The 230,686-nt window shown below is 36.2% G+C and carries 193 protein-coding genes, 9 tRNA genes, 2 rRNA genes, 1 other RNA gene and 6 pseudogenes (2 of these 211 cut by a window edge); 113 read left to right on the forward strand and 98 right to left on the reverse strand.

Going from position 1 to position 230,686, the window contains the following annotated elements:
- Positions 1-197: ribosomal RNA gene (locus tag KBP46_RS17075) — 23S ribosomal RNA — on the forward strand (it extends 2,558 nt beyond the left edge of the window).
- Between the two features lie 160 nt (positions 198-357).
- A 5S ribosomal RNA gene (rrf, locus tag KBP46_RS17080) occupies positions 358-465 on the forward strand.
- A 729-nt stretch (positions 466-1,194) separates the two neighbouring features.
- Here the strand turns inward: rrf and KBP46_RS17085 are convergent.
- The 11 genes and pseudogenes from KBP46_RS17085 to KBP46_RS17130 all read right to left on the reverse strand — a co-directional run bounded on the left by KBP46_RS17085 (position 1,195) and on the right by KBP46_RS17130 (position 16,628).
- On the reverse strand, positions 1,195-1,758 hold the full coding sequence (locus KBP46_RS17085) for a hypothetical protein (protein ID WP_131797545.1): 564 nt from the start codon (positions 1,756-1,758) through the stop codon (positions 1,195-1,197).
- Positions 1,759-1,765: 7 nt separating this feature from the next.
- The gene (locus KBP46_RS17090) at positions 1,766-2,299 is read right to left on the reverse strand and encodes a hypothetical protein (RefSeq protein ID WP_216443770.1); all 534 of its coding nucleotides are present in this window, start codon (positions 2,297-2,299) and stop codon (positions 1,766-1,768) included.
- Positions 2,296-5,049: a hypothetical protein gene (locus tag KBP46_RS17095; RefSeq protein WP_216443771.1), complete on the reverse strand. Its 2,754-nt coding sequence runs from the start codon at positions 5,047-5,049 to the stop codon at positions 2,296-2,298. Before KBP46_RS17095 ends, KBP46_RS17090 begins: the two co-directional genes overlap by 4 nt.
- A complete protein-coding gene (locus KBP46_RS17100) occupies positions 5,042-5,842 on the reverse strand; it encodes a DUF3324 domain-containing protein (RefSeq protein ID WP_062675678.1) in 801 nt (266 codons plus the stop codon). Before KBP46_RS17100 ends, KBP46_RS17095 begins: the two co-directional genes overlap by 8 nt.
- A 104-nt stretch (positions 5,843-5,946) precedes the next feature.
- A complete protein-coding gene (locus tag KBP46_RS17105) occupies positions 5,947-6,525 on the reverse strand; it encodes a hypothetical protein (RefSeq protein ID WP_062675679.1) in 579 nt (192 codons plus the stop codon).
- A gap of 252 nt (positions 6,526-6,777) precedes the next feature.
- Positions 6,778-8,127 carry an alkaline phosphatase family protein gene (locus tag KBP46_RS17110; RefSeq protein WP_367397900.1) on the reverse strand — a complete coding sequence of 450 codons (1,350 nt, stop codon included), beginning with the start codon at positions 8,125-8,127 and terminating at the stop codon, positions 6,778-6,780.
- A 105-nt stretch (positions 8,128-8,232) separates the two neighbouring features.
- Positions 8,233-9,041 (reverse strand): annotated as a pseudogene (locus KBP46_RS24145) (alkaline phosphatase family protein); the annotation flags it as partial.
- An 82-nt stretch (positions 9,042-9,123) separates the two neighbouring features.
- Positions 9,124-10,644, reverse strand: coding sequence for a SusD/RagB family nutrient-binding outer membrane lipoprotein (locus KBP46_RS17115; protein WP_253297069.1), 1,521 nt, complete (start codon positions 10,642-10,644; stop codon positions 9,124-9,126).
- Between the two features lie 20 nt (positions 10,645-10,664).
- Positions 10,665-13,805 carry a SusC/RagA family TonB-linked outer membrane protein gene (locus KBP46_RS17120; RefSeq protein WP_216443772.1) on the reverse strand — a complete coding sequence of 1,047 codons (3,141 nt, stop codon included), beginning with the start codon at positions 13,803-13,805 and terminating at the stop codon, positions 10,665-10,667.
- A gap of 301 nt (positions 13,806-14,106) precedes the next feature.
- Entirely contained in the window at positions 14,107-15,711 is a 1,605-nt protein-coding gene (locus KBP46_RS17125) for an autotransporter assembly complex family protein (protein ID WP_216443773.1), read from the reverse strand.
- 122 nt (positions 15,712-15,833) lie between these two features.
- Positions 15,834-16,628, reverse strand: a complete 795-nt coding sequence (locus KBP46_RS17130) for an SDR family oxidoreductase (RefSeq protein WP_216443774.1) — start codon at positions 16,626-16,628, stop codon at positions 15,834-15,836.
- A gap of 395 nt (positions 16,629-17,023) precedes the next feature.
- Between KBP46_RS17130 and KBP46_RS17135 the strand changes: the two genes are divergently transcribed.
- The 3 genes from KBP46_RS17135 (at position 17,024) to KBP46_RS17145 (ending at position 23,396) form a co-directional block, all read left to right on the forward strand.
- On the forward strand, positions 17,024-19,912 hold the full coding sequence (locus tag KBP46_RS17135) for a TonB-dependent receptor (protein ID WP_216443775.1): 2,889 nt from the start codon (positions 17,024-17,026) through the stop codon (positions 19,910-19,912).
- A 25-nt stretch (positions 19,913-19,937) separates the two neighbouring features.
- Positions 19,938-21,446: a RagB/SusD family nutrient uptake outer membrane protein gene (locus KBP46_RS17140; protein ID WP_062675684.1), complete on the forward strand. Its 1,509-nt coding sequence runs from the start codon at positions 19,938-19,940 to the stop codon at positions 21,444-21,446.
- A 123-nt stretch (positions 21,447-21,569) separates the two neighbouring features.
- A complete protein-coding gene (locus tag KBP46_RS17145) occupies positions 21,570-23,396 on the forward strand; it encodes an alkaline phosphatase (protein WP_216443776.1) in 1,827 nt (608 codons plus the stop codon).
- Between the two features lie 212 nt (positions 23,397-23,608).
- Here the strand turns inward: KBP46_RS17145 and KBP46_RS17150 are convergent, their stop codons facing one another.
- From KBP46_RS17150 to KBP46_RS17170, 5 genes are all read right to left on the reverse strand, one after another.
- A complete protein-coding gene (locus KBP46_RS17150; RefSeq protein WP_117753118.1) occupies positions 23,609-24,607 on the reverse strand; it encodes a phosphatidylinositol-specific phospholipase C in 999 nt (332 codons plus the stop codon).
- Positions 24,608-24,938: 331 nt separating this feature from the next.
- A complete protein-coding gene (locus KBP46_RS17155) occupies positions 24,939-25,619 on the reverse strand; it encodes a hypothetical protein (protein WP_253297070.1) in 681 nt (226 codons plus the stop codon).
- Positions 25,620-25,697: 78 nt separating this feature from the next.
- On the reverse strand, positions 25,698-26,918 hold the full coding sequence (locus tag KBP46_RS17160) for a 3-phosphoshikimate 1-carboxyvinyltransferase (RefSeq protein WP_216443777.1): 1,221 nt from the start codon (positions 26,916-26,918) through the stop codon (positions 25,698-25,700).
- A gap of 69 nt (positions 26,919-26,987) precedes the next feature.
- Positions 26,988-27,314, reverse strand: coding sequence for a nucleotide pyrophosphohydrolase (locus tag KBP46_RS17165; protein WP_047385875.1), 327 nt, complete (start codon positions 27,312-27,314; stop codon positions 26,988-26,990).
- Positions 27,314-28,723: a hypothetical protein gene (locus tag KBP46_RS17170; protein ID WP_062675688.1), complete on the reverse strand. Its 1,410-nt coding sequence runs from the start codon at positions 28,721-28,723 to the stop codon at positions 27,314-27,316. The genes KBP46_RS17165 and KBP46_RS17170 overlap by 1 nt, the downstream gene beginning before the upstream one ends.
- A 184-nt stretch (positions 28,724-28,907) precedes the next feature.
- Between KBP46_RS17170 and KBP46_RS17175 the strand changes: the two genes are divergently transcribed.
- Positions 28,908-29,159, forward strand: a complete 252-nt coding sequence (locus KBP46_RS17175) for a type B 50S ribosomal protein L31 (protein WP_002976190.1) — start codon at positions 28,908-28,910, stop codon at positions 29,157-29,159.
- 103 nt (positions 29,160-29,262) lie between these two features.
- Entirely contained in the window at positions 29,263-30,423 is a 1,161-nt protein-coding gene (locus tag KBP46_RS17180; protein ID WP_216445497.1) for a putative sugar nucleotidyl transferase, read from the forward strand.
- 49 nt (positions 30,424-30,472) lie between these two features.
- Here KBP46_RS17180 and KBP46_RS17185 read toward each other — a convergent pair whose 3' ends face one another.
- The 4 genes from KBP46_RS17185 to KBP46_RS17200 are packed head-to-tail and all read right to left on the reverse strand — an operon-like array spanning position 30,473 to position 34,159.
- Entirely contained in the window at positions 30,473-31,300 is an 828-nt protein-coding gene (locus KBP46_RS17185) for a carboxypeptidase-like regulatory domain-containing protein (RefSeq protein ID WP_216443778.1), read from the reverse strand.
- Between the two features lie 6 nt (positions 31,301-31,306).
- Positions 31,307-32,464, reverse strand: coding sequence for a hypothetical protein (locus tag KBP46_RS17190; RefSeq protein ID WP_216443779.1), 1,158 nt, complete (start codon positions 32,462-32,464; stop codon positions 31,307-31,309).
- Between the two features lie 27 nt (positions 32,465-32,491).
- On the reverse strand, positions 32,492-33,058 hold the full coding sequence (locus KBP46_RS17195) for a DUF6705 family protein (protein ID WP_216443780.1): 567 nt from the start codon (positions 33,056-33,058) through the stop codon (positions 32,492-32,494).
- A gap of 12 nt (positions 33,059-33,070) precedes the next feature.
- Complete coding sequence (locus tag KBP46_RS17200) at positions 33,071-34,159, reverse strand: hypothetical protein (RefSeq protein ID WP_216443781.1); 1,089 nt, start codon at positions 34,157-34,159, stop codon at positions 33,071-33,073.
- 460 nt (positions 34,160-34,619) lie between these two features.
- Here KBP46_RS17200 and KBP46_RS17205 point away from each other — a divergent pair, with 460 nt between their 5' ends.
- The 6 genes from KBP46_RS17205 (at position 34,620) to KBP46_RS17230 (ending at position 41,532) form a co-directional block, all read left to right on the forward strand.
- A complete protein-coding gene (locus KBP46_RS17205; protein ID WP_216443782.1) occupies positions 34,620-35,129 on the forward strand; it encodes an RNA polymerase sigma factor in 510 nt (169 codons plus the stop codon).
- Positions 35,104-35,793, forward strand: a complete 690-nt coding sequence (locus tag KBP46_RS17210; RefSeq protein ID WP_216443783.1) for a hypothetical protein — start codon at positions 35,104-35,106, stop codon at positions 35,791-35,793. Before KBP46_RS17205 ends, KBP46_RS17210 begins: the two co-directional genes overlap by 26 nt.
- A 16-nt stretch (positions 35,794-35,809) precedes the next feature.
- Positions 35,810-37,096: a DUF4252 domain-containing protein gene (locus tag KBP46_RS17215; RefSeq protein WP_228432409.1), complete on the forward strand. Its 1,287-nt coding sequence runs from the start codon at positions 35,810-35,812 to the stop codon at positions 37,094-37,096.
- A gap of 13 nt (positions 37,097-37,109) precedes the next feature.
- Positions 37,110-37,613 (forward strand): DUF4252 domain-containing protein, encoded by a 504-nt coding sequence (locus KBP46_RS17220; RefSeq protein WP_216443784.1) that lies wholly within the window; start codon positions 37,110-37,112, stop codon positions 37,611-37,613.
- Positions 37,614-37,854: 241 nt separating this feature from the next.
- On the forward strand, positions 37,855-39,315 hold the full coding sequence (gene guaB, locus KBP46_RS17225) for an IMP dehydrogenase (protein ID WP_120232676.1): 1,461 nt from the start codon (positions 37,855-37,857) through the stop codon (positions 39,313-39,315).
- Between the two features lie 348 nt (positions 39,316-39,663).
- Entirely contained in the window at positions 39,664-41,532 is a 1,869-nt protein-coding gene (locus KBP46_RS17230) for a GEVED domain-containing protein (protein ID WP_216443785.1), read from the forward strand.
- A 54-nt stretch (positions 41,533-41,586) separates the two neighbouring features.
- On the opposite strand, the gene KBP46_RS17235 is transcribed toward KBP46_RS17230, so the two are convergent.
- The 5 genes from KBP46_RS17235 to ruvC form a co-directional block, all read right to left on the reverse strand.
- A complete protein-coding gene (locus tag KBP46_RS17235) occupies positions 41,587-41,784 on the reverse strand; it encodes a KTSC domain-containing protein (RefSeq protein ID WP_123279023.1) in 198 nt (65 codons plus the stop codon).
- A gap of 96 nt (positions 41,785-41,880) precedes the next feature.
- Complete coding sequence (locus tag KBP46_RS17240) at positions 41,881-42,564, reverse strand: T9SS type A sorting domain-containing protein (RefSeq protein ID WP_123279024.1); 684 nt, start codon at positions 42,562-42,564, stop codon at positions 41,881-41,883.
- 5 nt (positions 42,565-42,569) lie between these two features.
- Positions 42,570-43,163: a phage tail protein gene (locus tag KBP46_RS17245; protein WP_062675696.1), complete on the reverse strand. Its 594-nt coding sequence runs from the start codon at positions 43,161-43,163 to the stop codon at positions 42,570-42,572.
- Positions 43,164-43,337: 174 nt separating this feature from the next.
- Positions 43,338-44,408 carry a DUF4407 domain-containing protein gene (locus KBP46_RS17250; RefSeq protein WP_062675697.1) on the reverse strand — a complete coding sequence of 357 codons (1,071 nt, stop codon included), beginning with the start codon at positions 44,406-44,408 and terminating at the stop codon, positions 43,338-43,340.
- Positions 44,409-44,563: 155 nt separating this feature from the next.
- Complete coding sequence (gene ruvC / locus KBP46_RS17255) at positions 44,564-45,118, reverse strand: crossover junction endodeoxyribonuclease RuvC (RefSeq protein WP_034692903.1); 555 nt, start codon at positions 45,116-45,118, stop codon at positions 44,564-44,566.
- Between the two features lie 100 nt (positions 45,119-45,218).
- Here ruvC and KBP46_RS17260 point away from each other — a divergent pair, with 100 nt between their 5' ends.
- Positions 45,219-45,704 carry a hypothetical protein gene (locus tag KBP46_RS17260; RefSeq protein ID WP_147367601.1) on the forward strand — a complete coding sequence of 162 codons (486 nt, stop codon included), beginning with the start codon at positions 45,219-45,221 and terminating at the stop codon, positions 45,702-45,704.
- 2 nt (positions 45,705-45,706) lie between these two features.
- Positions 45,707-47,065, forward strand: a complete 1,359-nt coding sequence (locus KBP46_RS17265; RefSeq protein ID WP_216443786.1) for a M64 family metallopeptidase — start codon at positions 45,707-45,709, stop codon at positions 47,063-47,065.
- A gap of 30 nt (positions 47,066-47,095) precedes the next feature.
- On the opposite strand, the gene KBP46_RS17270 is transcribed toward KBP46_RS17265, so the two are convergent.
- On the reverse strand, positions 47,096-47,620 hold the full coding sequence (locus KBP46_RS17270; protein WP_216443787.1) for a 2'-5' RNA ligase family protein: 525 nt from the start codon (positions 47,618-47,620) through the stop codon (positions 47,096-47,098).
- Positions 47,621-47,701: 81 nt separating this feature from the next.
- Here KBP46_RS17270 and KBP46_RS17275 point away from each other — a divergent pair, with 81 nt between their 5' ends.
- Both KBP46_RS17275 and KBP46_RS17280 read left to right on the forward strand, forming a co-directional pair.
- Positions 47,702-48,025: a PadR family transcriptional regulator gene (locus tag KBP46_RS17275; RefSeq protein ID WP_123279028.1), complete on the forward strand. Its 324-nt coding sequence runs from the start codon at positions 47,702-47,704 to the stop codon at positions 48,023-48,025.
- Positions 48,022-48,741, forward strand: a complete 720-nt coding sequence (locus KBP46_RS17280) for a hypothetical protein (RefSeq protein WP_216443788.1) — start codon at positions 48,022-48,024, stop codon at positions 48,739-48,741. Before KBP46_RS17275 ends, KBP46_RS17280 begins: the two co-directional genes overlap by 4 nt.
- Before the next feature lie 17 nt (positions 48,742-48,758).
- On the opposite strand, the gene KBP46_RS17285 is transcribed toward KBP46_RS17280, so the two are convergent.
- The 3 genes from KBP46_RS17285 to KBP46_RS17295 all read right to left on the reverse strand — a co-directional run bounded on the left by KBP46_RS17285 (position 48,759) and on the right by KBP46_RS17295 (position 54,211).
- Positions 48,759-49,871, reverse strand: coding sequence for a serine hydrolase (locus KBP46_RS17285; protein ID WP_253297071.1), 1,113 nt, complete (start codon positions 49,869-49,871; stop codon positions 48,759-48,761).
- Positions 49,872-50,082: 211 nt separating this feature from the next.
- Positions 50,083-50,793, reverse strand: a complete 711-nt coding sequence (locus KBP46_RS17290; RefSeq protein ID WP_216443789.1) for a diphthine--ammonia ligase — start codon at positions 50,791-50,793, stop codon at positions 50,083-50,085.
- Positions 50,794-50,863: 70 nt separating this feature from the next.
- Entirely contained in the window at positions 50,864-54,211 is a 3,348-nt protein-coding gene (locus tag KBP46_RS17295) for a methylmalonyl-CoA mutase family protein (RefSeq protein ID WP_123279031.1), read from the reverse strand.
- A gap of 254 nt (positions 54,212-54,465) precedes the next feature.
- Here KBP46_RS17295 and KBP46_RS17300 point away from each other — a divergent pair, with 254 nt between their 5' ends.
- Positions 54,466-54,798, forward strand: coding sequence for a hypothetical protein (locus tag KBP46_RS17300; protein WP_062675912.1), 333 nt, complete (start codon positions 54,466-54,468; stop codon positions 54,796-54,798).
- Between the two features lie 38 nt (positions 54,799-54,836).
- Here KBP46_RS17300 and KBP46_RS17305 read toward each other — a convergent pair whose 3' ends face one another.
- On the reverse strand, positions 54,837-55,934 hold the full coding sequence (locus KBP46_RS17305; protein ID WP_184935601.1) for a DUF3667 domain-containing protein: 1,098 nt from the start codon (positions 55,932-55,934) through the stop codon (positions 54,837-54,839).
- Positions 55,935-56,283: 349 nt separating this feature from the next.
- Between KBP46_RS17305 and rplM the strand changes: the two genes are divergently transcribed.
- The 3 genes from rplM (at position 56,284) to rpsB (ending at position 58,101) form a co-directional block, all read left to right on the forward strand.
- Positions 56,284-56,739 (forward strand): 50S ribosomal protein L13, encoded by a 456-nt coding sequence (rplM, locus tag KBP46_RS17310; protein WP_002976217.1) that lies wholly within the window; start codon positions 56,284-56,286, stop codon positions 56,737-56,739.
- 6 nt (positions 56,740-56,745) lie between these two features.
- Positions 56,746-57,132 carry a 30S ribosomal protein S9 gene (rpsI, locus tag KBP46_RS17315; RefSeq protein ID WP_002976218.1) on the forward strand — a complete coding sequence of 129 codons (387 nt, stop codon included), beginning with the start codon at positions 56,746-56,748 and terminating at the stop codon, positions 57,130-57,132.
- Positions 57,133-57,339: 207 nt separating this feature from the next.
- Entirely contained in the window at positions 57,340-58,101 is a 762-nt protein-coding gene (gene rpsB / locus KBP46_RS17320; protein WP_062675707.1) for a 30S ribosomal protein S2, read from the forward strand.
- Positions 58,102-58,746: 645 nt separating this feature from the next.
- Here the strand turns inward: rpsB and KBP46_RS17325 are convergent.
- From KBP46_RS17325 to tsf, 9 genes and pseudogenes are all read right to left on the reverse strand, one after another.
- A complete protein-coding gene (locus KBP46_RS17325) occupies positions 58,747-59,187 on the reverse strand; it encodes a DUF6759 domain-containing protein (protein ID WP_123279032.1) in 441 nt (146 codons plus the stop codon).
- A gap of 6 nt (positions 59,188-59,193) precedes the next feature.
- The gene (locus tag KBP46_RS24150; RefSeq protein ID WP_367397882.1) at positions 59,194-59,445 is read right to left on the reverse strand and encodes a DUF6759 domain-containing protein; all 252 of its coding nucleotides are present in this window, start codon (positions 59,443-59,445) and stop codon (positions 59,194-59,196) included.
- Positions 59,436-59,657: a hypothetical protein gene (locus tag KBP46_RS23855; RefSeq protein ID WP_253297072.1), complete on the reverse strand. Its 222-nt coding sequence runs from the start codon at positions 59,655-59,657 to the stop codon at positions 59,436-59,438. Before KBP46_RS23855 ends, KBP46_RS24150 begins: the two co-directional genes overlap by 10 nt.
- Positions 59,658-59,897: 240 nt before the next feature.
- Positions 59,898-60,575, reverse strand: coding sequence for a tRNA (guanosine(46)-N7)-methyltransferase TrmB (gene trmB, locus KBP46_RS17335; RefSeq protein ID WP_034692928.1), 678 nt, complete (start codon positions 60,573-60,575; stop codon positions 59,898-59,900).
- 96 nt (positions 60,576-60,671) lie between these two features.
- Complete coding sequence (locus tag KBP46_RS17340) at positions 60,672-61,436, reverse strand: DUF6759 domain-containing protein (protein WP_062675709.1); 765 nt, start codon at positions 61,434-61,436, stop codon at positions 60,672-60,674.
- A gap of 293 nt (positions 61,437-61,729) precedes the next feature.
- A pseudogene (locus KBP46_RS17345) lies at positions 61,730-62,523 on the reverse strand (hypothetical protein).
- A gap of 203 nt (positions 62,524-62,726) precedes the next feature.
- Complete coding sequence (locus tag KBP46_RS17350) at positions 62,727-66,125, reverse strand: T9SS type B sorting domain-containing protein (RefSeq protein WP_216443790.1); 3,399 nt, start codon at positions 66,123-66,125, stop codon at positions 62,727-62,729.
- Between the two features lie 220 nt (positions 66,126-66,345).
- Positions 66,346-69,177: a gliding motility-associated C-terminal domain-containing protein gene (locus KBP46_RS17355; RefSeq protein WP_123279034.1), complete on the reverse strand. Its 2,832-nt coding sequence runs from the start codon at positions 69,175-69,177 to the stop codon at positions 66,346-66,348.
- A gap of 300 nt (positions 69,178-69,477) precedes the next feature.
- The gene (tsf, locus tag KBP46_RS17360) at positions 69,478-70,302 is read right to left on the reverse strand and encodes a translation elongation factor Ts (protein ID WP_034692936.1); all 825 of its coding nucleotides are present in this window, start codon (positions 70,300-70,302) and stop codon (positions 69,478-69,480) included.
- Between the two features lie 143 nt (positions 70,303-70,445).
- On the opposite strand from tsf, the gene KBP46_RS17365 reads away from it, so the two are divergent.
- Positions 70,446-71,216 (forward strand): DUF6759 domain-containing protein, encoded by a 771-nt coding sequence (locus KBP46_RS17365; protein WP_062675713.1) that lies wholly within the window; start codon positions 70,446-70,448, stop codon positions 71,214-71,216.
- 62 nt (positions 71,217-71,278) lie between these two features.
- Here KBP46_RS17365 and KBP46_RS17370 read toward each other — a convergent pair whose 3' ends face one another.
- Positions 71,279-72,235: an acetyl-CoA carboxylase carboxyltransferase subunit alpha gene (locus KBP46_RS17370; protein ID WP_062675714.1), complete on the reverse strand. Its 957-nt coding sequence runs from the start codon at positions 72,233-72,235 to the stop codon at positions 71,279-71,281.
- Between the two features lie 49 nt (positions 72,236-72,284).
- On the reverse strand, positions 72,285-73,793 hold the full coding sequence (gene gltX, locus KBP46_RS17375; RefSeq protein WP_062675914.1) for a glutamate--tRNA ligase: 1,509 nt from the start codon (positions 73,791-73,793) through the stop codon (positions 72,285-72,287).
- Between the two features lie 438 nt (positions 73,794-74,231).
- Between gltX and KBP46_RS17380 the strand changes: the two genes are divergently transcribed.
- The 3 genes from KBP46_RS17380 to KBP46_RS17390 all read left to right on the forward strand — a co-directional run bounded on the left by KBP46_RS17380 (position 74,232) and on the right by KBP46_RS17390 (position 78,609).
- Positions 74,232-75,662, forward strand: coding sequence for an MAC/perforin domain-containing protein (locus tag KBP46_RS17380; protein WP_216443791.1), 1,431 nt, complete (start codon positions 74,232-74,234; stop codon positions 75,660-75,662).
- A 279-nt stretch (positions 75,663-75,941) separates the two neighbouring features.
- On the forward strand, positions 75,942-77,342 hold the full coding sequence (locus KBP46_RS17385) for an MAC/perforin domain-containing protein (RefSeq protein ID WP_062675716.1): 1,401 nt from the start codon (positions 75,942-75,944) through the stop codon (positions 77,340-77,342).
- A gap of 301 nt (positions 77,343-77,643) precedes the next feature.
- Positions 77,644-78,609, forward strand: a complete 966-nt coding sequence (locus tag KBP46_RS17390) for a hypothetical protein (protein WP_120232695.1) — start codon at positions 77,644-77,646, stop codon at positions 78,607-78,609.
- A 52-nt stretch (positions 78,610-78,661) separates the two neighbouring features.
- Here the strand turns inward: KBP46_RS17390 and KBP46_RS17395 are convergent, their stop codons facing one another.
- From KBP46_RS17395 to pdxA, 18 genes are all read right to left on the reverse strand, one after another.
- Positions 78,662-79,543, reverse strand: coding sequence for a hypothetical protein (locus KBP46_RS17395; protein WP_216443792.1), 882 nt, complete (start codon positions 79,541-79,543; stop codon positions 78,662-78,664).
- Positions 79,536-80,438, reverse strand: coding sequence for a glycosyltransferase family 2 protein (locus KBP46_RS17400; RefSeq protein ID WP_253297073.1), 903 nt, complete (start codon positions 80,436-80,438; stop codon positions 79,536-79,538). The genes KBP46_RS17395 and KBP46_RS17400 overlap by 8 nt, the downstream gene beginning before the upstream one ends.
- Entirely contained in the window at positions 80,417-81,457 is a 1,041-nt protein-coding gene (locus KBP46_RS17405; RefSeq protein WP_216443793.1) for a glycosyltransferase, read from the reverse strand. The genes KBP46_RS17400 and KBP46_RS17405 overlap by 22 nt, the downstream gene beginning before the upstream one ends.
- 98 nt (positions 81,458-81,555) lie before the next feature.
- Positions 81,556-82,803, reverse strand: coding sequence for a glycosyltransferase family 4 protein (locus KBP46_RS17410; RefSeq protein WP_216443794.1), 1,248 nt, complete (start codon positions 82,801-82,803; stop codon positions 81,556-81,558).
- A gap of 76 nt (positions 82,804-82,879) precedes the next feature.
- Positions 82,880-84,115, reverse strand: a complete 1,236-nt coding sequence (locus KBP46_RS17415) for a glycosyltransferase (protein ID WP_216443795.1) — start codon at positions 84,113-84,115, stop codon at positions 82,880-82,882.
- Positions 84,116-84,118: 3 nt separating this feature from the next.
- Positions 84,119-85,306 carry a glycosyltransferase family 4 protein gene (locus KBP46_RS17420; RefSeq protein ID WP_216443796.1) on the reverse strand — a complete coding sequence of 396 codons (1,188 nt, stop codon included), beginning with the start codon at positions 85,304-85,306 and terminating at the stop codon, positions 84,119-84,121.
- A gap of 3 nt (positions 85,307-85,309) precedes the next feature.
- Positions 85,310-86,296: a hypothetical protein gene (locus tag KBP46_RS17425; RefSeq protein WP_062675723.1), complete on the reverse strand. Its 987-nt coding sequence runs from the start codon at positions 86,294-86,296 to the stop codon at positions 85,310-85,312.
- Positions 86,297-86,300: 4 nt separating this feature from the next.
- A complete protein-coding gene (locus tag KBP46_RS17430; protein ID WP_062675724.1) occupies positions 86,301-87,047 on the reverse strand; it encodes a glycosyltransferase family 2 protein in 747 nt (248 codons plus the stop codon).
- 53 nt (positions 87,048-87,100) lie between these two features.
- Entirely contained in the window at positions 87,101-87,865 is a 765-nt protein-coding gene (locus KBP46_RS17435) for a polysaccharide deacetylase family protein (RefSeq protein WP_062675725.1), read from the reverse strand.
- 1 nt (position 87,866) lies between these two features.
- Positions 87,867-88,667, reverse strand: a complete 801-nt coding sequence (locus tag KBP46_RS17440; protein ID WP_062675726.1) for a glycosyltransferase family 2 protein — start codon at positions 88,665-88,667, stop codon at positions 87,867-87,869.
- On the reverse strand, positions 88,668-89,915 hold the full coding sequence (gene rocD / locus KBP46_RS17445) for an ornithine--oxo-acid transaminase (protein ID WP_062675727.1): 1,248 nt from the start codon (positions 89,913-89,915) through the stop codon (positions 88,668-88,670). It lies immediately after the preceding gene.
- 285 nt (positions 89,916-90,200) lie between these two features.
- Positions 90,201-91,334, reverse strand: coding sequence for an FAD-dependent oxidoreductase (locus KBP46_RS17450; protein WP_216443797.1), 1,134 nt, complete (start codon positions 91,332-91,334; stop codon positions 90,201-90,203).
- Positions 91,335-91,412: 78 nt separating this feature from the next.
- Positions 91,413-91,985, reverse strand: coding sequence for a Crp/Fnr family transcriptional regulator (locus KBP46_RS17455; RefSeq protein WP_228432415.1), 573 nt, complete (start codon positions 91,983-91,985; stop codon positions 91,413-91,415).
- Between the two features lie 128 nt (positions 91,986-92,113).
- Positions 92,114-93,469 (reverse strand): acetyl-CoA carboxylase biotin carboxylase subunit, encoded by a 1,356-nt coding sequence (accC, locus tag KBP46_RS17460; protein ID WP_062675730.1) that lies wholly within the window; start codon positions 93,467-93,469, stop codon positions 92,114-92,116.
- Between the two features lie 98 nt (positions 93,470-93,567).
- Positions 93,568-94,050 (reverse strand): acetyl-CoA carboxylase biotin carboxyl carrier protein, encoded by a 483-nt coding sequence (accB, locus tag KBP46_RS17465; protein WP_216443798.1) that lies wholly within the window; start codon positions 94,048-94,050, stop codon positions 93,568-93,570.
- Positions 94,051-94,178: 128 nt separating this feature from the next.
- Positions 94,179-94,382 carry a 50S ribosomal protein L32 gene (gene rpmF / locus KBP46_RS17470; protein ID WP_002976251.1) on the reverse strand — a complete coding sequence of 68 codons (204 nt, stop codon included), beginning with the start codon at positions 94,380-94,382 and terminating at the stop codon, positions 94,179-94,181.
- A 67-nt stretch (positions 94,383-94,449) separates the two neighbouring features.
- Positions 94,450-94,980: a DUF177 domain-containing protein gene (locus KBP46_RS17475; protein WP_062675731.1), complete on the reverse strand. Its 531-nt coding sequence runs from the start codon at positions 94,978-94,980 to the stop codon at positions 94,450-94,452.
- Positions 94,981-95,064: 84 nt separating this feature from the next.
- Positions 95,065-96,156 (reverse strand): 4-hydroxythreonine-4-phosphate dehydrogenase PdxA, encoded by a 1,092-nt coding sequence (gene pdxA / locus KBP46_RS17480; protein ID WP_062675732.1) that lies wholly within the window; start codon positions 96,154-96,156, stop codon positions 95,065-95,067.
- Positions 96,157-96,204: 48 nt separating this feature from the next.
- Here pdxA and KBP46_RS17485 point away from each other — a divergent pair, with 48 nt between their 5' ends.
- Genes KBP46_RS17485 through KBP46_RS17495 form a run of 3 tightly spaced genes read left to right on the forward strand, consistent with a single transcriptional unit; the run spans position 96,205 to position 98,937 of the window.
- The gene (locus KBP46_RS17485; RefSeq protein ID WP_062675733.1) at positions 96,205-96,789 is read left to right on the forward strand and encodes a riboflavin synthase; all 585 of its coding nucleotides are present in this window, start codon (positions 96,205-96,207) and stop codon (positions 96,787-96,789) included.
- Position 96,790: 1 nt separating this feature from the next.
- Positions 96,791-98,245 (forward strand): HAMP domain-containing sensor histidine kinase, encoded by a 1,455-nt coding sequence (locus tag KBP46_RS17490; RefSeq protein WP_062675734.1) that lies wholly within the window; start codon positions 96,791-96,793, stop codon positions 98,243-98,245.
- Positions 98,245-98,937 (forward strand): tRNA1(Val) (adenine(37)-N6)-methyltransferase, encoded by a 693-nt coding sequence (locus KBP46_RS17495; RefSeq protein WP_216443799.1) that lies wholly within the window; start codon positions 98,245-98,247, stop codon positions 98,935-98,937. The genes KBP46_RS17490 and KBP46_RS17495 overlap by 1 nt, the downstream gene beginning before the upstream one ends.
- 39 nt (positions 98,938-98,976) lie before the next feature.
- On the opposite strand, the gene KBP46_RS17500 is transcribed toward KBP46_RS17495, so the two are convergent.
- Positions 98,977-99,687, reverse strand: coding sequence for a cell division ATP-binding protein FtsE (locus KBP46_RS17500; RefSeq protein ID WP_062675736.1), 711 nt, complete (start codon positions 99,685-99,687; stop codon positions 98,977-98,979).
- 154 nt (positions 99,688-99,841) lie between these two features.
- On the reverse strand, positions 99,842-100,000 hold the full coding sequence (gene rpmH, locus KBP46_RS17505; protein WP_002976260.1) for a 50S ribosomal protein L34: 159 nt from the start codon (positions 99,998-100,000) through the stop codon (positions 99,842-99,844).
- 236 nt (positions 100,001-100,236) lie between these two features.
- On the opposite strand from rpmH, the gene KBP46_RS17510 reads away from it, so the two are divergent.
- Positions 100,237-101,241 carry a bifunctional oligoribonuclease/PAP phosphatase NrnA gene (locus tag KBP46_RS17510; RefSeq protein ID WP_062675916.1) on the forward strand — a complete coding sequence of 335 codons (1,005 nt, stop codon included), beginning with the start codon at positions 100,237-100,239 and terminating at the stop codon, positions 101,239-101,241.
- 33 nt (positions 101,242-101,274) lie between these two features.
- Here KBP46_RS17510 and KBP46_RS17515 read toward each other — a convergent pair whose 3' ends face one another.
- The 8 genes from KBP46_RS17515 to tilS all read right to left on the reverse strand — a co-directional run bounded on the left by KBP46_RS17515 (position 101,275) and on the right by tilS (position 110,751).
- Positions 101,275-102,081 carry a patatin-like phospholipase family protein gene (locus KBP46_RS17515; protein WP_216443800.1) on the reverse strand — a complete coding sequence of 269 codons (807 nt, stop codon included), beginning with the start codon at positions 102,079-102,081 and terminating at the stop codon, positions 101,275-101,277.
- A gap of 70 nt (positions 102,082-102,151) precedes the next feature.
- Complete coding sequence (locus KBP46_RS17520) at positions 102,152-102,934, reverse strand: alpha/beta fold hydrolase (protein WP_062675917.1); 783 nt, start codon at positions 102,932-102,934, stop codon at positions 102,152-102,154.
- Between the two features lie 110 nt (positions 102,935-103,044).
- The gene (locus KBP46_RS17525) at positions 103,045-103,569 is read right to left on the reverse strand and encodes a biopolymer transporter ExbD (RefSeq protein WP_216443801.1); all 525 of its coding nucleotides are present in this window, start codon (positions 103,567-103,569) and stop codon (positions 103,045-103,047) included.
- Positions 103,570-103,751: 182 nt separating this feature from the next.
- Positions 103,752-105,287 (reverse strand): T9SS type A sorting domain-containing protein, encoded by a 1,536-nt coding sequence (locus KBP46_RS17530; protein ID WP_216443802.1) that lies wholly within the window; start codon positions 105,285-105,287, stop codon positions 103,752-103,754.
- 135 nt (positions 105,288-105,422) lie between these two features.
- Positions 105,423-107,492, reverse strand: coding sequence for a thioredoxin family protein (locus KBP46_RS17535; protein WP_123279050.1), 2,070 nt, complete (start codon positions 107,490-107,492; stop codon positions 105,423-105,425).
- A gap of 335 nt (positions 107,493-107,827) precedes the next feature.
- Positions 107,828-108,787 (reverse strand): redoxin domain-containing protein, encoded by a 960-nt coding sequence (locus tag KBP46_RS17540; protein ID WP_216443803.1) that lies wholly within the window; start codon positions 108,785-108,787, stop codon positions 107,828-107,830.
- 60 nt (positions 108,788-108,847) lie between these two features.
- The gene (locus KBP46_RS17545) at positions 108,848-109,426 is read right to left on the reverse strand and encodes an RNA polymerase sigma factor (protein WP_062675741.1); all 579 of its coding nucleotides are present in this window, start codon (positions 109,424-109,426) and stop codon (positions 108,848-108,850) included.
- A complete protein-coding gene (gene tilS, locus KBP46_RS17550) occupies positions 109,399-110,751 on the reverse strand; it encodes a tRNA lysidine(34) synthetase TilS (protein WP_062675742.1) in 1,353 nt (450 codons plus the stop codon). Before tilS ends, KBP46_RS17545 begins: the two co-directional genes overlap by 28 nt.
- Before the next feature lie 87 nt (positions 110,752-110,838).
- Here tilS and KBP46_RS17555 point away from each other — a divergent pair, with 87 nt between their 5' ends.
- Positions 110,839-111,672 carry an OmpA family protein gene (locus KBP46_RS17555; RefSeq protein WP_047435593.1) on the forward strand — a complete coding sequence of 278 codons (834 nt, stop codon included), beginning with the start codon at positions 110,839-110,841 and terminating at the stop codon, positions 111,670-111,672.
- 52 nt (positions 111,673-111,724) lie between these two features.
- Here the strand turns inward: KBP46_RS17555 and KBP46_RS17560 are convergent, their stop codons facing one another.
- Genes KBP46_RS17560 through KBP46_RS17570 form a run of 3 tightly spaced genes read right to left on the reverse strand, consistent with a single transcriptional unit; the run spans position 111,725 to position 113,910 of the window.
- Positions 111,725-112,687, reverse strand: coding sequence for an HTTM domain-containing protein (locus KBP46_RS17560; RefSeq protein ID WP_120232925.1), 963 nt, complete (start codon positions 112,685-112,687; stop codon positions 111,725-111,727).
- A 4-nt stretch (positions 112,688-112,691) separates the two neighbouring features.
- The gene (locus tag KBP46_RS17565; protein WP_120232711.1) at positions 112,692-113,264 is read right to left on the reverse strand and encodes a hypothetical protein; all 573 of its coding nucleotides are present in this window, start codon (positions 113,262-113,264) and stop codon (positions 112,692-112,694) included.
- 52 nt (positions 113,265-113,316) lie between these two features.
- Positions 113,317-113,910, reverse strand: a complete 594-nt coding sequence (locus KBP46_RS17570; RefSeq protein WP_062675744.1) for a hypothetical protein — start codon at positions 113,908-113,910, stop codon at positions 113,317-113,319.
- Between the two features lie 1,114 nt (positions 113,911-115,024).
- Between KBP46_RS17570 and KBP46_RS17575 the strand changes: the two genes are divergently transcribed.
- The 5 genes from KBP46_RS17575 (at position 115,025) to KBP46_RS17595 (ending at position 118,549) form a co-directional block, all read left to right on the forward strand.
- Entirely contained in the window at positions 115,025-115,672 is a 648-nt protein-coding gene (locus KBP46_RS17575; RefSeq protein WP_114819500.1) for an O-methyltransferase, read from the forward strand.
- Between the two features lie 85 nt (positions 115,673-115,757).
- Complete coding sequence (locus KBP46_RS17580; protein ID WP_062675746.1) at positions 115,758-116,474, forward strand: C40 family peptidase; 717 nt, start codon at positions 115,758-115,760, stop codon at positions 116,472-116,474.
- Between the two features lie 22 nt (positions 116,475-116,496).
- On the forward strand, positions 116,497-116,964 hold the full coding sequence (locus tag KBP46_RS17585; RefSeq protein WP_123279052.1) for a DUF1648 domain-containing protein: 468 nt from the start codon (positions 116,497-116,499) through the stop codon (positions 116,962-116,964).
- Positions 116,961-117,305 carry a cupin domain-containing protein gene (locus KBP46_RS17590; RefSeq protein ID WP_062675748.1) on the forward strand — a complete coding sequence of 115 codons (345 nt, stop codon included), beginning with the start codon at positions 116,961-116,963 and terminating at the stop codon, positions 117,303-117,305. Before KBP46_RS17585 ends, KBP46_RS17590 begins: the two co-directional genes overlap by 4 nt.
- A gap of 5 nt (positions 117,306-117,310) precedes the next feature.
- Positions 117,311-118,549 carry a 3-deoxy-D-manno-octulosonic acid transferase gene (locus KBP46_RS17595; protein WP_216443804.1) on the forward strand — a complete coding sequence of 413 codons (1,239 nt, stop codon included), beginning with the start codon at positions 117,311-117,313 and terminating at the stop codon, positions 118,547-118,549.
- Here the strand turns inward: KBP46_RS17595 and KBP46_RS17600 are convergent.
- From KBP46_RS17600 to KBP46_RS17610, 3 genes are read right to left on the reverse strand one after another with little or no spacing between them, the layout of a single operon-like run.
- On the reverse strand, positions 118,541-119,167 hold the full coding sequence (locus tag KBP46_RS17600) for a hypothetical protein (protein ID WP_062675750.1): 627 nt from the start codon (positions 119,165-119,167) through the stop codon (positions 118,541-118,543). The genes KBP46_RS17595 and KBP46_RS17600 overlap by 9 nt on opposite strands.
- Positions 119,167-119,922: a glycosyltransferase family 2 protein gene (locus tag KBP46_RS17605; protein ID WP_062675751.1), complete on the reverse strand. Its 756-nt coding sequence runs from the start codon at positions 119,920-119,922 to the stop codon at positions 119,167-119,169. The genes KBP46_RS17600 and KBP46_RS17605 overlap by 1 nt, the downstream gene beginning before the upstream one ends.
- A 22-nt stretch (positions 119,923-119,944) precedes the next feature.
- Positions 119,945-120,976: an acyltransferase gene (locus KBP46_RS17610; RefSeq protein ID WP_120232717.1), complete on the reverse strand. Its 1,032-nt coding sequence runs from the start codon at positions 120,974-120,976 to the stop codon at positions 119,945-119,947.
- 144 nt (positions 120,977-121,120) lie between these two features.
- On the opposite strand from KBP46_RS17610, the gene KBP46_RS17615 reads away from it, so the two are divergent.
- From KBP46_RS17615 to KBP46_RS17665, 11 genes and pseudogenes are all read left to right on the forward strand, one after another.
- Positions 121,121-121,597, forward strand: a complete 477-nt coding sequence (locus KBP46_RS17615; RefSeq protein WP_120232718.1) for a lipocalin family protein — start codon at positions 121,121-121,123, stop codon at positions 121,595-121,597.
- Between the two features lie 172 nt (positions 121,598-121,769).
- Positions 121,770-124,582: pseudogene (gene leuS, locus KBP46_RS17620) on the forward strand (leucine--tRNA ligase).
- Between the two features lie 240 nt (positions 124,583-124,822).
- Positions 124,823-125,686, forward strand: a complete 864-nt coding sequence (locus KBP46_RS17625; RefSeq protein ID WP_034693032.1) for a MotA/TolQ/ExbB proton channel family protein — start codon at positions 124,823-124,825, stop codon at positions 125,684-125,686.
- Positions 125,687-125,747: 61 nt separating this feature from the next.
- Positions 125,748-126,356 carry a biopolymer transporter ExbD gene (locus tag KBP46_RS17630; protein ID WP_062675755.1) on the forward strand — a complete coding sequence of 203 codons (609 nt, stop codon included), beginning with the start codon at positions 125,748-125,750 and terminating at the stop codon, positions 126,354-126,356.
- A gap of 11 nt (positions 126,357-126,367) precedes the next feature.
- Positions 126,368-126,937 carry a biopolymer transporter ExbD gene (locus KBP46_RS17635; RefSeq protein ID WP_062675756.1) on the forward strand — a complete coding sequence of 190 codons (570 nt, stop codon included), beginning with the start codon at positions 126,368-126,370 and terminating at the stop codon, positions 126,935-126,937.
- A 29-nt stretch (positions 126,938-126,966) separates the two neighbouring features.
- The gene (locus tag KBP46_RS17640; RefSeq protein ID WP_062675757.1) at positions 126,967-127,809 is read left to right on the forward strand and encodes an energy transducer TonB; all 843 of its coding nucleotides are present in this window, start codon (positions 126,967-126,969) and stop codon (positions 127,807-127,809) included.
- Between the two features lie 74 nt (positions 127,810-127,883).
- Positions 127,884-128,081, forward strand: coding sequence for a DUF308 domain-containing protein (locus tag KBP46_RS17645; RefSeq protein WP_171006307.1), 198 nt, complete (start codon positions 127,884-127,886; stop codon positions 128,079-128,081).
- Complete coding sequence (locus tag KBP46_RS17650) at positions 128,071-128,943, forward strand: PstS family phosphate ABC transporter substrate-binding protein (RefSeq protein WP_062675758.1); 873 nt, start codon at positions 128,071-128,073, stop codon at positions 128,941-128,943. The genes KBP46_RS17645 and KBP46_RS17650 overlap by 11 nt, the downstream gene beginning before the upstream one ends.
- Positions 128,944-129,034: 91 nt before the next feature.
- The gene (locus tag KBP46_RS17655) at positions 129,035-130,687 is read left to right on the forward strand and encodes a hypothetical protein (RefSeq protein WP_216443805.1); all 1,653 of its coding nucleotides are present in this window, start codon (positions 129,035-129,037) and stop codon (positions 130,685-130,687) included.
- 82 nt (positions 130,688-130,769) lie between these two features.
- Complete coding sequence (bshB1, locus tag KBP46_RS17660; RefSeq protein ID WP_216443806.1) at positions 130,770-131,489, forward strand: bacillithiol biosynthesis deacetylase BshB1; 720 nt, start codon at positions 130,770-130,772, stop codon at positions 131,487-131,489.
- A 35-nt stretch (positions 131,490-131,524) separates the two neighbouring features.
- Positions 131,525-131,600, forward strand: a tRNA-His gene (locus KBP46_RS17665).
- Positions 131,601-132,299: 699 nt separating this feature from the next.
- On the opposite strand, the gene KBP46_RS17670 is transcribed toward KBP46_RS17665, so the two are convergent.
- Positions 132,300-132,635 (reverse strand): DUF3276 family protein, encoded by a 336-nt coding sequence (locus KBP46_RS17670; RefSeq protein WP_002976288.1) that lies wholly within the window; start codon positions 132,633-132,635, stop codon positions 132,300-132,302.
- A 65-nt stretch (positions 132,636-132,700) separates the two neighbouring features.
- Positions 132,701-134,394 (reverse strand): annotated as a pseudogene (locus tag KBP46_RS17675) (ABC transporter ATP-binding protein).
- 91 nt (positions 134,395-134,485) lie between these two features.
- Here KBP46_RS17675 and KBP46_RS17680 point away from each other — a divergent pair.
- The 5 genes from KBP46_RS17680 (at position 134,486) to KBP46_RS17700 (ending at position 138,270) form a co-directional block, all read left to right on the forward strand.
- A complete protein-coding gene (locus KBP46_RS17680; RefSeq protein ID WP_062675764.1) occupies positions 134,486-135,391 on the forward strand; it encodes a transcription antitermination protein NusB in 906 nt (301 codons plus the stop codon).
- A 1-nt stretch (position 135,392) separates the two neighbouring features.
- A complete protein-coding gene (locus tag KBP46_RS17685; RefSeq protein ID WP_079243321.1) occupies positions 135,393-135,899 on the forward strand; it encodes a DUF1573 domain-containing protein in 507 nt (168 codons plus the stop codon).
- A gap of 10 nt (positions 135,900-135,909) precedes the next feature.
- The gene (yajC, locus tag KBP46_RS17690; RefSeq protein WP_062675766.1) at positions 135,910-136,272 is read left to right on the forward strand and encodes a preprotein translocase subunit YajC; all 363 of its coding nucleotides are present in this window, start codon (positions 135,910-135,912) and stop codon (positions 136,270-136,272) included.
- Positions 136,273-136,414: 142 nt separating this feature from the next.
- Positions 136,415-137,149: an SDR family NAD(P)-dependent oxidoreductase gene (locus KBP46_RS17695; RefSeq protein ID WP_216443807.1), complete on the forward strand. Its 735-nt coding sequence runs from the start codon at positions 136,415-136,417 to the stop codon at positions 137,147-137,149.
- Between the two features lie 275 nt (positions 137,150-137,424).
- Positions 137,425-138,270 (forward strand): mechanosensitive ion channel family protein, encoded by an 846-nt coding sequence (locus KBP46_RS17700; RefSeq protein WP_062675768.1) that lies wholly within the window; start codon positions 137,425-137,427, stop codon positions 138,268-138,270.
- Between the two features lie 54 nt (positions 138,271-138,324).
- Here KBP46_RS17700 and ligD read toward each other — a convergent pair whose 3' ends face one another.
- The 3 genes from ligD to KBP46_RS17715 all read right to left on the reverse strand — a co-directional run bounded on the left by ligD (position 138,325) and on the right by KBP46_RS17715 (position 141,658).
- Positions 138,325-140,196, reverse strand: a complete 1,872-nt coding sequence (ligD, locus tag KBP46_RS17705) for a DNA ligase D (protein ID WP_216443808.1) — start codon at positions 140,194-140,196, stop codon at positions 138,325-138,327.
- 71 nt (positions 140,197-140,267) lie between these two features.
- A complete protein-coding gene (locus tag KBP46_RS17710) occupies positions 140,268-140,873 on the reverse strand; it encodes a DNA polymerase ligase N-terminal domain-containing protein (RefSeq protein ID WP_062675770.1) in 606 nt (201 codons plus the stop codon).
- Positions 140,873-141,658, reverse strand: coding sequence for a Ku protein (locus KBP46_RS17715; protein WP_120232730.1), 786 nt, complete (start codon positions 141,656-141,658; stop codon positions 140,873-140,875). Before KBP46_RS17715 ends, KBP46_RS17710 begins: the two co-directional genes overlap by 1 nt.
- A gap of 146 nt (positions 141,659-141,804) precedes the next feature.
- Between KBP46_RS17715 and KBP46_RS17720 the strand changes: the two genes are divergently transcribed.
- Complete coding sequence (locus KBP46_RS17720; protein ID WP_062675772.1) at positions 141,805-142,374, forward strand: Crp/Fnr family transcriptional regulator; 570 nt, start codon at positions 141,805-141,807, stop codon at positions 142,372-142,374.
- A gap of 172 nt (positions 142,375-142,546) precedes the next feature.
- Positions 142,547-143,818: an adenylosuccinate synthase gene (locus KBP46_RS17725; RefSeq protein WP_216443809.1), complete on the forward strand. Its 1,272-nt coding sequence runs from the start codon at positions 142,547-142,549 to the stop codon at positions 143,816-143,818.
- Between the two features lie 66 nt (positions 143,819-143,884).
- Here the strand turns inward: KBP46_RS17725 and KBP46_RS17730 are convergent, their stop codons facing one another.
- The 3 genes from KBP46_RS17730 to KBP46_RS17740 all read right to left on the reverse strand — a co-directional run bounded on the left by KBP46_RS17730 (position 143,885) and on the right by KBP46_RS17740 (position 147,987).
- A complete protein-coding gene (locus KBP46_RS17730) occupies positions 143,885-145,216 on the reverse strand; it encodes a M12 family metallopeptidase (protein WP_062675774.1) in 1,332 nt (443 codons plus the stop codon).
- A gap of 515 nt (positions 145,217-145,731) precedes the next feature.
- Complete coding sequence (gene aspS / locus KBP46_RS17735; RefSeq protein WP_062675775.1) at positions 145,732-147,486, reverse strand: aspartate--tRNA ligase; 1,755 nt, start codon at positions 147,484-147,486, stop codon at positions 145,732-145,734.
- Between the two features lie 138 nt (positions 147,487-147,624).
- Positions 147,625-147,987: an ankyrin repeat domain-containing protein gene (locus KBP46_RS17740; RefSeq protein WP_120232733.1), complete on the reverse strand. Its 363-nt coding sequence runs from the start codon at positions 147,985-147,987 to the stop codon at positions 147,625-147,627.
- Between the two features lie 112 nt (positions 147,988-148,099).
- Between KBP46_RS17740 and KBP46_RS17745 the strand changes: the two genes are divergently transcribed.
- On the forward strand, positions 148,100-149,494 hold the full coding sequence (locus tag KBP46_RS17745) for an MATE family efflux transporter (RefSeq protein ID WP_216443810.1): 1,395 nt from the start codon (positions 148,100-148,102) through the stop codon (positions 149,492-149,494).
- A gap of 120 nt (positions 149,495-149,614) precedes the next feature.
- Entirely contained in the window at positions 149,615-149,734 is a 120-nt protein-coding gene (locus tag KBP46_RS17750) for a 30S ribosomal protein THX (protein WP_065119703.1), read from the forward strand.
- Positions 149,735-149,792: 58 nt separating this feature from the next.
- Here KBP46_RS17750 and KBP46_RS17755 read toward each other — a convergent pair whose 3' ends face one another.
- Positions 149,793-150,452, reverse strand: a complete 660-nt coding sequence (locus KBP46_RS17755; protein WP_034693065.1) for a DUF937 domain-containing protein — start codon at positions 150,450-150,452, stop codon at positions 149,793-149,795.
- A gap of 111 nt (positions 150,453-150,563) precedes the next feature.
- Positions 150,564-151,073: a DUF2480 family protein gene (locus tag KBP46_RS17760; RefSeq protein WP_120232735.1), complete on the reverse strand. Its 510-nt coding sequence runs from the start codon at positions 151,071-151,073 to the stop codon at positions 150,564-150,566.
- A gap of 78 nt (positions 151,074-151,151) precedes the next feature.
- Here KBP46_RS17760 and lpxB point away from each other — a divergent pair, with 78 nt between their 5' ends.
- The 12 genes from lpxB to KBP46_RS17820 all read left to right on the forward strand — a co-directional run bounded on the left by lpxB (position 151,152) and on the right by KBP46_RS17820 (position 171,343).
- On the forward strand, positions 151,152-152,255 hold the full coding sequence (gene lpxB / locus KBP46_RS17765; RefSeq protein WP_216443811.1) for a lipid-A-disaccharide synthase: 1,104 nt from the start codon (positions 151,152-151,154) through the stop codon (positions 152,253-152,255).
- Positions 152,256-152,294: 39 nt separating this feature from the next.
- Complete coding sequence (locus KBP46_RS17770) at positions 152,295-153,386, forward strand: glycoside hydrolase family 99 protein (RefSeq protein WP_216443812.1); 1,092 nt, start codon at positions 152,295-152,297, stop codon at positions 153,384-153,386.
- A 141-nt stretch (positions 153,387-153,527) separates the two neighbouring features.
- On the forward strand, positions 153,528-155,300 hold the full coding sequence (locus KBP46_RS17775; protein ID WP_253297074.1) for a ComEC/Rec2 family competence protein: 1,773 nt from the start codon (positions 153,528-153,530) through the stop codon (positions 155,298-155,300).
- 145 nt (positions 155,301-155,445) lie between these two features.
- Positions 155,446-156,108 (forward strand): succinate dehydrogenase cytochrome b subunit, encoded by a 663-nt coding sequence (locus KBP46_RS17780; protein ID WP_062675783.1) that lies wholly within the window; start codon positions 155,446-155,448, stop codon positions 156,106-156,108.
- 15 nt (positions 156,109-156,123) lie between these two features.
- Complete coding sequence (locus KBP46_RS17785; protein WP_120232739.1) at positions 156,124-158,136, forward strand: fumarate reductase/succinate dehydrogenase flavoprotein subunit; 2,013 nt, start codon at positions 156,124-156,126, stop codon at positions 158,134-158,136.
- A gap of 24 nt (positions 158,137-158,160) precedes the next feature.
- The gene (locus KBP46_RS17790; protein WP_062675785.1) at positions 158,161-158,928 is read left to right on the forward strand and encodes a succinate dehydrogenase/fumarate reductase iron-sulfur subunit; all 768 of its coding nucleotides are present in this window, start codon (positions 158,161-158,163) and stop codon (positions 158,926-158,928) included.
- Between the two features lie 308 nt (positions 158,929-159,236).
- Positions 159,237-160,778, forward strand: coding sequence for a TlpA disulfide reductase family protein (locus KBP46_RS17795; protein WP_062675786.1), 1,542 nt, complete (start codon positions 159,237-159,239; stop codon positions 160,776-160,778).
- A gap of 108 nt (positions 160,779-160,886) precedes the next feature.
- Positions 160,887-162,299 carry a 23S rRNA (uracil(1939)-C(5))-methyltransferase RlmD gene (gene rlmD / locus KBP46_RS17800; RefSeq protein WP_216443813.1) on the forward strand — a complete coding sequence of 471 codons (1,413 nt, stop codon included), beginning with the start codon at positions 160,887-160,889 and terminating at the stop codon, positions 162,297-162,299.
- 31 nt (positions 162,300-162,330) lie between these two features.
- A complete protein-coding gene (locus KBP46_RS17805) occupies positions 162,331-162,807 on the forward strand; it encodes a DUF6452 family protein (protein WP_216443814.1) in 477 nt (158 codons plus the stop codon).
- A gap of 18 nt (positions 162,808-162,825) precedes the next feature.
- Positions 162,826-163,437 carry a DUF6048 family protein gene (locus KBP46_RS17810; protein ID WP_253297075.1) on the forward strand — a complete coding sequence of 204 codons (612 nt, stop codon included), beginning with the start codon at positions 162,826-162,828 and terminating at the stop codon, positions 163,435-163,437.
- Between the two features lie 275 nt (positions 163,438-163,712).
- The gene (locus tag KBP46_RS17815; RefSeq protein WP_062675790.1) at positions 163,713-166,745 is read left to right on the forward strand and encodes a reprolysin-like metallopeptidase; all 3,033 of its coding nucleotides are present in this window, start codon (positions 163,713-163,715) and stop codon (positions 166,743-166,745) included.
- Positions 166,746-166,912: 167 nt separating this feature from the next.
- Positions 166,913-171,343 carry a GEVED domain-containing protein gene (locus tag KBP46_RS17820; RefSeq protein ID WP_216443815.1) on the forward strand — a complete coding sequence of 1,477 codons (4,431 nt, stop codon included), beginning with the start codon at positions 166,913-166,915 and terminating at the stop codon, positions 171,341-171,343.
- A 137-nt stretch (positions 171,344-171,480) separates the two neighbouring features.
- Here the strand turns inward: KBP46_RS17820 and coaE are convergent, their stop codons facing one another.
- Genes coaE through ruvB form a run of 4 tightly spaced genes read right to left on the reverse strand, consistent with a single transcriptional unit; the run spans position 171,481 to position 174,676 of the window.
- A complete protein-coding gene (coaE, locus tag KBP46_RS17825; protein ID WP_216443816.1) occupies positions 171,481-172,110 on the reverse strand; it encodes a dephospho-CoA kinase in 630 nt (209 codons plus the stop codon).
- A 9-nt stretch (positions 172,111-172,119) separates the two neighbouring features.
- Positions 172,120-172,986, reverse strand: a complete 867-nt coding sequence (locus KBP46_RS17830) for an MBL fold metallo-hydrolase (protein WP_062675793.1) — start codon at positions 172,984-172,986, stop codon at positions 172,120-172,122.
- A gap of 13 nt (positions 172,987-172,999) precedes the next feature.
- Positions 173,000-173,611, reverse strand: a complete 612-nt coding sequence (locus tag KBP46_RS17835) for an FMN-binding negative transcriptional regulator (RefSeq protein ID WP_062675794.1) — start codon at positions 173,609-173,611, stop codon at positions 173,000-173,002.
- A gap of 42 nt (positions 173,612-173,653) precedes the next feature.
- Complete coding sequence (gene ruvB / locus KBP46_RS17840) at positions 173,654-174,676, reverse strand: Holliday junction branch migration DNA helicase RuvB (RefSeq protein WP_062675795.1); 1,023 nt, start codon at positions 174,674-174,676, stop codon at positions 173,654-173,656.
- Between the two features lie 259 nt (positions 174,677-174,935).
- Between ruvB and hutI the strand changes: the two genes are divergently transcribed.
- The 3 genes from hutI to KBP46_RS17855 all read left to right on the forward strand — a co-directional run bounded on the left by hutI (position 174,936) and on the right by KBP46_RS17855 (position 178,584).
- Positions 174,936-176,159: an imidazolonepropionase gene (gene hutI / locus KBP46_RS17845; RefSeq protein ID WP_062675918.1), complete on the forward strand. Its 1,224-nt coding sequence runs from the start codon at positions 174,936-174,938 to the stop codon at positions 176,157-176,159.
- Positions 176,160-176,232: 73 nt separating this feature from the next.
- Complete coding sequence (gene hutG / locus KBP46_RS17850; RefSeq protein ID WP_123279070.1) at positions 176,233-177,153, forward strand: formimidoylglutamase; 921 nt, start codon at positions 176,233-176,235, stop codon at positions 177,151-177,153.
- Positions 177,154-177,291: 138 nt separating this feature from the next.
- Positions 177,292-178,584, forward strand: coding sequence for an aldehyde dehydrogenase family protein (locus tag KBP46_RS17855; protein WP_216443817.1), 1,293 nt, complete (start codon positions 177,292-177,294; stop codon positions 178,582-178,584).
- Between the two features lie 191 nt (positions 178,585-178,775).
- Here KBP46_RS17855 and pyk read toward each other — a convergent pair.
- The 8 genes and pseudogenes from pyk to ssrA form a co-directional block, all read right to left on the reverse strand.
- Positions 178,776-180,220, reverse strand: a pseudogene (gene pyk, locus KBP46_RS17860) (pyruvate kinase).
- Entirely contained in the window at positions 180,213-180,686 is a 474-nt protein-coding gene (locus KBP46_RS17865) for an IPExxxVDY family protein (RefSeq protein ID WP_034693113.1), read from the reverse strand. The pseudogene pyk and the gene KBP46_RS17865 overlap by 8 nt, the downstream one beginning before the upstream one ends.
- Complete coding sequence (gene rnc, locus KBP46_RS17870) at positions 180,664-181,428, reverse strand: ribonuclease III (protein ID WP_062675799.1); 765 nt, start codon at positions 181,426-181,428, stop codon at positions 180,664-180,666. The genes KBP46_RS17865 and rnc overlap by 23 nt, the downstream gene beginning before the upstream one ends.
- 9 nt (positions 181,429-181,437) lie before the next feature.
- Complete coding sequence (gene fabF, locus KBP46_RS17875; protein ID WP_062675800.1) at positions 181,438-182,682, reverse strand: beta-ketoacyl-ACP synthase II; 1,245 nt, start codon at positions 182,680-182,682, stop codon at positions 181,438-181,440.
- Positions 182,683-182,717: 35 nt separating this feature from the next.
- Positions 182,718-182,957 (reverse strand): acyl carrier protein, encoded by a 240-nt coding sequence (locus KBP46_RS17880; protein WP_002976354.1) that lies wholly within the window; start codon positions 182,955-182,957, stop codon positions 182,718-182,720.
- A 498-nt stretch (positions 182,958-183,455) separates the two neighbouring features.
- The gene (locus tag KBP46_RS17885; RefSeq protein ID WP_216443818.1) at positions 183,456-183,902 is read right to left on the reverse strand and encodes a hypothetical protein; all 447 of its coding nucleotides are present in this window, start codon (positions 183,900-183,902) and stop codon (positions 183,456-183,458) included.
- Between the two features lie 22 nt (positions 183,903-183,924).
- Positions 183,925-185,601: a T6SS effector amidase Tae4 family protein gene (locus KBP46_RS17890; protein ID WP_216443819.1), complete on the reverse strand. Its 1,677-nt coding sequence runs from the start codon at positions 185,599-185,601 to the stop codon at positions 183,925-183,927.
- A gap of 397 nt (positions 185,602-185,998) precedes the next feature.
- Positions 185,999-186,400, reverse strand: a transfer-messenger RNA (tmRNA) gene (gene ssrA, locus KBP46_RS17895).
- A 270-nt stretch (positions 186,401-186,670) separates the two neighbouring features.
- Between ssrA and rpsU the strand changes: the two genes are divergently transcribed.
- The 15 genes and pseudogenes from rpsU (at position 186,671) to KBP46_RS17970 (ending at position 197,093) form a co-directional block, all read left to right on the forward strand.
- Positions 186,671-186,868 carry a 30S ribosomal protein S21 gene (gene rpsU / locus KBP46_RS17900; protein ID WP_034693154.1) on the forward strand — a complete coding sequence of 66 codons (198 nt, stop codon included), beginning with the start codon at positions 186,671-186,673 and terminating at the stop codon, positions 186,866-186,868.
- Between the two features lie 78 nt (positions 186,869-186,946).
- Positions 186,947-187,833: pseudogene (locus KBP46_RS17905) on the forward strand (tyrosine-type recombinase/integrase).
- Positions 187,830-188,120 carry an HPF/RaiA family ribosome-associated protein gene (locus KBP46_RS17910; RefSeq protein WP_047435429.1) on the forward strand — a complete coding sequence of 97 codons (291 nt, stop codon included), beginning with the start codon at positions 187,830-187,832 and terminating at the stop codon, positions 188,118-188,120. Before KBP46_RS17905 ends, KBP46_RS17910 begins: the two are co-directional and overlap by 4 nt.
- 109 nt (positions 188,121-188,229) lie before the next feature.
- Positions 188,230-188,303, forward strand: a tRNA-Thr gene (locus KBP46_RS17915).
- A gap of 18 nt (positions 188,304-188,321) precedes the next feature.
- A tRNA-Tyr gene (locus KBP46_RS17920) sits at positions 188,322-188,402 on the forward strand.
- 89 nt (positions 188,403-188,491) lie between these two features.
- Positions 188,492-188,564, forward strand: a tRNA-Gly gene (locus tag KBP46_RS17925).
- Positions 188,565-188,651: 87 nt separating this feature from the next.
- Positions 188,652-188,728 (forward strand) — tRNA-Thr (locus tag KBP46_RS17930).
- An 18-nt stretch (positions 188,729-188,746) separates the two neighbouring features.
- Positions 188,747-188,827 (forward strand) — tRNA-Tyr (locus KBP46_RS17935).
- A gap of 85 nt (positions 188,828-188,912) precedes the next feature.
- Positions 188,913-188,985: transfer RNA gene (locus KBP46_RS17940), tRNA-Gly, on the forward strand.
- A gap of 42 nt (positions 188,986-189,027) precedes the next feature.
- Positions 189,028-189,099: transfer RNA gene (locus KBP46_RS17945), tRNA-Thr, on the forward strand.
- Between the two features lie 229 nt (positions 189,100-189,328).
- The gene (locus KBP46_RS17950; RefSeq protein WP_047435426.1) at positions 189,329-190,009 is read left to right on the forward strand and encodes a response regulator transcription factor; all 681 of its coding nucleotides are present in this window, start codon (positions 189,329-189,331) and stop codon (positions 190,007-190,009) included.
- Entirely contained in the window at positions 190,010-191,374 is a 1,365-nt protein-coding gene (locus KBP46_RS17955) for an ATP-binding protein (protein ID WP_120232782.1), read from the forward strand. It abuts the gene before it with no gap.
- Between the two features lie 219 nt (positions 191,375-191,593).
- Positions 191,594-192,835, forward strand: coding sequence for a TolC family protein (locus KBP46_RS17960; RefSeq protein WP_082798839.1), 1,242 nt, complete (start codon positions 191,594-191,596; stop codon positions 192,833-192,835).
- 4 nt (positions 192,836-192,839) lie between these two features.
- Positions 192,840-193,925 (forward strand): efflux RND transporter periplasmic adaptor subunit, encoded by a 1,086-nt coding sequence (locus KBP46_RS17965; RefSeq protein ID WP_062675920.1) that lies wholly within the window; start codon positions 192,840-192,842, stop codon positions 193,923-193,925.
- A 69-nt stretch (positions 193,926-193,994) separates the two neighbouring features.
- The gene (locus KBP46_RS17970; protein ID WP_216443820.1) at positions 193,995-197,093 is read left to right on the forward strand and encodes an efflux RND transporter permease subunit; all 3,099 of its coding nucleotides are present in this window, start codon (positions 193,995-193,997) and stop codon (positions 197,091-197,093) included.
- 80 nt (positions 197,094-197,173) lie between these two features.
- Here KBP46_RS17970 and KBP46_RS17975 read toward each other — a convergent pair whose 3' ends face one another.
- Positions 197,174-198,673 (reverse strand): DUF4394 domain-containing protein, encoded by a 1,500-nt coding sequence (locus KBP46_RS17975; protein WP_216443821.1) that lies wholly within the window; start codon positions 198,671-198,673, stop codon positions 197,174-197,176.
- Positions 198,674-198,999: 326 nt separating this feature from the next.
- Between KBP46_RS17975 and tuf the strand changes: the two genes are divergently transcribed.
- The 28 genes from tuf to KBP46_RS18115 all read left to right on the forward strand — a co-directional run.
- Complete coding sequence (gene tuf, locus KBP46_RS17980; RefSeq protein ID WP_062675815.1) at positions 199,000-200,187, forward strand: elongation factor Tu; 1,188 nt, start codon at positions 199,000-199,002, stop codon at positions 200,185-200,187.
- 63 nt (positions 200,188-200,250) lie between these two features.
- A tRNA-Trp gene (locus tag KBP46_RS17985) sits at positions 200,251-200,321 on the forward strand.
- A gap of 12 nt (positions 200,322-200,333) precedes the next feature.
- Positions 200,334-200,540, forward strand: coding sequence for a preprotein translocase subunit SecE (secE, locus tag KBP46_RS17990; RefSeq protein ID WP_002976410.1), 207 nt, complete (start codon positions 200,334-200,336; stop codon positions 200,538-200,540).
- A 19-nt stretch (positions 200,541-200,559) separates the two neighbouring features.
- The gene (nusG, locus tag KBP46_RS17995) at positions 200,560-201,102 is read left to right on the forward strand and encodes a transcription termination/antitermination protein NusG (protein WP_002976412.1); all 543 of its coding nucleotides are present in this window, start codon (positions 200,560-200,562) and stop codon (positions 201,100-201,102) included.
- 494 nt (positions 201,103-201,596) lie between these two features.
- The gene (locus tag KBP46_RS18000; protein ID WP_062675816.1) at positions 201,597-202,217 is read left to right on the forward strand and encodes a hypothetical protein; all 621 of its coding nucleotides are present in this window, start codon (positions 201,597-201,599) and stop codon (positions 202,215-202,217) included.
- 105 nt (positions 202,218-202,322) lie between these two features.
- Complete coding sequence (locus KBP46_RS18005; protein ID WP_253297076.1) at positions 202,323-202,877, forward strand: hypothetical protein; 555 nt, start codon at positions 202,323-202,325, stop codon at positions 202,875-202,877.
- Positions 202,878-202,884: 7 nt separating this feature from the next.
- Positions 202,885-203,553 (forward strand): hypothetical protein, encoded by a 669-nt coding sequence (locus KBP46_RS18010; protein WP_123279079.1) that lies wholly within the window; start codon positions 202,885-202,887, stop codon positions 203,551-203,553.
- A 263-nt stretch (positions 203,554-203,816) separates the two neighbouring features.
- The gene (gene rplK, locus KBP46_RS18015) at positions 203,817-204,260 is read left to right on the forward strand and encodes a 50S ribosomal protein L11 (protein WP_047435399.1); all 444 of its coding nucleotides are present in this window, start codon (positions 203,817-203,819) and stop codon (positions 204,258-204,260) included.
- Between the two features lie 11 nt (positions 204,261-204,271).
- On the forward strand, positions 204,272-204,964 hold the full coding sequence (gene rplA / locus KBP46_RS18020) for a 50S ribosomal protein L1 (protein WP_002976422.1): 693 nt from the start codon (positions 204,272-204,274) through the stop codon (positions 204,962-204,964).
- A 17-nt stretch (positions 204,965-204,981) separates the two neighbouring features.
- The gene (rplJ, locus tag KBP46_RS18025; protein WP_216443822.1) at positions 204,982-205,569 is read left to right on the forward strand and encodes a 50S ribosomal protein L10; all 588 of its coding nucleotides are present in this window, start codon (positions 204,982-204,984) and stop codon (positions 205,567-205,569) included.
- A 46-nt stretch (positions 205,570-205,615) separates the two neighbouring features.
- Positions 205,616-205,984, forward strand: coding sequence for a 50S ribosomal protein L7/L12 (gene rplL / locus KBP46_RS18030; RefSeq protein ID WP_062675820.1), 369 nt, complete (start codon positions 205,616-205,618; stop codon positions 205,982-205,984).
- Between the two features lie 272 nt (positions 205,985-206,256).
- Entirely contained in the window at positions 206,257-206,727 is a 471-nt protein-coding gene (locus KBP46_RS18035) for a hypothetical protein (RefSeq protein WP_062675821.1), read from the forward strand.
- A 130-nt stretch (positions 206,728-206,857) separates the two neighbouring features.
- The gene (locus KBP46_RS18040; RefSeq protein ID WP_216443823.1) at positions 206,858-207,991 is read left to right on the forward strand and encodes a hypothetical protein; all 1,134 of its coding nucleotides are present in this window, start codon (positions 206,858-206,860) and stop codon (positions 207,989-207,991) included.
- 34 nt (positions 207,992-208,025) lie between these two features.
- Complete coding sequence (locus tag KBP46_RS18045) at positions 208,026-210,620, forward strand: T9SS type A sorting domain-containing protein (RefSeq protein ID WP_062675823.1); 2,595 nt, start codon at positions 208,026-208,028, stop codon at positions 210,618-210,620.
- A 440-nt stretch (positions 210,621-211,060) separates the two neighbouring features.
- Positions 211,061-214,882 (forward strand): DNA-directed RNA polymerase subunit beta, encoded by a 3,822-nt coding sequence (rpoB, locus tag KBP46_RS18050; RefSeq protein WP_062675824.1) that lies wholly within the window; start codon positions 211,061-211,063, stop codon positions 214,880-214,882.
- 122 nt (positions 214,883-215,004) lie between these two features.
- Positions 215,005-219,270 carry a DNA-directed RNA polymerase subunit beta' gene (rpoC, locus tag KBP46_RS18055; RefSeq protein WP_120232790.1) on the forward strand — a complete coding sequence of 1,422 codons (4,266 nt, stop codon included), beginning with the start codon at positions 215,005-215,007 and terminating at the stop codon, positions 219,268-219,270.
- Between the two features lie 87 nt (positions 219,271-219,357).
- A complete protein-coding gene (locus KBP46_RS18060) occupies positions 219,358-219,663 on the forward strand; it encodes a DUF3467 domain-containing protein (protein WP_027375539.1) in 306 nt (101 codons plus the stop codon).
- Positions 219,664-219,924: 261 nt separating this feature from the next.
- Positions 219,925-222,762, forward strand: a complete 2,838-nt coding sequence (locus KBP46_RS18065) for a T9SS type A sorting domain-containing protein (RefSeq protein ID WP_216443824.1) — start codon at positions 219,925-219,927, stop codon at positions 222,760-222,762.
- A gap of 36 nt (positions 222,763-222,798) precedes the next feature.
- Entirely contained in the window at positions 222,799-223,236 is a 438-nt protein-coding gene (locus tag KBP46_RS18070) for a hypothetical protein (protein ID WP_216443825.1), read from the forward strand.
- Between the two features lie 13 nt (positions 223,237-223,249).
- The gene (locus tag KBP46_RS18075) at positions 223,250-223,606 is read left to right on the forward strand and encodes a hypothetical protein (protein ID WP_216443826.1); all 357 of its coding nucleotides are present in this window, start codon (positions 223,250-223,252) and stop codon (positions 223,604-223,606) included.
- Positions 223,607-223,835: 229 nt separating this feature from the next.
- A complete protein-coding gene (locus KBP46_RS18080; protein ID WP_216443827.1) occupies positions 223,836-226,022 on the forward strand; it encodes a TonB-dependent receptor in 2,187 nt (728 codons plus the stop codon).
- Between the two features lie 193 nt (positions 226,023-226,215).
- Positions 226,216-226,866 (forward strand): Crp/Fnr family transcriptional regulator, encoded by a 651-nt coding sequence (locus tag KBP46_RS18085; protein ID WP_062675830.1) that lies wholly within the window; start codon positions 226,216-226,218, stop codon positions 226,864-226,866.
- Positions 226,867-226,991: 125 nt separating this feature from the next.
- Positions 226,992-227,834: a DUF5777 family beta-barrel protein gene (locus tag KBP46_RS18090; RefSeq protein ID WP_120232794.1), complete on the forward strand. Its 843-nt coding sequence runs from the start codon at positions 226,992-226,994 to the stop codon at positions 227,832-227,834.
- Between the two features lies 1 nt (position 227,835).
- On the forward strand, positions 227,836-228,183 hold the full coding sequence (locus tag KBP46_RS18095) for a hypothetical protein (protein WP_065119704.1): 348 nt from the start codon (positions 227,836-227,838) through the stop codon (positions 228,181-228,183).
- Between the two features lie 10 nt (positions 228,184-228,193).
- Positions 228,194-228,739 (forward strand): YceI family protein, encoded by a 546-nt coding sequence (locus KBP46_RS18100; RefSeq protein ID WP_216443828.1) that lies wholly within the window; start codon positions 228,194-228,196, stop codon positions 228,737-228,739.
- On the forward strand, positions 228,736-229,260 hold the full coding sequence (locus tag KBP46_RS18105; RefSeq protein ID WP_216443829.1) for an ankyrin repeat domain-containing protein: 525 nt from the start codon (positions 228,736-228,738) through the stop codon (positions 229,258-229,260). Before KBP46_RS18100 ends, KBP46_RS18105 begins: the two co-directional genes overlap by 4 nt.
- A 1-nt stretch (position 229,261) precedes the next feature.
- Positions 229,262-230,011 carry a DOMON domain-containing protein gene (locus KBP46_RS18110; protein WP_120232797.1) on the forward strand — a complete coding sequence of 250 codons (750 nt, stop codon included), beginning with the start codon at positions 229,262-229,264 and terminating at the stop codon, positions 230,009-230,011.
- Between the two features lie 175 nt (positions 230,012-230,186).
- Positions 230,187-230,686 carry the 5' portion of a GNAT family N-acetyltransferase gene (locus KBP46_RS18115; RefSeq protein ID WP_216443830.1) on the forward strand. 346 nt of this gene lie beyond the right edge of the window, so the window shows 500 of its 846 coding nt (coding positions 1-500); its start codon is at positions 230,187-230,189; its stop codon lies beyond the right edge, outside the window.

Raw genomic sequence — 230,686 nt, forward strand, 5'->3', positions numbered from 1 at the left:
TATCAGTTGTACCGCCAGGTGCACCGCTGAGTAGCTACGTTTGGAAGAGATAAGCACTGAAAGCATATAAGTGCGAAACTCGCCTCAAGATGAGACATCTTTTAAGGGTCGTTGTAGATGACGACGTTGATAGGCTATAGGTGTAAAGACAGTAATGTCATAGCCAAGTAGTACTAATTACCCGTAGATTTATAGTCTATGGTTACTAATATAAACCAAGTGCTTTATGCGCAGTGAAGGTTTTGTCTTTGTGAAAGTTTTTATCGCTTAAAACAGATGTCAGATATAAGACATCAGATACCAGACCTTGAAGTCTGAAATCTGAAATCTATCCTCTGATATCTTATATACCTTCTTTAGGGTGGTTTTAGCGGTGGGGCTCACCTGTTCCCATTCCGAACACAGAAGTTAAGCCCACCAGCGCCGATGGTACTGCTAACGCGGGAGAGTAGGCCGCCGCCAGTTTTTATTTTATTTTTAAAAAACCTTTATCTTTACGATAAAGGTTTTTTTGTTATATACCAACACCAACACTAAACCCACTCAACATACTCACTAAACTAACTAACACAAAATCCAAACAGAAACAGAAGTAATGAGTAATAGGTAATGAGCAGTGGATATAGATAATAGATGTTCGTAGTAAGTAGCCCATCTCATCTATCTGCTATTCTTCTTCCTCCAGCTTTAGGCATCCTGCTTCCAGCCCTCTGTTTTTATTCTTTATCCAACGATGGTTCTTTACCTTCAATACTATTTATTCTTCCCAGGCTGTTACTACCAAGGAGTCTAAATAAGGTTTTCTTTATTAAAATGCTTCGACTCCGCTCAGCATGACAATGCTAATACTAACTGCTAAAGAATCGTGGACATTATCCTGCCATCTTGTATCCTTTAAACTCTAATAAATAAGTCTGGATTCCTGAGGAATGAAATAATTGGAATAAACGTGCATCCTTACACTTGCAGTTTTGAGATCTAATCGCTGTACCTCGTAACCCGAAAATTAGGATCTCTATCTTTTAAGGCCGTAAATCGCTTATTGTGGTTGAAAGCTGATTCACGTATATAAACGAGATTTAATCCCTCAGAATTTACCTTATTTTAAGCCAAAAGAAATAAAAAAACCGCTTCTCTAAAGAAACGGTTCTTATGGGTTACATTTTGATTGTAATCTAGCTTACCAATGATGACTTAGTTTGCTGCGATCGTAAAGACGATTTGTGTGCTATAAGATGCTGCAGGAATTGTCACAGAAACACCTCCTATTTGGAGTTGAACACTAATGGCTGAGTAATCTACACTATTATTGACACCCAATAATCCACTAAAGGTTATTGTTGATAATGTGACGGCGCCAGCCTGTGGAATTTCTATAAAATTTGCACTACCTCCATTGATAGAAGCGGTACAAAGGACACAAAGACCATTGATTATTGCTGTTCCTCCACTTCTTTTTGCGGACAGTTTCAGGGAACTGTTCCAGGAAGTCGGGTTAAGTTGCATGGTTATTTTGGCTCCGGAGGCTGAAAGAAGATTAAGAAAAGATCCTGGTAAATGACCAGATATTGTTAATTGTGCAGGGTTCTCATAAGTTCCGATATAATTACTTCCTGCCTCAGTAATGGTAGGTACACTCACAGTCCAGTTAGTTCCGGCAATACTTATGGTTTGCCCTTCAAGATAGCTTCCCATTATTAAAGCAATAATGTAAAGAGATCTTTTTAAGAACTGTTCTTTGAGAAAGAGACTTTTCATTTTCATTTTATTCTGTGATGGTATAAGTGATGACGATTGCTGTATTGGCCTGAGCCTGTAAATTGGCATAAGTATTAGTAGCAAGTGAAATGGTAAGAGCATGGCCGTTATTCGCTCCGTTTCCTGTATATGCTCCGCCAATACCACTAATGATGGTAGTAGGAGTTGTGTTGAGAATTATTTGCCCTGAAGATGTTCCCAATGTTCCGCCGCCAGCTCCTGAAGCCGCCGCCGCCTGAATTCTTATATTGACACCTGCGATAACTTTATTTACTGAGGCCGTAATCCTTCTGGTAAGACCTCCGGAAGCAATAGCTGAAGTATAGTTGATCCATTTGGATGTATTGGGAGTAGGTGCTCCAAGAGCATTTCCAGCTTCTGTAGGAGCTGTAAAATTTAACACAATACTGCCTGTAGGCTCAATGTCCATTAAAGTTACTACAGGCAATGTAAGACTAACAGTAGTATTTGCGGTCTGGGAATAGATTGGCCCGGATACAACACAAAATGCAATTAATAATAGGGTACGGATCAGAATCATCTCTTCTTTTTTATTTCATTATATCCTACTTTCAAGGATTCCTTTTGATATTTGATCTCTATTTGTTGCTTAACAACATTGATGCTTATTTTTTTTGTTTCCGAAGGCTTTAAAGTAAACAGAAACTTGTCTGATGAAATTTTATATCGTTTATCAAGCCCGTTACGATAGACCTTAATAGTCCAGTCTCCAGGCCTAAGATAAGTAAAGTCGAAGTTTTCTCCAATGAGACAGATCTTACGGTAAGTCTGATCATTATTGGTAGCTTCCACAATAATACTTTCTTTTTTCTTTTTTCCTTTTTCAGATTGTATCTGGTCAAAATCAGGTTGATCTTTTTCTCCTGTTTCTAAGAATTTAACGTGGCCCTGAACATTTGCAGCTGTGGTTAATCCAAAGTTAAAAGTGTTTTCCTTATTGATCAATGAAAGAGCAGCAGGAAACGTTTGAGTCGGAATATCATTGATTTCCGTAGTGGAACGGTCAATTTCAAGAAAATAATTCCCTGGGATAACGTTTTTAAATATATAATTTCCTTCCTTATCCGTAATGGATAGATAACTTCCAAGCATTAATCTTATGCCTTCAGTCTTTTTTATACCCAGGTTACCAACATTTCCAGACAATGAAATATATTCGGCAGTTTTCTGTACAGGAATATTGGGACGCCATGTATAACGCATGGAGAATATAAAATCTTTATCTCCGATTTCTCCTCTTTGCAATGAATATCTTCCGGAAAGATCAAGTTCATTTCCGGGAAATAACTGCTGGTGAAATAGAAGTTCAAACAGATTTCTGTCTTTAAAATACTCCTCAGGCATATAATTATTCTGATAAAATATACTTAAGCTTGTCTTATCAGAAAACCGACTGAAGATTCTGGCTCCATAATAGATATTTCTCTGATTTTTAAGCTGATATCTTGAGCTGATGGCATAACTTCCGAAGATGTTAAAAGATGTTCTGAACTTTTGAAATGACAGATTTGCGGAATAAAAGCTTGAATTGCCACTGAATCCCGTCAGATAATTATCTGTTTTTCCAAATTGTCCATCCACATTTACCTGAAATACCCCAATCTGCTGATTAATACTTACTTTAAAGTAACGTTCATAATAATCAAACTGTTTAGGTTCTAAACGGTCTTTATAGGTTTGATATCCATTATTAAGGATAATGAAACCACTCGGTATATATTTGTACTGTATACCATATTGAAAATACTTTCTATAGGGTGCTGCCAGGAGCAGTGTATCTCTTTGGAAATTTTTGGCATCCTGCATATAATTGGTAAAGAAACTTATTTTCTTTGTGAGATTGTAGGAAATATTACCATTAAAAGTATTTGTATTGGTAAAATATCCTCCGAAATCAGGACTTGCTTTCATGTACATTAAATTTCCATTCAACTTTTTAAAAACGGCCTCAGCCTGTAGTAAATAAGCTGTTCCATCTGTTTTTTGTGCAGTACTGTATGCCAATTCTCCAGAAAAAGTTATATTGTTTGAAACCTTAAATTTTCCTTTGGCGTAAGGTAAATGAGCATTAGAATCAAGTCTTACTTCACTATATCTGATTTCTTCTTTTCTTGGAGTTTTGTAAAGGTATCCTACAGAAATTTCGGACTCTTTTCGGATTTTAAAGGCTGAATAGAAATTGAATTCATCTTTAATATCTCTGAAAAATCTCGGATGGTTATAGAACCCACCGAAGCTCACTTTATCAAAGTTATACCGGATTTCTGCCCCGCGGCCATATCTTGCAAATTCTGTAAGATAGGATGAAGAGTAGGTTTTATCACCTAAATGAATAGAAAGATTGTTTCGTTTATAATTCACAAAATATTCTTCATATTGAGTAAATGTATTGAGTTCTACAGGATTGTGAGTAACCGCCCTAAACTCAATCTGATTCTTATTGTCTTTGTCAAGTGCTCCTTTACCATAGATTTCTCCCTGAAAACCATCATTATACATTCCCATATTCTGCATGCCAATAAAAGATAATGAGAAAGCAACAGGAAGCCTGTGATAAATATCTTTCTCAGAAGGTTTTGCTGATATCACCTGAGTACTCACATAGACATCCTGATTTTCTTTGGGATTACCCTTTGAGTGCACCGAAAGGTTTAGGTTTTGAAATTCATTTTGAGCGAGTTCAGGATTTGTTACTTTATGAATAGTAATTGTTTTAGACTCATTAGGCTCCAGTACCAGTGATGTTTCATTATCGACAATAGCATTTTTACTTTCGAGAACAATACTTTCTGTTACATTACCATTATTTTTTAAAAGAAAAGAGGCACGGATTGTTTCTCCTGCTCTTACAAATTCAGGTGTATTTAAAGCGGTAACTAAAAGATTCCTGTGTCCGGAAACAATGATTTTTGAATTTTTTGTAAAAGATATTCCGTTATGGCGATCAGTTACATTCATTATCACGGAATAAATACCCTGTCCTGTTTCTGTTCCCACCCGTAAAGGAACAAGATATACAGAGGTTTCATGAGGAAGAATCTGAAATTCTCCTTTTGCTAAAATAGGATTAATAGAGGAACTTGATGTGGTAATTGAAATATCATAGGTCTTGGCTTCATCCGAATTGTTTTCTAAAGTGAAGGGAATAGAAGTAGACATTCCCGGCATTAAACTATCTTTTTTACTGATCAATCTATTGGATTGCTCTTGAGAAAAAATAAATACCGGGAATAATGATATGATAATAAATAAAGTCCAAGTTCTACTCATTTTTTACTTCTAATTCCACATTGAGTGCAAAAGCATTCTCTTCTTCATCGGCAGCTATGATAGCAGCTTTATATTTGTCTGGTGGTACTTTACTAATGTCAATGTAAAATGTTTTGGAGGTGTTGGGTAACAGCCCCATCGTTAAACTTGAATAAGTTCCCACCTTCTCACCCGTTTTTCGGTTATAGATTTCTATGGAAGCAGTCGGTTTACAGTAAAGATTACCATTATTGGCTATTGCTATCTTTGCCGTTTGTTTTCCTTCCTGTTTTTCCACCTTGATACTTTCAAACTTAAGATCCGGTTTTGCTTTTTCTGTTTCAAAATCTGTAATGACCTGAATGGCATATCGTATAATAGAAGTGATGCTGACTCCTGGTTTACTGTCACTGGGTTTTATATCTTCTACCGGTTCTACAATGATCACACTCCAATAGCTTCCCGGATCCATTGCCTGATTGGGAATGGTTATTTCATAGAAGATCTCAGTCTTTTCTTTACCTTTAAGGGTAACAAGATTAGTGTTGAGTTTCAGCCACTCTCCGTTACTTCGTTTATTGGTACGTAATGCTGTATAATTGATCGTTCCGTCCGCATGGTAGGTATAATCCTGTAAAAATATTTTTACGCTTTGAGGATTGCTGCCCGTGTTTTCAATGGCAACTTTTCCCTTATAAACCTTTCCGTTTTCTATTTTGTAAGAATGCGTAAGTCCGTTGAGAATCACAATACCGGCATGTAAAAAGCTGAACTGCAAAATCAGGGTGATCAAAAGAAGGATACGCTTTATCATTGTGTAAAGTTTGAAGTTAAATCATGAATAATACAAAGCCAGGAAGAAACTGGATACTAATTTCTTCTTGTTTTTGAAACGTAAAATAGAATTTTAATTAAATTCTAATTGTCTGATATTGTATAAGTAACGGTAGCGGCAACAGTAGCTGTAGCCTGTAAATCTGCATACGCGGCTACCCCTCCAGGACCACTTCCTGCAGCGAGTGCATAGGTAAGATTATGACCGTTATTAGCTCCATTTCCTGTATAAGCACTTCCAATACCAGAAATAATTGTCTGGTCAGTACCAGTTAATGTAAGCAGTCCTGCGGAAGTTCCCAATGTGCCTGCTCCTGCTCCGGTGGCCGCCGCCGCCGTTACATTAAGATCTACTCCAGGAATGATAGCATTCATTTTTACGCTTACGTTACGGGTAGGATCTGCCACAGATTTAATAGAAGAATAATTAAGCCACAACGTAGTGTTGGCCGCAGATGGAAGAATAGGATTTCCTGCTTCAGTAGGAGCTGTAAATCCAAGAGTAATGTTTTTGGTTGCTGCTGGTTCAATATCGACCAATGCAACTTCGGGAATAGAAATGGTGACCGTATGGTTATCTGTAGCGAGATCTTGGGCACTAAGATTCCCGGATAGAGCAAACGCAAATAAAGACGCTGCAATAGTTAAATTTAGTTTTTTCATGACACTGTTAATTAGTAAAGTGAAGATAACAAAATTCAATATGTTTTAAAAAAATATACCACATATTTTTTATAATTGCTTATTTCTCATATGTAATGCATTATAAGATGAAATAACTCAAAAAAAATACTGCACAATTTTGTGCAGTATTTTATCAATATTATAGGCGTTTTTAAGCCCAATGCGGGTCAGAAACGGAAACTTTTCCGGTTTCTATTCTTCCGGCAAAGTGCCACAGATGATCGTTTAATTTTAGCTGCAAATCATACCAGCCTTTGTATTTATCAAGGTCAATAATGATTTTTCTTCCATTTTTTGTACAGAAATTGTCCTTTCGCTTCTTGTATAAAGATCTTTCAGACTGATGGAAAAATTTTTCTTTTTGTGATTTTTGATAATTAATTCAATCTGATTTTTTGAGGTCATATTCGTCAAGATCACCTCTGTTTCTGCAGTTTTATTTCCCTTAAATTTCCTGAAAAAGCCATTGGGACCGAAAACTTCATAATCATAAGCTCCCGGCTGCACAGTATGGGATAGCGTTTGCTTTTCATATAAAGCATATGAAAAATGATAATTATTATTGTCGAATTGAGTTCTGTCATATACCAAAAGCGGAACCCCATTATCTTTCAGGTTAGTCATTTTTATATGGTCTCCTTCCAGATTTACATGGAAATGATAAGGCAATGGGTTGGAAGGTTTCAGTCCTCTTTCCTGAATGTCAAGCAGGCTATCTTTAAGTTCATCTTCAGAATACCATTTCAAATTAGGGACAGGTTTATTTTTAGCTGCGTTGATGGTTTTAGCGTAATCCTTCTGATTCAGATAATCCATTTTCGGAACTTTCACGCTGGAAGAATTGAAAGCGGAAGTAAGATCGCCACATATCGCTCTTCTCCAGTCACTGATATTTTCCACATGGACATCCTTTTTGAATTTCTTCATAATGAATTTTTCCAAAAACTGCAGGACAGACGTGTGATCCGATACTTCAGAATTGACAAAACCTCCTTTCGTCCAGGGAGAAGCGATGATCATAGGGACTCTGTAACCCAATCCGACAGTTCCTTCTACTTTTTCATAGCTTTTCAAAGAAGGAGAGCTCATATATTCCTGAGTTTTATCCACATATTCTACCCCTTCTTTTCCGTTCATATCTACGGGCTGGCTTGGATTCACTGGTGGGGCAAAAGGCAATACGTGATCAAAATACCCGTCATTCTCATCATAATTGATGATAAATATGGTTTTCTTCCAGGTTTCAGGATCTTTGGTCAGAATATTCAGAACTTCAGAAATATACCAGGCTCCGTACCATGGTGAACCCGGATGATCAGAAAAATGTTCCGGAGCTACCAGCCATGAAACCAACGGAAGCTTTTTCTCTTCCACATCTTTACGGAACTGAAATAATACATCACCTTCCGGAACAACAAGCCTTTCTCCGTTTTCATCCTTTCCAATTTCCAGTTTCCAGTAATCAGGATCGTTGGAATTAGTGGTAAAGGCTTTTTCATGAAGATTTTTTTCTTCTTTTGAAAGTTTTGAATAATTGTCAGGGTGGTATTTCACCTGATCTTCCTGAACTTCAGCCAGCATGGCTTCCAGTCTTTCTTTCTGATTAGGGTTTTTTTCAATCTCCTTCTTCAGATAGGCGATGATATTGGGAATATTCTGATAATATCCTTTTGAAAATTTAACGTTGAATTTTGAAAACCACTCAATCGGGTTATCTGTAAAATTACTCAGCCAGGCTTCCTGTTCTCCGGACATTCCTTTTGGAAGACTGATTTCATTCTGATAAATTCTCCACGAAACATTTTGCTGTTCTAATATTTCCGGGAAACTTTTCCATTTTGCCTGCCTCGCTTTATCATAATCAATATTTTCATTGACAACATTGGCTTTTACCTTTCCATTTTGCTGTTCTCTCAATGTTCCGGACCAAAGAAACAGCCTGTTGGGAGTAGTTCCGGTAAGCGATGAGCAGAAATACTGATCGAATATGGTGAAGGCATCTGCCAGCTGATAATAAAACGGAAGGTCTTCGCGGTTGTAATATCCTAACGTAAGCGGAATATTTTTATAATCTTTATTTCCTGAAGCTTTCGCCTGAAGCCATTGGTCAAATTTACCTTTGTTCAAAGCTTTCTGCTGATCTGCCCATGAGTGTGGCAGTGAGCTCATCCAGGTAGATTTTGTATTTCTTAAATCCAGACGGGCAGGAGATGCATATTTTCCCTCGTCACTTTTTGAAAGAAAACAGAATGGCCGTCCTGTTTTATAAAAGCTCTTTTATCCAAAAAACCTCTTACTCCTTTGAGAGCACCAAAAGCATGGTCAAATGAACGGTTTTCCTGCATCAGGATGACAACATGCTCTGCATCATAAAATGTAGACTGGGCAGCCGGATCAATGGCTAAAGCTTTTAAAATGGAAGGATGTAAAACATTTGAGGTTCCTAATCCTGCTAATAAAAGACTTGATTTCTCTAAAAATTCTCTTCTGTTCATGTTCAATCGTAATAAGAAAGAAACCGCAAGTTAATAGGATTTTCCTGCGGTTTCTTTGTTTTATATAAAATTAATCAGATTTTTATTGTAACCACCAAGGTTTGGAGCTGATATTATCATTTCCTCCATACTGAGCCGTTAAAGCAGCTTTTAAATTATTGCTGTTGTAATTATATTCAGATTGCGGATATCTGAACCTGAAAGGAGCTGCGACTCCTGCTTTTAAAGGATAATTTGGAAAGCCTGTTCTTAAATAATCAAAGTAAGAAGTCCACTGTGCCTGATGGAACATCGTCATGTATTTTTGAGTCATGATCTTTTCCAGTTGTGTTTGTAGTAGATCAGCATCATTATATACTACCAAAGGAGTTGCAAGATATTGGTTGACATCAAACCCTGAGAAATATTGTCCCGGATTTTTTACATAGGTCTGATAAAAATTGAAACTTGCTTTGATCGCATTATCATAATGTGTTTTTGCCGACCCGGAAATCCAGCCTCTTGCTGTAGCTTCAGCCAGAATAAACTCAAGTTCTGAATAACTTAATACAGAAGCAGGTTCATTGGTAGGGTCTTTATAAAAACGATCGTTTACTTTGGAAATGTTTTTTGCAGTGATCAGTGCTGCATTATCAGAATACGGAGAAGTAGGGTTTCCTCCGTTATATCCTGTATAGTCTGTGATGGCTTTTCCTGCTTCTTTTGCTCCTGTAGTCTGTGCTGCAAACGTGAACAAGCGTGGATCATGCCTGTCTTTGAACATATTAATAAAATAATCAGCCATGTACAAACTTGAACCATATCCACTGTTGTTAAACATCGTGTATCTGCTGTCTGCTGCATCAGCAAACTTAAGTTCACCGTTATCTGCAATAGAGGTCATGAGAGACTGGCTTCCTGCAATAGAAGCAAATTCTGCAGCGATATTATAACTTCCTACTGTCGTTTTTTTAGATAAAGTGATCAGAATTTTCAGACGGAATGAATTAATCAGTTTTTTCCACTTTAAAGCATCTCCGTTGTAGACAATATCACCTTCAATTTTATCGGTGGTATTAATAAGATCATTGGCTTCTTTTAATTCTGATAAAATTCCGGACATGATAGCTTCCTGTGTATCATATTTAGGCTGGGTAATGCCGGATTCACCCTTTGCTGCCTCAGAATAAGGAGCACTTCCAACTTTTAAACTGATATTGAAGAAATGATACGCTCTCAAAAATTTTCCGATGGCCAGATAATTTTTGTTTCCTCTTTTTTCAGCTTCCTGCATCATTTTTCCAGTGTTCAGAAGTCCTTTGGTATAGACTTCAAAAGAAGTATCATTCCATTTCATATACTGGTATGAATTCTCACCATCAGTACCAATCATCATTCTGGAGGCATACATATTGTCCCCGTTTACCTGAAAAGTATATTTTTCAACGTAAGTCAATAGATTTTTGGGATCAATACTGGCCTGGTCATTAGGATTTTCATTGATGGTATCAAGGTTAGATTCACATGATGCTAATGTCAGAAGTCCGGCTGCAAATAAAGATTTCATCAGCCATTTTGCTGTTTTACCTTTTTGCTCTGTCACTTTGTTTATATTATTTTTCATTGTCTTGACGTACTTTTTAGTTAAAACTTAAGATTAAATCCGATTCCAAACCATCTGCTGGATGGATCCTGAATATCATTGTCTGTTTTTGTCTGGAAGTCTGGATCAGAATAAAGGTTTTTTGATTTTTTCCACATCGCCAGATTGTAAGCAGAAATATTGGCGGTGAAACCTTTCACCATTCCTCTTGGGTTGAGTAATGAAGAGAAGTCATATTCTAATACTACAGATCTAAGCTTGACGAAAGTTCTGTCAAAAACGTTAGCAAACTCTTCGCTTTCGTCCTGTGTTACTCTTGCACGGTAGGGATAATTTTGCGCCCAGTCCTGGTAGCTGATAGCTTTTGTGTGTGGAGTATAGGTTCCGGTTGCCGGATTGTAGTTAACCCCATCAGGTACAAAATAATACGTTCCCGGATTTGCATATTCAAGATCTCTGTACGCTACAGAATTAGGGTGTTTTCCTCCCCACCACATTTTTTCCACAACCTGGGATCTCATCACACCTCCGATGCTTCCGTCAATTCCGATGTTTAAAGTGAATTTTTTATATTTGAATGTGTTGTTGAAACCGAAAGTCCAGTCAGGATTGAAATGTCCCAGATTACTTGGGTTATTAGCTCTTGTCGGCATTCCTGTATTCGCATCAAGAATTACTTTTCCATCCGGAGACTTTTGCCATGTATAGTCGTAATAGCTATCCATTCTTTCGCCTAGCTTAATATTTTTGTAGTTCGGCATATTATCATAAATGGAAGTCAGCTTTTGTTCATAAGTACTCCAGTTGATTAATGTTTTCCAGCTGAAATCAGAAGTTTTTACCGGAACTAAACCAAGGGAAACTTCAAATCCTTTGGTTGTATATTCATTTCCGTTTACATATTGAGAAGTGAAACCGGATGATTCTGCAGCAGGGAACTGGAGAATATTATTATAATCTAATGTTCTGAAATAAGTAGCGTCTAAAGTGATTCTGTTATTCAGGAACCCTGCGCTTAAACCTAATTCATAAGATTTTGTCTGCTCCGGTTTCAAAGAATTTTCTACATTCAGAGTGGTTGGATAATAATAAGTAGGGTTTCCATTGAATGTGATTCCCCCATTGTTCAGATAATAATTTCTGATGGAATAAGGCTGGAAGTCATACGCTACTTTCGCCCATGAAGCAGAAAGTTTCAACATATTGATAGATTCCGGCATTTTTACCAGGTTGGAAATAACCGCACTGATGGAAGCAGAAGGATAGAAGTAAGATCTGTTGGCCTTAGGTAGTGTAGAAGACCAGTCATTACGCCCGGAAACATTGATGAAGAAAGCATTGTACAACCCGATATCAATCGTTGAATACGCACTGTAAATCAACTTTTCCTTCAGATAAGTGTAATTTTTCAGCGCTCCGATAGAGTTCTCAAAAGTGTATACTTCGGGAATTTTTAATCCATCCGTAGACATTTCATTGTTGTTGTTTTTATAATAGAAAGCAGAACCTCCCGCATTGATTGTAAAATCAAAATTTTCAGATATCTTTTTCTTGTAAGTTGCCAACACATCATAATTGAGGTTCCATGTTTTATTATCCTTCAAAATATAACCGCCACTTCGTGGTGCATCATAATTGAAATAGGAATAAGGGCTCAGAATTTCCGTTTTGCTATGGTTTTCGACAAGAGATATTTTCCCTTTTACCGATAGATCCTTTGTCGCTTTATACTCTAGACCTGTCTGAGCATTAATAATATTGGTTCTGTTCTGATTCTTGTAATACTCGGCTCCGAACCATGGGTTGTTATACCAGGCATAGTTCCAGTTGGCTTGTGCTCTTCCTTCCTTTCCTGGGATCCACATATGATTTTTCAATGCTTTTCCATCTACATCTCCTCCCATCCAGATCAGGATGGTGTACATGTGTCCGCTTGGATTATAATCGTAATTGGGAATATTAGGCGTAAAAGCCTGGTTGAAGTTGAATTTTGTATCAAATATTAATTTTTCACCAAGATGATTTTCAGAAGAGAAGTTGATTCCATATTTCTGAAGATAAGAATTGGGAACTCTGTCATCATAATTCATGAAATTCCCGGAGAATCTGTATACGTCTTTATTGCTTCTATAGCTGATCGCGAAGTTATTATTGTTGATTACTGCTGGTTTTAAGAACGTACTTAAGTTATCATGGTATTTCCAGTCAATCGGAACTCTTTCATATCTTGATTTATCATCATACTGAGTTCCTGTTACTGCTCCATACCACGGAACGACCTGTCCTGTTATTTTATCTCTGATAGGGCTGTTCCATTGAGCGATCTGTAATCCCGGAACAAATTTTGGTCCCCAGATCATATCTCCGTCATTTACCCCGCCATCGGCTCCGTCCCAGAATTCGTATTTTCCATGGGAACCGTTACCATATTCAGTCTGGGTTTTCGGAAGATTGGTAAATCCTGCTGTAATCATTGTGTTTTGGGAGAATTCTACAGAAAAGCCTTTCTTTTTAGCATTTTTTGTGGTGATTAAAACAGCTCCGTAACGACCTCTTGAACCATAGAGAGCAGAAGCGGTAGCTCCTTTCAGGACATTGATGTTTTCGATATTATTAGGATCTAAATTCTGGAAAACCTCTTTTTCTACAATCACACCATCAATGACGAAAACCAGATTAGAGTTTCCTCTCAGCGTAAACTGTGGAGCCTGCTGCATTCCAGTAGGATTGGAAACGTTCAATCCTGCGACCTGTCCGGAGAATAAATTTCCAATACTTGGAGTAGTGATGGTTTCAAACTGTTTTGTTCCTACTTCCTGAGTAGAATATCCGATTTTTTCTTTCTTTTTGGCAATACCTAAAGCGGTAATAACAACGCCTTCAATCTGCTTTTCGTTTTGCTTTTTTAAGACAACGGAATACTGTTTTTTGGAAGAAACCTCAACGGTATAAACGGAAAAATCAGGAGCAAAAAATTCAAGAATATCTTTGGGGTTTGCAGAAATAGTGAAATTACCATTTTCATCTGTAGTAGCAGTCTTTCCTGTGTTTTTGTCGGTGATGTTCACACCGGAAACACTAGAACCGTTTTCTGATTTTACATTTCCTGAAATATTGATTTCCTGGGCAGAAAAATAAAGAGGAAGTAAAAAAACGGCAAAAGTGGCTAGAGTTTTCTTCATTTTTTTGAAGGCAAATTTAGCAGTGCACTGTTACCAGTACTTTAATGATGTATTAAAATAAAAATACGATTTAATATTTTTAACAATAAGAATTAATAAATAAGTAAAATGAAAAATGTCCTTTGTATAGGGACTTTTGCTTTATTATATAAATATTAATATAATGAAGGAGGCTGGAGAGGAGTGCTGGAGGTTGTTATCGTGTTATAAGATTAACATAAAACCTTTTAAAAATACTGGGATAGTGAAACCGTGACCTCAATAACTTGTGGCATCAAGCTTCCCACTTCCTTCTTTTTTTCTAAAACCTACTCAGAATTCCCCAATGGATTTTAATATCATTAAATTTAAAAGGATTTCCGAACTCATTACCATTAGACAGCTGGAAACTCATCAGACCAATAGGAATGAAGAAATTGAAACCGAGCCCGACACTGTAGAGCTTGGGTTTTACATTTAAAGATTTATTATTAAGCTGCCCATATTGTCCAAAGACGTCAAAGAAGGCCTGATTTCCGATCAGATACCGGTATTCCAGACTTCCATAATAATAAAAGTCAGCAGCGAGGGAGTTTTCATTGAATCCCCGCATGGAGTTCCATCCTCCGAAACGGTATAATTCATTGGCAGAGAAGTCTATTTTAGAATCCATCATCGCACCTTCCGCTTTGATGTTCAGGAAGTGATTCCCGGAAATGTGGTAATTGTGTTCTCCAAAGAAATAAAACTGGTTTTGATTAGCTTTAATATTATCTTTAGAATAAGTAGTTGTTAAGAAATCATATCCGGCATTGATCCTTGTTTTGTACAGGAAAAGGTCAATATCAGTAGGTTCTGTCATTTCATACCATATCCCGATCCCTTTTTTATTGTAGTCTTTTCCCTGAACGTATAAGGTATCAATAATAGTAGAGGTTTCCAAAGTTGCCCTTAGACCGATTTTATTCCTGTTATTGATATGGTAATAGAAAGCAGGAAGGAACTTTACATTGGCAAACGTAGAATCCTGTCGGTAGATATTTACCTTCGTATCCATCCCTACATTTGATTTGAAAAGGTATGGAATATCTACTCTAAGATCAAAAGTCTGTCCTTTGTCCGGGTTTCTCTGCCAGTATAAATTGACGGTTTCAAAACCATTGAACATATTCCTGAAATTCACATTCATAGTCCCGTTTAAGGTGAACTTGGAGGTTTTGTCATTTCCAAAACCGATGACCCCATCAAAAGTATTGGTTTTTTTCTTTTCCAGAAACAGGTAAATACTGGTAGAGTCCTTCGTAAATAAAGTTTGTGGCTGCCGTTCAAGGGTTAGGAAAGGATGACTCTGGAAGGTTTTATTGATGGCTAGAAGGTTTTTGTCATCATAGTTTTTACCCTTAAACTCCTTTTCCAGGTTTTTGATGAATCTTTTGGGAACTTTTTCATATCCTTTTACTACGAATCCGTTGATTGTTCTTTTATCATTCTTGTTGATGTCAAGTTCCACTATTGGATAGCCGTTTTTCTGTCCTTTGTATTTAGATTTTATTCTGCTGAAAGAATATCCTTCATCAATATAAGTTTTGTTGATACTTTTCTTGGTGGAGTCTAAATTTTTAGTGAAAAAATCTTTCTGAATTTTCAATTTCTGAACCAGAGAATCCGTAAGGTTTACATAAGTTTCATTGAAGTTTTTCCCTTTATCGTAGAAAATTTCCGTGCTGTCACCTTTTACTTTTACGTCTTTCAGTTGAGTGAAGAAATAATTGCTTTGGGCTAATGAATCCAGAAACTTTACTGCGGAAGTGGAATCTTTTACTTTTTTCCTGGCTTTGGTCTCCGTATCAATCAGCCAATACTGCTTCTTCTGCGCTTGTGTGAAAACGCAGAACAGTACAAAAAATATTTTTAAAAGTAATTTCAATTTATTCTTCTGAATATGAACAGGAATCTCTATAAAATACAAAAGATTCTTCACTGCATTTCTGAACTACGTTCGCAGACTTTCAGTCAGTGTTCAGAATGACAATGCGCCTTATCAATCAACTAATTTTTATCCAGTTTATTATACTTCTTCATCAAATTCTCATAAGTTCCCTGCGGAAGAATCCATTTCAACGGAACTCCGATTTTCTGTCCGAATTTACCAAAATAATAATGAGCTTTCCATTTATTTTTTGCTAAAAGTTTTTCAATGTATTCTGCGACTTCCAAAGGATCTGTTCCGTCATTCACGTGAGAATTCATCAGCGCATATACTTTGTCAAAAACATTTTTGTAAGGCTGGGAGACCTGTGCAATGACTCTGTTGTCTGCAATGTTGGTTTTAATATCTCCCAGATGCAGAGAGCATACATCAATATTCCATGGGTAAACTTCATACCTCATCGCTTCCGTTACTTTATCCAAAGCAGATTTAGAAGCCGAATAAAACCCACGAAAAGGCAGCCCCATTTCACTTCCGATGCTGGAAACATTGATGATTTTTCCGAATTTGTGTTCACGCATATTCGGAAGAACGGCACTCATCATCTGTACAGGTCCGGCAAGATTCAGACTGAAAAGTTTCAGAATATCTTCTTTCGTAGAATCTTCCACGGCTCCTACCATTCCCATTCCGGCATTGTTGATCAGAACATCAATTTTAGTTTCTGTTTTTAAAACCTCAGCGACAGCATTTTGAACTGCTGTATTGTCTGTCACATCAGTGGGGATAGATTTGAAGTATTGGCTTTCTGTATGCTTTCTGCTTAATCCGTATACTTTATGTCCTTTTTTACCAAAATATTCGGCTAATGCAAACCCGATTCCTGATGAGGTTCCTGTTATAATGATGGTCATTGAATTCGTATGATTTTTAATGTTTTATTTTTCTTTTGAAGCCAATGAGACGTTTTTAATGGTCTGTGTTCAAAAGTAAAATCTATTTTCAGCAAATGTAAAAAAGAAAAATGAACTCAGTTATTTATTATTCCTGAAATAATTTTTTAATGATTTCCTGATCAATTGCCCGGATTGATGGTAAAATTAAAATAAAGTTAATCTCAATTATGCATAGATTATTTGAGGAATGATTACTTTTAATTGCTTATGTTGTTGAAATACAGTTTTTTAATTCTGTTTTGTGGTGGTTGTCATCTGAAAAAAGCTAAAATTTCTTAATAAAAACATAAGAAAACCTTAATGAGTGGTGGGAGCAGGCTGATCTAATTTTGCACCTAATCAAAAAGGAGATCATGAATGTATTTAAAATCCCTGTATCCGTAACGTATTTAACGGGAAGGGTATTACTTATTGGTGCAATATCAGCTTCACCGATGTTCCTCGCTCAGAAAAAAGACAGCTTAAAAGAAAAATCCATCGACGAGATTGTTGTGGTTGGATACGGAACACAGAAAAAAAGTAAAGTTTCCGGAGCTGTTTCGGAGGCTTCGCTGGATAAGCTTACTTCCAGATCTTTGTCCGGAGTAGGAGAGGTTCTTCAGGGTAAAGCGCCCGGAGTTACTGTAGTGAACGAAGGCGGTGATCCTAACGGAGCACCGAAGGTCAATATTCGTGGTCTGGGAGGAATCAATGGTGAAACTCCCCTTTATGTTGTGGATGGAGTGGTTTTCAACGGAACACCGTCTATCAATCCCAACGATATTCAGGATATTTCTGTACTGAAAGATGCTTCTGCAGCCATTTACGGAGCCAGATCCTCCGGAGGGGTTATTCTTATTACCACTAAAAAGGGGAAAAAAGGAAATCTTACCGTTGATTTTGATGTTAAGTACGGAGTAAACCAAGCGTGGAGACTGAAAGAATCTCTGAATGCAGCAGAATTTCAGGACGTGATGTACAAAGCCTATGAAAATGCCGGGAAACTGGGAAGTTTACCGATGGCTTTTAATCCTAATCAATATCCGGACGGAAGAATTACCAGAACAGACTGGATGAAAGAAATTTTCAGAACAGGAACGATTCAGGAATACAACGTAAATCTGAGCGGTGGAAGTGATAAATCAAGATATTTTGTGGGCATGAATCACAGAAGTCTTGAGGGGATTTTACTGAATACTCAGGCAAAACGATACAATTTCAGAGTTAATTCTGAACATAAAGTAAAAGACTGGCTGACGATCGGAGAAAATATGTACTATAATTACTCTGACGGCAATACAGCCGATACCAAAAGTGGATATACGGGAGCTTTGGTAGCGGCTATGTACTATCCGCCCAATGTTCCGGTATATACGCCAAGTGGTGCGTTTTCCGGACTGCCGATTGATGTGGCAGGTGGTTACGGAGATATGATCAACCCTGTTGCGTATCTTAAAAGAATCAGTATCAGAAATCCTACCCACGAAATTTTAATCAACCCTTATGCTGAAATTACACTGGCGAAAGATTTAAAATTCCGTTCCAATTTCTCACAGACTTTTAAGCTGGGAGATGTAAAGAACTTTACATACAGAGTCCTTGAAATTGGGAAAATTTTTGATACCAATAATCTGGAATACCAATCCAATAATTCTTCAACAGCGCTTGCAGAACAATTGTTAACGTATAAAATCTCAGCAGGACAGCATAATTTCGATTTCCTTGGAGGTTTTACTTTCCAGAAAACAATTGATGAGGGTTTTGTAGCAAAATCGTATGACTTCAGAAGTGAAGCTGAGGTTTTCCAGCACCTTCAGAACGCTGCGGATACCAATAAAGATGTTTCCAGTTACAGATTCAAACAATCTTTGGTTTCTTATCTGGCGAGAGTAAATTACGACTACGCCGGAAAGTATATTGTAAGTTTATTGGGAAGACGTGATGGCTCTTCTCTGGTAGCGAAACAAAACAGATTTGCTAACTACTATGCGGTTTCCGGTGCCTGGGTGGTTTCGAAAGAAAACTTTATGAAAGATATCTCATGGCTTTCAAGTCTGAAATTAAGAGGAAGCTACGGTATTTTGGGTAATCTTGGAGGAATTTCACCTCAGGCTGTAAATCCTTTGATGACGAGAGATAATAATGTAATTTTCGGTCAGGATCCTTCTCAGAATATTGCTTATTATGCCACCACACGTCCGAATCCGGATCTGAAATGGGGGAAGTCTGAGCAGACCAACTTTGGGGTAGATGCTTCATTCCTTCACAACAGCCTTTCTTTACAGTTCGATTACTTTGTGAAAAATTCCAAAGATCAAATTTTCAATGTAAGCTTACCAAGTACGGCAACGTATAATAATCAGTATGTGAATGCGGGATTATTCCAGGATAAAGGATACGAATTGGGAATCAATTATAACAAGGTGATTTCAGATGATTTTACGTTCTCAGTGGGAGCGACAATGAGTCAACTAAAGAATACGGTGAAGCAGCTTGCCAATGTGGATGAGATCTTTATCAATGATAATGGAGTAAGAGGCGTATTGAAGCCAACCCGTGTGAAAGTGGGTGATCCTCTGTATTCTTTCTATGGTTATAAGACAGGAGGAATTTTCCAGAGTCAGGAAGAAATCAACAATTATAAAGATGCCAACGGAAATCTTATCCAGCCTAATGCCAAGCCGGGAGATATCAAATTCCTGAAAAAGGAAGGAAATACGGGAGTACTCAATAATAATGACTTCGTCAATCTTGGAAGCCCATATCCTAAGTTCTCTTATGGCTTTTCGTACAATATGACCTGGAAAAACTTTGATCTGAATTTATTCTTCCAGGGCGTTTACGGAAACAAAATTTTCAACGGAATGAAATTTATTTCTTTGAATCCGGGCGGAACGGGGCAGAATTATAATATGGACAGAGATATCCTGAATGCATGGACACCTCAGAATACCAATACTGATATCCCAAGACTGGTACACGGTGACCCAAGCGGTAATTATTCCAAAGTATCAGATTTTTATGTGGAGGATGGATCTTATTTAAGACTGAAGAACCTTACCATCGGGTATTCATTACCAAAAGAATTGTACAGAAAACTGGATGTAAACAAAGTGAGAATTTATATGACCTCCAACAACCTGTTTACCATAACGAAATATACAGGATTCGATCCTGAAGTAGGGATGAACTCTTACGGAGTTGATACCGGAAGATATCCTCAGGCACGCTCATTCATCTTTGGAATAGAGGTCGGATTATAATTTTTAACCAGCAAAAAGTAAAAAAATGAAATTTTTCAATAAAATATTGTTAGTATCAGGAATATCAGTGATGCTTCTGTCATGCACGGGAGAACTGGATATTCAACCTGAAGGAACACCTACTGAAGCAAGCTTCTGGAAGACAGAAAACGATCTTATTACCGGGGCAAACGCTATGTACAAACCTTTATTCGATGGTGAATTTTACGGAAGAGGTTTGTTCTGGTTTATCAATGCCAGTGATGATATGGTAACCGGAAGAGCAAAAAGTGAGGCAGATAATGCTAAAAACTTCAGCAGCAATTATATCGCAGCAGGTGATCTTGAAACCCAATGGAACAAAAGATATAACGTAATTGGAGTGGCCAACCGTGTGATCCGTAATGTTGATAATATTCAGACCTCGCAGGCCACCAAGAATAAATATCTTGGAGAAGCACTCTTCATGAGCAGCAGAATGTATTTTGAACTTGCCTATTCTTACGGAAACGAAAAAGCAGGAGTTCCTATCATCGACCGTTCGAAAGATCCGGATCCCAACCCGATTCCAAGAGCAGCCAACGTAATGGAAAATTACACGTACATTGTCAACGACCTGAAAAGAGCTGCTGAATTATTACCTACACAGGCAGAACTTCCAGCAAAGGATTACGGAAGACCTCATAAAGCCGCAGCTTGGGCATTGTTAGCAAAAGTATATCTGTTTATGAAAGACTGGAAGAATGCAGAATTCTGGGCTAATGAAGTAATGACCAAAGGAAACAGAGCCTTATTAGGTAATTTTGCTGATGTTTTCAAAGCTGAAAATAACTACAGTTCAGAATACATCTGGTCGGTTCCGGGAACTACAAAGTTTACTGCCTGGGGAAGTATTCTTCCGGGAGTAATGCTTGAAAACAAAGGATGGGGAGAATATAACGGATGGGGATATTTTCAGCCAACAAAAGAGTTGTTTGATGAATACGAAACGGGAGACCTTAGAAGAAGTGCGACCATTCTGAAAATTGGAGATAAATTTACCTTCAACGGAAAAGAAAGAATATACGCTTCTACGAATTCCCTTACCGGATACCAGTTTAATAAATATATGGATGCCTTCAAGTATGAGCTGAAAAATGGTCACGTGAGTGCCAACGGAGATTATCCGTGTACAGACCTTGCCGTTCCGATCATGCGTTACGCTGAGGTGATCCTGATCAAAGCAGAAGCTTTACTGATGCAGGGAAAATCTGCAGATCAGGAGATCAATATGATCCGAGTACGTGCAGGATTACCTGTGAAAAACGGATGTACATTGGCTGATCTTAAACATGAAAGACGTTGCGAACTGGCGGGTGAATGGGCAGACAGACACAGAGATCTTGTACGTTGGGGAGATGCGCAGGCAGCGTATGCGAAGCCTCTGCACGGTATCAATGGACAGGTAGTGTGGGCCGCAAGAAACTTTAATCCGGCTGTACATAATGTTTGGGCAGTTCCACAGGCTGAAATCGTAAACAGTCACGGGATCATTAAACAAAATGAGGGCTGGTAAAATTTTAATCTTTTTATATATAAGTCACTATATCATTACAGAACCTTCTGTGGTGATATAGTTTTTTCAAAGGTATGGAGATAGGTTGTTTCATTTGACCTATAAAATAATAACGATATACGAATGAAATTATCAAAAATATTGGCTGTATTAGCCCTTGCTATTTTTTCTGAAAATCAGGCACAAAATTATTTGAATTATAATGTAGGGAATGCACATTCACATAATGATTACATGCAGGAGATCCCATTCTGGCAGGCTTATTATGCCAACTTCGGTTCCATTGAGGCAGATGTTTTTCTGGTAAAAGGAAAGCTTTGGGTAGCGCATACCGAAAAGGAACTTTCTGCAGACAGAACATTGGAAAATCTTTATCTCGATAATATTTCTAAGCAGATTAAACTGAACAAAGGAAGTATTTATCCTGATGCTGGTAAGAAACTTCAATTGCTGATTGATATAAAGCAGGATTATAAAACATCATTGGCTGCTTTAGTCAGTACATTAAAGAAATATCCGGAGATTACAGGGAATTCCGGAATTAAAATTGTCATTACCGGAGGAAGACCTCAGCCGGGAGATTTTAAAAATTATCCGAATTATCTTTATTTTGATGGAGATCTTGATAAAACCTATTCTGCAGATCAGCTGAAAAGAATTGGAATGTTCAGTGCGGACCTTCCTGGATTGGTAAAATGGAACGGAAAAGGAATTCCAAGGGATGAAGAAACGCAAAAAATCAAAACTGCAGTAGGCAAAGCCCATGACCAGCAGAAACCTATTCGTTTTTATGGAGCTCCGGATTTTCCGAATGCCTGGGTAAATCTGATGGATTTAGGCGTAGATTATATCAATACCGATCATATTCCGGATCTCAAAAAATTCATGAACACGATTCCGAAAAACTTTTATAAGAATACAAAGGAATATGCCACTTATACTCCAACGTATCAGTCAGATGGTGTGGAGAAAAAAGTAAAGAATGTCATCCTTCTTATTCCGGACGGAACTTCTTTACCGCAATATTATGCTGCCTTTACAGCGAACAAAGGAAAACTGAATGTTTTCAACATGAAATCCACAGGGCTTTCCAAGACCAATTCATCCAATGCCTATATTACAGATTCAGCACCGGGTTCTACAGCGTTCGCAACAGGAGTTAAGACTAAAAATACTTTTGTAGGAGTTGACAATATGGGAAAAGCATTAGCACAGATCCCTGATATTATTGCTGAAATAGGAATGACTTCCGGTTTAATTTCCACAGGAGATATTACAGATGCTACGCCTGCTGATTTTTACGCCCATTCGGATAACAGAAACAGTTCGGAATCTATTTTAAAAGATTTTGCGGCTTCAAAAACAAAAATATTAATTGGAGGTCCTACAAGCGGATTGTCTCAGGATAATCTTCAGAAATTTAAGGAAGCAAAAATAGATTTGTATCAGGATTTGAAATCAGTAATGAAAATTAATAATCGTACATTGGTTATTGATCCTCGGGCTTCACAAAGAATCACTAATGGAAGAGGAAACTGGCTTGGCGAAGCTTTTGATCTTACTTTAAATGATTTAAAAAATAATAAACAGGGATTCTTTATGATGATTGAAGCTTCTCAAACGGATGGCGGAGGTCATAGCAATAATATAGAACAGCTGGTTACAGAATTACTGGATTTTGATTATGTGGTAGGGAAGGCTATGAAATTTGCTGACGAAAATAAAGAAACCTTAGTGATTGTAGTGGGGGACCATGAAACCGGAGGTTTAACACTTTTAGATGGCAGTCTGAAAGAGGGTTGGGTATTCGGGAACTTCAGTACGAATGATCATACTTCCATTCCGTCAAGTGTTTTTGCGTACGGACCGAATTCAAAAGAATTCACAGGATTGTTCGAAAACACTGAGATCTTCAACAAAATACTGGCTGCTTACGGAATTAAGAAATAGCTTTTTTACACTTTTACTTTTACAAAGAGAGATTGTTTCATTGCTGGAACAGTCTTTTTTTGTGAATTAATTTAGAATTCCCGCAGATTCTACAGATTAAGCAGATGGTTGAGTTAATCTGTAGAATCTGCGAGAGATAAAAGCAGAACAAAACGCAAAAAGGCTGCCTCAAAAAGAAAGACAGCCTTTGAATAAATCTAACAAATAATAATTTAGAAATTGGTGTTAACGATCAATTGGGAAAGTTCAGCATTCACAAAATCAATCGGCATTATTCCGAAAGATCCGTGAGTATTGGATTGGAAGAATGTTTTAAGCCTTGGATTGATATTGTTGGATACGGTAGGAATATTTGGGATACCAAAGATTCCTGGTTTATAACCGCTGGTAAAATTCACGAAAAGTTTACCATTCGTATCATTTTTAGCTTCATTAAGCAGGCTGGAAATTCCATTCCACTTATCGTCGTTATTAGTTACTTTATAATAATCCTGCACTTTTAACTGTACCCCGGAATTGTTAATGTCAAAAGTTGTATTATCAGCCCATGGTGAAGCGTTGATTCCCTTAGTTGTTCCTGAAGAGAATCTTCTTAGTAATTTGATCTTTCCTCTTACAGCGCCCAGTGTAGGAATGTTTGCTCCAAGATCCCATTTAGAAGGATTTTTCTGTACATAAGAATCAAAAGTCTGTTCAAAACTTCTGGTGGTATTGGAAGCATCATATTCTTCTTTTACAGACATGATGATTGTTTCTGAAGGATGGCTGTTAAGGAACGCATAGCACGCATTAAGTACATCATCAAAATTCAGATTTTGGTAAATCGCTCCGTGATGAATGGTGAAAGCATTGTCAATATGTCTGCAACGTATATCCAGAAAACGGACTCCGGCGTTCAGTTGTTCTGCGATGCTGAGGTCCTGAGTTTTAGCCGTACCTGATACAACAGGGGCATCTACACGTGCTCCGGAATCATGGGTTCCGGGAATCGAGATTTTTGAAATGGAAATATTATCCTGAAGACCAGACATCCAGCTGTTCATCTCGATAGGTGCTAAAGAAGCTCTACTGCTAACTTTTGCTAAAGAAGCTAAGCTGTTTTCATTAGAGTCTCTTTCCATAAGGCTGTCATTGGAACAGGAAAAAAAGACAGATGCAGTAACTACTCCAAGAGTGATAGCTGTCATACGTTTCATGCTTTGTTTGAACATAGTTTTTTTATTTTTAAAGTAGCTTAAAAATAAGAATATATCAAAGCACTAGGAGTTAATTTAACTTTAAGAGATAATTAAGTTGGTATAAAGTAAGGGAGCTGGAAGAAAGAAGAAAAACGACGATTTTTATTAACGCAAAGCTTATTTTGGTTCCGGATATAGAGAGGAAGCAAAGATGAAATCAATAAATTGACTCTTTCTAAGCGGATGCATAACAATTAAGCTTCATCAGCGATATTGTCGCCTTCTTTGCTTTCTTTAAATAGAACTATAGAATTGTTTTCTTTGCGTTTTCAAAAGATATAGCTTTTCCAGATAGAAGTCTCTCTTAAAACGCAAAATCCTCCTTCAACCCGGGAATTTTGAAATTGTGGTCTCCGATAAAGAAATCATTCATTTTAATAAGAGCCGGGAATTTATGAGTAAATTCTTTATGTAAGTTTTCGGGTAGTTTGGTATCATCATCACAGGAGGAATATTCTCTGTCAACAATTACTTGGCCTGTAGAAAAATTAATTTCATTGGTGAAACTGAAATCACAGGTATCTTCAAAATGATCGTATAAACCTATCAGATAAAAATCTCCGTTCTGAAATCTGAAGGTATGTTTATATTGCTGTGTATGCCTTGAATTGGTAAAAAAGAGTTGTTCAATAACAAGACAGTTATTTTTTATATTGATTGTAAGAGTATTATCGGAAGGATAAAATCCGAATCCGCTTGAAAAAATGATATCAGAATTTTCTTTCCATACTTTCAGAATACTGTTTTCCTTTTTCAGAATATAGAAAACCCTTTTATAGTCACTTATACCTTCCGGGTTCTGCTTGTATGATGCTTTTATATTCGTATTAAATACCAGGATAGTTTCATCTTTTCCATCTTTGTCAAGATCGCCTTTGGCTTCTGCAATCTGAGTATAGCCTTTCGGAACCGAAAAATTTTTCAGCTTCTGAGCAGATAAGCTCGCCACAGATAAGAATATCAAAAAGTGAATGACAGATTTCATGATTATCAGTATTATTAAAAATGTGGTAATCCGAAATAAAAATCATTTTTCAAATTACCACATTTTTATATTGTTAAATTAATGAGTCAGTATACTTTCAAGATCTTTCCAGAACATTGGATAAGACTTTTCTACTACATCTTCATCTTCAATATTGAGCTCGCCGATCAGACAAAATGGTGCAAAACTCATGGCCATTCTGTGATCCTGATAGGTCTTAATAGAAATATGGCTTTGTGGCTCTCCAAAACTGATTGATTTAATCGTCAAATCTGTGATCTCTGTTTCGGTACCCAGCTTTTTAAGCTCATTATATAAAGCCAGAAGCCTGTCGGTTTCCTTTACTCTTAAGGTCCCCAGTCCGGAAATCTCAAAAGGAATTTTTAAAGCGGCGGCTGTTACACAAAGAGTTTGTGCAATGTCCGGACAGTCGTTCATATCCAGCATAATTTTTTCCGGGAAAGAAAAATCACGCTGAGGTTCAAGCGTTAGTTGATGTTCATCTTCAGAGAATGTAGTTTTGATTCCGAAGAACTTTTCGTAGATGTTGGCAATTGCAGAATCTCCCTGTGTGGATTCTTTGTAAAAACTTTTTAGATGAATCTTTTCTCTTCCTAATGCACAGATAGAGTAGAAGTAGGAAGCCGAGCTCCAGTCGCTTTCCACTTCATAATGTACAACTGCGGAATTGTCAGGAGTGAAAGGTTCTACTTTGATGGTATTTCCTTCAAAACTGCTTTGAATACCAAATCTGGTCAGGATATCAAGCGTCATTTCAATATAAGATCTTGAAGTAACGTCACCCACAAGATTAATCACCAATCCATTCTCAAGTTTTCCTGCTATAAGTAGCAGTGAAGTGATAAACTGGCTTGAGATATTCGCAGGAACATTTACCGAAGTCTGGGTGATTTTTTTTCCTGTAATTTTTAAAGGGGGAAAACCTTCATTCTCCATATATTCAATTTCCACTCCAAGATCTCTCAAAGCACTTACCAGATTTTTGATAGGTCTTTCCTTCATTCTTCCGGAACCTGTAAGAACAGTTGTCTTTCCTTCCTGAATAGAATAATAAGAAGTGAGAAAACGCATTGCTGTTCCCGCATGATGAATATCTACCACTTCGGTATTCTCAGATAAAGCTTTTTTCAGCAGCTGAGTATCCTGAGAATTGGATAAATTCCCGATTTTTATATTGTTAAACAGACTTTCCAGAATCAATAAACGATTCGAAATACTTTTCGAACCGCTGATCTGTACTGTTTTATCTCCTGATAATTTTGATTTTTCTAGCTTCATTATGATCTACATTTCTAAAAAAATAATGAGTTACAAATTGATGTATTATTTATAACTCATCATTTATCATTATTTCAATTTTTCGTTGTTCTGATGCCGGTCTTTATCACGGTCAGTTTTTATTTTCATTTTTCTGTCAAAAGCGTCCTGTAGGTTGACTCCGGTTTGGTTGGCCAGACATAGCGTAACAAAAAGTACATCTGCCAGTTCTTCCCCAAGATCTTTAGTCTTATCACTTTCTTTTTCGCTTTGCTCACCGTACCTTCTGGCAATGATCCTTGCTACTTCACCCACTTCTTCTGTCAGCATTGCCATATTGGTAAGCTCATTAAAGTATCTTACCCCAATGGTTTTGATCCATTCATCTACCTGCTGCTGTAACTGTGTAATTTCCATTATTGATAAGCTCCTAAAGTTGGGTTAGTGGTTCTGGAAACATTCACAATATCAAAAGGTACCGTTGCTGCAACAGCCGCATTTCCTTTTCCAAGAGCCGGAGAACCAGGTTTTACCCTTAAATTCATTTTAGCCATAAAATAATTGACAAACTGAGGTTCTGCATTCTTCACCGTTTGTATCACATTCGGATTATTGTCAAAAGTGAAACCTGCTCCGGTGGCACTTGTATATTTGATTAATGAATTTTGAAGCAAGAATTCAAACTGCTGTCCCGGAGTTTGCTCAAAATGAACAGCATCATCCCTGTCAGAATAGACAATACTGTTTTTGATGTCAAGCTGCTGTAAGGCTCCTTGTTGCGACTGCCCGGCGTCATTTTTCCATTCATTGGCTGCAAAAATTCCTGCTCTGTCAAAAGAACTCATTGTTTTAGAATAATTCGCAATGGTAGCATGAGTATAGCTGTGTTTTCCACCCAGGAAAATCCCTACACAGGATAAACCGCAGTTGTTCATCACAAGATTGTTCGCATTCACGGTAGAACCTACGGCATAAATTCCGTACTCAAAGAAAGTATGGATGAAGGAATTGGTGATGGTAGCATTGGTTTGCTTCATATCCAGTCCTCTCGTACCTCCGAAAAGTCTTGCATGGTTCATCTTAAGGGTAGAATTGGCCTCCATTTTAATAGAATTCCAGTTTTTAGGAATCGTATCATAATAAGGATCATTCCTGTCTCCGCGAAGAATAACCTGATCTGCCTGAGTACCGTTAATATTTAAGACCGCTCCGGAAGAAACTTTCATTCCGCTGTTTTTGTGGAAGTATACTTTCGTTCCGGGATTGATATCCAATGTTATATTAGGATTAATGGTAAGATTTCCGTAGATGATCTTTGCTTTATTGTTATTCCATGTAGTGGAACTGGTAATTACATTCGGGTTTCCGGGAGTCTGAATGAAAAATTCAGCATCCTGAACGACAGAAAATAAAGTTACATGCTGTTGTCCGCCAGGACTTGTAAAAAGAACTTTGTCTTCTGCAATGGCTTCCGGTCCTGTAGCTTCCGGAGCAATTTCAACAAAAATATAAAGGCTGTCTTTCTTTCTTAAAGGAACATTTTTAAAATCATATCCCGGTTTTCCATCTACATTGATTCTATATAATGAAGCAGCTCCTTTTTCAAGATTCACTCTTGGGATCATGATATCCTTATCTTCATTATTATATACTTTTACAACATAAGTTTCTGAACGTACCTGATGATATACCGTATCACAAAATACCGTATCTCTGGAGAAGCGGAGTTCCTGGGAAGGACTGTCAAACGTTATGTCATCTTTATTACATGATACTGCTACAAGTAACATCCAGAAGGAAAAAGCCAGTAATAATTTGAATTTCATTGAAATTAAAGTTTAAGTAAGTTCCAAATTTAACGAAAATACTTTGAATTTCTTATCTATAAAAAAATATTGAATTCAGTATTTGGAATTTTAAAAAAATGTTGTATTTTTGCAACCTAAAATTTAGCAGAGAAATATCCATTACTATTTCGAAAGCAAACTTAATTTTTTTAAAAATAGTATTATGAAAAACGGAATCCACCCAGAAAATTATAGACTTGTTGTTTTCAAAGATATGAGTAACGACGAGGTGTTTCTTTGCAAGTCTACTGCAGAAACAAAAGACACTATTGAGTACGAAGGACAAGAGTATCCTCTAATCAAAATGGAAATCTCTTCAACTTCTCACCCTTTCTACACTGGTAAAGTGAAACTAGTTGACACTGCAGGTAGAGTTGATAAGTTCATGAACAAGTATAAAAAATTCGCTAAGTAATTTTTATACATTAAAAATATTAAAGTCTTCCAATTTTTGGGAGACTTTTTTTATTGTAAATTTGTTGACCTTTAACATAAACCTTAAACTTAAAAACTGAATGATGCAGTTGGTATTTTCAGACGCACAATATTGGGAAGACTTTCTTCCGCTTACTTTTACCCGCCCGGTTGCTGCTATGCGATGCGGAATCCTTACATTTTCTGAAAGATGGCAGAAAATACTTGAAAACACTGAGGTAACTTATTTCACAGAAATATACCTTCAGGATAAATTTAAAAGCCCGGAGGAAAAAGAAAGTCTATTTTTAGTTCCCAATTTCCTTCCTACAGAAACCGTAATTCAACAGATTAAAGATCTTAAGCAGGGAGAAGCCCTAGTTTATGAAGATGAGCTGATTGCTGCTAAAATCAATATGAAAGGGTTTTCTCTGAACCAGATTGAGAAAATGACAGATATTAAGGAAGATCTTGTTTTCTTTAAAAGGCCAAAAGATCTGTTTACCTATAATCATCATGCGATTGATTTTGACTTTGATCTGCTTACCAAAGGAAGAACTTCACAGGAATTGTCTTCAACCAATGGTTTCTTAGGTGATAAAAAAGATCTGTTTATTGAAGAAGGAGCTTATGTTGAATTCTCTACCATCAATACAAAAACAGGGAAGATTTATATCGGTAAGAATACTGAAGTGATGGAAGGCTGTCATCTTCGCGGGCCAATCGCTCTTTGTGATGATTCCAAATTTAATCTTGGGGCTAAAATTTATGGAGCTACCACAATTGGTCCTCACTGTAAAGTAGGTGGGGAAGTAAATAATATCATTATATTCGGATACTCCAGTAAAGGGCATGAAGGTTTTGTAGGAAACTCTGTGATTGGCGAATGGTGTAATTTCGGAGCGGATACCAATTCTTCAAACATGAAAAATAATTATGGAAATGTAAAATTCTGGAACTACAGAACAAAATCATTTGAAGATACAGGATTGCAGTTTGCAGGTCTTATTATGGGAGATCATTCCAAAACAGCTATCAATACACAATTGAATACAGGAACGGTAATCGGTGTTGCTTCCAATATCTTCAAACCAGGTTTTCCCCCTAACCTTGTGGAAAACTTTTCATGGGGCGGACTGAAAGATGATGAAAGATTCAAACTTGATAAAGTATATGAGGTAGCAGAAAGAGCCATGGCGAGAAGAAAAGTGGCTTTAACAGAAGAAGATAAAGCGATTCTGAAACATATTTTTGATACGTATTAATTTAATAGATATAGATAGAACCCTCAGAAAATTTCTGAGGGTTTGCTTTTTAGTTTGAGAATAATAATTGCAGACTATCCAGATATTCTTTACCAGATATAATTTCTGCTTCCCTATCCTTGAAAAAGAAATATTGATAATTTGGATTTTCTTTTTTCAACGTATCAAATTTCTTTTCACTCATACTTTTTCCATTGAAATAATAATAATCAGGTGGGCTTTCAGACATAATTGCTACACCTCCTATATATGAAAGTTTAGAATCAATTTGAAATTCTTTATCATTTATTTGTTCATTTTTGGAAAAGATGATTGAAGTGTTTTCGTAAATATCTGCATTTATTGTATTGGGTACTTCTCTGTTGGGATTTTTATAGGTTTCATTATTTAATTTGTCAAAATTAAAGTACAAAACATTTTTTCTTTTAATCAACTCACTGGGTATTTCTAAAGTGAAATTTCCATTTTCATCTGTTATTGTTTTTATATATTTTGATTTGCAGATGAAGAAAACTTCAGCATTGGATATTTCCTTGTTTGTTCTTTTGAAGATCAGTTTTCCTGAAACTTGTGTGATAGCTCTTCCTTTTTGTTCAGTGGTAATCTCAGAATTGTTTTGAGTCTGCGCCTGAACAAAAGTAAGATTGGTTATTAAAATAATTCCTGCAGCAGCTAAAGCTAATGATCGTTTTGAAATTCTTCCGCAGATTTCCTGTCCATTAGCCATCTGAAGAATTTCATTAATTTGGGTATCTGTTTTATTAGTAAAATCTATGACACATTTAGAACATTTTTCGCAGAATTTCCCGGAAGGAAAGTCCTGCATATTTTCCCAGTTTTCAGGGCATGGGTTTGGGATTTTAATTTGGTTTTTCATAATTTCTCATCGATAATATTCAATTTCTCTCACCCATTTATAAAGATCTTTTCCGTCCACATTCTTAATCATTTCTATCCAGTTTTTTTGTTTGTCAAACTTATATTTGAAAGTTATTAATTTAGGAACTATGTTTTTATCTTCCATTCCGATTTTATTAAGGTAAGTCATATTGGTGATATAATTACCTTTATATTCAAATTGAATATCATACCAAATATTATTATTGTAGTGTGCTGTTGTTCTTTCTAATTTTTGATCTTTGGTATAAGTATAAGTGATTGACATGGGTTTTTCATAATTACCATCTTTTTCTTCTGTGATTATTTTACCCTTTTCAAGTATAGTATAATAATGGTACTTTCCATCTTTAATTTCAGCTCTCTGTATTAGATTTCCGGACTTATCATATTTGTATTTCATATGATTGCTTAAAAATATTTTTTTGTTTTCATAATCAAGTTTATGATCGAAAGATTTTTCTTCAATTACCCTATATTGATTATCATAAATTTTTACACGATTTAGTTTCTTATGGAAAATAGAATCTTTAAACTCAGTATAAGAGCGCTCACCTTCCTTTTTCCAAATTTCATTTGTTATTGTAAAAATACTGTCTGTTCTTGTTAGAGTATCAAATTTAGTTATATACAGAGGCTTGAAATTTTCAAGATTGCTTATGTATTTTTCCATAGGCTTATCTTTAGTTTTGTAATAGGCTTCTTTAAATTTTACGTTTTTATTATTTCCATTGTAAAGATAATGATAAGAGATTTCGGAGTATTTGTTTTTTCTTTTTTCTTCAATTAACCTATTAAGACTATCAAATGTATAATCATAATTATCAACAATTTCTCCTGATTTGTAATACCACGTTTCTTTTGTTATATTCCGGTTTTTATCATAGTTAGTTTCATTATTTATATATCGGCAGAAATCTGTTTCAAACCATGTCTCCCGCATTCTGCTTCTTAGGTTTTTGGGAGTCATGATTACAGCATGTCCATATTCATCATCACCCTTCATAAAGGTAAATGGGCCAGAATTGTTTAGAAAAACTACGTATTCTTTTACGAATTTAGGTTTCCCCAAAATTGAATCTTTAATGACCTGAGAAGATGAAAATATAGATGAAAAAATAAGAAAAAGTAGTAAAGCTCTCATTATTTGTGATATTATTAAACTGGAATATTACTGTTTTGTGAAAATTAAATCCTTTGTTTCAGGAAGGTAAATTTTTATATCTGTTCCCGGAGGACACTTGCTATCATCAAGAATAATATCATTAGGTCGATATTCCCATGATATTTGAGTAGGATTTATTTTTTTTAAATAAATATCACCCCATCCAACTCCACAATTAGTACCACCATAATATAGTAATAACATATTACTTGGTTCTATCCAACGACTATATATAGTATGTTTAAATTGGTTTGGAGAGAATGTCATATTCTTCGTATCTTGAAGTATTACTCCCGAAGTATTCTTTACAATAAACTTTACAGATAGCAAATCTTTATAATATTTATATTTACTAACTTCAAACAGTACATGAGTCTGTTTGCTTATGTATAATGTAACTTGTTTATCTTGAAAATTAGCTGTATAATTTCCAATGAATGAATCTAATTCGTTATTAGTATCTCTCAAATATGAATAATTAGGTACTTCCGAATAATCAGTTTTTAAAGGGTATTCTTGTGCTTTGCAAGATAACACGTAAAAAAAAGCAAATATTAATATTATTCTATTCATAATTTTTTCTTTTTAAGAACAAGGATTTCCAGTGATTGTTCCATCGTTATTTTTAGTTACGTTTTTTATTACTCCATCACTTTCTATTCTTTGAAGATTTATCTGTCCTTCAAGTCCCATATCTGTTAATATTTTGAAGAATAATTTTTCATATCCTTCATAATTAGAAGGTTTATACATAGTATTTCTCATACTCATTAAGTCTTTATAATAATTTAAATCATCCTGCGAAAAAGTTTTTATAGCATTCTCATAAGTACCACTAAACCTAATAACATAATGCATACCATTTGTAGCTACCATTACTAAATAAGCATTATTTACATTTTCAGGATTAGAAGTAGGTTGTGCTCTTGCAAAGCCTAAAAGTTGGTCAATATCATTTGGTGATAACATTGGTATCCCTGTAGGAGTGTGGTTGTGATAACCTCCTACATAACCTGTCTTGTCACCAAAATTTACATAGTGGTCCCCTCCAGGGATTATTCCTGATGTAGTCCCGTCAGCTTTTATTTTAACCCCTATTTCACCACTACTTTTAGACTGTGCTTTAAGTTCTTTGATTTTTGCCTGAACCTGAGGATTTGTTAAAATACTTTTCATCTTTTCACAAGGATTTTTCTCTTCGGGCGGATCCTGGTACTCATAACCATTACCGCCTCCACCTCCGTCATCCATCCCAATAGGATCAAATGTTTTGGGTGTTGTGCCAGGTATCCATTTGCAAATTGTTTCTGATGTTGTATAAGGAATGCAATTAGGTTCTTTATCCGTGCATCCTATGGTTATCCATCTGGTGTTACACTGAAAAACGGGGGTGTTTCTTGACGAGGTTGAGTTTTGAGAATCTGTTTTCTCTCCATAATCGGTGATCTTGGAAAAGATAACAGCCTGGAAGAAATCAATTTTCCCTTTGTCTTCTTTTTCAAAAAAATAGACTTTATTTCCTTCTCTTACAGCTTCCATCAGCAAAACCACTCTGTTGTCTTTTACTACAGGTACCAAAAGATAGCTTTCTCCAAATTGGCCGAAAGTCATGGCGTAATCCCAGTACAGATCACCATATCTGCTTTTTACGTGCTCCATATTGGCTACTTTCATAAATACCTGCTGTACCTTATGGATGTATACTTCGTCTTCCTTCCAGAAACTCTTTGATGCAAATCTTGCTGAAGAATTATAAGAGCGTTGCTGAGAAGAATCTTCTGTAGAGAAATCTTCATTCCGGCAGCATCATAAGGTAGACAGAATTGTAAGCAGAAAGGATAGCCGGAAAATAGTTTTTTTCATTATTAGCATTTAGTTTTTATGGTGTTAAATATATAAAACTTTTATAACTCTACAAATGTGTGAATAATAAATTGAAATAATAGAGTGTAGAGTTACGGGTTTCCGTAATGTATAGTATCTTTTGGGAAAGAAAGATTTGTGATTTTGAAGTAGTTTGACTTAGGGAGTATTTGGTCAAAAAATAAAAAATATCAAAATTTTTCAAAGTTTTTTTATTTTTGATGTAATAGATAAGTAATAGCAATTGTCTTACCTATAAGAAACAAAACTCATGACCCAAGAAACTTTCAAGAATACGGTGTTTATTCTCAAAGACGAGATGTATCGTTTTGCGAAGCGGTTTGTCATGAGCAGTGATGAAGCAGAAGATGTAGTACAGGATCTCATGATGAAGTTTTGGCAGAAGAGGGATGAGCTTGAGCAATTCGGGAACTTTAAATCCTATGCGCTGAAGTCTGTCCGGAACGAATGCCTGAACAGATTGAAGCATCACGACGTAAAGATCGGCTTTGCGGATATGCAGCTTCACCGCTCGGAGCTTTACAGTATGGAAGTTGATAACCTTAAGGAACATATTGTAGGATTTATCAATCAGCTCCCTGAGAAACAGAAGATGGTCATCCACTTGAAAGATGTAGAAGAGTATGATGTTTTCGAAATTTCTGAAATGCTGGAAATGGAGGAAAATGCAGTAAGGGTAAACCTGATGCGTGCGAGACAAAAAGTAAAAGAACAAATCTCACAACTGATGAGCTATGAAAAAAGATCAATTACAAGATAAATACAACGAAGTCTTCCGGGAAATTAAGGAAGAAAAAATGGACTGGAGTTTTGAAGATTTTCTTCAGACTGCAGAAGGTGCGGAGCCTGAACAGAATATGGTACCTATCATCCCATTAGGCGAAAAAAAGAAACCTTCATTTCCTAAATGGTTCTGGATGGCCGCCAGTGTAATGCTGGTTTTGGGTATCGGCTTATTTATCAATTATAATAATTCCGGTACGGCAGATGCCCTGGACAGAGAAAAACTGGTGAAAGACGAGATCTTAAAACAGAAATCAGGGTTCATTGAAGAAAACAGTGATCATCAGGAACAGGTTGCAGTGAATCATACAGACTCTATTTCCGGTGTGAAAAAAGATTCTGTTTTTCAGGACAACCAGGTGGCAGAAAAAGATGTAATGGATGAAATTCTGCCAAAAAGAGGAAGGCTTAAAAAAGAAAGAAAACCTAGATATGTTGATAATTCTTCCTTCCCAGGTAAAAATTTAAATGATTCTGCAACAGCTTACAATGACTCTTATGTTATTGTAAACGGAAAAAGAATTAGTAGTGAAAAAGAAGCCCTGGATGTTACAAGATACTCCTTTATGAAATTAGGAAACGAGTTTAAAAAAACAGTAGCATCTTCCCAAAAAAATGAAAATCTTGACAGCGAATACTAAAAATCAGATCAATCTCATGAAAAAAATATTTTTTATAATAGCCATAATGCTAAGCAGTTTTGCAACATCTTCTGCACAGACTGACAAACTGAACAAGCTTTTTCAGGATTTTGAAAAAAATGGAGGAGTAACATCTATCAATATCAAGAAGCCAATGTTCAAACTACTGAATACCATTGATGTTAATGATGCTTATGTAGGAAAGATAAAACCAATTTTGAACGAAGTAGAAGGGTTGAAAATCCTGATCATTCCCAAAATAACATTCCCGGATCGTTTAAAGGATGAAAATCTCGCGAATATAAGAATGAACGAAGAGAAGACGGATCGGGTAAATAAAGCTCTACGATCTCTTAATTTCAATGAACTGATGTCCATGAGCAGTGATGGTACTTCCATGAAGTTCCTGGCCGAAGAAGAAAAAGATAATTATCTGGAAAATCTTGTGTTCAATGTAGATTCCAAAGAAGAGAATATTATTTTTATTCTTAATGGAAAAATGAAACTGTCAGATGTGAACAAAATCATTAATTCCGGCGAAACAATTACTTCTTCTGTGACAAGTACCATGAAAAGCAGCCTTACTTCAGAGAATACATCTTCTTACCTGAATGGAGATAGCAGAAATGTAGGTGAGTTTTCAAAAATAGATGCCAGCGTGGGAGTAAATGTTACCTTCAAGCAGGAAAATAACAGAAGTGTAAAAGTGATTGCCGATGCAGATAAACTTCAATATGTCATCACTAAAGTGGAAAACGGAGTGCTGAAAATATATGTGGATAATAAAGGCGTTCGAAATCTTAGATTTAAAAATCTTAATGTGAACGTTTCGGCTCCTAATCTTCACGGTATAAAAACTTCATCGGGAAGTATTTTTACAGCTGTAGATACTGTTAATGAGAATAGCATGGAGATCGATGCAGAATCAGGTTCTATTATTAAAGGAGCTTTCAATGTAAAACAAGCTGCCGCTGTTACAGTGAGCTCTGGTGCTGTTGTGAATGCAGAACTTATCACAGAGAAGCTGGCTTTGGATACCTCAAGCGGAGCAAGTGTAAACTTATCCGGAGAAGCTGTTTCTGCAGTAATAGAAACGAGTAGCGGTGCTTCGTGTAAAGCCGATGACCTTAAGATTACCACAGCAGTTGCAGAATCTACTTCAGGAGCAAGTCTTTCCTTACTTGTTACAGACAAATTAAAAGTAAGTGTTTCTTCAGGAGCTGATGTAAAACTGAAAGGAAATCCTGAGCTAGATGCCAAAGTGGACAAAATTTCGGGAGGAAGCCTCAGACAAATCAAATAAAAAAAACTAACCTATGAAGACTTTTAAAAACATTTTTCTCGTGATTCTGACAATTGGGCTGATGCAGTCATGTATTGTCTCAGAAAAGCCGAATATAGATTTTTTTCAGAATTCAAAATATGATTTCAAGGGCGCACAGTTTGCAAGTATTAATGTGCCCATGGTTTTAGCTAAATCTTATATTAAGAAAGCCCTTAGAGAAGAAGGAGAAGGTGAAGAGACCATAGATATGGTTAAGAAAGCCTCTAAAATAAAAGTCCTTACTGTAACCAATGGGAGTAAGGAAATGCTAAATGACTATGCTCAGTTTTTGAATAACAATCATTATGAAGAGTGGGCTAGCATAAAACATGATGGAGAAGATATCAACATTAGAGTAAAACAGGACGGAGAGATCATTAAAAATATGCTGATCACTGTAGGTTCCAGCAAGAATGAAATGGTTTTTGTAGATGTAAAAGGAAGTTTTACGGCTAATGATATTTCAAAAATGATTAATTCTGTTTCTGATAAATAATCATATCACCTCAAGAATTCAACCTGGATGAAAATGGAAACCTCATGAAACAGACCTTCAATGTTCATATTTAACGTATAAATAAAGTAGTTTCAAACTTATTCAATTATTTTGTACCGTAACCGTTCTGATAAAAGGACGGTTTTTTGATTTAAGTTATTGATTATTAATTTTTATTTAAACTATCAAAAAGGATTTTCATATCTCACTAAAATAACCTAATTTTGCAAAGAAAGTAAAGATGTCTATTCATAACAAAATTGTAGAGACAGCCATCACTTTCGATGACGTTCTTCTAGTCCCTTCTTATTCAGAAGTTTTACCTAACCAGGTTTCATTAAAATCAAGACTTACCGACAAAATCACGCTGAATGTTCCGATAGTTTCCGCTGCGATGGACACTGTTACTGAAGCTGATCTGGCCATTGCTTTAGCAAGAGTCGGAGGGTTAGGATTTATCCACAAAAACATGACAATCGCTGAGCAGGCAGCTCAGGTAAACCGTGTAAAACGTTCCGAAAACGGAATGATCTCTGATCCGGTTACTTTATCTAAAGATCATACTTTAGGGGAAGCTAAAGATCTTATGTCAAGATATAAGATTTCCGGTCTTCCGGTTGTAGATCCCGATAATGTCCTGATCGGAATTATTACCAACAGAGATGTAAAATATCAGGAAAATCTTGATATGAAAGTAGAAGAGATCATGACCAAAGAAAATCTGATCACTTCAGACAAAAATACCAATCTTGAAAAGGCAAAAGAAATCCTTCTTAAGAACAGAGTTGAAAAACTTCCTATCGTAGATAAAGATAACAAACTTGTAGGTTTAATTACTATCAAGGATATCGATAATCAGTTGGAGTACCCTAATGCCAATAAAGATGAAAATGGTCGTCTTATTGTAGGAGCAGGAGTAGGAGTAGGAGAAGATACATTAACGAGAATTGAGGCTTTAGTACAGGCAGGAGTTGATATTGTAGCAATTGATTCTGCACATGGTCATTCAAAAGGAGTTTTAGATAAAATTTCAGAGATCAGAAAAGCATATCCTAACCTTGATATTGTAGGAGGGAATATTGTGACAGCAGATGCCGCAAAAGATCTTATTGCAGCAGGAGCAAACGTATTGAAAGTAGGAGTAGGCCCAGGATCTATCTGTACAACCAGAGTAGTGGCCGGAGTTGGAGTTCCTCAGTTATCTGCTATCTATAACGTTTATGAATATGCTAAATCTCAAAATGTAGCAGTAATTGGCGACGGAGGTATCAAGCTTTCCGGAGATATTGTAAAAGCTATCGCTAGCGGTGCAGGTGCTGTGATGTTAGGTTCACTTTTAGCAGGTACAGATGAGGCTCCGGGAGAAGAAATTATCTTCCAGGGAAGAAAATTCAAATCTTACCAGGGAATGGGAAGTCTTTCAGCAATGAAGAGAGGAGGTAAAGAAAGATATTTCCAAAGTGAAGCTAAAAAATTCGTTCCGGAAGGAATTGAAGGAAGAGTTCCGCATAAAGGAAAATTGGAAGATGTTATTTTCCAGTTGACAGGAGGTTTAAGAGCCGGAATGGGATACTGTGGTGCAAAAGATATTGAAACCCTTCAAAGGGACTCAAAACTGGTTATGATTACCGGAAGCGGACTGAAAGAATCTCACCCGCATGATGTCATTATCACACAGGAAGCTCCGAATTATTCTTTATAAAATTATAATTGAATTTAAATATGAAAAACCGCACAATTTGTGCGGTTTTTTTATTTTATGATTCTGTTTTAATGATTTGGTTGATAGGGTGTTGATTTTAAAATGTCTATTTTTTAAATTGTCAATTTGTTTTTATTTTTCTGTGTTTTTTAATTATAATATAAATAAAATTAGCTCAGTTGGGTTTTGTGTTAATTTTATTTTTTAATTTAAATGTAACAATAGTTAGGTTTTTTCTACTAACTGTAATAAAATTTTAAATTTATTGCTTGTTTTAGTTGTGAATATCACGATTAAGGATGTGAAGGTAGTAAATTTGCAAATTGTTTAATTTTTTAAATTAGTGAAATGAAGAGAACTATCCTTTGTGGGGCTTTGTTACTATCCCTTTCAGTATCTGCACAACAAAAAAAAGATTGGTGTGACTTTGATAATGAACAGAGAGTACACCAAAAACAGAATGCGGAAATTGATGAAATGATTCGTAATATCCGTAACAAAGTTATTAGCAGTAATCAAAATACTACTGCTAAAAATGGAAGTGCGTACAAAATTGTAAATGGAGTTTATGAAATTCCTGTAGTTGTACACGTAATAGCACCTACGGGTGCTGCTATTGGTTCAGCTTATAATAAGAGTGATGCACAAATTCAGGCTTGGTTGGATCATTGTAATCAAATGTATGCAGGTACTTATCAATGGGCGCAGGGAGTTCCTGCAGATTTTGGTAATGCTGCTACGATGCCGATTAAATTGGTGTTGGCTAAAAGAGACCCTAGCTGTAATGCTACTACGGGGATTATTCGATATAATGGAGGAGTCCTTACTGGATATGATACTTATGGAGTAAAGCGTAACGGAGCCAATGGAGTTACAACAGCACAGGTAAAAACAATTGCTCCTCACTGGCCGGAAGCATCTTACTTCAATATTTATATTATGAATAAAGTAGATGGCGGTGGTACTTATGGTATTATGGGATGGGCAGGATTACCTCAAAATCCTGATTCTTCTTATGAATCCTTTATGAAATCTTTTGTCGTTACACTACAGGATGATATTACTCTGGCACACGAATTTGGACATAGTATGGGATTACTTCATACTTTTGGAAATGTAAACCCGGATGCACCACAAGGAGATACAACTACTAATTTCTGTCCACCAACTACTGGTAACTGTGAGAATGATGATGATCAGGTTTGTGATACAGAAAGATCAAGAAGCTTGCTGAATGATTTTCCGGCACCTACCAATAATGATATGAATTATTGTTCAGGGGTGAACTATCAGGGAGTACAGTATAATATGATGAACTATACAAACCCAACAGCATTTAAGTTTACCAATGGGCAACATGACAGAGCAGCTCTTTATTTCTTCCTGATGAAAGGAGGGCTAAGTACTTCATTAGGAGCAACAGCTCCTTCTGCAGGATCGGCTATTGGAACTCCTATTGCAGCTACATGTAATCCAACAGGTATTACAACACCAAGTAATTATTTTGTAGGACCAACTTTAGTAAAACTGGGAAATATCAATAATGCATCAACAGGATATTGGCAGAGTGCTGCTAATTTCTATGAAGATTATACAGGAGCTAGCTGCTTGAGAGCAACATCAACTGAGCTTTCTGCTACTGGAACTCATAATCTTCAGGTGAATGTATCAGATTCATATAATGATGTAAGAGTATGGATTGATTATAATAATAACGGAACATTTGAAGCTTCTGAACTTGTAGGTTCGGCTGATAATATTATTGCAGATCCTGTTACTTTAATTGGTACTTACAGTACTACGATTACAGCTCCGGCTTCAGTAGTATTGAATACTCCTCTAAGAATGAGAGTCCTTGTAGATGATGAGAATGCTAACATGGCTCCTTGTGGACAATTAAAATACGGACAGGTTGAAGATTATACAGTAAAATTTGTTACCAACCTAGGAACAAGTGAAGTGAAAGCTGATAATGGTGATTTAACAGTTTATCCTAACCCGGTAGCAACCGGAGATAAGATCTTCATTAAAGCTAAAAATGGTAAGAATCTGAAGGTTTCTATTTCTGATATGTCAGGAAGACTGGTATCAAGTCCATCTGTATCTGAAGAAGGAAATGGTGTTTTCAAAGTAGACCAGCAATTAGAAAAAGGAGTTTACATGATTCAGGTTTCTAATGGAAAAGACAGTAAGTCTTCAAAGTTGATTATCAAATAAAATGATTATCATTTAAAATATATATAAATGTCTCCATTGTAATGGAGACATTTTTTATTCAATTTTTATATACTTAAATTGGGGCTTAATAACTATGTTAAGAAATTGTCCCTTAGATTTTGCCTTTCCAAACTTTTCTATAATAGTAGAAGGTACTTTAAAATAGTCATAAACAGCCCCCGACTGATATATAATTCTCAATATTTCAGTTTCTTGGAAATAAATGAAATGATTTACGACACTTGAAGGCATACTGTATTTTATGCAAAAAACATTCCTTATCTTAAAATAAAAAGCTTCCGGAGATCCCGAAAGCTTTAATAATTGATTATTTAAAAAAACAGTACCTTATTTTTTTACAAATTTAAATTGATGCGTCTGAAAATTTCGGGTATTTATTTTCAGTACATATCCTCCGGGAGCGAGTTGTGAAACATCAATCTTAGAATCAAACATTTCAGACTTTACTAGACGTCCGTCAATAGTGTAAATCTGGATTGACGTTCCGTCGTCGATACCTCTAATACTGATGAGATCAGTCACAGGATTAGGGAAGATCTGAATTTTATTTTTAGTAAGTTCCGAAGTTCCTAATGTTGTGGTTTGCACATCACCGGTCATGGTAGAATTTCCTGCAGTAAGATTTCCATTGCAAAGCCCGGTTGTAAATGCCGTATTTTCAACCCAGCTTCCAATGTTGTTACCAGGAGGAAAAGAGACTGAATTATTTCCCGTTGAATTGTAATAAACAAGTTTAGGATTTGTAAATGTACCATATCCTTCATCAGCAAGAAATTCCCATCTTGTAAGAGTGTTGTTCCATTGTATTTTAAATTCGCAGGTTCCCAGGCCGCTGCATGGCTCTCCGTCAACAGGAGTCGTTACATAGATGCTTTTGTTATTGGTGTCAACCCCGGTTTTATTAAAAATAAAAGTTTGATCATCAAACAGATTAATGCATCCTTTAAAAGTTATAGTCTGCGCAAAAGCTGTGCTTCCTGCTATCAGGCATAATAAGTAAAGAATTTTCATAGTTATTAATTTTGTGATGGGAAAACTCCGGCTAATGCAATAATACATTTCAAGGTAATAAATGGAGGTCTGTTTTCATGAGGTTGGCTTCCTCCTGTATTTCCTACCATTGTGTTTTTCATTACAGTGTTAGCAGCTGTATCGGAATATTCTTTATCGAGCCCTTTTGTGTCAGCAGGTAAATTATTTGTTGGAGTACTTTGGTTTCCTTCTGCCGTTACGGCATTTACAGTATGATTGTGAGCTGGCATTTGTGTTATCAATAGTGTTACACTTTCAGCTCCTCCGGTTTCTCCCATGGTGTATGTGGTAGGACTTCCCGGAGCTTGTCCGTTATGAACAAGTACCCTTCCTCTCATATCTGGCAAGGCAAATGTGGTTGTCCCATTTCCTCCATAAGTGGTTCCTAACAATGAAAAAAGTGCTTGATTTTGAGCGATGGGCAGAAGCTGCCCATTACATTCTGCCCAGTATTTTGGAGCAAAATTATAAGGTACAAAGGCTATTTGCCCTAAAAATGGTTCTGATGCCTGTGCTTTTAGAGCAGGAGCAAATGCACTGCCTATCAGCAGTGTACATGCAAAAATTAAGTTTTTCATGATAGCAAGAATTTTAAGTAATATAAAATTAAAAAATATTTTACATAAAACACTTAATTAAAAGAAAAACCTTTCGTTATATAACAAAAGGTTAGATTTTATTTATTGAAAAATGGTTTATTATAGATTTTTTCTCTAATGTTTAAGGTTGGATGATGGGAATAAGTTATCATTTTAATTTTTCAGATTATCCTTAAAATCATCAATTCTGAAATCAGTCAGAGCATTTCCTTTTTCAATTTTCTCTTTAGAATACAACCTGAAATCATTTTCTGTTTTTTCTAAAAGATAATCATAGGGCCCTACGTGAGAGATTAATTTTACCAGAACCGGAGAAATCTCAAGACAGATAAACAATCCCATGATAAAAGCGGCTGCAAGTCCAATGATCGCAGAATTTTTACCAAGCTCATCCAATGCCTGAAGTCTTGCTGCAAAACCATTGAATTTATCTTCAAAAGTTTCTGTAGATTTTCTTTCTGTTTCCAGATTAGTGTATACCTTGGAAATTTCTTTATCCAGATATTCCAGTCTGGGAGCAGCCTGTTTCTGATAGTTTTCAAGGTCCAATCGGCGTTGTTCCTTTAATTGTTGCTTACGTTTGGCATTGGGGCCATAACCTTCTTTTCCACTGGTTAATCCCGATTGTTTACCCAGGATTTCCTTCTCAAGCTCTACAGAAGCAGAGTCATACGACTGCTGATACTGAGCAATTTTTCCTGAAATTTGTTGCTTTTCTGTTTCAAAAGGACCGCTTTGTTGAAGAATCCTACCATTCATTTCACCCTGTAACTGCTTTTTATTTCTTTGAATAATGGTATTCAACTGTTTGTTCACCTCCTTTTCAAAAATTTTAAGTTCTAAAGGTTTAGAAATGATAATTCCCAGAAAGGTTGCAAGAATGAGGCGTGGGATAGACATCAGAATCTGATTCCACCATGTTCCTGTTTTTTTGATGGAAGAAACAATATAACGGTCAAGATTGAAAATCATTAGTCCCCACAGAATTCCAAATCCTATAGAAGCCCAAAGATTATCAAAAACCGTATACATAGCATAGCCTGCAGATAAAGTGGCGAATACTGCAGTGAAAAGGACAATACCTCCGATGCCGGAAAACTTATTCCATTCACTCGGAGTCTTTCTTAAAATATGGATGTTCCCGCCTGAACATACCATCAGAAACTTTTGGAACCAGTTTATTTTATGAGTCCCTTGATTTATAGTTTGTTGGTTTGTTTTCATAACTGAAAATTTATACAAAGGTAGTACTAAAAATCATACCAATGTAAAAGATAGTATTATGTTTTACCAAGTAATTGTGTGTGTTTATATAAAATTCTGTTTTTGAGGATGTTAATTTTTTTAATTTTGAAAATTTGCAAAATGAAGATGGAAAACTATTTCAATCTATCAGGATTTTGCTTTAAGAAACTCTCCCATCCGGAATATGATTTGGTATCTGCTATCGTTCCGGAATTAAAATGATGACATACTGCTACAGCAAGACCATCGGAAGCATCTAAATATTTTGTAGGAAATTCTTTTAATTTAAGAAGGTTTTGAAGCATACCTGCTACCTGTTCCTTACTGGCGTTACCATTTCCAGTGATAGCCATTTTGATTTTTTTTGGAGAATATTCCGTAATAGGGATGTTTCTGTAAAGACTGGCAGCCATGGCAACACCCTGAGCACGTCCAAGCTTCAGCATACTCTGTACATTTTTTCCATAGAAGGGAGCTTCAAGAGCGACTTCATCAGGATGAAACTCGTCAATAAGAGACAGGGTTCTTTCAAAAATGTACTTAAGCTTGGTTTCGTGATTGGGATATTTTTTTAAGATCAGTTCATGAATAGAGACCATCTCCATTTTTCCTTTTTTTACGGAGATAATACCAAATCCCATTACCGTTGTTCCCGGGTCAATTCCTAAAATTATTTTCTCTGAAATCATTGCGTCAAAGATATGACTTTCTATGTTTTAAGTGTAAAAAAGTATTGATAATGATTTCCATTTTTATTTAAAACTTTAGTAACTTTAAACAAAAATGATTATGAAAAATGTATTTAATGTACTTATTGTTCCTGCTTTTTTGTTATGCAGCTTTCAGAAGGAAAGTAGTTTAATTCAAAGTAAGGATTCAGAAATCGTTACAACAAAGAGCGACCGGATTATTTATCTGTTTTTCAAGGCGGATAAAGATTACTCAGGAAATGCAAAAATTACACTTCAAAGTACTAAAATTGCAGACGGCAGACTAAAACATGTACCCTCTTTTGATAGAGATGATGTTCGTAAGGGTGATCTTGTAATCACATTAATAGGGTCTGATGGAAAAGAAGTAGTTAAACAGCTTGTGAAAGATCCTTTTAATCCTGAACTGGAGGTATATGAAAAAGAAGGAATTTCCAGACATAAAGCTTCCCTTCAAAATACGGAATTCAGTGCCCGGTTTTCTTATTCTGAAAACGTAAAGTCAGTAAAGATTGAAAAAGCAACTGATGATGGAATACAAGTATTATTCACACAAAAACTATAATTATGAAAAAAACTTTATTATCCCTTTTAATCGGAAGCAGTTGTTTTGCACAGTCATTCGAGACTGTTCCTCTTTTACAGAATGGAGACAACAGTAAACGAGTTGTGATTGCCGTGTTAGGAGACGGATTTACCTCTGCACAGCAAGCTGCCTTTACAACATCTGCTCAGAATACAGTCAATTATCTTTTTACAAAAAGTCCGTATACGGAATATAAAAATTACTTTAATGCCTATGCCGTAAAAGTAATCTCTACCGAATCCGGAGTAAAGCATCCCGGAACGGCGACAGACGTTACCGAGCCCGTAATTCCTGTAACCAATCCCAATAACTATCTTGGGTCTACTTTCGATGTAGGAGTTCACCGTTGCATCTACAGTAATACAACCAATAAAGTAGGACAGGTTCTGGCAGCCAACATTCCTGATTATGATATTACTTATGTTTTGGGTAACTCTACAGAATATGGAGGTTGTGGAGGAACTTATGCTTTTGCTTCACTCAATGGTTCTTCCAATGAAATTGTGGTACATGAGCTGGGGCATTCTTTTGGTAAATTAGCCGATGAATATTGGTTTTCAGGTTCACTGGAATCTCCCAATAAAACTCAGAATTCTAACCCGGCAACGATAAAATGGAAAAACTGGGTAGGATTGAATGGAGTAGGAGTTTATGCCCATGCTGAGAGTCCCACCTGGTTCAGACCGCATCAGAGTTGCGAAATGAGATATCTTAATCAACAGTTCTGCTCCGTATGTAAAGAGGCAATTATTGAAAAAATTCATAGTCTGGTTTCTCCTGTAGATTCCTATACCCCGGCAAATAATACCACTGTGGATGCTACATCCAATGTTACTTTCACTGTCAATGAAATCCTACCCATCCCGAATACGCTGGTTAATTCCTGGAGTTTAAACGGAACGGCTCTTGGGGAAACAGGAAGTAGCATTACGATAACTCCGGGACAACTTAACAATGGAAGTAATACCCTGACTCTTTCGGTAGTGGATAACAATCCGCTTTTGAAAGTTGACAATCACAGTACACTTCATGTAACCAATGTTTCCTGGACTTTGAGCAAGACTACGCTTAAAATTTCAGAGATAAAAGCTGAAGAAAGGCGTTTTAGTATTTATCCTAACCCAACAGATGGAGAATTTTTAATTAAAGGCAAGCAGGTCTTTTCAAAAGAGGTGAAAGTAGAAGTTTATGATGCTTCAGGAAAGCTCATTCCATCAAGATTTGAACTGAATGATTCTGCTATAAAGGTTGATATTAAAAACTATCCCGCAGGTACTTATCTGTTGAATGTAAAAGAAAATAAAAACCTGATTATTTCTCAGAAGATCATCAAAGAATAAATGAAACGAAACCGGCTCCAATAGCCGGTTTTATTTTTCCAGTTTTTTCTCTGCTACAGGTACCCATTGTCCATCGTGGCGAAGTAGGAGAATTTTATCAACTATAAATTTAGTTTTATACTCCTTGGTTTCATATTTTTCCCATGCTCTAAGATAATTTTCCCAAGTCAGATCTCTGAATCCCACAGTCATATGCGGGTGAAAAGAATATTGAGCAAAATTAAAATGCTCCTTTACCCTGTGGTAAAGCTCTGTTAATTGAATATTTTCTTTTGGCTGAATATAGAGTACAGGATTTTTAGGGTTGGGAAAGCTTCCAAAGCCATCCAGTTCTACTTCAAAAGGTGTAATTTCTGTATTGATTTTCTGAAAAGCAATGTGAATATCTTCTTCCAGTTCAATTTCTCTCGAAAAGGGAGGAAGGAGTGTAATATGTGCTTCGTTTTTCAAAGCCTTGGAATTGGCATAATTTGTTGCCAGATCCTGTTTAAAAACTTTTATTTCTTCAATAATTTCCTGAGGAGGGTAAATGGCTATGAAGTACATTTTTTTCATATGACAAATTAAAAGTTTTTAAATTAAATTTTAATACATAAGAAAATTATGCATAAGTTTGTAAGGTATTTAAACCATTCTATGAAAAAAAATAGTCTCTATAAGGGTACTTTACAGAATATTATTTTAAAGCTCCTTTCGAAAGAAGTGAAGATGTATGGTTATCAGATTACTCAAAGAGCTAAAGAACTTACTTTGGGTGAACTTGAAATGACAGAAGGTGCGCTCTATCCATTACTGCATAAATTAGAAAGCGATGGAATGATTACTTCCGAAATTCAAAAGATTAATGGGAGAGACCGGAAATATTACCTGTTGACTGAAAAAGGAAAAAAACAACAGGCAGAACAGGAAACTGAGATGAAAAGTTATTTACTCAACCTACAGACAATATTTAACATATGATGACTGAAGCACAGGAAAATAAAATTACAGATTATCTGGTGGCTCAAGAGTTGTCTCTGGATATTCTGGTAGAAATCAGAGATCATATGATCAGTCAGATTTTGGATATTCAAAGCAATGAGAATATCAATTTTGAGGAAGCTTTCTTGAAGGTAAAAGAATCATGGAGCAATGAGTTTAAAATGGTTAATTATTTTTTATTTTATCCTACAAAAATTCCTTTGATTGCCAAAAGAATTATCCGGGAGAAATACAAAGGGATTTTCAAAAAATCTTTGATGGTAGCTGCTCTGGCATTTGCTGTTAATCTGTTACTAATTTTTATGGCAGGAAATCAGGAAGAATATAAACTGTTTTTCCGACTTCTTAATGGTTCATTTGTAGTGACAACAATATTGATATGGATTTTTAATCACAAAATCTGGAAGTATATAAAAGCAGACTTTAAATACAAAGGAAAATGTCTCTATACCATGTATCAGCAGAATCTTGGATTAATGGTTGTGTGTGCCAGCTCCATGACGCAGGTGGCCATAAGGAACGGGCAACATGCCTACCAGTTTTTCAGAGAACAGAATTATGCAGATGTTGCCGGGGTTCTGGTAACCTTAATTCTTCCTTTTGTATTACAGGCAACTCTTGCTTTTGCGGTATTCAATTTTCTTGAGCATAAAAAGAATTTAGTCAAGATGCAGGAATTCCTGAAGCTCGTGTAAACAAATGGGTGCTAAAACTAATGTTTTGATCGAAGTTGGTTCAGTGTATTCTCAAGATGATCAGTGATCTTTTTCACTTCAATATGAGGTCTGAAGATCACTCCTTTTCCTCTTTCTTCATCGGCAATATTAGAGAGAATAATCACAGACGTTTTGGTATCCGGATAATAGATGTTTAAGGAAGGAGAACCTTTTATATAGCCGCTGTGGAAATAAGAATTGGGTTGACCGATATTAAGCATAATTCCATAGGCGTAACCCATTTTTCCAAAAATAGCATGATGCCTTTCTGAACTTTTTGCCATGAAGAGTTTAAGGGTTTCCGGTTTTAAAATTTTTCCACCATAGAGAGCTTTATTCCATGAATGAAGATCCTGAATCGTAGATAGTATTCCTCCAGCGGGTATCCCGATTTCTGATCCGCCTAATCTTTTCGGCATATTGGGAACTTCTGAGAATTTGGCAGGTGTCCCGACATACGCACTGGCAAAATTATTTCCTTTGAAAGTATTTCCTGTTGAAGAATGGGACATTCCTGCTTTTTTGAATAGTTCCGATACATTCTCATCATATGATTTTCCAGAAACTTTTTCGACAATCTTTCCAAGAGTATTGAATCCATCATTGGAATAAAAGAAATTTGATCCACTTTTGAACATCAGTTTTCCACCCATCAGATTCAAACCGGAAGTATGATTTAATAGCTGATGAATTGTGATGTTTTCATATTCTTTGATTTGAAATTCTTTCAGGTATTTTGACGCTTTATCTGTTACATTCAGTTTTCCCTGTTCCATCTGGAGCAGAATCAGAACAGCAGTGAACTGTTTGCTCACAGATCCGATTGCAAAAATAGTATTGCTGTCAATTTTACTTTTACTTTTAAAATCTGAATAACCGTTTTCCCTTCTGTAAAGAGGTATAGAATCTTTAAAAACAGCTATGCTTCCATTGAAATGATATTTCTTGAAAGTGGAATCAATCTGTTGCTCTAAAAGGGTTTTCTGAAAAGCAGCAATGGTAGAATCAATGATTGCTTTTTTATCAACCGGGGCAATTTTTGGAACCTCAGTTGTGGTACAGGAAGATAAAAAACAGAAAAAAGACAGGAATAATAAATTTTTGATCACAGGTGTTGTATTTTTTAAATGATGATTGATATTCTTAAAGATACTAAAATATCCTGAAGAGCATTAAGGGAAGCAAATTGCGTGCTAGGATGAGGTTCCGGAGCAATTTAGTGCTAATTGAATTAATATTTGTGGACAATTTTAGTCTTAATAAAATTCTCCTGCGATAAAAATGGTACATTTAAAAGCATGGGGAAGAAAATTCACAGGCCTATTTTAATACAAGGTCGCTAAACCAGAAAACATACTCTCCATCTTCTTTGTCAGGAGATGTTTTGGGTCTGGGATACGTTTTCTTTACTGTTTCTCCAATTTTAAACTGAATCGGATTTTTGAAAATGGGACCATCAAAAGTAAAAGTATGAAACTCTCCGTTTTCTCCGCATGGATCAACATTTTCAGGAAGGTCATCAATGAATTGCTGATCAATAATTCGTCCGGCAAAACTTTGATCAAGGTAAGATCCGTTAACGCAGGTTACGATAGTTTTAAAACCAAGATCTAAGAACTCATGGATGAGGTTGGAGGTATTTTGTTTCCAAAGAGGAAATACTGCATTCATGCCAATAGTGTTTAATTGGTCTTCTCTGTATTTTCTCAGATCTTCCAGAAAGATATCGCCAAAAATTGAATAAGTAATGCCCTGTGCCTTAATTTCAGTCATTGTTGTATTCATGATCTGTTGATATTCTTCCATGGATGGTTCTTTAGGGAGTTCCATTTTGGTTAATGGGATTCCGAGGCTTTCCGCTTGTTTTTCTAAAAGCGATACATGAACTCCATGCATAGAGATCCTTTGAAATTCCTGATTGATGCTGGTAAGCAGTGTAGTGATCTCGTACTGATCTTCCTGTAGTATTTTATAAAGAGCAAGGGTAGAATCTTTTCCACTGCTCCAGTTGAATAAAGCTTTTGGTTTCATTGTAAAATAAAAATCTCCCAAAAATAGGGAGATTTCATGTATTATAAATTAAAATGATTGTATCTGTATATTACATATTTCTTCTGTACTTACCGCCTACTTCAAATAAAGCATTGGTAATCTGTCCTAAAGAACAGTATTTCACAGCATCCATCATCACTTCAAACAAGTTTTGCTGGTTGATGGCTGCATGTTGAAGTTTTCTTAAGGCTTCGTCAGACTTACTTTCATTGGCTTGCTGGAAGTTGTGAAGAGATTCAATCTGTGCCTGTTTCTCTTCTTCTGTAGAACGGATAACTTCTCCTGGTAAAACAGTTGGCGAACCATCTTTTCCTAAGAAAGTATTTACTCCGATAATAGGATATTCACCGGTGTGCTTCAGCCATTCGTAATGCATTGATTCTTCCTGGATTTTTGAACGCTGATACATAGTTTCCATAGCTCCAAGAACGCCACCTCTTTCTGTGATTCTGTCAAATTCAGTATATACAGCTTCTTCTACAAGATCCGTTAATTCTTCAATGATGAATGATCCCTGAAGCGGATTTTCGTTTTTAGCCAATCCTAATTCTTTGTTGATGATTAACTGAATCGCCATTGCTCTTCTTACCGATTGCTCAGTAGGCGTTGTAATTGCTTCGTCATAAGCATTGGTGTGAAGAGAGTTACAGTTATCATAGATTGCATAAAGTGCCTGAAGAGTCGTTCTGATATCGTTGAAATCAATTTCCTGAGCGTGCAGAGAACGTCCTGAAGTCTGAATGTGGTATTTCAACATCTGACTTCTTTCGTCTGCTCCGTATTTTAATTTCATGGCTTTTGCCCAGATTCTTCTTGCCACACGTCCGATTACTGAATACTCAGGGTCTATACCATTGGAGAAGAAGAAAGATAAGTTCGGTGCAAAATCATTGATATCCATTCCACGGCTTAAGTAATATTCCACATAAGTAAATCCGTTAGCCAGTGTGAATGCCAATTGGGAAACCGGATTCGCTCCTGCTTCAGCAATATGGTATCCTGAAATGGAAACAGAGTAGAAGTTTCGTACTTTTTCTCTGATGAAATATTCCTGAACGTCACCCATTAATCTCAATGCAAATTCTGTAGAGAAGATACACGTATTCTGGGCCTGGTCTTCTTTTAAGATGTCAGCCTGAACAGTACCACGAACTGTAGCAATTGTTTTAGCTTTAATTTCTGCATACACATCAGCAGGGATTACTTCATCACCTGTTAATCCTAAAAGTTGTAGTCCTAAACCGTTGTTGGATGGAGGAAGTTCACCGTTGTATTTTGGTCTTTCTAATCCTTTATCATCAAATTTTTCTTTAAGCTTAGCTTCTACTTTAGACTCTAAACCATTTTCTTTGATGTATTTTTCAACATTCTGATCGATGGCGGCATTCATAAAGAAAGCCAGTAGCATCGGTGCAGGACCGTTGATTGTCATTGAAACCGAAGTTAATGCATTTACCAGATCAAATCCGGAGTATAATTTCTTCGCATCATCCAGTGTCGCAATAGAAACTCCCGCGTTCCCGATTTTACCATAAATATCTGGTGGTAAAGCAGGATCCTGGCCATATAAGGTTACAGAGTCAAATGCTGTAGATAAACGTTTTGCAGGCATCTCTGCAGAAACATAATGGAACCTTCTGTTGGTTCTTTCAGGACCTCCTTCTCCTGCAAACATCCTTGTAGGATCTTCACCGGTTCTTTTGAACGGATAAATACCTGCGGTATAAGGGAAGCTTCCCGGAAGATTTTCCTGGCCTTTCCATTTGATTAGATCACCCCAGTCATTGTATTTTGGTAATGCAATTTTTGGAATTCTCAAATGAGATAAAGACTCTGTAGAAGTTTCAACTTTAATTTCTTTTCCTCTTACGAAATAAGAATAAAACTCTGCATGGAATGCTTTTTTCGTATCGTCCCATGTCTTTAGGAAGTCGATATTATCCTGTTGAAGCTCTTTCTCTGCTTTTTGGTATTCAGCGTCCAAAACTTCATTGGAGATGATATTTTTTACACCTTCAATATGATACATTGTTCTGGCCAGCTCAGCCTGCTTTTCAATATTGACATCATATTGTTTGTTGTTTTCAACGATTTCAGAAAGGTAGCGAACTCTTTTCGGAGGAATAATCGTTACTTCTTCAGTAACTTCCTGTTCTACAAAAGTTTTTAGATTTAAATCAGCGAATTTATCGTTTACTTTTGAAACTAATCTATTGTATAATTCTGTAGTTCCATGATCATTAAACTGAGAGGCTTTCGTAGCATACACCGGCATATCATCTAATGGGCTTTCCCATAGAAGATGGTTTCTCTGGAACTGTTTTCTTACCGCCTGAAGTGCATCTAATGCACCACGCTTGTCAGATTTATTCAATGCTACCAGATCCGCATAGTCTAACATGTCGATTTTTTCCAACTGTGTAGAAGCTCCATATTCAGGAGTCATTACATACATGGAAATATCTGCAAAATCAGAAACTTCTGAACCAGACTGCCCGATCCCTGAAGTTTCGAGAATGATGACGTCCGGATGAGCCAGTTTCAATACATTGAGTGCAGAGTGAATAAATGGAGAAACGGAAACGTTATTTTCTCTGGTTGCCATCGAACGCATATAAACTCTTGGATCATTGATCGCGTTCATACGGATTCTGTCTCCCAATAAAGCACCTCCGGTTTTCTTTTTCGAAGGGTCGATGGAAATAATAGCGATTTTTTTATCTGTATTGGAACGTAAGAAGCGTCTTACCAATTCGTCTGTTAAAGAAGATTTACCAGCTCCTCCGGTACCGGTGATACCAATAATTGGAATAGTAAGATCTTGAGATTTCTCGTCGATTGCTTTTACAAGCTCAGGCTTTTCTTCTGAGAAGTTTTCAACAGCTGAGATAATTTGTGCAATACTTGACGGATTTTCAAAACTGATATCGTCAAGATCTTTTGCAGTGACATCTTTTCCAGTTGCAAAATCTGATCTGTGTACCAGGTCATCAATCATTCCCTGAAGACCAAGTTCACGACCGTCATCCGGAGAATAAATTCTGTCGATTCCGTAAGACATCAGATCTTTGATTTCTTCAGGCAGAATTACACCGCCGCCGCCGCCAAAGATCTTGATCTGAGGTGAATTTTTTTCTCTCAACAGGTCATAGATATATTTGAAATATTCATTGTGACCTCCCTGATATGAAGTTAATGCAATAGCATTGGCATCTTCCTGAATCGCTGTATTTACAACTTCTTCTGCCGATTTATCGTGTCCTAAATGGATCACTTCGCATCCTGTTCCCTGAATGACACGACGCATAATATTAATCGCAGCATCATGCCCATCAAATAATGAGGCAGCAGTTACGATTCTTACCTTGTTGGTTGGAGTATATTTTTGGGTTTCCATAAAAATTTTAGAAAGTTTCTAAGTTTCCAAATATAATAATAAAAAAAGAACATAGTGTTTGAATTTATGTTTTTGATTTTCAGATTATTATTTTGTGTTATTTAATTATATCTCCCCAATTTTGTATTTAAATGTTTGAAAGTTGAATGGTTCGGTAACTACAGAATTAAAATGAGTTATGACGATTTCATTGTCAAAGGGCTTCTTCAGATTCTCAAATTAATTTCTCTATTTTTGCACTATATTTTACAGACATGCAAAAAGCGTTGATATATTTCGCATTGGGAACTGCAGTAAGCTTCCTGATTAATTATTTCTTTTTAAGTTCAGAGAATATCGGTTTAGAGTTCTACTACGCTATTGCTTTTGGTGCAGCGTGGGGGATTGCTTATTATTTAGATACTCCGGATATTACATTGGTAAAGAAACTGGGACTGTCTTTTGTAGTAATGGCTATTCTGGTTTTTGCAGGAACTCTGATTTTTAAACTTGAGCTTGCTATTCCTTCTATTCTAAAGTTTTCCATGGTATTTGTTGCCTATTATGTTATAGCGAGCTTTAGGGCGACTAAGTCATTAAGAAAATAAATAAAAGGAGGCTTTCACATTGAAAAGCCTCTTTTATATTAGTGTATCATCATGAAACTTATCAGGGCAAGGCCTAGGAGTAAAAACATGAATGCGATAAAATTAATGGAGAACAGTATTATTCCGACAATAATGCTTACCAAACCATGGGCACGATAAACGCGTCTGTGGGCAATAAAGAAATAGGCCATAGTATATAATAACAGGAATGATATTGTTAAATATAAAATAGTATTAATAGGCCAGAAGTCTGTGAGGCCTGTCAATTTAGAGAGTAAGAATATAAGTAAGACGGTTAGTAATAAAAACGAGAAATAATGCAGCGTAAAGATTCCATGATCAAAATACCACCACTTTTTCTTACTATGGAAAACCCATAAAAAGAATGCGAAAAGAGGAAGGTAAATGAAAAGGGCTTTAGGAAGATTATGAAAAGACTTTTCTATCATACCGGCAATAATCTCCTTTTTTTTAACGCCTTTTTCTTTAAGTTCAAAGAATTTGTGAACGATGGGAGCTTCAATAAAACTGAGAGATGACGGGTTTTTGGCTTTAGCAGAATCGTAAGCTTTTCTGGTTTTATATTCTCCAAAGCTAACGTCCGGATCTATTTTTTTGTCCATGTTCATCATGTCTTCTAATTCAGAAGAATCAGGAACAGCTTTTAGCTCTTCAATGGTAAGAGAGTCCTTTGCAGTCACATGTTTTTTTGCTTTGATACTGTCTATCAGCTTTTGTTTCCCGACAGGGCTCATGATTTTTAAAAGGTTTGTCTTACTCTGCTCTTGTGTGTTTCCTTCTTTAGGGGAACCTATATTAACCATAGGAAAAAGGGCAAATACGAAGAATGTAATAAAACTGACAAAAATATAAAGCTTTACAGGAGGTACGAACTTCTGTCTCTTTCCTTCGAGATATGTGTTTGTCAGTTTGCCAGGTTTAAATAACAAATTTTTTACTGTTCCCCAGAACTGTCCGTCATAATGAGTAAAATCTTCAATGAAATGGGTGAAAAGAAAATAGAAAGGCTGTCGTCTTTCAATATTTTCCTGTCCGCAGTGGGGGCAAAACCTTTCTTCAACCTGATGTCCGCAGTTTAGACAGGTTTTATCTTCTCGTACTTTTCCGTGGCTCATGATTATGGAATATGATTGCCACAAATATAATTATTTCAGTGAAATTATGATTATATTAATATGTTTTACGGGAATCGTTAAAGTAAAATTAATGAAAGAAAGAGTTGAGGGAATAAACTCTTTACTGTTTCATTGGTGTTTTTAGAATCTACGAAGTGTTTTTTTTCATCGGCTCATGAGTTCGCAAGATCTGTGCCAAAATTATAAATAGTGTTAAAATCTATTGATAGAGGGGTGTAGAGTAAAGATTATATAGATTAAATAAAATATGTTTTTGGGTTACGAAAATAATTTGTACCTTTGCACACCCTTTTAGGGGTAAATTATGTTTAATCTTTAACTAAAACGTGTGAATACATTAAGTTACAAAACTGTTTCAGCGAACAAAGCTACTGCTAATAAAGAATGGGTTGTGGTAGACGCTGAAGGACAGCCGTTAGGTAGATTAGCTTCTACGGTTGCAAAGATTTTGAGAGGTAAGCACAAAACGAACTACACACCTCACGTAGATTGTGGTGATAACGTAATCGTTTTGAATGCTGGGAAAATTACACTTTCCGGAAACAAGTGGGCTGATAAGACTTATATCTGGCATACAGGATACCCTGGTGGACAGAAGTCTATGACTGCGGCTGAACTTCAAAAGAAAGATTCTTTAAAGGTATTAGAGAAGTCTGTAAAAGGTATGTTGCCTAAAAACAGATTAGGAGCTGCTATCCTTAAGAACCTTTATTTATATGAAGGAACTGAGCACAAACATGAAGCTCAACAGCCAAAAACAATTAATGTTAACGAATTTAAATAATTAATTATGTCTATAGTTCACAAAATCGGAAGAAGAAAAACTTCTGTAGCTAGAGTTTATGTAAAACCAGGTTCTGGTGTTATTACAGTAAACGGTAAAGATGCTAAAGAATATTTCTCTACAGACGTGATGGTTTACAAATTAAACCAACCGTTTATCCTTTCTGAGACTGTTGGTCAGTATGACGTTACCGTAAACGTATTCGGTGGTGGTAATACAGGTCAGGCAGAAGCTATCAGATTAGGTATTTCTAGAGCTTTATGCGAAATCAACGCTGAGTTCAGATTAGCATTGAAGCCAGCTGGTTTACTTACAAGAGACGCAAGAATGGTGGAAAGAAAGAAGCCAGGTCAGAAAAAAGCAAGAAAGAGATTCCAATTCTCAAAACGTTAAGATTTCTCGTTGGCAGATGGCTTATGGCTATTGGCTACAGGAATGTATTAAATTTTTTTTAAACTTAATCTCGGCGAAAAGCCCATTGCCAAAAGCAAAAAGCAGACCGCCAATTGCCCGTTACGTTTAGCATCCAAACGCTTCTCCCATCTAAAGAAGTTGTTGATTGTTTAAAAGACGGAAAGTAAACTAACAAAAACAGAAAACATGGCAAAAGCAAATGTAAAAGACCTTTTAGAGGCTGGCGTACACTTCGGTCACATGACTAGAAAGTGGAATCCAAATATGGCTCCATACATTTTTATGGAGAAAAACGGTATTCACATTGTAGACTTACATAAAACAGCAGTTAAATTGGATGAAGCGTGCAGCGCTTTAGAAAAATTAACTTCTGCAGGTAAAAAAGTTCTTTTCGTAGCTACTAAGAAGCAAGCGAAAGAAGTGGTTGCAAAACACGCTTCTGAACTTAATATGCCTTATATTACAGAAAGATGGCCAGGTGGTATGTTAACGAACTTCGTTACTATCAGAAAGGCTGTAAAGAAGATGAATGCTATCGACAAAATGAAAAAAGACGGTACATTCGAAACTTTATCTAAAAAAGAAAGATTACAAGTTGACAGACAAAGAGCTAACCTTGAGAAGAACTTAGGTTCTATCGCTGACATGGTGAGACTTCCGTCTGCTGTATTTGTAGTTGATATCTTAAGAGAACACATCGCGGTAACTGAAGCTAAGAAACTAGGTATTCCAGTTTTCGGTATCGTTGATACAAACTCTGACCCTAGAAAAGTTGACTTCGTTATCCCAGGAAACGATGATGCTTCTAAGTCTATTGATATGATCCTTAGCGTAGTTTCTGAATCTATCAAAGAAGGTCAGTCTCAAAGAAAAGCTGATAAAGAAAAATCTAAAGAAGAAGGAGAAAAGGTATCTGCTGATACAGATGCTGATTTCGATGCAGAATAATTAAAGATTTTCTTTAATATAGGAAAAACGCTGGATTTCGGTCCAGCGTTTTTTATTGTTTATACCACAGAATTTATTTCTTAGGACATACCATCAACTCTGGTAGGTCAGGGTCGGTACTAGGGATAATTACTCCAATTCTGCATACTCCATTGCAACACATTTCGCCCAGTTCCATACTACAGCCATCCATACAGCTTCTGTATCCTCCTTTGATTGTTCTTAGCTCAGTTCTTGAGACTTTTTTTAAATTTTTCATGGTTTTAGTTTTAATTTTTTTCCTACTCTATATGCTTTTCGGATACCGCAATTATATTTCTAAATATAAGGAAATATTTTTATATGTTTGATCTTCAAAATACTATTTTGATTTGATGCCAATTTTTACTTCTAATAAAGGGATTTAGCTCAGCACTATTTAAAGAACAATGAAATATGAGGACTGGTTTATGGATATTTGTTGATGCTGAGCGCTCTATTAAGCGTTTTCAGGCGGTATAAAGTCTTTTATGTACTTTTTCCTATAGCGAGTTACTTTGAGAACTTTAAAAGCAATCTGATCTTACGGTAAAAAGCTATTAACTATAATAAAAGATGAGAGTCTTCATTAAAAACAAAAACCTGCAGAATTCTGCAGGCTATATTTTAGTTTGAAAGTTTTATAGAATAAGATGTTGTAACAAATTTTGTGGATTGGTATGTTGAGTTACAAACAATCCCGGATAATCTGTAGTTCTGATTTTTCGGAACCATGGTATATCCTATTTTACCTGCACCAATGGGAATCTTCTTGAAGAAATTGCCACCACTCACCGTAAGGACCATATTACAAGGAGATTTATTTTCCACGGAAATAGAGGTCTTTGGATTTTTAGGATCATCACTGTTGAGAAGGTCATTAAGTACATCAGCAGTTTCCGGCTTATAAGTCTTCATAAGATCGTTATACTCTCTTTCTATATTGGCTCTGTTCCCTGAATTGTTAGAAGGATAAGGGTAGGAGGTTCTTCCCGGATAGCCTCCATAATTAACATTACAGCTGGCAAGAATCAATAAAATTCCGGTGAGAACTAATAGTTTTTTCATCCTATTCTATTTTTTTGACTTTTGTTTTTTCTCTGACTTTTCCGTTATGGGCTCCTTTTGGGCAGACTTCAGTCCAGTGTTGGCAGGTCTTGGATTGTCTACTGTTACAAATATACTTTTTTTTATCTCTTTCTGAGAGGAATATTTCATATCACAGATATTGCTGCTCAATGTATATGAATCTTTTTTAAGTACAATGAAATTTTCTGCATGAGCAGGAACAGCAAGATTGTAAAATTCTTTTCCTTCTATCCGCAATACAATATTACAGTCAGAATTATTTTGAATAAGAGAATCGCTTCATTACGGTTAATGTCCTCATTAAACATTGCATTCAGTACTTTTACAGTTTTTGCCTTGTGTTCAGCAGATGTCTCAGTAATAAGTTTTTTAAACTCTTCGGCATCGTCCGAATTAGGATTTCTCATTGCACTTTTAGGTATGTCTGCAATAACAGGTCTTGCTTCCATAGGTTTGGCCGTTAGCGCTCCCTTTGTCCATTCTGTGTTTTTAAAGCAATAAGTTTTGGCTTCAGCACAGTCTTTTTAGGATCGTCAGGGTGTGCGTTCCTCAGGTATTCTTCGATTTCTTTGATATTTGTGCTTTTTAAGATGTCTTTACTGCTTTTCTGAGCTTGTGTAAAGTGGGGAATAAGAAATGTGAAGAATAAAATCGTTAAAAATTTTTTTTCATCAAGTTTGTTTATTTCATCAGCTTATCCGGAATTTGATGTAAGTAATAGTTTTTCCTTTCGCTGAGAATAGCTCTTCGTAATACGTTTTGATATCTCTCAGGTGTTCCGTATTAGGATCATATTCTGGTGCGCCATAGATATCATGGTGGGCAGAAATGATTTCATAGCCTGCTCCTTGTAAATATCCTAGCGTATAGCCGTGCAGGAATTCTGAATCGGTTTTCAGGTGAATGATGCCTCCTGGCTTCAGGAATTTTTTATATCGGTTTAAAAAATCCGGATGGGTTAATCTGTGTTTTGTTCTTTTGTATTTAATCTGTGGATCAGGGAATGTAATCCAGATTTCGTCTACTTCATTTTCAGCAAAGAAATAATCTACAAGTTCGATCTGAGTTCGCAAAAACGCTACATTAGTCATGTTGTTGTCCACAGCTTCTTTAGCGCCAAACCAAAATCTGGCTCCTTTAATATCAACTCCGATGAAGTTTTTTTCAGGAAATGTTTTTGCAAGCCCTACAGAATATTCTCCTTTTCCACAGCCCAGTTCCAATACGATAGGATTATCATTTTTAAAAAAATTGTCTCTCCATTTTCCTTTAAGATCGAAACCATTTAAAGCATCTTCTCTTGTTGGCTGGATTACATTCGGTAATATTTTGTTTTCTGCAAATCTTGCTAATTTATTCTTGCCCATTGAGTTATAAAATGAGTGCAAAAATAGTGAAAATTTATGGAGTCTCTATGTCTTTTGGTAGTAAAAGACATAGATATCATTCGTATTTAGTTTGTATTATTGGCCTCCCAAGGCCACCATAATTGGTCTTTCAATCGTTTTTTGTGAAGCATATTGAGCCCCGCAAACCAGGCTGGTAAAAAGATATTGTCCTTTATCTATCACAATGGAACCTTCACCCTGGGCAGGAACTGCTAGTCTATATTTGGTCGTTCCTACACCTTCCATTCTTACAATGATGTTGCAATCTGATTTATTTCGAATCAAAACAATACATTCTTTAGCATTAGGATTATTATCAAATAGGGAATTTAAGATTTTTACTGTTCTGTTTTTGTGTTCTACAGGAGATACAGCCATCAACATATTAAATTCTTCTGCTTCAGTATTTGGAATGGCGGCATTAGCATTAGCGTTTACAACGTATGTATTTTGAGCAGTACTAGGTGTATAGACTGTGGTAGATTGTTTTGCAGCCAGCTCAGCTTTGTATTTTGCAATTTGTTTTTGTTTGATGATGGCATTCATTTCATCAAAAGTAATTTTGGTAGAAGGTCTTCTCCTCAACATAGCAAGCATTTCCTGCATGTCTTTTACTTTTTGATCAGCAGGGTGTGCATTTTTGATGTACTCTTTCATCATTTCCATTACCCTGGGTTTCAAAACAGATCTTCGGGGATCATCAGGATGAGCATCCCTTAAAAAGGCATTGATCTCATAGATATTCTTACTTTTTAAAATATCACTATAATCTTTCCCTTTCTTTTGGGCAGAAGCCATAAAAAAGAACATACAGCCAAGAAGTAAAAGTACTTTTTTCATTAATTAATATTAAGTTAGAAATTAGGTGCTTCACTCTTAATTTGCGTTTTGGTTGCTTAGTTTTTTATTTGATAACGAAATATCTGGTGTTTTTATTTTAAACACTTGTTTGTGAGATAAAATTAAACATATTTTTGAATATTGAGGAATAATATGTTGCAAAATTTGAATAATTCATATTGTGAATACTTTTGTAGTAAAGCATAGCTGGTGTTCTCAGCCATTCCGCAAAAAAATAACCCATGTAATGTACATGAGTTATAAATATTTTGAATTGTTTTTTGCCGAAATCTCTAGTTGCCGCCTACAACTTCCTGAAGATGTGAGCTTCTGAGCCTTTTCTGATAAATAGGAAGATATTTTTCAATAGGAATTTTTACTGCTTCAAAGTTGCCTGCTAATACGTAGGCCTGGATATTTTCGGAGGAATAAACAAACTGAAGGAAGTTATCAATTAAGTTTTCCGGTATTTTAAACTTTATAAAATAATCTTTCCCCAGATAATTTTTGATCTGTGCTACGGAGCTGTTCATCCTTTCATAGGCCTGGTAACGCTGTTTTTTCTTTCTTTCTCCGGAAAGGATATCATAAATACTTTCCAGGCTGAAGGTAAGTCCTCCATCTCTAAGTCCTGCAACAGGAAGTTCCGGAGGTGTTCCGTCTCCTTTGGGTTCAGGAAGACCAATTACTTTTTAAGGGCATATGCTTTGTCTTCTTTTCTTAAAGAATTCACGTCATATCGGAGGTTACCGGTAGGCTTGAACCTGCTGAGAACAATCTCCTGAATTTCGTAATAGGCGATTTTAAGCTCAACCAGATTTTTTTGTTCCATAGACTGAGGAGTCAGTTTGATGTCTTTTCTTTCGGTAACAATAGAGGTAAACCGGATGACATCCCCGGTATTGGCAGGGATATTAAAGTTTCCATTGTAGTCCGTAAGAACGGTTTTCTGTGTATTCAGATTGGTGACATACACCTGATTGAGATATAAAATAGAGTTGTCTCTCAGAAATACCTCCCCGGAATATATTTGTGCATTAATTTTTGCCAGAAAAACCAATAGCAGTAGAGTAAACAGTTTCTTCATATAATGCGCAAAATTACATAGAAATAAAGCAATTCTGTGTAGTTAGATGAAGATTAGTGGTTAAAGTTATATTAAACTTTGGGATTAAATTGTTAAGGAGTGTTAGAAACTTGCCATTCATGTAAAAAATGAAACATTTACATAAAAAACCGGAAGAAATAAGTGCTGAATTTTCAGATGTTTTTTCTTCCGGTTTTCTGTTGTTACCTATGTTTTACAAGCAGCCAGCTCGTGTATTTTACCATAAGGTTGGAGCCATATTCCGTCCAGGTGATAAAATACCAGTAATTTGCTGTAGGAACATATCTGCCTCCGATTCTTCCATCCCAGGTGTATCTGTTTTCAGGAGTGCCCCTGAAGACTTCTGCACCATATCTGTCAAAGATCCGGAATACAAGATTATCATTCTTCATTAAGGCAGAATAGTCGATGACTTCATTATGCCCATCTCCATTCGGAGTAATGGTATTGATCAGATTAATAATGGCAAATGGTTTTTTAACATCCTCACACATTTTAGAGTCTCTTACAAATATGTTGTGAGCTCCTCTGGGTACATTGTAGAAAACATTGGAACTCTGCCATACCACACCATCTAAGGAATATTCATATGGAGGTGTACCACCGCTCGCCCCAACTTTTACAGTTGTTCCATCAATTTCAATAGAGGTTATGATAGGAAGCGGCAATTCTGTAACATTTACATATTGCTTGTAAACACAGCCATTGAAGGTAAGTTCTACCCAATAACTTCCGGGAGCAACATTCGTAATGGAAGGAGTAGTCGCTCCGGTGCTCCATAGGTATTTTTCAAAGCCAGGTCCTGCATTAAGTGTAGTAGTAGTTTTTGGGCAAATTGCCTTGTCTTTTAAAATATCTGATTTCTTAGGAACTTTAATGTTAATCTTCAGAGTACCTACTTCAGGACAAACTCCATTTTTTTCAAAACGGATATAGTAGGTCTGTGAATTAGTGATATTAACAGGAGATAAAACTGCATTCACATTGTTCTGAGCATCTGTTAGAGTTGTATGAAAAGTAAAAGTAACATTCGGATCTAATGTAAACTGAGGAATAAACTGAGCTAAGTTGACACTTTTTATTCCGTCCAGATCATCATCACAGGTACTTTCGGTAACGGTTTTTGTAATCAATATTATTTTTGCTCCGATACTAAATTGTAAAGGTTTGATCACAGAAGCACATCCATCAGGAGAATCTACCCTGATGTAAATGGTTGTAGTTGCTGTATAACTCCAGTTATTAGGGAGCGTATTGTTATTCCCTGCATTGGCATCTGCCAGATTTGCATAATATCTTACATTCGTAAAATAATTTGGATTATTAAGAACAATAGGGGTGATATTGGAAAGCACAACATTAACTGTTCCATCCAGATTATCATCACAGAAGACTCCATTGTAGTTATCCTGTACAATAGCTTTATTAAAAAGTGATAATGTTATTTGTGCAATGTTTTTACATCCAATATGGTCATTAACAAGTGCATATACTATTGTTCCGTTAGTTGCAGTATAGGCCGTTGTGTTAGTTATTAGTGCTGCGGCATTTTCATTCTGAGCATCCGCAAGGGTAGGGTAATAAGTAATAGTAACAGGTGAGTTACTGGTAACATTTGCTGTCGTCAGGTTGAAGGTTCCCTGACCATTGATATCACAGGCAAATAATGTCGCATTCATTACTGTTAGAGGCTGAATATTCAGGGTAACGGTTACTGTTTCACAATCTGGAAAGTCTGGATCATCTCCACAGAATGTATAGGAGAACGTATCAGTTCCTGATGTTCCGGGAGTATTTACAGTATAAGTAATAACGCCTGTAGTAGGGTTTATAATAGCTGTACCCAATGAAGGTGTTGATGTAATAGCTACTGTGCTTGGAACGGGAGTTTGTGATGAGCCGCTGAATGCAGGGATTATCGTTTTAGCATTACATACGTTGTATGATGTATTAGTCAGTTTTGTACAATTGAGAACTTTAAATTGTTCAGTAACTAAAGGTGCACAGCTTCCCATTGTTACAGAACATGTGTAATATCCTGGTAATGTAGGTGAGATTGATGAAGTGGTAGCTCCCGGAACAATAACTCCGTTTCTGTACCATTGATAGGTGTCATAAATAAAAGGATCTATGGTAAGAGTCATTCCTGGAATACAGCCGCCTCCGGATTGTAAAATAACAGGCTGTGTAGGAAAGCCGGCAAAAAAGCCTCCATATCCTACAGCGTCACTGCCAGCAGTAATACCAGCCATAATTGCTCTATTTGAAACTATAGTAATTGTACCTGTTACATTGGGAATACCATAGGTAACCCAATTCGTTGTACCTGTCATATTGTAAGGGCCGGTTATTGAAGGAGGATTAGCTCCGTTCACTGTAATAGTAGCACCACGTTCTGTAATGATGTTAAGTTTTGTAGGTATATTCAATACTCCTCCAGGATTACCGATGGAATGAACAAAATTTTCATCGATAAGCCCCAGTTCATTAATTTGCTTTGGCAGGTAACAGTTCAAAGCAGGAATATAATTAAATCCACCGGTAGCCGTTTCATTTCCTGCATTTGAAACTCCTGCTAAAATTTGGTAGACATAAGCATTTTTTGATGTTTTGAGATATAAATTATAATGTCCGTTACCCTGAAGGATATATTTTGAGTCAGGAATGACAAAATATTTTCCTGCATTGAGGGTTGCTATAGGTGAAATTTCATTGTTTACAAAAATTTGAGTATTATCTTCAGTAGCAATTACAATAGCCCCTTCCATATGGGAGCCAATAGAACCATTACCTTTTACAAGCGCAAATTCATTTCCAAGCCTGTTGACAGGTACTGCCTGATCCATTAAAATATCTGAGCCAGCTGGATGATTTCCTGCATATTGACCGTTAAAATTTCCATTGGTGATATTGATGGGTTTGGTTGCAGTAATTTTAGCCCCAATAAAACCATCAAAGTTTGTTGCTATGTTTCCAATCCCATCAATAATATAGGATTGTCCTTTATTTAAAGTGAAAGTGATTGTAGGATTGGTTGCCCCAGTTGTTCCATTTGAAAACTGAACGTTAGGACTGTACCCGGAAATAGTAACATTGGTATTATCTTCAGTTGCCAGTACGCTGGTCATGAAATTCAGAATGGAATTGCTCACTGTAATAGGAGTGACAGCTGCGTAAAACTTCAGTCCTGTGGAAGAAATTCCTTTGGAAGTAATAATTTCTCCATGGTTGAATACTGAGAATCTTAAATTGGCATAAAAAGGGAATTCTGCTTTAAGGTATAATCCTTTGGTTGTAGGGGTAAATAAATCGGCCTGCAGTTTGGTAATAATATAAGTCCTTAATACGTCAAATTTCTGAGGGTTATTCTTACTGATATTTACTGTTCCAATCAGAACGTTATTATTGTAAATGCTTACAGGAAAAGGAGTTGTTCTGTTGGTTGATAAATACAGTTTTTGATAGGGATTGGGAGCGCCTGTTCTATCTATCATCGGAGCAAACCAATGCTCCCGGTCCAACTGGGCAAAAGCAGAGGTGAAAATGCAAAACATAAATAGAAAAGATAAAATTTTTTTCATTCAGCGGTGGTCTTTACCACAAATTTAGTGATAAAAAGTATTAAATTATTGAAAATAGAATAAAAAAATATGATTTTGAAATCGTGGTTAAACAAAATTTAAATTTATATTATTTTTTTGCTTTTAACATAATATAATAGGCGGATTTAATTGAAAATCTAAAAAAAATGAGCCGCGATTATCTGATCGCGGCTCATTAAATATAGTTTTAAACTAATTATTACTCTCTGTTTTTAACAAGAATCCAACCTGTATATTTTATTGGGGTCTTTTCTTTGTTGGACTCATTCCAGCTGATGTGATACCAGTATGTTCCTGTTCCCAATTTTTTATCAAAGTGTTTTCCATCCCATCTGTAGTTGTTGAACCTATTTCCGGTGAACACCATGTTTCCATATCTGTCATACACTACAAAACTCAGATTTTCTTTATAAGCCAGTTCACTGTAATCTATATAATCATTTACATTATCCCCATTAGGTGTAATCGCATTTAATAGATTAGGAATGGTAACTTCCACAGCAATAGGAGTACAGTTATAAACATCTTTTACATAGAAAGTGTGCTGTCCTCTCGTTAAACCTGTGAAGGTACTTGAATCCTGCCAGTTTGCAGTACCATCAACTGCATATTTGTAAGGAGCTTTACCTCCGCTTACAATTACAGTTGCTGTATTATTATTGATTTCAATAGTTTGAATTACTGGATCTTCAACTTTTTTAACTTTTACAGTCTGTGTAAGGAAGCATCCGTTCTTACCAAGAATTACAGTGTATTCTCCCACCCCTATATCTCTGATACCTGAGGAGGTAGCTCCAGTGCTCCATTGGTATGAATCATATCCAGGACCAGCGTCCAGGTTCGTTTTCGCATCCATACAGATATACTGATCTACAAGGATTGGAGATTTTTTAATTGGAAGTACAATTAATTCAATTTTTGCATTGGCTGTACATCCCTCAGCAGTTGTTACTTTCACGTATACAAATCCTCCTGTTGAAGGGAAGTTGTTTGGGGTTGTGATTTCATTGATTCCTGCAGTAAGATCATTCAAAGTACGGTAGTATTTTTTTGTAACAGCATTATAGTCTGTTACTTTTGCTTTTGTAAGGTCAAAATAAGCGTAAGGATCTACATCGTACCAACAGGCCTTAATAGAAGCATCGGTTACGATGAACGGTACTACAGTAAGGTTGAGTGTTACCTGTTCACAATCTGTAAACTCAACAGAGTTTCCACAGAATTTATAAACGATTTTATCTGGTCCTAAATATCCCGGATTAGGTGTATAAGTGATTGTTCCGTTTGGATTCACTACAGCTGTTCCTTTGGTAGGCGGTGTTAAAATTACTACTGTACTCGGAACCACAGTTTGAGTGGAGGAAGTAAACGTAGGGGTAATAATTTTAGTAGAACAAGCGTTAAGTGCTTGTGTCGTTTCTTTTAAACAAGTTTGTACTTTATAGATAGGTGTTGTTACGGGAGGACATGTTCCCATGGTTACTTTTACGGTGTAATTTCCTGATTGAGTAGGAGTATAAGTATAACTTGTAGCACCGGGAATGGCAACTCCGTCACGGAACCACTGATAGGTTTCATATCCGTCGTCTACCTCAAGAATGATTCCCGGAACACATTCACCTGTTTTTTTTGCAATAACAGGGATTGAAGAGAATCCTGCAAAGTAACCTCCGTATCCTGCAGAGCTATATCCTCCGTTGATACCTGCTGTTACAGCTTTTGTAGATGTAATCTTAATATTTCCGGTTACACTGTTGATGGCATACGTTACCCAGTTGGCATTTCCTGCAAGGGGATAAGGACCCGCTTCAGGGAGAAGAGGCGCGTCATTCAACATTACAGTAGCACCAGCCTCTGTCAGAATGTTTAATTTTACTACCAGATCACTGGGAGTAGAGCTGGCTCCTCCCACGCCAAGAGGCATTTCATTGATCTTGCCGATTTCATCAATTTTTCTTGGAAGGAAACAGTTTAATGGCGGGATATAGTTGAATCCATTGGTAGCATCACTTTGCAAAACTCCGATAAACTGGTATAAATATACATTTTTGGTGGTGGAAATGAACATATTTGAATGTCCTGATGTTCCCTGAGCAACGTAGCTGGTTTCGTTAATTCTGTACCATTCTCCGGCAGCAAGTGTTGCAACAGCAGTACCTCCGCCGTTTAGATATACTTCAGTATTATCTTCGGTAGCAACAATAAGACCTCCCTCCATATTTAAGGAAGGTTGAGTAGATCTTGTTTTTACCATGGCAAAAGTATTCCCAAGTCTGTCAACCGGAACAGATTGATCGAGAACCGGATCGCTTCCTGTTGTTGAAGCAGAGAAGTTGGCATTACAGCTTCCATTAGTCAACGTTACAGGCTTGTCAGAAACAATTTTAGCCCCGATAAAGCCTGTTTTATTTCCGGACTGAGAACCGGATCCTGCAAGAATGAAAGATTGTCCTTTTTGTAAAGTGAAAGTCTGAGTATTTCCAGTTGGATTTCCATTAATAAAAACAACTCCGGCAGTTGGATTCCATGATACGGTTACATTGGTATTGTCTTCGGTAGCAAGGACACCTGCTGTAAAATTTTGAATACTGCTGGTATTGGTGTTGGGAGCGGCAGCAACGAAAAATGTTTTTCCAATTCCGGCTTTTCCTTTACTGGTTATTACTTCCCCGTGAACACTCTGAGCCAGTCTTAAGCTGCAGTAAAAAGGCTTGGCTGCTTTTAAATACAATCCCTTATTACCCACAACAAATGCGTCAGTAGTAGTGGTAGCAGAAATAAGGCTGTTGGTAACTTTATAAGTCTGCGGACTACCTTTACTGATGGTAACGGTGGTTACTGGAGCATTGTTATTGTAAATGGTTACATCAACGGGAGTTGGAGAGTCTGTGGAAAGATAGAGCATGTTGACATAGCTGTTGCCGCCAACACTGTCGTAATAGGGAGCTATCCAGTGCTCGGTATCCCTTTGTGCAAAGAGTGTATTAATTGTCAAAAAAATTAATACCAAACTGAGTAGAAATCTTTTCATGAGTATGGAATTAGGATTTCTACAAAAATAAAATAAAAAATGAAATACTTTTAATAAAATTTAAATAAATGTTAAATATACGCCTTCGCTTTTTAATCAAAAACCCTGTTAGGTATGAAACTGGTAATAGACTCTTGAGCGTAACCATGGTGATTATCTGGTAATAATTCTTTTTTCGGTGAATTTTTTAGTCTGTTAATTTTTTCGGATGTATGACCGCATTATTGAGTGAAAATAATGGTAATAAAAAATCCCGATGAAATTTTCACCGGGACTCTATATTCTTTTGAAACAGTCAGCTTATAGGCTTACTCTTACAAATCCTGTTACTTTTAAGTCTGCGTTTACAGATTTTACGTAATCAGCAACTGAGATACTTCCGTCTTTAATGAAATCCTGGTGTACCAAAGTGTTGTCTTTGTAGAATCTCTGCATTTTACCTTTCAGGATGTTGTCGATAATGTTGGCAGGCTTACCTTCTTCAGTAAGTTTGTGTCTTTCAATCTCTAACTCTCTGTCGATAGTTTCCTGAGAAACTGCAGTTTCGTCAAGAGCAATTGGGTTCATTGCAGCAACCTGCATAGAAACAGCTTTAGCAGCTTCTTCAGCTCCGTCTACTTTTGCAGAAAGAGAAGTGATAGCAGCAATTTTGTTTCCAGCATGGATGTAAGCTCCTAAGAAATCTCCCTGGATTCTTTCGAAAGATCCGATTTCGATTTTCTCACCGATAACTCCTGTTTGCTCAACTAATTTCTCAGCAACAGTGATTCCGTGGAAATCTGTAGCTAAAAGCTCTTCTTTAGTAGCAGCGAAAATAGCCATTTCAGCTAATTCGTAAGCTAGCTCAACGAATGCTTCGTTTTTAGCAACGAAGTCAGTTTCACAATTTAAAGAAATTACAGCACCTAAAGTGTTGTCTTCATTTACTCTTGCGATTACTGCCCCTTCAGTAGACTCTCTGTCAGCTCTGTTAGCAGCAACTTTTTGTCCTTTTTTTCTAAGGATATCTACCGCTTTTTCGAAGTCTCCTTCAGCTTCAACTAGAGCTTTCTTGCAGTCCATCATACCTGCACCTGTTTGGTTTCTTAATTTAGCTACGTCTGCAGCAACTGGTGTATAAGACATAATATCTATTATTTTTTATTTAAGATTAGTATTAATTTTTAGCTTAATTTTAGAGCAGTGCAAAGATAATGATTTTAATGATAAACTAAAAAATGACTTTTCACGTTATTAATATATTTAATACTATTTTAAAGGTTTGATTAATGAAAAAAATCTTCTTCCTTCTATTTATATGCATTTTTGCTCTAGGTTTTTCTCAAAAAAAGAAAAAAACAAAATCTAAAGCTGTTGTTGAAAAAGAAACTGTAATTATCTATACCGAACAGGAAGCTGAGATTTCAAAAGAGGCAAGAGTCATTGCCGGATTTTTGAAACAGAACCCAGGTCATGCTAAAACTGACTATTTCAAAAGAAAGCTGATTGATATTATTATGGCAGATAATTCGCCGGAAGCAAAGCCTACAATCAGACCAATCAGTAAAGAGAAAATTGAAAATATTGTAAAAAATAATGAACTGAATAGCGGTAAAACACTTGCTGCAAATAAAACAAACACAGTAAACGGTAAGGCTGTGTCTAATAATACTGCAGCGGCTATTGAGGCTTTAAAAGAAGAAAGAAGAACTACTTTTGCATCGGTGGGATCTGCAGGTACAGCAAAAACGGCAGGAACATCTAAAGCTGAGCCAAGTGAGGAAGGGAAAAGGAGAGCAGCGATGCTTACTCATCTTTTTAATAATGATATCAACAAAAGTGAAGCTTATATCAATATTAAGAATAGGTCGTCCTGTAATCTTATTGTTAAGATCAGCGGGAAAAAATATTACAATTTAACGGTTCCAGCAAAAGGAGAAAATTTTATCCTGGTTGATAAGGGAGAGTACGTAATGACCACATCAGTCTGTGATGCAAAATATTCATCTGTAAAGAAAATTACTCAGGATATTGAAATTGCCCTGAATGTTGCGGAATAGAATAAATAAGAAGAAAACTAAAGAAAAAAAGGTTAAGAAAAAATTCTTAACCTTTTTATTTTTTATCCTTTGAACTGACCCATTGCAATGAATTTGTCCTGTCTTTGGGTTTCAAGCTCCTGACCTGTAAATTTGGAGAAAGCTTTGATATTCTGTAAAATTGAATTTTTCAGGTTTAAATAGGTTGTCTCCTGATCATAATGAGCACCTCCAAGCGGTTCCTCAATGATTCCGTCTATGAACTTTTCTCTTAAAGCATCTGCCGGAGTAAGATTTAATGCATTGGCAGCATCTTCTTTGTGATCCCAGTTTCTCCATAAGATAGAAGAACAGCTTTCTGGTGCAATTACTGTATACCAGGTGTTTTCCAACATATACACTTTATTTCCAACACCTATTCCTAATGCCCCACCACTGGCACCTTCTCCGATGATGTAAGTGAAGATTGGAGTTTTCAGCTGAACCATTTCAAAAATATTTCTTGCAATAGCTTCACCTTGTCCTCTTTCTTCAGCTTCCAATCCTGGATAAGCTCCTGGTGTATCTACTAAAGTTACCACAGGGATATTAAACTTTTCAGCAAGTTTCATTAATCTTAAAGCTTTTCTGTATCCTTCCGGATTTGGCATTCCAAATCTTCTGTGCTGTCTTTCTTTAGTCGTTCTTCCTTTTTGAGTCCCTATGATCATTACTTTCTGACCATCAAGGGTAATCAATCCTCCAATCATTGCCGGATCATCAGCGAAATTTCTGTCTCCATGAAGTTCTAAGAAACTGCCTTTGTCTGCCATTCCGTTGATATAGTCCAGTGTATAAGGACGATCCGGGTGACGGGACAGTTGTACTCTTTGCCAAGGTGTAAGATTTCCATAGATTTCTTTTTTCTTTTCTAAAATCTTATCCTCAATCTGGCTGCATGCTAATTTTACATCAACACCACTTTCTTCTCCTACTAAAGAACACGTCTGGTATTGGTCCATCAATTCTTTGATAGGAAGTTCGAAACTTAAATATTCCATTTCTTGAAGTAAATTAAATCTTTCAAATGTATGAAAAATTATGGTTATTCTATTTAAAATTATTTATAGCATTGCTTATTCTGGAGATACTTTCCTCTTTACCAAGGATTTCCAGAATATCCGGAACGTCCGGTCCTTTCAGTTCTCCTACTAAAGATAATCGTAACGGCATCATTACTTTACCCATTCCTAATCCTTTGTTTTCAGCAAAATCATGCATGGTTTGTTTTAATGTTTCAGCAACAAAGTCTGTAGCTTCAAATGAAGCAGCCAATTCTCCTAAAATTGCTGATGTTTCTTCATTCCAAGCCTTTTTTGAGGCCTTTTCATCATATGAAGTAGGAGCTTCAAAGAAGAATTTTCCGCTCTCATAGATGTCTTTCGGGAAAGTGGCTCTTTCTTTCATCAGATGAATTACTTTCAATAGTTTTTCATCAGAAGCACCGGAAAGATCAAGATCTGTGTTTTTCAGAATCTGAAGAAGCTCTTCATCAGATTTCATCTGAATATATTGGTGGTTGAACCACTCTGATTTTTCCTTACTGAATCTTGCTCCCGCTTTATGTACTTTATGAAGATCGAATTCCCTGATCATTTCATCCAAAGGAAGTATTTCTTTATCATCTGCAGGAGACCAGCCTAATAATGCTACCATGTTGATGAAAGCATCAGGAAGATATCCGTTTTCTCTGTATCCTTTAGAAATTACCCCTGTAGCAGGATCTTTAAAGTCAAGAGGGAATACCGGGAATCCGAATTTATCTCCGTCTCTTTTGCTTAATTTTCCTTTTCCTTCTGGTTTCAAAATTAAAGAAAGGTGGGCAAACTGTGGTGCTTCCCACTGCATTGCTTCGTATAATAAGGTGTGAAGTCCCAAAGATGGAAGCCATTCTTCACCTCGGATGACGTGGGAGATTTCCATTTCATGGTCATCAATAATGTTGGCAAAATGATACGTTGGCATTCCGTCATTCTTTACCAGAACTTTATCATCTAAAGTATTGGTGTTGACTGAAAATTTTCCACGAATAATATCTTCAAGATTTAATACTCTGTCAACAGGCATTTTAAACCGTACTACATAAGGCGTCTTTTCGTCTAATAATCTTTGAACCTCTTCTTCAGAAAGGGCAAGGCTGTTTCTTAAACGGTTTCTTGTTTTATTATCATAAGAGAAAACATCACCTTTCGCTTCATATTCTGCACGCATTGCATCCAGTTCTTCTGCAGTATCAAAAGCAATGTAAGCATAGTCTGTCTTCAGAATCTGTTCAGTATATCTGTCGTAGATGTCTCTTCTTTCAGACTGTCTGTAAGGAGCGAATTTTCCTCCTTTCTTAGGACTCTCATCAGGAATGATTCCGCACCATTCTAAAGCTTCTTCAATATATTCTTCAGCTCCCTCTACATATCTGGCGGTATCTGTATCTTCAATTCTTAATACAAATTCTCCTCCTTGATTTTTAGCAAAAAGATAATCATATAATGCGGTTCTTACGCCTCCCAAATGTAATGGTCCTGTAGGACTTGGAGCAAAACGTACTCTTACTTTCTCCATTTCAATTTTAATTTTTGCAAATTTACTTAAAATTATGCGTTTAAGAGATGATTTATGACCGCGTATTGTTTTTTTTGATCCTGACTTTTTTATTTATTTCTATAGATTTTCGATAATTACGGTTTTTAAAACTTCCAATCTTATATTTCTGATCAAATTTTTTACTCATTGATTGTAACCTATAAAATTAAGGTTGTGAAAAATGAATTCATAAATAGTAAGTATTGTTTAATACGTGTTTTCTTTGTGAGTGTTTGTACGTTTGTTTCTATAATTTATTTTGTTTATTTAAATCACAATTAAGTGATTGTTTTAATATTTATTCATGGTGTTTTAAGTGTATAATAAAATCACTAATTAATGATATATGTCAGTTGTTGTTTTTATATTTCACCTGATATTGAAGTTTATATTTGTAGGAAATTTTAAAATAATACTATGAAAAAACAAGTTTTATTTAGCTTCAGTGCAGCACTGTTGCTTTTCATGGGGTCATGTTCTTCAGATGATCTTAATAACGAATCTACTCCTGATAGTCCGGCAAAAACGAATCGTTTATCAGCAGCGAAATTTGCAGGTGATGGTGTTTATGATGTTTTAGGCCATGGTTTTAATGCTACCGGGGAATATGCCAATGCTAATTCTGCAGGGTTTAAAGTAATTGATATTGATCGTTTTAAATCTGAACAGGCTGCAAGATTACTTTCTGAAAATACAAATACACAGCAGTATCTTGAAGAATATGGAGAAAATGCAGAAACCTATTCTAAAATGGTTTCTACAAAAGTAGACGCTACTGCAGGAATTCCCTTGTTTAAAAAAACAGTATCAGTAGGATTTAATTCTGCAGTTACGACCAACCATAAATTTGATGCCAAATATATTTATGGCAGTTACAACCTTATCATTAAGCAAAAAAGGCTAAGATTCAATGCTACCACAGATATGTTGGCGGATTATGTAACTCCGGAATTTACCCAGGATTTGCAAACGAAAACTCCTCAGCAGATTGTAGAGGATTATGGAACCCACGTTATGATTGATATTTATACTGGAGCTAAAATGGATATCATGTTTCAGTCTGAAACAACTAACGAAAGCCGTGACCGTGCTGCCAGAATTGGAGTAAAAGTGGGGGTAAAATCTATCTTTGATGTAGATGTAACCAATGATGTGAATACTTCGGAATCATCTATGAATTACTCTAAGAAATTATCCTACAGAACAAGAGGTGGGGATCCTTCAAAAGGTTTGGTTGGAGAGCTGAATCTTGACCAGGCTGCTCCAAAAATTAACATTACAAACTGGCAAAGCAGTTCTACTGCTAGCAATTCTGTATTGGTGGAATTTGGAAATAACGGCCTTGTTCCTATCTATAATCTGGTAAAAGATGCTGCCAAAAAAGCTCAGCTTAAGACGTATGTAGATCAGTATTTAATTGATAACCAAATTTCATTGGAGTATAATACTACAATGTTATATGGCTACCAAAATCAGGCAGACAGTAATCATTATTTCACTTTCAATACAAACCTTCAGCCATCTTCTTACTGGACTAATGAAGGACCGACATTTAAAGTGTTTCAGTATAAAGCACCTGATACAGTTCCTATTTATTGCTATAAAAGTACTTCGGGAGCTGATCACTACTTTACCCAGGCAAGTACGTTACAGCCATCTTCTTATTGGAATGTTTATATGGGAGTAGCATTCTATGCTTATAAAGATCCGGGAGCTGGAAGAATTCCTGTATATAGCTATAAAGCTAAAAACGGATCGGATCATTATCTTTCAGTGTCACCTAATTTAGGTCCTGTGAACTATTGGAGCATCAGAGAAGGTATTGCTTTCTATATTCCAGGTAATTAATTTTTGGATTTATATAAATCAATTTGGTTATACATTATGAGTGGAGTCGGTAATTCTGACTCCACTTTTTGTTTATCATCAAATAGGGCTTGGGTTTGATGTGAAAATAATAATAGTAATTATTTATTTTTGTTATTTCTCTATTGTGTGATGTTATAACTGTGTATTAATAGAGTTTTAAATGAATATTAAATTCACTCATTGATGATATATATCATTATTAAATTATTTCCTCACTTGGTGATGAGTTTTATATTTGCAGAAACTTTTTAATAATCTATGAAAAAACAAATTTTATTTTGCTTCAGTAGTTTACTGATGCTTTTTATGAGTTCGTGTTCTTCTGAAGATCTGAATTCAGAGGTAACGCCTGAAAGTCCAGCGGCAAAGGCTAATAACAGAATGTCTGCAGCTAAATTTGCAGGCGACGGAATTTATGATGTCTTAGGACATGGCTTTAATGCTGCAGGAGAATATGCTAATGCTAGTTCTGCGGGATTTAAAGTGGTTGATATTGATCGTTTCAAAGCTGAACAGGCAGCAAGACTGGTTTCTGAAAATACAAATACTCAGGAGTATGTTGAAGAATATGGAGAAAATGCAGAAACTTACTCCAAAATGGTATCTACAAAAGTAGATGTGACTGCAGGAATCCCTTTATTTAAAAAAACACTTTCGGTAGGATTTAATTCTGCGATTACTACCAATCATAAATTTGATGCCAAGTATATCTATGGTAGTTACAATCTTTTGATCAAGCAGAAAAGATTAAGATTTAATGCAACAACAGATATGTTGGCTGATTATATTACACCTGAATTTGCACAGGATTTACAGGTAAAATCCCCACAACAAATTGTACAGGATTATGGGACTCACGTAATGGTTGATATTTATACCGGGGCAAAAATGGATATCTTATTCCAGTCTGAAACAAGAAATGAAAGTCGTGACCGTGCTGCAAGAATCGGAATAAAATTGGGAATGGCTAAGATTTTTGATGTTGATGTTCAGAATGATGTCAATACATCAGAATCTAGCATGAACTATTCTAAAAAATTATCATACAGAACAAGAGGAGGAGATCCTTCAAAAGGTTTGATTGGGGAACTTAATCTCGATCAAAACACTCCCAAAATCAATATAGCAAACTGGCAGAACAGTTCTACACCCAATAATTCCGTATTAGTGGATTTTGGAAATAACGGGTTAATATTTATTTTTGATCTGGTAAAAGATCCTGCTAAAAAAGCAGAACTTAAATCATACGTTATCCAATACCTTATCGATAATAAAGTAATGCTGGATTATATTCCGGTTCCAATTTATGGATTTTATAGCGGTTCAGATAGAGATCACCTGCTTTCTACATGGGCTGGAACTCCTAATAATTATCAGGCGGAAGGCGAGCAGTTTAAAGCGTACAGCTATAAAGCACCTAATACAGTCCCTGTTTATCAGTTCTATAGTGCAAATGACAGGGATCATTATTATTCCACTTATCAGGGAACACCATGGAATTATACTTATGAAGGAATAGCTTTCTATGCAACAATGGATAGCACAAAAAAACCTATTTATCAATTTTACAGTGGCAGCGACAGAGATCATTACTACAGCACTTATCCGGGAACACCCAATAACTATGTTGCAGAAGGAATTCCTTTTTATGCTTATTAACTAAATAATATTAATATTTTACAATAAAGAAACCGTTTCAATTTTGAGACGGTTTCTTTCATATGATAAAGAAATAGAAATCAATTGTGAAAAATTTCATTAGTGATATGAATTTAAGACTGATATTTTTTACTCGCTTATAGGTAAAAATGTATTTTTGTAGCTTATTAGTTTAGTTTATCAATGAAAAAGCACTTTGTTTTTATCAGAAACTATCTCAGAAACTACAGAAATAAGTTCATAATACTTTTAGCACTGTCATTGAGAAGGGTTGAAACTAAATAATTTAACTTACTAACAAATGAAAATTATTTTCCACGAAAATCAATTGTGCTATAGAGGGACGTCCAATGCTCTTTTTGATTATGCTTATTATAATGAGGAAATGCTTGGTAACGAGTCGATGATTCTTTATCCTAAAAATAGTCCGAATAATGCTGAAGAAGCTATTGAACGTTTTAAAAAAAGGTTTAACGTTGTTGGATATAGCGACATCAAGGAAAGGGATGAAATTATTAAAAAGGCAAATGCAGATCTTTTCTATGCAATAAAATCCGGAGAAAGAGAAACAGATACTCCTCATGAGCTTATTAAAACGGCTATTCATGCGGTTTTTAAATACAACGAACCCTATGGAGATGTTTATGCCTATGTTTCTGAATGGCTGGCCAAGACGATGAGCGGAGGAAAGCTTCCTTTTGTTCCCCACATTGTAGATCTTCCCGAGGTGAGTGGTGACCTTCGTGCTGAATTAAATATTCCGAAAGATGCAGTGGTATTTGCAAGATATGGGGGAACTGAAACTTTTGATATTGGTTTTGTAATGGAAGCCGTAAAGAAAACGGCTCTGAAAAATAAAAATATATACTTTGTTTTTATGGGAACTGATGAATTTGTAAAGAGGAATTTTTTCAGGTCTTACAAGAATATTATTTTTCTTCCACCGACTACTGATGTAGAAAGAAAAGTGAAATTTATTAATACTTCTGATGCATTTTTGCATGCCCGCACGCAAGGAGAGAGTTTCGGAATGGCTGTAGGTGAGTTTTCTATTAAAAATAAACCTATTATAACATGGTCCGGATCTGATGAGAAATCACATCTGGAGATTCTGGGAGATAAAGCTATTCTATACAAAGATAAGCAGGATATCATGCAAATCCTGAAGAGCTTTCAACCGGATGCAGGTAAAAACTGGGATTGTTACTCAGAACTTTTCAATCCGCGGGCAGTTATGGAGAAATTTGAAAATGTTTTTATCAAATAAAATAATAAAGGCTAATGTAACAACATTAGCCTTTTATTTTGGTCTGAAAGAATTAAAAAAGACTTCTAATTCTCATCTTTATTTTTTTCGTGAAAGATAAATTCAGATTGAGTTTTTGCTGAGGATATTTCTTTGAAAAGGAAAGAATAAATTCATCAATGTTTTTTGCAGGGAAAAAGGAAAGCTCTTTCCAAATGCCTTTATATAAAGGGTGGAAGTCTATGAATGCCTTATAATTGTCAGCATTCACCGTTTTCCAGGAGTTTAAAAACGTTGAAGTGTCAAAATCATTTTTATGCCCCCAGTTATTGATCTTTTCTGAAATTTCGCTTTCTTCCCGTGCCCATGACTGATGTATTAAATAAAAATCCAAAGGAAGGATTCTGCCTTTATTTGTATTTCTTGCATATTCATATTGAGGATAGTTTGTAATAAGCATACACTTTTCATCAAAAGGAGTAATCACAAAAAAACCTTCTGTATTATGTTTGAATAATGTCACAAAATTTACCTGAAAATTAAAAGGGTTTTTAGCCGGGTTCTTTAGTAAAAATTTATTCCCTTTTAAAAACTTTGCTAATACTCCGAAGTCATAAGCATATTCATCTCCATCCATCTGGATATGCCATCCGCCAGAGCCCATTTTTTCTGCCATCATGTTCCTTTGTCTGGTCTCCAGCTCCATTGGCTGCATCCCTTCAATGAAAAAAGTGTCTTTGTAAAAGATGATTTTATTCTGAGTATCCAATTTTTTGATATCACTGAAAACACTTTCAGGAATATGAATATCATTACCTGCCCATGTCTTATTATTGGCATCATAGCTTATCACAATACAGTCCGCATGCTCATAAATATGCTTAAGAGATGTAAAGATGTAACAGTAGTCATATGATAGAAGATATCCTACTTTAATAATATTTTTTTTACTCATTTTTTATTTTATCTAAATTGGAATAAAGACCGTCTAATATACCTTTTATGTACGCTTTCGCCATGGAAAATTTTCTTTTTTTAAGGGCTTTCCTTGCGAACTTCCATCGTTCTTTGGTTACATATTTTAAATTCCCGTCATACAGCCTGCACATCCAGATCCGGTTTCTGGTGATGTAATACTCATAAAAACTGCCTTTATCACTGGCAAGATTGAAAGCTTCACATTGTGTATTGACGGCAATTTTCCATTGGGTGTTTTTAAGAAGCCGCAGACACCATTCAGACTCTTCATAATACATGAAAAAGCTGGTGTTCATTAAGCCTACATCGTCCAATATTTCTTTTCGGAACATCAAGGCGCTTCCATCTACATATTTTATGCTGTAGTTATAATGAGGAGCATTTACATGGTTTTTATCCTGTTCAGAATGCGTGTGTCCTCCCTGAAACCCTTCCTCCGGAAATAACAGTCCTCCATCTGAGAATATTCTGTCACGAATATTTCTGTAGCAGATTCTTGGGCCAATGATTCCTATATCTGGAAATTCTTTTAAATCGTTATATAACTGACTAATTGTGCTGCGGGATATTTCAATGTCCGGATTTAATAGTAAAAAATAATTCCTGCCGTCTTCAATCGCTTTTTTAATGGCTAAATTATTACCGAAAGCATAACCCCCGTTATAATCACTTAAAATATAATTGATTTGCTTTTGTGAGCCCAGTTGCTCTATTTCCTTTCTGTCTTTTGAATTGTTATCTACTACATAAATAGATTGTTGAGAAATACCTTCGCTTAATAATGAATTAACCTCTCGCTGGGTATCTTCAAAAGAATTGTAATTCAGTATGATAATGGCCAGGTCATCCATTAGTGTAAAATCTTTTTCCATTTTTCAATTGCTTTTTCTTCAGAAAAATTATTTTTAAAATATTCCTCAGCCTGTATTTTCATATCCTGATAATAAGATTGATCCTGCAATAAAGACATGATCTGATCTTTAAAAATTTCAGGATGATCATTTACCAGACATCCATTTGAAGTTTTTGAAGGGAACCCATCAATCGCTCTTTCTGTTCCCACAATAGGAAGTCCATAGGATAACGCTTCTATGACTTTAATTTTGATTCCTGTGCCCTCCAGCATTGGGCAAATTGCAATTTTTGACTGGTGGTAATACTCTTCCAGGCTTTCTGCAAATTCTATTAAGGTAACACCTTTTCTTTCTTGAATATGCTTGCAAATTCTCCCGATAATTACAATGTTGATATTTGGAGGAAGCAATGGATATACATGGTCAAAAAACCACTGTATGGATTGTATATTGAAAATGTTTTCAGACCCTACGAAAATCAGATCATACTTTTTATCACCATCACTTTTTTCGAAATGAGATGGGAAAGAAGGCGGTATATTGATTACTTTTTCACCTAAAAATCTTTTAAAAACAAGGTTTTCATCTTCTGATATGGTGATTACTTTATCAAACTTTGAAAGATTATTGATTTCCTCATTGAAACGTTTTCCGATATCTAATGATTTGTTTTTGTAGAACTCATTCAGGGTAATCCAATCATGGGTATCTATGATTTTTAAAGTATTTTTCATAGATTCATGATCAACTAATCCAGCCCAGAATTCATAATTGATAATGATAGCATCATATTTTTCCTTATTGAAGATGTCAGAAAATTCTTGCTTGGCAAAATCTGTCAATAAGTGGTTATATTCATTAGGCTTTTTATAAAATTTTGATATTTTGTGCTTCCAATATGCGGAAGATGTTTTTGCTTTTAATGGTCTGTGTTTAATTAAGAACAGATGATCAACAATATTTTGATCAATATCTGTAGTGTCGTTTTGGCTCTTATAAATCTCAGCGGCTCCTACCAGGTCAATATGATATCCCATTTTTTTTAAAACAGTAAGGGTCGTTTTTGCTCTCGTAGTATTTCCTGCCCTATTTGAAAATGGATTTTCAGGAAAAAAAAATAGAATTTTTTTGGTCATTATAAAGATGTAATGGCGGAATTAAATTTGTTGATGATGGTATCCCATGAATAGTTTTTTAAAACATAATCTCTCGCTTTGATGCCTTCAGAAACAAGATCATCCTGTGACTGTTGCATATAAAACGTTAATGACTGGGAAAATTCTGTACTGTTTGTAAAGCTTTTTCCGGTTTTACTCTTTTCAATATGAGAATACAAAACCTCACAGTTTTTATTTACAATGATAGGGATTTTCAATAACATGGCCTCTAATGTAATCAATGAAAGGCTTTCATAGAATGAAGGCATTATAAGTGCGCTGGCATTTTCCAGTAAAGCATTTTTGAGGTCGTGGTCTACAAATCCCGTAAGGATAATATCATCTCCCTGAGTTATTTTTTCCTCAAGAGAATTTTTGCCTGCCAAAACGAGCTTTACATCTCGATATTCAGGATGTTTTTCTTTGAAATCTTTAAAATATTCAATCATCATGACACAGCCTTTGTCTTCAACAATCCTTCCTATATAAATAAAGTATTTGGTCTGATAAAGATCCTTAGGGAGTTCACCCGATGCAGCATCATAATCATCAAAACCAATTCCTGCAATTTCTGATTTTAACTTTTTTGCCTGAGGATAAACGCTTTCTACAAAATCTTTTTCAATCTGTGTATTGTATATGATGAACTTTGGAAGAGAAAACAATTGAGAATAGCCATCAAGATAAAACTGAGGCTCGTCGTGGGCAGTTGGAATAAGAATGCTTTTGTCAGCAACTTCTCTGATTCCTATATTGGTTGGGTGATATAAATAGGTAAAGAAAATAAAAGCCTTGTAATCTTCTTTTTTCTCTTTTATAAATTGAATTAAATCCGGGGAGAATGGTCCTTGTACTTCTAACCATTCACTGAAATTAAAGTCTTTTTTGTTGTATTTAAATCTCTTATAAAGCAAATAAGGGAAGTTTAAAAAGCTTAGCTTTCTACTATAATATTTATATAAGTTACGGGCTGTTTTACTGAGCTCATTAAATCTTTTTAAATCCTTTTTTAACGTTTTAAATCTTCTTACTTTAATATCATTGATAATTTCAACACCTTCCGGGTAATGATTATCCCAACGTTCGAATTCTATAGCACAGGTTGTAATAATTTCAATATCATAGAGAGCAGACAATTTTTCAGCTAATAATCTTGCGTGAAGTTCTGCACCTCCGTTGATCTCCAGCCCATATCTTTGGACTACTATTGCAATTTTGTCTTTCATCTGAAATATGATAAGCTCATTCGTAAATATAACAATTCGTCTATAAGCTGGCGAACCAGAACATTAACCAATACAATTACTTTCTGCCTTTTTTGAAGAAAGCATTGACTTTCTTTCTGATTTTATTATAAAGAGTTCGCTCGAGATAATGAACTCTGGAATTTAATCTTTCGATTTCGCTTAAATAGAAAACATTATTGATATCACTGCCTCCGGTGCTTTCTTTTTTACCAAAACCATCAATGAAATTCAATCTGATTTTGAATAGCTCTCCGATAGATTGAATAGAAAAATTCTCAGCAATTTGTGATTTTGCCTTTTCTCTCATTGAAGCCAGACTGTCAAAATTGTTTTTGATATACTGAAGTTTTTCAACAGCATCTTTCAAGCTAGGCCTGGCAAGCGTTAAGCCTTCGTCAATCAGTCCTTTTGTATTAGATGTTTTGATGAAATCATACTGGATAAGGAAGCTGTTATTTACATTCATAAAATCCAGATTTCCGGAATAGCCCGTTCCGACAACAATTTTTCCATAGGCCATGGCTTCTGCCATCGTCAGACCGAAACCTTCTGAACCGTGGAGAGAAATCAGAACATCAGACTGCTGGATCAAAGAATGTAGTTTCTCCTTTGAAAAATGCTCGTTAATGATGATGACGTTCGGAATATTTTGGTAAACTTCCAGCGCTTTCTGAGCATCCTTGCTTCTTTCAAGATTATGAGTTTTCACAATAAGAACACTATTTTTATCTTCTTTGAAAACTGTTGTGAAAGCTTCCAGCGTAGCTTCCGGATTTTTTCTGATAGTGGTACTCAGAGAATCGAAAATCGTCAGATAGATCTTTGATTCTGGAGAAATATGATATTGGCTTAGCTGAAAATCCTTAGACTCTGCCATTTTTTGGATCGGATGAGAAAATCTGATCACAGGAATTCCTGTATACTTTGTAAAGATATTCACACAGAAATCACTGGGTACCCACAGTTCATCAAAGACATTTAATATCTCAACAACTTTCTCGGAAACTTCGGGAAATTCCCAGGCCCAATAAATAATATTATAATGATCCTTAAGATTCAGATCCTGATTCTTAGAAAAGAAATTGTTGATAAAATTGATATTAATATGGAAAACATTAATAGAAGATGATGACTCGGAGCCCGAATCAATTCTTTCAAAAGTTTCACTGGAATAATTAATCCGGTTGACTTTGATGCCGATTGTTTCCAAAGCGATAGCATTCAGCCGTGTAGCTTCCGAAATTCCGAAATTTCCATCAAAAAAACCGTGGTAATTTACACTTAATGACATGGATTATAATGTTTTAAGTTTTTCTTTTACTTCTTCAGGTGAAAATGCTCTCAGACTGTCCACAGAATTTCTGCTTAAAGTATTCCAAAGCTCTTCATCATTATTCAGCTGAATAATAGCCTCTGCGAAACTGTTCTCATCATTGGCAATCAGTACATTCTTTCTATCGGTAAGTTTCATTCCTTCAGCTCCTATATCCGTTGTCACCACAGGAAAAAAGTATTCAAAAGCCTGTCCGATTTTTCCTTTCACGCCGGCACCGAATCTTAAAGGTGCCACCATAATTTTCGAATTCATAAAGTGCTCTTCAATGCTTTCCACAAAACCTAAAAACTTAAACTTAGGAAATAGTTTAAGGTCAAGTTTTTCTGCAACATTCCCGATAATGCTTACTTCCAGTTCAGGATTGGTTTTCCAGACGATAGGCATTATTTTTTCATAGAGAAACTTTACTGCATCAATATTCGGCTCGTGAATAGAACCAATGAAGGTAATTCCCTTGCTTTCACTGAAGCTTTTTCGCTCAGAAATATCAATTTTAGGATAATGGATATTAGATATTGTAACGATCTTATTTTTGTCCGCATACTGGCTCATAATTTCTTTCTCCTTATCAGATATAGCAATGATATAATCCAGTTGTGGGGCAACGACAGTTTCCAGACGGAAAAAATGTTTATAATTCTTCTTTAAAGAAATACGGGTCGGTTCCATTTCGATCGCTCTTTTAAACCTTAAAAAATGAATATCCACCATATCATAAATGAATTTGGCAGAAGGTAAAATGGCTTTCATTTTTTTATAAAAAAGATTCAGCGCCAGAGGGCCGTTGAACCAAACGTAATCTATCTTTTTAAAAGAAGACAGGAAATCATAAATATTCCTGTACTTATTGTTCTCTATGTAAACGATAACATTATGCTGCTGATAAAACTTCACATAAGAATCGTCTTCAAACATATGGGGTGCAAATAAAATGCAGTTGTATCCTAATTCTTTATAAATAAATATAAGTTCTTTTAGTCTGTTAGCCCCGGATTCTTTATCGTGGGCAGGAAAATCTCTTGATGCAAACAGGATTGTTTTTTGGGAAGCGTCATATAGATTAATGTTGACTATATCCTTAGACTGAAGGTTTTTAAGTTTTTCTTTTCTTTCGAAGTGCTTTTTTATTTTTTTTAAGATTCCCATTTGTCAGTTTTTAGTATCGAGTTCAAAAACTTTATTTACCCAACTATCCAAAGTATATCTGTAGTAGATTTCTTCCGGAATTTTCTCGTAAGGTTTTTCAAAAAAAGATTTGTCAAGATTACTAATATTTTTGTTTAAAATCAAAATATTATTGGGATTGTAAAAATCATAGGTTTTAATGGCTTCATTATCAGTTATGATTTTCTTTTCCAGAGACATGGCTTCAAAAACTCTGAAACTGAGTCCATATTGCCCTTCACGCATCAAATCCAGTAGTACTTTTGAATTCTTATAATATTTTGGAAGATCATTATGCGGAATCTTCTTAATGCTGAACACCAGGAAAAGATTCTTAGGCACTGTCATGAACATATTGGTGAGCTGATGCTTCCAGGATTTTTTTCCAATGATCATAATCTGGAACTTCAATCCTTGTTCAATGAGCTTTTTAGCCAATAGTTTTATCAATGAAACCCTTCTGTTGTCATAAGAGGTAATGTAAAAAAGATCCATTTCAGGCTTTTGAGACTCTTTTGCACAATGCGGAAGATAAATATAATTGGTTAATTTTTCAAAGCCGTGTTTTTTAACATCAATATAATCAAAGGAAAATACTTTGTCAAAAAGATAGAGTTTGTCTTCCACAGGAACTCTTTCAAGATTATCGTAAAGATAGGTTACCAGACGGTCTGTAGATTTTCGGATTTTTTTAAGGGTAGACAGATCAAATGTATCAGGATTCATCACCAGAATCTGATCCTGATGCCCTAATTTTTCCAGAGAATCCAGAACATATTTCTGTCTTTTTTCAGTCTTAAGATTTTTGTTTAAAAAAGTTTTGCTTAAAGCATTTACAGCTCTTTCGTTGAAGTTGGAATGAGTAACGGTACTGATCTTTATATGATGAGCATCAATACCTCGCTGGCATAATGTTTCAACAATATACTTATCATAATCCCAAAAATCATAACTAATGATACAAATCTTCATTCAACTAATTTTGCTCTTTTTTTAATGATTCATAGGTTTCATAAACGCTTAAAGATTGCAGGTAAGATAACTGATAGCCTTCTTTTCCGTCTAAAATACCAAGTCTCATTATATAGGCTTTAAAAAATTTAAAAGCAGTTTTAAGATATTGAATCCAAACACTGTACTTTTTTCCTTTAGCAGCCAGTTCTTTCCCCTTTAAAACTCCGTAATGAATCATTTTTTTTTTGTAAGATTCATAATCTGAAACGGAGTAATGGAGTAATTTATTTTTTAAAACTCCAATGGTTCCATTAACCTCCAGAGTTTCATGTACCTTTTTTCCTGCCATATATCTGGCCTTCGATTTTCTGAATAGCCTGAAATTTTTATCAGACTGTGTTCCCGAAAAATGAATTGGTTTCTGGGCAAAAAAGAATTTCCTGTAAAAATAATAGGCATCTTTTTGCCCGGGTTTATTCAGCTTATCAATAATTTCCTGCTTCAGGGCTGGTGTAATTCTCTCATCACCATCCAAAAATAAAACCCAGTCATTGGTTGCAGTATCCAGAGCCAGATTTCTTTGCTTTGTAAAGTCTTCAAATTTATTCTGAATCACCTTTACATTAGGGAATTTCTTTGCAATTTCTACAGTGTTATCCGTGCTAAAAGAATCTACTACTATTATTTCATCGCAGAAATCAAAAGATTCCAGGACATCCTGTATATTTTTTTCTTCATTATATGTTATGATCAAACCACTTATATTCATCACAACGCTTTGTTTGACAGAGAAGTAAGTAAATACTTCCCTAAAATTGTTTTTTAAAATAGTTTTAGTCTGCCAAAGATAAGTTTTAATTTGAATTTTATAAGCGAATCTTTGCCTTTTATATCAATTCTACACAGTTCGTATGGGCGCTGGGTAGGGTAATAATTCACTTTATTTCCAATTCTTACTGCAAAATCAATTCCTAATTCTTTCAAAATAGAAAAAAATGCTAATTTATCATGTTTTTTTTGTGGATATTTTCCATAAGGATATGCCAAAACCTTTGAATATCTTATATTTTCGGCATCGAGAATCTCCATGTTTTTTTTTAGATCTTTTTCTATAAAGTCTAAAGACACGTTTCTTACATTTTCATGGGCATGGCTATGAAGGGCAATCTCAAAATATTTTTTATCCAGACTTCTGATTTCATCAAAGGTCATCATTGAATAATTATTATATCCCTTTTCAATAAATCCTGTTGGAATAAAAATTGTTGCCTTCAGATTATACTTTTCCAGTAAATAGGGGAGATACTCAAGGTTGTTTCTATATCCATCATCAAAGGTGATGACAATGTTTCTTTTTGCTGAAAGAGTAAGTTCCGAAAAAAAATAGGAAGTATATTTTTTCGAACTCAGATATGAAAACTGCTGTTCAAGATTTTTTAAACTGACGGTAAGATCTTCATGACTTTCTTTTTCAACCTGGTGATACATAAGAATGACCAGTCTGTTGTAGGGAAAGGCAAATAAATAGAGACGGAAATATACAACGATAAATACCGCCAATAAAAGAGGAATAAGATACAGAATCATACTATTTTACTGTATTTTTTTCAATTTCCTGCAACCGTATTTTTTCGTACAGTCGTGTTTTTTCATGCAATTTTATGTATTTCAGGAAGGTGTAATAAGACATTGTTTTGGCAATGTAAAATCCTGGAAATCCATCCAGAAAACCAAGTTTGAAAATAAAAACCTTAATAAACTCAAACATTGGGCTTACAATAATTTTAAATCTATTGATTCTTTTTCCTCTCTCAAACATCTTTTCAGCCATCATATCCGAATATTTATTGATTTTCGAAACATGATGATGAATGCTTTTATAAGTATAATGATCCAGCTTTCCTTCCATAAGACCCACTTTCTGATCAGTAATCAAAAATTCATGGACTTTATCATCAGAATACTTTGCATATTTTTTTCTGAAAAGCCTTTCACGGCATACATTTCCCCAACCACCAAATCGGATCAGGTGAATCCCAAGATGATTGTTGAATTTTGCTTTATACACATTGAATCCGGTGCTTCCAGAAGAAGTAATGCGTTGTATAGATCTTTTCAGAGTTTCATCAGGAACTTCGTCGGCATCCAGAAACAAGACCCATTCATGGGAACATAGAGCAAGGGCATGGTTTTTTTGTTCACCATACCCATTAAATTTTTTCTCAAAGAATTTTACCTGAGGATATTTTTGAGTGCAAATCTCTTTGGTCTTATCTGTAGAAAAGCTGTCGACAATAATTATTTCATCCACAATATCTGTTAATGAATCTAAAAGTCTTACAATATTCTCTTCTTCATTATAAGTAATGATTGCAAGGGAAAGAGCCATTTATTTATACTCAAGAATTGTCTTCTCAATAATTTTCACACAATCCAGCAATTGCTCTTCAGTAATTACCAATGGCGGTGCAAGTCTGATGATATTACCATGCGTAGGTTTTGCCAGCAATCCGTTTTCTTTTAATTGCAAGCAAAGGTTCCATGCAGTAGAACTATCAGGGGTATCATTGATAAGGATAGCATTTAAAAGACCTTTTCCTCTTACTTTGGTAATAAGGTCTGTCTTTTCAATAAGCTTCTCTATTTCAGCTCTGAAAAGCTTTCCTAACTCTTCTGCTCTTTCAGACAGTTTTTCATCAGCTACCACATCCAATGCTGCCACTGCTACTGCACAGGCAATAGGGTTTCCTCCGAATGTAGAACCGTGTTGTCCCGGTTTGATAACATTCATGATGTTATCATTTGCTAATACAGCAGATACAGGATACATTCCTCCGGAAAGTGCTTTTCCTAAAATCAGGATATCCGGCTGTACATTTTCGTGGTGGCATGCAATCAGTTTTCCTGTTCTTGCAATACCTGTCTGAACTTCATCAGCAATGAAAAGAACATTGTATTTTTTACATAATTCAGAAGCATTTTTAAGGAAGTTCTCATCCGGAACATATACTCCGGCTTCTCCCTGAATAGGTTCTACAAGGAATGCAGCAATATTTCCAGCTTCTCTGCTCAGAACTTCTTCTAAGGCTGCAATATCGTTATAAGGAATTTTGATAAATCCTGGCGTAAAAGGTCCGTAGTTTTGGTTGGCATCCGGATCGTTAGAGAACGAAACAATAGTTGTCGTTCTTCCGTGGAAATTGTTTTCGCAAACGATAATTTTCGCTGCGTTTTCAGCAATTCCTTTTACTTCATAACTCCACTTTCTGGCTAGTTTTACAGCAGTTTCCACAGCTTCAGCTCCGGAATTCATTGGTAAAACTTTATCAAATCCAAAAAGAGTTGTTATTTTCTGCTCGTATTCTCCTAATTTAGAGTTGTAGAAAGCTCTTGAAGTTAAAGCAAGCTTTTGGGCCTGTTCTACCAAAGCACCTACGATTTTAGGGTGAGAATGTCCTTGGTTCACGGCAGAATATGCTGAAAGAAAATCATAGTACCTTTTACCTTCCACGTCCCAAACGAAAACACCTTCTCCGCGGTCCAGAACTACTGGAAGTGGGTGATAGTTGTGTGCTCCATGTTTGTCTTCAAGGTCAATAAAATACTGCGAGTTTTTTGTTTGTTCTGCTGTTGACATATATTTTGGTTTTCAACAAATTTACGCAATATTAATGATACTCATAAACAAAAATAGAGTAGAGTATAAGGCTGTGATTAGAGTATATTTTGAGGTAAAATGAATCCTCTAATGGAAAATATTTTCTTAACGGATAACAGTTGCAGGTATTCTATCTTTAAGAATAAGAAATTTATACTGAGAAGATAATTCTACATTTTAATTATTCCGATATTGATTTGCTGTTCCATCAGGACTATAATTTTTAAATGCTGTTCCCTAAGTAGCTTTTGATTAGGGTTTATCTTATAAATTGTTCTGGTACGAAATATCAAAAACCTTTTCCATTTGTTTTTCGTTAACAGAGCCAGGTGTTGCCTTTAGTAAAGTATTACGGAGCCAAACTGCCAGACTGTTCTCATAGTGTGAAATTTTACCGATGGCTGAGCTTGTGTTAACAATGTAATGCGCTTTTTTCATACGCAGTTTTTCGTATTGAGTGAAGACTTCATCCACGTTTTTCCCTTCACCAAAAAGTTTTCCTAGGATATATGCATCTTCAACGGCCTGGCAGGCACCTTGTCCCATATTAGGAGTCGTTGCATGGGCTGCATCGCCAATCAGGCAAACACGGTCTTTTTGCCATTGATAAATCGGTTCCAAATCGATAATGTCACTAACAAATATTTTTTCTTGCGGTGTTACGGAAATCATTCTTGGAATTTCGGGACTAAATTCAGCAAAAAGCTCAGCAAGATTATTGGGATTTTTGACCAGGTGCTCGTTAACCACAGCGTACCAGTAAACTTTGTGATCACTAATTTTCACGAAGCCGAAGCGTCTGCCTTTTCCCCAGGCTTCATAAGCATGGTGATTATATTTTTCTGTCCAATCAGATTCGATGACGCCACGCCAGCATTTTTGCTTGGAAGATCTGAGTTTTCCAATATTTAAAATTTGATGACGTACTACTGATTTAATTCCATCTGCTCCAATAACAGCATCTGCATTAGCGATAGTTCCGTCTTCAAAAGTGAGTTGATAACCGTTTTCCTGTTCGATTTTGGATAAACGTTTAGAAAGTTCAATGTTTTTAAAACCAATTTCTTCAGTTAGAATATTTTGTAAATCAGCACGATGGATGGCAGTGTTGCTTACTCCATATTTACTTTCGAATGTATTCAGTTGTACGTCCGATATGGTTTTGAGCTGTGGATCAGTAATGTTAATAGTTGAAATTTTATGACCTGCCATTTCGATTTTGTGGCGAATGCTTAGTTTGTCAAAAATCTGCATGGCATTATTAGCCATAATGATTCCGGCGCCCACAGGTTTTATTTCGGGTGCACTTTCGTAAACGGTAACGTCCAGATTTTTTTTTTGTAAGGCTAAAGCTGTTGTCAAACCACCAATTCCGCCACCGATAATTGCTATTTTCATTGTGATTGCATTTATATTATGAGGCAAAATTAAGGGCTGAAAAAACCAAAAACGTTCACTTAAGTTAATTTTCTGAAATTAGCAAATTCTTTTCCGGATTCTGCTCAACGATTGTGGCGTAATTCCTAAATATGACGAAATATATTTTTGTGGAATTTTGTTCAAAATTTCGGGTGACTTTTTCAAAAGATTGATATAGCGTTCTTCCGGTGTATAAAAAAACAGTTCGTCAAGCCTTTGTTTTGCATCCAGAAAAGCTAGATCCGATATGCGTTTTGCCAGCCCAAGCCAGAAAATATCTTTCTGAATTAAAATCTCAACATCTTTTTTATCAAAATATAAAACTTCAGTTTTTAGAAGAGCCTGTATAATTGCCATTGATTTTTTTCCGGTAATATAGCTTGCGTAATCACCAATTACATCATTATTCACCTGTAAAAGATAGCTGATATCCTCGCCTTTCTCGTTGATGTAATAAATCCGGACGGCGCCATTCAAAATGAGTCCTAAACGATCAAATACTCCATTTTTAGGTACTATCATTTTGTTTTTATCATAAGTTACGATATAGCAAATATCCAAAAATTCCTTCGCACGCTCCATAGAAATCTGAAGTGTCTCTGCTAATTTCTCCTGTATTGCTGATGTCATCGCTCCTATGTCGGTTTTAATTGATACTACAAAAATAACTTTTCCTGCTTTATTAGAACGAAATAGAGTATAAAACTGAAGAAGGCGCCTTTTCGGACGCCTTCTTTTTATATGAATGATAATTGTTTTTAGTGATTATCGTATTTTCTATCCATTACAAAATCTTCCATGAATTTTGTAGTATAGTTTCCTGAAAGATAATCTTCATTATCCATCAGCTGTCTGTGGAAAGGAATAGTTGTTTTTACTCCTTCAATATAGAATTCTTCAAGAGCACGTCTCATTTTTGCAATAGCTTCTTCACGGGTCTGAGCCGTAGTGATAAGCTTGGCAATCATAGAGTCATAGTTAGAAGGGATTGTATATCCGGAATAAACGTGAGTGTCTACTCTGATTCCGTGTCCTCCAGGGATATTTAATCCTGTGATTTTTCCCGGAGACGGTCTGAAGTCTGCGTAAGGGTCTTCTGCGTTGATTCTACATTCGATTGAATGTAATTTAGGATAATAGTTAATTCCTGAAATAGGAGTTCCTGCAGCAAGAAGAATTTGTTCTCTGATCAGGTCATAATCAATTACCTGCTCAGTGATAGGGTGCTCTACCTGGATTCTTGTATTCATTTCCATGAAATAGAAATTTCTGTGTTTGTCTACAAGGAATTCGATAGTTCCTACACCTTCATATCCAATGAATTCAGCAGCTTTTACGGCAGCTTCTCCCATTTTCTCACGAAGTTCGTCTGTCATGAAAGGAGAAGGTGTTTCTTCAGTTAATTTCTGATTTCTTCTCTGTACAGAACAGTCTCTTTCAGAAAGGTGGCACGCTTTACCGAATTGGTCACCCGCAACCTGAATTTCGATGTGTCTGGGCTCTTCAATCAGTTTTTCCATATACATACCTCCGTTTCCAAAGGCAGCTACAGCTTCCTGAATAGCAGATTCCCAGTGATCTTTAAGGTCTTCAGCTTTCCAAACAGCTCTCATTCCTTTACCTCCACCACCAGCAGTAGCTTTGATCATGACAGGGTAACCTGTTTCTTCAGCTACTTTTACAGCGTGTTCGTAAGATTCGATCAATCCGTCAGAACCTGGTACACATGGTACACCTGCTGCTTTCATGGTAGCCTTAGCATTTGCTTTGTCTCCCATTTTTTCAATCTGTTCAGGAGAAGCACCAATAAATTTGATACCGTTCTTCTGGCAGATTCTTGAGAAGTTAGCATTTTCAGATAAGAATCCGTAACCTGGGTGAATCGCATCAGCATTGGTAATTTCCGCAGCAGCAATAATGTTAGGGATTTTAAGATATGAGTCTTTACTCATTGCAGGGCCAATACATACTGCTTCATCAGCAAATCTTACGTGAAGACTGTCTTTATCAGCAGTAGAGTATACCGCAACGGTTTTGATCCCCATTTCTTTACAAGTACGTAAAATACGCATTGCAATTTCGCCTCGATTGGCTATTAATATTTTTTTGAACATCTTCTTCAATTTGAAAATTAGATAATTTGAAAATTAGATAATGTTATTTTAATGTAGAATTTAATCTAACATCTAATGTCTAACATCTAACTTCTAAATTAAGATGGATCTACTAAGAATAAAGGTTGGTCATACTCTACAGGAGTAGCGTCATCCACTAAAATTTTAACAATTTTTCCGTTGATTTCAGATTCAATCTGGTTGAATAGTTTCATTGCTTCAATAACACAAACTACTTTACCAACAGAAACTTCGTCACCTACATTTACGAATACATCTTTATCAGGAGATGGTTTTCTATAGAAAGTACCAATCATTGGAGATTTGATTGTTACATATTTGCTGTCATCAGATGCAGCTTCAGCTTTTTCAGCAACAGGAGCGGCCGGAGTTGCAACAGGTGCCGGAGCAGCTACCGCTTGTGGAGCAGTGTGGTATACTGCAGGTTGTGCATAAACAGCATCGCTTCCAGCTAATGGAGTTTTAATAGTGATTTCGAAATCTTTAGTTTTGTACTTCACTTCTGATACTTCAGCCTTAGATACAAACTTGATAAGATTTTGTATGTCTTTAATGTCCATAAATTTGATATTTGATTTGATGCCAAAGATACCAAAAAAACGTAAAAAACAACAAAAAACCGCCAAATTTTATCAAAATTGGGCGGTTTTTTGTATTAAAATGAGGCTTTTTCAGCGAAAAGCGACTCTTAGTTTTCTTCAGTAGCAGCTACTTCTTTTTCCAATACTACTTTACCTCTGTAGTATAATTTTCCTTCATGCCAGTGAGCTCTGTGGTATAGGTGAAGCTCTCCTGTTGTTGCATCTTTAGCTAATTGAGGAACTACAGCTTTGTAGTGAGTTCTTCTCTTATCTCTTCTTGTAGACGACTGTCTTCTCTTTGGATGTGCCATTTTCTAATAACTTTTTTAATTGATGAGCGATGAGATTCATCATCTCATCATATTTAAATTATTCTATTTAATTATTGTCTTTTAATTTTCTTAAAGCATCCCATCTTGGGTCACTTTCATGTTCTTCTTCTTCAGTTACCTCAATATCTTTAGGACTGAACTGGTCAAGAATTTTAAGATCTTCATCACTTACATTCGGTGAAATCTTTTTCATCGGAATAGAAAGCATTACATTTTCGTAAATCAAATGTGCTACATTGAAAGCATGCTCTGCAGTAGGAATAGTAATAACATCTTCATTGCTGTCATCATATTCTTCCCCGAAATTCACCAGAATTTTGATTTCATTCTCAATAGGATAGTCGAAATTTTCATTTGTGATATCACAAACCAACTCAACCCATCCATTAATTTTAATCTCAAATTCTAAAAAAGTAGTGTGTTTATCAAGTGATACATTCACTTCTATTCTAGGATTTGTAAATTCCTGCTCAGTGTCAAATAATTGAAAGAACGTTTTATCTATCTCAAACTTGAACTCGTGTTTTCCGTTTTTAAGTCCGGAAAAGCTTACGTCATAGTTTCTTAACTTGTCCATAAAATGAGTGTGCAAAAATATGCATTTTTTTTATAATAACAAATAAAATCTGAAACAAATTAATTTAAAATTTGTTTTAAAGATTTATGCTTCAGTTTCCTCCGGTAGATCTTCATCTATTCCATTGTCTACAGCCATTTTTCTAGGCTGAAGGCGGTCATTCATCAGTTCACTGTATTCACTTCTATTCTTGAAAACCTTGATCGCTGTGAAGATTGCTTCTGTAAAACTCTGCTCATCGGCCACGTTTTTTCCTGCAATATCGTAAGCAACTCCGTGATCGGGAGATGTTCTGATAAAAGGAAGTCCCGCAGTATAATTTACTCCTTCCTCATAGGCTAATGTTTTGAAAGGAGCCAGTCCCTGGTCATGATACATCGCCAAAACAGCATCGAAATTTTTGTATTTACTCGGCTGGAAAAAGCTGTCTGCCGGGAAAGGCCCGAATGCCAGTATTCCATTGTCAGAAAGTTCTTTAATAGCCGGGCTTATGATTTCAATTTCTTCGTTTCCGATTACACCTCCGTCTCCTGCGTGAGGATTTAATCCCAGCACTGCAATTTTAGGCTTTTGAATACAGAAATCTTCTATCAGCGTCTGGTTTAAAACTCGGATCTGTTTCTTTATTTTTTCCTTGGAAATATTTTCAGCTACCTGTGCAATAGGAATATGATGCGTGGAAACAGCTACTTTAAGATCTTCAGTAACAAGGAACATTAATCCTTTTTTATTGAATTTCTCTTCAAAATACCCTGTATGTCCCGCATGTCTGAATCCCATTTTTACCATTTCATCTTTGTTGATCGGAGCAGTTACCAATACGTCAATATCTCCTTTCGTCAAAGCTTCAGTAGCTGCTTCTAAAGAATCAATCGCCATTTTCGTAGATTCTTCAGTAGGAACTCCCAATTCTACATTCACGTTTTCTTTGGTAAGGTTAACCATATTAAGTTTCCCAGCCTGTGCCTGTGAAGGTTCGTTAACGTAGTTGAAATTAAGATTCAGCTTAAAAATATTTTTCTGATAAGTGAATAATTTTCCCGAACCAAAAATTACAGGAGTGAAAAAATCTGTAATAGTTTTGTCTTTCAGAGACTTCATAATGATCTCCGGGCCGATGCCATTGAAATCACCGATTGAAATTCCTACTCGTACTTTATGGTTTTTTGGGCTCATTTTGATTATCTTTGAAGATTATAATTTACAAATTTAGCAAAAAATAATATGTTCACAGGAATTATTGAAGCAGTTGGTGTTATTGAGAAGATTGAAGAAAAAGGAAGCAATATAGATTTTACCCTGACTTGCCCTTTTACAAATGAACTGAAAATTGATCAGAGCCTTGCTCACAACGGCTGTTGTCTTACAGTTGTTGAAATAAAAGACAATCATTATGTGGTGACGGCAATCAATGAAACATTGGAAAAAACCAACCTTGGAAAATGGGAGTTGGGAACCGTTGTCAACCTTGAACGCTGTATGAAAATGGATGGAAGACTGGATGGTCACATTGTTCAGGGGCATGTTGATAAAACCGGTGAAGTGGTGAGTATCGAAAATAAAGACGGAAGTTATTTTATTACTATGAAGTATGAAAATGACGGAACTTTTGTAACGGTACCTCAGGGATCAATTACCGTAAACGGAATCAGTCTTACTGTTGCTAAAAGCGAAGATGCTCAGTTTTCCGTAGCCATTATTCCTTACACCTGGGAATTCACAAATATGAAACATTTGAAAATTGGTGACAAAGTAAACCTGGAATTTGATATCATTGGTAAGTATATTGCTAGGTTAATTAAAAAGTAGAATGTCAATAAATAAGTATAAAGGATATAGCTTAAGAAACCGGGTGTTTTTCGGTTTCTTGCTGGTATGTTTTTTAAGTGTCGTTGCTACATCACTTGTTCCTTACTTTGTATTGAGAAATCATTCTTTACAGCAGAGTAATATCGATATGCAGGATAAAACCAATGCTGTCATGCGATATCTGGACTATGCGGTAAGCCAGAAACTTATTGAAACAAAAGATCTTCCGGAAGTTTTAGGGAATAAAATCTTTGAAATAGCGGATATCAACCAGCATGACATTTTTATTTATGATCTGAAAGGAAACTATTTGCTTTCCAACAAAGATGAAGGATTGGTGGAGCAGAAAACAATTCCTATAGAAATCATCAATAAGATTCTGTCTACCGATGCAAGGGTAGATATGGTGAATTATGATGCAGCTAAGGATGCAAAATTGACTTCTTCCTACCTTTTGCTGAAAAATAATGAGCTTGAACCTATCGGAATTGTTTATATCCCTTTATATCATAATGAATCTGCTTATCTGGAGGTTCTGCACCAGTACGTAAAGTATATTCTTTTAGTCGATATATTTCTTATCCTTTTTAGTATATGGATTAGCTGGGTTACGTCTAATAGTCTTGCCAAAACCATTACGAAATTCTCTGATATGATTACCCGTATTACTTTGTTTGAAAATGAAATGCGCCCTATCAGATATTATAAGAATGATGAGCTTAATGCTTTGGCAAGGGCCTATAACAGGATGATTTTACAGATTCAGGACCAGAAAGAAAGACTTAGATTCAAAGCATCCGAAGAAGCGTGGAGAGAAATGGCCAAGCAGGTGGCTCATGAGGTGAAAAATCCGCTGACGCCAATGAAGCTGACCATTCAGAATTTTGAAAGAAAATTTGATCCTGAAGACCCGAATATCAGAGAAAGGGTAAAGCAAATGAGTAAAACTATTGTTGATCAGATTGACCTGATTGCTACAGTAGCCTCAGCATTCTCAGAATTTGCCAAACTTCCTGAAAAAAATAATGAAGTGATCAATCTGAATACGGAAGTTGAAGATATTCTACGTGTATTCAATGATGACAGTATTTTCATGCATGCCAATAAGACGAATATAATGATCAATATGGACAGAATTTATCTTTCCAGAATCATTACAAACCTTGTTACCAATGCAAAACAGGCAGAGAGTGATCAGAGAAAACTCATTATCAATGTAGATGTGGAGCAGCATCAAAGAAGGGTGATTATCTCTGTTCAGGATAACGGAGTCGGGATTCCTGAAAATATGTACGAAAGAATTTTTGAACCGAATTTTACATCTAAAAGCAGTGGGATGGGGCTTGGCTTATCCATGGTGAGAAAAATGATAGAGGATTATAAAGGTGAGATCTCCGTGAAATCAGAAGTAGGGAAGGGGTCTACATTCATTATTACACTGCCTACCAATTTATAGTGAAGCTTTTTACATTTAAACAATTTGAAATTCAGCAGTCTAAAGACGTCTTCCGGGTAGGAACAGACGGTGTTCTGCTTGGTGCTTTGGCAGATGTTGAAAATGCTTCCAGTGTTTTGGAAGTAGGAACAGGCACAGGGCTAATTTCTCTTATGCTGGCACAAAGAAATCTGCAGGCAGAATTTTTAGGGCTGGATATTAATGATGATGCTGCCAAGCTTACCCAGCTCAATTTTGAAAATTCTCCTTTTCATGCCAGGTTAAAAAACAGTCATCAGGACTTTAAAACTTTTGAAACGGAAGATCGTTTTGATCTTATTGTATCCAATCCTCCGTATTTTGAAGAATCAGGATCTGAAAAAGATAAGATTGCACGTCAGACCGTAGAATTGAACTTCATGCAGTTGATCAGTAAGGCGGCAGAATTATTGTCAGAAAAAGGGATGTTTTCTGTAATCATACCTGTGGAAGCAGGAGAAGTTTTTATTTCAATCGGTAAGGAAAATAAACTGCATCTGAACAGAAAAGTGAATATTAGAGGAATTGAAAATGCAAAGGCAAAAAGATTGATTCTGGAGTTTTCATCACAATTAAAAGAAGTTAACGAGTCTGATTTTATTATAGAAAAAAGTCCGAGACAATACTCGGACCAATATCTTGAACTCACCAAAGAGTTTCATGTTTTTAAATAGAGAAGTTAGTTATTTCTGACCTTCTTATTTTTTTTATTCTTATTCGAATAATTCTGAAGTATCCAATACAGAAACTTTTCCGTCTTCACATCTGATGGCTTCACCAGGGAAGTTCTGAATCATGTGGTAATCATGTGTTGCCATTACTACAGCAGCGCCATTTTCAAGGGCAACCTGCTTTAATAGCGTCATAATTTCGTTAGAAGTCTCAGGGTCAAGGTTTCCTGTTGGCTCATCGGCTAAAATAAGATCCGGATGGTTAAGAAGAGCTCTCGCAATGGCAATACGCTGCTGTTCTCCTCCGGAAAGTTCGTGAGGCATTTTGTGCTTCTTGCTTTTCATGTTCACACTTCCTAAAACCTCATTGATACGGTCTTCCATTTTTACTTTGTCATTCCATCCTGTCGCTTCAAGAACGAACTTAAGGTTTTTCTCAACTGTTCTGTCTGAAAGTAACTGGAAATCCTGGAATACGATACCTAGTTTTCTTCTTAAGTTAGGGATGTCAGAGGGCTTTAGTTTTGCCAGATCAAATCCTACAACAGCTCCGTGTCCTGATGCTAATGGAATATGTCCGTAAAGCGTTTTCAGTAGGGAACTTTTTCCGGAACCTGTTTTTCCGATAAGGTAGCAGAATCTACCTTTCTTTATATTAAGATTTACATCAGAAAGTACAGTAAAGTTTTTTTGCGCAATCTTTGCATTTTGTAAACTTATAATATTGTCTCCGGCGATATTTGTATGTGGCATAATTTAATTTTAAAGGCTGTTTTCTAACAAAAAAATTTCAATCTTTAAAAATAGAAAAAAGAAGTCTATTTGACTCTAATTTTAGTAAATTTTAACAACAAAAAATGCCTGAAAAGGAACTTCTCAAGCATGTTTTGTATATGATAATTAGAAATTATCTCTTAGCGCGTGCAGCACTTACAGTTAATCTCTTTCTGCCTTTAGCTCTTCTCGCAGCCAAAACTCTTCTTCCATTTGGCGTAGACATTCTTTCTCTGAAACCGTGTTTGTTTCTTCTCTTTCTTTCTGATGGCTGGAATGTTCTTTTACTCATTACTATATGTTTAAATCGTAATTAATCTATTAATTTTCAGGTTGCAAAGATATATAAATTTTTATAAGTTACAAACTTTAATTATCTTTTTTTAAAATTAAATGTAATGTTTTTTGGTCGGGTGTTAACAAACCCTCATCACAAAACCATTTTTCCGGTACAAAAATAATATTTAAATGATTTATATAAAAGCTCTATCTTTGAAAACTTTAATTTTAACGAAAAATAAACACCGGATGTTTACACCAGCAGAACTTTTAGATATTAATACATTACTTACCCAGGATAGCAGAATAGTGATCCTTACCCATTATAACCCGGATGGAGATGCTATTGGTTCAAGCTTGGGATTAAAACATTATCTGAAAGCAAAAGGAATTCATGCAGAGGTTATCGTACCTAATGATTTTCCGAAATTTCTGAAATGGATGCCGGAATCTAAAAAAGTTATTATTGCAGAATATAAAAGAAAACTGGCTGCTGATATGATTGCGGGAGCAGATGTTATTTTCTGTCTGGATTTTAATTCTCCGTCAAGAATCGGATTATTGGGAGACTGGTTGGTAAAAGCTCCGGGGAAGAAAATTCTTATTGATCATCACCAGCAGCCGGAACAATTTGATTTTGTGTATTCTGATACAGTAATTCCTGCCACTTCACAAATGATTTATCATTTCATTGAAGCAATGGAGGATGAAAAGCTGGTGAATCAGGATATGGCAGAATGTCTTTATACCGGAATCATGACGGATACAGGAGGTTTCCGTTTTCGTTCTACCAGTGCTACTACCCACAGAATTATCGCTAATCTTATCGAACATGGTGCAGATCCTGCCATGATCACTTCCAATACATGGGATACCAATACGGTTTCCCGTCTGCATTTGCTTGCTTTAGTTCTTGGAAGAATAGAAGTAGTGAATGACGGAACAGTGGCTGTGTTAAGCCTTACCAGAAATGAACTGAAAGAATTTGGTTTTCAGAAAGGAGATACGGAAGGTTTTGTGAATTATGGTTTGAGTATTGCCGGAGTGAAAATGTCAGCATTCTTTATGGAAGATCTGTACGAAGACTTCGTTAAAATTTCTTTCAGAAGTAAAGATGATGTGGATGTGAACCAATTCTCAAGAAAATATTTCAATGGTGGCGGGCATATTAATGCAGCCGGAGGGAAATCTTTAGATTCTTTAGCGGGAACGATCGTCAACTTCAAAGAAAAAGTAAAAGAGGAAGGTTTATAGAGGCAAAAACCTGTAAATTTTTCTGATTAACTTCTAGATACTTTTACGAAACCCCTTTTCTTCAAGCTCCTGGCAGGTATAATCATACACTTGCTGAAACATTTCATCCATATATCTTTTGTTGAAAAGACTATATTTCGTCATTTTGGGCGGATCAAGAAAAATATTGCAGTATTTTGCTTTAGAATAGACCGACTTTGCGATCGCTAAGTGAAGGATTCTGTCGAATTCTTTCATCAGGCTCATCTTGCTTAACTCATCATAGCTGATGGAATTGACATGAGAGGCAATCAGAAAATTACATTTATCCATGATAGGCTCAATGGGAAGGTTATCCAGAACACCGCCGTCTACATAAATTTTCTCACCAATTCTTACCGGTGGAAGAATAAAAGGAACGCTTGAGGAAGCCAGTAATGGTCCAAAAAGCTCTCCTTCAGAAAAGAAGTCTACGATGCCATGCGTCATTTCCGTGGCAGCTACATACACCGGAATTTTTAAAATACCGAAATTGTCTTCAGGGAAATAATCTTTGAACAGTTTTAAAATAAAATTGGAACTGAAGATTCCGTTTTTGGATAATTTTAAAGATGACCTGGAAAAAAAAGAAGTTTGCTTGACAATTTCCATCATCTCTTCCGGCGTTTTTCCAAAAGAATAAAAAGCACCAATGATGGATCCTGCGCTGGTTCCTGAAATAATGTGTGGTTTCAGATTGTATTCTTCCAAAGCTTTCAGTACGGCGATATGAGCAATCCCACGCATTCCTCCGCCTGAAAGTGTAAGTCCGATAACCGGTGGTGCCGGTGTTTTCTTTTTTTTGAATGAAAATAAAGCCATTACCCAAATTATCCTCTACTAATATACAGGATTTTTGTTATGCACAGCTTAATTTGTCAGGTAACCTGTTTTATAAAACCAGTTTTTTAGGAAGATTGTGAAGAAGTTCTGTATTGATGATTTCTGCGCAGATTCCTGGCTTTTCCCAATGACCGTTGTGTCCGCAGTCCAGGATATAAGATTTGATATTCGTTCTGTCCGGAAGATGTTTGATCATCATATCCGTTTTTACCGCATTATCATGTTTACCCGCCAGTACTAAGATTTTAGCTTCCAGGTTTTCCAGCACATGCTTTTTGTCGGTTCTTTCTACCATACCCTTTACGCAGGAAAGAGCACCTAAATTATTGGTGGAAAGGGCTGTTTCAAGTGCAGTTTCTATTTTACCTTCCAGAATGTCTCTTTCATTCGGATTGAATAAATTAGGTACCCCGGCTCTTGCATAATGGGCAAAAGCATCCTTGATGATTCTGTAGCTTTTGATTCGCTGCTGTTTTTTCTCTTCATCATCCGGAAAATACGTAGAGAAAAATAATGTAAGACTTTTTAAAGAATCAGGATACTTTTCTGCAAAAGCGAGAGATGTATATCCTCCCATAGAATGTCCCAGAAGATGTATTTTTTCTAAATGCTGATCATCCAATACTTTTTTTACTTCTTCAGCCATCAGTTCCATGGTGTGAACTTCAGCCAGAATTTCAGACTGTCCATGGCCGGGAAGGTCAATTTTGAGCAGTGAAAAATCTTTGGAAAGGTGATGTTCCATATCACTCCAGATGGATAGATTTTCCATAAATCCGTGAAGAAGTACCAGCGTTTCTTTTCCGTTTCCTTTTCTTTCAAAGTTCAGCATGATTCCAAAATTTAGAAGGTTAAAAATAATACAACAGCTTACATACTGTGGATCTGTTTCTCCTTTCAAATTTAGTCAAAAAAAGAGCATTTAAAAAATGCCCTTGTCTTTTATTGAGTTAATTCCTTATAAACCTTTGTTTCCCAAGGTTTGATGTCTGTTACGCCATATCGTTCCTTTTTAGAAATAGCAAGGTTGTCCAGCATGTCTACAAAATTTTTGTAGTTGGCTTCATCTGTTGGTTTTACAATCACTGTGAATTTGTTGGGTGCAGGAGCATTTTTATACGCTTCAGCAATGATCTTTGAAATTTTTATTCCACTGAAATCTGTTTCTTTCAGGTTTCCTTTATTCAAATATTTCTGATTGCTCTGATGATAAAATACCCGGTTGTCTTTTCCAAGGATAAAGGTAATCTGGTTTTGATCACCAATTACCGGTTTATCAATAGAACTGGGATTTGGATCTTTTGCAGGGAGTCCCAGGTCCATTACATTAGGTTTTGTAAAATTGGTGGTGAACATAAAGAAAGTGATAAGTAAGAATCCCAGATCGACCATAGGCGTCATGTCCACTCGGATCATTTTTTTCTTTTGCTTTCCGCCTTGTTTTTCTTGTGCAATTACTTCTGCCATGATTAAAGTTTTTAAATGTTAGACTATATTTTTTTTGAAGAATTCATACAAAACATATGCCTTGATTGTTAAAAACTTTATAGATTCATGAATCTATTGATTATTATCGTATAAATTTTACGTATTTCTGTTTTTTAATACTTTTCTTGAAGGAAAAGGGTAATTATGATATTTTTAAGAGGTTACCGGATGATTGTTATTTTCTTTGTAAGAATAATTTCTTCTCTGTTTTTTACCTGTACCATATAAAGTCCTTCCATGAATGCAGATGTGCTGATTTTAATTTTTTCTTCGTTATATTTTTGAGAGAAAAGTTTTCGTCCGGACATATCAGTAATGCTAATAGTACTTTCCCGGGGCAGATGATCTAAATAGAAAAATTCTTTTGCAGGGTTAGGGTAGAGGTTGGGTTTATGCCTCTGTTGATTTTCCGGAATGCCAAGCTGTTCAGGACTTAATTTAACTATCCAGGCATCGATCATACCATGATGTCCGGTAACGTCTCCACTTGTAGATCCTGTACTTCCTGAAACAATATATCCGTTATCAGCGGTCAGTTCAAGAGCAGTTAAGTAATCGAAATCGGGACCTCCCAGCGTTTTCTCCCACTTCAGATTTCCGCTGCTGTCCAGTTTTATGATCCAGTAATCCAGATTACCGTGGTGATTGGTTACCTGTCCGTTGTTGGAAGCTGTCCAGCCCGCAACAATATAATCCCATTCGGGAGTCTGGCGAATAGTTATGGCGTTGTCATGAAAACTTCCTCCAAAATATTTATCCCACTCGATGGTTCCGTTATTGCTTAGTTTGATAACCCAATAATCGGGAAGTCCGCTCTCAAGATTTGAAGAATTAAAAGAAGTGCCCACGGCAATATAACCGCCATCAAAAGTCTGTTGCGCATAATATCCTATGTTATCACCAATATTGCCCAACGTTTTTTGCCATTGCATATTTCCGCCGGAATCGAGTTTTACTACCCAAAAGTCATTGTTCCCGTAGCTTACAGTAATATCGCCATCTGTAGACACGGTGGTTCCTGCAATAATATACCCGCCATCAAAAGTTTGCTGCACAGAATTGACCTGTTCACTGCTGCTTCCACCCAGCGATTTCTGCCATTGTATATTTCCGTTAATATCTAATTTTACGATCCAATAGTCTCCTCCTCCATGATTTCCGCTCACATCTCCGTCATTGGAACTTGAAGATCCGGCTACAATATATCCTCCTTCAGAAGTCTGCTGAATAGATTGTGCCATATCCATACTGCTTCCACCCAGCGATTTCTGCCATTGCATATTCCCGTTGGAATCAAGTTTTACAATCCAGTAATCATAATTTCCATGATTTCCGCTGATATCTCCGTCACCGGAATTGGATGATCCGGCAATAATATATCCTCCATCGGTAGTTTGACGGATGGATTGTGCATCATCAACATTACTTCCTCCTAACGTTTTTTGCCATTGTATGCCTCCTGCAGGGTTTAATTTTACGATCCAGTAATCTCCTCCTCCGTGATTTCCGGTGACATCTCCATCATTGGACATAGAATTTCCGGCTACAATGTATCCTCCGTCGGAGGTTTGCTGAACGGCATTCGCAGATTCACCATGGGTGCCTCCCAATGCTTTTTGCCATTCTATGGAAGGGGCAGACTGGGCAGCTAATGCGGAATAGATAAGAAATAAAAAAATAGATGTTAAATATCTCATATGTATTTGAATTGGTGATAGTTATTCAAATATAATTAATTTTAGACTACGTTTTGTGTTTTATTGTTTATTTAATTCATGAAATAAAAAAACTCACACGATAAAGTGTGAGTTTTTGAATGATATGTTAATAATTTATTTATTCTTTTTATAGAAATTGACCCCGCATTCAAGGAATTTTTTGAAATCCTCTTTAGGCATATATCCTGAGACAGGCGTGTTGATGACTTTTCCGTCCGGAGTGATTAAAACATAGTGAGGTTGAGAGTTATTATTGAAGTTCACCTGCTGGAATAAACTCCATCTGTCTCCAATTGTTTTTACCTTCTTGATCTGTCCGTCTCCCAGGTCAATTTTGGTTTTCTGATCCTCAGGAAGCTCTTCCTTATCATCGACATAGAGAGAAGCCAGTACTACATCATTCTGAAGAATCGGTAAAATGTCTGGTTCGCTCCATACAAACTCCTCCATTTTTCTACAGTTTTCACATCCATATCCTGTGAAGTCGATCAATATAGGCTTGTCTTCTTTTTTAGCCAGTTCTATTGCTTTGAAGAAGTCGTGTTCAGGATGCATTCCTAAAATTCCGTCTTTTTCATCATGGAAATAGCTTACATTGAGTGGAGGTAAAATTCCACTTAATAACTGAAGTTTCGGACGGTCAGATGGGATTAGCCCTTGAACCAGATAGATCACGAAACCAATTCCCAATACCCCTAATATTTTTCTGGTGACAGAAATTTTAGGCTTTTTATCATCATGAGGGAATCTGATCAATCCTAATAAATAGATTGCTAATCCTAAGGCGATAATAATCCAGATCGCAATGAAAAGTTCTCTTTTTAAGAAGAATGTTTTGGATACAAGATCTGCTTTAGACAAGAATTTCAATGCTAATGCCAGTTCTACGAATCCTAAAACAACTTTTACCGTATTCATCCATCCTCCGGATTTCGGTAGACTTTGTAATGCCTGCGGGAATAATGCCAGCAATCCGAAAATAATAGCCCATGCCAGCCCGAATCCTGCCAACGCAAAAGTCAACAGCATCGGAACATTGGATGAACCTGTTACCGCACTTCCCAGTAAACTTCCTAAAATAGGTCCCGTACATGAGAAAGAAACGATCACCAGAGTCAATGCCATGAAGAAAATACCAATAATTCCTCCTGCCTCTTCCGCTTTGGAAGATTTGTTGGCAATAGAACTTGGCAGCGTGATATCATAATACCCGAAGAAACTTCCGGCAAAGAAGATGAATATGATAAAGAAAGCAATATTCAACCATACACTTGTAGAAATCTCGTTGAAGATATTTCCTGCGATTCCATCAATAATATGGAAAGGAATACTCAGTAAAACGAAGATAAGAAGAATGAAAAAACCATAAATAAGAGCATCTCTTTTTCCTTTTGCTTTGTCTTTACTTCCTTTCGTAAAAAATGAAACGGTAAGTGGAATCATCGGGAACACACATGGCGTAAGCAAAGCAATTAATCCTCCGATAAATCCAAGGAATAGATACGTCCAGTAATTTTCATCCACTTTGGCAGACGCTGTACCGCAATCTGTCAATGGCTTTTTGAAATCGATGGTTGCAATTTTCAACTGCTTTGGATCCAGTTTTGAAGTTTCTGTGATCGTAGCTTCAGTTTTTGTAGGATTTTCAGTAACCGTCTCAGTTATTTTTACAGAGTCTTTTGCAGGACCTGCAGTTTCCTCGGTCGTAGCCTCTTCCGTTGCCCCTTTTGGTGTAACTTTTTGGTTGAATTCTAATGTGTTGGGAGCCAGGCAAACTCTGTCGTCACAGGTCTGATACGTAATCTCAGAAGTGACATCTGCGGGTTTTGTTGGATCTTTTAATTTAAATTTTTGCTTAAATCCAGCAGAATTGGAGTAGAAAACAATTGTTCCTCCAAACGCTTCAGAAAACTCTTCATGTTTTTTACCAACTTCGGTAAATTTTCCGATCAACTCAATATTCTTTCCTGTCACTTTATACTCCGTCGGAATTCCGGTGTCTTCCGGTAGATCTTTAGAGTAAATATGCCAGCCGTTTTCCATGGTAGCATTCAATACTGCTTCGTATTGATTGTTCCCCAGATCGTTGATGGTGAATTTAAACTTTACAGGATTTTTTATCTGCGCATTAATTCCTGTCGCTAAAAATAGTAGAATTAATAAAAACCAATTTCTAAATTTCATTGTTCATTTCATTAAAGTTTTGAGACTCCATTTCGTTTTCTCATTCTTTGCAAATCTTCTGACTTACCTGGAAGGAAGGCTGTCAAATACAGCATTATTCCTAATGAGTCTGTGTCCAGATTTTTTGCCTCGCTAAAATAGATAATTTTTCGTCCCTAAAAAATTTAGAAACTTTCTTTTTTTAAGCGTGATCCCTAAAATATTTTGTCTTCTGCCCTAATCGCAATAGAAGTGTTACTTATTTTATGATTCAAAATGATTATAGATTTTTTCAATTTTGCCAACTTGGTATTATGATGAGGTTCTTTTGCCATGACAAAAACTCTCCGAGAAAATCAATTCAGATTTTTTAAAATATCTTCTACAGATGCTCTGTTTTTATAGTCCGGATCAAAATGTCTCCATGTAATTTCTTTCCCTTCATTAAGGATGAAGGTTGCCGATACAGGAAGCCTTCCGGAATGATCTGATCTGCTGTTGGCAAAATCCTCCTTTAATTTTGAGTTGTAGAAATTAAGGGTTTCACTGTCTGGAGTATAGAGAACATCGAATGCTTCTGCAATTTTATATCCTTCGTCATATAAAACCGTATACTCTGTCTTTGTTTTGCTGATCGTCTTTTCTATAAATTCCGGTTTTTCGGGAGAAATAATAACAAGTCTCGCGTTTTTTGATTTCAGCTCAGGGGTCAGATTTTGTAATGTTTCAATGTATTTGTTACAATACGGACACCATTGCCCCCGGATAAAAACAATTACCAGTTTTTTGTTTTCCTTTGATAATGAAAATGTATTACCAAAATGATCTTTCGCATTGAAATTATCAATTTTATCACCTATCATTTTTCCTTTTACCTGATCTAACGTTTTGCCGGATTGAGACATCTTTTTTTTCAGGACAGATGCTCCAACTTCCAGAAACTGTTCAGGATTATAGTATCCGAAATCATATTGAACCAGTTTCCCTTTTGGATCCAGGAATAAAAAGGAAGGATAGTTTACCACTTTAAATTCTTTGGCAAGGCTTAGACCTTCTTTTTCTGCATCAATGGCAAGGTTAACAAAATTTTTGTTGAACATCTCTCCGATTCTCGGATCAGTAAAGGTGTTTTTTGCCATCAGCTTACAAGGTCCGCACCAGGTGGTGAACAGATCAATGAAGATCAGTTTATTCTCTTTTGATGCGATTTTTTTCGCGGCTTCTAAATCAATTTTTTGAAAATTGATACCTGCGCTTTGTGCGTTAAATGAAATTCCTACTAATATAAGAAGACTCAATACGATTTTTTTGAACATATATTTCTTTTCTTATTATGTTCCCTGATCCATAAAAAATCACCCTTAAATAAAAATATTTTATATAACTATCTGTTTTTCAGTCGTAAAAATATTTTTATTTTTAATTTTTTTGATCTGCTCTACACATTTGTATTTTTGATTCTGAGCATTATGTTTGCTGGAATACTGGTATTTATCCTGAATTTCTTCAATACTTTTGTTTTCAATAAAAATGTCATGGATGAGATTCTGACAATGGGAAGAAATCGATTTGATATAACCAACCAGTTTTTCCCAGTAATACCTTTCATTTTCAATGGCAGTACTTATTTCCTCCTGATGTTCCATAAAATAGTTTTCAGGAGACTCAACATAAAAGTTTCTGTTTTTTAGTTTTTTAAACCACAGGTTTTTTACAATTCCGATAATATAATTTCCCAGACAGGTTTGGACTTTGAAGTCATCAGCATTGAGTTTTTCGTAAAGAATGAGTAATGCATCCTGGAAAATATCTTCTGCATCTTCCAGATTACCTTTATTGTTCAGAATAAATTTCTGAGTATAACCAAAATACTGTTGGTATAAAATTCCAAAAGCTATATTGCTGTCTTTCTTAAAATCATCAACAGCTAACGAATTAGTTGTTTTTCTGTCCACGTTACAGTTATCTTTTTTTGAGTAGTTCTGTCTGCCTGATACCTGCGATCCTGTCTGAGAGGGATGACACCCAAAATATGGTTTTTGGAGTCACACAATAACCAGATCTTTTCCTTGATCAAAGCAGATAATTTTTCGTCCCTAAAAAATTTAGAAACTTTCTTTTTCCCTGAAAACCCTGTCGGAAAAAATTCATCTCCATCCTGTTGTTTTCTCAATAGGAGGGGAAACTGAAGCTTTTCAGCATCGAAATCCCATTCAAATTCTTTTTGGATTTCTTCATTGTTTTCAATATCATCTACGAGATTGATTCTGATCAGGTTTTGAGAAAAATCAAAGTTTTTGATCAGTACTATTTCTTCCGGAGTTCCCTTTTCTTCATTTTTATCAATGAAAATAAGTTCATCACGGTTGACAATCAACTGATATTCTTTTGAAAAGAAAGAACTGTTGTTTTCAGCTTTAAAAATTTTGGGGATTTCTTCCTCCTGATTGAATCCGAATTTTTTTAAGATTTCAAATTTTACGAAATCACTTTCCTGATCCAGCTTTTCCTTTGATAAGATTTTATAGTTTTGGTTAAATACTGTAAGCTGATTTTCTATCTCCTGAATCTGTTTCTGAACAAAATCTTTAGTCTGATTCAGATATAAAGAACTTTTTCTGAAATTTTCCAGAAAATGATCGTTGGTTTCCATCAGCACCGGAACAATCTCATTCCTGATCTTATTCCTCAGATAATCACTTTTTTTATTAGAAAGATCTTCCCGAAATTCAATAGTATTCTGTTCAGCAAATTGGTAAATTTCTTTTTTTGAAACATTTAAAAGGGGACGAAGGATGTTATTATCATTTGCTGGAATTCCACTCAATCCATTAATGCCGGCAGCTTTGGACAGATTAATAATGAACGTTTCCAGCTGATCGTTAAGATGGTGGGCGGTAACGAGAAATTCCAGTTTTTCTTTTTCCTGAATTTCTTTAAAAAAGGCGTATCGAAGCTCTCTTGCCCATAGCTGAATAGAGTTTTCGGGTTTCTGATCTTTTTCTGAAACTTCATACAAATGAAATTTTATATGATTTTTCTCACAAAAATCCTGCACTGTTTTCTGATCCAGATCCGAATCATTACCACGAAGTTTATAATTGATATGAGCTACCTGAAACCGGAACCTGGAATCCTGAATTTTCTGCCCTAAATCCTTGAAAAGAGAGGCGAGAACCATAGAGTCTGCTCCTCCGCTTACCGCCAGAAGATAGGTGTGGTTTTCCGGTTCGTGAACGAGATTTTTTAATTGATTGGTGAAGGCTGATTGATCCAACATAGATGTTGAGAATTTCTTTTATGCAAAGATAACCGATATAATTCAATTGAATTTTCCTAACTTTGAGTAGTCTAAAAATGATTATTTATGAAGATTTTAAAAATTTTAGCAGTTTCTGCAATGGCGCTGGGGATGACATCTTGTGTCAGCAAAAAGCAGTATGATGCTTTGAGCACAAACTATAAGCAGTGTATTGAAAATATCGGAGAAAGACAAAGAGAAATTCAGGATTTGAAATCTCAGAATTCTGCATTGGCGGGTGAAAACAACTTGTTGAAAAGCCAGCACGATGCATTAAAATCATCACTTGATGCGTGTCTGTCCAATACTGGAAAAAGTTCTGCTAACATTGACAAACTGGTAGGCGAAATCAATGCGTCGAATTCTTATATCAAGCAATTGATCTCCAGTAATGCTAAAAATGACAGTTTGAACCTGGCATTGTCTAATAAACTGAAGAGATCTTTGGATAATGTATCTGATGAAGATGTACAGGTAAAAGTATTGAAAGGAGTAGTAATGATCTCCCTTTCTGATAAAATGCTATACAAAACAGGAGATTACAACATCCTGCCTGCCGCTCAGGAAGTGTTGGGTAAAGTAGCAAAAGTAATCAACGATTACGATAAATACTCTGTATTGATCGAAGGTAACACGGATAACGCTCCGTTGAACTCTCCAAATCTTCCAAGAGACAACTGGGATCTTTCTGCATTAAGAGGTACTTCAGTTGCTAAAGTTCTTCAGACTCAGTTTGGAGTAGATCCGGCAAGAATTACTGCTGGTGGACGTTCTGAATACAACCCGAAAGCGACTAACATGAGCGTTTCAGGAAGATCAGAAAACAGAAGAACGGAAATCATCATTATGCCTAAACTTGATGAGTTTATGAAACTGATGGATATCGCTCCTAAGAAATAATGATTAAACCTTATATCATCATAAATCCCGAAGCAATTCGGGATTTATTTTTTTATGAACCAACCTGTTTGGGAATATACTCTGCCGATATTTTTTTCTTTGAAGAAGTGACTGTCTTTTTATCAGACTGTTCAAAATAAAAATTGGTGATATTCCAGACGATCATAATCGCTGAAAAATAATATAAATTCAAAACCAGTGCAATTCCTATATGCATGGAGATGGTAAAGAAAAGCCATGTTTTCTGTGTGGGTTTATACCAGATAAAAAAAGGATAACATATCTCAATAATAATGGTACTCCATCCAATCAAACTTATCAGATAAGAGTGTTCTATCAGCCAGCTGAAATCAATATTCAGGTCTCTGTTGGAGTAGGGGAGATGAATAGCTTTCCAGATAGATTCACCGTTCCACCAGTTGAATCCTAAAGCTTTATCCAGTCCGGAAAAGAAATAAGCAATAGAAATATGAATCTGAAATAATCTTTTAACTGGAGTAATATTACTATGCCCAGGTTTTCTGCCGAAAATAAAATTTCTCAGTGAAAAGTGTTGGTCAGCAGGAAAAAGAATCAGATAAAATAAAGACATGCTTGTGAAAAAATCTGCACCATAGGCAAAAAAAGAACTTCCCTTAAGTAATGCTATCTGTAAAATAAGCAACAATAATGCAGAGATTCTTGAATAAAATCCGGTGATGATCAAAATACACAGTGTAATAAACGATACCTTGGTTATTGCCATTGTTGCACTTTCTTCAATCCCGAGAGTTTGTAAAAAGCTTACTATTTTTGAGAAGGTTATCAACCAGTCTGGAGTAAAAACACTCATAATGTCCTGAGGAATAATACTGTTGCTTGAAAATAATTTTTCAAAATCCGGCAACACTGCAGCAAATTGTAAAAGAATTACAATTCCTATGGCAATCCTAAAGAAGCTTAAGAATTCCGTTTGATTATCTTGTCTGAAAAAGAAATTTTCAATTTTGGTATAGAATGCATTCAGATTTTTCATCACTTTAGTATTTGAATTCATCAATAAGAATAAGATTTTCACTCGTTTTTCCTTTTTTGAAATCTGCAATAGCAGGGTAGTTGTACAGATAAAGCTTTGTCGTTACACTGGATGCTAACGGATTTTCTTTCATTACGTGGGCTGCGATCTGTCTGATAATGATATCCAGGTACTGATAATATTTTTTGTCGTATTTATTTTTGTCGGAAATTTTATCAAGAAACATGTTAAAAACAGTTGTATATCTTACTCTGCTCTCTTTGTTCTTAAAATAAGGCAGGTTTTTCTGTTCAAGGATATTACCATTTTGATCTTTTAATTCAAAGCTCATGACAAAGTCGCTGGCAACATTGGGTGCGTAGAAACCATATCCTGTATCAAAACCAGTGTAAGAAGTAAATATATTGACGGGTTTTGATTGGGCAATGTCTTCGGAAATAGTATATAACAGCGGTTTTTTATAGTCTTTATTTTCATAATAAAAACCATAATATCCATCAAATGTTCCTTTCAGGCCAATGGTGAAAACCAGAAGCAGGATCATAAAAATTCCGGATAACTGAAGCTTTCTTTTCATGACAAAAGATTTAAGAAAAGGCTGTCTTCGGACTAAAAACAGCCTTTTGAGGTTATTTGTAATTCATCAATACGCTGTTCAGCTTTACATTGATTCTTGGATCAATGGCTGTATTAACTTTGTAAGATTTTATAATCACATTGGTAAGATTTCTTCTACCCATCGTTGGTGGACAAATTGTGTATTCTTCTGCTCCTTTAACGGTTAATCTACTTAGAGAGGCGATGTCTTTCTGGCTTAGCAAAGCTGCATTGGTTGCAACCTGGTTGTTTTGAATAGCATAATAATCTTTTCCTAATTCTTTAGCTCCATATTTTTTCAGGATACCGTCCACTTTTTCTCTTAGATCTCCATACTTTTTCCAGTCGATATTAGCTTTCATTAAGCATCCGCGGATTACATACTGTCTGTTGATTTTATAAATAATAAAATTGGTACCCAAACTGTTCTGATGAAGTTTCTGAAGACTTAATAAACTTTTCATGTCTTCGTCAGAAATTTTTTTCACATCTTTCAGTATGTAATTATGGTCTACAATATAATTGCCTTTTTCTTTATAAAAAGACATTTCCTGAGGTTTTAGCTGGGAAAATATCATCACAAGTCCCACTATCGCTCCGATTAATAATAAAGTCTTTGTTTTCATGTAGTTGTTTTTAAAATATCCCTACTCTTTTTTAGGATTTTCGGGTGCCTCCATTATTTGAATGTTTCATGGTTGGAAAACTTATATCAAAGGTAGAGGCATATGAGCGGTCAAATACAGGTGTTTTTCCTATATTTTATGAGGATTTTGACTTGTGAACTGAGATACGAATCAGGATTTTGAATAATATAGGCTATTCATGGATATTTCAAGCTGATATATTGTGGCTTACAATATGACTTTTGAGAATGAATTGTAGAAATGAACTTAATGAAGTTCTGTTGAATGATGTTGAGAAAAATGATGATGAAGGAAATGGATAAGGTTTTAATCTGAAATAACCTGAGAGGGAATATGTGAGTATAAAGCAAAAATAAATCCCGTAGGTGGCCGGGATTTATTTTTTAATCAAATTAATTCTTCCTTTTTCAGGAGCGAAATAATTCGTTGCAAAAATGAAGTGGATATTTCTTTCTTACTTTTTGCTGCAGAAGCATCAGTTCTACTTTTCAGTACAACTTTTTGTGATTCTCATGGTTAGTTTGTGTCTCTCCTGCAATCATCTTGTTTTCTCTTAGTGTTTTTACCCCTTATTCTTATTGCAAACTTATAACTAATACCACAAAAATAATATCCGTGTTTTCACGGTATTTTATATGGGGTTTTCACTGAAGTTTATTTTTTTATTTATTAAATGTGTAGTTTTTGTGTTTATAATTATTTGATTAATAAAAGAATATGTATATTTAAATCTCCGTTAAAGGAAATATTAAAGAGGTGTCCGAAAATCTAAAGAGTAGGAAATTAATACTAAACTAAAATCATTATGAAAAATTTAAAAAAGCTTTCAAGAGGAGAAATGAAAACTGTACAAGGTGCTATTAACGGATGTAATCCACAGATATTTTGTACGAGTCTACAAACAAAGTGTTGCCCGGGATGGGTTTGTGCTGGGATAAGACAATATTGTATAGCCATATAATAATTTTTACGTAGAATGTAGATGGCTAAGAAAAAGAGAGGAATTAATTTCTCTCTTTTTTGTATTTTATAATGAACAAAAGAAGGTTTGGGAAAGCTTTAAAATCATTAAATTTGTTTAAATTAAAATGGTATGAGTTTTTTTGAAGAAAAGAATCCTGAAATGGACAGATATTTGGAGGCACACGCTTCTTCGGAATCCGAAATTCTGAAAAAGCTGAGGAGAGAGACATATCAGAAAACCACACAGCCTCATATGATTTCCGGATATCAGCAGGGAAGATTGCTGACGATTATTTCCCAGATGCTGCAGCCGAAAAATATTCTTGAAATAGGAACATTCACCGGTTACGCTACGCTATGTCTGGCATCAGGATTATCAAAAGACGGAAAAATTACAACACTGGATGTGAATGAAGATCTTGCCTATCTTCCTAAAAAATATTTTGAATCCAGCGAATATGCCAGCCAGATTGATTTTAAACTCCAGGATGCCAAGGAATATTTAAAAGAAACAGATGAATTTTTTGATCTGATTTTTGTAGATGCCGATAAAGAAAACTATGCTGAATATTTCAGACTGATTAAGCCGCATACAAAATCCGGAACGGTGATCCTTTTTGATAATGTCTTGTGGTATGGAAAAGTATTGGAAGAAAATCCGAAACTGAAATCTACCCAGTCGATCCAGGAATTAAATGATTTGGCGGCAAAAGACGAAGATTTTGAAAATCTTATTTTACCTTTGCGTGATGGAGTCAACTTTCTTCGCAGAAAGTAACTGAAATATTCAAGGATTAAACATTTAAAGAGAGATATATCGTATTTTTAATCTTTAAATCATTCAATCTTTAAATTGAAAATTAATGAATAAAGGAGTTTGTATTGTTACAGTAGCGCCGGTTCGTGCAGAAAATTCTGACAGAGCTGAAATTGTTACGGAAATATTGTTTGGAGAAAGTGCAGATATTTTGGAAGTAGATAAAAACTGGACCAAAATAAAAATGCATTATGATGGCTATGAAGGATGGATGGATACCAAGCAGCTGAAGCCTATAACAGACGAAGAGCTGGCCAAAAGAAAAGTGACTGTCGTTACCGAAGATTTTTCTTCCGTACTAATGAATGATGGTAAAACGTTACTTTCTATGGGTTCCGAAGTGGAGTTTCCGGTGGTAGCTTCAAGAAGAAGCCATGATGTGCGTGAAAGTATCGCTCTGACAGCAAAAGAGTTCCTGAATGTACCTTATCTTTGGGGAGGTAAAAGCTTCTTCGCAGTAGACTGCTCCGGATTTACCCAATTGGTTTACAAAATTCATAATATAAAAATACCCAGAGATGCATCACAACAGGCTGAGGTAGGGGAGCCGCTTACTTTCGTTGAAGAAACACAGCCCGGAGATCTTGCATTCTTTGAAAATGCAGAAGGGAAAATTATTCATGTTGGAATTATGCTGGAAAATCAAAAGATCATCCATGCTTCCGGAAAGGTAAGAATAGACACACTGGATTCCACAGGGATTTTCAACAAAGAAATGAATAAGCATACTCATAAACTGAGAGTACTGAAAAGTGTAATCTAATCCTAATTCAATCTCGTCTGAAATGGAAAATATTCTTTTTACAATTTTTGATATTTTTAATTTTGGATTAGTCGTTTTTCTATGGTGGTTTACCCTGAAAAACTTTAATACATTGCCAGAGAGAATTCCTGTACATTTTGATATGGAAGGAAAAGCGGATGGATTTGGAGGTAAAATGTATGCTTTTCTGATGCCTGTATTGGCTCTGGGATTATATGCTCTGTTCGTGTATGGCTTGAGACATCCCGAAGACACTAATTTCCCGGTAGAAATTACGGCTCAGAATATGAATGCTCAGTTTTTAATTATGAAGATTGGCCTGAGAATTCTTTTTTTGTTTTTAGCGGTTATTTTTATGAATATTCAGGACTATATGTTCAGATATGCCGTAGATGATCAGGCTAAACCGAGAATTACATTCGCAACCATCTTTTTATCTGTCGTGTTATTTACTCCTGCATTACTTTTTATTGCCCATCTATTCAAATGATACATTCTAAAGATAATTCAGAACATTATATCTGGGGAAGCCAATGTGACAGCTGGATTCTTAAAAATACCCGAAGCTTATCCGTAAAGCAGGAGAAAATGCCTGCAGGAACTTCAGAAAAACTACACTTTCATAAAGTGGCAGAACAGTTTTTCTATATTCTGAAAGGTGAAGCAGTATTCTATATCAATGAAGAAAAATTCCTGGTTGGGCAGGGTGAATCTATATCCATTGAGCCGGGAGCAAAGCATTTTATCTCCAATGAATCAAATGAAGAAATTGAATTTTTAGTCATATCAAATCCTCCCACGGATCACGACAGAATTGAAATTAAAGAATAAGTAAAATGGCTTTTTTATACAATATATTTATCAGTCTTCTTACCTTCGGTATGAAGGTTTTTGCCTTGATTAATGATAAAACTAAAAAAGGCGTTGAAGGAAGAAGTCAGTCTTTGAATAAAGTAAAGTCTGCATTTTCAAAAACAGATCAGGTAATTTGGATGCATGCTGCAAGCCTGGGCGAATATGAACAGGGATTACCTGTTCTGGAGAAATTGAAAGAGAATTTTCCTCAACACAAAATACTCGTGACCTTCTTTTCTCCATCAGGATATGAAAATTTGGTTAAGAAAAAACATATTGCAGACGTTATTTGTTATTTGCCTTTCGATAAAAAAAGTATTGTAAGAGAATTTACAGACCAATTTAATACTGAACTATTTTTTACGGTTAAATATGATTATTGGTATAACCTCCTTGCAGAACTGAAAAATAAAGGGACAAAGATTTATGTCATTTCTGCACTGTTTTATGAAAGACAATCTTTTTTTACTTCCTATGGAAAATGGTTTGTGAAACAGCTTCACAAAAATATAGACTGGTTCTTCCACCAGACTCAGTTTTCATTGGCTTTGGCGAAAAGTGTTGGATTAACGAAGTCTTCCGTAACTGGAGATACAAGATTTGACAGAGTAAAACAGCTGCGAGAAAGAAATAATCATGTAGATTTCATTGCAGATTTCATAGGGGAAAGTAAAGCTGTTGTTTTTGGAAGTTCATGGCAGGCAGAAGAGAAAATAGCAGAAGTAGTTTCCCGTAAAAATAATACAGTAAAACTCATTATAGCACCTCACGATCTGAAAAGAGTGGGGCATCTGAAAAATATATTCCATGATGCTTTACTGTACAGCGAAATAGAAAACACTCCATCTTCAACTTTCAATACTCCAATTCTGATTATAGACAGCATTGGTTTATTATCAAAATTATATTCTTATGCAGATGTCGCTGTTGTAGGAGGAGGATTTCATGATGCGGGACTTCACAATATTCTGGAAGCCGCTACTTTTGGTGTTCCTGTGATCTTTGGAAATCATTACAAAAAGAATCCGGAAGCGGATGACCTGATCTCGGCCAATGGAGGGAAATCTTTCTCTGATGAGTATACAGCCTCAGAATTTGTCTTATTTCTTACGAATGAGGATAACAGAGAAGAACTTACTGAAATGTCTCAAAATGCAGAAAAATTCGTAGACGGAAAACCTGATTCTACCAGAATGATTCTTCAGAAAATCCTATCGTAAAAATCCCTGGCTTTTAATGTCTTTCATAATCTGATCGATATTATCCGGAATTCTGTCACATTCAAACCAGTTGAAGTCAAGACCATTATTGATGCATAGCTTCTGGAGATAATGATTTTCTAAAACTTTATTCAGGGTATCATGAAGGTATTCATCAATTTCCATCCAGTAATCTTCATCCAGTTTTTTTACAAGAATTAATGACTTGAAAATTTTGTTGATGGTGTAAATATAAAGCTTGTAAACATTATCAAACCTTTGTCTGCTGAGATCACCATTATTTTCCAATACCTTATTCACGAGAAGAAGATTCAGGGAAACCTCTCCGAATTTATCGGTCGTGATTTTTACATGTTCTGTGATTTCAGCACTTATTTTTCGAACAGTAGACAGGAAATATTTAGCATTTCCCACATACTTTGAAGCCAAGAGCATCTGTTCCTTCACATGTTCTTCCATCGCGTTTCTTTTATCATCAGTGGTTTCCGGATCAATCAGTTCGAAGTAGAGTTTTTTAGATAATAATTTATCCTTTCTCAGGAGTCTGAAAATAAGTTTGTCCTTCTCCGTTCCGGAAAAAGCACTCAGAGCGGCTTTGAACTCTTTTGAATACTCCATTAATTGAAAATTTTCGAATATTTCAGAAATCCGTTTAATGCCCAGTTAGCCGTATAATACAACGATTTTACTGTAGAGAATCCCATGAAATCTTTATAAACAAGATATTGATCTTTAATGATATTTTTTTTATTTCTGGAAACGCTGTTTTCACGCATCCTGTATTTGGCCAGTGTCTTTTTTACAGGAATTCCTTCCGGAATTACTTTTAAAAGATTCAGCCACATCACATGATCTTCGCGTTTACTTTTTACAGGGAATAAAAACTTGCCGACTCTTTGAGTGTCATACATTGTAGAAACCGGTGCCAGACGACATGTTTTCAGCAGATTGGAGAATGTAACCACTTTATCCGCCAAGAAATCTTTAAGTATAGGCTGAAGCTGTTCATCGCATCTTGAATAATTACAATAAACAAGTTCTGCTTTGTGCTCCTGCATATAATCCGTCATCATTTCCAGATACTCGGGATACCAGTAATCATCGGAATCCAGAAAGGCAATGTATCTTCCCTGTGCTCTTTCCAGGCTGTTGTTTCTTGCATTTCCTGCGCCTCCGTTTTTCTCCAGTACCTGCAGTTTTATTCTGGGATCATTATATTTTCGGATGATCTCAACGGTATTATCTTTGGAAAGGTCGTCAGTAATGAGCCACTCCCAATTTTCATAGGTTTGGTTAAGAACAGACTGTATGGTTTCCTCGATAAATTCTGCAGAATTATAACAGGGAGTAATGATGGAGACAAGATCTTTCATTTATGTTTTTTAAACTGCTAAATTATAAAAATCTTTTTTCATAAAGATGCCAGGAGCTTATACCTACTGCAATTACCACCAACATACATACCAAAGCCATTACAAATGGATTGTAATCTTCAAACAATCCTAAAGTCTGGAAAGTCCTGATAATAGGGAAGTGGAAAATGTAGATTCCATAGGTGAAATCACCATATTTTCCAAAATTATTTAAGAATTTGAATGAATAGGCAACATACATTACGATAACTCCGATCATCATTGGAGAAAAAAGCTGAACTTTTAAAAATAAGTCAATCCACACAGTAACGAATGCAATAATGAAAATGATATTTTTATGCTGGATAAATTTATCGAAATTAAAGTAAATCAACATTCCAGGGATAAAATAGGATAATGTTCCTGGAAGCTGTTTGGCAAGGGAAATTTTATTTAAAGATTCAAAATAATTGAGATAAATAAGTGATAAGAAGTATAGAATAACCAAACTTACATTTCTGTATTTATTGTTTTTCCCGAAAAGCAAAAACAACAGAGGAACCGCAAAATAGTAGCACATTTCTATTTTCAGTGTCCATAGGGCACCATTTACTGCTTGATTCCCAAAAACTCCGGGAAGCCAGGGTGCTTTAAAATTTAAAAATAATGAATTCCAAAATAGGTATTTATAAACTTGTGTATTGCTGAAATATTCAGTGAAGGAATAGGTACTTACCAGGCTTAATAAAATTGCGCATAAAAAAATAACCAATAAGTAGGCGGGAACAATTCTTCTGATTCTCTTTTTTAAATAGCTTTTCAGGCTTGAAGACCTTTCATAGCTCCTTGCAATAAGAAATCCGCTCACCGCAAAAAAGCCGAAAACAGCAATTTCTATAGGGCTATGCTCAAAAATCCTGAGGTCAGGAGAAGCGCTGAGTGTGCCAAGATGTCCCAAAAAGACAATAAAGGCAAGGAGAACACGTATAAAATCAAAATTGTTTCTCGTAATATCCTGCATTTGTATTTTGTTTCCTGCAAAAATAACTTTTTTAATAGAATGAACGATGCTCATGTATTCATTATTTGTTAAATAAAGGGAAAATCAGGTGTCCCTATTTTTAAATATATATAAATAATCGTCGATGAAATAATTTTTCATAAAAAATAGTAATATAAATCAAAAAATTATAATTTTAGCGCTTGAAAAAATTGATCTATGAAGAAATTAGCATTACTATTTGCAGGTTTATCTTTGTTTGCTGCAGCTACAGGCTGTAGTAGTGACAATGATACTGTTCTGGAAGCTCCTCTTGTTGGGACATGGCAACCGTTAAAAGAAGTAGTTACCACTGTAGAGGTTGGTGAAGACCCGGTTTCTAACACGATTACTTATACAGACTGTCAGAAAAAGACAAGATGGTGGTTCAGCGTTGATTCTAAGGGAGGGAAAACGAACTGGGGAGATACTGCTACCCCTGGTCAGTGTGCTATTCTTTCAGATATAAAATTCAATTATACTTATAATAAGGAAGGGAAAGACGTTCAGATGAAAATTCAGGGAATCGTAGAGCCGCAGAATGCAAAGGTGATTACTTTGGATGCAACAACGCTCAATCTTGCGGTAAGAGAGGAGACTCAGGATCCTACTATATTCCAGACAAGAACATATACCTTCAAGAGAGTTACTCAATAATAGTATATACTTCAGGATATAAAACAGATCTCATCTCCGGATGGGATTTTTTTGTTGAGGTAGAATTTGTAATTCATCATAATTTCAATTTCTATTTACTTTAAAATCATTAATTTTGTGAATCTTGACAAAAAGAAAAAATAATCAGTCTAACATATAACATATATATCAAGTGTTTTACGATCATCAGCAGATAGAAAAAAGTGGCAGAAATACTGGGAGGAAAATCAAACCTATAAAACCTCTAATAACACAGACAAACCTAAGTTTTATGTACTCGATATGTTTCCGTACCCATCAGGAGCAGGACTTCACGTAGGTCACCCGCTGGGATATATTGCATCGGATATCTATGCGAGATACAAAAGACATCAGGGGTTTAATGTACTCCACCCGGTAGGATATGACAGCTTTGGACTTCCTGCTGAACAATATGCTATTCAGACAGGACAGCATCCGGCTATTACTACAGAACAAAATATCAACAGATATGAAGAGCAGCTGAGAAAAATCGGTTTCTCATTCGACTGGAGCAGAGAAGTAAGAACTTCAGATGCTTCTTATTATAAATGGACACAATGGATTTTTATCCAGTTGTATCATTCCTGGTATAATAAAAATACAGATAAGGCGGAGCCTATTGATTCTTTAATTCAGCATTTTGAAGAAAAAGGAACAGAAGGATTAAATGCCAATCAGAACGACGAATTAAATTTCACTGCAGAAGAATGGAAGAATGCTACTGAAATTGATAAAGAAGACATCCTTTTAAACTACCGTCTTGCCTACAGAGCAGAAACCACTGTAAACTGGTGCCCTGCATTAGGAACTGTATTGGCCAACGATGAAGTAAAGGATGGAAAATCCGAAAGAGGAGGATTCCCGGTTTTCCAGAAGAAAATGATGCAGTGGAGTATGAGAATTTCCGCATATTCTGAAAGATTATTACAGGGATTAAATACCTTAGACTGGCCGCAGCCGTTGAAAGATTCCCAGGAATACTGGATCGGGAAATCTCAGGGAGCACAGGTTCAGTTCAAAGTAGAAGGGCATGACGAGACTGTTGAAGTATTTACAACAAGGCCTGATACGATATTTGGAGCAACCTTTATGGTACTGGCTCCGGAAAATCCTTTAGTGGAAACGATTACAACAGATGCTCAAAAAGTAGAAGTAGATACTTATATTGAAGAAACATCCAAAAAAACGGAGAGAGACAGAATGTCTGACGTGAAAAACGTGAGCGGAGCTTTCACAGGAAGTTATGCAATCAATCCTTTCAGCAATGAAAAAATGCCGATCTATATTTCCGATTATGTGTTGATGGGATATGGAACAGGAGCAGTAATGGCAGTTCCGGCACACGATGAGCGTGACCACAGATTTGCTAAGAAATTTAATCTTGAAATCAAGAAAGTGGTAGAAACGGAAGAGGATGTTCAGGAAAAATCTTTTGACTCTAAAGATTCCGTTTGTGTAAACTCTGATTTCTTAAACGGATTACATTATAATGAAGCGAAAGCAAAAATGATTTCCGAGATCGAAACGAAAGGAATCGGTCATGGAACAACAAACTACAGACAGCGTGATGCTATTTTCTCAAGACAGCGTTATTGGGGAGAACCAGTTCCTATATATTATAAGGATGGAATGCCTTACACGTTGCCAACTTCCGCTTTACCTTTGGAACTTCCTGAAGTTGAAAAATACTTACCTACAGAAGATGGAGATCCACCATTGGGAAATGCAAAAGAATTTGCATGGGATGAAGCTAACCAGAAAGTAGTAGCTACAGATCTTATTGATGACAAAACTATTTTCCCGTTAGAATTATCTACAATGCCAGGTTGGGCAGGAAGCTCATGGTATTTCCTTAGATACATGGATCCGAATGATGAAGAAACTTTTGTTAAAAAAGAGTTAGCAGATTATTGGGGACAGGTAGACCTATATATAGGAGGAAGCGAACATGCAACCGGTCACTTATTGTATTCCCGTTTCTGGAACATGTTCTTAAAAGACAGAGGATATATCAGCCATGATGAACCATTCCAGAAACTGATCAATCAGGGGATGATCTTAGGAATGAGTGCATTTGTATACAGAATTGACGGCACAAATCAATATGTGTCTAAAAATTTAGCTAAAGATTACCAGACTCAGCAGATTCACGTAGACGTATCCTTATTAAAAGGAACTTCTGACGAATTGGATACAGAAGCCTTCAAAGTATGGAGACCGGATTATGCAGATGCAGAATTTATTCTGGAAGACGGAAAATACATCACAGACCGTGAAGTAGAAAAAATGTCCAAGTCAAAATATAACGTAGTCAATCCTGACGATATCTGTGAAGAGTACGGAGCAGACGGATTAAGATTATATGAAATGTTCTTAGGACCGTTAGAACAATCCAAGCCTTGGAATACTCAAGGATTAAGCGGAGTATATGGTTTCCTTAAAAAATTCTGGAACCTGTATTTCAACGGAGACGTATTTGAAGTTTCAGACGAAGAACCTACAAAAGCGGAATACAAAGTTTTACATACCTTAATAAAGAAGGTAGTATACGATATTGAAAACTTCTCTTTCAATACTTCAGTGTCATCCTTTATGATTGCTGTAAACGAGCTTCAGAAAATAAAATGCAACAAGCGCAATATTTTAGAACCGCTTGCCGTTATCATTTCTCCGTATGCTCCTCACATCTGTGAAGAATTGTGGAGTTTATTAGGACATGGTACATCGATAGAATTTGAAAGATTCCCGGCATTGAATGAGGATTATCTGGTTGAAGACGAAATTGAGTATCCGGTAAGCGTAAATGGTAAAATGAAGTTCAAAATTTCACTTTCCGCTCAATTATCTGCCAAGGAAGTAGAAGATTTGGTGATTTCTAACGAGAAAATGCAACAGATTTTGGAGGGTAAAACCCCTAAAAAAATCATTGTAGTCCCTCACCGTATTGTGAATATCGTAATTTAAAAAAAAATTAACATTGGGAAATTAAAAAAAATGGGTGTCTTATTTTTATGATTTTTTAATTCAAATGTTAAATTTGGAAAAAATAAATAAAATAATTTAAAATAATTATTATTTCGAAATCGTATTAAAATTTCTTTATCAAAAAAAAGCAAAATGTTTAATTAAGACTCTTGCATTTTAATTAATTTTGCCTTTAATTTACACCCTGTAAAATTTTAAAACAATATAATTTAGTTAAATATGGAAATGAATGTTTCAAAAAATGATGAGCAAGTAGTTGCTAGAAAGGCAGGAGGTTTAAATCCAGCTGTTATTATTCCTATTCTATTTGCTATAGGAGTATGTATTTATTTATTCGTTCTTGGTAGCCCAGGAAACTTTAAGGATGCAGAAAAACTAGGAAGTGGTTCTGTAGCTTTTTCAAGTGTTGAAGGAAAAGACATTCACCCAGAATCGTTTTTAGGTATTATCTACAAAGGAGGGGTTATCGTACCAATCTTGATTACTTTCATGATTACTGTAATCGTTTTCTCTTTTGAAAGATATTTCGTTCTTGGTAAAGCAGCTGGAAAAGGAAACTTAGACAACTTTGTTGTACAGGTAAGAAGCTTACTAAACCAAAACAAAATCGACGAAGCTATCGAAGAGTGTGACAGACAACAAGGTTCTGTTGGTAACGTAGTAAAAGAAGGTCTTACTACTTATAAAGCACTTTCTCACGATACTACATTAAATAAAGAGCAGAAAATGGTAGCGCTTAACAAAGCTATCGAAGAAGCTACTACTCTTGAGATGCCAATGCTTGAGAAAAATATGATGATCCTTTCTACTCTAGGTACAGTTGCAACCCTAATCGCACTACTTGGAACAGTAATCGGGATGATCAAGGCATTCTTTGCATTAGGTTCAGGAGGTGGTACTCCAGATGCTGCTGCTCTATCTACAGGTATCTCTGAAGCCTTGATTAACACGGCATTAGGTATTGGTACTTCAGCAATCGCTATTATCCTTTATAACTTCTTTACATCTAAAATTGATGGATTAACTTACAAGATCGACGAGATCTCTATGAGTATCCAACAGTCTTTCGCTGAATTCAACTAAGAATTAGCAAGATATTTGCATTAGCAATTAAAAGAAGTTTAATTAAAAATATTTTATAATAATGGCGAGAGTCAAACCTAAAAGACATGGAGTAGTAACGGACATGACCGCAATGTGTGACGTTGCGTTCCTACTTCTTACGTTCTTTATCTTGACCACTCAGTTTAAAAAACCTGACGTGGAGCAGATCAAACCGCCATCTTCAATTTCGGAAAAATTGCTTCCTGATGCTAGTTTAATGACTATCAACGCTACTCCGGACGGAAAATTCTATTTCCAGCCAGTAGAAAATGCATCAGAAAGACTTGCTCTTTTGGATAAAATGGGACAAAAGTATGGGATTACTTTTGACAACAACCAAAAAGCTGCTTTCCAGAAAATTCAGGCAATTGGAGTTCCAATGAACCAACTTAAAGGGTATTTGGATCTGCCTGCAGATGAGCAGAAAAATTATAAGAGTCCTACAGGTATTCCTATGGACAGTACAAATAAGCAATTAATTGATTGGGTAAAAGAAAGTTTGAGCGTTAACCCTGACTACAAGTTGGCGATTAAAGGTGACGTTACAACAGAATATCCTAAAGTTAAAAGTCTATTTGAGGGTTTAAGAGATATTGATTTTCTTAAATTTTGGTTGATTACATCACAAGAAGGTAAACCTAACGAATAATATCGATAGAAATGGCAGAAGTACAAGTACAAGAAAAAGGCGGCAAGGGCGGCAAGGTCCGTTCCAAGAAGCAAAACACCAGAGTCGATATGACTCCGATGGTGGACTTGGGTTTTCTATTGATTACCTTCTTTATGTTCACAACTACGTTCAGTAAACCGAACGTTATGGATTTGGGTCTTCCGGCTAAACCGAAAGATGAAACAAAAAAACCACCTCCAACAGAAATTAAACTTTCTAACTCAATTTCTATCTTATTAGGAAAAAATAATAGAGTTTTCTGGCACCAGCAGGATGCTACATCCTTGAATGACCAAACTCTTATGGAAACTACTCTTGACAGAGAAGGAATTAGAAAAGTAATTCAGCAGGCAAAATCTAGAGCTGCAGATCAAACGAAATTTACCGTGATCATTAAGCCAACTGACGATGCTGTATATAAGAACTTTGTTGATATTCTTGATGAAATGGCAATTACCAAAAGTGAGCAGTACGGGGTTACTGATATCAAACCTTGGGAGAAAGCTATTTATGAGAAAAAAGTAGGAGGTGCTGCTGCACCGGCTGCTGCTACAAAGTAATTTAACCATAAAATTGTTATATCTAATCTATGGCAGATGAAAATGTATACGGTCAGAATCTTACTTTAGACGAGATCGTATTTGAAAATAGAAACAAGGAATATGGTGCCTATGATCTTAGACATCAGTATCCGAGACTTTTAACCAAGTCTTTTATTATCGGAACAGCATTATTCCTTTTGGCAGCTTTGTCTCCGTTCATCTATCTTACGATTAAAAATCTTACAGCTCCGCCTAAGCAGGAAGTGAAGGCAGATCTTGTAGATATTATCGAAGAAGATCCGATTATTGAGCAGCCTAAAGAAGAAGAACCACCTCCACCACCTCCACCTCCAAAAGAAGAGGAGAAAATTGAGGTAATTCAGAACGTAGTTCCTGAGCCTGTAAAAGCTCCGAAAATTGAAACTCCACCACCACCGATTTCTAAGCAGTTGGAAACTACAACTGGTTTACAGAATCAGGAGGGGGTAAAAGCTCCGGCTTATACACCACCACCGCCACCACCATCTACAGGTACTAAAGCTAGTACAGTAGAAGTGAAAGCGAACAACCCTAACGAGATCTATAAAGATGTTGACCAGTCTGCAGAATATCCTGGAGGTATGGGAGCATTGAGAAAGTTCCTGGGTGATAACTTTGATACTTCTTTGATGGAAGGAGGTGAAGGAACACTTAAAGCGAAGCTTAAGTTCGTTGTAGAAAAAGACGGTACTGTTTCGAATGTAACGATTGAAGAGAAATCTCCAAACGGCGACTTCAACAGTGAAGCGATGCGTGTAGTTAAGAAACTTAAAAAATGGACTCCTGCGAAAAGAAACGGGGAGAGCGTTAGATCTTACTATAGCGTACCATTTACTATGAACTTTGAATAAGACTTATTTATTCAAAATATAAATAAAAAGAGAGGCTTATGCTTCTCTTTTTATTTTTTTGGTATTTTTGTTACATGATGTTCAATTGGTTATCCCTGGTTACGGGATTGTTTTATATCGTTTTAGGAATTGTAGTGATTGTCTACAAATTCTTCTTTACTATTTTAGAGCCAGCTGTTGCTTATGCATTGGGAGTGGTGCTTATTATTTATGGTATTTTTAGAATTTACAGGGCGATCTCAAGAATTAAAAAATCGAGAAATGAAGAATAGTTTCAAGCTTGCAGTAATTTTTGTATTGACTATGATGCTTGCAAGCTGCAAAAAGGAGAAAAACACTCCTTCTTATCACAAAGGTGATCTTACAATTTTTACTGACGAATCTTTTCAAAGCGTTACAGAAGCATTAGCTGACGGCTATATGATCAACTATCCTGAGACACACATCAAAGTAGAAACCAAGAAAGAAGATTTAGGACTTCTTGATCTTTTGAAAGGAAGTGCTAAAGTGGTAGTAATGTCCAGAAATCTTAATCCTGAAGAAATAAAAACATATGAGGAAAGAACAGATTTAAAGTTTCTTCCTGCTAAATTTGCTGCAGATGCAGTAGTTTTTGTTGTTCCTAAAGATTCTCCGAAAGAAAGTATTTCAATAGAAGAAATCAATAGCGGGTTGATGTCTGATAAAAAGGAATTTATTTTTGATGGAACGAACTCCAGTAACCTGAATTTTGTTGCTGAGAAATTAAAAAAACAGCCAAAAGACATGAAATTTTCCATTATTCCGGGAAATCAGAAGATTATAGAAGAGTTAGGAAAATATCCCGATAAAATAGGCGTTATTGGATTGAATACTTTTAGCCGTCCTTATGATAAAACGTCTGAAAAATTGAGAGAAATGGTAAAGATTCTTCCTGTGGTTGAGAAAGGAAAATTATACAATGCGGATTTTGAAGGACTTCGTACAATGAAATATCCGTTTACAAGAGTGCTTTATTTCCTGATTAACGAGGGTAATTTTAATATTGCCAATGGATTTATAAGATTTTCATGTACCCATTTAGGTCAAAAAATTGTACAGAAAGAAGGGTTGCAACCTTATAATATTTATAAGAGAGAAGTGCAGATGCGTTAAAAAATATTAAATTCACAATTTATCCTCATTAAAAATTTTGATTTGGTCTGAAAATTGTGTAGAATAAAACTCAATTATTTGAAAATATAAAATGAAAGATATAATGAATATGAATGTAAAGAAGATTGCTTTTGGAGCAGCCGTGGTATTTTTTACCGGTTTTGCCTCTGCACAGACATTGCAGGATGGTATCAACAGTATAGACAGTGATAAATTTGCGCAGGCAAAAACAAACTTCACTGAAATGATCGCTAAAGAGCCCACAGCTGATAACTACTTCTATTTAGGAAATACTTTCTTAAGACAAGGAGAGCCAGATTACGCTAAAGCAACTGAAAATTTCAATAAAGGCTTAGCGGCTGATGGTAAAAGCTATCTGAACAAAATTGGTTTAGCTGCTGTTAAATTGGGTAAAGGTGATAAAAATGCCATTGCTGAAATTCAGAAAGTAGTTACTGATTCAAGAGAAAAAGATGCTGAAGTTCTTTTCAGAGCAGCAGAAGCTTTAACTCTATTCGAGAAAAACAGTTCACCTGATCTTGCTATTCAGTTTTTGACTAAAGCTATCGAGAAAGCTGAGAAAAAAGGAGTTCCTGCACATTATTATTATACATTAGGAGACGCTTACAGATTGAAAAGATCTCCGGGAGAAGCCATGTCTGCTTACGACAAGGCGTTACCTGTAGCAAAAAATAAAGCTTCAGTTTACACGAGAATGGCTACTTTATGGATGGCTGCTCAAGTGTGGCAAAAAGCGAAAGAAAGCGTTGATAAAGCAATTGCTGTAGATCCTACATACGCTCCTGCGTACAAAGCATTGGCTGGTTACGATATCAGATACCAGCAAAATGCAAAGGCTACTCAAGATCTTATCAACTATACAAAATATGCTGATGAAGATCCATATACCCAATTAGAAATTGCAAAACTATATTTCACGAATGAAGATTATGCAAACTCTAAAATGGTATTAGATAAGATTTTTGATAAAATTGATGATCCTATCAAATTCAAATTGAGAGCTTATAATGCATATGCAGATAGAAATTATGCAGACGCCAAGCAAAATATGGATACTTTCGTTTCTCAGGCAGAGAAAACAAGAGTATTGCCTGCAGACCAAGGTTTACAGGGGCTTATTGCTGCCGGTTTAGCAAAAGATGAAAAAGATGCAGCTAAAAAATCTGCTTTAATGGCTGAAGCTCAGCAAAAAGTAGGTATTGCAAAAGCTGCTAAGGATGAAACAATGAAGTGGGATCTTGAATTAGCAAACATCGCAGGTGGTGGTGGAGTTTCTCAGGCAGAAGCTGACAAAGGACCTACTAATCCTGAAATTGAAGCATTGAAACAGAAAGTTGCTGCCAACAGCCAGGATTCTGATTCATTATTTAAGTTAGCAACAGCTTATCAGGATGTTAAAAACTGGAATGGAGCAATTCTTACATGGCAAAAAATGTCAGCACTTCTTCCTGATTGGGCTCCGGCTTATTACAGCCAGGGATATTCTTACCAGCAGGCAGGAAACAATGAAGCAGCAAAATTGGCTTATGAGAAATTTATCAGCACAGTAAAACCTGCTGATCAGGAAGCTAACAAACAGACCCTTGCTTACGCTTACTTTGCAGTAGCATATATGAGTAAAGATTCTGATATGGCAAAAGCAAAAGATTATGTAGCTAAATCTTTACAGCTAGACCCTACTTATCAGGATGCCGTGAAATTAAATGCAGAAATCAACAAGTAATTTAAAATTTAAATTATAAATATTAAAACTTCCCATGCGTAATGTTTGGGAAGTTTTTATTTTAAATCCTATCTTTGAGTTTATGAAAACTGATATACTTGCTTTTGGTGCACATCCTGACGATGTAGAACTTGGATGTGGCGGAACTATTGCTAAAATGGTTTCTGAAGGAAAAAAATGCGTTGTTGTAGATCTTACCAGGGGAGAGCTTGGAACAAGAGGTACAGATGAAACCAGAAAGACTGAAGCAGCAGATGCAGCCAAAATACTTGGGCTTTCCGCAAGAGAGAATCTTGGAATGAAAGATGGATTTTTGGTAAATTCCGAAGAATATCAAATGAGGATTGTAAAAATGATCCGCAAATACAGGCCAGAAATCGTCTTGGCTAATGCAATTGATGATAGACACCCGGATCACGCAAAAGGAGCGAAATTAGTATCGGATGCGTGCTTTTTGTCCGGACTGAGAAAAATTGAAACCGTAATGGAAGGCGAATCTCAGGAAGTGTGGAGGCCAAAACATATTTTTCATTATATTCAGTGGAAAGATATTAAACCAGAATTTGTTATTGACATTTCAGAATACCTGCCTAAAAAACTGGAAGCTTGTATGGCGTACAAAACTCAGTTTTATGACCCAACTTCTAAAGAACCTGAGACTCCCATTACCACAAAAGACTTTTATGAAAGCTTAACGTACCGGGCACAGGATTTAGGGCGGTTATCGGGAGTTGCTTATGCTGAGGGCTTTACGTCTGAAAGATTAATTTCTTTGAAAAATTTTGATGGAATTGTTTGGTAGTTGAAGAAATTGTCCTATATTTGCACTCAGAAAACGGTGATTGTAGCTCAGTTGGTTAGAGCGTCGGATTGTGGTTCCGAAGGTCGTGGGTTCGAGACCCATCATTCACCCAAAGAAAGTACACTTTTTGAAAGTGTACTTTTTATTTTGTACTAATTTCAGCAGTCGTTGAAAGTTTCTTTTTTTACTTTTTTCTCTAAAATTTTTCACGTATTAAGTTTATAATCTTGAGCCAACGCATAAAAATGGTATTCTTTGATCCTTTAAAATAAATTCATGGATTGATGATTGAAACTTTTATATTTGTCTAACCGGAATCATACAGAATAATTATCTTTAAAATGATTTCAAAATCAAAACTATTACTGTGAAAAAATCTTAATTTACACGTTATTATTTGTTCTACAATCTTATGCTCAATCTTAATATAAAAATATGTTTGACGGCATTAGATATGATATAGATCTTATTCAAAAAATGATAAACTGGTTACTTTTAGAAAAGATGGTGGCATAGTGATGTTTTCTGCAGCCAAAGTTATCCAAAACACTAACAGCAGTAAGCAGTCTGGTCCTTGTCAGAATGAGTTGTCAGATGTATTGTTCAGTTTTATGAGATCTACATCCTTTAAAAGCGAAGATAAAAAAGAAATATTTGTAAGATAACAAGATGTATATGAGAAATTTTTTAAATAAATATTCATCATAAGATTCAATAGAAACGGACTTCAGCCCGTTTTTTTATGCATAGATAGTTTTAGCGCATAAAAAAGCATCTTTTTCAGATGCTTGTGTTTTTAGATATTCTTTTTTAAACCTCGTCGTCAGAATCTATTGTGTAAGATCTGCTTTTGAAGTCTTTGTCATGTTTTTCTGAAATTACATCCTCACCCTTTTCATTAATGATGAAATCTGTGGACTCATTAAACATCTCCTGGAAACTCTTAAAATCTTCCTTGTAAAGGTAAATTTTATGCTTCTCGAATGTAGCTTCCCCATTCTCTCCGAAATTCTTCTTACTCTCAGTGATTGTAAGATAATAATCTCCTGCTTTCGTCTCGCGCACATCAAAGAAATAAGTTCTTCTCCCTGCTTTTAACACCTTCGTGAAAATCTCATTTTCATGGCGTTCCTTGTATTCACTCATTGTTAGATATTTTTTAATCTTGTTAAGAACAAATATAAAAGAATTCTTTTAATCACAAAATTTTTTTATGATTTATTTAACAATTGAGAATGAAATGGCAAAGCGGTTACAGAATTGGCAATTTCGGTTAGGTTGATAATCTGATTGGCTTTTTGTGCGCTAGACTCTCTGTGTGTGATAATTATGGAAGTTGCGTTACTGATTTTTTTGTCAATATTTTCCAGAATATTCTGCTCCGTTTCTGTGTCTAAAGCGGAAAGAGAATCATCAAAAATAATGATATTAGGATCCTTAATTAAGGCTCTTGCGATACAAATTCTTTGCTTTTGCCCTCCCGAAAGCATGACTCCGCGTTCACCTACAAGTGTTTTATATTGGTCTTTAAACTCTATAATATTTTGTGAACATCTGCAATATTGGAATACTCTACTACTTTCTCGTGAGAAGGATGATCAATGGCAAAACCAATATTATTTTCAATAGAATCAGAGAATAAGTAGCTCTCCTGAGGAATATATCCGATAAAGTTTCTGTAGTTCTCCAGATTATGGTCTTTCAGGTTTTTACCATCAATTAAAATTTCCCCTTCTGTAGGATCTATTAATCGGCATAATAGCAAGGCAATTGTTGATTTTCCACTACCGGTTTTCCCCATAATAGCTAATGATTCTCCGGCTTTTACTTTAAAACTTAGATTGTCCAGGGCTTTGATTCCTGTATTTGGATATACGTAAGAGACATTTCTGAATTCTATATCTCCCTTGATTGGATAGTTTTCAAAATTAGTGTTAATAATCTCCGATTTTTTATCCATAAATTCATTGATCCTCTGCATGGATGCTTCAGCTCTCTGGTTGACAGAAGTTACCCAACCTACCATGGAAAAAGGGAAAATCAGGGTGTTAATATACATAAAGAAATCAGCAATCTTACCAATGCTTAATTCTCCGGCAATATATTTTGTACCTCCAATCCAGATAATAGCAACATTTAATAATCCGATGACAAAAAGAATAATGGTGAAGAAATAGGCTTCTGTTTTGGCAAGATCTAAAGCTTTATTCTGATAATCGGTGACTTTGATTCCGTAGTTTTTTTCAATGTATTTTTCTCTGGCGAAAAATTTTACCACACGGATTCCGGAAAAACTGTCCTGAACAAAAGTTGAAATCGCAGACTGGCTTTTCTGCATGATCTTTGATTTTTTATTGATAATAGAACTTACCTTATAAATGGCAAAAGATAAAATAGGAAGTGGAAGTAAAGTCCACATCGTCATGGAAGCATCCGTTTTTACCATGTAAATAGCTGTAATAATTACCAGTACAATGAGGTTGGCTACATACATTACCCCGGGACCAAGATACATTCTTACTGCCACCACATCTTCACTTAATCTGTTCATCAAGTCTCCGATAGTAGTTAGTTTATAATCCGTTAAAGATAGATCCTGATAATGTCTGTAGATTTTATTTTTAAGTTCGTATTCTATTCTTCTGGATGCAACAATGATGGTCTGTCTCATCATAAAGGTAAAGAATCCGGTTAAAAGAGAACATCCTACAATAATTCCAACATAAATCAGAACCTGATTGTTAAAGCCAAGATTCCCATTTTTTGTAAGTTCATCCACAGATTTTCCTACAAACTGAACCTTATATATATTAAAGAAATTACTGGCAATGATAAAGAGTATCCCCCAAAACAATAGTATTTTGTGTTTCCAAAAATAGGGGTTTAAGGTTTTAAGCGCTTTCATATAGTTGCACAAAATTACAAAAATGTCATCACACTACGAATTTCATCAATTTTAAATTTCGTATCTTTGCAGCCATAAAAAAGCTCTTTGAATGTTAGGAAGACGACAAATCCGTGAAAAAGTAGTACAGACCGTGTATTCTTACTACCAAAATCCTGTAAAATTTGATGTTTTAGAGAAAAACATGTTTGCCGGGATAGAGAAAATCTATTATCTATACATCTATCAGCTCAACTTTTTGGTGGGTTTGAAAGATTTGGCAGAAAATCAGATCGAAATTGGTAAGAATAAATTTCTTAAAACTGATGCTGATATTAATCCTAACCAAAAATTCATCAACAACCAGGTATTGCTTAAGCTGGAAGAAAATCCTGAAAGATTATTTTTTACAGGGCAGCACAAGCAGTTGAAATGGGATATGCATGATGATTTATTGGTAAAAACTTTCCAGAGAATTACTGCTGGGAAACGTTATCAGGATTTCATGAAAGAAGAAGGATATTCTTTTGAAGAAGATCAGAAATTTATAGGTAAATTATTTCTAAGGTATATTGCTGAAAATGAAGATTTTCATGACTATTTAGGTGATAAGGAACTTTCATGGTATGATGATATCCATATCGCCAATTCAATGGTACAAAAAACAATCGGTTTCCTGAGAGAAGATGAAGAAAGCAGAACTTTGATCAAAATGATTAAAGATGAAGAAGATAAAACATTCGCTTCAAAATTGCTAAGAGATACCCTGAACAACTGGGAAAACAATGAAAAGAAACTGGAAGAAAGACTGGAAAACTGGGATCTGGAAAGAGTTTCTCTAATGGATAAAGTAATTTTATCAACAGCCATTGCAGAGCTTGATAACTTTGCTTTCACACCTTCAAGAGTGATCATTAATGAATATATTGAAATTGCAAAAGTATTTGCGACAGACCGTTCCAATATCTTCATCAATGGTATTTTAGATAAATATTGTAAAGATCAAAATAGAATATAAAATGAAAAAGACGTTATCAATTATCGCCTTGTCAATTATAGGCTTTGGGTTAGTTTCATGTAAAAAAGAAAACAAAGAAACTCAAAGTGCTGAAACTGCAACTACTGATTCTGCAGCTGTTGCGGCTCCGGTTACCACTGATTCTGCAGCAGCACCTGTAGCAGGTGAAACAGTTGCTCCGGTTTCTAACGAACCATCTACTTCTGTAGCTTTATCTGAAAACAGCTTCGATTTTGGAAAAATCAAAAAAGGAGATAAAGTAGAGCATGTGTATGAAATTACCAACACAGGTAAAAACCCATTGATTATTTCTGAAGTGAAGCCAGGATGCGGATGTACAGCTCCTGATTTTACAAAAGAGCCTATCATGCCTGGTAAAAAAGGAAAAGTTACTTTACACTTCGATTCTTCAAGCTTCGACGGAAACGTTCAGAAGTATGCAGACGTTTTTGCTAATGTAGAAAAAGCTCCAATCAGATTAACTTTCACGGCGAACATTCAGCCATAATATTTTAAATATGTTGACACTATTTTTACAGGCACAGGGTGGTTCTTCACCTATGATGCTGATCATGATGGGGGTAATGTTTGTAGGATTTTATTTCCTGATGATCAGACCTCAGATGAAAAAGCAAAAGCAGGAGAAAAACTTTCAGGAAAACCTTAAAGTGGGAACAAGAGTAGTTCTTACATCAGGCCTTCACGGAAGAATTGCTCAGGTTCAGGATGACGGTTTTGTTATCGAAACATTATCCGGAAAACTGAAATTCGAAAAAGCTGCAGTTTCAAGAGAAATGACTGAGGCTCGTTTTGGAGATAAAGCAAAAACTGCTGAAAAGGCAGATGACAAAAAAGAAACAGCAACTGAAGAAAAGAAATAATTCAGTCTGAAAATATTAAGCTGCGGCGGGTGAACTTTGTTCACCCGCCGCAATTTTTTATACACTGGTTTGAGAAAATTGTGTCCATTTGTGAAAAGCAATTAGTGAAATTAGTGTTTAATAAAAAAATTATCTTTGCTTCATGAAGCAAAACACAAACAAAACGGTTCTTATTCTGGGAGCCAATTCAGATGTAGCGAAACAATGTATAATACAATATGTTGAAAAAGGATTTTCCGTAATTGCAGCTTCCAGGAATACAAACTCTTTGAATGATTTTATTGGATCAAACAATCTGGACCGCTCCAAAGTTTCTGTTTTGTATTTTGATGCTGCAGATTTTGATTCTCATCATCAGTTTTATTCCAGTCTTTCTGTACAACCTCATATTGTGGTTTATTCCGCAGGTTTTTTAGTAGACAATCAAAAGGCGCTGACCGATTTCAAGGGAGCCAGACAAATGATGGAAGTCAATTATATGGGGGGAGTTTCTATCCTGAGTATTATTGCAATGGATAAAAGCAATACCAACCTGGAAAGAATAATCGGACTCTCTTCCTTGTCAGGAGTAAGAGGAAGAAAAAGTAATTTTGTCTACGGAAGCACAAAGGCTGCATTTACTCAGTTTCTTGCGGGATTGAGACAGGAACTAGCTTTCCGAAAAATAATTGTGAATGCCTTGGTTATTGGTTATATCAGAACAAAAATCAACGAAGGGCTGGAACTGAATGAATCTCTGATCATGGAGCCGGATTATGTGGCGAAATTTATTGTCAATGCTGGAAATTCCTTTACCATTGTTCCGAATTTTAAGTGGAAAATTATCTACCATATTCTTAGGCTTTTACCGGAAAGTCTGGCTGCAAAATTACCTTAGAGAATGTTTCTTGATATTATTTTCTTTGAAAACACTCACACTTCGGTATCGTTTTTGTAATTCTATGACCCAAAAATTATTTCTTCCTGCAAGATTCAATTTCTGAATGATTATTGAGTAAAACAGAAATATTCTTTTCTGCTGTCAATCTATTTTTAAGGATAAAATATAATTTACTTTCACTCTACAGTGCAAGGTGAATTCCTTTTTTTTTTCAGATCCTGCAGAAGATGTCAGTGCTTCATTGATATAAATAGTAAAACACATAGTATAAAATGGACGATTTAGAACTGAACAAGATTCAACAACACTGGGATACCTTAATTTCTTCAGCAATTTCATGGGCACCGAGAATCTTTACTGCAATCATTTCTGCATTATTAATTTATCTTATCGGATCATGGATGATCAGAATGATTAAGAAACTGGTGGAAAAAGCTTTCAAAAAAAGAAATATGGAAGCTTCACTGCAGCATTTTCTTTTAAATATTATCAACTGGGGACTTAATATTCTTTTGTTTATTGTAGTTGTAACGCAGCTTGGAGTACAAACCTCTGCATTTGTTGCAATGATTGGTGCCGCAGGTTTAGCGGTTGGTTTAGCTTTACAGGGGTCCTTAACAAATTTTGCAGGCGGAATCTTAATTCTACTATTAAAACCTTTTAAGATTGGTGATTTTATTTCTACCAATTCAGGGGTTTCAGGGACTGTAGATGCTATTGATATTTTTCATACAAAACTGATCACCCCACAAAACCAGCTGATCGTTATTCCTAACGGAGTAGTTTCAAATAACAGTATTACCAATTTTACCCAACTGGGTACAAGAAGAACATCACTGGATATCGGAATTGCCTATGATGCAGATCTTAGACATACCAAGGATATTTTAATGAATGTTATTAAGAATAATCAATATGCTCTTGCAACACCTGCTCCACAAGTGGTAGTTACTGAATTGGGAGACAGTGCTGTCAATGTATCTGTAAGAGTAAGTGCTTCCACTGAAAATTTCTGGACGATGAATGAAGAACTAATCATCGGTTGTAAAGAAGCTCTCGATAAAGCTGGAATCGGAATACCTTTTCCTCAAAGAGATGTGCATATTTACAATCAATAATTATATTTAATTTTTTTAAGAAACTCCTGCGTTATACTATGTGGGAGTTTTATTTTATTCCATATTCTGCAGGAGCTCCAACGCCTTCATCATATCAATTCCCTTACCCAATACTGGTTTAAACAAATCTCCTTTCTCCTTAATTCTGTCAAGAGCATTGTTAATAGTAAAATCTGTTGGTTTCACACCAGGCTTCAACTCATCCCAATCCAAAGGCATAGAAACGGAAGCACCTTGTTTAGGTCTCAGGCTGTAAGCACTTGCCAGAGTCTGCCCCGTTCTGTTTTGCAGGTAATCAAGGTAAATTTTTTTGTTATCCCTTTTTTGAAGACTTCTTTCCAACGTGGTAATCTTAGGCAGTTTTTCGTTTACCTGTTTCATGAGAATATGGGCGAAATCTTTTACCTGGTCAAAATCATAATGAGCTCCCATAGGAATATAGATATGAATTCCTGTACTTCCGGAAGTTTTACAATAGCCTTTTATTTTAATAGTTTTTAAAACTTCATTCACCTGAAGTGCTGTTTCAATCACCTCATCAAATGTATTTTTTGAAGAAGGGTCAAGGTCTAAAACCAGATAATCCGGATGCTCAAGATCTGGTAAAGAACTGTTCCATGGATTGAAATCAATGCAGCCTAAATTATTAAGATAAGCCATAGTAGCTTTGTCATTACAGTAAATATAATCAATATGTTTATCATTGGATTCCGAATATACCTGTGTGGTTTTTATCCAGTCAGGAACATGATCTCCTGCATCTTTCTGATAAAAGCTCTGCTCTTCAATTCCATTGGGAAAGCGGTTGAGAGAAAGCGGACGATTTTTTAAATAAGGGAGAATATAACGTGCTACAGACTGATAATATTCAATAACATCTCCTTTTGTAATGCCATCTTCAGGAAAATATACCTTATCCTGATTGGTAAGCTTTACGGAATGCTTGTCTAAGGTAATCTCTTTCTCTTTTTCAGAAGTCTTTGTCTTTTTTGATGAAGCTTTCGTATTCATATCTTTAGATTTTTCGGTGAAGGATGGAGCTTTAGTATCTTCCGGGCTTTTGTCATCCCTGATTGTGATAAAAACCGGATGTCTGAAGATTCCGTCCTTGGTAATTTCAGAATATTTGATTTCACATACTAGCTCGGGTTTTACCCACGTTACCGGCATATTGGTCTTCGGAGCTGTTTCGAATGGAGATGACTTTACAATTATTTTCTGAAGTCTCTTATACACTTCTTTCAAAGAAGCCGTATTGAAACCTGTTCCTGTATGACCACAGTAAGTAAGCTTCCCATCAATAAATTTTCCTAATATCAATGCTCCGAAGCTTTCCCGTGATCCTCTGGGTTCTGTAAAACCACAAATAATGACCTCTTCTGTATTGGAAAACTTGATTTTAAGCCAATCGGTGGTTCTGTGATTTTCAACATACAGACTGTCTGCCCGTTTTGCAATCATTCCTTCCAGCTGCATTTTCTTCATTTGTTCAAAAAATTCAATGCCCTTTTCAGGAATATGATCACAATATCTGATCCGTTCGGTTTCAGTTAATGCTTCTTTTAAAAGTTCTTTTCGTTGAATTAAGGGAAGATCTTCTGTAGAATGTCCATTGAGCCATAAGATATCAAAAACCTGATAGGCAAGGGCGGCACCAGGGTTATCCCCAATTTGCTGTAAAAGCTGAAAATCAGGCTTTCCCTGTTCATTATAGACCACAACTTCGCCATCCAGGATCATACGATGCTTTTGTTGGCCGAAGTCCTGAGCAATTTTGTCAAATTTAGATAAAAAGGAAATTCCATTTCGGGAATAGAAAAGCGGAGGATCATGGCTGAGGTCTGCAATAGCTCTGTAGCCATCCCATTTTATTTCAAAGATCCAGTCTTTATCATTGAAGGCTTCCTCTGAAAGTTTAGCCAGCATGGGTTTAATGAAAGACTTAAGCTTTTTTTCATTCGTTAACGAATTGAAATTCCTGAAGGTTTTTTCAGAAGTTATGACTTCTTTTTTTCTCTTATTTTTAGGCTTTTTTTTTCCTCTAAAAATTGAGTGACCAGTGATTTTGGCGAAGTATTTTCTTCGGCATTATAAGGACTTTCTGCAAATTCATCCTTATGTTTGATAAGCAACCATGAGTTGTCATCCGTATTTTTCATTTTTACCAGAGCAAATTCACCTTTCAGCTTTTTACCGTGTAAAATAAATTTTAAAGAACCGGCATGAAGTTCCTTCAGAAGTTCTTTTTCATCAGAAAGTTTTGAATTCTCCTCCAAAGGTTCATAGGTTCCGCTGTCCCATACTTCCACTTGTCCGGCACCATAATTTCCTTCCGGAATATTTCCTTCAAAATCTTTATAGTCGTAAGGGTGATCTTCTACCATCATGGCAAGACGTTTATCTTTTGGGTCTAATGACGGACCTTTCGGAACGGCCCAGCTTTTCAGTACACCTTCCATTTCAAGCCGGAAGTCATAATGAAGTCTGGAGGCAGCATGTCTCTGAATCACAAAAATCAACTTTTCTTTGCTTTTCTTTGTTTTTCCTTTAGGTTCGCTGGTTTCATCGAACTTTCTTTTGTTATGATAATCTTTGAGAGCCATTATGATGCAGATTTGGATTTAGAAGTATTCAGGCTGGCTTTTAACTGCGCCATAAGGTCAATCACTTTACCTTCCTTAGCAGGCTGCGCTTTTTGGGCTTTTACGTTTTTGCCTTTTGCTTTCTGCTTGATGATCTTCATCAGCTCATCAGAATAGGTATCTTTATACATTGCGGGATCAAATTCCTGGGAAAGCTGCTCAATCAGGCTGACAGCCATCTTCAACTCTGCAGGTTTCGGAGCTTTTTGGGCAGGAATTTTTAAATCTGAATAGTCTCTTATTTCCTGATCAAATCTCAAACGATTCAAAACAAGTATGTCGTCATTATAAGGACGGATCATCCCAATGGCTGCACTGTCACGAAGCACAAAAGTTCCTATACCTACCATGGCAGTTTTTTCAAGAGCTTTTAATAAAAGTCTGTAGGCATTTTCACCATTTTTCTGAGGTTCCAGATAATACGGAGTCTCAAAATACATACTGTCTACTTCTACTTCCTTTACAAACTGGTCAATAGAAAGTATTTTTGTTTTTTCAGGGCTTGCTGCTTCGTAATCTTCTTCGTCAAGAACAATATATTTGTCGTCCATGAGATAACCTTTGACGATATTTTCCCATTTTACTTCTTTCCCCGTATTTTCGTTTACCCGTTTGAAACGGATGTTTGAAAAATCAGATTTGTCGAGCATATCGAGATCCAATTTTGTGGTTTCCGTTGCGGAATAAATTTTAACAGGAATGTTGACTAATCCGAAGCCAATTGCGCCGTTCCAAATTGCTTTCATTGTCTTACGTTTTTAAAAATCAAGCAATTAATATGCCGACAGAAGCCCGTGTGGTACCTTTCATGGACTTTGTTGCCAAATGACAATTGTTTTTATCCGCAACTTTTATACCTTTATATTTCCGCAATCCGTGGTTATATCAAAATATGGAAGAGCTTTTTACTTATATCAAAAAATTCGGGACACTGAATCCTCAGGACGAGCTGTTGATTGCTGAAGGAATTCAGGAAATAACGGTCAAAAAGGGAGATCCTTTCATAGAAGCCGGAAAAGTAAGTCAGAGAATTGCTTTTGTGAAGGAAGGTGTTTTCCGGTCTTTGTATTATAACAAGCAAGGTGATGATTTTACACGGTATTTTATTTATGAAGGACGATTTATTGGGGACTTTCAGGGCTTTACCGATCAGCTGCCAGCGCATGAAGACATTGAAGCGATTACCGATGCTGTATTGCTGGTCATTGACCGTGAGCATTTTAAAATCCTGGAAGAGAAAATTGCGGTATGGCCTATTTTATTTGCAAGAATTCATGCCTTTGTAGTAGAAAATAAACTGAAGGTCGCCAGTATCATGCTTAATCAGGATGCGAAATCACGGTACATTCATTTTTTAAATCACTATCCCGGCCTCGCCAACAGAGTTCCGCAATCTATGCTGGCTTCTTATCTTGGCGTGACACCTTCTTCACTTAGCAGGATCAGAAGAAATATAGTTTAAGATTATTACTGATAGATGATAATTGATTAATGATGTAAGTGGGAGTGTTGTGAATTGCTTCTAGGCTCTAATATTTAGCTTCTCATTTCTGGTCAGATCTCTTTTTGTCAAATGGCAATGGTGTTTCATGCTGACTGCCATAGCTTTGCTTCATAAAATTTAAAGTACGAATATGGATATTGTATTAGGACTACAATGGGGAGATGAAGGAAAGGGAAAGTTTATTGATCTGATCAGTGAAAATTACGACATTACAGCTCGTTTTAACGGCGGATCTAATGCAGGACACAGCATTGAAAGAAACGGGCGCAGAATAACGCTTAAAATGATTCCTTCAGGAATCTTTATGAAAGGAGTACAGAATGTGATCGGTACGGGAACTGTTATTGATCCTGTAAGTTTTAAAAAAGAAATTCTGAATCTTCAGGTATTTGATAAAACCATTCAGCCGGAAAACAATATCATTATTTCCAAAAAAGCACACCTGGTAATGCTAACGCATAAGCTTCTGGATATTTTCATGGAAGAAAGTCGTGAGTATACTACGATCGGGACTACAAAAAATGGGATTGCCCAGGCGTATTCAAACAAAATATTAAGACAGAACCTGAGGGCAGGAGATATATTTTCATCAGATTTTCAAAGCAGGGCACAGCATATTCTGGATAGAGATTACAGAATGCTGGAAGAAGAAGGAATGATTGTTTTGCCTGCTTTGGAAGAAATCAGTAAAGAGTTTTTTGATGCGGTGGAATTTCTTAAAAAATTCAATTGTACAGAGACTGAAATTTATATCAACAAAGCTTTATCTGAAGGTAAAAAGGTATTGGCAGAAGGATCTCAGGCAGCGATGCTGGATATTGATCATGGTACTTATCCGTATGTAACGTCTTCCTCCACGACAGCATCAGGGGCGAGTAGCGGTTTAGGTGTGTCACCGAAAAAGATCGGTGAGATTTACGGTGTGGCAAAAGCATATTGTACCCGTGTGGGAAATGGTATATTTCCAACGGAACTTTTAGATGAATTTGGAGATGATCTCAGAATGAAAGGAAATGAATTTGGTTCCAATACAGGACGTCCTAGAAGAACCGGATGGCTGGATTTACCTGCTTTAAAATATGCGGTAATGATCAACGGGGTTACTCAGCTGGTTCTGACAAAAGCGGATGTTTTGAGTGGATTAAAATCTGTAGCAGTCTGTACCCATTATGAACTGGAAGATGGAAAAACAGTGGATGTTTCAGGTTTACTTCCTGAAAATGGAAAACCTGTATTGAAATGGATGAATGGCTGGAATGCTGATTTCTCTGCAATGAAAAGTCCTTCTGAGCTGCCAAAAGAAGTCCTCGGGTTTCTGTCATTCCTGGAAGAAGAATTGGGAATTCCTGTGGCTTATCTTTCAACCGGGCCGGGAAGAAATGAGATGTTAAAATTAATCTAATAAATAGTAATAGAATAGAAAGAGGTTAGAAAATTTATTTCCTAACCTCTTTTTGTATGAAGAAATTTAGTTAACTTTTGTAAGGATGAAGCGTTGTTTTGTAGAAGGCTGAAGCGTTTGATCAGTTGTTCCGATTACAATAGGGGTAAGATTGGTTGTTGTGCCATTTTTTACCTCTAATCTCAATGCTGGTGCATTCTTCGGAGCAAATCCAAATCCATTATTTCCTAAGTTGAATAATAACCATTTTTGAGAATCCGTATTGGCATTGGTTCTTAATTCAACAGCTGTTCCATTCGTTGTCCCATTACTTTTCACGGTTAACACCTTGGTAGGATCCAATACGGATTTGATGGTATAGTAACCATGATCTGATTTGGTGAAAGTAAATCTCTGGTTATTCCCTGTAGAAGCAGAATACAGAATGATGCTGGTGCCGTCTGTAGTTGAACTTCCTGAAACATCTACATTTTTATCACTTGCTAAAGCTGTTCTCATTGTATACGTTCCGTTGATGGCAGAAGTAGCATTAACAGGTCCGTACAGATGATTGATACCAGCATAATCACCTGCAGACAATCCTGTTCTTTGCTTAGTGAATGTGGAACCATCCAGCTTAGTCATTACAGGCTGACTTGAGTCTATAGCAAAGTCTGTAGACTGATACATCATAACTGAACCGAAATCAAACGCACCGTGTCCTGCGTAATCATTGTAAAGATTGAAGTTATGACGGCTTCCTTCTACGGCTTTATTAACATCTACAATGATGTACTGATCCCTATCCGGGCGGCACTGCTCGTGCATGATTCCCATCGAATGCATGATTTCGTGAGCAATAATTGCCGGATAAGTGATATTATAGATTTTAATACCATTAACTCTGTTTTTCTGCCATCCAAGCGGAGAGCTGTTGGATGTTGTATAGGTAAAAGTAATATATTCTGTTTGGTTGGTTCGTTCAACAAACTGCATACTGGTTTGTGAAGAAATCATATCAAATGCTTTATTGATATTGGTCAGGAACGTATTATAATTCTGGGTACTCAGACTTCCCTGGCTGGGTAATGTATAATAGACGGTTGCATTCGGCCATGTCTTAATAAAAGAGCTTACAATGGTACTTTTCTCTGCTGTTGATGTTCCGGAGTTGGCCTGCTTTTGTAATACATTAAACTGTTCGGGGCTGATCGTAATATCTTCTGCATAAAAATATTCACCATTTATTTCATTAACATAAGTGAATTTTCCGTCAATAGATAATTTGTGAATCTTTGCATTGTCGAGTTTTGTGGTTGCAGGATCGATTGAATCAGCTTGAGGATTTTCAATGTCTGACCTACATGAATTCAGTGCCAGAACAAGGCATCCTGATAATAGTAATAGTTTGCTTTTCATATTATTTAATATTGGTTTGGTGATCAAGGTTTAAAATATGAACAGCTATATTATTATCATACGCATGAGATTATAAAAATACATCAATTTCTAAGTTTTGATTAAGTCTTCATTATAATTCAGCTGTGTAACGTAAATATATTAATAAAATCATATTTACATATAACATAATATAATGATTGTTTTGTTGTTTTTTTATTTGAAAAATGTATTTATTTCGTTAATGTAATTGTTTTAATTTAATTTTTACTATTAAATTTTAAATTAGATTATTTCACGAATATTTGACATGGTGTGTAAAAATGTATATTTCACTAGTGTAAAGTTTGTTTTGTTATTAAATTGATAAATTACAGTGGAATTTGTAATGTTTTTTGATTCTAAATAATACTACTTTATTACTATTTGTTTTTCAAAAATAATATTGTCAGTATAAAGCATCAGGAAGTTTAGGGTAAACTTAAGGCTCCTGTATAAGAATATAAAAAAAGCGAGGCATTTGCCCCGCTTTACATTTATGCTTTTAAATTCAATTGTAATTCTAATTCGTCGAGCTGTGCATCAGCAATCGAAGCAGGCGCATCGATCATTACATCTCGTCCTGAATTGTTCTTAGGGAAAGCGATATAATCTCTGATTACTTCGTTTCCGTCAAGAATCGCTACCAAACGGTCAAATCCGAATGCTAAACCTCCGTGTGGTGGTGCTCCGTATTTGAAGGCATTCATAAGGAATCCGAACTGAGCTTCTGCTTCTTCTCTGGTAAATCCTAATAAATCGAACATTTTAGACTGAAGATCTCTGTCAAAAATTCTGATAGATCCACCTCCGATTTCGTTTCCGTTCAGAACCATATCATAAGCGTTAGCCCTTGCTTTTCCAGGATCAGTTTCCAATAAGTGGATATCTTCCGGTTTTGGAGACGTGAAAGGATGGTGCATTGCATGGTATCTTTCGGTATCTTCATCCCATTCCAATAGCGGGAAGTCTACTACCCAAAGTGGAGCAAACTCATTTCCTTTTCTTAATCCCAAACGGTTTCCAAGTTCCATTCTTAATGCAGAAAGCTGAGCTCTTACTTTATTTTCGTTTCCGGAAAGAATCAACATTAAGTCACCTTCTTTTGCTCCGAATTTTTCGATGATCTTTGCTAAATCTTCTTCGTTGTAGAATTTATTTACCGATGAGGTTTTTACACCATCATTCTGGAATTTTGCCCAAACCATTCCTGAAGCACCAATCTGAGGACGTTTAACCCAATCCACAAGTTCATCAATCTGCTTTCTTGTATAGTCTGCACACCCTTCTACATTGATTCCGACTACTAATTCAGCATCATCAAATATCTTAAAGTCTTTTCCTTTTACCAGTTCATTCAGTTCTACGAACTCCATTCCGAAACGGATATCCGGTTTGTCATTTCCATATTTTCTCATCGCATCTGCGAAAGTCATTCTTGGGAAATCTCCGAATTCCTTACCTGTAATGTCTTTTAATAGAGTCTTAGTCATTCCTTCGAATACGTTCATAACGTCTTCCTGCTCTACGAAAGCCATTTCACAGTCGATCTGCGTGAATTCCGGCTGTCTGTCTGCTCTTAAATCCTCATCACGGAAGCATTTTACAATCTGGAAATATTTATCCATCCCACCTACCATCAAAAGCTGTTTGAAAGTTTGTGGAGATTGTGGCAATGCATAAAACTGTCCAGGATTCATTCTGCTTGGTACAACAAAATCTCTTGCTCCCTCTGGAGTAGACTTGATCAAAACAGGTGTTTCCACTTCAATAAAACCTTCTTCAGATAAATAATTTCTTACTTTCTGTGCCATTTTGTGGCGGAAGATCAGCTTATCTTTTACCGGATTTCTTCTGATATCCAGATAACGGTATTTCATTCTTAATTCTTCACCACCATCCGTTTCATCCTCAATGGTGAAAGGTGGAAGCTGAGAATCGTTCAGAATAGTCAGTTTTTCTACCAGAATTTCGATTTCCCCGGTTGGAATATTAGGGTTTTTGCTTACTCTTTCAATAACTCTTCCGGTAGCCTGAATCACAAATTCACGGCCCAGTTTTTTAGCTTCCTCCATCAATTGAGCAGAAGAGCGGTCCTGGTCAAAAACCAGCTGGGTAATTCCGTAACGATCTCGAAGATCTACCCAAATCATAAATCCTTTATCACGGATAGTCTGTACCCATCCTGATAGTGTAACTTCTTCATTCAGATTTTTCAGAGATAGCTCTCCGTTGGTGTGTGATCGAAACATAATTATTTGTTTAAAGTTCAATGTTTAAGGTTCAATTCCGAACCTTGAATTTTTCGTTGGCAAAGATAAGATTTTTGCAGGTTTTATAAATAAAAAAAACTTCCTTTCGGAAGTTTCATATATTGTTTTTGGATTTTTTTAAATTCTGTTACCACCTTTTGCGATCAGAATTCTCTTTACATCCTCACTGCCTTTTGTTTCATCAGCTACTTCAAGAGGTGTTTTATTCTGACATTTTTTATTCACATTTGCCTTATTGTCCAAAAGGAAGTTGATAATATTCTTTCTGTCAGACATTACACTGAAGCCAAGGGGTGAATAAAGTATATCTCCCACAAGAAAACATTTGTTGTAATCTCCCGGAGCAAACTGTTTTTTAAATGTTGCTATATCATCAGAATAAATGGCTTTCATCTTTTCCTGACTCATCTTCTGGGCAGAGAACATGCTGCCGGACAGTAACATTCCAAATAGAAAAGTAGTAGAGATTATTTTTTTCATAAGGATAATTTTTAAGAATATACAAATCTAAATTAAATTTTATTACCAATTGCTAAGTTTTTCTAATAATTGGATTTGTATTTTTGGGATTACATAAAATATTAATTGCGAAATGACAAAATATATTGAATTTTTGAAAAAAGCATTCAGTGGTGAAGAAACTGATTTTACGAAAGTGAATATCAGAAGTGCTGTACTGCTTTTAGCCATTCCCATGATGCTGGAAATGGCTATGGAATCCGTATTTGCTCTTGTGGATCTTTATTTTGTCGGCCATCTGAAAGAAAGCGGTTTTGCGATTCAAACGGTAGGGCTTACCGAGTCTGTACTTTCGATAATGTATTCTATTGCAATTGGGATGAGTATGGCGGCCACAGCTTTGGTAGCGAGAAGAATTGGTGAAAAAAATCCGGAACAGGCTTCCAGAAGCGCAGCACAGGTATTACTCGTTTCCTTTGCGATTACTTTTATTTTAAGTTTGCTTGGAGTAATTTATGCTGAAGAAATTCTGATTCTGATGGGCTCAAAACCGGAAGCGGTTGCTTATGGAAAGAATTTTACCAGAATTATGATGGGAAGCAGCACGATTATTATGCTTTTATTTTTAATTAATGGGATTTTCAGAGGAGCCGGAAATGCTATGATTGCTATGAAAAGTTTATGGATCGCGAATATTGCGAATATCATTCTCTGTCCGATTCTGATAAAAGGCCTAGGGCCTGTTCCTGCTTTGGGACTAACGGGAGCTGCTTTGGCAACAACAATAGGACGTAGTATTGGTGTTATTTATCAGCTGTATCATCTTTTGGTTGCTGATACTCAGATAAGAATTAAACTTCCTTATTTTAAGCCGAATTATTCATTAATCAAATCCATTATAAAAATTGCAACTCCCGGAATTTTTCAGTTTGTCATTGCCTCATGCAGTTGGATTTTCCTTGCAGAACTTGTAGCAACTACAGGAGGAGAGAATGCATCGGCTGGTTATCAGACTGCTTTAAGACTGATGATGTTCTTTATGCTTCCAGCCTGGGGATTGAGTAATGCAGCATCCACTTTGGTAGGACAGAATATGGGAGCAAATGAAATGCTGAGAGCAGAACAGTCGGTGATGAAAACCGTGAAATATAATGTCATTTTTATGCTGGTGGTAAGTTTAATTTTCCTTTTTATGGGGAACTTTTTAGTTAGTTTTTTTACTCAGGAAATGGCGATTAAAGATTTTGCTAAAAATGCACTTCAGATTATGAGTATAGGATTTATTTTCTATGGAATCGGGATGGTGATGATCAATGCCTTTAATGGAGCTGGTGATACATGGACCCCTACCTGGGTTAATCTTTTTGGTTTCTGGCTGTTTCAGATTCCGCTGGCCTATTTTTTATCAAAATATCTTGACTTGGGACCCAAAGGAGTTTTTATATCAATTCCAGCCGCAGAAACATTGATTACCATTGTTGCCTTTATCTTATTTAAAAAAGGAAAATGGAAGACAATAAAAGTGTAGAAAGCGTGGGTGATGGAATTCTCCAGCTTTCCTCCCTAATTTATAAAACTTTAACAGCTTCATTAATTGGATTTTAGTATTGTATTTTCTAAATTCGTGGTACAACAAATACATAATACTATGGGAAAAGGAGACAAAAAATCTAGAAGAGGGAAAATCAATTCAGGAAGTTATGGTAAAAGAAGACCTAAGAAAGCCTCAAAATCTTTTGCAGCTTCTGAAGAAAAATCTAAAAAGTAATCAAAAATAAAAAGACCGAAGATCATATCTCCGGTCTTTTTTATGAAAATTAAATTAATTATTTACCTCCCAAAATATTACCAAGGATGCTGCCTAAACCGCCGCCGCCTTGTTGTTGGTTTCCACCACCACCCAATACACTTCCCAGTATATCGTTCAGTGGATTTCCTGATGATTGTGATTGTCCGCCACCTCCTAAAACACTTCCAAGAATGTCATTCAAAGGATTAGACTGCTGAGCTTGTGCCTGATTGGAAGCATTACCAAGGATCCCTCCTAAAAGATCTCCCAGGCCGCCTGCTCCTACATTGCTCTGTTGTTTCTGCTGTCCGATGTAACCCATTACTACAGGTGCCAGCATCGCAAGGATAGGACCAATTTTGTCTATTGAAATTCCTGTGTTCTGTGACAGTTGGTTTTCAACGGTGCTTTTTTGCCCACCGAAGATATGATCAAGAATAGATCCTCCTTCAGCCTGTCTTGCTTCAATTTGTGAAGCATCATTTAAAATACTTCCGTTGTGGTCTTTATCTAAAGCATTATTTAAAGCTTCTGCTTCTTTAGCATCCTGAGATTTATTTCTAAGATAAGAAATGATAAGAGGGGTAGCAACAGCTAACAGGGCAATTACCTGGTTTTTACTGATTCCGAATTTGTTTTCAGCCTGTTCAGCAACCTGATTGCCTGTGTTCCCTGTAAGTAGGTCAATTAAACTCATTTTTTGTGTTTATTTAGTATTAAGTACACCAAAGTTATCAAAAAATATGCCTCACAAAATCACCGCCCTTCATAATTATTGTTAAAGTTTCTGAGCGTTTTTCAGAAGACCTTAGTTTTTAATGATAGGAACGTTTGAACACGCTTCTCCGAACATCAGAGATTTTACAATAGGCTTTAGCTGTTCTACCAATTCGATATAAGCATTTTCAGGAATTTCTTTATCTGAACATCCTTTCACCAGTACTCTTTTTCCTCTCATTTCTTCAAAATCATGAGTCTGGATGGCATTATGCATTAAAATAACTTCCAGATCCTCGCGGTTTCCAAAAACTACTTTCTTTGCTACATCGGTAATTTTTGCTGTTAAAACAAAATAAGCCCATAGAGGAATAATAGTGTCTACAGAATTGTAAATATATACGTAAGCGTCTTTATATTTTTCCGTATCGATAGCATCTACCTTTTCGCGGAAATCTTTTTCTTTCAGGATCAATTCCTGAAAAAGGAAATCTTTAAGGTCTATACCTTTTCTTTCCCCTTTTGGCAGTAAAGTGGTAAGGTCAAAATTGATAAGGCCGCTTTCTGCAACTTTATTCCGGATTTCAAATTCTTCTGACATTTTTTATCATTATCTTTGAACAAATTTACGAATTAAGATCATATCTGTCTTAATTTGTTCTCTATCCTTACTATAGAAATGAAGTATTATATTATTGCAGGAGAAGCTTCCGGTGATTTACATGGAAGCAATCTGATGAAAGCCTTAAAACACAAGGATCCCCAAGCGGAATTCAGATTTTGGGGTGGCGACCTGATGAAAGCTCAAGGCGGAACGTTGGTGAAGCATTACCGTGATCTTGCTTTTATGGGATTTCTGGAAGTGGTGATGAATCTCCGTACTATTCTGAATAATATTAAATTCTGTAAAGAGGATATTCAGAAGAACAGGCCTGATGTTTTGATCCTGGTGGATTATCCTGGATTTAATCTGAGAATTGCCAGATTTGCCAAGGAATTGGGAATCAAAGTTGTTTATTATATTTCTCCCCAGCTTTGGGCTTGGAAAGAAGGCCGAGTAGAGATTATTAGAAAATATGTGGATGAAATGATGGTCATCCTTCCATTTGAAGAAGACTTTTACAGAAAACATGGAGTTCACTCCCATTTTGTAGGTCATCCTTTGCTGGATGCTATTTCAGACCTTGAGGAAATAAGTATTGAACGTTTCAAATCGGAGCATGGCTTGAATGAAAAAGAAATCATTGCATTGCTCCCTGGTTCCAGAGAACAGGAAGTAGAAAAGATGCTTGAAATAATGCTTTCCGTAAGACCGCAGTTCCAAAACTATCAGTTTGTGATTGCCGGTGCGCCAAGTCTTCCAAAAGAATTTTATCAGAAATATGTAGATGATAATGTTCATTTTGTTTCTAATAAAACCTATGATCTGCTAAGATGTTCAAAAGCTGCTTTGGTGACTTCCGGAACAGCTACGTTGGAAACCGCTTTGTTGAATATACCTGAAGTAGTTTGCTATCGTGGAAGTAAAATTTCCTATGCTATTGCTAAAAGATTGGTGAAAAATATCAATTATATTTCTCTGGTTAATCTGATTATGGACAGAGAAGTGGTGAAAGAATTGATTCAAAATGATCTGAATACCAAAAATCTGGTTGAAGAGCTCAATAAAATTTTGTCAGGAGAGAAAAGGGAACAGGTTATGAATGACTATCATCTTCTCAGAGAAAAGCTTGGCGGAAAAGGAGCCAGCGATCATGCTGCTGAGGTGATATTGAAAGTGTAGTTTGTATTGAGTTTCTGATTATTAATCTACTTTTTAACTATGAATTATTGTAACCGTTTTCTGTTGTTACTGACTTTTACTTTGTTTTTCACAAACAGTTTTGCCCAGCAGAGCAGTGTAAGAGATAAAGTCCAGATATTTTATTACGGCTGGTACGCCAATCCTGCAACAGATGGAGAGTATCAGCATTGGAATCATGAGATCCTTCCTCACTGGAGCAATCCGAAGTGGAACAATCTGGGACATCATAAAGGTGGAGATGATATCGGAGCTAATTTTTATCCGGCTCTTGGCAATTACAGTTCCAACGATCCGAAAACCATCGAGCAGCATATGAAAATGATCAAAGACTCAGGAGCAGGAGTGGTTGTCGTAAGCTGGCTGGGAAAAGATTCGTTTACGGATAAAAGCCTTATCAAATATCTGGATATTGCAGATCGGTATGATTTAAAAATAGCATTTCACATTGAGCCATTTTATAAAAACACTTCAGAATTAAAAGAGCAGCTTTCTTATCTGGTAAAAACGTATTCTAATCATCATGCATTCTATAAAAAAGAAGGGAAACCTCTGTTTTATGTCTATGATAGCTATAAAATACCTAAAGAAGAATGGGTGAAAATACTATCCGCAAATGGAGAAAAAACAGTCAGAAATACAGATTTAGATGCCCTTTATATCGGACTTTGGGTTGAGAAAGATGATGCTGAATTTTTTGATTCGACAGGCTTCGATGGTTTCTATACCTATTTTGCCAGCGAAGGATTTGTATACGGAAGTACAACTTCGAATTGGGATTTTATGGCAAACTTCGCTAAAGATCACCATCTGATTTTTATTCCTTGTGTGGGTCCTGGTTATTCCGATACAAGAATCCGTCCATGGAATGAAGCGAACTTCAAAAGCAGAGACAATGGAAAATATTATGAGAAAATGTTTGATGCTGCTATTAAAGTAAATCCGGAGTTCATTGGCATTACATCATTCAACGAATGGCATGAAGGAACACAAATAGAGCCTGCTGTTCCTAAAAAAGCCGGTGATTTCAAATATGAAGATTATGGGAAAGATCCTTTATTTTATATCAAAGAAACGAAGCGTTTGACGGATAAATTTTTGAAAAAGAGATAATATACTTTTAATCCTAATTTTTAGGAAAAAAAATTAAGCGTTCTGTTAACATTTTTAATGATGACAGAGCGCTTATTTAGTTTTTAAAGAGATCATGAATTTCCCATTCATTGCCTATTTTAAAAGGATAATTAATGGATTTTGAACAAACAGCCTCTTCTTATTCTGGCAATATGCTTTATTCTTGGAATTCTTTTTCAGGATAAAATGGTATTGCCAGAGACCATTGTTGGTGGAGTTGGAATGACCTGCTCAATATTGTTGATTTTAATCTGCTTTCATTCTTATCTTCTGCATAAAACCAAAACAGTTTTCCTGATGCTTCTGCTGTTCGGAGCAGGAATTGTTCTTCATTTCTATAACACTTCTTCACTAGTTGGTAAGCATTTGGTGAAGAAGCATGAAACGATTTCATTTAAGATCTCTCAGAAATTAAATTCTTCGGAAAAATATAGAAAATATGAAGGCATTGCACAGTCAGATAATGCATGTTTCAATTCAATTTTTTATGTTCCAAAAGAGAGTAAAGAGCTGGATTTTATTCACTACTACAAAGCTGAGGCTTACATTACACAACCTCAGGTTCCATCGTATGATTTTCAATTTGATTATGCTCAATATCTGAAAAGAAAACATATTGATTACCAGGTTTATCTTTCAAAAGAAATTATATCTGCAGAACGGAATGATTTAAAGTGGGCAGATCAGCTTAGGCAGTATAGGTTTGAGGTTCTTAACAAAATAGATAAAACAGAAATTTCTGAGAAAACTAAAGAATTTCTAAAAGGTATTATTCTGGCAGACCGAACAGAGATTGACACGGGTACTGTTAGAGATTTCAATAGATCAGGGCTGGTTCATTTTCTTGCTATTTCCGGAACTCATATTGTGGTTGTTTTTGGGATATTCTATTTTTTTCTGATTCGGTTTGCTCCTTTACAATTCAGAAAATATGCTGCTATTTTTAGTTTGATTTTTATCTGGTTGTTCGCCGCTTTTATTGGATTTGGGAATTCAGTATTACGATCTTGCATTATGCTGAGTGTTTATTTCATTTTTGTTTTGCTTCAGCGAAAGACGGATTTGCTTCACTCACTGGCCCTGTCTGCTTTTTTTATTTTAATCGGAGATACGCAACAGCTTTTTGATGTAGGTTTTCAGCTTAGCTTTTCGGCTGTTTTAGGCATTTATTGGCTGAATCAGCCTTTGTTGAAATACTTCCCAAAACAGAATAATTATATTAAAAAACTCTTGTTTAACACAATTACAATATCTTTATCCGCACAGTTGGTAACTCTACCTCTGGTGTTGTATTATTTTCATCAGTTTTCATTGATATCAATCCTTGCCAATTTTGTTATTGTTCCTTTTTCTGAAGTAATTATTATTTTCTCTTTTTTAATAACAGTTCTTATTTCTTTTGGGATTGATTTTGAACTTATAAATGGTCTGTATGATGAGATTATTCAGGTTTTACTGAAGGTGATCCATTGGTTTGCTGAAGTGGATGTGCTGTTCTTTGAAAATATTCCAATGAATGGGATAGAAGTGATATCCGTATCAATGTTTGTCTATTTACTAAGAGCTGCGATACTGAAATTCAATACGAAAAATACGATGAGGCTGATGATGGCAACAATACTATTTCTCATGATAAGAAACGGAATCACAGCTTTTGAAAATCGGAAGGAAGAGATATTGGTTCTTCATTTTAACAGAAACAAAATTTTTTCAGTGAAAAATGGTGACCGAGTCTGTTTCTGGATTTCGGATATGAAAAATAAGACGAAGATTTTACAGTATATAGTCAATCCATATTGTGCTTCCAGAAGAGTAGATCATTTTGAGATAAAAACCTTGTCACCCTCCATTCAAAAAGTAGTTTTCAGGAATAAGATTTATGATCTGAAATGATGGTTCTGAATTTAGCCATTTTCCTGTATTTATAATGGATGAAAATCTTATTTAGAAAGATTACAAACTGTCTATTTGTGAGATTTCTCACTTTTCGATATTGTTAAACTTTCTTAATTTTGTGGAAATTCAAATTTAAACTTATATGGCAGGTTTAACGAGTTCTACGATAGGTAGAAAATACGCTATGGCATTATCAGCTCTATTTTTGCTGATTTTTCTTATACTGCATTTGACAACCAATTTGTTATCAGTTCTAAACAAGGATGCATTCAATACAGCATCTGACTTTATGGGCTATAATCCTTTTGTGCAGTTCTTAATGCAGCCTATTCTTGGTTTTGCAGTAATTTTCCATTTTGTAATGGGATTTGTGCTTGAGATCAAGAATAATAAAGCGCGTCCGGTAAAGTATGCAGCAAACAATGCATCAGTGAATTCTTCATGGATGTCCAGAAATATGATTATTTCAGGAGCTGTTATTTTAGCTTTCTTGGCGCTTCACTTATATGATTTCTGGCTACACGAAATGAATTACAAGTATGTAGAGGGATTGACTCCTGATGCAGAACGTTTCTGGCCTGAGCTTCATGAAAAGTTTGCTGACCTTTGGAGAGTGGCTTTATATGTAATCTCTTTTGTTTTGTTAGGATTACACTTAGCTCACGGATTCCAGTCTTCATTCCAGTCTATCGGTGCCAGACATCCAAAATATACGCCGGTGATCAAAGCTTTCGGGAAATGGTATTCAATTCTTATTCCTGCAGGATTCATCATCGTAGCAGTTTTCCATTTTATAACTCAATAATATCAATATACTAATATGAGTAAATTAGATTCAAGAATTCCAGCGGGTCCTCTTAAAGACAAGTGGAAAAATCATAAAGACCATATGAACCTTGTTGCACCAAACAACAGAGATAAGATTGATATTATTGTTGTAGGTACAGGTTTGGCAGGAGGTTCTGCTGCAGCTACATTAGCTGAGCAAGGATACAACGTAAAAGCATTCTGCTATCAGGATTCTCCAAGAAGAGCTCACTCGATTGCAGCTCAGGGAGGGATCAACGCAGCTAAGAATTACCAGGGAGATGGTGACTCTACTTACAGATTATTCTACGATACCATCAAAGGTGGTGACTATAGAGCAAGAGAAGCTAACGTTTACAGATTAGCTGAAGTTTCTGCAAATATTATTGACCAGTGCGTTTCCCAAGGGGTTCCTTTCGGAAGAGATTACGGTGGTCAGTTGGATAACCGTTCATTTGGTGGGGTTCAGGTAAAAAGAACTTTCTACGCAAAAGGACAAACCGGACAGCAGTTATTATTAGGTGCTTATTCTGCAATGAGCCGTCAGATCGGTAAAGGAAGAATCAAGATGTACAACCGTCATGAGATGTTGGATCTTGTTATTGTTGACGGAAAAGCAAGAGGAATTATTGCAAGAAACCTTGTAACAGGAGAAATTGAAAGACACTCTGCTCACGCAGTGGTAATTGCTTCAGGAGGATACGGAAACGTATATTTCCTTTCTACCAATGCAATGGGATCTAACGTTTCTGCTGCGTGGAAAATCCACAAGAAAGGAGCTTACTTCGCAAACCCATGCTACGTACAGATTCACCCTACTTGTATTCCTGTTCACGGAACACAGCAGTCTAAACTGACTTTGATGTCTGAATCATTAAGAAACTCAGGAAGAATCTGGGTTCCTAAGAAAATTGAAGATTCAGTAGCGATCAGAGAAGGTAAATTAAGACCTGAAAATATTAAAGAAGAAGATAGAGATTATTATCTGGAAAGAAGATATCCTGCATTCGGTAACCTTGTACCTAGAGACGTTGCTTCAAGAGCTGCTAAGGAAAGATGTGATGCCGGATACGGAATTGAAAATAATGATACTAAAGAAGGTGTTTACCTTGATTTCTCTACAGAGATCATGAAAAAAGGTAAAGAGGCCGCTATCGAAAAACATATTCATAACCCTACAGATCAGCAGATCTATGATCTTGGTAAGAAGTGGGTTGAGGAGAAGTATGGTAACCTATTCGTAATGTACGAAAAAATTACCGCTGATGATCCTTACAAAACTCCAATGAAGATCTATCCTGCAGTTCACTATACAATGGGTGGTGTTTGGGTTGATTATAATCTTCAGTCTACAATCCCTGGATGTTTCGTAATCGGTGAGGCTAACTTCTCAGATCACGGGGCAAACAGACTGGGTGCTTCTGCATTGATGCAGGGTCTTGCTGATGGATATTTTGTACTTCCTTACACGATTGCAGATTACCTTTCTGCAGATATCAGAACAGGAGCTATTCCTACCAATTCAGCAGCATTTGACGAGGCTGAAAAAGGAATTAAAGAGAAAATTAATTTCTTCTTAAACAATAAAGGAACTCATTCTGTTGACTATTTCCACAAACAGTTAGGAAACATTATGTGGAATAAAGTAGGAATGGGAAGAACTCCTGAAGGGTTAAGAGAAGCGATCAAGGAAATTGAAGAAGTAAGAAACAATTTCTGGAAAAACGTAAAAGTTCCGGGAGAAGGAGAAGGAATGAACACTGAGCTTGAAAAAGCATTCAGAGTAGCAGACTTCCTTGAGCTTGGACAATTAATGGCTATCGATGCACTGCACAGAAACGAATCTTGTGGTGGACATTTCCGTGAAGATCATTCAACTCCGGACGGAGAAGCGGAAAGAGACGACGTAAACTACAAATACGTCGGAGCTTGGGAATATCAGGGAGACGATATCAACGCGGAAGTGTTGCATAAAGAAGAACTGATCTACGAGAACATCGAGGTTAAAACTAGAAGTTATAAATAATCTCCAACCTATAAATATAACATTATGAGTGCAAAAAAAGGCTTACATCTTACGCTGAAAATTTGGAGACAAAAAAATAGTAAAACTAAAGGTCAGTTTGAGACCTATAAAATATCAGATGTATCTACAGACTCTTCATTTTTAGAGATGTTAGATATCCTGAACGAAAATTTAATTAACGAAGGAAAAGAACCAATCGCTTTCGACCACGACTGTCGTGAGGGAATCTGCGGTATGTGTTCTCTTTATATCAATGGTAGAGCTCACGGACCTGATACAGGTATTACAACTTGTCAGCTTCACATGAGAATGTTCAAAGATGGAGAGACGATCGTTATTGAACCTTGGAGAAGTGCTGCTTTCCCTGTAATCAAAGATTTGATGGTAGACAGAAGCGCATTCGACAGAGTAATGGCAGCAGGAGGATTCATCTCTGTGAACACTTCCGGTAATACACTGGACGCTAACGCTATCCCTGTTCCCAAAGAAGATGCAGATAAAGCAATGGATGCTGCAGCTTGTATCGGATGTGGAGCTTGTGTAGCTACATGTAAAAACGGGTCTGCAATGTTATTCGTTGGAGCAAAAGTTTCTCAGTACGCATTACTTCCACAAGGTAGAGTAGAAGCTAAGAGAAGAGTTCTGAATATGGTGAAAGCTATGGACGAAGAAGGATTCGGAAACTGTTCAAATACCGGAGCATGTGAGGTAGAATGCCCTAAAGGTATTTCTCTTGAAAACATTGCGAGAATGAACAGAGAATACATGGCTGCTCTTGTAGATCAAGGATAGAATTGATTCAAATACATAGAAAATCGTCTTCATTTTTGGAGGCGATTTTTTTATGGAAAAGTTAACCCTGTTAAAGTTTGTTAACTTATTAACTGATCTTCGTTATTCTTTATTTATTAAGTATATATTTGGAAGGTAATTGAATCGTTTTCTGAAAAAACTTTCAAATACTTTTTACCTCCAAAAAGATGATCTCCAATAATTGGAATATCTCTTTTTAATGGTAATAATAAAATTTTTAAAAAAAATAATTAGTGTGAATTAGCAAGCCCTAAAAAGCGTATTTTTGTGTAATATTAAAAATTGAAATGAAAAAATATCTTTTATTGTTTATCATCACATTCTTTGTGATGTCTTGTTCAAAAAAAGTAGAAGTAAAAGGAAAAATTACCGGAAGCTCACCATTAGAAAGAATTGAATTTGTAGAAGCTTCAGGAGTAGGAACCCTGCCTTTGATTAATATAGGTCTTGATAAAGACGGAAACTTTTCAGGGAATTTTGACGCTCCTAAAGATGGAATGTACGTAATCAATTACGCGGGCAGACAAAGCCTGATTTATCTTGAAGGTGGCCAAAAAGTAAATATCTCAGGAAACGGAGCTACTTTCCCAAATGAATATGTGATTACCGGAGATGCTAAAAAGAATAATGACTTCCTTACGGCAAGTATGAAGTTCTTGGCAGACTATGGAGGTAAAGTTAATTTACCTGTATTAATGGGTGGTGACGAAGCTGCATTTTTGAAAGGTATGCATAAAATTGAAGCAGATATTAATAAAAATGTAGATGATCTTGCCAAGAAAAATAATCCAAGCAAAGGACTTTTGGAATGGAAGAAAAACGATGTGAAAGTAACCATTCTTAACTTGCTTGCCAACTATGAAATGTCTCACGGTCCAATGTCTGGGAACCCATCTTTCAAAGCTTCTAAGGCCTTCAAAGATTACGAAACTCAGCTGGAAACAGACAAAGATGGAATGGTAAAAACTATTCCTCTTTACAGACAATATCTTCTTGTAAAAATGACTCCTGATTTCCAGAAATATGCTGAAGCAAACAGCAAAGGAAAAACAGGGATTACAACTTCTGAGATGTTCGCCCAGTATTTAAAAACAAAAAAAGATTTATCTCAAACTGCAAAAGATTATCTTCTTGCATTTGTAATGGCTCAGGCTGATATTCATCCAACAACTCCAGCTGCCAATATTGACAAGATTAAAAAGATCATCGATTCAGATATTAAAGATGCTACGATTAAAAGTGACCTTTTAAAAATGCAGGTAGCTATTACAGGACTTAAAATCGGAGAGACAGCTCCTGAAGCAGCGTTAGCAAAACAAGACGGAAAAACATATAAACTTTCTGAAAACAAAGGAAAACCTTATATGTTGTTCTTCTATGCTTCATGGAATCCTTACATTAGCGAAGCTACAGTACCTGTATTAAAAGAAGTGGTAAACTTTTATAAGTCTAAAATGAATTTTGTATTTGTAAACGTAGACGATACAAAAGATCAATTCATTAAGACAAGCAATTCTTTATTAAAAGGAATTCAGGGAGTGAATGTTTATGGAGAAGGAGGATTGAACTCTGACATCGCTAAGAAATATGGAGTATACGGGTTCAAGTTACCTTGCTTTGTCATTATCGATAAAGATGGTAAAATTGCCAGCAGATCTTTCGTAAACCTTGGTGAGCAGGAACTAGTGACTATTTTGGATAAACAAACAGGTCTTTCAGCTCCGAAGGTAGATCCAAATGCACAAATGCAGCCACAATTACAGCTTGATCCATCTGCAATGCAACAAGCGCCACAGCCAGCAAATCCACAGCCGGCTCCAACAAAATAATAAACTTTAACACAGTATAGAAACCTTATCTTCGGATAAGGTTTTTTTTATTGTATTTTTGCAAACCGGAACGTAAAAGTTCCCATTAGGAAAATAGAAAATTTTAGAATGAGTAGGAAGAAAAAAAGAGATCTAACTCTTGAAAATATAAAATTGTTGACAGCCGGAGCAAAAGGCGTGGCAATAGGAAAAACAGAGGAAGGTAAAACGGTAATGGTAACAGGCGCAATTCCAGGTGATATTGTGAATGTGAGAGTGAAAAAAGCAAAGTCTAAATACTATGAAGGCGAAGCCATTGAAGTACTTGAAAAATCACCGTACAGAGTTGAGCCTAAATGTATTCATTTTGGTACTTGCGGAGGATGCAAGTGGCAGAATATGAGCTATGAAAAACAGCTTGATTTTAAACAGGAAGAAGTCTATAATAATATCAAAAGGATCGGAGGAATTGATGACTTTGAAACGGTTCCGATTCTAGGATCTGAAGAACAATATTTTTACAGAAATAAAATGGAGTTTTCCTTCTCCAATGCGAGATGGCTTACTCAATATGAAATAAGCTCCGAAGAAAATTTCGGGAGCAAAGATGCCTTAGGTTTTCATATTCCCGGAATGTGGAGCAAAATTCTTGATTTGAAAGAATGTTTCCTTCAGGAAGATCCTTCTAATGCTATTAGACTGGCTGTAAAGGAATATGGTGTTAATACTGGCCTGGATTTCTTTGATGTGAGAAATCAGGAAGGTTTCTTAAGAACCTTAATGATGAGACAGAACTCTCATGGAGAATGGATGATTCTTTTCCAACTTTACAGAGAAGAAAAAGAAAACAGAGAGAAACTTTTTGAATTCTTATTAGAAAAATTCCCACAGATTAAAACATTGGTATATGCCATTAATCCTAAGCAGAATGACTCTATCTATGATTTAAATATCAACGTATATTTCGGAGAAGGGTATCTTATGGAAGAAATGGATGGGCTGAAGTTTAAGATTGGACCAAAATCATTCTTCCAGACCAATTACAAACAAGCGTTGGAATTATACAGAAAAACACTGGAGTTTGCAGACCTGAAAGGTGATGAAGTAGTATATGACCTTTATACAGGAACAGGAACAATTGCTCAGTATGTAGCGAGAAATGCAAAACAGGTAATCGGAATAGAATCTGTACAGGAAGCAATAGATGCAGCAATAGAGCATGCAGCATTGAACGGTTTAACAAATACAACATTCTATTGTGGAGATATGAAAGACATTTTCAATGATGAATTCATGGCCAGCCACCCTAAAGCAGATGTATTAATCACAGATCCGCCAAGAGACGGGATGCACCAGAAGGTTGTAGAGCAGATTCTTAAGCTTTCACCGGAAAAAGTAGTTTATGTAAGCTGTAACTCTGCTACACAGGCAAGAGATCTTGCTTTAATGAAAGACCATTATACTTTAGTAAAGATCTTACCAGTAGATATGTTCCCACAAACACACCATGTTGAGAACATTGCATTACTGATTAAAAAATAAATTTATTTAAATTTGAATTTCAAATCTTAATATGAAGTACTTTAAATTTCTTATAGCGATCTGCTTTTTAGGAATGCTTGTTTCCTGTGGGGGTGACGATGATATTTGTGAAAGCGGAGAAGGAACTCCCAGAATGAAGGTGGCCTACAGAGATAAGGATAGTGGAAAAGAGACTACTCTGGATTCACTCTATGTTGCAGTAGATTATGGTGCAGGAAAGATAGATCTCGGAGTCGCTGTAAAGACTGATTCAAGGTTAATTCCTCTACGGGTAGACAATTCACCTTATACAGACGTTTATTTTAAACTTACTAAAAAGGGGAAGGAATCTAAAGTAAGAATTAATTATACAACGAAGTCAACCTATGTATCTCCCGGATGCGGAATCAAAAAGTATTACGAGAATTTAACTTCAGAATTAGTAACTCCGGATCCAGTTCAGAAAGTGGAGGTCGGACAAAATCAAATAGAAAATGAAGACAAGACTAATCTTTACCTTTCTTTTTAGTTTATTTGGAATAATAAGTTGGGCACAAGACAAAAAAAGGAAGCAGAGAAGAAGGTTCAGGAAAAATATGAACCTAATTTTATGGTTGGCCTTGATGTATTGAATACCGGAGCCGGATTTTTTTCAGATAGAAAACTGTATCAGGGATTTATTTCCTCCAAGATCAAAGGAAATGTTCATGCTATTGCAGAAGCAGGTTTTGAGAAAAACGTATATCAGAAAAATGGCTATGATGCTAAGGCAAACGGACCTTTCGTGAAGTTAGGTGCATTCTATATGCTTGCAAAAGATGCTGAAAATGAATTCAACGGATTTTATGCCGGAGGAAAAGTGGCAGGATCATTCTATAATCAGGAATATATGGCGATTCCTGTTCGTGGATTTGGAGGAAGTAATTCTTCTGAAGCATTTCCTTCATCCTCGCAGTCTTCTTTTTGGCTGGAGGGAACTATTGGAGGTAGAGTACAGTTATTCAGCTCTAATTTTTATATAGATGTGAATCTTCAGCCAAGATATATGGTATACACTACCAAGCAGGATGACATCTCTCCGATGATAGTTCCCGGGTTCGGAAAAAGTTCCTCAAAGTTTAATATGGGATTTGCATGGAATATTGCTTATAAGTTCTAGAAATAACTGCTCTTAGCGTTTAAAATATAAAAAACACAAACTTTAGATTGTTCTAAAGTTTGTGTTTTTTTTAATGAATGTTACTTATAATTTCTATAAATGATAATCCTTGAATTGTACAATATATAGAATATAAAATTAATCATATTCTTTGATTTGTATTTTTTTAATGAATATGTTTGTTAGGTGTATAATATTAAAAATATTAAGTTATTTCATTTGTATGATTTATAAAATAGCTATATTTGGCGGAAATTATAATTGTGTTTTAATTTATGAAAAAAGTATTTACTGCTTTAATGTTTACTTTTATAGGAGGAGCAGTGTTCGGCCAATGGACACCCACCTCTCTTAAAAAAGGAGACGATAACAAAAGAAGTACAGGATTTAGAGTAGATCAATCTAATGTAAGAAGTAACGGGTATTATAAACTGGACCTGAACTTACTAAGATCTCAGCTGAAGAATGCACAGGAAATGGGAGCAAATTCCACTCCTGTAGTAATTTCTCTTCCTACAATGAGCGGGAAGATTGAAAGGTTTAATGTATATAGTTTTCCAGTAGTTGTAAAAGAACTGGCAGACAAGTATGAATTAGGATCTTATGTTGGAACTAGTGTCGATGACCCTACCAAATACTTAAGATTCAGTATCGCTCCTAATGATTTTCAGTCAATGATCATCCATGGAGATAAATATGAATTTATAGACCCTACAGCCGCAGATAAAACAGTGTATGCTGTTCATCCTAAAACAAAAAAGGAAAAGAACGGTTTCTTGTGTTCTACAGAAGAATCTCCTGCTGCTAAGAAGGAAATAGATGCTTTATTAAAAAATGGACAGTCGTTCACTAATCAGCCGACAACTTTTAACAAAAGTTCTGATAAGAAATACAGAACAATGAGACTGGCAATGTCTGTTACAGGTGAGTATACGCAATACTTTATGGGACTTGCTGGTGTACCTGCTACTGCTACGGATGATCAGAAAAGAGCTCCTGCACTTGTTGCTATCAATAATACTCTTACCAGAGTAAATGGAGTTTTTGAGAAAGACTTTGCATTGCATTTGAATTTACAGAACTTTCCTAATGTAATTTATATTGATCCTGCTACTGATCCATATTCTGCAGCTGCAACCGGAGCACAGGGAGCGTGGAACGCGCAGTTACAATCAGCTTTGACAGCCAATGTTGGAAATACCAACTATGATATCGGACACTTATTCGGTAAATCTGGAGGTGGAGGAAACGCCGGATGTATCGGATGTGTATGTATTAATCCTACAACTTCAGTTCCTAAAGGAAAAGGTTCAGGATATACTTCTCCTGCGAATGGAATTCCATCAGGCGATAGCTTTGATATCGACTATGTAGCCCATGAGATGGGGCACCAGTTAGGAGCTAATCATACTTTCTCTCATAATCTTGAAGGAAGTGGAGTAAATATGGAACCTGGTTCTGGAACTACTATTATGGGATATGCTGGTATTACCGGTCCTGATACAGATGTTCAGCAAAACTCTGATCCTTATTTCCATAAAGCAAGTATCGGTCAGGTACAAGCAAACTTAATTGCAAAAACTTGTGACGTAGAAACTACAATTACCAATAACCCACCGGTAATTGCTGATCTGCCAACATATACTATACCAAAAGGTACTGCTTTTGCTTTGACGGGTAGTGCTACAGATCCTGAAAATGACCCAATGACTTATTCCTGGGAAGAGGTAGATGATGCCTTGGTTTCTATTGATAAATATAACTTAGGAAACACAACATCAGGAGCTTCATTCAGATCTGCTGCTCCAAACGCAAGCCCAACAAGATATTTCCCGAAATTTACGTCTGTAATGAACGGAGTATTAAATAATGCAAACAATACTTGGGAGGCAGTGTCTACTACGGCAAGAACTACAAATTTTGCATTAACGGTAAGAGATAATAATTCCAATGTAGCTCAACAGCAATCTGCTTTTAAAGTTCAGACAATTGTTGTAGGAGATAATGGTCCTTTCAGATTAGCTAACCAATATGCTGATGTGAATACTCCAACTCCAGTTCAATGGATTGTTGCCAATACCAATGCAGCTCCTTATAATGTTGCTAATGTAAAAATTGATTACACTACAGATAACGGAACAACCTGGACGGTATTATCAGCATCAACACCTAATGACGGATCTGAAAACTTCACTTTCCCTTCTTCATTGAACGGTCAGACAATTAAAGTAAGAGTTTCTTCAATAGGAAATGTTTTCTATGCGGTAGGACCTGTAAGTATTGCACCTCTATCTGCTTGTAGCAGTGCTGCTCCAACCAACGTTGTTGTAAGTAACATTACAGTGTCTTCAGGAAGTGTATCTTGGATGTCTTATACAGGCGCAACTTATAAAGTACGTTACAGAAAAGTAGGTACAACTGTATGGACTGAAGCTGATACAGCAGTTCCTTCAATCAACTTAAGTAACTTAATTGATGGTACAACGTATGAAGTTCAGGTAGCTTTAGTTTGTGGTACTACAGTAGGAACATATTCTGCATCCGTAAACTTCAGTACACCTGCACTTGCTTACTGCGCAGCTGCTTCAACAAGTTCAGACTATGAGTATATTGCCAATGTGACACTTGCAAATGTAAATAACACTTCTGTAAATAGTACATATACAAACTATACAACAAATACAGCACTTCAAATTAACTTAACAAAAGGGAATGTTTACCCTATGTCTGTTACCGTAGGGAACTCCGGTAGTGCTGATTATGATACGGTAGCTGCATTTATAGACTTTAACAAAGATGGTGTTTTCAGTGATTCAGAAAGAGTATTGAATTATCCTGTAACATTAACGCAGCCATCAACTGTAGTAAGTGGGAACGTTACAATTCCTGCGAATGCAGTAGAAGGACAGCCGTTAAGAATGAGAGTTGTAGCATTCTATGTAGGTGCTGGAACTGGAGGTGGTAACGTTGGTTTATCATTACCTTCAGATTATGTTTGTGATGAACTTTTCGATGGTGAGGTTGAGGATTATAACGTAGTGATTACAGGTAACCTTGCTACTTCTGAAAGTACTGTTAAAAATAATGGTATTCAGATTTATCCAAACCCTGCAACTGATGTTCTGAATATTACTAAAGTTTCAGATAAAGCAACTTATAAGATTTATAGTGCAGCTGGACAATTAGTAGACAGAGGAAATATCAATAATGGAAAGGTTAATGTTTCAGCTTTAGTTAAAGGTGGTTATATTATTACAATAGATGATAAAGGAATTGAACAATTCAAATCTAAATTTATCAAGAAATAAAGATAACCTTTAAATATTAGTAAATCCCCGGGAAGTCCCGGGGATTTCTTTATTTAGAGCATAAGTAATAAATTTGTTATTTTTTTATAAAAAAAACATAAATGTACTTATAAATTAATAATAAAAAATGATTAGATTTGTGTGATTAATATTATAATGAAAACATTATGAAGAAATTCTTTACCTCTTTAATTCTGTTTCTCTGTTTGATTTGTACAGGCTTTGTATCCAAAGTCTCGGCTCAGGCAGGACAGATCGGGACAGGAACGGGTACCTCTGTGTATCTCCCCATACGTTCCTATTATGGGTATAGTTATTCCCAGCAGATTTATACAGCTGCGGAACTTACGACGGCCATTGGTACGTCGAACTATATCACAGCTATAAAGTTTTATTCTACCACCGTCGCAACCTCTCAGGCTGTATATAAGGATTGGGTGGTATATATGGGAAACACAACCCAGAATAACTTTACATCCAATACAAACTGGATTCCATTAAGTTCACTGACTCAGGTGTATGCCGGAGATTTACCTACCCTATCAAATGGAAACTGGGTAACTCTTCAATTGGCTACTCCATTTTTATGGAATGGAACAGACAATCTTGTGGTTGCTGTCAATGAAAAAACTCCAGGTTATGCATCTTCACCAGGTACGGCCTGGGGATCTTATAATGCCGGGGCCAACCGAGGGATCATCTATTATGAGGATACTGCAAATCCAGATCCTGCAGCACCTCCTTCTGCAAAAGACAGACTCGCAGATATTCCTAGAATACAGTTGGAAAGCCAACCGCTTTCAGCTTGTTCAGCGGCTCCGCCTACTAATATTGCAGTTTCAAACCTTACAACAACTTCTGCTAATGTGAGCTGGTATCTTTCTGCAGGAGCCACTTATGTGGTAAGATACAGGCCTGTATCAGGTGGCCCTTGGATAACAATCAATGTTACAACTCCTTTGGTCGGAAACCAGCTTATTACCGGATTAACTGAGCAGACCCAGTATGAAGTTCAGGTAGCCACTGTTTGTGGTGGTTCACAGGGAGCATTCTCTTCCAGCACCAACTTTACAACTCCAGCACTCACTTATTGTAATTCCGCTGCGACAAGTACTTTTATTGATGGATATATCAATCAGGTTTCTGTTAATGCACAAGGAGCCCCATCCATGTACAGTAACTCTGGTCAGAGTGGTTATACAGATTATAGTACGGATCCTGCGAGAGTAGTTACTTTGGTAAGAGGGGGAACTGCTACTGTTTCAGTTTCAAAAACGTGGCCAGGTTATCAATACAGCTTCTTGACTGGAGTTTGGATTGATTTTAACCGTAATGGTGTTTTTGAAGCAACTGAAAGAGTGCTTACTTCACCAAGTAATACAACAACTCCGGTTACCGCTACATTTACAGTACCAACTGCTGCCGGTGGTGCCTACGCAGGAAACCTGACTACAAAAATGCGTGTTGTATTAAACGAGTACAGCCCCATTAATGCTTGTGGAACATACTCTTACGGTGAAACTGAAGATTATGCTGTGAAACTGATCGATTTGGCAGGATGTTCTACAGCGCCGCCATCTAATATTATGGTTAATAACGTAACTCCTTCTTCAGCGAATGTTACTTGGACATCTACTACAGGAGCTACTTATATAGTAAGATACAGGGTTTCTCCTTCCGGAGCATGGCAGCAGATAGCAGTAAATACACCATTAATCAGTAACCAATTACTTACAGGATTATTGGAGCAGACTGCATATGATGTACAGGTTGCTACTGTTTGTGGAGGTACTACAGGGGCATTCTCACCAACCGTTACCTTTACAACACCTGCACTTACTTATTGTACAGCAGGTCCTACAAGTAATACTGCAACAAGCGGATATATTAATAATGTAACTGTTACTCCTACGAATACTCCTATTATGATGAGTAATTCCGGATCTGACAATTACAAAGATTATACAGCGGATGCTACAAGAGTAGTAATCTTTGAAAGAGGTTCTGCAAATAATAAAATTTCTGTAAACAAATACTGGCCGGGTTCTCCTTCTTCATATGCAGTTTCAGCATGGGTAGACTTTAACAGAAACGGAACATTTGAAACCAGCGAGAGAATTCTTAATACAACCTATAATACAACTACACCGGTAACAGCTACTTTTGCAGTACCTACGGTGGCAAGTGGTAACGTGTATACAGGAAATCTTCCTACCCGTATGCGTGTAGTAATGAGATATTTTGATAATGCTAATCCATGTGGAACATTCACTCAGGGAGAAGTAGAAGATTATGCAGTAAAATTTGTAGATGCTCAGCCTTGTTCAACAGCTCCTCCAACAAATATTACAGTAAATAATATTGGTGCTACTACAGCAACTGTATCATGGGTTGCTACCGCTGGTGCTACATATAATATCAGATGGAGAGTTGCTCCAAGTGGAGCCTGGCAAACCGCTACAGTTCCTGCTGGTCAGAACTTCTACGGAATTACTGGTCTTACTGAGCAGACCAATTATGAAGTTCAGGTTTCTACCACTTGTAATGGTTCTACAGGATCTTACTCCTCATCAGTAACATTCACAACACCTCCATTGACTTACTGTCAAATGACAGGTACCGGTACAAATGACCATATTTCGAATGTAACAGTTACCTCTTCGAACCTTGGAGTGCCACCAATGAATAATACTTCGGTACAAACCAATTATACCAGCTATACTACTCCGGAGACGCTTATAACTTTAGATGTAGATTCTCAGAATAATAAAATCTCTGTAGCGAAAGGTTGGACAGGTGCCACAGGTAACGATGCTGTAACAGCATGGATCGACTTTGACAGAAACGGACAGTTTACAGATGCCGAGAGAATTTTAATTTCTCCAGCCAATACAACTACTCCGGTAACGGCTACTTTTGCTGTTCCTTCAAATTCTTACACAGGACCATTGACAACTACAATGAGAGTTGTATTAAAACGTACAAATGCTCCAGTAATGTGCCAGAATGCAGTGGATGGGGAAGTGGAAGATTATAGAGTAAGAATCAGACCTTGTAGTAATGCAACTCCTAACGCTCCAACATTTACAACTACACATACAACAGCTACTGTTACCATCACGGGAGCAGGAGTGAGCTATGTGGTGAGATACAGAGCTCAGGGAACAACAGCTTGGACGCAAGTATATGCTTCAGCACAATTGGGTAACCTTCCGTTAGTAATCACCGGATTGACACCAGCAACTACTTATGAAGTAGAGGTAGCAGCAATTTGTGGAGATATCGTTGGAACAGCAACACCAATCAAGACATTCACTACAAGATGTGATCCTACTCCTCCAAATGTAACAGTAAGTAACATTACTCCAACAACAGCATTGATTACATGGGCTCCGCTTGCAGCAAGCTCTACGTATACAATGAGATGGAGAAAAGTAGGTACTACTACATGGGCAACTATAAGTTTACCAGCAGCTCCTGCAAATACTTATGTATTGGGAAGTGCAACTCCTTTAGAGCCATATACAACTTATGAAGTACAGATTGCTAACCAGTGTAATGGTGAAACAACATTGAATCCATATTCTAACCCTAAAGTATTTACTACAGAAAGAATATGCCAAATTCCGCCTCCAGGATTAACAATTACTCAATTGCTTCCTACATCAGCGGCAATTCAATGGGATCCGTTCCCGGGAGCAACGTATGTTCTTAGATATAGAAAAGTAGGTATTCCAAGTTGGACAGAAGTACCATCATTAGTTAATAACCTTGTATTGACAGGTCTTACAGAATTAACAAAATATGAAATGCAGGTAGTGAATATCTGTAACGGTACGCCAGGAAACTATACTCCTCCTTACTACTTTACAACACCTACAGTAATCTACTGTAAGATGAAAGGTGAAAACTCTACAGGAGAGCATATCTCTAAAGTTACTGTGAAGCCTACAGGTAAGAAAACAATGGAGAATGAATCCGGAGCTTCTACTTATACAGATTATACTGGAGTTCCTAAAACATTTATCGAGATGATCCAGGGATCAACTGACAATGAGATCATCATTGAGAAAAAATGGACAGGAACTACTTACAATGAAGGAATCGCAGTTTGGATTGACTTCAACAGAAACGGAGAGTTTGACATCAACGAAAGAGTATTTACTTCTTCACCTAATTCAAACAGCCCTGTTTCAGGTAAATTCAATGTACCTGCAGATGCTTTTGTAAGTATGACAGATTATAAGTATGTAGTGATGAGAGTAGCGATGTCTAGAGACGGTATCCCTGTGAACTGTACTGACTTCAAAAACGGAGAAGTAGAGGATTACACGGTAAGAATCTCTAAACCGACTGTTGCTAATCCAATTGATCAGACAAGTGTTATGATTTATCCTAACCCGGTAAGCTCAGTATTGTTTGTGAAAAATGTTAGCAAGAGAGCTAAATACAAAATCTACAATGCTGCTGGGCAGGTAATTGCTGACGGTATCTTACTAAACAACCAGATCAATGTAAGCAGATTGATTAACGGTGTTTATGTAATTGATATCGACGATAACGGTAATACTACCCAAAAGAAATTTATCAAAGAATAAGTCATTTAAATTTCACATAGAATAAGCCTCCATTTTTGGAGGCTTATTTTTTATTAAATTATCTCATTGGAATAATGTCTCAGAAATTATTTTTTGCAGAAAAAAACTCGTTAGAAAAGCTTCTAACGAGTTTTTATTTATTCAATACTGAAAACTACTTTTTCAGTTTGTTCTTTTAATTCTTCGAGATTGGTATTGTTATAGATAATACAATCTGCCATTTTTATTTTATCCCTTTCAGGCATCTGTTTTTCCATGACAGCTTCTACCTCACGATAGGTTTTATTATCCCTGTCCATTACTCTTTTAATCCTGATATTATCCTCGGCAGTTACCAGAAGAGATTTATAACATTGTCTGTTAAGTTTCAGTTCAAACAATAAAGCTGTTTCTTTAAAAACTAAATATTTGCTTTGTTTCTTAACCCAGTTTTCAAAATCAATTCTTACAGCGGGGTGGATGATCTCATTCAATTGCTGAAGCAGATCTCTGTTATTAAAAACCTGATCAGCCACAAATTTTCTGTCATATAACCCGTTTTCATCATAAGATTCTTCACCAAGAAGTTCCTTGATTTTTGTTTTCAGGTCTTCACTCTCATTAACAATGGCTTTAGCTCTGTCATCGGAATAATAAACCGGAAAACCGAATTCCTCTATAAATCGCGCTACTGTGGTTTTTCCGGAACCTATTCCGCCTGTTAAGCCAATGATCTTGGGTGCTGGTTCCGGCTCTGTCTGCTGTGTTTCTGAATGTAATTCTTCCATGATTAAAAATTAATATCCAAAAACATCATTAAAGCTAAACGTCTCATCAAGTCTCACTCCTTTTTCGGTCATTTTAAGACTTGCCAGCTCATGATGAGCATCGTGTTCAAAGAACAGTAAATATTCATTGTCTACACATTGCTTCAGGAACTTTGCTTTCTCTTCCATTGTTAAAAGAGGCCTGGTGTCATATCCCATCACATACACCGGGTTGATATGTCCTGCTGTAGGAATAAGGTCTGCCGCAAAAACAACAGTTTTTTCCTGATACTGGATGACCGGAAGCATTTGTTTTTCTGTATGTCCGTCTACAAAGATAACGTCCATTTTAAGATCAGGAGCGAAACCGTAGTTTCCGGTAGTAGGAAGTGGCAAATAGTTAAGTTGTCCGCTTTCCTGCATTGGCATAATGTTTTCCTTCAGGAAACTTGCTTTTTCTCTTGCATTGGGTTCTGTTGCCCATTGCCAGTGATTTTCATTCGTCCAGAAATTAGCATTTTTAAAGGCAGGTCTGTATCCGGTTTTATCGTCATTCCATTCTATCGCTCCACCACAGTGATCGAAGTGAAGGTGAGTAAGGAATACATCCGTAATGTCCTCCTTTATAAAGCCATATTTTTTAAGATTCTTATCAAGAGTATCATCTCCCCAAAGAGAGTAGTGACCGAAGAATTTATCATCCTGTTTGTTACCAAGACCACAGTCTACCAGGATCAGTTTTTTTCCATCTTCAATAAGCAGAGAACGTGTCCCCAGCTCAATCAGGTTTTTTTCGTCTGCCGGGTTCGTTTTTTCCCACAGACTCTTCGGGACGACTCCGAACATAGCACCGCCGTCCAGTTTAAATTTTCCACATTGTATTGGATATAACTTCATATGTATATTTTGATTATTTCTTTATTAATTTCATTTTCTCTGCAATTTTTCTCGCGTTATCATCAGATTGCTCAAGTTGAGTAATGATGTTGTTAAAATCATCCTCTTTTCTGTTCTGAGAAAGTTTTTGCTTGATAAAGATTTCAGTTGGAATAACTTTAATCCCAAAAGCGCCCTTCATTTCCTTTTCCACAAATTCCTTTCCCATATCTTTTACCATCATGGGACATTGCTGAAAACTTTCATATTTGGACGTTAATTTATCCAAATGAGCATATAGCTCATCATGATTCATTATTTCAACTTTTCCGTGAATCTGTACTGCCTCATAATTCCAGGTGGAAACATTGATATGATCATACCAGCTGCTGGATATATAAGTATGAGCCCCTAAGAAGTCACAAAGAACTTCATCACCATTTTGTAAGGCTTTGGCCTGGGGATTAGCTCTTGAAATATGAGTTTCAATATAGGCATTTTCAGGATCATCTTCATTAAGCATCATCATAGAATGAGTAGCCCGTATCTTACCGACAGAAGAAATCAGTAAAGCAAAAGAATTTTCTTTGATAATCTCTCTCATCAAATCGTAATCTTCACTTCTGTATAATTTAGGTATAAACATAAACTAATCAATTCTCATTAACCTTAAACCTTAAACTTTGAATTAAAATAACTCTCCCGGGTTTTTAGGTCTTGTAATGTTTAAATGTTTGTAAGCTTTATCAGTAACTTCTCGCCCTCTCGGAGTACGGATAATAAACCCTTCCTGAATCAAAAATGGTTCATATACTTCTTCCAGGGTTTCCGGATTTTCAGCAATAGATGTTGCAAGAGCCGAGATACCAACTGGTTTTCCTTTAAAGTTTTCAATCATGACGCGCATAATTTTATTGTCCATTTCATCCAGACCAAATTCATCCACATTTAAAGAGTCCAAAGCATATTTTGTAATCTTGATTTCAATTTCACCATTCCCTTTGATCTCAGCGAAATCACGTACTCTTCTTAGTAATGCATTCGCAATCCTTGGCGTTCCACGGCTTCTTCTTGCAATTTCTATTGCTGCATCTTCATATATAACTACGCCTAAAACCCTTGCACTTCTCTGAATAATCATAGACAGAAGTTCAATAGAATAATATTCCAGCCTGCTTTGAATTCCAAATCGGGCAAGCATTGGTTTTGTAAGCATACCACTTCTTGTCGTAGCACCTACGAGAGTAAAAGGATTTAGCCCTATTTGTACACTTCTGGCATTAGGGCCTGTTTCCAGCATAATGTCAATCTTGTAATCTTCCATTGCAGAATACAGGTATTCCTCTACCACAGGAGAAAGACGGTGAATCTCATCAATGAAAAGAACATCATTTTCTTCCAGATTGGTAAGTAAACCAGCTAAACTTCCGGGTTTATCCAATACAGGACCCGAAGTAACCTTGCAGTTTACCCCAAGTTCATTAGCAATAATATTGGCTAAAGTCGTTTTACCAAGCCCCGGCGGACCATGTAATAAAACATGATCCAATGCTCCTCCACGTCTTTTCGCAGCGGTAACAAAAACCTCAAGGTTCTCCAGCGTCTTTCTCTGCCCCGCAAAATCTTTAAAGCTCTGTGGACGGATCTGTTCTTCCTGCATCAGCTCCTCTCGTGAGTAGTTTTCCTTATCTGGATGTAAAAAATCTGGCATTAATTCATTTCATTTACCTCAAAGATAGCAAATTTAGACAAAGGTTGAAGGGCAGATTGAGAAAACGTTGAGATTGATAGAGAGGTTTAAGCCAGGGTTGAAAATGAGAACAGCTAAGATTTAAATAATTGGGATATTTTAAGTATTTTTGAGAGAAGAAATTATTAATAAAAATTAATGAAATTTTGAATGTTTGGAAAATTGAGTTTGATATAAAATGGATCAGCTTACATCTAAACATCGCATTAACTTTAAACTAATGAAATTAATAGGCCCATTTAAACAGGTGGTAACGCTTGCCAACTTACCCTTAAGAGGAAAAATTTCTGATGAGCAGCTGGAAATTATTGTAGACGGAGGAATTGTAGTAGATCAGAATACCATCAGGAAAGTTGGAAATTTTGAAACATTGAAAACAGAAAATCCTACCATAGAAATCGAACAGATTGAAGGAGAACAGATTGTTCTTCCTGCTTTTGTAGATTCACATACCCACATTTGTTTCGGAGGAAACCGTGCGAATGATTTTGCCATGCGTAATGCAGGAAAAACCTATCTGGAGATTGCGGAAAGCGGTGGTGGAATCTGGAGTTCCGTACAGCATACAAGAAATGCTTCAGAAGAAGAATTGTTAAAAACTTTAGGAGAAAGAATCAACTTTTTGATTGATCTGGGAATTACGACCATTGAAGTGAAAAGTGGATACGGTCTGGATGTGGAAAACGAGTTGAAGATGCTTAGAATTATTAAAAAAGCACAGAATGTAACCAAAGCCACTTTAGTTCCAACGTGTCTTTCAGCCCACTTAAAACCAAGAGATTTTGACGGAAGCAATCCCGAATATCTGCAATATATCATCACCGAAATTTTGCCAAAAGTAAAAGAAGAAAGCTTAGCGAATAGAGTAGATATCTTTATTGAAAAGTCTGCTTTTCAGCCGGAAGAAAGTAAAGAATTCTTGCTTAAAGCAAAAGAATTAGGTTTTGAAATTACGGTTCACGCAGATCAGTTTACCCCTGGAAGTTCAAGAATTGCCGTAGAAGTAGGAGCGAAGTCTGCAGACCATCTGGAAGCCACAATAGATGAAGATATTCAGTTTCTGGCAGAATCCGATACGGTGGCAACAGCCCTTCCTGGAGCGAGTTTAGGATTGGGTGAGAAATTTACCCCGGCAAGAAAATTATTAGATGCAGGCGCTATTGTAGCCATTGCTAGTGACTGGAATCCGGGATCTGCCCCAATGGGAAATTTAATTACTCAGGCTTCTATTTTAGCCACCTTCCAAAAGCTTACTACAGCTGAAGTTTTGGCCGGGATGACCTTCCGTGCTGCTTATGCATTGAATCTTGAAGACAGAGGACAATTGGAAGTAGGGAAAAAGGCAGATTTTGTCACTTTCAAAACCAATAATTTCCAGAATGTACTGTATAACCAGGGAAGCCTGAAAGCAGAACAGGTTTATATTGATGGAAATCTGATATAAAATTATAAATTAACAATATTTGTTCTTCAATCATAATCGATTGAAGAACAGACAATAGGCAAATGACTGAATAATGAGTACTATTTGGCAAGGCAGATTGGACGGAGAAGAACTTCTCTATCACAGATTATTTCAAAGAGTTAAAGAAGAACGTAATTACGACAATATTGCTGCAGGAGATTTTGCATTGCATGGTTTTGCTGTGGATGAAGGAGTAAGGAGAAATAAAGGCCGTCAGGGAGCGAAAGATGCTCCTGATGTGATCAGGAAAAATATGTCTAATTTTCCGGTAATTCTTCCGGATTTTTCTCTGCTGGACTTTGGAAATCTTACCTGTGAAGACGGTAATCTGGAAAACGCTCAGAATAATCTTGCTAAAAATGTCTCAAAAGTCCTTCTAAAAGGAGGAAAATCCCTTGTTTTGGGCGGAGGACATGAAGTTACCTATGCTCATTATTTAGGCGTTAAAACAGCCTTCCCGGAACAAAAAATTGGAATTATTAATATTGATGCCCATTTCGATAACCGACAACCAGAAAATGGAGTAGGGCCAAGCTCAGGAACCGGATTCTGGCAGATTGCCCAGGAAGGTCCCATTAATTCTTTGCATATCGGAATTCAGAGAAACTCCAATACACTTAAGCTTTTTGATACAGCTCATCAGCATGGAATGAAATATATTCTGGCAGACGAATTATTTTTTGAAAACCTGACCTCCATCTATCAGCGTATTGATGAATTGCTGGACAATGTAGATTATGCCTATCTAACAATTTGTATGGACGTTTTTAATGCATCAATCGCTCCCGGAGTTTCGGCTGCTGCTTATAATGGTATCTTTGCAGATGCTGCATTTATGCATTTTTACAGGCATATCTTAAAAAATAAAAAATTGGTGGCGCTGGATGTGGCAGAAGTTAACCCTTCTTTCGATATCCAGGACAGAACAGCAAGACTGGCAGCATGTCTTGTAAATGAATGGCTAATGATGTAAGATAAAGTTATATTCTTCCGATAGAGAAAATCATTATTTTATTAACCCTTAAGGAATGGAATTTGCTGATTTCACCGTGCTTTTAAAATAAAAGCGCTCATAAATTCATTAGCTGAATTTAAAACAGAAATTTATATTATGGAACAATTAATTGAAAGCAAGCTTATTAAAGCAGATAAAGCGTTTTCAGTGTGGAGAAAAGTGCCGTTTGAGGAAAGGCAGAAGTTAATTGCAAAAGCAGCGGAAATTTTAAAGAATAATTCGGAGAAATTTGGGAAAATAATTACTACAGAAATGAATAAACCCATTTCAGAATCTATTGCTGAAGTGGAAAAGTGTGCTTTAATGATGAATTATTATGCCACTGCTGAAAATATATTAAAACCAGAAAAAGTTGAATCAGAATTTTCTTATTCTGAAGTTCATTATGCTCCGAAAGGGGTAATCTTAGGTGTAATGCCTTGGAATTTTCCTTTCTGGCAGGTGCTGAGATTTGCTACTCCTGCGATTTTAGCTGGGAATACAATCGTTTTGAAGCATGCTTCAATTTGTTTCGGAAGTGGAAATGCCATTGAAGAAGTACTTCTGGAAGCAGGTTTTCCTGAAGGTATTTTTCAGAATCTTGAAGTAGGACATAAAGCTGTAAAAGAAATCCTTGAACATGATACTGTAAAAGGAGTAAGCTTGACAGGCAGCGGAAAAGCCGGAGGAGAAGTAGCTTCAATTGCCGGTTTAAATATTAAAAAATCTTTACTTGAATTAGGCGGAAGTGATGCTTTCATTATTTTCGAAGATGCGGATCTGGAGGAAGCAGCAAAAGCAGGAGCAAAATCCAGACTTCAAAATTGTGGACAAACCTGTACTGCAGCAAAAAGATTTATCATTGATGAAAAGATTGAAGATGCGTTTTTACCAATATTCATTGAAGAATATAAGAAATATGAGATTGGAGATCCTTTAGATAAAGAAACCAAACTGGCAGGAATGGCAAGACCCGATCTTGCTGATGAATTGGAAGCTCAGTTCAACAGGGCATTGGAAAATGGTGCTGAAATCATTATTCCTTTGGAAAGAGTTTCTGAAAATGAATTTAATCCTGGTTTAATCAGAGTTCAGGAAGGAAATCCTATTTTAAAAGAAGAACTTTTCGGACCTCTCGGTATGGTGATGGTTGCGAAAAATGATGAAGAAGCTTTACAGTTGGCCAATAATATTCCATTCGGACTTTCCAATTCTGTATGGACTAAGAATAAAGACCGCCAGTTATTTTTCATTGAAAACCTTGAATCTGGAACAGTCAATATCAACCGTATGACAAGTTCTGATCCACGTTTTCCATTTGGAGGATCAAAAGCTTCAGGATATGGAACAGAATTGTCTTTACTGGCTTTAAAAGAATTTGTAACAGCTAAGACGATTGTAGGAAATTAAAAGGATAAAATGTCATGCCGAGGAAACAAGGAATCTCAGAGATTCTTCACTTCACTTCACTTCGTTGCGTTCAGAATGACAAACTACCATTTATAAGTTAACAGTAAACTTTACACTATAAAATAAAAACTCCCGGAAACTTGTTTCCGGGAGTTTTTTATGCTGTTACAAAAAGTAATTTTGCTTATTGCTTATACTGTCGTAAGTCTCAATGTATTCGTTTTTCCACCTTCATATGATGGAGTAGCATTGATATTGATGACGAAATCTCCGGTTTCGATGTAACCATAGTTATGTGTTAACATATTGACCTGGATGATCGTTTCATCGGTAGACTTCTTCATATCATAGTAATAGGCATGAACCCCCAAAGAAGGTTCAGCATTGTAATTACTCTTCTGTTACCACTATATACGATGATGTGAGAGTTGGGTCTGTGTGCTGCAAGCTGGAAGGCTGTATATCCTGAATGAGTAAGGGTTACAATAGCAGAAACATTGGTTGTTTTAGCAATTCTTACTGCTGCAAGACAAACCCTGTTGGTAATGAATCTTTCATCAATACAGTTATAATCTTTCTCGATAGGCTCATTTTTGTGTTGGTAGAAATGAGTAGTTTCGATATTTTTTACAATTTTAGCCATGTTTTCCACAACCTGTACCGGATATCTACCTACAGAAGTTTCTCCGGAAAGCATTACCGCATCAGCACCATCCAATACAGAATTGGCAACGTCATTTACTTCCGCTCTTGTTGGTGTTAAACTGTTGATCATGGTTTCCATCATCTGAGTAGCAATAATTACCGGCTTGGAATAGAATCTTGCTTTTTCTACCAGGTTTTTCTGGATCGCAGGAACTTCCTCCATAGGAACTTCTACCCCAAGGTCTCCACGTGCTACCATTAATCCGTCGCATTCAAGAAGGATTTCATCAATATTTTTAACACCTTCAGGTTTTTCAATCTTCGCAATAATAGGAGTCTTGAATTTACCGTTCGGGTGGTTTGCAATTAATTCTTTCAGGTCAATAATGTCCTGTGCGTGACGTACAAAAGAAAGAGCAATCCAGTCTACCTCCATGTCAAGCATGAAATTAGCATCCTGAACATCTTTTTCTGTCAAGGCAGGAAGAGAAACATTTGTATTAGGTAGATTAACTCCTTTTTTAGAACTTAACGGACCTCCCTGAATAGTTTTTGCTTTTACAGTATCTTTTTCATTGGTTTCGATAACCTCCAGCATTAGTTTCCCATCATCAATAAGGATTCTTTCACCTACTTTTACGTCTTGTGGAAACTGTTGGTACGTCATGTATACCTTTGTGGAATCTCCCTCCATCTTTTCATTAGTGAAGGTAAGAATATCACCTGGGTTCAGGTAAGATCCCTCCTTTACAACTCCCACTCTCAGTTTAGGCCCCTGAAGGTCTCCAAGGATTCCTACAGAATAACCATACTCATTGTTTAGCTCTCTAATTATTTCAATATTTTTTCGAACTAAGTCGTAATCTGCATGGGAAAAATTTATTCTGAAAATATCAACACCCGCTTTCATTAAATCTAACATTACCTCCTTCGACGATGAAGCAGGTCCTAGTGTTGCGATAATTTTTGTCTTCTTTAAATACTTATTCATAATACTGGATAATTTGATAAAGTTCCTCATCAGAACTCAGTGTATAATCTTGAATTGGAAATACAAGATTTTCAGGGAGCAAAATTACGGAAAAATCAGGAAACTGTTCCGAACTATGCAGAATATATTCCACATCTACCTGATTATTTAATAAAAATTTAATGTTTTCTTCTTCTGTAAAGAGTTCTGTCTGAATTTTTTTTTGCTTACTTTCAGAAGATTTATTGGAAATGAAGGTAAAACAAGTCTTCGTATACTTGTGGTAGGCCTCAAATCTTGGAAAAAAATAATCATAATAACCTCCATGAAAGACAAGATCTTTCTTTCTTGAAAAATTGAGGTTGTTGGTTTGATTTATTTTGTAGAAAAACTCATGAGCAGGTACATCTTTGGCTAATCTTACCAATCCTATGGCAATATCTTCAAATTCTATATCATCAAGATCATAAAGTTTTTGAATTTCCAAGTATATTTTCTTTTTTGTTTAAAATATAAAATGCTCTCTGTGCTGCTTTTTCCTCTGCTTTCTTTTTGGAAGTCTCTGTTGCATTAGCAATTTTTTCATCTCCCAGCCATACATGGCATCTAAATACGATAGATTTATTAGCCTGTATTTCCTCGCAGGTTTCGTACTTTATATTGACCTTCTTCTTCTGACTCCATTCGAGCAGGAGACCTTTATAACTTACAATTTTGTTTTCAAGCTTATTGATCTCGGAAGGGGTCAGCAATTTTTCCAAAATAATCCTTTTACAGGTATCATAATGGAAGTCTAAATAAACGGCACCGATTAAGGCTTCAAACAAATTTCCAGAGATATTTTCTCCTAAAGCTGATGAGCTGTTTTGCTTTTGCAAAAGGCTGGTAAGCTTGAGATCTTCTCCTAATTTATTGAGGTTTTTCCTATTAACAATCTTAGATTTCATTTGTGTCAGATATCCCTCATTAGCCTGAGGGTAAGTCTGGAACAAATGACAAGAAATAATTGTACCCAAAACAGAATCTCCCAAAAATTCAAGTCTTTCGTAATTACTGTCTTGATTTTTAGAAGAATTTTTCAAAGAAAAAGCTTCACGGTAAAGAGCGATATTCTGTACCTCTGTACCCAAAACTTTTCTAAGCTCGGTACTGAGAAAATATTCTCTCTCCGTTAATTGTCTTTTTCTTTTTTTGAGAAGGAATTTAGAAAAGTATTTCTGTAACTCCATTCATTGAATTTAGATTTTCTTAAATAGAACGCAAGCATTATGCCCGCCAAATCCAAAAGTATTGCTCATGGCTACTTTTACATCTTTCTTAACAGCAGTATTGAACGTAAAGTTGAGTCTACTGTCAATATTTTCATCATCAGTAAAATGGTTGATGGTTGGAGGAACAGTACCATGAATAATAGTTCCCAATGCAGCGATAGCTTCAATAACACCTGCAGCACCTAAAAGGTGGCCAGTCATTGATTTTGTAGAATTAATCTGAATGTCATAAGCATGCTCGCCTAATAATTTCGAAATAGCATTGGATTCTGCGATGTCTCCTAATGGAGTAGATGTACCATGCATGTTGATATGATCTACTTCATCAGCAGTTAAGCCTGCATCTTCCAAACAGTTTTTCATTACCAGATAAGCGCCAAGGCCTTCAGGATGTGGAGCAGTCATGTGATGTGCATCAGCACTTAAACCACCTCCCAGTAATTCTGCATAAATTGTAGCACCACGTTTTACGGCGTGCTCATATTCTTCAAGAACAATACATCCTGCTCCTTCACCTAGCACAAATCCATCTCTGTCTTTGTCAAAAGGTCTTGAAGCTGTTGTAGGATCGTCATTTCTTGTAGAAAGTGCCATCATTGCGTTGAATCCACCGACACCACTTGCTGTAACGGCTGCTTCAGAGCCTCCGCACACAATCACGTCTGCTTTTCCTAACTGGATCAGCATTTTGGAATCAATTATAGCATTCGCTGAAGATGCACATGCAGATACAGTCGTATAGTTTGGTCCGTGGAAACCGTATTCAATTGAGATATGTCCTGGAGTGATATCCGCAATCATTTTTGGGATAAAGAAAGGGTTAAATCTCGGAATTTCCGTATTGGCCCATCCTAACACTTCAGTTTCAAAAGTCTCTAATCCTCCGATTCCGGAACCCCAGATTACACCAACTCTGTTTTTATCTACATTGTCTTCAATAATGCCGGAATGCGCTACTGCTTCTCTTGCAGCAACAAGTCCCAATTGAGTATTTCTATCCATTTTTTTAGCTTCTTTCTTATCGAAATGCTGTAACGGATCGAAATTTTTTACCTCGCAAGCAAACTTAGTTTTAAAGTTTGTGGCATCAAAAAGAGTAATCGGAGCGGCACCGCTCTCACCTTTCACAAGATTTTCCCAGTATTCTTTTGCATTATTTCCTATTGGTGTTATTGCTCCAAATCCGGTTACAACTACTCTTTTTAATTCCATAAACTTTGTTTAATTTCTTTTTTTGTTGAAGAATATTATTTATTTACTACTTCTTCGATGTAAGCGATAGCGTGTCCTACAGTAGTAATTTTTTCAGCTTGGTCATCAGGGATCTGAATGTTAAATTCTTTTTCGAATTCCATGATTAACTCAACTGTATCTAGTGAATCAGCTCCTAAATCGTTAGTGAAGCTAGCTTCAGGAGTTACTTCTGTTTCTTCAACGTCAAGCTTATCAGCGATGATAGCTTTTACTCTTGATGCAATGTCTGACATAGTAAATTATTTTTTTAATTGTTAGATGGTGCAAATATATAAAATTCTTTACGATAAAACATTTTTTTAGTCTTTTTTGTGGACCGGAAGCTTTCATTTTAGATTGTTTCGCTTTAGTCTTTTCGTTTTCAGTGGTTTATATTTGGTGTAAATGATGAATGAAGAAGCAGAACTTTATATTTGATTATACTGATCAATTTTTAAAGAGAATAATATCTTGATTTAAGTGAAAGTTTATCTATTATCTAACGTTCCTGATTTAAAAGAGCAGTATGGAATTCTTGAAAGGCACGAGCAAGTTAGAGAAATTTTTGAAAATATACTTGAACGCCAGATATTGCTATGAATTGAGTCATTCAGCACTATGGAGTAGTGATGAATTTTTCAAAGTTGCCTAAAATAAAAAATGATTGGTTTTACCTGTCTGTGGTAAAACCAATCATTTTTTATTAGCTTAAAGACTTTTATATTATCTTAAAAGAAATTTGTAATTAAATCTTAGGGTATAGTTTCTATAGAAGATATTTTTAAATTTCCATTTTCTTTTTTTAATGTAACTATAGCAGATGCCCCTTCAAATTCTGTTTTTTTATTGGGATTAGCTGTTGAATATGATAAAACAAAATTAGTTCCTTGTTTAGTAAAAGTTGAATTAGAATTTTTCAATAATTTATAATCTAGTAACTTTATTACTTCTTGAAGATTATTTTGGACAAATTTTTTGTTTTCTATGATGTATTGATTATCATATCCATTTTCAATCTCACAAATACTGCACTGAATATTATTTGCAAATAAAGAATTTACTTTTTCATCCTTGCTTAAATATAAAGAATCTAATTTTTTTATAAGTTGAATTGCTTCTTTCTTTTCCTCTAAATAATTTTCTTGAGATTGTACTCCACAAGAAGTCAGGATGATAAGACTTAAAAATATCTTTTTCATTTTTTTTATTTTTAAATTAACTTTAAGGTTTAAATTCCCAAATTCTGATTGATTTAATCCCGCCAGGAACATTATTGGCATTTGCTCCCCCAGGTATATGTCCATTTTGGATTAAATCAACATGTCCTGTATATCCAGCAGTAGTTGAATTATTATTAACAATAACATATATTCCAGTTTTACCTTCCAAAAACTTTGCCACTTTATCAGGATTATTAGCATCTGTACCTTCTAATATATGAGTTGGACTTCCAAATGTTTTTGACATAAAATCTCCTGCTGTTTTTGCTTGTAAATAATAATATCGAGGTTGTCCGTTTTCATCTGCTCCCTTTCTGCTCAGTGAATTGTTAGGTATGTAAAATCCTAATCTATTCATTGCTAATGAAAATCTCACAGTACATGCATTTCTATATGGACCGATATCCTTACCTGAGCTATTATATAAATACTCGAGGTTACCACCTACCATGGGGTAGATTTGAGAAGCTGGCATTTGCTTAAAATAGCCTGGATATCCTGGATATTCTAATTTTGGAAAAGCTCCTACGAATTGAGAATATGTTGGCATTTGTTTATTCTGATACTGTATGGTATTGAGGATATCATCAAGATTATCAACAGGCTCTCCGTCAGGTCCTTCAGACTTTGTTAAAAACCAATTTTCAAACTTTTGCCAAGAAGTGTTGGGGTTATTTGCAAAAAATTGTTGAGCAAAATTTAACTGTGATTCAAATTCTTTCCATATAGTAATTGTGTTTGTTCCCAAACTTCCCAAACTATTAAAATAGTTAATGCTCCAATGTAGCAATTGTGTATTATTCTGATTTAAATTATTATAGAAATAAGAAAGTAATTGCCCACCTATGTATTGGTTGTTTTGAATATAGGTATACTCATTAGAAGATAGTTCTGGAAATCCAGCTTCGTTCAACATATAATTAAAGCTGTCCTGGATTGACATTTCACTAGATGTAGTGCTGCCACCACTATCACCACCACCATCATAGAATCCCATATTTGGAAATCCTTTTGGAGGCTGTCCTCCACTTGGACAAACCTCTGTAATTTCTACAACGTAATAAGGCTTTTCACTTGCAACACATTGTGCATACTGAGACGGAGAATGATTGTCGCCATTACAGTTTACCTCTATAAGTCTAATGCTTAATGAGCAGTCTATCTTATTTGCAAATGTTTTTGCTCCTATTGCTTTGTCAGGAAGTGGCGTGCCATTAGAGAGTTGTTTAGTTCCCATTGGTCTACCGTCCATAGAGGTGTATTCAACAGTTCCTGTAAAATTATCAATCTGATAGTTTTTTGTTAAGTCGGCAGGTTGGTATTTTGCTGTAAATCCTATGCTTTTGTTTTCATTATCAATACTATATACTAAAACATCTGATGACCTGTTTAAATGTCTGACTACAGTGCTGTAAGAAGTAACGTTATTTTGTGTAATTACTGTTACTGTAGCATCATCGGATAATGAAGATAAAAAATCTTCGTTTTTACTGTAAGTATGTGAAGGATTATTTTTTAGCTCAGCAAGATAGTTTTTAAATGCTAAAGCTTCTTTTAGTTTAATAGTTTTCCTGAAATCTGATTGAGTAAGACTGGTTTCTTCACTTGAAAGTTCAGTCCTACAGCCGAACATAAGTAGGGTTAATGCCAAAAGCATTAAAAGATTAAGTTTTTTCATCAAAAAGTATTTTTATTAAAGTTGCTAATTTATTGATTTTTTGTTTTGTAAATAATTCCTGAAACAAATTTATATCTGCAACGCGACAAAACCTGTCGCATAATATTTTGTTGTTGGGTTGAAGTCATTTTTTTTTCTCTTCAAACTTTCCCGATTAGGGTGTTTAAGCTGGATTTGAAATCAAGGATTCTGTATGTTTCCTGCGGATTTGAATGTGCTATGATTCTTTGCTCATCGGCATTTATGGTTAATAATAGATTGGTATTTATAATTAAATTGTATTCCGTCAATCAGAAGACAATATAAAACGTTTGGGAACAAATTCAGGAACAAAAATAAAAAAGAGAAAATGTAATTATTTAGAAATAAATAAGTTGCATTTTCTCTTTAGTTTAAAAAGTGGAGTTGGAGGGATTCGAACCCTCGTCCAAACAAGCAATACATAAGCTTTCTACATGCTTATTCTACCATTGGTTTTCGACTGGAGGCAGAGGATAGACACCCAACGACCAGCTTATCTTCTGAAATTTTCGAGCTTTAGCCAAAGCTTCTAAAGCCTTATTTCTGCATTCCTATATCCCAGGATCAAACGCCGCAGAACAGAGCATTTGTGGAATATCTTGCTTCCCTACTGAAATCTTCGGGAAAACGCTTGATCTACTATACTTCGATATTAAGCTGCAAGAGCGAACTCTTCGTTGCCAGTTAAAATTTTGTAGCAAGGGATTATAGAGATCGCGCTACGGTTCTCTGCATGCTTACTTACCCATTGGTCTTGCTGTCGAAACCAGTCAACCCCATGAATAAAGTGAATGCAAAGATAATGCTTTTTGTTTACATTTCATTAATGTAGATGGTTTTAATAGAAATTAGGAAATAAAATGAGTAACCTGAAGGTAGTAAGAATTGAATATCCAGTAATTGTGGATAAAAATATTATTGTTTGCTAACAGGCTTTAATACGGGGTTTTTTAATAGTCATAGGGTGGAGTAGTGATTGTTTATGGCAATATATTTTGTGTTCTCATAAAAATTGTCTAGTTTTGCAATCCAAAATGAGATGTAAAATATGTTAATAATTCCAGTAAAAGATGGTGAATCCATCGACAGAGCTTTAAAAAAATACAAGAGAAAATTTGATAAAACAGGAACTGTTCGTCAATTAAGATCTAGACAACAGTTTATTAAGCCTTCTGTAACTTTGAGACAAGCTAGACTAAAAGCGGCTTACAAACAAAGAGCGCTTAGCAAAGAAGAGCAGGCTTAAGATTTTTTCTTAACCATATATTAATTCACTTCTTAAATTCTTATATTTGAGGAGTGAATTTTTATTTTTATACCTATGATGCTGGAAAAGTTTTTAGAATACTTACAATTCGAAAAAAGATATTCTCCTCATACCATCACAAGCTACAAAAAAGACCTTGAAGACTTTTCCCATTTCTTTCTCCGAACGGAATCTTCCGACAATTTAGCCAAGGCAGACAAAAAGATTATCCGGAATTTTATTGTTGAACTCAGTGAAAATGATATTTCCAAAAGAAGTATTAACAGAAAATTATCCTCGCTCCGTAGTTTCTATCTTTTTCTTTTAAAAATAGGGGAGATTAAAGTCTCTCCTACCGAAGGTATTTCTTCTCTGAAGTTTTATGCTGAAAAACAGATTCCTATGTCTAAAGAGGAAATGGAAGAACTTAATGAAAGGGTTTTCGAACAGGTATATGATGTGCTTGAAAAATGCATTATGGAAGTTCTTTATCAGACAGGAATGCGTAAAGCTGAACTTTGTGGCCTGATATTTGAGAATGTTGACTTATATGAAAATGAATTAAAAGTAATAGGAAAGGGAAATAAAGCAAGGGTAATTCCTATTTCCGATGAACTGTCTGAACTTCTAAAAAGTTATCTGGAAATAAGAAATCCACAGACAGAATTTAAATCATATTTTTTCGTTAATAAGAAAGGGAAAAAACTCAATGAAAAATTTGTTTATGTGGTAGTTAATAAGTACCTTAGTCTTGTAACAACGAAAGAAAAAAAAGTCCTCACATCCTTCGGCATAGCTTTGCTACTCACGTTTTGGATAATGGGGCGGAGATCTCCAAAGTGAAAAAAATATTAGGGCATTCCAGTCTTGCCAGTACTCAAGTCTATACGAATGCTAATATTGAACAATTGAAAAAAGTGTTTAATCAGGCTCACCCTCGAGCATCAAAAAAAGAAGAATTATGAAGATTTCAGTTCAATCAATCGGTTTAACACCACACGAACCACTAGAGTCGCACATCGACAAAAAAGTTAGCAAATTGGATACCTTCTATGACAAGATTCAGGAGTGTAAGGTATTTTTGAAAGTGGAAAATAATGCTGACAAAGCAAATAAAACAGCCGAGATTATTTTGGCGGTTCCGGGAGACGATATCGTAGTAAAGAAGACATCTACAAGTTTTGAAGAAAGTTTGGACCTTTGTGTTGATACTGCTAAAAAGCTATTAATCAAGAAAAAAGAAATGGCATAGAAAAAAAAGTTAAAAAAAGTTTATAAAATATTTGAGAATTCAAAAAATCCGTTCTATATTTGCACTCGCAAAAAAGGAACAGCGATCTTTTGAATTCTTTTTTATATTTGCCTCCATAGCTCAGTTGGCCAGAGCACGTGATTTGTAATCTCGGGGTCGTGGGTTCGAATCCCTCTGGAGGCTCATAAAATATAAACTTTTGGGGAGATTCCAGAGTGGCTAAATGGGACTGACTGTAACTCAGTTGCTTCGGCTTCGTAGGTTCGAATCCTGCTCTCCCCACTTTATATTTTTGTAAAAAAAAACTTGCAAGATTAAATAAGTTTTCTTAGTTTTGCACAGCGTTTACCAATAGTTTTGGAAACAAAATTGCGGAAGTAGCTCAGTTGGTAGAGCGTCAGCCTTCCAAGCTGAATGTCGCGGGTTCGACCCCCGTCTTCCGCTCAAAGAAATCACCATAAAAGTGATTCTTTTTAACACTGAAATGTGTAGAGTAGAGTTTCTCGATCAGTTTCAGTCCTTTATTAAAATGCCTCCATAGCTCAGTTGGCCAGAGCACGTGATTTGTAATCTCGGGGTCGTGGGTTCGAATCCCTCTGGAGGCTCCATTTTAATATAAAATATCTGGGGAGATTCCAGAGTGGCTAAATGGGACTGACTGTAACTCAGTTGCTTCGGCTTCGTAGGTTCGAATCCTGCTCTCCCCACATTTTATATTATAAAAAACTTGCAAGATTAAATAAATTTTCTTAGTTTTGCACAGCGTTTACCAATAGTTTTGGAAACAAAATTGCGGAAGTAGCTCAGTTGGTAGAGCGTCAGCCTTCCAAGCTGAATGTCGCGGGTTCGACCCCCGTCTTCCGCTCAACAAAAAATCATGCTGCTTAGTATGATTTTTTTAGTTGATGCCGACTTAGCTCAGCGGTAGAGTGCTTCCTTGGTAAGGAAGAGGTCACGGGTTCAAGTCCCGTAGTTGGCTCTCGATTTTCCCGAATCTCTTCGGGATTTTTTTATGCTCAAAAGAATTTAATTTTACTATCTGATCATTTTACAGTTAAACATCTGCTTAGATAAATCCTAAAATTATTTCCTTCTTCAATTTTTTTCAGATTCGTTTCTTGATGATAGCACTATCATCAAAACTTTTACTTCATCTTTACAATCACAATCATAAAATTTTCTTTAAATTCGTGTAAAATAATTTTTTGATGAATATTCTTTTACTGGAAGATGATCTCATTCTGTCTGCAGAATTGTGCAGATTTTTAGAATCAAATAATTTTAACTGTGATAAGATCTATGACGGGGAGACTTTTCTTCGTCAGATAAAAAATAGTACTTATGATCTGTATTTACTAGACATTAATGTTCCTAAAATAAATGGACTTGATGTCTGTCAGACGATCCGTTCTTTTGATAAAAATACTCCTATCATTATCATTTCTGCTTATGGGGATATCTCTGATAAAAAAGATGCCTTCACCAGGCTGGCTGATGATTATCTTGTAAAGCCATTCCAGTTTGAGGAACTTCTGTTAAGAATCAATTCACTATTAAGAAGAAAAGCACCTTCTGATAATTCTGATCAGGATATTTTAAGAATTGATGATCTTATTATCAACAAAACAGAGCAGAAGGTTTATCGTGGAGGAAATGAAATAACCCTTACCTTAAAAGAATTCCAATTGTTGGTTTATCTTGCGGAAGCGCAGGGAAGAACGGTTTCCAAGCAACAGATCACAGAACATGTCTGGGAACACAATTTCAATACAAATACCAATACAGTGGAAGTTTATATCAATTTCCTGAGAAAGAAGATCGATAAAGATTTTAAAATAAAACTGATCCACACCCGTTCAGGTTTCGGATATTACCTAAGTCCATTATAAATGTCTTTAAAAAGAAAGATCGCTTTAACAATAAGTATTGCCTTTTCATTATTATTTGGAATGGTGATGGCGGTCATTTATTTATCTTTTAATGATTTCAGAAGAGATGAGTTTAAAGAAAGATTCAGGCAGAGACTTGAGTTTACTTCTCATTTCATCTCAAAATCCAAAGACTTTGAAGAGGAAGCACCCGTTTTTTTCAATGAAAATTCAGATAACATTCTTTTGAATGAAAAGATTTTAATTTTCAATGAAAAAAAAGAATTGATCTACAGTACGATCAAAGACAGAAATGTCATCTGGGACAGTGCAATGCTTAAAGAGCTGGATAAAAAGAAGATTATCTATACCGAAAAAACCGTTCCCGAAATCTATGCAGCCCTCAGGAATATCAACGGTGAAAATTATTATATCCTTACCAGTGCTTTTGATACCAATGGGAAATCCAAATTGGGATATCTTAAATATCTTTTGATTACAGCTTATGTGATGAGCACTATGCTTATTGGGTTCTTTAGCTATTATTTTGTGGAAAAGTTCCTACGTCCTTTGGAAGATCTGAACAAAGAAATTTCTGAAGTTACGGCTCATAAGCTTACCACACAGATTCCGGTAGAGCAATCCAATGATGAAGTAAGTGTTCTTGCAAAATCTTTTAATACAATGATTGGGAGGCTGGATGATGTATTTCAGTCACAAAAAGATTTTACGGCCAGTGCTTCACATGAGATCAGAACTCCTATAACAAGAATGGCATTTCAGCTGGAAAACCTTATCAAGTTTGAAGAGCATTCTCCGGAAACTCTGTCTTCTTTAAAACAAATTCAGAGAGATGTCTATCAGCTGTCGGATCTGACAAATTCACTTTTACTGCTTACAAAATTTGATAAAGAAAATATCCAGAGTATTTATGAGGAAGTAAGGATTGACGAAGTTATTTTTGAAGCTTTTGAAGCGGTGGAGAAAAGTTATCCGCAACTTAAGCTGGATTTTCTGATTAATGAAGAAAGTTCTGAAAATGCTTTTCTGACTATAAAAGGAATTCAGTCACTATTGGTAATTGTATTTATCAACTTGTTTAAAAATGCAGCGGTGTACTCAGATAATACAGAAGTGAATGTTCTCATCACTGAAACCAATGATAATCTTTCCATCGAAGTTATTTCCCATGGTAATACTATTTCTGAAGATGAGCAGGCTAAACTGTTTGAAGCTTTCACGAGAGGGAATAATGCACAGAATATAGCAGGATCAGGATTAGGTCTTAGAATCGTCAAAAGAATTCTGGAATATCATGATGCAGATATTGTATATTCTTCACCTAAGGAGTATATGAATAAGTTTACCTTATTTTTTAAAAAATAAAATGAAAAGCAACTGATATGAAAAACAGTTGTTTTTTTTGTTAAACTCCTGATTGAAATTTTTAATAAAAATTCAATAGTTGGAGAAAAATTCACTGCTTTTTGTATGATGGGTTATTGCATAAACAGCTTGTTCAGGCCTATTTTAATATTTTTTTAAGCGTCATTTAAGTTTCTTTTAATAGCATCAAAGCAATTTTGTAATTTAAAAAGAAAAATAATGAACAGAATTGCAGTGCTGTGCCTAGCCGTTTCCTCATTCATGGCAGCACAACAGCAGATGTCTCTTTTGGATTGTGAAGAAGCTTTCCAGAAGAACAACCTCCAGCTGCTCGCCGAACAGTACAATATCAATATGGCTGATGCGGATATTCTGCAGGCTAAAATCTGGGAGTTACCTCAATTAAGCGGGCAGTTCAATGCTTATAATCCTCAGGACAAGAAGTTTTTTGATGTAGGACATTCTAAAGGAGCGGGTATTACTCAATTGATTTATATGGGGGGGAAAAAGAAAAACGAAATCGCTTTTGCCAAATCCAATAAAGAACTTGCTCAACTTCAGTTTTCACAATTGCTGGTAGATTTAAGATATCAACTCCGTTCTACCTATTTCAATCTTTATTATGAAAAACTAAAACTGGAGAATACCAACAGGCAGCTGGGGTATATGAATGATCTTTTAAACGCCTATCGTGTGCAGTCAGCAAAAGGAAATGTTTCCCTTAAAGACGCTGTAAGACTGCAGAGTATTGTGATCCAGCTGAATCATGATAAACTGGAGATCAATAAAAATATTCTTGATTTTGAACAGAATTTGAAAGTTCTGACAGGAGTTACTGAAGAAATAGAGCCTACGATGTCTGAAACCGAAGCTAAAGAAGCTCTGGTGGCACAGCCTTTCGGTGATGAAGAAGAACTGAAAAGCAAAGCCTTGGAAAATAATGCGGATTACCGATATAATTTGAAACTTATTGATAACAGTAAGTTGTATGCACAATGGCAGAAATCATTGAATGTACCGGATGTTACCGTAGGTGCTGCATGGGACCAGGCAGGCGGAACCTTCAATAACGAAGCGAATCTTACCTTGGGAATTCCTTTACCGCTATGGAAAGCCAATCAGGGAAATGTAGTGAAAGCAAACTATGCTATCCAGCAGAATCAGAAAAATGCAGACTTTCAAAAACTGACTTTGGAAACTAAAGTTCAATCTGCCTATAAAACCTGGAAAGCACAATATGACCAACTTCTGGATGTGAAAACGACTGACCTTCAGAATATGGAACTTGTTTACAACGGAATGCTGACCAATTTCAGAAAAGGAAATGTCAGCCTGATTGAATTTACAGACTTTATGGACAGTTACAGAGAGACAGCCCTTCAGATCTATGATATGAAAAATGAAATCATGCAGTCCGCAGAACAGCTTAATCAACTAGTACAAACGAAAATCTTCTATTAAAATGATGAAAACATATATTATTCCCGCATTGATGGTCCTTTCATTAATGGCCTGTTCCAAAAAAGAGGAAGAGAAAAATATTCACCCCAAAAAAGGGTTTGAGCTCAGTAACACCATGCTGAATTCTATTTCCCTGGCGAAAGTTGAAAAAAAGAATATAGAAGATGAATACAGCTTTTATGGAAAGATTTCTGCAGACAAAAACAGCTATATAGATGTATACCCATTGGTTGGAGGAAATGTGATGAGTGTCAATGTAGAATTGGGTGACTATGTGAAAAAAGGGCAGGTACTGGCAACCATCAGAAGTACTGAGCTTGCAGAAATTCAAAAGGATGTAAGTGATGCAAAAACAGATCTAGTAGTGGCCAAAAATAACCTCCGTGTTGCAAAAGAACTCTACGAAGGAAAGCTTAATACGGAAAGGGATGTACTGGAAGCTAAAAGCCAGTTACAAAAAGCAGAAGATCAGTTGCAGAGAGCAGCGGCTGTAAGTACGGTTTATAATGTGAAGACCGGAAATATATACAGTGTTGTAGCACCTATTAGCGGTTATATTGTTCAGAAAAGTATCAATAAAGATATGCAGCTGAGAAGTGACAGAAGTGATAATATATTTGATGTGGCCAATACTACCAATGTATGGGCGATTATGAATGTCAATGAATCTGATATCGATAAGATTAGTCTTGGAATGAAAGCCCAGGTATCCACACTTTCTTATCCGGACAAAGTTTTTGATGGAAAAATTGATAAAATATTCAAAATTATTGATCCACAGACCAACGCCATGCAGGCAAGAGTAGTATTGGACAATGCCAACGGACTTTTAATCCCGGAAAGTAAAGCCACAATAAAAGTTTCCAGTCTGGAAAGCAACGCTACGCTTACCGTTCCATCAAAAGCTGTGATTTTTGATGATAATAAAAGCTTTGTGGTGATTTTTAAATCCAGAACAGATGTAAAGATCAGAGAAATCAAAGTATTAAAGCAGGTTGGTGATGTTACTTATATTGCAGACGGTCTGAAAGAAGGAGAAGAAGTGATTACCAACAACCAGCTGCTGATCTACCGTTCACTGAACAGCTAGTCTTATTAAACCATTAAGAATACTGATATTTTTCTTTAACGGCTTTTTTAGGTCATCAATGTATCTATCATGAATAAATTCATAAAAAATATAATTGCTTTTTCATTAAAAAATAAAGCATTTACCTTTATCTGGGTAGCGATTTTAGCCATCTCCGGCTTTATCAGTTTCAAAAATATGCCTATTGAAGCTTTTCCGGATGTAACCAATACCCAGATTGTCATCATTACCCAATGGAATGGGCGTAGCGCAGAAGAAGTAGAGCGTTTTGTCACGACACCCATTGAATTGGCGATGAGCCCGGTTCAGAAAAAAACAAGTGTAAGAAGTACCACCATGTTTGGGCTTTCTATTGTTAAAATTCTGTTTGACGACGGGGTGGACGATACTTTTGCCAGAAATCAGGTCAATAACCAGTTACGAACCATTAGCCTTCCTGATGAGGTAGATCCCGAAGTACAGCCACCCTACGGGCCAACCGGTGAAATTTTCAGATATACGCTGGAAAGTAAAACAAAAGATTCCCGTGCATTGCTTACCCTGCAAAACTGGGTAATAGACCGTGCTCTAAGAGGTGTTCCCGGTGTGGCGGATATCAACGTTTTCGGAGGACAGGATAAAGTTTTTGAACTCAGTATTGATCCGAGAGCATTGGATAAATATAACCTGACTCCCCTTCAGGTGTATGATGCCGTTACCAAGAGCAATCTGAATGTAGGAGGTGATGTGATTGAAAAAAATGGTCAGGCTTATGTGGTAAGGGGTATAGGTTTGGTAAAATCTGTTGCGGATATTGGAAATATTACCATTCAGAATGACAGTGGAAACCCTGTTTTGGTAAAAAATGTTGCAGAAGTTCATGAAAGTTCCATGCCCAGAGTAGGGCAGGCCGCTCTTAATCATCATGATGATACGGTAGAAGGAATCGTTGTTATGAGAAAAGGAGAGAACCCGAGAGAAGTTTTAGTTGGTGTGAAGGCCAAAATTAAAGAGCTTAATGAGAAAGTACTTCCAAAAGATGTCAAAATGGTGACTTTCTACGATCGTGACAATCTGATGGATTTTACCACTCATACCGTAATGCATAACCTTATTGAAGGTATTGTACTGGTAACGGTTATTGTTTTGATCTTTATGGCAGACTGGAGAACTACGCTGATTGTTTCCATCATCATTCCTCTGTCCTTGCTATTTGCTTTTTTATGTTTAAAACTGGCCGGGATGAGTGCTAATCTACTTTCGTTAGGTGCTGTAGACTTCGGGATTATCATAGATGGAGCCGTCGTCATGGTGGAAGGCCTTTTCGTAATGCTGGATCATAAAGCGCATAAGTATGGGACGGAGAAGTTTAATAAACTCGCCAAGGGAGGATGGATTAAGCAAACCGGAACAGGACTGGGAAAAGCCATCTTCTTTTCAAAATTAATCATCATTACTTCCTTGATTCCTATTTTCTCATTTCAGAAAGTAGAAGGAAAAATGTTTTCTCCTCTGGCATTTACATTAGGGTTTGCATTAATGGGAGCATTGATATTTACATTAACATTAGTTCCTGTTCTTTCCCATATTCTTTTAAATAAAAATGTAAGAGAAAAAAGCAACCCGTTTGTGAACTTCTGGGACAGAATCGTTTTGAAAGGCTTTAATTTAACATTCAGACATAAAAAGATGAGCATGATTGTAGCGATTTCCTTTCTGGCTGTTACACTGTTTTCGGGTAAATTCCTTGGAACAGAGTTCCTGCCTCAGTTGAATGAAGGTTCATTGTGGATCACAGCCGAAATGCCGATGAGCTCCTCATTAAAAGAATCTCTGAAAACAGCTGATCTTTTAAAGAAGGACATTATGAGCTTTTCAGAAGTGACAGATGTGCTTGCCCAGACGGGAAGAAGTAATGATGGAACAGATCCCAACGGATTCGGATTTGTACAGTTTGCGGTAAATCTTAAGCCAAGAGAAGAATGGAAGCGTAAAATTACTTATGATGAACTGATCAATGAAATAGACAAAAAACTCAGAAGTTATCAGGGAATTACGTTCAACTACTCCCAGCCGATTTCCGATAACGTAGCAGAAGCAGTGGCTGGTTTTAAAGCTGAAAACGGAATCAAAATCTATGGTGATAACCTGGAAACCCTTGACAAATTAGCCCACGAAGTTTTGCTTAAAATTAAAGACGTACAAGGCGTGAAGGATCCGGGAATTATTAAAAATATCGGCCAGCCGGAAGTAAGCGTGGTTTTGGACAGAGATAAAATGGCCGCTTATGGAGTGATGCCCGCAGATGCTCAGGCTGTGCTGGAAATGGCATTTGGTGGAAAAACTGCCTCTGAAATGTTTGATGGGGAAAGAAAGTTCCCGATCCGTCTTCGGTATTCTCAGGAATACAGAACCAATGAAAATGACATTGCTGCTTTGATGGTTCCTACACAGGATGGAGCAAAGATTCCTTTAAAAGAAATAAGCACCATTGTTAAAGATAACGGAGCCGCATTTATTTACAGAGACAATATCAAGCGATACATCGGGGTTAAATTCTCCATCCGTGACCGGGATTTGGGAAGTACGATTGCGGATGCACAGAAAAAAGTAGAAACGATTGAACTTCCGGACGGTTATTCAATAGGATGGACAGGTCAGTTTGAAAACCAGCAGCGTGCCTCACACAGACTGGCGCAGGTAGTACCGGTGAGTATTCTGATGATTTTCTTCCTCTTGTTTATTCTGTTCGGCAATATGAAAGATTCTCTTCTGGTATTAGCGAACGTACCTTTTGCTTTGATTGGAGGAATCATCGCTTTACATGTTACCGGAATCAATTTTGGAATCTCTGCCGGAGTAGGAATGATTGCTCTCCTGGGAATTTGTATCCAGAACGGGGTAATCCTTATTACAGAATTCCACCAGAATGTTAAAGACGGAATGGATATCGATACCGCTATATTAAATGGAGTAAAATCCAGGACAAGACCTGTCATTATGACAGCGCTTATGGCTTCCATCGGATTGATGCCGGCAGCCTTGTCTACAGGAATCGGATCGGAGTCTCAGAAACCTCTGGCCATTGTTATTATCGGAGGATTGATTACAGCTACAGTACTTACCCTGCTTATTTTTCCAATTATTTTCTGGATCTTTAACAGGACAAAAAAGCTCAGTCAGATTTAAATTATCTTTCATTTATATTAGTAAGAAGCGCGGAAAACTTTGTTTTCCGCGCTTCTCGATTATTGAAATAAAGAATGAGTTTAAAATCCTAACCCCAGCGTAAAAGCTTTTACGGTATTGGGATAATCGGAAACAGAAGTGGCTGCTCCTGTCATTGTATTAATAGAATAAATTCTTGTAGATAAACCTACTGATGCTATTAAGTAAGCCTTTTGGCTCATACTTCCAATATCAAAACCATTAGCATTGGTAATGTTGATTCCTAAAGAACCTGTTTCGACTAAAGTTCCGTTATTGGGTGGATTTTGCTGATATAATTTATCAGTATTATGATCAATTACAAATAAGGTAGTTGAGGTAGCTCCGGCAAAGTTGTTGGTATAGGCCGCTGCACTTATCATTGGACTTCCCGGATTCAGTGTGAGATCTGCAGCAGCAATTGTTCCATCGTTAGGATTCAGGCGGAGATTTTGTCCTGTATTACTTACTACTCTTATTCTGTCAACTGTTGGATTGAAGTCAAATCCGAAATCCGTGCCCGAAAGCAAGGTAGAAAATGGAGATGCTCCCACAGCAGTAGCGGCACCTGTACCTAAGTTAATTGTATAGATTCTGCTTGAGCTTCCCAAAGCATACAATTGTCCGTTCGCAGGACGGAAATCTATTCCTAAAATACTCTCACCGCTTTGTAATCCGGCCACTGTTTTAGAAACAGGCATAGGATTGTTGGGATTGAAAATCTGGAGATTATTTGAATTGTCAATGGCATAAGCTACCGGTTCTGTAGGGATGGCCATATCGATTATTCCCTGCTGGAGTGATCCTATGGAAGTTGCTTTTCCATTATTCAGATCCAGAATATGCAGTTTGTCATTAAAAGCTAAAAGAGCAGTACTGTTATCGTATTTGATGTCAAAAGCTGTCTGTCCTGTAAAAGTAGTTCCAAGACTTCCAACCTCTACCAAAGTTCCATTGTTGGGAGGATCCTGTTTATATAATTTTCCCAGCATCGGATCAATATCATATAAAATAGTAGTAGCAGCGCCTGCTTTACTGTTGGTATAGGCTAATCCTGTTATGGAAGGACTTCCTGTTCCATTAATAGTAATATCAGTAGCAGCAACAGCTCCGGTTTCCGGATGTAAACGCAGATTTTGTCCCGAATTACTCACCAGACGAATTCTGTCAACGGTAGGATTGAAATCAATAGAAGCTATTGTTCCGGAGATCATAGGCGTAAATGCTGTTGAGCTTACTGTTCTTGCTGAAGCATTGGAGGTATTGATGATATATAATTTGCTGGCATTGGATAAAGCATACAATTCACCTGTTGCAGGTCTGAAGTCTATACTTAATAATTTTTCTCCTGAGGCGACACCGGTTACGGTTGTTTTTGAAGTAAAAATTTTGGGGTTGCTGGCATTAAAATAAACAAGCTCGTTCATTGCCGTTATTCCATATACCATAAGATCCGGGCCTTGAGGTATATTTTCTGACATACTGTTTTCATCGGAATGATCGCATGAAAATAATGTTGTAATAGCAAACAAGGCTAAATACATGTGTAATAGTTTTCTCATAATATTAATTTTAGTTGTTATCTTTATATGTACGAGAAAAAACTGCACTAGGATTTATGGATACGGGTAATGATCAATATTTTTTTTGTCTGTATATCCTGTTCATAATTAACGAGATAGTTTATATTTTAAATAAAACGTTTCTAAGGATTTTTTCTATTCGGAAAAATGTGTAAATTTGCAGTCTCAATACGTTAAATATAAGGTTTGTCCTTCACTGGATGAGAATATTGAAAGTTTTTTTAATAAAAAGTTTTTGGTATTTAAAAATTCATTATATTTGCACACCGAAAATTTGAAAAACAATAAATAAATAATTTTAAATCATGGCAAAGGAAACGTTTAATCGTAACAAACCACACTTGAACATTGGTACTATTGGTCACGTTGACCATGGTAAAACTACACTTACTGCAGCTATCAGTAGTGTATTAGCTAACAAAGGTCTTGCTGAGAAAAAAGACTTCTCTGCTATTGACTCTGCTCCAGAAGAAAAAGAAAGAGGTATCACTATTAATACAGCTCACATCGAGTACGAAACTGAAAACAGACACTATGCACACGTTGACTGTCCAGGTCACGCCGACTATGTTAAGAACATGGTAACTGGTGCTGCTCAGATGGATGGAGCGATCTTAGTATGTGCTGCAACTGATGGACCAATGCCTCAAACTAGAGAGCACATCCTACTTTGCCGTCAGGTAAATGTACCAAGAATCGTTGTTTTCATGAACAAAGTTGATATGGTGGATGATGCTGAGCTTTTAGAGCTTGTTGAACTTGAACTTAGAGATTTATTATCTACTTACGAATATGACGGAGATAACTCTCCAGTGATCCAAGGATCTGCTCTTGGTGCTCTTAACGGAGACGAGAAGTGGGTTAAGACTGTTGAAGAATTAATGGAAGCAGTTGATACATGGATTGAGCAGCCTGTTAGAGATCAAGATAAAGCATTCTTAATGCCAATCGAAGACGTATTCTCTATTACAGGTAGAGGTACTGTAGCAACTGGTAGAATCGAGGCTGGTGTTATCAACACTGGTGATCCAGTTGATATCGTAGGTATGGGTGATGAAAAATTAACTTCTACTATTACAGGGGTTGAGATGTTCAGAAAAATCCTAGACAGAGGTGAAGCTGGTGATAACGTAGGTCTATTGTTGAGAGGTATTGAAAAAACTGACATCAAGAGAGGTATGGTTATCGCTAAGAAAGATTCAGTTAAGCCACACAAAAAATTCAAAGCTGAGGTTTATATCCTTTCTAAAGAAGAAGGTGGACGTCACACTCCATTCCACAACAAATACCGTCCTCAGTTCTACGTAAGAACTACTGACGTTACAGGTGAGATCTTCTTACCAGAAGGTGTAGAAATGGTAATGCCTGGTGATAACTTAACAATCACTGTTGAATTACTTCAGCCAATCGCTCTTAACGAGGGTCTTAGATTCGCGATCAGAGAAGGTGGTAGAACAGTAGGTGCAGGTCAGGTAACTGAAATCATCGACTAATCCACATCTAAAACAATATAAAAAGCTTCCGTAAGGAACACTCTTTACGGAGCTTTTTTAACTACGGGCATCGTCCAATGGTAGGATACCGGTCTCCAAAACCGTTGATCAGGGTTCGAATCCTTGTGCCCGTGCAAATATAAATTATGAGTTCATTTGTCGATTTTTTAAAAGGTTCTTATAACGAATTCAGACATAAAGTTGAATGGCCAAAATGGGCTGACCTTCAGTCTTCTACAATTGTAGTGACTATTGCGACAGTTATTCTGGCTTTATTTACCTTTGGAGTTGATGAATTGTTTTCAAAAGCAATCAGCAACATAATAGGAATGCTAATCAACTTGTTCAATTAATAATTAAGTATTTTCCATAATGAGCGAATTGAAATGGTATGTGCTGAAAGCAATCAGCGGACAGGAAAATAAAGTGAAAAACTATATTGAGACAGAAATCAAACGTCTAGGGTTTGAACAGTACGTTACTCAAGTGGTTATTCCTATGGAAAAGGTAATCCAAATTAGAAACGGTAAAAAAGTTCCTAAAGAGAGGCCTTACTATCCTGGATACTTGATGATTGAAGCTGACCTGATGGGAGAGATTCCTCACGTTATTAAAAATATCCCTGGAGTTATTTCTTTCTTAAGTTTAACAAAAGGAGGTGATCCTGTTCCAATGAGAAAATCAGAGGTGAACAGAATGCTTGGAAGAATGGATGAACTTTCAGAATTTGCAAGCGATGTTGAAATTCCTTATGTAGTAGGTGAAAACGTTAAAGTAATCGATGGACCTTTCAATGGATTCAATGGTACAGTTGAGAAGATTCTTGAAGACAAAAAGAAAATTGAAGTTTCTGTATTGATCTTCGGTAGAAAAACTCCAATGGAATTAAGCTACATGCAAGTAGAAAAAGTATAATACATTACTTATAAAATATAAAAAGACTGCTTTAAAGCGGTCTTTTTTTATATATATTCTTTTCAAATTTTTTTTGGTGATGAATTGCTTATTATTTAGTAATTCTGTAATCCTATTAATTCATAATGAAATATTGGAACTTAGTTTTTATATTTTTTCCCTATTGTTAGAGTTTTTTTAAGTTTATTAATATTATTTTGTTGATTCTCAAATTTCGCAACTCTGTGGGTTACTTCTATAGTGTACTTTGCTTTAATTTAATTATCACCATTCAGTGATCATACTTTCTTTTTAAGCATTGAGTTTTTTTTAATTGCTTATTTCACCTTCAGATGGCATACTTCTTGCAACCAAGCTGTTAGCTAATCCATAAAATTTTATATTTTTTATTTCATGCACTGATAACAGAGGTATTGGTAATTTATGTTATTAAATAAATATAAAATTCGGATCAGTTATTCAAAACACAAGCTTTTATATAAACACATAACCCAATGACAAAAATTATTTCGATGATCACTCTGGTGGGTACATCTGTGCTCATAAGTGCGCAGGTTGGTATCAATACAACGACACCGGAAAAGGAACTTACCGTGAATGGTACTATGAAGACATCAGGAATTGTTTTCAAGCAACCTCTGGAAAAACTGAAAGCGGACGAGAATTACACTTTCATTATTAAGTCTCCGGCTCCGGAAAACAAAATTACAGCGTACAATGATTCTTTTGTACCTAATTCACCGGCACCTATTAATCTTATTCAGTTCAAAATTACCTGTGATCCTACAGATAAGGATTGGGTGAATCAATTTGACACAAAGATCAATTCCAGTAAGTTTTTGGTGGTAATCTCTTCCTTTGGATTTACACAGCCTACAAGAACGTATTCTGCAGATTGGCTTACACCAATGCCTCAGATTTTTGCCTACTCTTCAGGAGGAACATGGAAGCTTAAGGCAGATTACCAGGGATTCGCCCCTGATAATTCTTTTCCTACAGGTGTCTGGACACTGAACTTATTGGTGTTTGACAGATCGTATGCCAAAGATTTTAATTCAACACAAAGCCTTAGTGGGGCAGCTACTGGTGCTGCAACAGCTCCATTAATTCAATAAAAACATAAACTCTATGAAAAAATTATTGCGATACTCTTCACGGGTTTTGCTGCTTTAAGCATAAATGCACAAGTAGGAATCAATACTACAACACCTAAAGGAACTTTGGATGTTGAAGGGGAAACATTAGTAGAATCCTATTTAATAGATACTGAAAATACAAAGGCAGGCGGAAATTATCTTCTTCTTACCCGATCAAAAGATTCTTCGCCGGTAGGTAAAGTAAAGCTGCTGGATATATCGCTCCGTAATGTAGCACCTGTAAATATGTATAATGTTGTATTGAAAAATGTGAGACAGGATGAAGTTGTGAATCTCAATACAGGATTAGATGCGAGTAAATATGTGGTGGCTATTACAGGTGCTGTTTTTACTGGAGCGGTTTCGGCAGCGAATACCACCACCAGCCCCAAATCGTACGGTTCTTATGCCACTGAAATTACACAGGTAACCAGTGGAGGTAAAAAATACCATGCTATTAATTTAGCTTTTAAAGGAGCAGGAACTGTTTCCTCCATCAATGGAACCTGGACACTTACCTTAAATGTCTTTGAAAAATCATTAGTGAAAGACTGGGGAACTTTTAACGGTTCTGTTTCTGCATCTGCTTCACCGGGATATTCTGGAGTATCAACCAATACGCCTTTAGGGCTTCAATAAAAAAACTATGAAAAGAAAAATTTATATCACAATAATCATGTGCCTTGGGATATTTTTGAATGCCCAAAAAGGAAAAGTAGGGGTGAATACAGCTAATCCTACAGAAACACTTGATGTTAACGGAAAGACCTATACGAATTCTTTGTACTTAAGAAATCCGGGAGAGCCTACCATGACAGGAGGTAGCTTTTTAGCAACTTCTCAGAATGCTTTACAGTTGTATGATCCGGCTCTGGAAAGCAGCGGACTGTTCAATTACCTTAAGCTTACTCTTACTGGTGTACCTGGGACAGGAATTACAGATTATGATACTAAAATTGATGCCACCAACTTTTTGGTTATACTTCACAACTACTCATTTAAGCTGAATGATGGAAATACCAGCGTAATGCTTGATTACGGAGATAATGGTGTGAATGACAATAAACAGGGCTCACCGGATGTAGTAGCCTTCAAAAGTAACGGAACATGGCATATAAGAGCAAGATTTACGGATAGCAGAATGATTGCAACCAATACAAGTACACCATCAAGAACTTATAACAACTTTACGGTTGACCTTTACCTGATGGCCTATAGAAGATTGATTGAAAAACAAAATATAAACGACATCAATGATGATCTTGGAGGAAATGACGGTTCTACAAAAACAATTAATAAACCTTCCGGTTTTTAATCAATCTTTCCTTTTAAAAATAAAAAACGGTTATTTAATGCAAATAACCGTTTTTATTTTTCTGGCTGTATTTTAAATTATACAATAATGGGTAATGATTTTTTTCTAAAACTTTTTAAAAATCAGTAATTTCCGTTTGCTATTTCAAAAATATTTTATACTTTTGCAGTCCAAAAAGTAGGTTTATTGTTATGTGAGTGCATAACCTACTGAATAATAAATGCTTCCAAACTCATTAATTATTCAAATTTAAAAAACAAACAATGGCTAAGAAAGTCTTTAAAATGGTAAAGCTTCAGGTGAAAGGTGGCGCAGCTAACCCTTCTCCACCAGTAGGTCCAGCATTGGGTTCTGCAGGTGTGAACATCATGGAGTTTTGTAAGCAATTTAACGGAAGAACCCAAGATAAGCCAGGGCAAGTTTTACCTGTAGTAATTACAGTATACGAAGACAAATCTTTTGAATTCGTTATTAAAACTCCACCTGCAGCGATCCAGTTAATGGATGCAGCTAAGATCAAGGGAGGTTCTGGTGAACCAAACAGAAACAAAGTAGGTTCTGTAACTTGGGAACAAGTAAAGAAAATCGCTGAAGATAAAATGGCGGATCTTAACTGTTTTACAATGGATTCTGCTCTTTCTATGGTTGCAGGTACTGCTAGATCTATGGGATTAAGAGTAACAGGAACAAAACCAACTAACGCTTAAAACTTAAAGAAATGGCAAAATTAACTAAAAAGCAAAAGGAAGCTTTAAGCAAAGTAGAAAAAGGAAGAATCTATAACCTTGAAGAAGGTTCAGCTCTTGTAAAAGAAGTGAACACTACAAAGTTTGATGCTTCAGTAGATATCGCTGTAAGATTAGGTGTAGACCCAAGAAAAGCAAACCAAATGGTAAGAGGTGTTGTATCTCTTCCTCACGGTACTGGTAAAGATGTTAAAGTATTAGCTCTTGTAACTCCAGATAAAGAAGCAGAAGCTAAAGCTGCTGGTGCTGACTATGTAGGTCTTGACGAATATTTACAAAAAATCAAAGAAGGTTGGACAGATGTTGACGTAATCGTTACAATGCCAGCTGTAATGGGTAAATTAGGTCCATTAGGTAGAGTATTAGGTCCAAGAGGTTTAATGCCAAACCCTAAATCAGGAACTGTAACAATGGAAATTGGTAAAGCAGTAACTGAAGTTAAAGCAGGTAAAATTGATTTCAAAGTAGACAAGTATGGTATTATCCATGCTGGTATTGGTAAAGTATCTTTCGATGCTGCTAAGATCAAAGAAAATGCTCAGGAATTAATCCAGACATTGATCAAAATGAAACCAACTGCTGCTAAAGGAACTTATGTGAAGAGCATCTATTTGTCTTCTACAATGAGCCCAGGTATTGCAATTGATACTAAATCTGTTAACTAATAATAATCCTTAAGACAATGACAAAAGACCAAAAAGTTGTAGCAATACAAGAGATCAAAGATTTGCTTCAGGATGCAAAAGTAGTATACGTAGCAGATTTAGAAGGTTTGAACGCTGGTAAATCTTCAGATTTCAGAAGACAAGCTTTCAAACAAAATATCAAAGTGAAAGTTGTAAAAAATACACTTTTACAAAAAGCAATGGAGCAGATTGAAGGAGTAGATTACTCTGAAATGTTCCCATCTTTCAAAGGAAACTCAGCGTTAATGATTGCTGAAACAGCAAACGCTCCTGCGAAATTGATCCAAGGATTCAGAAAGAAAGAAGAAAAGCCAGCTTTAAAGTCTGCTTTTGTTCAAGAAACTTTCTACGTTGGTGACAATAACCTAGATATGTTGGCTAACATCAAGTCTAGAGAAGAAATGATCGGTGAAATCATCGGATTACTTCAGTCTCCAATCCAGAGAGTTGTTTCTGCTCTTCAAAACAAATCTGAAACTGTAGAAGCTCAAACTGAAGAAGCTGCTCCTGTAGTAGAAGAAACTCCTGCTGCTGAAGCTCCAGAAGCTGCTGCAGAAAGCACTGAAGAAACAAGTGCTGAATAATTACACTCAAAAAATTAAATAAATAATCAACAAAAACATTACAACAATGTCAGATTTAAAAAATTTAGCTGAAACGCTAGTAAACCTAACTGTAAAAGACGTAAACGAATTAGCTGCTATCCTTAAGGATGAGTACGGAATTGAGCCAGCTGCTGCTGCTGTAGTTGTTGCTGCAGGTGGTGCAGGTGATGCTGCTGAAGAAAAGACTGAATTCGACGTAATTCTTAAGTCTGCAGGTGCTTCTAAATTAGCTATCGTTAAATTAGTAAAAGATTTAACTGGTGCTGGTCTTAAAGAAGCTAAAGATATCGTAGACGGAGCTCCTGCTGCAATTAAGCAAGGTGTTTCTAAAGACGAAGCTGAAGCTCTTAAGAAGCAATTAGAAGAAGCTGGTGCTGAAGTAGAATTGAAATAATTTCAATTGTATTATAAATATAGAAGCCCGGGCAATGCCCGGGCTTTTTTTTGTATGTAAGTAATTGTAAATGTGATTCTTATTTTGTAACAGTATTTCAATATTTTTATTTCTGATTTTAATATATCTTTTTACGGTTGAATATTATTTAATAATTAACATAATATTTTAATAGTATTTTTAATATTGGTTATTTTATGTGAATTTTTATTAATAAAATATTGTTTTGGTTGAAAAAATATTATATTTGTATCGAAAAAAACACAATATAATTGGAGAGAAATTATTTTCTTTCCTACGGCCATAAGATTACACTTTTGTTGCTTCTGGCAGCTGTAGGAAAATTAAACACTAAGTTGATATCTGTAATGAGAACAAAACCTGAGTTATCATATCGTACAGATATTAAAAATCATCTGCAGGATTACTTAGCCGATGTTTCTGTTCATCTGTGCTCTGAGACCAAAAATGACGGGTCTGTTTCCGAATGTCTCTCTGCTCATCAAAAGGAAACTCATATATTTTATGATGAAGATTCTCAGTCTAAACTCCCTATCTTTAATACTACAAAACTTGTAGCCATATCAAATAAATGGAGCTATTCGTATCAGCAATATACGGAGAACGTTTGCCCAATATTTAAAGGCATTAAAAAGTTCTACAGCAATTCCATCAAACTGGTTGACGGTTTTAAATTTATCATCAAAATTCCTGATAAACCAGTTCTTTCCCTTATTCCATAACATTCCTTACAATTTTAAGCACCTTCTTACAGCATAAGCTGTTATTTCATTTATGATTTAGATGAGAATGCCTGAGAATTGCCCTTTCAAAAAACACACATTTACATAAAAACAGCAAACATCATTAGAAATGAAAAACAAATTATTAACCATCGCTCTGTTATCACTAAGTTTTCCAACATTCGCTCAGGTAGGGATTAATATCAACCAACCACAGGCAACTTTTGATATCGTAGGATCACCTTCTAATCCGGGGAAACTTGACGGTGTGATTGCCCCAAGACTTACAGGAATACAATTGAAAGCTAAAAACTATACTGCAGCCCAAACCGGAGCAATAGTATATGTTACAGCTGCTGAGACTGCACCTACAGGACAAACTGTGGATGTTGTTTCATCGGGCTACTATTATTTTGACGGTTCAAAATGGAGCAGCTTAAGCGGTAGCTGGCGGCTAGTAGGGAATACTGGCACAACAGCAAGTACTGCAAACTTAGGAACTGACATCACTGCTGGAAATTATCTGGGAACAAATGACGGTCAGAACTTGGTTTTAGCAACCCAGAAAAACGTAAAAGGAATTCTGGATATTAACGGAACCTTGCAGGGAGGAAATTCTAATTCTGCATCAGGTCCTTATGCTTCATTAACATGGGGATCAAACAATACCCTTACCAACAGTACTTCCTCAAATATTGCACTGGGAAAAGATAATACCGTTTCAGCACAGGGAAATTTTCCAGCTGTAGCTATTGGATTAAACAATGCCGCAAACAATGGAGCTAAAGTAATAGGAAATAATAATACAGCAACAGGCGCTAATAACCTTGTCTTTGGAAATCTGAATACAGTAACAGGACTCACAGGGCTGACCATCGGAAATAATCACAATAACAATGGTGGGATTGCCATTGGGAGCGGAAATACCACTTCATTAAACAATATAGCTGTTGGCTCAGCAAATACAGCGACAGGGACTGAAGCTTTTGCTATAGGATTTTCAGCTCAGGCTGCTGCGGGGCAAATGGTGTATGCCAATAAGGAACATGTTTTCTTCAATAAAGGAAATGGAACAGATACCATACTGGGAATTAATATGGCTCCTACAGCGGCTACTTCTACAGGGGCCGCCCTTCAGATGAAAGGAATTGCTTCCGGCGCCAATGCGGTATGTACAGCAGCGGAAGAAGGTGCAATCCGATATAATACAACCGCTAAAGTTCATGAAGGCTGTAACGGTTCCAACTGGAAGGCGCTTTACTAACTCAATAAAAACACAAACCTTAAAAAAATAAAAAATGACCAGAAAATTATTCGAAAAGTTAGCTGTGCTGCTCATGACATTGATGATGTCAGCAGGGGTTTTGGCACAGCAGGGCTATGAACCAATCCGTGGGATGGGTGTAGAAGCAAAACCTGTCAACAATTCAGGGATATGTCTTGCCTGTTATAACGGAAGTATGAATCCCGTAGTGGATGCCAGCCTTGATAATAATGTAAGTATGGGTAATTTCGCTTCTCTTTTAAGTGGAAACGGAATCTCTGTAAAGAATAAAAATACAACTTATCCCGCGGGATATATTACCGGTTTCAATGTAGATATTGGAACAAGTTTTATCACGATAGATCTTTTGAGTTCTTTAAGAATCAGTACTTATAAAAATGGGATTCTTCAGGAAACAACTACCAGCAGTACGCTTTTGTCAGTACCTGCATTCGGAGGAAGTAAAAACAGAATATTTCTTCATTTTAAAACTTCAAAAGAATTTGATGAAGTAAGATTATATCAGACCAATGCTCTTTCTACATTCAGTGCAATGAATGTATATTATGCATTTGCATTTGATTCTGCAAAAGTACCTACGGATAACAATGGTATTTGTGATGATATCATTGCGGGAAGCGGTGTGGATGGAAATGTATCCGGAAGCAGCAGTTTTCTTGCTCCGCTTTCCTATGTTCAGAATAAAGAAAAAATAGGTGATGGGAACAAAAATTCTTATGGATCAATTGTTCTGCCAGTGGGATTATTGGGTTCTTATTCAGTAGGCGTTTTAGATAAAAATCAGACCTACCCGGCAGGAAACAGAACAGGTTTTGTAATAGAACCGGATGATCAGGGTAAACTGTTAAGTGCAGAGTTTTTAAAAAATATTACCATAGAAACTTATCTTTTTGGACAGCTTCAGGATTCAAAACAGTTGTCCGACGGAGGAGGCTTGATTAATATCAAAGTATTAGGTTATGGCTCAGGAAAACAAAAGGTTACCTTGACGACTACTAAACCTTTCAATGAAGTAAGGTTAAAAGTTACTCAAACCCTAGGATTTAATTTAGGAGCCCTGAAAGTATATTATGCATTCGAAGAACCTGTTACTTGTGATTGTGATGATAAAATCCAGACCAGTGGTTCTGCTGTACCGGGAAATCTAGTTGCAGGTACTCCATGGACTTCCGGACCAGGATTCCTCGGTCTTATTTTAGCTAAAATGACCAGTCCCGAAGCGATTGTAGATAATAATCCTTCCAATTATGCTACGGCTACTGTTCCGGCTGCCTCTATTTTCAGTCTTTTCTCAGCGTTTGCTACGGTAGGAACTAATGCAGTGCTTCCTGCCAATACAATGGCTGGATTTACTGTAGAAAAAGCAGGTAATCTTCTTGGAGTAAGTGTTCTGGAAAATATCACTGTGACATTGTACAACGGAAATATCTTGACAGATACTTTTACGAGTTCAGGAAGTCTTATCAGTGGAAATTTCTTCACAACGGATTCTAATAAATTTTATGTTGGAGGGAAATCAACAAAACCTTTTAACCGTATTAAAATCACTTTCAACAGCGGAACGGCTATTCGTATTCCTCAAAACTATTATATCTACAATGCTTTTGCAAGCAGAGATGATGATAATGATGGAGTTCCGAACTGTTTTGATCAATGCCAGGGAGGAGATGACAGCATAGATAATAACGGAAACGGAATTCCTGACTGTGCGGAAGGATGTACAGCCGTAAATGACAAATCTCCTGCACTCGATACAGATGGTGACGGAATTGTAGATGCCTGTGATCTGGATTCTGATAATGACGGAATTCCGGATGCAGTAGAAGATTTTGATAAAAACGGCAAGTTCCAGGATGATGATAATGAAGGAGATATTCTGCTGACGCCGGTATTGGGAGATTCTGTTCCTAATTATCTTGATCTTGATTCTGATAATGATGGTATCCTGGATTTATTTGAGTCTGGAATTCCGACCTCAGTCATCAATCAGATTGATTCTGATCATAACGGTATTATTGATGCAAATGTTCCGGTAGGTAAAAACGGAATTGCAGATATTCTGGAAACTTCCCCTGATTCAGGCATATTGAAATATCCACTTAAAAATACAGACGGAGATGATAAACCGGACTTTCTGGATATTACTTCCAATGGTTCAGATCCTGACCTTTATCAGATCGGAAAAGCAAACCTTGATACATTAGGAGGAGGTTTTATCTCAATAATTAATGATAAAGAAAAAGATGGGATTCAGGCTGTTGTAGATACAGATCTTGTAAAAAGAGGATCTCCGGATTCCCCACTTTCACCTTATGCTTCATTATTGAAAAATGCATCCAGTACGGCAAAAATTACCTCCGCAGAAATTATCGATGCAGTGAATGATGTAAAAGTATATCCGAATCCTGTAAAAGCAGGAGAAAATCTTAGAATTATATCAGGGGAGGAAGGTGTATATACTTTGTTCTCTGCACAAGGACAGGTTGTTAAGACAGATCGTTTTAATGCTCATACAGGTATTGATACTTCTTCACTTCCTACAGGAGTGTATATTATTAAAATAGAAACTAAATCAAAAATAAAATCTTATAAGGTTATTGTGAAATAATCATAGGATTAGCTTGTGTTGTGGAGGGGTTGCTCATATTTGGGCAGCCTCTCTTGTTTTAAGAGTCTCAAAATGAGAGGTTTTATTTGTTATTGTGGATAACTTTTTGTATCTTTGCCCCTCTTTTGGCGCGAAAAATTGTTTGTAAATTTATAAAATACTGAAAATCAACTCTTTCATTGTGTAAAACATGGAAGGGATTTCGTGTATATAAATACTGCGGTAATACTGCCTCAAAAGTAATAAAAATATTTTGCATTACGCTGTGAAAAGATATACCAGTGTTGCAGTTAGAAAGAACTATGTACAAAGTTTAAAAGAGCTTAAGGTCCTTTGTGAGCGCCAAAAACACTTTTACCTTTTACTTTTATCTTGTTTGTTGTTCTTTTCTGATATTTTTAATGAATCAAAATATTTTTTAACCCTTTCTTAAAAGTTTTATGAGTAAAACAAAATCAACAACTCAAGGAAATCCGAGAATTAATTTCTCATCAGCGAAAGGAAAAATCATCACTCCGGACTTTTTGGATATCCAAATTGAGTCTTTCAGAGAATTTTTCCAGCTTGATACACTTCCTGAAGCCAGAAAGACAGAAGCTCTTTACAAGACTTTCCAAGAGAATTTCCCAATTACGGATTCAAGAAACCAATTCGTATTAGAATTCTTAGACTATCTGGTAGATTCTCCACGTTATTCAATCGATGAGTGTGTAGAAAGAGGACTTACGTATTCAGTTCCTCTAAAAGCTAGACTTAAATTGTATTGTACTGACCCGGAACACGAAGATTTCCAAACAGTGGTTCAGGACGTATACTTAGGTCCGGTTCCTTATATGACGCCAAGTGGTTCTTTTATCATCAATGGTGCTGAAAGAGTTATTGTTACGCAGCTTCACCGTTCACCTGGTGTATTCTTCGGACAAACTTACCACGCAAACGGAACCAAACTTTACTATTCAAGAATTATCCCTTTCAAAGGATCTTGGATGGAATTTACAACAGATATCAACAGCGTAATGTACGCGTATATCGACCGTAAGAAAAAATTACCATTAACAACTCTATTAAGAGCAATTGGTTATGAATCTGACAAGGATATCCTTCAGATCTTCGACCTTGCTGAAGAAGTGAAAGTTTCTAAAGCTGCCCTTAAAAAAGTAGAAGGGAGAACATTGGCTGCGAGAGTATTGAACACTTGGTTCGAAGATTTCGTAGACGAAGATACAGGTGAAGTAGTTTCTATCGAAAGAAACGAAATCATCTTGGATAGAGAAACTATTCTTGAAAAAGAACACTTGGATCTTATTCTTGATGCTGGTGTGAAATCAATCCTGATTCACAAAGAAAACAGCAACGAATTCTCTATCATCCAGAATACATTACAAAAAGACCCTACTAACTCTGAAAAAGAAGCAGTAGAGTATATTTATCGTCAGTTAAGAAATGCAGATCCACCAGATGAGGAAACTGCAAGAGGAATTATTGAAAAACTATTCTTCTCTGAGCAAAGATATTCATTAGGTGAGGTAGGACGTTACAGATTGAACAAAAAGCTAGGTCTTAATATTCCAACCACAACTGAAGTTCTTACAAAAGAAGATATCATTGCTATCGTAAGACACTTAATCGAGCTTGTAAACTCTAAAGCTGAGGTTGATGATATTGACCACTTATCAAACAGAAGAATTAAAACTGTTGGTGAGCAATTAGCTGGACAGTTCGGGGTAGGTCTTTCAAGAATTGCAAGAACAATCAAGGAAAGAATGAACGTTAGAGATAACGAAATCTTTACTCCACTTGACCTTGTAAATGCTAAGACATTAACATCTGTAATTAACTCATTCTTTGGTACCAACCAGCTTTCTCAGTTCATGGACCAAACCAACCCTCTATCAGAAATTACTCACAAGAGAAGATTATCTGCACTAGGGCCTGGTGGTTTATCAAGAGAAAGAGCAGGTTTCGAGGTTCGAGACGTTCACCATACTCACTATGGAAGAATTTGCCCGATTGAAACTCCGGAAGGACCAAACATCGGTTTGATTTCATCCCTTGGTATTTATGCTAAAATCAACAGACTAGGTTTCATCGAAACTCCATATAGAAAAGTAGAAGAAGGTAAGATTAATCTTAATGCTGATCCTATTTACCTTAATGCAGAAGACGAAGAAGACAAAGTAATTGCTCAGGCAAACGTTGAATTGAGCGATAACGGTGATTTCTTAACAGATAGAATTATTGCAAGATTAGATGGTGACTACCCTGTAGTGGAGCCATCTCAGGTTAACCTTATTGATGTTGCACCAAACCAGATCTCTGGTATTTCTGCATCATTAATTCCGTTCCTTGAGCATGATGATGCGAACCGTGCATTGATGGGATCTAACATGATGCGTCAGGCCGTTCCTCTATTGAAGCCACAGGCTCCAATCGTGGGTACAGGGCTTGAGCAGCAAGTTGCAAGAGATTCAAGAATTTTAATTAACGCTGAAGGTACAGGTACAGTACAGTACGTAGATGCTGACAGAATCGTTATTAAATATGAAAGAAGCGAAGACGAAGATTTAGTACAATTCGAGTCTGCTACTAAAACATACAACCTTACTAAGTTCAGAAAAACTAACCAGAGTACAACCATTACCCTAAGACCAAACGTAAGAGTAGGTGATGTAGTGGAAAAAGGACAGGTACTTTGCGACGGTTATGCTACTGAAAAAGGAGAATTAGCTCTTGGTAGAAACTTAGTGGTAGCGTTCATGCCTTGGAAAGGATATAACTTCGAGGATGCCATCGTAATCAACGAAAAAGTTGTACGTGAAGACTGGTTTACTTCAATCCACGTGGATGAATATTCTCTTGAAGTTCGTGATACTAAATTAGGTATGGAAGAGCTTACAGCAGATATTCCAAACGTATCTGAAGAAGCTACTAAAGATCTTGACGAGAACGGTATGATCAGAATCGGTGCTGAAGTGAAGCCTGGAGATATCATGATTGGTAAAATTACTCCAAAAGGTGAATCTGACCCGACTCCTGAAGAAAAGCTTCTTAGAGCAATCTTCGGTGATAAAGCTGGTGATGTGAAGGATGCTTCATTGAAAGCTGACTCTTCATTAAGAGGAGTTGTTATCAACAAGAAATTGTTCTCCAGAAACATTAAAGACAAAAAGAAAAGAACTGAAGAAAAACTTAAACTTGAAGAAATTGAAAACACTTACAAGGCTAAGTTTGACGAGTTGAGAAATACTTTAATTGAAAAATTAAACACACTGGTAAGCGGTAAAACTTCTCAAGGGGTACAAAATGACCTTGACGAAGAAATCATCGGTAAAGGTGTGAAATTCACTCACAAGTTATTAACTTCAGTTGAAGATTATGTAAACGTTAGCGGTTCAGACTGGACAGTTGACGCTGACAAGAATGAATTGATCAAACAATTGATTCACAATTACAAAATCAAATATAACGACATCCAGGGAGTTAAAAACCGTGAGAAATTCGCAATTTCAATCGGAGATGAGCTTCCGGCAGGGATCATGAAGTTGGCTAAAGTTTACATCGCTAAGAAACGTAAACTGAATGTAGGTGATAAAATGGCAGGACGTCACGGTAACAAAGGTATCGTTTCAAGAATCGTTCGTGAAGAAGATATGCCATTCCTTGAAGACGGAACACCAGTAGATATCGTATTGAATCCACTAGGGGTACCTTCTCGTATGAACATTGGTCAGATCTACGAAACCGTTCTTGGATGGGCTGGTAGAAAATTAGGATTGAAGTTCGCTACGCCAATCTTCGACGGAGCAAGTCTTGATCAGATTACTGAATATACTGAGAAAGCAGGTCTTCCTAAATTCGGTCACACTCACCTTTATGATGGTGGTACCGGAGAAAGATTTACTCAGGCTGCAACAGTAGGTATCATTTACATGTTGAAACTAGGACACATGGTAGATGATAAGATGCACGCACGTTCTATTGGTCCTTACTCATTGATTACTCAGCAGCCGTTAGGAGGTAAAGCTCAGTTCGGAGGTCAGAGATTCGGAGAGATGGAGGTTTGGGCACTTGAAGCATTCGGTGCATCTAACATCCTTAGAGAGATCCTTACTGTGAAGTCGGATGACGTGATTGGTAGAGCAAAAACTTATGAAGCCATTGCAAAAGGTGAATCTATGCCTGAACCAGGTATTCCGGAATCATTCAATGTATTACTTCACGAGTTACAAGGTCTTGGATTAGACGTAAGATTGGAAGAGTAAGATATCAGATGTCAGACACAAGATGTCAGACTACGACACTCTAAGAATTTTATAATCCTTGAATTTGGAATGATGATTTCGTCTGAAATCTGAAATCTGAAATCTAAAATCTAAAAAAAATTATGTCAAATAAAAATAAATCAAGTAGATTTAATAAAATAACCATCGGTCTAGCTTCACCGGAGTCTATTTTACAAGATTCAAGAGGGGAGGTTTTAAAGCCGGAAACTATTAACTACAGAACTCACAAGCCTGAAAGAGACGGGCTATTTTGTGAGAAAATCTTTGGTCCTGTAAAGGATTACGAATGTGCTTGTGGTAAATACAAGAGAATTCGTTACAAAGGGATCGTTTGTGACCGTTGTGGAGTAGAAGTTACTGAGAAAAAAGTAAGAAGAGAGAGAATCGGGCACATTAACCTTGTAGTTCCAATTGCACACATCTGGTATTTCCGTTCATTACCAAACAAAATCGGATACCTTTTAGGAATTCCTTCTAAGAAATTAGATATGATCATCTACTACGAAAGATATGTAGTGATTCAGCAGGGTATTGCTAAAAAATTAGACGGTTCTGATTTTGAAAATATGGAATTCCTTACAGAAGAAGAGTACCTTGACATCATGGAAACTCTTCCTGTAGAAAACCAGTATCTTGATGATTCTGATCCAAACAAATTCATCGCCAGAATGGGTGCTGAAGCTGTAGAAGATCTATTAAAAAGAATTGATCTTGATGCATTGTCTTTCGACTTGAGACACAAAGCTCACAACGAAGGTTCAAAACAAAGAAGAACAGAAGCTCTTAAGAGATTAAACGTTGTAGAAGCATTAAGAGGTGCTAATACAAGAATGATCAACAGACCAGAGTGGATGATCATGCGTGTACTTCCTGTTATCCCACCAGAACTAAGACCATTGGTTCCATTGGATGGAGGACGTTTCGCTACTTCTGACTTGAATGACCTTTATAGAAGAGTTATCATCAGAAATAACCGTTTGAAGAGATTATTGGAGATCAAAGCTCCTGAAGTAATCTTGAGAAACGAGAAGCGTATGCTTCAGGAATCAGTAGATTCATTATTCGATAACACAAGAAAATCTTCTGCAGTAAAATCTGAATCAAACAGACCATTGAAATCACTTTCTGATTCATTGAAAGGTAAGCAGGGTCGTTTCCGTCAGAACTTACTAGGGAAAAGGGTTGACTACTCTGCGCGTTCGGTAATTGTTGTAGGTCCAAACTTACAGCTTCACGAATGTGGTATTCCTAAAGATATGGCAGCTGAACTTTACAAACCGTTCATCATTAGAAAACTAATTGAAAGAGGTATTGTAAAAACAGTAAAATCTGCAAAGAGAATTATCGACAGAAAAGAACCGGTAGTTTATGATATCCTTGAAAACGTGATGAAAGGTCACCCTGTTCTATTGAACAGAGCACCTACTCTTCACAGACTGGGTATTCAGGCTTTCCAACCTAAGATGATCGAAGGTAAGGCAATCCAGCTACACCCGTTAGTAACTACGGCCTTCAACGCCGATTTCGATGGTGACCAGATGGCAGTACACTTGCCACTAGGACCAGAAGCGATCCTTGAAGCTCAGTTATTGATGTTAGGTTCTCAAAACATCTTGAACCCTGCAAACGGTTCTCCAATTACAGTACCATCTCAGGACATGGTTCTTGGTCTTTATTTCATGACTAAAGAATTAAGCTCTACTGAGACGATGAAAGTAAAAGGAGAAGGTCTTGCATTCTATTCTCCTGAAGAAGCAGAAATTGCTTACGCTGAAGGTAGAGTATCTTTAAATGCTAAAGTAAGATGTAGACTACCTATCAAAGAAGATGGAAAAATCGTTACAAGATTAATCGAAACTTCTGTAGGTAGAATCCTGTTCAACCAGATTGTACCTAAGCAGGTAGGATATATCAATGAACTTCTTACGAAGAAATCATTGAGAAACGTTATCGGTAAGATCCTTGCTGATACAGATTTCCCTACAACTGTGAAGTTCCTTGATGCAATGAAAGACCTAGGGTATTCAAACGCATTCAAAGGTGGTCTTTCTTTCTCACTTGGGGATATTGTAGTTCCTGTTGAGAAAAAACAGATGATTGCACAATCAATTGAAACTGTAGACGAAATTAGAGCCAACTATAACATGGGTCTGATTACCGATACAGAACGTTATAACCAGGTAATCGACGTTTGGACAAATACCAACGCTGGGTTAACTGAAATGATCATGAGCAGAATGAAAACTGACCAAGGTGGTTTCAACTCTGTATATATGATGCTTGACTCTGGAGCGAGGGGTTCTAAAGAACAGATCCGTCAGTTATCAGGGATGAGAGGTTTGATGGCAAAACCGCAGAAAGCCGGTTCTACCGGAGCGGAGATCATCGAAAACCCGATCCTTGCCAACTTTAAGGAAGGTCTTTCGATTCTAGAGTACTTTATCTCTACCCACGGTGCTCGTAAGGGTCTTGCGGATACCGCTCTTAAGACAGCCGATGCTGGTTACTTAACGAGAAGATTGGTAGACGTTGCACAGGACGTTATCGTTACAGAAGACGACTGTGGAACATTGAGAGGTACAGAAGTTACTGCACTTAAGAAAAATGACGAGATCGTTGAAAGAATCTCTGAAAGAATCTTAGGTAGAGTATCCCTTCATAATATTTACGATCCTGAAACTGACGAGCTTATTGCAAGCGCAGATCAGGTGATCATTGAATCTTTGGCGAAGAGAATCGAAGAAGCAGGATTAGAAGCTGTGGAGGTTCGTTCACCATTAACTTGTGAAGCTAAGAAAGGTATCTGTGCGAAATGTTACGGTAGAAACTTAGCAACAGGTAAAGTGATCCATATGGGTGAAGCGGTAGGTGTAATTGCAGCACAATCCATTGGGGAGCCAGGTACTCAGCTTACGTTGAGAACCTTCCACCAAGGGGGTACTGCAGGTAACGTATCAGAAAACCCATCTATCGTTGCAAGAAGAGATGGTATCGTAGAAATGGATGAAGTAAGAACCATTACTTCTGAAGATGAAAACGGTAATACAGCTGAGGTTGTAGTTTCCCGTTCAACAGAATTCAGATTAGTTGCTGATAATGAGTCAAGAACTCCATTAATGGTAGCTAACGTACCTTACGGATCTATATTATCTGTAAAACCAGGTGATAAAGTGAAGAAAGGTGATACAATCTGTAGATGGGATCCGTATAACGCGGTTATCATTGCTGAAACTTCAGGTAAGGTAGAATACGAGGATATCATCCAGGGTATTTCATTCCAGCTTGAAATTGACGAACAAACAGGATTCGAAGAGAAAGTAATCTCTGAATCCAGAAATAAGAAAGCCGTACCTACCCTGAAAGTGGTAGACTCTAAAGGAGTTGAGCAAAAAGCTTACAACTTACCGGTAGGAGCCCACTTAATGGTAAACGATGGTGAAAAAATTAAGGCTGGTAAAGTCTTAATCAAGATCCCAAGAAAATCTGCAAAAGCAGGGGATATCACCGGAGGTCTTCCGAGAGTTACCGAATTATTCGAAGCAAGAAACCCTTCAAACCCAGCGGTTGTTACTGAAATCGACGGGGTAGTTTCTTACGGAAAAATCAAGAGAGGTAACCGTGAACTTATTGTTGAGGCTAAAACTGGAGAAAGAAAAATTTACTTGGTAAAACTTTCTAACCAGATTCTTGTTCAGGAGAATGACTTCGTAAGAGCTGGTTCCCCACTTTCTGACGGTTCTATCACACCGGAAGATATCTTAAGAATTAAAGGCCCAACAGCCGTTCAGGAATACTTAGTAAATGAGATTCAGGAAGTTTACCGTCTACAGGGGGTAAAAATCGACGACAAGCACTTCGAAATTATCGTAAGACAGATGATGACGAAAGTATCTATCGTAGATGGAGGTGATACTCAGTTCCTTGAAGGAGCTCTTGAGCACAAGTATGATTTCTTGGAAGAAAACAACAGAGTATTCGGTCTTAAAGTAGTAGTAGATGCTGGTGATTCTAAAGAATTCAAACCAGGTCAGATGATTACTGCAAGAGAATTAAGAGATGAAAACTCTAAGTTGAAGCGTGAAGATTTAGCATTGGTAGAAGTAAGAGAAGCTCTTCCTGCTACTGCAACTCCTGTACTGCAAGGTATTACAAGAGCTGCCCTTCAGACTAAGTCATTCATGTCTGCAGCATCGTTCCAGGAAACAACTAAAGTTCTTAACGAAGCAGCAGTTGCTGGTAAGATAGACGATCTTAACGGTCTTAAAGAAAATGTAATTGTAGGACACAGAATCCCTGCAGGTACAGGTCTTAAAGAGTATCAGAACGTTATTGTAGGTTCTAAGAAAGAATTCGAAGACCTTAACTAAAATTAATGATTTGAAATTTGGGATTTGAAATTATTTTTATATTTTCACAATCTCAAATTTCGAATTTTAAAAACATAATTTATAACAATGGACAACAATCAAAATCCACAAGACGGAAACATCAACATCGAATTAAACGAAATGGTAGCTGCTGGTATCTATGCTAACCTAGCTTTAGTAAACCACTCTCCATCTGAATTTGTAGTAGACTTTATTCAGTTGATGCCAGGTGTTCAGCAGGCTAAAGTAAGATCAAGAGTAATTCTTGCTCCACTTCACGCTAAAAGAGTATTAAGCGCTCTTCAACAGAACATCGCTAACTACGAGCAGCAGTTCGGAGAAATCAAAGAAGTTGAGCCTTTCGTATTAGGAGGAAACAACGTTCAAGCGTAAGATTTCTTTTACATAAAATAAAGGATACCCTGGTTTTTACCGGGGTATTTTTTGTTACCTGCTTTTGCATATCATTCACTAATCAGTTTCTTTTTTTCTTTTTTTATATTTTTCGCAATTTTATTTAAAAAACATATTAAAAAAACACAAATTATTCAATTTAATGTATAATGTTAATTTTTGCTGTAAATTATTGATAATTAATTTAAATTGGTTAAATAATTAATTTTCTTTATTAAATTTGTAAAAAAATTGAATGAAATGAAAATATATCCTATTGCAGCGGTTCTACTCTGTATGAATGTGTATGCACAAAAGCAAAATACACTTAAGGACAATCAAAAACACCTGCAGGAACTTTATGCTAAATATGACAAAAACCTTAAAAAGGCTCATAAAATTGCAAAAGCAGCAGGAATACCTCCTAATTTATACAATGAAGAGGATTACAAAAGAACAATGGATCCTGTAACAGGGAGAACCAACTTTGAAGGACTGGCAAAGGTAAATGAGGACATCTTAACAGGTAAATATCAGCCTTCACAACCTATGTCTTTTATTTCTAATCACAATACCTCTACTACGGGCAAAATAGTAGACGAGCCCTGGATTGAAAGAGGACCATATAGTGTAGGAGGAAGAACAAGAGCAATTATGTATGACCCAAATGATCCTACAGGGAAAAGAGTTTTTGCAGGAAGCGTTTCAGGAGGGCTTTGGGTAAATCAGGACCCTTCAGTGGCAGCCAATGAATGGCAACCATTAAGTACATTCTGGGCCAATACCTCTGTTTCAAGTATTACGTATGACCCCAATAATCCACAAATTTTTTATGTAGGAACAGGAGAAGCTCCAACCGGTGATGCAGTAGGATCAGGAATATGGAAATCAACGAACGGAGGAACCACCTGGACGCAGATTTTCACCATTCCGGTAACTTATTCTTCTTCCGGAGTAAGAAATGGTAATTTCTATATCAATGATATTAAAGTAAGGAATAATAACGGCGTTTCAGAAGTATATGCCGGAGTAAGCGGTGCTTATGTAGGAATTTCGTTTAATGACGGATGGCAGGGATTAAGCCAGGCTGGATTGTACAAGTCTACAGATGGTGGAACAACATTTACAAAAAATAACAGCTTATTAGCTCTTAATACAACTACTGGCGTGACCAGCACAACAGGATATTCTATTCAACAGATAGAAATTGGAGCAGACAATGCAGTATGGGTTTCTACCAGATCTTCCAGATTTTCCAATATAGATTCCGGAGGACGAATTTTTAAATCCACAGATGGAAATACTTTTAATCAGGTATATAATGTAGGAAGCAGTGGCTCGAGAGTTAACTTTACTCTTTCAAGAACAGATGCCAACAAAATATATGCATTTATGCAGGGTGCATCTTCTGCAGAACCTATCAGAATAGCAAAATCTGCAGATGGCGGAACAACTTGGCAGGCAACAAATGATGCTGCGCCTGTTTTGTCGCTGCCTACTGCAACCGATACTAGTATTCCTGCTAATGACTTTACAAGAGGACAATCTTTTTATGACCTGATCATTGCAACAGATCCTCTGGACGATAATACCTTGTATATAGGTGGTATTGATCTGCATAAATCTACCAATGGAGGAACAAGCTGGACACAGATCTCAAAGTGGTCCAATAATAATAACATGGCAGCCCTACAGGTTTCACAGGTACATGCTGACCAGCATGAAATTGTATTCAATCCTTATAATAATTATGCAACAGGGCAAATGATGTTTGGTAATGATGGAGGAATCTATTATGCTGCCAATAAAGCTAATGTCGGAGCTGTTGGTGGGCTAGCCTCCAGAAATACCAGATACAATGTAACGCAGTTTTATTCTGCCATGCTGAACCCCACAAAAACACCGGCAGATGAAGAACTATTAGCAGGAGCACAAGATAATGGCTCATGGTGGCTGTATGGTGTACCACAGGCTAATAATTTCCTTACCAGCCAATCGGCTACAGGTGGTGACGGGATGTATACAGAATATGATGATCAGGATAACTACGAAATTGCAAGTTATACAAACAATAACCACTATTTATTGACAAATAATGCATATAACCTTATTACTACCAGTGCTAACAGAAGTTTAGGGCACTTTGTGAACGAAATAGCGCTGGACAGAACCAATGATGTCTTCTATTCTTACCGTTCCGGTCTTACCCTTTTCAGAACAAGTGGACTTTCTGCATCAGCAACATCTTTTACCAATAATGTGGTGACAGTAGGAACCGCACAAACAAATGAGCAGATTTCATGGATGAAAGTATCTCCTTATACAACCGCTTCTACAACACTTTTTGTAGGAACCAACCTGGGGAGAATATTTAAAGTAACAAATGCCAACACTACTGGATATGCAGCTACCTTGTTGACCTCACCCATAACAGGAACTGTTTCTGACATAGAATTTGGCGCCAACGAAAATGAAATTATCGTAACCTTATCCAATTATAACCTTACCAGTGTTTTCTACTCTACAGACGGAGGAACTACATGGCAGAACAAAGAAGGGAACCTTCCTGATATGCCTGTAAGAACTGTATTAAGGAATCCCGACAATCCAAATGAAGTAATACTAGGAACAGAAATGGGAGTTTGGGGAACAACTAATTTCCTTGCAACAACTCCGGAATGGGCTTCAGTAACAGGAAATATAGGAAATGTAAGAATTACCAACTTAGATTACAGACCTGTTACCAAAACAGTTTTGGTTTCTACATATGGTAGAGGAGCATGGACAACCCAGAATACACTACCTGCTTTATCAACAGCTGAAACCAAATCAAGAAAAAACATGAACATTATATATCCGAATCCTTCAAAAGGAATTTCTCATCTGAGATTTGATACTGCTAAATACAGCAGTGTGGATATAAGCATAGTGGATGGCTCAGGAAGATTAGTATACAGTAAGAAAAATGTAAAGTCTGATGAAGAATTCGGACAAAAACTTGTTCCTGGAAATTATATTTTGAAAGCGGAGTTTAAAGGTGAAATCGTTTATAGTGGTAACTTCCTTGTGTTAGGACGGACGGGAGGTGATGATGATTAGAAAATGAATAATCAATTGTATTTAATATTATTTTGGATGCTGGCTTCCTGCGGGATGCCGGTATCCTCTTTATACCAGGATAAGAAAGTATCTGTGATCTCTGCTGAAAAATCAGAATGGATAGGAGGAAGAGCAGGAGTAAGAGGAGCTGTATATATTGTTAAACTGAAGAAGAACAATAACAGTGTCATCACTGTAAAAGCTTTTAGCGCGGAAGGAAATACCATTCCGTTTGTACAGAATAATTCAGGCAGTACGATAATAATAAGAGGAAATCTTCCTTACAAAAATGGTGAAGATACAAAGACTGCTGATCAAATGCAGGCTGGAGTACCTGTAGAAAATTCTGTTCCGCAAAAATTAAATCCAAAAGACAATTGGATAGAGTATACTGTCCAGGGATCTCAGGTACCGTATAAAATTAATATTTCAAAATTTACCTTTGTGGTGTCTTCAGAAGAACCTGCCCCTTAAATTTTTCCATTTTTTGAACAAAAAACTACTTTTTATTTTTCTATGTATTCCGGTAATCATATTATTCAGTAATGTGATGTATTCTGTAGTTTCTCATGTTAAAAGAGAATTATATAAAAAGACGCAATACTGTATTGCGCAAAATCATTTCAGAAAGTACGAAACCATATGTTTTACTGAAAGAGACCTGGCAGAAGCAGAATGGAAAGAAGTAAACGAATTTAGCCTTCACGGAGCTTCTTATGACATTATCAAAATAAGTATGGTTAATGGTGAAAAATATTTTTTATGTTATATTGATAAAAAAGATATTATCATCAATTCTTTGTTGAGCTTTTCGAAAAAATTTGCATTCAAAAAAAATACTTAAAACTACAGATTGATCTTCCCGGTCACAACAAAAATATACTTAAGATACCAGGTTCCTTTGCCGTTTTTGATGAAAAAGAATTCAGTTTTTTTTCAAATCATTTCTTAGAAACCATTTCAAAATATTACAATCAACAAAAAAACACTCATTATTTAGCCATTATTTTTCCTCCACCGGAAATGAGCTTTGCGATAAAAAGAATATAGTATTAATGGAAAAAAAATAAATAATGAAAAAATATATATGCATTGCAGTTTTGCTAGGCTGTACTATTGCACATGCTCAGCAGACACAGGAAGGATCAATTGATGAGGTGAATATCCTTGGCAGAAAAAAAATTAAACAGGAACGGGCTGAATTCAAAAGGCATGCACAATCTGTAGAAACTCTTTCCGAAGAAGATCTTAATAGAAATAACCCTGCGGCAATAGATCAGACGTTATCTACCATGCCAGGACTTCAGGTGGATAAACGAACAAATTTCGGAGGGCAGAGACTTGTACTGAGAGGATACGGGAATGATCAGAAATTTAATAATTGGGGAGTAAAAGCGTATTGGAATAATATACCTTTAACAAACGCTGAAGGGATTACTGTACTGGATGATGTGGATTTTGCTTATGTAACCAATGTTGAGGTGATCAAAGGTCCAGCAGCTACTATGTACGGTGGAGGCGTAGGTGGAGCAGTCCGCTTTTATACCCGTCCGGATTTTACAAAAGGAGCATCGGTTTCAGAAAATGCGATGTTTGGGGCTTTCAAAACCTTTCAGTCCAGAACACAGTTGAATGTTGCAGATGATAATTATTCGATAAGCGCAGCGTATGGACATCTTGAAACAGACGGATACAGGCCTAATGGAGGAGGACTGAAAAATTTCTTCAATGTAAATGGTACCGTGAAATTAAGCAAAAAAGATCAATTAAGTTTCTTTGCAAGCCAGGCTTACTCGTACGAGCACACTTCAGGACAAATTTCATATGACGATTATTATGCAGGCATAGATAACGGAAACCCAGCATATATCCGTAAAAATTCAGGAACAAAAATAAAATCAACAAGAGTAGGATTGAGTAATACAGTAAGTCTTACTTCAAACTTAAGAAACTATACAACCTTGTTTTATTACAATGCAAATACAGAAAGTGTTTCAGCAGGAGCTTATGGAATTACAAGTTCTCCGAATGTAGGGTTGCGTTCCACTTTTACCTTAAAGAACGAGTTTAATGATTTTGAAAACCGATTGGATTTTGGAGCAGAAATACAAAACTCTGTTTCCACTACTTCAAGTTACAGGTTTACAGGCTCAGAAACAGAACCTTTACAAACAACAGGCATGAACGGTGCCTCATATTTTAAATATAATAATAATCAATCCACCTATTTTGTGATCGATTATCTTTCTTATAAACCTTGGGGACTTACATTATTAGCCGGAATAAGTAGTAACAGAACCAACTATGACAGGAAAGATCTTTTTGCTTTGCCAGGATTGGTAGCGGGACGTAAGGACCAGTCTTTCAATAAGAAATATGACATGGCCTATACTCCTCACTTTGCCTTGCAAAAAGAATGGAAGCATCAGATCTTTAATCTAAGCTACAGTGAAGGCTATAATTCTCCTACGGCAGCTTCTTCATTTATTACAGCTACAAATACAACGAATGATGATTTAAAACCTGAACGTGCAAAAATGTTTGATTTCAGTGTACATGGCCTTTTACTGAATACAAAGCTGGATTACCGTATTTCTGCATTCAGAATAGACTATTCCAATAAACTTACACAGCTGCTTTTACCAGGTAATACAAGCGGGCAAACGTACTGGGCTAACACCGGAAGTCAGAAAAATACAGGACTTGAGTTTAGTGTAGGATATCAGTACAGAACAGAGAACTCATTTATTGAGAGAATTGTTCCTTTTGTAAATCTTTCTTATTACGATACAAAATATAAAGATTTTTCAATCTATGATCCTAAATATCAAGACCCTGTTACAGGGAAAACTGTAGGAAAACTAATGGTGTACGACCATAAGACAGTAGTAGGAGTGCCAAGAAATAAGTACGCTGTTGGATTGGATATCTTTACCAAACCGGGGTTCTATCTTGTAAATACCTATAATTATCTTGGAAATGTATATTCTGATTTTAATAATACAAATCTCGTAAAAGGATTCGGACTTCTTAATTCCAAGCTAGGATTTAAAAAATCTTTCAATAATTTTGATCTTGATTTATATGTGATGGGAAATAACCTTACCAATCAGATCAATTATACCTTCCTGTTCTTAGGAAACAGCATCAATGATTCTGATACAGGAAATGGTTATCCCAAAGGAGTAAGTACAGATCTTAATCCGGGACCAGGAAAAGCATATTTCTTTTACGGATTCAATGTTAAGTACAGATTCTAAATTCAAAAGCTTACTCTACAAGCTTGTTTGATAATAAAATACCTTGGTTTTTGCCAGGGTATTTTTCTTGGATGAATGTAAAGAAAGATGTTAATATGGATTAATTGTTAATTTTATTTAATAAGATGAAAATATATAGTAACGATATATCAATTTTATATCTTTGTTTAAGAAAAAGCAGAAAATATAAGATATGATTGATAACTCGTTCGCTGTAAGTAAATTTGGTTTTTTAGGTGCTGAATTTTTATCTGAGCTTGAAAAACATGCTGTTGCTATTGATATAAAAGCAAAGACTGAAATCATTAGAGAAGGACAGAAAAATAAATTTGTTCCTTTCTTAATAAAAGGTTCTATCAAGGTTTTTACCCTCAATGATGGAAGAGAACTTATCTACTATTATATTAAACCGAAAGATAGTTGTCTGATGACCTTTTCATCTATTCTGACAGATTATATCAGCAGGGTATATGCCGTTGCAGAAGAAGATTCGGAAGCGATTCTTATTCCCGTTTCTATTATGCACGAATGGCTTACCAGATTTCCGGAGATTAATAAACTCTTTTACCATGAATATGACCGAAGATTTTCAGAAGTGATGAACATGGTGAATGATGCTGTTTTCCACAGGCTGGATAAGAGGGTTCTGAACTATATTAAACAACAGATTTCATCCACAGGAAACAATCCTATTAAGATTACCCATCGTGAAATTGCCAATAGTTTGGGAACTTCCAGAGAAGTGGTGAGCAGAGTTTTGAAAAAAATTGAAAGCGAAGGTGAAATTGTTCAGACTAAAGAAGGAATAAAAGTTCCTGTAAATGAAAATGTTAGAATTGTCTAATTTCAATTGTTTGAAAAGTTTATTTCTGTCATTGATAAAAACAATTTGACTGGTGACTTTTATCACCTATTTTTGAATTGAGAACTCAATAAGTTTGTTGTATCATAATTTAATTCAAATTGTATATGACAAAAACTCTCTTATTTTTGTCAATGTTTTCTTCAGGTCTTGTCTTTGCACAGGAAGATCTGCTGAAAGATATTGACACTGTTAAAACCAATACAGAAACCTCACAACCGGCCTTCAAGGCCCTTCAGATTGTAACAGGACAATCTACGAAACTAGCCGCCAAAAAAGAATGGTACATGATTGTTGCCCACAGATTTGGTGACATAAGTGCAGGATTTAAAGATTTCTTCGGACTGGATAATGCCTCAACCAAATTAGGTGCTATCTATGGTATTTCAGATGCTGTTTCGGTAAGCCTGTCCAGAGAAACAAATATGAAAACCTTTGAAGGAGCAGTGAAGTACAGGCTGGTAAAACAAAGTGAAAACTTTCCGGTGGATATTGTGGGGTATAATGTAATGGGGGCTAATACTGAACTGGATAAAGATACTTATCCACACCTTACATTCAGTGACAGGCTTTCTTATCTTACCCAGGCATTGATCTCAAGAAGATTCAGTGATAAGCTTTCAGTACAGCTTACGCCTTCCTTTGTTCATAAAAACCTTTACGAACCGACCATTGAAAACAAAAATCAGTTTCTGGCAGGTTTGGGAGGACGCTATAAAATCTCAAAAAGAGTTTCTTTAAATGCAGAATACTTTGTGAATTTTGACGATCACAGTTTTTATAAAAACCCTTTATCATTGGGCGTAGATATAGAAACAGGAGGACACGTGTTCCAGCTTTTACTCACAAACTCCCAGATCAATTCTGATATCGGATATCTTACCAATGCCACAGGAGCATGGGGAAAGGGACATATTTTCTTTGGGTTTAATCTTTATAGAGTTTTTTAATATGAAAAAGCTAACATCCTTATTGATATTGTCGTCAGCAATCATACTGACGGCTTGTGACAGCAGAACGTATGAAGAGATTTCTGATAACACACCGATAACGGCATCTGTAAAATATACAGCAGATGTAAAACCCATTATGGATAACAGCTGCGCAGGCTGTCATTCTGCGGGAAGTTTTAAACCTTTGGTTACATATGATCAGGTAAAAAATAATATTGACGGAATTCTGGATCGTATCCAAAGACCTAATGGTGATCCGGAGAAAATGCCAAAGGGAGGATCTATGTCCGCAGCTCAAATCAATATGTTTATCAAATGGAAAGCTGACGGACTAAATGAAAATTAAAAAAATTGATATGAAAAAATTAGCATTATTAAGTGTATTACTTCTTTCTGCAGGGTACGCTTCAGCACAAAAATATAGCTCCAAAACAGGGAAAGTAACTTTTGAAGCTTCGGTACCACTGTTTGATGATATTTTTGCTCAGGATGACAACAATGTTGTCATTCTCAATGCAGACAATGGTGAAATGGCGTCAGTTTCAAATGTCAAAAACTTTCATTTTAAAACAAAATTAATGGAAGAGCATTTCAATGAAAGCTATGCTGAATCTGCAAAATATCCGAAAACCACTTTCAAAGGGAAAATTGTCAACTTTGATAAAACAAAGCTTACCACAATTCCTCAGAAATATACGGTGCAGGGAACATTGAACTTTCATGGAGTAGATAAAGCCGTTACCTCTGCTGCCACTTTATATGCCAAAGACGGGAGAATCTATATGCAGGGAGGTTTTGTAGCAAGACCTGTAGATTATAAAGTGACTATTCCCAAAATGGTTACCAAGAAAGTGGCTGAAAATGTCAATATTGAATATAACTATGTAATGATAAAACAATGAGACATTTCATCTTAATATTAGGACTGTTCCTGAGTTCAGTAGTATCTGCTCAGGAAAAAGCGAAATCAATATTTGATATTGCAAGAAATGGGACTGTAACTGAAGTACAGGAGTTGATGAAGCAAAATCCGGATGTGATTAATCAGATCAACGAGAACGGATTTTCACCCCTTATTTTAGCATGTTACAGAGGAAATACAGACGTTGCCGATTTTCTGATTGAAAATGTAAAAGATGTCAATTACAAAAGCCGTGAAGGAACGGCATTGGCAGGTCTTGCGATTAAATACAACAAAGACCTTGTAGAACATCTGCTTAAGAAAAAAGCAGATCCCAATATTGCAGATGAAACAGGATACACCCCTTTATTCTGGGCTGTAAAATCCGGAAATAAAGATCTGGTAGAACAGCTGCTGAAATATAAAGCAGATAAAACAAAGAAAGATTCAATGGGAATGACCCCTTTCGAATATGCATTACAAACCAATAACAAGGAAATTATTAATCTTTTAAAAAATTGATATGAAAAAAACTCTACTAGCGCTAAGCGTACTTCTTGCCAATTTCGCATTGGCACAGTTTTCGTCAGGAACGGTAAACTTACCGGCAACTTCCATGACGGTGAAATTAGATACAACTCCTTCAGGAGTAACGATTACGGTAACAGGTGACAGCAACTCTATGATGGGAATAGGTTTTGGAACTACCGGCATGGCTGCTGGATCAGACGGATTTATTTATAACTCTTCTGCCAATAGAGACTATTCGTTCAGTAATGTTCCTAATGCACCTTCGGCCGATGCATCTCAGGACTGGACAGAAACTTCGAACACCGTATCCGGATCTACAAGAACTGTAGTAGCAACAAGGTCACTTACAGGTGGAACAGGAGATTTTGCCATTGCCAATGCGGCTGGAACAATCAATATCTTCTATGCCCGTAAAAGTGGAGGAACTTCTTTAGGATACCATGATGCAGGAAGAGGATATGCAACATTGACGATGACAGCTGCCTCTTTATCTACCAGTGAAATTACAGCCAATAGCAATAAGGTAAATCTATATCCTAATCCGGCAAAATCAACCGTTAATTTCAAAAATTCTGACAAAATAAAATCCGTTGATATCTACGAAGCAACGGGCAGAAAAGTACTTTCAGTAAAACCGGATGGAGAAAGCATCAGTATTGAAAATCTGAAATCAGGAAGTTACTATCTTGAAATTCAGTTTAAAGACGGAAGTACATCTTATGAAAAACTGATCAAAGAGTAATTTTTCAGAAAAAACACACCTCAATATTTAATAATGAATACCTCTGATTTTTCAGGGGTATCATTTTTTTCTTAAAGTCCCAATTTCAGGGAGTTTGCTTTAAAATTCATATATTTGTGTAGATCCTGATTCTTAATAAAGGAAAATTTTTTGACCTTATAATTTTTACGACCCTATGGAATTCAAAACCTTAGCAGATATCACAATAGATGAACTCTTATCCGTATTCAATTACTCATTTTCTGATTATGTTGTTCCTTTTCACTTGACAAAAGAAGTGCTTGTTTCAAAAATCGCAGCAGAAAAATTAGATCTGAACTTGTCTGCCGGAGCATTTGAAGATGGGAAACTGGTAGGCTTTATCCTTCAGTCCGAAAAAATTGAAAACGGGGAGAAAATTATTTACAATGGCGGTACAGGAGTAGTTCCGGAAAGCAGAGGTAAAGGCTTGGTAAGAAAAATGTACGATTTTATCATTCCTGTTTTAAAAGAAAGAAATGCAAATACACTGTTGCTAGAAGTTATCGAAGGAAATCAGCCTGCTATCAGGGCTTATGAAAATTTAGGTTTTACAATTGTCAGAAGACTGCTTTGCTTTAATGGGAATATTAAACAGGAAAAAGGAAATACTGAAGTATCCATACGAGATTTGAAAGACTTTCAATGGGAGTTGTT

Origin of the sequence: Chryseobacterium sp. PCH239, from assembly GCF_018924625.1 — a bacterium.
Lineage (GTDB): Bacteria > Bacteroidota > Bacteroidia > Flavobacteriales > Weeksellaceae > Chryseobacterium > Chryseobacterium cucumeris.

Excerpts from the sequence above, each read along its gene's own strand:
- KBP46_RS17085 (WP_131797545.1), bottom strand. The coding sequence starts at position 1,758 with ATGAAAAGTCTCTTTCTCAAAGAACAGTTCTTAAAAAGATCTCTTTAC.
- KBP46_RS17090 (WP_216443770.1), bottom strand. The coding sequence starts at position 2,299 with ATGATTCTGATCCGTACCCTATTATTAATTGCATTTTGTGTTGTATCC.
- KBP46_RS17095 (WP_216443771.1), bottom strand. The coding sequence starts at position 5,049 with ATGAGTAGAACTTGGACTTTATTTATTATCATATCATTATTCCCGGTA.
- KBP46_RS17100 (WP_062675678.1), bottom strand. The coding sequence starts at position 5,842 with ATGATAAAGCGTATCCTTCTTTTGATCACCCTGATTTTGCAGTTCAGC.
- KBP46_RS17105 (WP_062675679.1), bottom strand. The coding sequence starts at position 6,525 with ATGAAAAAACTAAATTTAACTATTGCAGCGTCTTTATTTGCGTTTGCT.
- KBP46_RS17110 (WP_367397900.1), bottom strand. The coding sequence starts at position 8,127 with ATGCTGGCTGAAGTTCAGGAAGATCAGGTGAAATACCACCCTGACAAT.
- KBP46_RS17115 (WP_253297069.1), bottom strand. The coding sequence starts at position 10,644 with ATGAAAAATAATATAAACAAAGTGACAGAGCAAAAAGGTAAAACAGCA.
- KBP46_RS17120 (WP_216443772.1), bottom strand. The coding sequence starts at position 13,805 with ATGAAGAAAACTCTAGCCACTTTTGCCGTTTTTTTACTTCCTCTTTAT.
- KBP46_RS17130 (WP_216443774.1), bottom strand. The coding sequence starts at position 16,628 with ATGACCATCATTATAACAGGAACCTCATCAGGAATCGGGTTTGCATTA.
- KBP46_RS17135 (WP_216443775.1), top strand. The coding sequence starts at position 17,024 with ATGAATGTATTTAAAATCCCTGTATCCGTAACGTATTTAACGGGAAGG.
- KBP46_RS17140 (WP_062675684.1), top strand. The coding sequence starts at position 19,938 with ATGAAATTTTTCAATAAAATATTGTTAGTATCAGGAATATCAGTGATG.
- KBP46_RS17145 (WP_216443776.1), top strand. The coding sequence starts at position 21,570 with ATGAAATTATCAAAAATATTGGCTGTATTAGCCCTTGCTATTTTTTCT.
- KBP46_RS17150 (WP_117753118.1), bottom strand. The coding sequence starts at position 24,607 with ATGTTCAAACAAAGCATGAAACGTATGACAGCTATCACTCTTGGAGTA.
- KBP46_RS17155 (WP_253297070.1), bottom strand. The coding sequence starts at position 25,619 with ATGAAATCTGTCATTCACTTTTTGATATTCTTATCTGTGGCGAGCTTA.
- KBP46_RS17160 (WP_216443777.1), bottom strand. The coding sequence starts at position 26,918 with ATGAAGCTAGAAAAATCAAAATTATCAGGAGATAAAACAGTACAGATC.
- KBP46_RS17165 (WP_047385875.1), bottom strand. The coding sequence starts at position 27,314 with ATGGAAATTACACAGTTACAGCAGCAGGTAGATGAATGGATCAAAACC.
- KBP46_RS17170 (WP_062675688.1), bottom strand. The coding sequence starts at position 28,723 with ATGAAATTCAAATTATTACTGGCTTTTTCCTTCTGGATGTTACTTGTA.
- KBP46_RS17175 (WP_002976190.1), top strand. The coding sequence starts at position 28,908 with ATGAAAAACGGAATCCACCCAGAAAATTATAGACTTGTTGTTTTCAAA.
- KBP46_RS17180 (WP_216445497.1), top strand. The coding sequence starts at position 29,263 with ATGCAGTTGGTATTTTCAGACGCACAATATTGGGAAGACTTTCTTCCG.
- KBP46_RS17185 (WP_216443778.1), bottom strand. The coding sequence starts at position 31,300 with ATGAAAAACCAAATTAAAATCCCAAACCCATGCCCTGAAAACTGGGAA.
- KBP46_RS17190 (WP_216443779.1), bottom strand. The coding sequence starts at position 32,464 with ATGAGAGCTTTACTACTTTTTCTTATTTTTTCATCTATATTTTCATCT.
- KBP46_RS17195 (WP_216443780.1), bottom strand. The coding sequence starts at position 33,058 with ATGAATAGAATAATATTAATATTTGCTTTTTTTTACGTGTTATCTTGC.
- KBP46_RS17200 (WP_216443781.1), bottom strand. The coding sequence starts at position 34,159 with ATGAAAGTAGCCAATATGGAGCACGTAAAAAGCAGATATGGTGATCTG.
- KBP46_RS17205 (WP_216443782.1), top strand. The coding sequence starts at position 34,620 with ATGACCCAAGAAACTTTCAAGAATACGGTGTTTATTCTCAAAGACGAG.
- KBP46_RS17210 (WP_216443783.1), top strand. The coding sequence starts at position 35,104 with ATGAAAAAAGATCAATTACAAGATAAATACAACGAAGTCTTCCGGGAA.
- KBP46_RS17215 (WP_228432409.1), top strand. The coding sequence starts at position 35,810 with ATGAAAAAAATATTTTTTATAATAGCCATAATGCTAAGCAGTTTTGCA.
- KBP46_RS17220 (WP_216443784.1), top strand. The coding sequence starts at position 37,110 with ATGAAGACTTTTAAAAACATTTTTCTCGTGATTCTGACAATTGGGCTG.
- guaB (WP_120232676.1), top strand. The coding sequence starts at position 37,855 with ATGTCTATTCATAACAAAATTGTAGAGACAGCCATCACTTTCGATGAC.
- KBP46_RS17230 (WP_216443785.1), top strand. The coding sequence starts at position 39,664 with ATGAAGAGAACTATCCTTTGTGGGGCTTTGTTACTATCCCTTTCAGTA.
- KBP46_RS17235 (WP_123279023.1), bottom strand. The coding sequence starts at position 41,784 with ATGCCTTCAAGTGTCGTAAATCATTTCATTTATTTCCAAGAAACTGAA.
- KBP46_RS17240 (WP_123279024.1), bottom strand. The coding sequence starts at position 42,564 with ATGAAAATTCTTTACTTATTATGCCTGATAGCAGGAAGCACAGCTTTT.
- KBP46_RS17245 (WP_062675696.1), bottom strand. The coding sequence starts at position 43,163 with ATGAAAAACTTAATTTTTGCATGTACACTGCTGATAGGCAGTGCATTT.
- KBP46_RS17250 (WP_062675697.1), bottom strand. The coding sequence starts at position 44,408 with ATGAAAACAAACCAACAAACTATAAATCAAGGGACTCATAAAATAAAC.
- ruvC (WP_034692903.1), bottom strand. The coding sequence starts at position 45,118 with ATGATTTCAGAGAAAATAATTTTAGGAATTGACCCGGGAACAACGGTA.
- KBP46_RS17260 (WP_147367601.1), top strand. The coding sequence starts at position 45,219 with ATGAAAAATGTATTTAATGTACTTATTGTTCCTGCTTTTTTGTTATGC.
- KBP46_RS17265 (WP_216443786.1), top strand. The coding sequence starts at position 45,707 with ATGAAAAAAACTTTATTATCCCTTTTAATCGGAAGCAGTTGTTTTGCA.
- KBP46_RS17270 (WP_216443787.1), bottom strand. The coding sequence starts at position 47,620 with ATGAAAAAAATGTACTTCATAGCCATTTACCCTCCTCAGGAAATTATT.
- KBP46_RS17275 (WP_123279028.1), top strand. The coding sequence starts at position 47,702 with ATGAAAAAAAATAGTCTCTATAAGGGTACTTTACAGAATATTATTTTA.
- KBP46_RS17280 (WP_216443788.1), top strand. The coding sequence starts at position 48,022 with ATGATGACTGAAGCACAGGAAAATAAAATTACAGATTATCTGGTGGCT.
- KBP46_RS17290 (WP_216443789.1), bottom strand. The coding sequence starts at position 50,793 with ATGAAACCAAAAGCTTTATTCAACTGGAGCAGTGGAAAAGATTCTACC.
- KBP46_RS17295 (WP_123279031.1), bottom strand. The coding sequence starts at position 54,211 with ATGGAAACCCAAAAATATACTCCAACCAACAAGGTAAGAATCGTAACT.
- KBP46_RS17300 (WP_062675912.1), top strand. The coding sequence starts at position 54,466 with ATGCAAAAAGCGTTGATATATTTCGCATTGGGAACTGCAGTAAGCTTC.
- KBP46_RS17305 (WP_184935601.1), bottom strand. The coding sequence starts at position 55,934 with ATGAGCCACGGAAAAGTACGAGAAGATAAAACCTGTCTAAACTGCGGA.
- rpsI (WP_002976218.1), top strand. The coding sequence starts at position 56,746 with ATGTCTATAGTTCACAAAATCGGAAGAAGAAAAACTTCTGTAGCTAGA.
- rpsB (WP_062675707.1), top strand. The coding sequence starts at position 57,340 with ATGGCAAAAGCAAATGTAAAAGACCTTTTAGAGGCTGGCGTACACTTC.
- KBP46_RS17325 (WP_123279032.1), bottom strand. The coding sequence starts at position 59,187 with ATGAAAAAACTATTAGTTCTCACCGGAATTTTATTGATTCTTGCCAGC.
- KBP46_RS23855 (WP_253297072.1), bottom strand. The coding sequence starts at position 59,657 with ATGGAAGCAAGACCTGTTATTGCAGACATACCTAAAAGTGCAATGAGA.
- trmB (WP_034692928.1), bottom strand. The coding sequence starts at position 60,575 with ATGGGCAAGAATAAATTAGCAAGATTTGCAGAAAACAAAATATTACCG.
- KBP46_RS17340 (WP_062675709.1), bottom strand. The coding sequence starts at position 61,436 with ATGAAAAAAGTACTTTTACTTCTTGGCTGTATGTTCTTTTTTATGGCT.
- KBP46_RS17350 (WP_216443790.1), bottom strand. The coding sequence starts at position 66,125 with ATGAAAAAAATTTTATCTTTTCTATTTATGTTTTGCATTTTCACCTCT.
- KBP46_RS17355 (WP_123279034.1), bottom strand. The coding sequence starts at position 69,177 with ATGAAAAGATTTCTACTCAGTTTGGTATTAATTTTTTTGACAATTAAT.
- tsf (WP_034692936.1), bottom strand. The coding sequence starts at position 70,302 with ATGTCTTATACACCAGTTGCTGCAGACGTAGCTAAATTAAGAAACCAA.
- KBP46_RS17365 (WP_062675713.1), top strand. The coding sequence starts at position 70,446 with ATGAAAAAAATCTTCTTCCTTCTATTTATATGCATTTTTGCTCTAGGT.
- KBP46_RS17370 (WP_062675714.1), bottom strand. The coding sequence starts at position 72,235 with ATGGAATATTTAAGTTTCGAACTTCCTATCAAAGAATTGATGGACCAA.
- gltX (WP_062675914.1), bottom strand. The coding sequence starts at position 73,793 with ATGGAGAAAGTAAGAGTACGTTTTGCTCCAAGTCCTACAGGACCATTA.
- KBP46_RS17380 (WP_216443791.1), top strand. The coding sequence starts at position 74,232 with ATGAAAAAACAAGTTTTATTTAGCTTCAGTGCAGCACTGTTGCTTTTC.
- KBP46_RS17385 (WP_062675716.1), top strand. The coding sequence starts at position 75,942 with ATGAAAAAACAAATTTTATTTTGCTTCAGTAGTTTACTGATGCTTTTT.
- KBP46_RS17390 (WP_120232695.1), top strand. The coding sequence starts at position 77,644 with ATGAAAATTATTTTCCACGAAAATCAATTGTGCTATAGAGGGACGTCC.
- KBP46_RS17395 (WP_216443792.1), bottom strand. The coding sequence starts at position 79,543 with ATGAGTAAAAAAAATATTATTAAAGTAGGATATCTTCTATCATATGAC.
- KBP46_RS17400 (WP_253297073.1), bottom strand. The coding sequence starts at position 80,438 with ATGGAAAAAGATTTTACACTAATGGATGACCTGGCCATTATCATACTG.
- KBP46_RS17405 (WP_216443793.1), bottom strand. The coding sequence starts at position 81,457 with ATGGGATATCATATTGACCTGGTAGGAGCCGCTGAGATTTATAAGAGC.
- KBP46_RS17410 (WP_216443794.1), bottom strand. The coding sequence starts at position 82,803 with ATGAAAGACAAAATTGCAATAGTAGTCCAAAGATATGGGCTGGAGATC.
- KBP46_RS17415 (WP_216443795.1), bottom strand. The coding sequence starts at position 84,115 with ATGTCATTAAGTGTAAATTACCACGGTTTTTTTGATGGAAATTTCGGA.
- KBP46_RS17420 (WP_216443796.1), bottom strand. The coding sequence starts at position 85,306 with ATGGGAATCTTAAAAAAAATAAAAAAGCACTTCGAAAGAAAAGAAAAA.
- KBP46_RS17425 (WP_062675723.1), bottom strand. The coding sequence starts at position 86,296 with ATGAAGATTTGTATCATTAGTTATGATTTTTGGGATTATGATAAGTAT.
- KBP46_RS17430 (WP_062675724.1), bottom strand. The coding sequence starts at position 87,047 with ATGAATATAAGTGGTTTGATCATAACATATAATGAAGAAAAAAATATA.
- KBP46_RS17435 (WP_062675725.1), bottom strand. The coding sequence starts at position 87,865 with ATGATTCTGTATCTTATTCCTCTTTTATTGGCGGTATTTATCGTTGTA.
- KBP46_RS17440 (WP_062675726.1), bottom strand. The coding sequence starts at position 88,667 with ATGGCTCTTTCCCTTGCAATCATTACTTATAATGAAGAAGAGAATATT.
- rocD (WP_062675727.1), bottom strand. The coding sequence starts at position 89,915 with ATGTCAACAGCAGAACAAACAAAAAACTCGCAGTATTTTATTGACCTT.
- KBP46_RS17450 (WP_216443797.1), bottom strand. The coding sequence starts at position 91,334 with ATGAAAATAGCAATTATCGGTGGCGGAATTGGTGGTTTGACAACAGCT.
- KBP46_RS17455 (WP_228432415.1), bottom strand. The coding sequence starts at position 91,985 with ATGACATCAGCAATACAGGAGAAATTAGCAGAGACACTTCAGATTTCT.
- accC (WP_062675730.1), bottom strand. The coding sequence starts at position 93,469 with ATGTTCAAAAAAATATTAATAGCCAATCGAGGCGAAATTGCAATGCGT.
- accB (WP_216443798.1), bottom strand. The coding sequence starts at position 94,050 with ATGGACATTAAAGACATACAAAATCTTATCAAGTTTGTATCTAAGGCT.
- rpmF (WP_002976251.1), bottom strand. The coding sequence starts at position 94,382 with ATGGCACATCCAAAGAGAAGACAGTCGTCTACAAGAAGAGATAAGAGA.
- KBP46_RS17475 (WP_062675731.1), bottom strand. The coding sequence starts at position 94,980 with ATGGACAAGTTAAGAAACTATGACGTAAGCTTTTCCGGACTTAAAAAC.
- pdxA (WP_062675732.1), bottom strand. The coding sequence starts at position 96,156 with ATGAGCCCAAAAAACCATAAAGTACGAGTAGGAATTTCAATCGGTGAT.
- KBP46_RS17485 (WP_062675733.1), top strand. The coding sequence starts at position 96,205 with ATGTTCACAGGAATTATTGAAGCAGTTGGTGTTATTGAGAAGATTGAA.
- KBP46_RS17490 (WP_062675734.1), top strand. The coding sequence starts at position 96,791 with ATGTCAATAAATAAGTATAAAGGATATAGCTTAAGAAACCGGGTGTTT.
- KBP46_RS17500 (WP_062675736.1), bottom strand. The coding sequence starts at position 99,687 with ATGCCACATACAAATATCGCCGGAGACAATATTATAAGTTTACAAAAT.
- rpmH (WP_002976260.1), bottom strand. The coding sequence starts at position 100,000 with ATGAGTAAAAGAACATTCCAGCCATCAGAAAGAAAGAGAAGAAACAAA.
- KBP46_RS17510 (WP_062675916.1), top strand. The coding sequence starts at position 100,237 with ATGTTTACACCAGCAGAACTTTTAGATATTAATACATTACTTACCCAG.
- KBP46_RS17515 (WP_216443800.1), bottom strand. The coding sequence starts at position 102,081 with ATGGCTTTATTTTCATTCAAAAAAAAGAAAACACCGGCACCACCGGTT.
- KBP46_RS17520 (WP_062675917.1), bottom strand. The coding sequence starts at position 102,934 with ATGCTGAACTTTGAAAGAAAAGGAAACGGAAAAGAAACGCTGGTACTT.
- KBP46_RS17525 (WP_216443801.1), bottom strand. The coding sequence starts at position 103,569 with ATGGCAGAAGTAATTGCACAAGAAAAACAAGGCGGAAAGCAAAAGAAA.
- KBP46_RS17530 (WP_216443802.1), bottom strand. The coding sequence starts at position 105,287 with ATGAGATATTTAACATCTATTTTTTTATTTCTTATCTATTCCGCATTA.
- KBP46_RS17535 (WP_123279050.1), bottom strand. The coding sequence starts at position 107,492 with ATGAAATTTAGAAATTGGTTTTTATTAATTCTACTATTTTTAGCGACA.
- KBP46_RS17540 (WP_216443803.1), bottom strand. The coding sequence starts at position 108,787 with ATGTTCAAAAAAATCGTATTGAGTCTTCTTATATTAGTAGGAATTTCA.
- tilS (WP_062675742.1), bottom strand. The coding sequence starts at position 110,751 with ATGTTGGATCAATCAGCCTTCACCAATCAATTAAAAAATCTCGTTCAC.
- KBP46_RS17555 (WP_047435593.1), top strand. The coding sequence starts at position 110,839 with ATGAAGATTTTAAAAATTTTAGCAGTTTCTGCAATGGCGCTGGGGATG.
- KBP46_RS17560 (WP_120232925.1), bottom strand. The coding sequence starts at position 112,687 with ATGAAAAATCTGAATGCATTCTATACCAAAATTGAAAATTTCTTTTTC.
- KBP46_RS17565 (WP_120232711.1), bottom strand. The coding sequence starts at position 113,264 with ATGAAAAGAAAGCTTCAGTTATCCGGAATTTTTATGATCCTGCTTCTG.
- KBP46_RS17570 (WP_062675744.1), bottom strand. The coding sequence starts at position 113,910 with ATGAAAACAAAGACTTTATTATTAATCGGAGCGATAGTGGGACTTGTG.
- KBP46_RS17575 (WP_114819500.1), top strand. The coding sequence starts at position 115,025 with ATGAGTTTTTTTGAAGAAAAGAATCCTGAAATGGACAGATATTTGGAG.
- KBP46_RS17580 (WP_062675746.1), top strand. The coding sequence starts at position 115,758 with ATGAATAAAGGAGTTTGTATTGTTACAGTAGCGCCGGTTCGTGCAGAA.
- KBP46_RS17585 (WP_123279052.1), top strand. The coding sequence starts at position 116,497 with ATGGAAAATATTCTTTTTACAATTTTTGATATTTTTAATTTTGGATTA.
- KBP46_RS17590 (WP_062675748.1), top strand. The coding sequence starts at position 116,961 with ATGATACATTCTAAAGATAATTCAGAACATTATATCTGGGGAAGCCAA.
- KBP46_RS17595 (WP_216443804.1), top strand. The coding sequence starts at position 117,311 with ATGGCTTTTTTATACAATATATTTATCAGTCTTCTTACCTTCGGTATG.
- KBP46_RS17600 (WP_062675750.1), bottom strand. The coding sequence starts at position 119,167 with ATGGAGTATTCAAAAGAGTTCAAAGCCGCTCTGAGTGCTTTTTCCGGA.
- KBP46_RS17605 (WP_062675751.1), bottom strand. The coding sequence starts at position 119,922 with ATGAAAGATCTTGTCTCCATCATTACTCCCTGTTATAATTCTGCAGAA.
- KBP46_RS17610 (WP_120232717.1), bottom strand. The coding sequence starts at position 120,976 with ATGAGCATCGTTCATTCTATTAAAAAAGTTATTTTTGCAGGAAACAAA.
- KBP46_RS17615 (WP_120232718.1), top strand. The coding sequence starts at position 121,121 with ATGAAGAAATTAGCATTACTATTTGCAGGTTTATCTTTGTTTGCTGCA.
- KBP46_RS17625 (WP_034693032.1), top strand. The coding sequence starts at position 124,823 with ATGGAAATGAATGTTTCAAAAAATGATGAGCAAGTAGTTGCTAGAAAG.
- KBP46_RS17630 (WP_062675755.1), top strand. The coding sequence starts at position 125,748 with ATGGCGAGAGTCAAACCTAAAAGACATGGAGTAGTAACGGACATGACC.
- KBP46_RS17635 (WP_062675756.1), top strand. The coding sequence starts at position 126,368 with ATGGCAGAAGTACAAGTACAAGAAAAAGGCGGCAAGGGCGGCAAGGTC.
- KBP46_RS17640 (WP_062675757.1), top strand. The coding sequence starts at position 126,967 with ATGGCAGATGAAAATGTATACGGTCAGAATCTTACTTTAGACGAGATC.
- KBP46_RS17645 (WP_171006307.1), top strand. The coding sequence starts at position 127,884 with ATGATGTTCAATTGGTTATCCCTGGTTACGGGATTGTTTTATATCGTT.
- KBP46_RS17650 (WP_062675758.1), top strand. The coding sequence starts at position 128,071 with ATGAAGAATAGTTTCAAGCTTGCAGTAATTTTTGTATTGACTATGATG.
- KBP46_RS17655 (WP_216443805.1), top strand. The coding sequence starts at position 129,035 with ATGAAAGATATAATGAATATGAATGTAAAGAAGATTGCTTTTGGAGCA.
- bshB1 (WP_216443806.1), top strand. The coding sequence starts at position 130,770 with ATGAAAACTGATATACTTGCTTTTGGTGCACATCCTGACGATGTAGAA.
- KBP46_RS17670 (WP_002976288.1), bottom strand. The coding sequence starts at position 132,635 with ATGAGTGAATACAAGGAACGCCATGAAAATGAGATTTTCACGAAGGTG.
- KBP46_RS17680 (WP_062675764.1), top strand. The coding sequence starts at position 134,486 with ATGTTAGGAAGACGACAAATCCGTGAAAAAGTAGTACAGACCGTGTAT.
- KBP46_RS17685 (WP_079243321.1), top strand. The coding sequence starts at position 135,393 with ATGAAAAAGACGTTATCAATTATCGCCTTGTCAATTATAGGCTTTGGG.
- yajC (WP_062675766.1), top strand. The coding sequence starts at position 135,910 with ATGTTGACACTATTTTTACAGGCACAGGGTGGTTCTTCACCTATGATG.
- KBP46_RS17695 (WP_216443807.1), top strand. The coding sequence starts at position 136,415 with ATGAAGCAAAACACAAACAAAACGGTTCTTATTCTGGGAGCCAATTCA.
- KBP46_RS17700 (WP_062675768.1), top strand. The coding sequence starts at position 137,425 with ATGGACGATTTAGAACTGAACAAGATTCAACAACACTGGGATACCTTA.
- ligD (WP_216443808.1), bottom strand. The coding sequence starts at position 140,196 with ATGCTGGCTAAACTTTCAGAGGAAGCCTTCAATGATAAAGACTGGATC.
- KBP46_RS17710 (WP_062675770.1), bottom strand. The coding sequence starts at position 140,873 with ATGGCTCTCAAAGATTATCATAACAAAAGAAAGTTCGATGAAACCAGC.
- KBP46_RS17715 (WP_120232730.1), bottom strand. The coding sequence starts at position 141,658 with ATGAAAGCAATTTGGAACGGCGCAATTGGCTTCGGATTAGTCAACATT.
- KBP46_RS17720 (WP_062675772.1), top strand. The coding sequence starts at position 141,805 with ATGGAAGAGCTTTTTACTTATATCAAAAAATTCGGGACACTGAATCCT.
- KBP46_RS17725 (WP_216443809.1), top strand. The coding sequence starts at position 142,547 with ATGGATATTGTATTAGGACTACAATGGGGAGATGAAGGAAAGGGAAAG.
- KBP46_RS17730 (WP_062675774.1), bottom strand. The coding sequence starts at position 145,216 with ATGAAAAGCAAACTATTACTATTATCAGGATGCCTTGTTCTGGCACTG.
- aspS (WP_062675775.1), bottom strand. The coding sequence starts at position 147,486 with ATGTTTCGATCACACACCAACGGAGAGCTATCTCTGAAAAATCTGAAT.
- KBP46_RS17740 (WP_120232733.1), bottom strand. The coding sequence starts at position 147,987 with ATGAAAAAAATAATCTCTACTACTTTTCTATTTGGAATGTTACTGTCC.
- KBP46_RS17745 (WP_216443810.1), top strand. The coding sequence starts at position 148,100 with ATGACAAAATATATTGAATTTTTGAAAAAAGCATTCAGTGGTGAAGAA.
- KBP46_RS17750 (WP_065119703.1), top strand. The coding sequence starts at position 149,615 with ATGGGAAAAGGAGACAAAAAATCTAGAAGAGGGAAAATCAATTCAGGA.
- KBP46_RS17755 (WP_034693065.1), bottom strand. The coding sequence starts at position 150,452 with ATGAGTTTAATTGACCTACTTACAGGGAACACAGGCAATCAGGTTGCT.
- KBP46_RS17760 (WP_120232735.1), bottom strand. The coding sequence starts at position 151,073 with ATGTCAGAAGAATTTGAAATCCGGAATAAAGTTGCAGAAAGCGGCCTT.
- lpxB (WP_216443811.1), top strand. The coding sequence starts at position 151,152 with ATGAAGTATTATATTATTGCAGGAGAAGCTTCCGGTGATTTACATGGA.
- KBP46_RS17770 (WP_216443812.1), top strand. The coding sequence starts at position 152,295 with ATGAATTATTGTAACCGTTTTCTGTTGTTACTGACTTTTACTTTGTTT.
- KBP46_RS17780 (WP_062675783.1), top strand. The coding sequence starts at position 155,446 with ATGGCAGGTTTAACGAGTTCTACGATAGGTAGAAAATACGCTATGGCA.
- KBP46_RS17785 (WP_120232739.1), top strand. The coding sequence starts at position 156,124 with ATGAGTAAATTAGATTCAAGAATTCCAGCGGGTCCTCTTAAAGACAAG.
- KBP46_RS17790 (WP_062675785.1), top strand. The coding sequence starts at position 158,161 with ATGAGTGCAAAAAAAGGCTTACATCTTACGCTGAAAATTTGGAGACAA.
- KBP46_RS17795 (WP_062675786.1), top strand. The coding sequence starts at position 159,237 with ATGAAAAAATATCTTTTATTGTTTATCATCACATTCTTTGTGATGTCT.
- rlmD (WP_216443813.1), top strand. The coding sequence starts at position 160,887 with ATGAGTAGGAAGAAAAAAAGAGATCTAACTCTTGAAAATATAAAATTG.
- KBP46_RS17805 (WP_216443814.1), top strand. The coding sequence starts at position 162,331 with ATGAAGTACTTTAAATTTCTTATAGCGATCTGCTTTTTAGGAATGCTT.
- KBP46_RS17815 (WP_062675790.1), top strand. The coding sequence starts at position 163,713 with ATGAAAAAAGTATTTACTGCTTTAATGTTTACTTTTATAGGAGGAGCA.
- KBP46_RS17820 (WP_216443815.1), top strand. The coding sequence starts at position 166,913 with ATGAAGAAATTCTTTACCTCTTTAATTCTGTTTCTCTGTTTGATTTGT.
- coaE (WP_216443816.1), bottom strand. The coding sequence starts at position 172,110 with ATGGAAGAATTACATTCAGAAACACAGCAGACAGAGCCGGAACCAGCA.
- KBP46_RS17830 (WP_062675793.1), bottom strand. The coding sequence starts at position 172,986 with ATGAAGTTATATCCAATACAATGTGGAAAATTTAAACTGGACGGCGGT.
- KBP46_RS17835 (WP_062675794.1), bottom strand. The coding sequence starts at position 173,611 with ATGTTTATACCTAAATTATACAGAAGTGAAGATTACGATTTGATGAGA.
- ruvB (WP_062675795.1), bottom strand. The coding sequence starts at position 174,676 with ATGCCAGATTTTTTACATCCAGATAAGGAAAACTACTCACGAGAGGAG.
- hutI (WP_062675918.1), top strand. The coding sequence starts at position 174,936 with ATGAAATTAATAGGCCCATTTAAACAGGTGGTAACGCTTGCCAACTTA.
- hutG (WP_123279070.1), top strand. The coding sequence starts at position 176,233 with ATGAGTACTATTTGGCAAGGCAGATTGGACGGAGAAGAACTTCTCTAT.
- KBP46_RS17855 (WP_216443817.1), top strand. The coding sequence starts at position 177,292 with ATGGAACAATTAATTGAAAGCAAGCTTATTAAAGCAGATAAAGCGTTT.
- rnc (WP_062675799.1), bottom strand. The coding sequence starts at position 181,428 with ATGGAGTTACAGAAATACTTTTCTAAATTCCTTCTCAAAAAAAGAAAA.
- fabF (WP_062675800.1), bottom strand. The coding sequence starts at position 182,682 with ATGGAATTAAAAAGAGTAGTTGTAACCGGATTTGGAGCAATAACACCA.
- KBP46_RS17880 (WP_002976354.1), bottom strand. The coding sequence starts at position 182,957 with ATGTCAGACATTGCATCAAGAGTAAAAGCTATCATCGCTGATAAGCTT.
- KBP46_RS17885 (WP_216443818.1), bottom strand. The coding sequence starts at position 183,902 with ATGAAAAAGATATTTTTAAGTCTTATCATCCTGACTTCTTGTGGAGTA.
- KBP46_RS17890 (WP_216443819.1), bottom strand. The coding sequence starts at position 185,601 with ATGAAAAAACTTAATCTTTTAATGCTTTTGGCATTAACCCTACTTATG.
- rpsU (WP_034693154.1), top strand. The coding sequence starts at position 186,671 with ATGTTAATAATTCCAGTAAAAGATGGTGAATCCATCGACAGAGCTTTA.
- KBP46_RS17910 (WP_047435429.1), top strand. The coding sequence starts at position 187,830 with ATGAAGATTTCAGTTCAATCAATCGGTTTAACACCACACGAACCACTA.
- KBP46_RS17950 (WP_047435426.1), top strand. The coding sequence starts at position 189,329 with ATGAATATTCTTTTACTGGAAGATGATCTCATTCTGTCTGCAGAATTG.
- KBP46_RS17955 (WP_120232782.1), top strand. The coding sequence starts at position 190,010 with ATGTCTTTAAAAAGAAAGATCGCTTTAACAATAAGTATTGCCTTTTCA.
- KBP46_RS17960 (WP_082798839.1), top strand. The coding sequence starts at position 191,594 with ATGAACAGAATTGCAGTGCTGTGCCTAGCCGTTTCCTCATTCATGGCA.
- KBP46_RS17965 (WP_062675920.1), top strand. The coding sequence starts at position 192,840 with ATGAAAACATATATTATTCCCGCATTGATGGTCCTTTCATTAATGGCC.
- KBP46_RS17970 (WP_216443820.1), top strand. The coding sequence starts at position 193,995 with ATGAATAAATTCATAAAAAATATAATTGCTTTTTCATTAAAAAATAAA.
- KBP46_RS17975 (WP_216443821.1), bottom strand. The coding sequence starts at position 198,673 with ATGAGAAAACTATTACACATGTATTTAGCCTTGTTTGCTATTACAACA.
- tuf (WP_062675815.1), top strand. The coding sequence starts at position 199,000 with ATGGCAAAGGAAACGTTTAATCGTAACAAACCACACTTGAACATTGGT.
- secE (WP_002976410.1), top strand. The coding sequence starts at position 200,334 with ATGAGTTCATTTGTCGATTTTTTAAAAGGTTCTTATAACGAATTCAGA.
- nusG (WP_002976412.1), top strand. The coding sequence starts at position 200,560 with ATGAGCGAATTGAAATGGTATGTGCTGAAAGCAATCAGCGGACAGGAA.
- KBP46_RS18000 (WP_062675816.1), top strand. The coding sequence starts at position 201,597 with ATGACAAAAATTATTTCGATGATCACTCTGGTGGGTACATCTGTGCTC.
- KBP46_RS18010 (WP_123279079.1), top strand. The coding sequence starts at position 202,885 with ATGAAAAGAAAAATTTATATCACAATAATCATGTGCCTTGGGATATTT.
- rplK (WP_047435399.1), top strand. The coding sequence starts at position 203,817 with ATGGCTAAGAAAGTCTTTAAAATGGTAAAGCTTCAGGTGAAAGGTGGC.
- rplA (WP_002976422.1), top strand. The coding sequence starts at position 204,272 with ATGGCAAAATTAACTAAAAAGCAAAAGGAAGCTTTAAGCAAAGTAGAA.
- rplJ (WP_216443822.1), top strand. The coding sequence starts at position 204,982 with ATGACAAAAGACCAAAAAGTTGTAGCAATACAAGAGATCAAAGATTTG.
- rplL (WP_062675820.1), top strand. The coding sequence starts at position 205,616 with ATGTCAGATTTAAAAAATTTAGCTGAAACGCTAGTAAACCTAACTGTA.
- KBP46_RS18040 (WP_216443823.1), top strand. The coding sequence starts at position 206,858 with ATGAAAAACAAATTATTAACCATCGCTCTGTTATCACTAAGTTTTCCA.
- KBP46_RS18045 (WP_062675823.1), top strand. The coding sequence starts at position 208,026 with ATGACCAGAAAATTATTCGAAAAGTTAGCTGTGCTGCTCATGACATTG.
- rpoB (WP_062675824.1), top strand. The coding sequence starts at position 211,061 with ATGAGTAAAACAAAATCAACAACTCAAGGAAATCCGAGAATTAATTTC.
- rpoC (WP_120232790.1), top strand. The coding sequence starts at position 215,005 with ATGTCAAATAAAAATAAATCAAGTAGATTTAATAAAATAACCATCGGT.
- KBP46_RS18060 (WP_027375539.1), top strand. The coding sequence starts at position 219,358 with ATGGACAACAATCAAAATCCACAAGACGGAAACATCAACATCGAATTA.
- KBP46_RS18065 (WP_216443824.1), top strand. The coding sequence starts at position 219,925 with ATGAAAATATATCCTATTGCAGCGGTTCTACTCTGTATGAATGTGTAT.
- KBP46_RS18070 (WP_216443825.1), top strand. The coding sequence starts at position 222,799 with ATGCTGGCTTCCTGCGGGATGCCGGTATCCTCTTTATACCAGGATAAG.
- KBP46_RS18080 (WP_216443827.1), top strand. The coding sequence starts at position 223,836 with ATGAAAAAATATATATGCATTGCAGTTTTGCTAGGCTGTACTATTGCA.
- KBP46_RS18085 (WP_062675830.1), top strand. The coding sequence starts at position 226,216 with ATGATTGATAACTCGTTCGCTGTAAGTAAATTTGGTTTTTTAGGTGCT.
- KBP46_RS18090 (WP_120232794.1), top strand. The coding sequence starts at position 226,992 with ATGACAAAAACTCTCTTATTTTTGTCAATGTTTTCTTCAGGTCTTGTC.
- KBP46_RS18095 (WP_065119704.1), top strand. The coding sequence starts at position 227,836 with ATGAAAAAGCTAACATCCTTATTGATATTGTCGTCAGCAATCATACTG.
- KBP46_RS18100 (WP_216443828.1), top strand. The coding sequence starts at position 228,194 with ATGAAAAAATTAGCATTATTAAGTGTATTACTTCTTTCTGCAGGGTAC.
- KBP46_RS18105 (WP_216443829.1), top strand. The coding sequence starts at position 228,736 with ATGAGACATTTCATCTTAATATTAGGACTGTTCCTGAGTTCAGTAGTA.
- KBP46_RS18110 (WP_120232797.1), top strand. The coding sequence starts at position 229,262 with ATGAAAAAAACTCTACTAGCGCTAAGCGTACTTCTTGCCAATTTCGCA.